Here is a 230,686-nt window from a genome sequence, read left to right as displayed (position 1 = left end):
TTCGTATATAAAGGAACTCTCCAACTCGTTTTGCAAATAACTGTCGGGAGCAAACTGGAATCCTTTCTCCAATCGACGTTTGGCATACAATTGAATCAAATTGAATGCAATATTTTTGACTCTGGCTTTGGTTTTTTGCTTTAAAGACTTCCAAGCATTCGAACCTAATTTATATATTTTTGGTGGCGTTCCGTCTTTTCCTGTATATTTTGAAATCTTGTGTAGCGAGTGAATGCTCACATACACGATATCATTATCAGCATATACCAGTTTGATTGCTTCTTGTGTTTTGCCTTCAACCTGTATTTTTTGCAGTCCACCAAACTTCCCAATTCCGTGATCGATATGCGTTACATAATCGCCTACGGACAAAGTCGTAAGTTCTTTTAAGGTTAGATTTTGTTTTTTGGAATAGCCGTTTTTGATGCTAAATTTATGATAACGCTCAAAAATTTGATGGTCGGTATAACAGACAATTTGATTTTCCTGATCGATGAAACCTTGATAAAGCGGCAAAACGATTGTCTTGTATTGCTTCCTGATGTTCTCTGAATTGGCTTCGTCAAGTGTTTCAAAAATGTCATGAAACCGTTTTGCCTGCGCTTCATTCGAACAAAACAGATAATTTTTGAGTCCATTAAACTGATTCTCACTCAGATTATTCAACAACAAATCAAACTGTTTATTGAACGATGGTTGAGGCTGTATGTGAAACTCAAACTTGTGAGCAATTTTAAAAACAGGTTTCGAATTGAATTCTACAATAGAGAAATCCAACGCTCTTTTTATAAATGACTTTTGATTCAAGAACAATTGTTCTGGAGTGGCGTGTTTGATGTCCTTGGATAATTTTTCAAAAGCTTCTTCGGCTCTGCTAAATTGTTTGTCCAATTCTGCCAAAAGATTTTCCGTGTTTTGAAGAAACAAAACAGTTCTTTCGGCAATATAATCCAGAAATGATTCTCTATTTTCTTGAAAAACTTTATTCTCTACATTCGGAATAATGGTTATTTTTTTCTTTTTTTCTAATGAAAGTTGCGTTCCAACATCAAAACTACGAATGCTTTCTACTTCATTTCCAAAAAATTCAATTCGATATGGATTATCATTCGAAAACGAAAACACATCGACAATTCCACCACGAACAGAGAATTCACCCGGTTCAGTTATAAAATCAACTCTTTTGAACTCGTATTCAAACAAAACTTCATTCAAGAAATCTATGGAGATTTTATCTCCAATTTCTACTTTCAAAGTGTTTTTATCCAAATCCTTTCGGGTCACTACTTTTTCAAAAAGTGCTTCGGGATAGGTAACAATTATGGCCGGTTTTATACGGGAGTTAATTCGGTTAAGAACCTCAGCTCTTAGCAAAACATTGGCATTGTCTGTTTCCTCAATTTGATAAGGCCTGCGAAATGATCCAGGATAAAACAACACATCCTGTTCTCCAACCATTTGTTCAAGGTCGTTTAAATAATAAGCGGCTTCTTCCTTATTATTTAAAACCAACATAAAAGGAAGTTCCGATTTTTTAAAAATAGACTGAATTACAAACGAAGTCGCCGATCCTACCAATCCCTCCAAATGTATTTTTACTTGATTCTTTTCCTGCAAACGAGCTACAATCTGAGCCGTTTTAGGTGAAGAATCATAAACCGAATATATAGTAGATTTACTCAACGTGCGCTTCGTTTGGATTTTTTGGACTAGTTGTACTTCCTGAATTACTTGGTGTCATTGGACTTCCAGACGGAATAGCTCTTGTAGTATCCAACATCATTAACAATTCCGACTCTCCAACTTCCATAGGGATTTTACTTTTTTCTACAATTTTGTCCATTTGCCTTTGTAATGAAACCAACTCAATATTAATTTCAGCTACCAATTTGGTGACTTTTTTATCCGAAACTTTATCAAGATTAATGTACAAATCCAACATTCGAACTTGAGTTGTCAATGTTGCTATTCTACTACGTATTTGTGGAGTGTCAAACTGATACGGTATATTAACATTCAAAGCCATTACCTTAGTTGATAATGTTTTAGCTTTCTTCTGAAAAGCAGTAATTGTTTTTTTTGGTTTAATGGCCAATTCATTCATAAAGGTTCGCCACTCAGGCCAAGTAGACATATTGGCTTCAGAAACTGCATTAATAGGAGTATCAAAAAAATTCCAGCCTTTGTTTATGGTTGCAAAAATTAATTCTTTCTTTTTTGCGTCTTTCAAGTTATCGGCAAGACGTTCCTCGTTGTCATTTTTACACGAAAACTGAATCAAAATCACTAAAAAAAGTAGCGTTAATTTATTGTTCATTTCTAATTTATTTGAAGTACAAAGTTACAAAGTAAATTTACAATGGCAATCAGAATATCAATGGCAAAAATCAATAGCAATGGCAATAGCAATAACAAAATTATAACATTAAGAATTATGACCTTTAGCATATTTTACCATAATTTTTACAATATTCATAAAAATCACCATCTTAATTCGTTGTAATTTACGAAATCGTTATATTTGCATTTCAAATCATCGCACCATGAATCCAAAAATATTAATTATAGGCGCTTGCGGGCAAATTGGAACCGAATTGACGCATCAACTTCGAGCCCTTTATGGAACCGATAATGTTGTTGCTTCTGATATTCGAAAACTGAATAACGACGTGGTGAATTCCGGTCCGTTCGAAGTAGTCAATGCTTTGGATTTTAACCAAATTGAACATTTGGTAGAAATACACCAAATTACAGATGTCTATTTGATGGCTGCCCTGCTCTCTGCTACAGCCGAAAAAAACCCTGCCTTTGCTTGGGATCTGAATATGAATTCGTTGTTTCATGTTTTGAATTTGGCGAAAGCCGGAAAAATAAAAAAAATATTCTGGCCCTCCAGTATTGCCGTTTTTGGCCCAACAACCCCCAAAGAAAACACACCTCAATACACCGTAATGGAGCCTTCGACCGTATATGGCATCAGTAAACAGGCTGGCGAAAGATGGTGTGAATACTACCATAACATTTTTGGTGTCGATGTCCGCAGTATTCGTTACCCTGGCTTAATAAGTTGGACAACATTACCCGGCGGAGGAACTACAGATTATGCCGTAGATATTTACCACAAAGCCATAAGCGATGGTAACTATGAGTGTTTTTTGACCTCCGAAACCAAAATGCCCATGATGTACATGGACGATGCTATTGCCGCAACGATCAACATTATGAAAGCCCCAACCGAACAAATTAAAATTCGATCTTCTTATAATCTTGCCGCAATGAGTTTTACTCCAACCGAAATTGCAGCCGAAATCAAAAAACACATACCCGAGCTTGAAGTAACTTACAAACCCGACTTCCGTCAAAAAATAGCCGACAGCTGGCCTGCAAGCATCGATGACAGTCGAGCCAGAGAAGATTGGGGTTGGAAACACGAATTTGATCTGGAAATGATGACAGTCGATATGTTAAAAAATTTAAGTCCTCAATACAATACAGATATACAATAACCCAAGCATTCCTCTATTTGGGAGTGCCCCCGTTGAGAAAAAGGGGCTTACTTATAGCACCGCTTACAAAGCCCCTTTTCTCAACGCGGTCGGGCTGTTGCTGCTACTTCGGTAGCTTAGCCCATCCCTCACTCGGCTTCAGTATTCCAAAAGCTATTCTCGGTTATCGGGATATTTTCGACAAAGTAATAATCTGGTATTACAATAAAAACTCTTTGAATTATAATTTAAGTAAATTCTGAGTACTTATCAATTCTGTAAATAAAACAATAAAACATTTTATTATTCATTCTTTCATTAATTATACCCATTGATTTTTGTCAATTCAATAGGTGTTTTTACGTGGGTTTTGTATAAATTGCAGACTAGAATCAATACAGAAAGGGCATGTCAGATAGAGTTGAAGAAATAGACGTCGAAAAAAACGCAGAAAAAGCACGGTTAAAATTTAGAACCGACAACAAAGGTTGGAAAAAATGGGGACCTTACTTGACCGAAAGGCAGTGGGGAACAGTTCGTGAAGATTATTCTCAAAGTGGCTATGCATGGGGAAGCGTAACACATGATATGGCACGTTCAAAAGCCTACAGATGGGGCGAGGAAGGTATTGGAGGAATCTCAGACAATAAACAACACATTTGTTTTGCACTTGCCTTCTGGAATCAAAACGATCGTATTTTAAAAGAACGCTTTTTTGGGTTAACACCAGCCGAATCAAATCATGGAGAAGATGTAAAAGAAATTTATTTCTATCAAGATTCTACACCTACACATTCGTATCAAAAGATGCTTTATAAGTATCCTCAGTCTGCATTTCCCTATGAAAAATTAATAAAAGAAAGCAAAAAAAGATCCAGATTAGAACCCGAATATGAATTGCTCGATACTGGAGTTTTTGATAATGATGAGTATTTTGATATAACAATAGAGTATGCCAAAGCCGATGAGCAAGACATTCTTATCAAAATAACTGTAGAAAATCGTTCAAAATTAGCAGCTCCATTGACTGTATTGCCTACTATTTGGTTCCGGAATACTTGGAGTTGGGGTTATGATAAATACAAACACAAACCTACTTTAACTGGAATTGGAAAATCGTCCATAAAAATAGATCATCGTTTGGTTGGTCACTTTAATTTGTATGCAGAAAATGCCAAAGACATTTTGTTTTGCGATAATGAAACCAACTTTGAAAAATTGTATAAGTCTCCAAAACAATCTACTTATGCCAAAGATGGAATTAATGATTACATTGTAAACCAAAACCAAAATAGTATAAATCCAGAAGCTGTTGGCACAAAAGCATCCGTACATTACGATGATATTATTCCAGCAAATGGTAAAAAAGAATACCGTCTTCGATTTACAAATACAACACCAGAAGATCCTTTTGAAGATTTTAATGTTCAATTTACAAAAAGACTTCAAGAAGCGGATGCGTTTTATGCTCCCATACAAAAAGGAGTTACAGACCCAATATTAAAATCGATTCAACGTCAATCTTATGCCGGAATGCTTTGGACCAAACAATGGTATTATTACAATGTACATGAATGGTTAAAGGGAGATCCCTCTACCCCAAGACCAGATACCAATAGAAAAGAAGGTAGAAATAGTTCTTGGAAACACATGTATACTTCCAACATTCTATCTATGCCAGACAAATGGGAATATCCTTGGTTTGCAGCTTGGGATTTGGCCTTTCATACTTTGCCTTTGGCTAGACTAGATCCTGATTTTGCAAAAAGGCAATTATCTGTTATCTTGAGAGAATATTACATGCACCCCAACGGACAAATTCCAGCTTATGAATGGTCATTTTCTGATGTCAATCCTCCAGTACACGCATGGGCAACCTGGAAAGTATATAAAATTGACAAAGAAAGTAATGACGGAGTTGGAGATATCGCTTTCTTGGAACGCATTTTCCATAAACTACTGCTTAATTTTACTTGGTGGGTGAATTTAAAGGATGAAAATGGGAACAATATTTTTGGAGGTGGATTCCTCGGTATGGATAATATTGGAGTGTTCGACCGTTCTGCCGATTTACCAACAGGTGGTCACTTGGAACAAGCTGATGGTACCGGTTGGATGGCCATGTATTGCTTGAATATGTTACGAATAGCCTGTGAAATTTCCTTAAAAAACCCCGTTTATCAAGATATGGCTTCCAAATTTTTTGAGCATTTCCTTCATATTTCTGGAGCCATGCAATCTTTGGGAGACAATAAAGTAAGCCTTTGGGATGAAGAAGATGAGTTTTACTATGATATGCTACACAAACCAAATGGAGATGCCGAATCGTTGAAAATTCGATCAATGGTTGGATTAATCCCTCTATTTGCAGTAGAGGTTTTAAACGCCGAATTGTTAGAAAAATTACCAATTTTTAAACGTCGCGTAGAATGGGTTTTAAAAAATCGTCCAGACTTAGCCAATTTAGTGTCAAGTTGGTATCACCCTGGAAAAGGGGAAACCCGTTTGCTTTCGACTCTTAGAGGACATCGTATGAAAATGATCATGAAACGTATGTTTGATGAAAAAGAGTTTTTATCCGATTTCGGAATCCGTTCCTTGTCCAAACACCACAAAGACCATCCTTACAAATTTAACTTTGAAGGAGGTACCATCCAAGTAGATTACACACCTGCAGAAGCCACAGGAGATATGTTTGGTGGAAACTCGAATTGGAGAGGCCCAATTTGGTTTCCTATGAATTATTTAATTTTGGATTCATTGGAAAAATTTGATTCCTATTATGGAAAAGATTTCAAAGTAGAATTTCCAACCGATTCCGGGGATATGATGCCTATCAAAGACGCTGCTAATGGAGTTGCCAAACGATTATTGGATCTATTTATTCCGGACACCAAAAAGAATATTCCAATGTATGGAGAATACGAAAAGTTTCAAAAAGACCCACTTTTCAATAAAAACCATTTGTTCTTTGAGTATTTTGATGGTGATACCGGAAAAGGTTTAGGCGCGAATCATCAAACAGGTTGGACAGGATTGATTTCTGAAATTATTAGACATCTGCATAAAGAAGACGAATAACCTTTGACAGCTCACTAAAAAACCATCAATGAGATATTTAAAAAATCTTACTTGATGGTTTTTATTTTTCTTACATTTGGGTACTTTCAAAAACCAAACCAAAACCATTATCTAATTTTAAAGTATGACCTACATTAATCAACCTATCGAAGACCATAAAAGAACAGCAATTGTTGATATTCTAAGAGGATGGGCATTACTGGGAGTCGTCATTGGTAATTATGTTGATTATAAATTTATTGGTTTACCCTCTGATTCCAATACTAAAAACATATTATCAATAATTCTTCAAAATATTCACCAATATGTATTTGCAGCCAAATCCTGGACTTTATTGAGTGTTTTATTTGGTTATGGTTTTGCAGTTCTAATCCAAAATGTAGCAGGAAAAGGCAAGAATCCCGTTGGTTTTTTTGCATGGCGAATGTTAATTCTTTTTGCTTTGTCCTTTATTAATTCGGCTATTTGGTTGGGTGATATTTTAAAAGATTATGCTTTTCTGGGTCTTGTTTTATTATTGTTTTATAAATGTTCTGCCAAAACAATTCTTAGGACGGGCCTGTTCCTTTTACTAATTATTCCTTTTGTTTCAGGTTATGTCAATACGTTAGAATATATTGTTCCAGATGTGTATTCGGATCTTAAATATTTGAAAATGTATCATTCAGGTAACTGGTTTGATGTGTTTGAGTACAACCTATTGGGCACTTATTATGGTCAAATTCTAAATTTACCCTATGCAATAACAGTCCACATAATGATGTTTGCTTGTATGTTGTTGGGATTTTATGCTCAAAAAACTGCCTTTTTTTATCGCCTTCCCGAATTGAAAAACACTTTAAAAAAGACATTCTTCATCAGTCTAACAATTGCACTCCTGCTCATTTCTGTTTTTGAAATTGTTTTTTCAAAAGACTTGGTTTTCCCAACATATTTCAGACCTGGTTATTGGTTAGTATTCAGTACGATGCTTTGTATTACCACGGGAATTTGTATGTTGTATAACCATAATAAACTACAAACCCTTTTTGGTTATTTTAGACTTTCGGGCAAAATGACCTTGACCAATTACATCGTTCAAAATCTATTGGCTTTTCTTATTTTCTCTGGTGTTGGATTAAAATTATACGACACTTTACCCTATTGGGCTTACTTCCTTTTGGCCATTTTTGTGTTTGTCATTCAATTGTTTATTAGCAAATGGTGGCTTTCCAAATTCAATTATGGTCCTGTCGAATGGCTTTGGAGAGTGTTGAGTTATCGAAAAATATTTCCTATTAAGAGAATCACATCTGAAGCTTTTATTAAAGAACCGAAAGCTGTGGTTATTGAGAATTAACGACTTAATATATACGTATACAAGTCATTGAGAAAACGTTATTTTCAACTAAAGAGGATCTCTTTGAAAAAACCTAAATTTCTATGTTTTCTCTAATGCTGTTAGAATTGGGTAAGGGATAGGAACTAGCTACCGAAGTAGCGTGGATAGCCCGACAGCAGTAGCAAAAGGGGCAAATAAGCGGCATGGAAAGTAGCCCCTTTTGCTAGTGGTGTTACCCCCAAAAGATTATTTTATAAAAAAAAGGCTCTTTTAAAACGGTACATTTTAAAAGAGCCTTTGGTATATTTTATGAAATATTACTTCACCTCGTAAACATTATTAGCTTGCTTGACATCGGCCATTAAACCGCTTGGGTCAATGGTCATTTTCTTGATAGTTGCTTTTGGTTTTGTAATATTAAATTCAAATGTTGGGTACGCCCAAGTCCAATCGTTAAGAACTGTTCTAGTGATGGCTGGCGTTGGATTTGCTTTTTCAAAACTCATCATTCGCAATGGAATGTAGAAACTTTCTTTGGTACCATCTGTGTATTCGACTAATAGATCAATAGGCATAGGCATTCTTCCAATTCGTTCCAGGGTTACAGTTGTTTTGTCTGCGTTTTCTTTTACGTCTTTGATACCGTAATCGATCGTGTTTAAGGTTTGTGTCCAATCGACCAAATACCAATCGAGGTTGGCTCCCGAAACACGCTCGGCCGTTCTCTTGATATCGTTTGGAGATGGGTGTTTGAATTTGAAATCTTGGAAATACTTTTTGAGTGTATTTCTTAAATTTTCCTGACCAATTACGTACTCTAGTTGAGACAAGAATATACTCCCTTTTACATAAGAAGCAATACTATACGGACGGTTTTCATCATAACGATCTCCGTGTGTAGAAAGTGGTTGTTCTTTTCCTGACTCTATCAATTTATAATAGGTAGCATAATTCCCTTTGAATGGGTTTTCTTCTTTTCTGTCTTTTAAATCATTTAGAGCCAAGTCTTCGATATAAGTGGTAAAACCCTCGTCCATCCATGGGTGTTTGGATTCATTGGATGCCAAAATATGTTGAAACCAAGAATGTGCCATCTCGTGAGAAGCCGTTCCTAACATCCCTTCTGTAGTTCCGTTTCCTAGCATTAAAGTACACATGGCATATTCCATTCCTCCATCACCTCCTTGTATAAAGGAATATTGTTTGTACGGATAATTACCCACATTTTTATTATAAAAATCCATAACTCTTACCATCAAAGGTTCTAGTTTTTTCCAGTTTTCGACAACTGCGGGAGTATTTTTATAAATAAAATGCAGATCAACATTGTTGGGTCCTTTGACCACATCATGGGTATAATTTTTGTCGGCACCCCAAGCAAAATCATGTACCATTGGAGCTAGAAAATGCCAAGTCAATGTTTTTGCTTTTTTAGGATAAACTACTGTAACTCCTGCATCTTGATACCCATACCCTATTTCGTTTGGGTTTTGCAAATAACCTGAACCTCCCAAAAGATAGTCCTTGTCAATGGTGATTTTTACATCAAAATTCCCCCAAACACCATGAAATTCTCGAGCGATGTAAGGATCGGCATGCCATCCTTCAAAATCAAATTCGGCCAATTTGGGATACCATTGTGTCATCGATAATTCAATTCCTTCACTATTATTTCGTCCTGAACGACGAATTTGCAAAGGAACCTGACCATCAAAATCGAGAGTAAAAGTTGTTTTTGAATTGGGTAAAATGGGTTTAGCCAAAGTCACTTCAAGAATGGTACCCACTTCTTTGGCAACAGCGGTTATACCATCTTGCTTAAAATTGGAAATTTTAAGGTACCCAATTTCGTTGGGTTTTAAGTTTTTGATTCGGCTTTCTTTTACATCTTTGCCATCCACTTTTATTTTGGTAACCATACGTCCATCAGGATCTTTGATGGTTTGAAGGCGAGCATCCATTTCGCTTCCGGGTTGAAAAGCATTATTGTACAAATGGTAATACACGCTTTTCAAGGTATCCGAGGAATTATTGGTATAAATCAATTCTTGTTTTCCTTTGTACTGATAATTTTTCACATCCATAGTCACATCCATTTTGTAATCGGCATGTTGCTGCCAATAGCCCGTATTTTGGGCGGATAGATTCCCGAAACAAAGAGAAAAGAATGCAATTAAAAAGAGTTTACGCATGGTGTTTAAAATAAAAAATGGAAGAACACAAGCTCTTCCATTTAATTAATAATAAGTTAGTTTATTTTTTTGACATTTTTTCGGCCATCAGTAATGCATTATACGCATTGACCATTTTGGCTGATTTTGATGATTGAGCCGATGAAACTGGCAAAGGTTTTTCGTTAGGATTTGTGCTTTCGCCCAAAACAACCATCGCAGGAAGTGGAGTACCAGATTCCATCAAAATTTGTTTTACTTGTTTGGCAGACAATTTTGGGTAGTATGAACGAATCAAAGCAGCAACCCCAGCAGCATTTGGTGAGGCCATAGAAGTTCCTTGCAAGTATTTGTATTTGTTGTTTGGAATGGTAGCATAAATTTCGTCACCAGGAGCATACACATCAACATTGAATGTTCCATAATTTGAAAACGATGCAATAACATTTTCTCCATATTGATTGTTCAAAGCACCAATAGTCAGAACGTTTGAAGCAAATTCTTTTTTATTGTCTTCGGAGTCATTTGGAAAATTGGCATTTGAATCTAGATCAATATTTTCCCCATCATTTCCAGCAGCATGAACAAAAAGTACGTCTTTCTTTTCGGCATATTTTATAGCATCAAAAACCCATTGTTTGTGTGGTGAGTAACTTTTTCCGAAACTACCGTTGATAACTTTAGCTCCATTATCAACCGCATAACGAATCGCTAGTGCAATATCTTTGTCGTACTCATCTCCGTCTGGAACAGCTCTTACAGCCATAATGGCAACATTGTTTGCAATTCCGTCTCCACCAATATTGTTTCCTCTTACTTGTGCAATAATTCCCGCAACGTGAGTACCATGGTCTGCTTCTTCTTTGTCTGGACCATAAACCGTATTGTTACCATATTTGGTGTCTTTGATATCTTCTGGATTGTCACCAACCACTTTTCTGCCATCAAAGTCTTTGTTTAAATTATAGTCAAGCTGGCCGTAAACATACTTACTATATTCTGCTATTTCGGCTCTAAATGTAGGTCCTGCATTGGTAAGAATGCGAGTCATGATCATTTTGCTTTTGGTCAAATCGGGATCTGTAGTAACAATTCCGTTCAAATCTTCGATAGTATAAACCTCTTTGTTCAAATGTTTTTGAATGGATTTATCGGTAGCAGTCAAGAAATCGACCTGTTGTTTGTCTTTCATTGCTTTGTTGAATTTTTCATCATACGCAGCAAGAGCACTTTTGTAGGTCGCGGATCCGTCATCGCCTTTTTTTACAATACGAGTCATTTCTAATGTTTCATGTCCAGCATTCCCAAGAAAATTCCAACCGTGAATATCGTCAATAAAACCATTTTTATCGTCATCGATTCCGTTTCCAGCAATCTCTTTTTTATTGGTCCAAATTACCGATTTCAAATCTTCGTGATCAATATCTACACCAGAGTCTACAACGGCTACAATTACTCTAACGTTTTTCTTTCCTTTTAGTAATTCGGCATAGGCTTTGTCAACACTCATTCCTGGAATACTGTCTTTGGCCAAATCCAGATGCGACCATCTTTGCAATTCAGGCTCGCTTAATTTTCCTTTTTTGGCGGTATAATTGGTTGCTGTTTGTGCATTTGCCGAAAGGCATAAAGACAAGGTCGTAAGTAATGTTAATGCGGTTAAATTTATTTTTTTCATTTGATATATCTTTCCAATTTAGTAATCAACTCCAAAAATAGTAGAAGTAAATTAGATATTATGCAATTGTTAACGGTTTTTTGTGAATCTAAACAAGTTTACATTAAAATTTAGAACCTTAAAGTTAATAAAAACTCATTTTGTAGTAAATTTGGAAACAGAAAATAAATAAAAAACCAAATGAATAAAATCCTTCTCTATTTCAAAATAAAAGAACGAGAAACTTCGGTAAAACAAGAGGCTTTGGGTGGTTTGGTTACTTTTTTGTCAATGGCTTACATTATTTTTGTAAACCCAAACATACTGTCGATGACGGGAATGCCAAAAGAAGCACTCATTTCGGTTACATGTATTGCGGCTATTTTTGGAACTTTGTTGGTTGGGATTTGGGCCAAAGTTCCTTTTGCCATGGCGCCAGGAATGGGACTAAATGCTATGTTTGCTTTTACATTGGTTTTGGGACAAGGCGTTTCATGGCAGGATGCTTTGGGAGTTGTTTTTCTTTCAGGAGTATTTTTTACAATTATATCTTTTTTTGGTATTCGCCATAAAATTGTGGAAGCCGTCCCCCCCTCGTTGCAAGTGGCTATGGGTTGTGGAGTTGGTTTTTTTATTGCCTTTATTGGATTCAAACAATTAGGTCTTATTGTTGCTCATCCTGATACTTTGGTAACATTGGGTAAATTTACGCCTGCTGTCGTAATTGGTTTGATCACTTTATTTATAACCGTAATTTTAGAAATTTACAAAATAAAAGGAGCCATCTTAATTGGAATAATAATAGGTACTTGTTTAGGTATTGCATTTGATCCCTCTGTTCATTTACCAACTCACCTATTTTCATTACCTCCATCTATTACGCCCATTTTTGGGCAACTAAATATCCTGGGCGTTTTAAAACTAAGTTTTGCTTCCGCTATTTTTTCTTTTCTTTTTGTAAGTTTATTTGATTCTATCGGAACAGCGATTGCCTGTTCTTATGAAGCAAATCTCGTTGGTAAAAATGGCAAAATGCCTCATCTGAAAAAAGTATTGGAAGCCGATGGTATTGCAACAATGTGTAGCGGTATTTTGGGAACAAGTAATACCGTTGTTTTTATTGAATCGGCTACAGGAATTGCCAATGGAGCCAAAACTGGATTAAGTTCGGTATTTGTGGCACTTTTTTTCTTTTTGGCATTGTTTTTCTCTCCTATTATTACTATCGTTCCAGCATATGCAACAGCGCCAGCACTAGTCCTTGTTGGAATCTATATGTCCAAACATCTATCCAGAATCAATTTTACGGATTTACATATTGCCGTACCTGCATTTTTAACCATGATAATGATGCCTTTAACCTATAGCATCAGCAACGGAATTGCCTATGGTTTTTCCTCCTTTATAATCTTGGCTTTATTCACCAAAAATACCAAAGAAGTAACACCAATGATGTGGGGTGTAGGTGTTTTTTCTATCCTAAGTATTGTAATTGCACAGATGAATTAAAAAAACAAGACCTATTTCAAATCGATAAAAAATGTGGACTTTTCTATTAGAATTATTATAATCTAGCTCGTTGGGTGTAATTCATGAAATTTTTATAAAACACATAGTAACATAGACTTTATTTTAAAAAAAATATCCAAAAGAAATATATTTCTTTCACATAGAGCACTATGTGTGTTTAAAATAAGTGAAACGCCTCTTTTTTGAGCTTAGAAAATCTATGTTTCTATGTGTTTAAAATTATTGCACCCAACGGGCTAATCTACTCTTAAAAAATATCACCACAAGAGAATACTTCTTTCAATCGTACTCCTTTTTCTGTATGCTGAACCGTTATAATTTCATTGTGCGCATCGTGTTCCAAAAATAAATAGTAATTATTATCGGCAGCGGCGTTAAGGAATTTTGCTTTCTCGGGCATGGTCAATAACGGTCTGGTGTCATATCCCATGACATACGGCAAAGGCAAGTGTCCAGCTGTTGCCAATAAATCGGCGCAAAAAACAATGGTTTTGTCTTGGTACTGAATGTGCGGAATCATTTGTTTTTCGGTATGCCCATCAGCATAAAAAATTCCAAATCCTAACTCATTTGAAATTGCAAAATCAGAATCAGGTTTAGCAATAAAATGCAATTGTCCGCTTTCCTGCATTGGTAAAATATTTTCGGACAAAAAAGAAGCTTTTTCTCTGGCGTTTGGTTTTGTAGCCCATTCCCAATGGTTTTCGTTACTCCAGAATTTCGCATTTTTAAAAGCAGGCTCATATCCTGTTCGGTCTTTGTTCCAATGTATGCTTCCACCACAATGGTCAAAATGCAAATGTGTCATAAAGACATCGGTAATGTCATCGCGAGTAAAACCAAATTGAGACAACGATTTGTCCATAGAATGGGTTCCCCAAAGCGAGTAATATCCAAAAAACTTATCCGATTGTTTGTTGCCCATTCCGGTATCAATCAAAATCAATCGGCTTCCGTCTTCAATCAACAAACAGCGTGCGGCAATATCAATCAAGTTATTTTTGTCTGCAGGATTGGTTTTGTTCCAAATGGTTTTGGGCACCACACCAAACATAGCACCACCATCGAGTTTAAAATTACCGGTTTCTATAGGATATAATTTCATTTGTATAATTTAAAGTTTAAAAAACTCTGCAATTTAGCAAATCCAATAGCTTAATTATACCCTTATATAACAAATTTCTATTTTCTCATTAGTTATATAAATGTTATCAGTTATGGGAAAAAGCATTTTATATAGTATCTTTGCGGTTAATTTAGACGCAATAAAGATAAGGGGCGAAATGATTTTCAGAATTTGATTTGTTTTCAGAACTCATTCTTAGCCACTTACTTCTAAAATATAAAAACAAAACACATGATACAAGTTTCTGATACTGCCAAAAAGAAAATCATCGATTTGATGAAAGACGATGGTTTTGATGCCGCTATAGACTACGTGAGAGTCGGCGTAAAAAGCGGTGGTTGCTCTGGTTTGTCTTATGATTTGAAATTTGACAAAAACAAAGGCGAAGATGACAAAATATTTATTGACAACGAAATCACTATCGCTGTCGAGAAAAAATCATTCCTGTATTTAGCAGGAACCATACTGGAATTTTCAGGTGGCTTAAACGGAAAAGGATTCGTTTTTAATAATCCAAATGCCAATAGAACTTGTGGATGCGGAGAGAGTTTCTCTCTATAATTTTAAAAAAAAAACATGTCAAAATACACCGAAGACGACTTAAAAATTGAACTCGAAACCAAAGAATATGAATACGGATTCTATACCGAATTAGAATCGGAGACATTTCCTATTGGTCTAAATGAAGATATTGTTCGTGCTATTTCTAAAAAGAAAGACGAACCGCAATGGATGACCGATTGGCGTATTGAGGCTTTTCGTGCTTGGCAAGAAATGATTGAACCAGAATGGGCCAACGTTCATTATATAAAACCAGATTTTCAAGCCATTTCCTATTACTCAGCTCCAAAGAAAGCCGATCCAAACAAAACGCTGGATGACGTAGATCCTGAACTTTTGGAAATGTACAAAAAGTTAGGAATCTCTGTTGATGAACAAAAAATGATGAACAATGTCGCTATGGATATTGTAGTAGATTCGGTATCGGTAGCAACAACTTTCAAAAAGACTTTAGCCGAAAAAGGAATTATCTTTATGAGTATTTCCGAAGCTATTCGAGAGTATCCTGATTTAGTTCGCAAACATCTTGGTACTGTTGTTCCTCAAAAAGATAATTTTTACGCTGCATTGAATTCGGCAGTTTTCTCAGACGGATCTTTTTGTTATATTCCAAAAGGAGTTCGTTGCCCAATGGAACTATCAACGTACTTTAGAATCAATCAAGCAGGCACAGGACAATTCGAAAGAACTCTTTTGGTTGCTGATGAAGGCAGTTATGTTTCATACTTAGAAGGATGTACAGCTCCAACTCGTGACGAAAATCAATTGCATGCTGCGGTAGTAGAATTGATTGCTTTGGATGGCGCCGAAATAAAATATTCTACGGTTCAAAACTGGTATCCAGGGAACAAAGAAGGTAAAGGAGGAGTTTTCAATTTTGTGACCAAAAGAGGATTCTGCGAGAAAAACGCGAAAATCTCTTGGACACAAGTAGAAACCGGATCTGCCATTACTTGGAAATATCCTTCAGTGATTTTAAAAGGAGACAACTCAATTGGAGAATTTTATTCGATTGCAGTTACCAATAATTACCAACAGGCCGATACGGGAACCAAAATGATTCATTTGGGTAAAAATACCAAATCAACCATTATTTCTAAAGGTATTTCTGCTGGAAAATCGCAAAACAGCTATAGAGGTTTGGTTCAAATTGGAGCAAGAGCAGAAAACGCGAGAAACTTTTCGCAATGTGATTCTTTATTAATGGGGAACAATTGTGGAGCGCATACTTTTCCTTATATCGAAAGTAAAAACCCGTCTGCCAAAATAGAACACGAAGCAACAACAAGTAAAATTGGAGAAGACCAAGTTTTCTATTGCAACCAACGTGGAATTCCAACTGAAAAAGCAATTGCGCTTATCGTAAATGGTTTCAGTAAAGATGTATTGAATAAATTGCCAATGGAATTTGCTGTTGAAGCACAAAAATTATTGGAAATTTCTCTAGAGGGTTCTGTAGGATAGCTTAATTTTGAACAACTTAATTCATAAATTATGGAAACTAAAGAAAAAAGAACCAGACAAGACGAAATAATTGAATACTTATTGAATAGCAAGAAAGACAAGAAGAAATACGAAATGACGTTCATACCAAAGAATTTCAGGATGCGGTTAAAAAACTCAAAGCTAAATTGAAATTAAAAGAAGATGCAGTATAATTATGATTTTTTAGGTGGTCGAAATAATAGTTACGTTTTTGTAACTCAATTGGGGATTACTTATGAAATAAAATTTTAACCTTCATCTTACATAAATCTTTTCGATGAAAATATTTCTGATTTTATATTTGAATTTGTCATAGAAGTTGCAATAAACGAAACGGGGAAAAATCCGCCTTTTAATATAAAAGTATCAAGAACAATTGCTCAAATTTTCAAAGAATTTTTGCTAAAACACGATAATAATATTGCTCTTTATATTTGTGATTCATCAGATGAAAAGCAAGAATTAAGAAAAAGAAAATTTGACGAATGGTATGAAAAATATCAAGACAATACATTCGTAAAAATGAATGAAAAATTAAAAGATTCAAACGGAAATTTTTATTTAATTACGATGATTCTTCAATATAAAAATCCAAGAAGAGTACAAATAATAGATGCTTTTTTGAAATTAGCAGACGATAATAACACTGAAAAATAATATAATGTTATCAATAAAAAATTTACACGCCTCAATAGGCGACAAAGAAATATTAAAAGGGATAAACCTTGAAGTAAAAGCAGGAGAAGTTCATGCTATAATGGGACCAAATGGTGCTGGTAAAAGTACACTTTCGGCTGTAATTGCTGGAAATGAGAACTACGAAGTAACCGATGGAGAAGTATTTTTGGACGGAGAAGATCTTGCCGAATTAGCTCCAGAAGAAAGAGCGCACAAAGGTGTTTTTCTTTCGTTTCAATATCCAGTGGAAATTCCAGGAGTTTCGGTAACCAACTTTATGAGATCGGCAATTAACGAAACTCGTAAAGCTAAAGGTCAAGAAGAAATGCCAGCCAACGAAATGCTGAAATTAATCCGTGAAAAATCGGAGTTATTAGAAATCGACAGAAAGTTTCTTTCACGTTCGCTGAATGAAGGTTTCTCTGGCGGGGAGAAAAAAAGAAATGAAATTTTCCAGATGGCAATGCTAGAACCAAAACTAGCTATCCTTGACGAAACCGATTCTGGTCTTGACATCGATGCTTTGAGAATTGTTGCCAATGGAGTGAACAAATTGAAAAGCGACAAAAATGCGGTATTAGTAATTACACACTACCAAAGATTATTGGATTATATCGTTCCCGATTTTGTACATGTACTTTACAACGGAAAAATTGTGAAATCAGGTGGACCAGAATTGGCACACGAACTTGAGGATAAAGGATACGACTGGATTAAACAAGAACAAGAAGCTTAAAATTTTGTTTAAAGTTTAAAGTCTAAAGTTATCGTGCGATAGCTTTATACTTTTAAACCTTAAACTTTAAACAATAACAAAAATGGAATTAAAAGAAAAATTACTATCGTCTTTTATGGCTTTTGAAGAGCGTATCGATGTTCATTCCGAACTTCACGATGTGCGAACACTGGCTATAAAAAACTTCGAAAATAAAGGGTTTCCAACCAAAAAAGAAGAGTCTTGGAAATACACTTCACTAAATGCCATTTTAAAAAATGACTTTAGCGTTTTTCCAAAAACAGAAAATACCATTCAATATAGCGATGTAAAAAAATACTTTTTACACGAAATAGACACCTACAAAGTTGTTTTTGTAGACGGTGTTTTTAGTTCACATTTGTCTTCAACTACTCACGATGGTATCGATGTTTGCTTAATGTCATCGGCATTAAACAAGCCAAAATACAAAATGATTATTGATACTTACTTCAATCAAATTGCCAGTAAAGAGGAAAGTTTGACTTCCTTGAATACAGCTTTCGCCAATGAAGGAGCTTACATCAATATCCCAAAAAGTAAAGTGGCAGACAAGCCTATCGAGATCATGTATTTCTCTACAGGAAGCGAAACTGCTCTTTTGGTACAACCAAGAAACTTGGTTATTGTTGGTGAAAACTCACATGTACAAATCATAGAGCGCCATCAAAGTTTGAACGAAAATCCAGTTTTAACCAATTCGGTTACCGAGATTTTTGCTCAAAAAAGAGCGATTGTTGATTTTTACAAAATTCAAAACGATAACCTCGAAGCCAATTTAATTGACAATACGTATGTTTCCCAAAAACAAGAAAGTCACGTTTCTGTTCACACTTTCTCTTTTGGCGGAAACCTAACTAGAAACAATTTGAATTTCTACCATTTTGGAGAACGTTTGACAAGTACATTAAACGGAATCACTATCATTGGAGAAAAACAACATGTTGACCATTACACTTTGGTAAATCACGCGACACCAAATTGCGAAAGTTTTCAGGATTACAAAGGTATTTTTACAGACCGTTCAACCGGAGTTTTCAACGGAAAAGTGTATGTAGAAAGAGAAGCTCAAAAAACAAACGCTTTCCAAAAAAGCAATAACATTCTGTTGAGCGACAAAGCAACCATTAACGCCAAACCGCAATTGGAGATTTTTGCCGATGACGTAAAATGTTCTCACGGTTGTACCATCGGACAATTGGATGAAACCGCTATGTTCTACATGCAACAACGCGGAATCCCGAAAAAAGAAGCCAAAGCATTATTGATGTACGCGTTCTCGAATGCCGTTATCGAAAACATCAAAATACCGGAATTGAAACAACGAATTACCACTATTATCGCTAATAAATTGGGCGTTAAAATTGGATTTGATTTATAGTTTTTAACCGCAAATTTCGCAAAGATTTACGCAAAGAGCGCAAAGTATAAATACAATACTTTGCGCTCTTTGCGGTTTTTACCTTGTGTATTTGCTGTTAATTTTTTCTCACACTCCCCACAATTCCACTCAACAATCCATTAAAATCAAATTTAGGTTCTTCGTTCAAGCCCATCCTTACAATTACCAAATCCATAGACGGAATGATAGCTACCATCTGTCCTTGAAAACCACTGCAATAATACATATCTCTTGGAGCGTCTGGGAAATGACCTCCGACATTGAGCCAAAATTGTGCTCCATATCTTCCATGTGAAGTAGCTGTGGGAGTCGAAACATACTTTACCCAACTAGCATCAAATAGTTGTTCTCCGTTCCAATTCCCTTTATGCAAATACAACAATCCGAATTTGGACCAATCTCTTGTTGTTGCCCAGCCGTAAGACGAACCTACATAATTCCCGGCCATATCTGTTTCTACGAGCATTGAATGCATTCCTATTTTATCAATCAATGCCGAATACCAAAAATCCAGGTATTCTTGATGCGTTTTGAACTGCTTCCGCAAAATTCCCGACAGTAAATTGGTAGTTCCCGAAGAATAATTCCAATGGGTGTTGGGTTTGAAAACGGCCGGCTTTAGCAATTGCGAACGTGTCATATCTTCCTCTTGATAGAGCATCTTTGTTGCATCACAGATTCGGTCATAATACTCCTCCCATTCCAATCCTGAATTCATATGCAATAAATCATTGGTCGTAATGTATTTTCGATTGTCATTTTGCCATTCGGCAATGGGAGCTGATTTGTAGATATCGAATTTCTTCTGTTTTTCAAGTATTCCAAAAAGTGTACCCGTAATACTCTTGGTCATGGACCAACCCAGAATAACACTGTTTTTTGTAAAACCATCTGCATATTTCTCGGCAATGATTTTGTCTTTATAAATAACCAAAACGGAGCGTGTTCTTTTATAATTATTTCCTTTGGCATCAAATGCATTGGCAACAGCCTGATTCAATTGGTCATAATCGATATTGGCAAAAACAGTGTCTTTGGGTTCAATATTTCCATAAGGAAAAGGTAAATTAGTGTTTGCTTTCATCCTTTTGGGAACTTCAAACGGTTTCGTAACATCAAAAGCATCATTGATTAATGTGGCTCCCAAACCTTCTCTATAAATTGCTTTTCGTTGTTTTAAACCCAAAACAGTCGCCGAAGCAAATTTTTCCGAATCATTAATTTGATTGGTAGCCCAACCTAACACATCAAAATCATTATCATTTTTTTCTATGATTTCTAGTGAACGTTGGTCAATAAAATGTCCAGAAGCCACACTTTTTGCCGAAAATCCAGATATCAATTCAAGCTTAGGATAATTGGTAAAACCCAAATAGCCTAAAAACAATAAAAAAAGAAGAGCTCCTATTCTAAAATGTTTTTTCATATTGAAAGATTATTACACCAAATTAGTAAAAAAAGGGATACCAACCACAAACAATTTAATCCTATTCCATTTTCAAAATACTTCTTTATCATTTATTACTATTTCACAATTATTAACTAATGTTTATTAGAAAACTAAATCAATTGTATTACTTTTGTATTTAGAAAAATTCTAAATAAAGAAATGTTAGATATTCAAAAAATAAGAGCCGACTTTCCTATTCTCTCACAAAAAGTAAACGGAAAGCCTTTAGTATATTTCGATAACGGAGCCACTTCTCAAAAACCACAAGTGGTAATAGATGCAATTGCAACTTATTATCAAGAAATTAATGCCAACATTCATAGAGGTGTTCATACATTAAGCCAATTGGCAACAGATGCTTATGAAGTTTCCCGAGCAAAAGTGCAGAGTCATATTAATGCAAAATTTCTTCACGAAGTACTTTTTACTTCAGGAACTACTTTTGGCATCAATCTTGTAGCCAATGGATTTGCTTCCATTCTAAAACCGGGTGATGAAGTATTGGTTTCTGCATTGGAACATCACAGTAATATTGTGCCTTGGCAAATGTTGTGTGAAAAAACAGGGGCTACACTCAAAGTCATTCCGATGAATGAAAATGGGGAATTGATCATGAGCGAATACGATAAATTACTTTCTCCAAAAACAAAGATTGTAACGGTAAACCACATTTCGAATGCACTAGGAACTATCAACCCTATTCAATATATGATTGACAAAGCACACGAAGTTGGAGCTGCAATTTTGATTGATGGTGCACAAGCCGTACCGCATTTAAAACCAGATGTTCAAGCTTTGGATTGTGATTTCTATGTTTTTTCAGGACATAAAATTTGTGGTCCAACAGGAACTGGTATTTTGTATGGAAAAGAAGCTTGGTTGAATAAATTACCTCCGTATCAAGGCGGCGGTGAAATGATTAAAGAAGTGACTTTTGAAAAAACCACTTATGCCGAATTGCCTCACAAATTTGAAGCTGGAACTCCAAATATTGCAGGCGGAATTGTTTTAGGAACTGCCATTGATTATATGAATGCTGTTGGTTTTGAAAACATTCAGAAACAAGAATTAGAATTATTGGACCACGCCACAAAAAGATTGTTAGAAATCGATGGTTTAAAAATATTTGGAACTGCTAAAGAAAAAACTTCAGTTGTCTCATTTAATATAGAAGGTATTCATCCATATGACATTGGAACTATCATAGACAAATTGGGGATCGCTGTAAGAACAGGACACCATTGCGCACAACCGATTATGAATTTCTTCGGAATTCCCGGAACAATTAGAGCTTCTTTTTCTTTTTATAATACAAAAGAAGAAATAGATTTGATGGTCGAAGCCGTAAAAAGAGCAAAAATGATGTTGTCCTAAAACCAAATTATATGAAAATTATATCGCTCTTGTTTTTAACACTGTTTCTTGGAAAAAGTTGCCAAAGTCAAAATCTAGATATGGAAACTGCTAAAATTGAGTACACTGCCAATTCAAGAGGATTCTATAATAAAACGGTTATAGAAAATAAAATCCTATCGGTTACAAATACCCGAGATGGAAAACCTATTTCCAATTCGCTTACTGATGCTCAGTGGAATGCTTTAATCGTTGAATTTCAAAAAGTGAATAGAGAGGAAATTCCAAGTTTGAAAGCTCCAACCGAAAAGCGTTTTCATGACGGAGCGGCAATGGCTAATTTAAAAATTACATACAAAGGAAGAACTTATGAAAGTCAGACTTTCGATAATGGATTCCCGCCAGAAAAAATAAAGAATTTAGTAAACACAATACTATCCTTTTCAAAAAAAATAGAATGACAATAAAAGAAATACAAAACGAAATCATAGACGAGTTCTCTATGTTTGACGACTGGATGCAACGATACGAATACATTATTGATTTAGGCAAAAACCTACCTTTAATCAAAGAAGAATTCAAAACCGACAATAATATAATCAAAGGATGTCAATCCAAAGTTTGGCTACAAGGAGAAGAGAGTGATGATAAAATAGTCTTTACAGCCGATAGTGACGCCATTTTGACCAAAGGAATAATCGCTATTTTAATTCGAACTTTTTCAAATCAAAAAGCGACGGATATCTTAAACGCCGATATGGATTATATTGACGAAATAGGATTAAAAGAACATCTTTCGCCAACAAGAGCCAATGGTTTGGTTTCAATGATAAAAAATATTAAAATGTATGCATTGGCATTTGATGCTAAGAAAAATTAAAACATATAAGTCATATAAGTAAAATTGCAATCCAAAATATGAATATAACGAAAACTTTTTTAAAAGATTTAGTTTATGAAGTTAATGGAGCCGCAATTGAAGTTCATAAAAGTTTAGGACCTGGTCTCTTAGGAAATGTATATCATCAATGCATTAAAAAAGAATTAGAATTAAGAAAAATAAGATTTTCCACTGAACTTCAAATTCCATTAAATTATAAAGGATATGAGCTAGAGTCGAAACTCAGATGTGATTTATTTATAGAAAATTCACTTGTTGTAGAACTAAAATCTGTAATTGAAATAAACCCAATTTTTGAGGCACAATTACTTACTTATATGAATTTATTAAAAGCGCCGATGGGTATATTAATAAATTTTAGCGTAAAAAATATTTATTATGAAGGACAGAAAACTATGATAAATGAGTTTTATAGAAGTCTTGAAGATTAACATAACAAATAATACAACCATAATAGGTCATTTAATAATTTGAAAATCAAATTAAAAACTTAAATGCTTAACAAAAAACAACAACTTAAAAGAACTAAAATTAAACTCTAAGACAGAAAGAAAAAAACTTATATGACTTATATGTTTAAAGAAAATTAAAAATTATGGAACAAGAAATAAACACCGAAGCATTAGGAGAATCGATTGTAAAAAAGTTAAAAACAATTTATGATCCAGAGATTCCTGTAGATATTTACGAGTTGGGATTAATTTACGACGTAATGGTAAATACCGATTACGAAGTTAAGATTCTAATGACGCTAACTTCTCCAAACTGTCCAGTAGCAGAGAGTTTGCCAAGAGAAGTTGAAGAAAAAGTAAAATCTATTGAACATATAAAAGATGCTGAAGTAGAAATTACTTTTGATCCGCCATGGAGCAAAGATTTGATGAGCGAAGAAGCAAAATTAGAATTGGGAATGCTTTAGTAAAAAGTAGACAATGTTCAGTTTTTAAGTATTCAGTTAGTAGCTGACCACTAAATACTGACCACTGACCACTGAATATTTAAAAAATGGAAGAAATAATCAATAAAGTAACCAATAGTGTTCTGGAAGTTTTTGATCTTGAAGATTACTATCCAGCTGGAGTTCGTGTGCAAATCGATATTTCGCAATGGCTTATTGAAGGTTTTTTATTGAAAGAAAAAGATTTCAGGGAACAACTCAACAATCAGGATTGGGCACAATACCAAGATCAATATGTTGCTGTTACCTGCGGAACAGATGCTATAATTCCAAAGTGGGCTATTATTTTGGTTACTATGCATCTCGCCCCTTATGCCAAAAAAATTATAAACGGTTATTTGGAAGATTTAGATTCGGCCTTATACATCGAAATTCTTTCTACAATTGATTATAGTATTTATAAAGATAAACCAGTCATTATAAAAGGCTGTTCCAGAAAACCGGTACCAATGCAAGCTTATGTTTTGACAGCACAGTATTTACAACCTTATGCAAGGAGTATTATGTATGGCGAAGCATGTTCTGCAGTTCCTTTATATAAAGCAAATAAAAAATAATTTATTTTAAATTATTGAATTTTAATGTTTTAAACTTTTATTATATTTGTATTATAACTAATACTCTTACAATGAAAAAGTTAATCTTAATTATATGCTTCATTCATTTTTCAAATTTGGCTAAAGCACAAACAGCCGAAAAAGATTTAATCAAAAAAACAGAAGAAGCAGCCAAAACCATAGACGATACCATAAAAAATGGATGGAAATCAAATGGTAAAATAACGTTGTTATTTAATCAAGCTAATTTTAATAATTGGCTTGCTGGAGGGGAAAACAGTTTGTCGGGCAACTTGGCTCTTGATTATAAAATTGATTACAAAAAAGATGATATTTCGTGGGAAAACAGAATTCTAGCTTCTTATGGAATTCTACAAACTCAGAATTCTAGTTTTGAGAAGAAAACAGATGATCAACTAGAAATTAATTCTATTTTGGCAAAAAAAACAAAAGGCTATTGGTATTACTCGTTCTTAATGAATTTTAGAACTCAATTTACTAAAGGATATGTTTATACAAAAGATGTCAATGGAGCTGAAATAAGAACAGAAAACACCAACTTGATGTCGCCTGGTTATTTACTTATTGGACCTGGTATGTATTGGAAAAAGAACGATAACTTTAAACTAAACTTTGCTCCTTTGACTGCCAAGTTTACTTTTGTTGACAATTTATACACATCAATTCCTGGATATGTAGATGGAAGCTATTTTGGAGTAGATGCCAACAAAAGTATGCTGTTTCAACTGGGTTTTAATGCAACCGCTCTTTACAAATTCAAAATTATGGAAAATGTAACAGCAGAAAACTTATTGAATTTGTATTCTAATTATTTAGAAAAACCTCAGAACATCGATATCAATTACAACTTGATCATATTAATGAAGATCAATAAAACACTATCGGCTAATTTTAATTTTCAAGCCATTTATGATGATGATGCTTTTGCTGGTTTTCAAACCAAACAAGTATTTGGTTTAGGAGTGAATTACGGTTTTTAACACAAAAAATGCCTTTTAGGAATTAACTAAAAGGCATTTTTTTATTCATTTTCTTCTTTCTCTTCTTTCTCTATTGCATCTTTATAATCTGGATATAAAAACTTGTTGTATGGAAAACGGGTAATGTGTATGTGTCGAACTGCTTCATAAACACGCTCTCTAAATTCTTCGAAATTTTCTTTATTGGTTGCCGAAATAAACAACGCTAGTTCACCATCCAATCGGTGCATCCAAGTTTGTTTCCATTCCTCCAAAGTAAAATGTCTTGGTGTTTTTTCGGTCATTAAATCATCTTCGTCTATTGTTAGATGTTTGTAGGCATCAATTTTATTAAAAACCATAATAACAGGTTTGTCATTGGCTTTAATGTCTAATAATGTCTGGTTTACAGATGCAATATGATCTTCAAATTCAGGATGCGAAATATCTACAACATGCAATAACAAATCGGCTTCACGAACTTCATCCAGCGTACTCTTAAACGAATCAACCAATTGGGTAGGCAGTTTTCGAATAAATCCAACGGTATCCGAAAGCAAGAAGGGTAAATTTTTAATAACCACTTTTCGAACAGTTGTGTCCAAAGTTGCAAAAAGTTTGTTTTCTACAAATACATCACTTTTCCCAACGGCATTCATTAAAGTCGATTTTCCAACATTGGTATATCCGACTAAAGCCACACGAACCATTGCACCACGATTGCTTCGTTGCACGCCCATTTGCTTGTCGATAGTTTTAATCTTCTCTTTCAATAACGCTATTCGATCCCGAACAATACGCCTATCGGTTTCTATCTCTGTTTCTCCGGGTCCACGCATCCCGATTCCCCCTTTTTGACGTTCTAAGTGAGTCCACATTCCAGAAAGTCTGGGTAATAAATATTGGCATTGCGCCAATTCTACTTGGGTTCTGGCATAAGAAGTTTCGGCTCTTTGGGCAAAAATATCTAGAATAAGGTGCGTTCGGTCTAATATTTTACAATCGATTATTTTGGAAATATTCTTTTGTTGCGAAGGGGATAATTCATCATCAAATACCAAAGTTGAGATGGCGTTCTCTTTTACAAAAAGATTAATTTCCTCAATTTTTCCAGTTCCCACAAAGGTTTTGGGATTAGGACGTTCCATCTTTTGCGAAAAGCGTTTGACCACTTCCCCACCTGCAGTAAAAGTTAAAAACTCCAATTCGTCAAGATATTCATTGAGTTTCTCTTCACTTTGGTTTTGGGTAACAATACCAACTATAGCGGTTTTTTCGAAATTTATAGTTTCTTTTTCTAACATGTCTTTAAATAAGAATACAAATTTAATGATTTGATAGCTACTATTCCTTTAATCCCTTTATAAATTAACATTCAAAAAGAAGCTTGGTGAAATTTTAATTATAAATAAAAAATTATAGATTCATATAATTTCTTCTAGCACCTTTGTCAATCCCGATAATTATCGGGATTGACAAAGGTTAAAGATTCTAAACAACTTTAATCCTATTTCATTTCATAGTTTATATTAAAACTTTAGTAAACTAATACCGATTATTTATTGCTTCGCCTTTTCGCTATCGCTCGGGTCAATATAGTCCAAAAAAAATGGACTATTTTCATACTATATCGGCATTATACCACTTGTGATTAGACTATTTAAGAACTGTGTTTGGTATAAACTACTTTGTGTCTTTGTTAACCAAAAAAAATACCCTTCATTTCGGAAGGGCATCATTATATAAAAAAAATTGTTCAATCTTATTTTTTGGATAATTTTGATAACAATCTTAAAAATTCAATATACAACCAAACAAGGGTAATCATCAATCCCATTGCGCCATACCATTCCATATATTTTGGCATTTTTTGCTCTGCTCCTTTTTCTATTCTGTCAAAATCCAAGAACAAGTTTAAAGCCGCAATTACAATTACAAAAACACTAATACCAATACTCATCATAGAATTTCCATAATGAACTGGAGTAAAACTCGTAAACATAGAAAACACCCAAGATATTAAATAATAAGTAGCAATGGCAAGTGTGGCAGCCATCACAACCGATTTGAATTGCTCTGTTACTTTTACAATTTTGTATTTATACAATCCTAAACAAACCGCAAAAGTTACAAATGTAGCACCAACGGCTTGAGTAACTATTCCAGGGTATTGTGTTTCAAAAATAGCTGAGATTCCTCCAATAAACAAACCTTCAAAAAGTGCATATCCTGGAGCCAAATAAGGTGAATATTGTGGCTTGAAAGCTGCAATTACAACTAATATTAATCCAACAATAGCACCTCCAATAGCAGGAACAATAGGATCCATTCCATTAAAAGTAGCCCACCAAATTACGGTTGCAGAAGCCAATAAAAGGAAAAAAAGAATTAAACTCTTATTGATAGTACCAGACAAAGTCATGTCTTGATTGTCATCTATAATCGTTGCTTGATGTACTTCGTCTTTTCTAGAAACTGCTGTTGAAAATGTTTTATTATTTAAAAAAGGGTTGTTCGAATTCATATTTAGATATTTATTGATTTTTATTGGTCATATGTAATTGCTTCGCATGTTCGCTATCGCTCGAGTCGCATATCGTCATTGGTGTTTATCTCATCGGTTACTATTTTATTTTGGTATTCGATGATTTTCAATTGCTACCAATATACGGTCATGCTCATTTCATATTTTTTAGGTTTAAATTTTATCAAATATAATTTTTATTATTCAGAAGAATGTTTAAAATTTATTAAATTATTTCTTCTATTTTGGTGACAACCAACTTCTAGGATTGGTGTAGGTTGTATTTTGCGTAATGGCAAATTTCAATATCGTTTTTCCATCACCATTTGTTTTTATTCTACCCAAACTTTGTCTTGCATTTACTTTATCTCCTTTGCTTACATTTACTGTAGTTAGGTTTTGATAAATTGTAAAGAAATCTCCATGTTGCAACATTATAACCTTGTTTACAGGAGAAATAATGATAACACTGGTTACTTCTCCAGCAAAAACAGATCTTGCGCTAGCACCCGAGTCAGTGGAGAATTCCAAACCGCTGTTATGAATTACCAGTGTTTTGTATACAGGATGTGCTTGGTCTCCATATCCTAGCGATACATATCCTTTCTCTACAGGCCAAGGTAACTTCCCTTTATTGTTTTTAAAATTATCGGAATCAATTTTTCCGTCTGAGGTTAAAACCATTTTTGTCGTTGAAACTGTTGCTTTCGGAACAACAACTGGATCTACTTTTGCAATGGCAATGGCAACATCTTTTGGAATTGGGATGGGTTTTGGAATTGGTTTTGCGTTTGCTTTTGCTTTTGCAGCAGCAATAGCGTTTGCAGCGGCTATAACATTTGCTTTTTCTATTGCTTTGGCTTTGGCAATTGCATTGGCTTTGGTAACGGCATCGGCTTTTGCTTTTTCTTTTGCTGCTTTTTCTCTAGCTGCTTTTCTATTGGCTTCGGCAATGGCTTCTCGTATTAATTTGTCAATTTTATTATCAATTGTTTTAGTCTCTTTTTGCTTTTTGTTGATATCAGCAATTATTTTCTTTTTATCTTTCTTTAAAGACTCAACCAGTTTCTGTTGTTCCTCTTTTTCTTTTTCCAAAGACAATTTCTCTTTTTCGTTTTCAGTTATAAGTTTTTCTTTGGCATTTTTTTGAATATCTAATTTGGCATTAAATGTATACAAAACATTGGTTTTGGATTTTATCTCTTGACCTTGTATTCTTCTATAATTTGTATATTGTTTCATATACTGCGCTCTTTTATACGCTTGCAAAAAACTTTCAGAAGACAATAAAAACATAGCTCTGCTTTCTTCAGAACGGCTTTTGTAAGATTGAACAATCATTTTTGCATAATCTTCTTTGAGCAATTGAAGTTCTTTTTCTAATGTGCTTATTTGCGCTTGATTGACAACTATTGATTTTCCTAAAAGGGAGGTTTGTTTTGAAGTAGTAGCAATTAACTCTTCCTTAAGTTTGATTTTATTGCTTTGCAAAACAATCGCTTTTGTAACTGTTTTTTCTTTCTTCTTAACCGTTTGAAGTTTGGTTTCGTTTTCCCGAATCTCTTGTTGGATTTTGGCTTTACGCTCTTCTAATTTTTTTTGTTGATTGTCTTGGCTCCAGATTATTGACGTAGTAATAAGAAAAACAAAACTTAGAAAGTATTTTAACATGTTAAATATATATGGTACAAATTTAATGAATGAAAGTATAAAAAAACAGCACTATTTTATCTTTTTAAATAAAATAATGCTGTTTTTAATTTTTATAAAAACTACATATTATACAACCAAGATGCGGGATTGTTGTAGGTTGTGTTTTGTGAAATTGTGAACTTCAAAATGGTTTTTCCTTCGCCATTGGTTCTTATTTTTCCTAAACTTTGTTTGATGCTTACTTTATCTCCTTTGCTTACAAAAACAGAACTTAGATTTTGATAAACTGTAAAACAATCTCCATGTTGAATCATTACTGCTTTGTTTACAGGAGACAGAACAATTACACTAGTTACTTCACCGCCAAAAACAGCTCTAGCAGTTGAACCTTGTTCTGTAGTGATTTCTACTCCGCTATTGTGAATAACAAGATTTGGATAAACAGGATGTGGCTGATCACCAAATCCAAGCGATACGAATCCCTTTTCAACAGGCCATGGCAATTTTCCTCTATTGGCTCTGAAATTATCAGCCAATATTTTTGATTCTGCTGTCAAAATTATTCTTGAAGAGATATAAGCAGCTACTGGAGCATTTGGATTTGCTTTAGCGTTTTCTGTTGCCGCTTTTCTATTGGCTTCGGCAATTGCTTCGCGAATCAAGCGATCAATTTGTCGGTCGATAGCCCTTGATTCTTGTTGTTTTCTCTTGATTTCACTAGTGATTTTTTTCTTGTCTTTTTTAATTGCATTCACCAATTTCAATTGTTTTTTCTTTTCTATTTCAAGAGACAATTTCTCTTTAGTATTCTCGGCCAACAATTTCTTTTTGGCTGTTTTTTGGACATTCAATCTGTCATTAAACCCTAAAAGTTCATCGGTTTTTGATTTGATTTCTTCTCCTTGCATTTTTCTATAACCCGTATATTGTTTCATATACTGCGCTCTTTTGTATGCTTGCAAGAAATTTTCTGACGATAATAAAAACATAGCACGGCTTTGCTCAGATCTACTTTTGTAGGACTTGATAATCATCTTGGCATAATCTTCTTTGAGAATCACCAATTCTCTGTTCAATTTATTAATTTTCATCTGATTAATATACATGTCATTACTAAGAATCTTAGTTTGTTTCTCTGTAGTATGAATCAGTTTTTCTTTGAGTTTAATTTTAGTGCTTTGTAAAATAATGACACTTACAGCCGATTTTTCTTTTTTCTTTACCGATTGTAATAATTTTTCATTGTCCAAAATTTCTTGTTGAATTTCGGCTTTACGCTTTTCTAATTTTTCTTGTTGCGATTCTTGTCCCCAAATTACTGAGGTTAGACCCAAAAAAAATAGACTTAAGAGAAATTTTCGCATTGTACAATTATATTTGTTCAAATTTAGGGGTTGTTCTGAAATAAAGGTTACAGAATTGACGAAATTATTTTGTTTTTTTTCAAGGCGAAAATTATTTTAATAGCCTAGCTATTTAAATAATTTTTAACGAAGAAATCAGGCAAAAGAATGAGTCAAAACGAAGTTCACTGAACACCAAATAAAATTACAGTCTTAGTGAAGTAAATGAAAAATTTATTTTAGAACAAGCCCTTATTTAATTAAAATTCTTTTATAACCATTTGGAACACTATAAGGAAAAGAAAGTTCTTCATTTATAGTTATCGTATTGTAATTTAAATTGATTTCTGTTTTTCCTTTATCCTGTTCTGCCGTAATAAAAATATTGGAAGGAAATACAGATTCATTATATGTTTTGTAATCTGTGTATGAAATGTCGATATTTCTGTTTTTTGTAATTTGAATTACTTTTTGTTTGTTCAATAAAAACTTTTCAATATCAAAAAAGAAATATTTTTGGATATCATTCTTGGAAATATCTTCCAAACGATAGGATTGATCTACTAAAGTGTCTTTGTAATTTCCTTGGGTTAAGTCATCCATTGTTTGGCCTATCAACATATTTTGAACTTTCATAAAATTCAAATCGGTTCCAAGCCAAGTACTTAATGAACTAAAATCTCCTTCAAAATAGGTTCCGCCTATTTTTTCATAATAACTCACCATTGTTGGAGTTATCAAAGCCTTGGCCATAGTAATTCCAAGAAATCGGATACTCACCGAAATTTGTTCGTTTTTTTTAATTTTTATTTCGGCAGTTACGTTTTGTGTTTGTTTTTCATCACTATATTTTACATTTGATTTGATATATAATGTTTTAAAATCGCTTTTGTTGGCATAATGACTTATTATAATTCGCTCCGCCGAGATGTTTTTTGAATCTGAACTTTTACTCTCATTCACCACTTTTGCTTTTGCTTTACAGGACACCAATGTTAATGAACTGCTTACGCAAATCATTAAAACAAAAAGTAGTCTTACTAGAAATCGATTCATTATTTTTTTTTTTTATTAAGTAACTATTTTAAAATAAATTGTGCCATTTTTTCTTGTTCTTTTGCCCACTTTATTTCAGACCTTTTACCAATTGATTTGCTTTATTGAAATAAAATTCTTTCTTGGTGGCATCACCCAACCCGCTGTAGGCTTCACCAAGTTGAATGTTGAAATTAATTTCTAAACTTTTATTTTCTACTACATAATCCAATCCCATTTCAAGAATATCTTTGGCTTTCTTAAACAATTGCAACTGATTATTGGCCATCCCCGCATAATAATAAAACTGAGGTTCTGCAGGATAACTATCAATTAAACCCATCGCTTTTTTGACTATGGGCTCAAATTGTTTGAGTTCGGTATTGGCTTGAAGCCAAAGTAAATTGGTTTCCAAATCTGTTTCCGAATTATTTTTCTCCGAAAGGTCATAATATTTAATAGCCTTTTCCCATTGCTTTTTGTTGTAATAAAACTTACCTATTTCCTTGGCAACATTTACGGTTTTATCGTTTTTAAAATACCCGATCGCATTATCCAAATCAGGAACGAACTGCGGATTTGCATTGGTGAAAAGTAAAAACTCATTCAGGATACGGTGCTTAATTTTGGAATCAATTTTAGAACTTGCCAAAACTATATTCATCGATTTCACAGCATTGGTTCCATCATTATTTTCGAGATAATTTTTGAACAAACTCACTTGTGCCCATACCGATTCCGGAATTTCTTTTTCTAATTTTTTGGCCACTTCCTGAACTTTGCCCTCTTCATTATTGTTGGAATATAAAAATATCAAAGCAATATAATTGGATTCTTCTTTTGGATTTTTCTCAATCTGTTCTTTCAAATTATCTATTTCCGAATTTTGATATTTTCCTTCAGACAAGATTTCCATTTTATACATTTCCCGTCTTTCTGTTTTTCCAACTTTATCATTTAGCTCATTGATTCCAGCCAATGCCTTGTCATACTGTTTGGTTGCCATATAAAGCGAAACCAAATCTTCTTTGTATTCTGCATCAAAAGGAATGATTTTGTCAACAATGATAATGGCTTGATTGAAATCTTTGGTTTCATAACACACGTCATACAAGCCAACCCAAAACCATTTGTTTGTAGGATCTATTTGTGTGGCATGTTCATAAGAGGAATATGCGTTTTTGTAATCTTTGGAAGCCAAATAATTCTTCCCCATTTCAAAATAAATAGTGGCGTCATTGGGTTTCAATTTCAAACATTGTTCCAGTGCTGCCAATGATTTATCATAATTTTCGATACTTTTTTGAAAGATTGACTCATAGAAAAAATCCTGGAATTTATCTCCTTCCAATTTTATTTCTTCGGGTTCGGCTTGTGCCAATACTGTAGCAGTATTGCTTAGCAAAATAGAAAAAGTAAATAGGAATGTCCATTTTTTTATCATTGAAAAAGAAATCTTTGAAAACAAAATTTAAAATATCATTCTCTCATGCAAAATAAATTAAAAAAACAACAAAGCAGCATAATAAAAACTTAAAAATGCTGCTTAATTTATTTTATTATGTTTTTATAAATTACTCCAAAACAGAATAATCTCCAATACTAATACTCGTGAAATTTCCATCGAAACTAGCGTGATTTCCAATCATTGCATTATCCAAATTGGAATTTTTAATATGCGAATGGGTTTGAATCAAACTGTTTTTTATTGTACTGTTTTGTACATGACAGGCATCACCCAAGGATACATTTGGCCCAACTGTGGCGTTGATTAAAATTACATTTTCTCCAATATAACAAGGTGGAATGATAGTCGAATTCTCCAACTTAACAGATGGATCCACCAAATGGATTCCGTCATTTTGAAGAAAACCTAACATTCTGGAATTGGTCTCTACAGTAACGTCTTTGTTACCGCAATCCATCCACTCATCTACTTCTCCTGGAACAAATTTCATGCCTTTGGCCATCATTTGTTTTATCCCATCATTGATTTGATATTCTCCACCGTGAATGATGTTATTGTCAATTACCAGTTGCAGTTCATTTTTTAATACGGCTACATCCTTAAAATAATAAATTCCGATAACGGCAAGATCCGAAACAAATTCCTTCGGTTTTTCAACCAGTTCAATTATTTCGTTCGCTTCGTTTAAGTTTACCACACCAAAAGCTTCTGGTTGCTCTACTTGTTTTACCCAAATAACACTGTCGGCATTGGCATCCAAATCAAAGTTGGCTCGGATTAAGGTATCAGCATAAGCAATTACGGCTGGTCCGCTCAAAGAATCTTTGGCGCACATAATGGCGTGTCCGGTTCCTAGAGCCTCGTTTTGGTAATAAATAGTTCCTTTGGCGCCTAATTTTTGAGCAATAGCAATTAAATCTTCTTCTACTTTTTTACCAAAACTTTCGTGAATAACAAATGCTATTTCTTCGATAGGCTGATTTAAAACACCTGCAATATCTTCGACTAAGCGGTGTACAATTGGTTTACCCGCAACTGGAATTAAAGGTTTTGGGATGGTTAAAGTATGTGGGCGAAGGCGTGATCCGCGTCCTGCCATTGGTACGATTATTTTCATTTAGGTTGGTTATTTTTTCGCAAAGTTCACGTTGTTTTTCGCAAAGTTTACAAAGGTTTTAATGTATTATTTTAGCCACTGATTAAACGGATTAAACCTATTTCCACAGATTTTTGGAAATTATTATTGAATGTCTTCTTACTGCAAAACTGCAACTGAATACTGTCAACTACTTCACACCTGTACTTCCAAAACCGCCTTCTCCTCTTGAAGTTTCTGTTAATTCTTGTACTTCAATCCAATCAGCGCGTTCGTGTTTTGCGATGATAAGTTGTGCAATTCGTTCTCCATTTTCTATAACAAACGGATCATTGGATAAATTTACTAAAATTACTCCAATTTCGCCTCTATAATCAGCATCAACCGTACCAGGTGCGTTAAGAACTGTTATTCCGTTTTTGGCTGCCAATCCACTTCTAGGTCGCACTTGAGCTTCAAAACCAATGGGTAATTCTATGAAAAGACCTGTTTTAACAATCGTTCTTTCTAAAGGTTGCAAGGTAATTGACTCGGTCAAATTGGCTCTTAAATCCATTCCTGCCGAAGCAATAGTTTCGTAATTTGGTAACGCGTGTTGCGATTTGTTGATGATATTGATTGTCATTGTTTTTTAATATAAAATGTATTTGATTGCGATCTGCCTTAGCCCTGATAGAAGTGGAAATCCTTGTTGGCCGGGTTTTGGCCAACAAGATTGCAACGAATAGCAGGAAATAGCTCCTAATTTTTAGTTGGTCGTTTTAAAATTCGTAAAAGTGTTTCTTTTTCGTTGAAAAAAATAAAGCCCATAAATAAAGCTAAAAGCAAAACTCCGATATAATAATTCTCTCTAAAACCATAAAAGGAGATGCATGAAAATCCGGTTGAAAGGATAAGATATCCTACTATTTTTTTCTTATCATAAGGAATTGGATAGTACTTATTACCGAGATAATAGGATATAAACATCATACTTCCGTATGCCGAAATTGTTGCAATTGCCGAACCGTAATAACTGTATTTTGGAATCAATACATAGTTTAATACCAAAGTTACTACCGCTCCAATTATAGAAATATAAGCACCTACGTAGGTTTTGTCAATCAATTTGTACCATACGGAAAGGTTGGTATAAATGCCCAAAAAGAAATTGGCCAAAATAATTAACGGAACCACTTTCATCGCTTCCCAATAAGAAGAATTTGGAATCATAACTTGTTTTAATAAATCGGCAAATACTATTACCGACAATAATATAAAGGATCCGAAAATAACAAAATATTTGGTGATTGTTGCATAGGTTTGTTGCGCATTATCGTTGGAAGCATGGCTGAAAAAGAAAGGCTCGATTCCAAGTGTATAAGCAGTTCGATACAAAACCATAAAAAGTCCCAATTTGTAACAGGCAGAATAAACTCCAACTTGTTCTGCTGCAATATTGGCCGGCAATAGCCAACCCAAAAGAATTTTATCAAATTGTTCGTTAATGGCAAAGGCTAGCCCAGCAATCATGATGGGAAGACCATAACGCATCATTCGTTTCCAGAGCTCGTAATCGAATTTCCACTTGATCGTAAAATAGTCTGGAAAAAGGACCACAAAAGTTAGAAAACTAGCGATGATATTGGCCAAGAAAATATAGCCTATTTGAAAATTTTCAATATATACAGAACTCAAAAAACTATCGGGTTGCGATACCGAAACACTTGGTAAATACAACAAAAAGAATAGGTTGAAAGACAGATTAACTACTACATTCCCGATTTTAATTAAGGCATAAAACATTGGTCTTTGGTTGGCTCTCAATTTAGAGAAAGGAACAATAACCAAAGCATCTAAAGCTAAAATCCAAATAGAATAAGCAATGTATTGTGTATCGACTCCAGACAACGTTGCCAAAGAGTTTCGGAACAATAATGCTATAAAGATGAAGAAGATGGTAGACCAAAATATGGAAACAGTTGTTGTTTCTACAACACTTTCCTTGTTTTTTTCAGAATTATAAAATCGAAAAAAAGCAGTTTCCATTCCATAAGCCAAGATAACATTGAAGAAAATCATCCAAGCAAATATTATGGACACTTTTCCGTATTCCGCCTGAGGTAACAATCCTGTATAAAGTGGAACTAGCAAGAAGCTGAACATTCTTGGCACTACTGTGGCTAGTCCATATATGGCGGTTTGTTGAAAAAGCTTTTTATATAATCCCAAAATTATTTTTATGTTAATTATTATAAAAACAAAAATAACCAATTCTTTGGTTATTTTTTGTGTTTTGTGGTTGAATAAAGTATAAAATTGAGATTATGTCAATCCATCCTCGTTTAACATTTTTAAAAAATGGAACCCTTTTGGCACATATCCTTGATTGTAATAAAATCGATGAGCTGTAAAATTTCCGGTGAAGGCATCCAAAACAATAGCGGTGCAACCTTCGGCTTTTGCTTTAAGATCAATATAATCGGTCATTACTTTCCCTATCCCTTTTGAACGATGATTCGAATGAACAATAAAATTGTCAATTTCTATATATTTTCCTGTCCAAAGTTTCATTGCGGTCCAAAATCCAGTAATACCAACACAAGTATCATTCTCATAAACAGCTAACTGTTTGTAATTGTGTGGAACCATTTCCTGTAAATAAGATTCGTATTTTTCTAAAGAGAGGTTTGGATATAGGTGCTGCATTACTTCTATTTGAGCAAGCATTTCTGGAATTGTGGTGAGCTCTAATGTTTTCAAGGGATATGGATTTAAAAATATAAGACAAAAATAAACAAAAAAGATTCATTCAGAAAAAAGAGAAAATTTATTGAAATATCACGGAAAGTGGGTATTGCATAAAACCAATTTATTACAGAACTTTGTAAAGTTGAAATTAGATAAGGGGTTTATAAAGCTAATTGTTCCCCACAAAACAAAGCATGGATAAAGCTAAGTTTCTTCCATAAAAAAATAGAGCAAAAGGTTAATAAAGCTAATTGAACCCTTAAAAAAAACAAGCCATAGGGAAAAGCTAAGATACCCACTTAAACACAGAGCATAGGGTTATAAAGCTAATTGTCCCTTATAAAAACAAGCCAAAGTGAAAAGCTAAGGTTCACCCAAACACAGAGCTGAAGGACTATAAAGCTATTTGTTCCTTAAAAAACAAAGCATCGGGAAAAGCTAAGATCCCTACTAAAACAAAGAGCTAAAGGACTATAAAGCTATTTGTTCCTTAAAAACAAAGCATAAAAAAAGAGCCAAAAGGCTCTTTTTTCATTTTCTGTATTTCACAAATTATCCTTTCAAGGCTTCTGCTCCACCAACAATCTCAAGGATTTCATTGGTAATTGCAGCTTGACGTGCTTTGTTGTAAGTTAATTTTAATTGATCTCTTAAATCAGTTGCATTGTCTGTTGCTTTGTGCATTGCAGTCATACGCGCTCCGTGCTCAGAAGCAAATGAATCACGAATACCTTTGTACAATTGTGTTTTTAATGCTTTTGGAATCAAAGTCAAAACAATTTCGTCCTTTGCAGGTTCGAAGATATAATCTCCAGTTGAAACTGGTTTATCAGATTGAATAGGAGCTAAGGGTAAAAATTGTTCGGTTTGTACAATTTGAGTAGCAGCATTCTTAAACTGATTGTAAACCAATTCAATTCTGTCGTATTCACCTGAAACAAATTTTTGAGTTAATGTTTCAGCAATAGCTGCAACATTATCAAAAGTTAAATGATCAAATATTGAACTTTGATTATCAATTACGTTCAAGGTTTTGGATAGAATATCATTTCCTTTTTTACCGATAGCAAATATATCAACTTGTTTACCAGCATAATACTCAGAATGGTTTTTAGCTTCCTTAATTACATTTGTATTAAAAGCACCACACAAACCTCTATTAGAAGTGATAGCAACAATTAACACTTTTTTTACTTCACGTTGTGTTGTAAATTCTCCACCAACATCACCATCAAGCGAAGCAGAAAGATTTTGTAATAATTCCGTTAATTTTTCGGCATAAGGGCGCATTGCTGTGATCGCATCCTGTGCTTTCTTTAGCTTTGCTGCAGAAACCATTTTCATTGCCGATGTAATTTGCATCGTAGATGAAATGGAAGTAATTCTATTACGGATTTCCTTTAAATTTGCCATATAAAAGTTAGAAGTTTGAGGTTAGAAGTTTGAAGTTAGAAATTGGAAGATTACTTCCGATTTCTAACTTCTCATTTCCAACTTAGTTGTATTTTGCTGAAATTTCTTTTGCAACAGTTTCAAGTACATCTGTAATTTCATCTGTTAATTTTCCTGCTTTCAAAGCATCAAGAGTCGCTCTGTGTTTGTTATTTAAGAATTCCAAGAAATCTTTCTCAAATTCTTTCACTTTATTCACAGGAACACTTCTCAATAAGTTTTTAGATCCAGCATAGATAATTGCAACTTGGTCTTCAACTGTATAAGGGTCGTTCAAACCTTGTTTCAAGATTTCAACGTTTCTTTTTCCTTTTTCAATTACGTTTAATGTAACAGCATCTAGGTCAGAACCAAATTTTGCAAACGCTTCCAATTCACGGAATTGTGCTTGATCTAGTTTCAAAGTACCTGCTACTTTTTTCATTGATTTAATTTGAGCATTACCTCCAACACGAGATACAGAAATACCTACGTTGATTGCAGGACGAACACCAGAGTTAAACAAATCTCCATCCAAGAAAATTTGACCATCTGTAATCGAAATTACGTTTGTTGGGATATAGGCTGATACGTCACCTGCTTGAGTTTCGATAATTGGCAAAGCAGTCAAAGAACCACCACCTTTTACGATACCTTTTAATGAAGCTGGTAAATCGTTCATGTTTCTTGCAATTCCATCATCAGCAATTACTTTACAAGCACGCTCTAATAAACGACTGTGTAAGTAAAAAACGTCTCCAGGATATGCTTCACGTCCCGGTGGTCTTCTTAATAAAAGAGAAACCTCACGGTAAGCAACTGCTTGTTTCGATAAATCATCATAAACAATTAAAGCTGGACGACCTGAATCTCTAAAATATTCTCCAATTGCAGCACCTGCGAAAGGAGCGTAAACTTGCATCGGAGCTGGATCAGAAGCGTTTGCCGCAACGATTACTGTATAAGCCATAGCACCTTTTTCTTCTAACATTTTTGCAATTCCTGCAACAGTAGAAGCTTTTTGACCAATAGCAACATATATACAAAATACTGGTTTTCCAGCATCGTAAAATTCTTTTTGATTTAAGATAGTGTCAATACAAACAGTAGATTTTCCTGTTTGACGGTCACCAATAACCAACTCACGTTGACCTCTACCAACTGGGATCATAGCATCAACTGCTTTTACTCCTGTTTGCAATGGTTCAGTAACTGGCTGACGGAAGATAACTCCAGGAGCTTTTCTTTCCAAAGGCATTTCGAATAATTCACCTCCAATTGGTCCTTTTCCATCAATTGGAAAACCAAGAGTGTTTACTACACGTCCTACCATTCCTTCTCCTGTTTTAAGAGAAGCAATACGTTGTGTTCTTTTTGCAGTTGATCCTTCTTTGATACCTGTTGAAGGTCCTAAAAGTACCACACCAACATTGTCTTGCTCTAGGTTCAATACAATAGCCTCTAATCCGTTTTCGAATTCAACTAATTCTCCGTATTGAACATTAGAAAGCCCATAAATAAGAGCAATACCATCTCCAACTTGAAGTACTGTACCTACTTCCTCTAGTGTAGCACCAGATTCAAAACCTTCTACTTGTTTTCTTAATATTGCTGAAATTTCAGCAGGTTTAATTTCCGCCATCTTAATTTATAATTTAGACACTTAAATGTGTAATAAAACTAATTACTTAACTCTCTTTTTAATATTTGTAATCTGTTGGCAACAGAAGCGTTATACTGCTGATCGCCTATTCTTAAAATAAATCCACCAATGATAGCAGGATCTACAATGTTTTCAATTGTAATTTTTTTATCAGAAAGTGTTGCTATTTTAGCTAAAACTATAGCTTCAAGCGCAGCATCCATAGCAATAGCTGTAGTTACTTTTGCCACTTCAACATTATTCATGATATCAAACAATTTGATATACTCTGCAGCTATAACATGCATAATTTCAAATCTTTTGTTTTCAAATAACAAATGAATTAAACCTTTGGTTACGTTATCAACTGAAGCAAAAACTTCTAAAAGTGCTTTCTCTTTCACTTCTACTTTAATGGTTGGGTTTTGAATAAAAGTACTCAATTCCGCATTTCCTTTAATCGTTGAAGCAATAGATTTCATGTCATTATTCACAGCTTCAGAAACTCCTTTTGAATTGGATAAATCTAAAATTGCGGTTGCATAACGAATTGCTGCTCTAGTACTTGCCATGATTAGTTCAATTTTACATCACCTAACAATTTCTCAACCAATTTAGTTTGAGCTTCTTTGTTAGATAGTTCCTCTTTTAATAATTTTTCAGCAATGCTAAGTGACAAAGTTGAAACATGTAATTTCAATTCAGCCATAGCTGCGTTTTTTTCACTTTCAATAGCCGCTTTAGCTTGCTCGATCATTTTTTGACCTTGAGCTTGAGCTTCAGTTTTAGCATCGTCAACCATTTTCTCTTTCATTTCACGAGCATCTTTAAGCATGTTGTCACGCTCTAATCTTGCTTCTTGTAAAATACGTTGATTGTCAGCTTGTAAATTTTGCATTTCTTTTCTAGCGTTTTCAGCAGAAAGCAATGCATTTTTAATTCCTTCTTCTCTATCATTAACTGCATCAAGAATTGGTTTCCAAGCGAATTTTTTCAATAAGAATATTAATCCAACAAATATTAATACTTGCCAGAAGAACAAACCTAACTCAAACTGATTTATTAACTTTTCCATTTTTTATAAATTGTATATAATGTAAATTGTATTTTAAAAAATAAAATTTAATCTGTTTAATATAATTTTCAACATTTAATTAAAACAATAGCTACAACCAACCGTTGTAACTATTGTTTGTTTTTTAAGTGCTAGTTAAGATGCGAATAACGCAGCAAAACCAATACCTTCAATAAGTGCAGCTGCAATAAGCATTGCAGTTTGGATTTTTCCAGAAGCTTCTGGTTGACGAGCAATAGCGTCCATTGCTGAACCACCAATTCTACCAATACCTAATCCTGCTCCGATAACGATCAATCCTGCTCCTACGATTTGTGGAATTTCCATAATATATATAATTAAAAATTAAACATTCTTTTTTAATGATTATAGGTTATTCGTTATATGTTAAACGTCGTTCAACTCATAACTTATAACTCACAACTTTTTTAATGAGCTTCCTCATGATGATGTTCTTCTACAGCTGAACCGAAGTATAATGCAGATAACATCGTGAATATATACGCTTGTAAAAACGCAACCAATATTTCTAGTATAGAAAGTGCAAATGACAATCCAAATGACAAACTGCTTCCTAACCAGCTTTTGAAAATAAACATTAATCCAATTATACTCATCAATACAATGTGTCCTGCAAAAATGTTTGCATACAAACGTATCATTAATGAAAATGGTTTAATAAAAACTCCCAACAACTCAATAGGAGCCAAAACAAGACGCATTACTTTTGGCACACCTGGCATCCAGAAAATATGACCCCAATAGTTTTTGTTCGCTGTAAGGTTTGTGATTAAAAAAGTAAGGATAGCCAATGAAAAAGTAATCGTAAGGTTTCCAGTAACGTTAATACCAAAAGGCATTAAACCAAAAATATTTAAAAACAATATAAAGAAAAATATAGTCAATAAATAACTCATGTATTTCTTATAGTGTTTCTCTCCAATATTAGGAATTGCAATCTCGTCACGTACGTATAATACGACAGGTTCAAAAATACGACCAACACCAGAAGCGATTCCGTTATTTTTAGCGTACGATTTTGCCAAGCTTGTGAAAATAACAAACATTAAAATCGCAGCAAGAAGTATAGAAAAAACTGTTTTGGTAATCGATAAATCTAAAGGACGAACATTTGTTGGATGTCCAGTTTTTTCATCTTCAGTTATTGTACCAGCCGCGTCTGTTTTGTAAATTTTTCCGTCGTGGTGATTTATTTTGTAGAAATTCCCATTTGATTCTGCTACAGCTTCACCGTGTTCAAATTTTGAAGAAGAGAAAATTTGAAAACCATTATCCCAAATAATTATAGGTAATGCAAAACCATAATGCACTCCAGTTTCATCATCTTGGGAAAAAGAAAATTCATGAGAATCTAAAACGTGATGCTTAATAAATGCTTTAACTTTAGACTTCACATCTGTAGGTTCAGCGTGAGCTTCGTGGCTTGTTTCAGTAACTTCATGCGTAGCTTCAGTTTGAACAGTTGTAGTATCCTTTTCAGGATTTGCCATACTAGTAAAAGGAAGACATATAACGAAAGTCGCTATAATAAATCTAAGTGCTTTGTTGGAAATCACCATATCTCTTAAATATCTTTTTTTTTAACGATTCTAAAATTTGGTGCAAAGGTACATTTTTTATTAATACTCAAAAGCATATAAAAGTATTTTTTTGAGAATTTGATTCGCTTAATGCATTGATTATTGCTTTTCGTTGACTAATCGTATCGTGAAAAGGGTCTCAATTGCTAAAAATACAATAAACAGTATAAAGAAATTTATTCGCTCCGTTGGATTATTACCTTTTGGGATTTTTAATAATGGTCTTAAAATCAGATAACAAAAAACCATTTTTATACTTGTTGCCAAAAGAAATGACATTCCAACATTGTCAAAACTCTTTTCCTTAATCTTTAATAATACTACGAATATAATGGAAGACAAAAGGAAGAACAACAAATACAATGCTTCTAAAGAATAATGAAATTGCTCCTGATTAATTTTCATTACATAAAAAATCAATTTGTGTATACCATATAAAAGGAGCGAAATGCCCATTAAAGTTAAAAATGGATACAACTTTTTAAGATTCATGATTCGTCTTTTATTGATTTTTATTGATTTCGTTTACTTGTCGGATTACATTATAGAGAGCCAAAACCACACCAACCATAACCATTATTTTTACATAATATACTTTGGTGCTAGGATGATTCTCGTCCAACCAATTTCCTAAATAGGAAAATAAAAAAATAATAACGCCCATTTGGATGGGAATATTAATAAGTGCCAACCATTTATTGTAGTTGTTTTTATTTGAATTATTATTTGTTGTCACTGGTTGTTGTTTTCGTATTTCCAGATACCATTACACAAGTTGCATTGAAAGCAGCACCTGGTTCTACTGATAATTTACCAATTATAACTTCTCCAATAATAGTGGCCGATTCCTTAATATTCAAAGTATCTTCTACTTTTATTATACCTTCAAATTTTCCTTCGATATCGGCATTTGTGCAAATGATATCTCCTTTGACACTACCTGCTGGTCCAATAACCAATTTTCCGTTTGAGGTAAAATTTCCAATGAGTTCTCCATCCAATCTAAAATCGGCAGGCGAAATAACATCTCCTTTTATTATAGTTCCTTCAACTATTCTATTGGTTTTCCCTAAAACATCAGTTAACATTTTTGGTTTTTTATCAAACATAATTATGGTTTTTTAAGTAAAAGATAGGCGTCTAGGTTTTTCTTGATTTGAACAATCTTGTAATTCTCATTTGAAATAACAATTCCTGTTTGACTGATTTTAAATTTTGGGTTTTCTGCAAAAAGAACAGCTATAAAATGAGCATAGGATTCTGTATGTATGCCATGAATAGAAATGAAATTTTCTTTTTCTGTATAGGAATCACAAGTGTAATATAATTTTTCAATATTTTCATTGGCAAAAAACAAAGCTAGTTTTGATTCTATAGCAGCACTGGTTTTTTCGTCATTTTTGTCAATTTTGAACACAACTCTCCAATTCTTAGATTCTGTGGCACTAAATGTCATTTGCTCCAAAAGTGGAATTTGGGTTTTAAGAATTTCAATAGCATCTTTTCCCTCTTTGCTAGAAGCATAATTTTCTGCTACAAATTGAATCCTTTTTTTGTATGCTTCGAGTCCGTTTAATTTACCTATTGAAAAAGCTTTTAACAATTCAAATTTCGGAACAATATTTTCTCCTGCAAAATGATTGATCAAACCATCGACTTGTTCCAAAACTGATGTGAAATATTCTTGTTGAAACAATCGATATAAATTTTCATATTCTCCTATTGGCGTATCATTGGCGGTTCCATCTAGGGGTGAAACATTGCTAATAATCTGAGTATATCTTGAATTTGGATATTGAGCAATAATTTCTTCTTTTAGAGATGCTGCTTTGACTGAATTTGTAATTTGATAAATTTTAAATAAATTATATTTCGTTGGAAGAATTAATTTTTCTTCGGGTTGATACTCTAATAATTGTTCCAATCTAGTGGAAGCCAAATTGTATTCTTTGAATTTTTCTTTATATGCAACCCCTAATTGGAAATAGACTGCGTTTCTTTCTTTACTGATACTGTCAATTACTGCTTGTGATTTTGGCAATTGTTTTATATAATAATCAGTAGTGTATTTATCATTAACTTCTTCATTAACTACTGCTTTGTCTTTGTTTTCGGTTTGAGCACTATTTTCTGCTGTGTTTTGATTTTGACCCGTTCCAGATGAAACTCTCCAATACCCATTCTGTGCTCTGTTTCCCCATATTTTTTTAAATTCTAATTTTCCGAATGCTACTGTATTTGGATTATAAAAATAGAAAACAGCATTTACTGCTGATGGATTTGAAATTGTAGGAGGTGTAAACGCTGGCACATTTGCTGGTTTTCCATTTGGATCAGTATTAACATCATTCGGCATATTGCCACCATTGTTTAATGCAATGTTCTCATCAATTTTCTTTTGTTTTTCTGCCAACATTTTTTTTAGAGCATCACTGCTTTTCAACTTTTGAATGTAATTTTCAAAGTACACCACTTGTTCTGGCTCATTTAACTTAGCTACATAAATAATACTGTCATTTCTTTTTGCAGTAGCCTCATACAGAATAACTTCATCGAGGTTTTTTCTGATTTTGGAAATCTGAAGATGCTCTCTAGATTTAGGGTCCAACAATTCCAAGCACTTATCATAACTTTTGGCCGCATTTACATATTCAGTGTGCTTAAAATATAAATTTCCAATGTTTCTAAAATTGGAAGCATTCATGTAAGGATCAGTAGATTTAGTATCCAAAGAAGCATTGTAAAAATCCAATGCTAGATCTTTCTTATCGTTGTTGTCGTAAAAAATTCCAATACTATGAAAAATCACATCCAAATAGGGTCTGTTTTCTCTGTCCTCCATAATCTTTTTGGATTTTTCGACAAATACATCATAATCTAAATCTTTGTAATTATTGAGTTTTGCTTTTTTAGCGTAAGCCTGAATGACAAATTTTCTTTCTGCTTTTCTATTCATATCAATAACCGTTTGATAAAAATAAACAGCGCTGTCTTTTTGACCTGCTTCTTCATACAGTTGCCCTAACAAGAAAGAATACCGCTCTCTTTCTTCATGCACTTTGGTGTAAGCATTGGCTAATTTTAATTTTACTACGGCACTGTCTTTTTCTTCAATGTTCAAAAAAGCAGCAGCTAAAATGGCATTCGCATTGGCAAAATCTTGTTTTCCGAGATCATTGTCCTTGATGAGTTTTGAAGTGTTTTTGATAGCCAAAGCATCGTTCCCTAGACGAACGTTTGTTTTCTCTCGCCAAATTTTGGCATCATAAATATTACTGCTGTTCGGATATTTATATAGTATGTAATTGAAAGCATCTAAGGCAGGAATGAATCGTTGATCGTAATATCTTGCTTTTCCAAGTAATAAATAAGCCTCGTCTATTTGGAAATTTTTTTCTCTTCCACCAATATTCATAGCATGTTTTTGAATGGCTTTGGTAGCTTTGGCTTCTGCAGTTTCAAAATCTGCATTTTTGGGTTTTCCATCAACAGGCACATCATCATTCACTTGCATTTTTTCGACAGGTAAACGTTTCCAAAAATCCTCTGTTGAATTGTCATTTATACCTTTAATTCCTTTTGCCAAAGCAATTTCTCCATTATATAATATATTATACTTGGTGCTTAAGGCGTGTGAATTTCTAGCCAAAAAAGTATCTTTCTTGGTAGAACACGCTATCAAGAAAGTTAAAAATAATAAAGCTATAAAGTATTTTGAAGTGTTGCTATTCAATGGAAAACGTTTAAGTCATTAAACTTTCAAAAAAGTATTTTAGTATAATGACTGGTAAAAATACGTTTCTTTTTCAAATAACTAAATTTAAACCGCAAAAAACAGTTCTAATTCTTGTAATGTTTCTTCCGAAGTTTGAATGTCCTTTACTACTTCGCCTTTGTTTAGGGCAACTATTCTATTGCAAACTTCTACCGTATGCATTAAATCATGACTCGAAACCAAAACTGTAATTTCAGGATTATCAGCCAAATCTTTAATGATTTTTTTGAGTCTGTTGACCGTAGTTGGGTCCAAATTGGCAAAAGGTTCATCCAAAATAATCACTTGTGGATTACCAATCAAAGTAGCAATTATTCCCACTTTCTTTTGATTTCCTTTGGATAAATCGCGTAAATATTTTTTGTTTTTAAGTATTTCTCCGTTGAAAAATTCTTCGTGTCGAGCCAACAATGCGTCTACATCGGCTTTGTTTTGCCCTCTTAAATCTCCAATGAAATAGAAGTATTCTTCTGGAGTTAAATACCCAATCAGAAAACTCTCGTCAAGAAATGAAGCGGTAAATGGTTTCCAATGCTCACTACTATTCACTTGAACTTCATTGTTGATTATATTCCCTGTTGTAGGCTGTATTAAATCTAATAATAAACTAAAAAAAGTGGTTTTTCCAGCTCCGTTATTACCCACTAATCCAAAACTTTGTCCTTTTGGAATTGCCAGTGATTCTATATTTAGTACTGATGTATCGTTGTATTTTTTGGAAAGATTATTTACTTGTATCATGCAATTTTAGATTTTAGAATTAAGATTTTAGATTGAACGCTCGAAACTCCCTAATTTGGGGGTTGGGGGGCTATTTTTGTTTGTAGGCGGCAATGGTTGCGTATTTCTCTTTTTTATAAATTTTTTCAATAAATACAAATACTTTGTTTTTTAGCGCTAAACCCAAAAATCCAACAAGAGCAACAAAAGCCAAACCTAAATTAGCATCCATTAAATAAGTACCCAACCAATACAAAAACACAGGTAATATCAATTGTGGAATGGTGATGAGCATTGTTTTGACGTTAAAAGCTTTTTTGTCTCCAAAGGCACCTTTACCAGAACTCAAATCAATAGGCGTTTTTGTAAATGCTCCTCCTAATAATACCAATAAAGAATTAACTCCAATATTATAAATGGCACCAACCACAATCGTTAAATAAATTTGCCATCCAAAGTATAAATAAAAAGTAGCCAGAATTGCAGAAATTATGGTTCCGATAATCATCAACCACCATTTGGAATTCAAATATCCACGATACGGAATGTTTTGTGTCATCATTAATTGGTAATAAGCACTGTCCCAACTCGGCACAAACTGACCGAAGGTGATTAAAAAGCCTCCTGAAACAAATATTCCAGCAAAAATCCGCATCACTTCTGGTTGATGTGAATTACTTGTAAAAAAAATTAAACCATAAAACAAGAACATTATACTCAAACCAATAGTCGTTTTTGAACGTTTGTTTCTTTTGATTAATTTAATGTCGTTTTTCAAAAAAGTTCCTAGAGTTCCAAATTGATTCAGCCAAGTTAACTGTTCCGTTTTGGCAATGTCATTTTTAACTGTTAATCCTGCATCTAGATACAAATCTCCTTTGAGGTAATTATAAGTCCAATAATACAATCCTATCATAACTAAAACTGGAAGCGCAAAAACCCATTTGGTATGAAATAATGCTTGAAAAAATGGATAGGTATAAAGCGTAATATCAAATAATTTGTAATATTGACAACCTGCCAAAACCAAAGCGACAGTGATAAAAATTCCCAATAAGTTATCTTTGTTGTTCAAAAGTATATTTAGAAAATTGTTGGCAAATACAATAGAATAAAGAGCGGTCAGCCAAAGCAACACACTAATTACATCATAGCCTTCGTAAATTAAAACCGCGCAAAAAGGCAGGAAGAAAAAAGCGTGAACTAGATTAAAAAAGGACAAAGCAGTTTTTCCCAAAGAGAAATGTACAATGGTTGGTCGCTTGAATGGTAAAGACAAAAGTGGACGAATGTTCATGACCGGAATTGCTTGCATCAAAAGTCGAACAATCAAATCCATCACAAAATAATAAATCAAGAACTTGTTTATGGTTACCAAAGGATCCAATTTCATTTCCCTCAGTATATAAAAAGCACCAATGCCTAATGCTAAAAAAACGAGCGTAAAATAAAGGACTAGAAAACCCATTAGAATTTTCAAAGCCAAATTGGAAGCGAAAGAAGCCGATCTTAAAAACGATTTCCATTCAAGATAAATAAATTTTGCAAACATGGTTTTTGGTTTGGTTTTGGGAGTTAGTAGTTTGGAGTAGGAAAATGTTACAAAAACAATTGAAAATCGAACTTGAATTCCATCAAATTATTTTAATCCTAAATAGTTTTATTACTTTTGTATAAAAAACAGTCCTATGCCATCCTTTCTAAAATTAATAGTAAAAGAAGTAAAACGCGAAACCAAAGATGCCGTTTCTATACTTTTTAATGTACCCGAAGAATTAAAATCCAATTATACTTTTATTGCTGGTCAATATATAAATTTACGCCTGACATTAGACAATACCGAAATTCGTCGTGCGTATTCTATTTGTTCAGCTCCTACAAGCGGGGATTTGCGCATTGCCGTAAAAGCGGTAAAAGATGGCGCTTTTTCTCAATTTGCTAATTCAAAACTAAAAGCAGGTGATGTTCTTGAAGTAGGAGAACCAGAAGGTAAATTTACTTTCGAGCCCGAAAACGACCGTCAAAAAAACTATATTGCTTTTGTTGCAGGTAGCGGAATTACACCTGTTTTATCTATTTTGAAATCGGTTTTGAAAAGCGAACCTAAAAGTTCTTTTGTGTTGGTTTATGGAAACAAATCTCCAGAAGAAACTATTTTTCACCAAGAATTACACGATTTGCAATTGCAATATGTGGGTCGTTTGTTTGTGCATTATGTGTACAGTGAGGCTAATGTTGAAAATGCATTGTTTGGTCGAATTGACAAATCCACAGTAAATTTTGCTTTGAACACCAAGCATTCATCATTGGAGTTTGACAAATTCTATTTGTGTGGTCCAGAAGAAATGATCAATACCGTTTCTGGGGTTTTGAAAGAAAAGAACGTAAAAGAATCGGCTATAAAATTCGAACTTTTCACGGCTTCAACTCAAGAAAATACTATAAAAGAATCGTTAAGCGGTCATTCTAAAATCACCGTTATGGTCGATGATGAAGAAACAACTTTTGAAATGTCTCAAAAACAAAGCATTTTAGATGCAGCTTTAAAACAAGGAATTGATGCGCCTTATTCTTGCCAAGGCGGCATCTGCAGTAGTTGCTTGGCCCGAGTTACCGAAGGTACAGCCGAGATGAAGAAAAATTCTATCCTTACCGACAGTGAAATTGCCGAAGGTTTAATACTAACGTGTCAAGCGCATCCTACCTCCGCCACTATTCGTGTAGATTATGATGATGTTTAAAAATAAGTGTTCAGTAATCAGTTGGTAGTGTTCAGTGGCCGTTTGTAAATTTATAAACCAACTATTGCTAACGAAATTACTATTGATTTTTGAAATTGAAATTGATATTGATATTGCTTATGAAATCAACACGAGAAATTTTTAAAAGTAATCCGTCTCTACTTGATGAGCCCGAAGTCCAGAAGTTAGTAGACTATTGTTCCGAATTACAAGATGAAATTGTAGAGTTCAAGTTTGCAAAAACTGACAATAAAGAACTTGCTATGCTCGATATGCTCAAAGAAGTGATAAAAGGCTGCAATGCTATCGAAAAGGAACAATTGGAACACGAGCGTTTTGGTTTTGAAGCGCCCAATTACCAAGAAACGATATCGAATCTGAAAAGATATATTTATGGCAGATGCAAGGATGAGAAAATCTATTTGTGAAGAAGTTATGGGTTATGGGTTATGGGTTTCTAAAATATGATAAAAAAAGAGTTTGCTTTGCATACTCTTTTTTTATCACTTTAGCTTTTAAACTGTTAAATTGAAAACTGAGACTGCATACTCTTCACCACTTCAAATGGCAAAATCGTTCTCATCGCATCTTCATATCCTTCTACTTTTTTATTACCATAAACCGATGTTGGCAATTTTGGATATAAATTTCTATCGGATACCAAAGCATTTTCTAAGGGTTGATTGAAGGGAGAAAAACCAGCAAACGGATGTGTTGCACCCCACAGCGTGATGACTTTTACACCCAACATTGCGGCAATATGAGCATTTCCAGAATCCATAGAAAGCATCACATCCAGATTACTAATAAGTTGCAACTCTTGTGAAAACTTGATTTTTCCAGCCATATTAATGACATTCTGTTTGCCAGAACTAAGTGTATTTAGAATTTCGATTTCTTTTTTTCCGCCACCAAAAAGCAAAATTTTATTGTGTGGATCTAATGCCAAAGTGTCGATCACTTCTTTCATTAAATCCAAAGGATACACCTTGGAATCGTATTGAGCAAAAGGTGCAATCCCTATTAATTTTTGATGCGAAGTGCCAATTATTTCTAGAATCTCGGAATCTAAAATGGCTTTTTTAGGAAATATTGGGTTATCCAAATTCACCGGAAAACCGAGTTGTTCAAGCACTTTTGTGTGTCTTTCGAACATGGTAGTCAACGGTTTGATAACTTTGTTGTCGGGACGAGTCAGGGCTTTTTTCTCGGCTCTTCCTTTGTCAACCGAAGCTGTTTTTTTTCCACTTAAAGCAAAAAGTGTTCTCACGATTTTGGAACGCAAAACGTTATGCAAATCAGCAAAAGCATCGATATCCAACGCTCTTAAATCTTGAAACAATTTGATTAAACCAAGAAATCCTTTGTGTCTTTCTTTTTCATCAAAAGCAAAAAAAGAGAGATTGGGAATCCCATCAAAAAAAGGTTTGAAAAAAGGTCTGGAAACGACCGTGATTTTTACTTCGGGATACTGATTTAAAAAAGCACGTAAAACAGGAACCGTCATGGCGACATCTCCCATTGCGGAAAGTCTCATGACGGCTATATGTTGAATGTTTTTTGGCAATTTGAGGTGCTTAATTTATTGATGCTTGGATGCCCTAGCCCAGATTAAAATGAAAATCCCGGAACAAAAAAAGTAAAGTTTCTTGTTCTAAAAAAGCGACCAACGGAAGCTCTTTTTAGAACATTAGAAACTATACTTTTTTTGAGAGGAATTGTAATGAAAAGCTGGAAATAGCTCCAAAAACTATTTTTTATTTTGATACAAAACTGGATTCAAATCATCGTCGTTGTACATTTTCATTTGTTTGTACACTTTCATGAATTTGTCTCCGTTTTCGATGTCTGTCAATAAATCTTCGATGGCCAATGACAAATCGGTTCTTTGCTCCAAAAGGATATTCAATTTTACTTGACATTTGTCTCTATGATCTTGTGAAGCTTCGACGCGAGTAGCTTCTTCGTTCATGTGGTAAATTTTTAATGCCAAGATAGACAATCTGTCAAATGCCCAAGCTGGACTTTCTGAATTGATTTTGGCATTGTCTTTTACTGCAACATGGTTGTATTTTTGAAGAAAATAACCATCTATATATTCTACCATATCGGTACGTTCTTGATTGGATGCATCGATTCTTCTTTTCAAAGTCAAAGCTGCAACAGGATCAATATTTGGATCACGAATGATATCTTCAAAATGCCATTGTACGGTGTCAATCCAATTTTTTAAATATAATAAATGCTCAAATTTATCTTTTGGAAAAGGATTATTTATAGTTTGGTCAACATTATCAAATTGATGATAATCTTTTATACTTTGTACGAATACTGAATAAGCTAATTTTGAAAACATATCTTTATGAATTTAGTAATACAAAGATACTTTTTATACTTTTATACTTTAAAAAAAAACTAAACAAATAATATTTCAAATAAAAACTACATGGAAATTCATCATTTATCAGAAAAAAATAGTGTTTTGAATCACTTTTTAAGCCAAATTCGTGATGTAAATGTTCAAAAAGACAGTATGCGTTTTAGAAGGAATATTGAGCGGATTGGTGAGATTATGGCCTATGAAATGAGTCAGTCTTTTGATTATGAACCGATAGCTGTTCCAACTCCTTTGGGTATCAAAAATACGACTAAAATTTCTGATCAATTGGTTTTGTGTTCGATCTTAAGAGCAGGATTGACTTTGCATCAAGGATTTTTAAATTATTTTGATAATGCAGAGAATGGCTTTATTTCGGCTTTTAGACATCATCCAAACCAGGATGATTATTTTGACATTCTAGTAGAATACCAAGCCATTGCCGATTTAAACGGGGCAACTGTTTTGTTACTAGATCCTATGTTGGCCACTGGGCAATCTATAGTAGCAGTTTTTAACAAATTAATGGAAAGAGGAACGCCCAAAGAAATTCATTTAGCAGTGATTATAGCTGCTCCAGAGGGTATTTCCTTTTTAGAAAAAAATCTGCCATCAAACTGTCATTTATGGATAGCGTCATTGGATGAAAGACTAAACGAAAAAAGTTATATCATTCCAGGACTGGGAGATGCTGGAGATTTGGCTTATGGAAACAAACTATAATTGAGAGAAAAAACAAAACATACTACAAGCTAAAAGGACAAACATAACGATTTCTTCTTTTAGTTTGGGTTGTGCTATTTCGATGTGACATGTTGCCATCATTGCTAATGGAGCAAAAGTAAAAACCAATAAATCGTTGCTTTTGTTTGCAGACAAAACAAAAACTAATAATCCAATAAAAAAAGCAGCAATCACTTTTTTAAAGGAGGAAAGCAAAACTAAAGGTCTGCTTGATAAGGAAGAAAACATAGATATTACAAAAAACAAAGCAACTGTAATGTAAATGGAGAACGCTGCATTTTGATAATTATTTGTAAAATAATCAATATTAAAATCGGTTTTGCAATTTGCATATAAAAAAGCTATGCTATCAATATTAAAAATCATAGCGCATAAAAGAAATAAAATGGAAACAGCAAAAAAAGCAACAAACGGAACAATCCAGTTTCTATAATCACGAGAAACATGAAAAATTATAGAAATAAAAACTAAAAGGATATATAAAATACTCCAAAATTGAAATAAAGCGGCTATAAAAATCCACAATGAAGCATCAAAAATTTTCTCTTTTGTTTCTTTTAAAGTCTGCAAAGAAATCAATCTTCGCAATGCCATTAAAATAAAAAAATTGGAAAGAATTAAATTAGTATCGTCCAATAAAGAAGGAAAAAAAATCAACAACAAAAAATAAAAAAAAGCTACGTATGTACTGTCCCTACTCAGTCCATTGCGTTTTGAAATAAAACTAGTTAAGAAAACACTACCTAGCAAAAGACACAATAATCCTATTTTTTGAAGAATAGAAATAATGGAATTTGTCCAAGATAAAACTTGAATTTGATATAGAAAAAAGAAAACCAGTATTAAAATAACTACCAAAGTAAAATTTAATGGTGTAGATTTTTTAAAAACACTTGTTATCATAAGGATATTTTATACTTTTGTGACTGTAAATATAATACTTGTTTAAAAAGGAATGGAGATAGATTAAAAAAGATTCATTAGAAATTTTTTTTTTTACAATTCTAATTTCCGAAAAATAAAATAATAAAATAAAAAATAGAGATTATGACATCATTTTTTGAAGGAATACAGTACTTATTTGTAAATATATTATTCGCTCCTCTTGACTTTTTACGTTCATTAGAGCTTAAATCTTGGTTTGGTGCCAACACTATCAATTGGGTCTTTATGATCATTTGTGCTGCTGCTATGGTATATTGGATTAAACAATTGAAATTGCAAAAAGAAAACGGAGAAGAGTTTCAAGATACAACTGCTCATTCTTTTTTGAAATAATATCATCGAAGACAGCAAGATTATTAGACTTCTTAGATTTTTAGACTATTTAGATTATAACTTTTCTAAAATGTCCAAAAATCTAAGAAGTCTTTTTTTTCTAGATCAAATCAAATCCAATATCTTTTCTAAAATTCATTTTGTCAAAATGCAATTGATTTACATTCTTGTATGATTTATCCAAAGCTTCTTGAAAATTATCTCCATAAGAAGTAATGGCCATTACTCTTCCACCATTGCTTACTACATTACCATCATTCAATTTAGTTCCTGCGTGAAAAACAATAGAGTCAGTAACGCTTTCTAGACCCGTAATTATTTTTCCTTTTTCAAAATCTTCGGGATAACCTCCTGATACAATCATTACTGTAGTGGCGCTTCTTTCATCTATTTCAAGATTGAATTCGTCCAATTTTTCATTGGCAACAGCCAAAAACAATTCCACTAAGTCTGATTTTAATCTAGGAACCACTACTTCGGTTTCTGGATCACCCATTCTCACGTTGTATTCAATAACAATCGGTTCGTTATTGACATTGATTAATCCGATAAACACAAAACCTTTATATGGGATTCCGTCTTTTTGAAAACCTTCGATTGTTGGTTTTACAATGCGGGTTTCTATTTTTTCCATCAAAACAGCGTCTACGTAAGGAACTGGAGAAACTGCTCCCATTCCACCTGTATTCAATCCTATATCGCCTTCCCCTATTCGTTTGTAATCTTTGGCTGTTGGTAAAATTTTATAGCTTTTACCATCCGTCAATACAAAACAGCTTAACTCTATACCGTCCAGAAATTCTTCAATAACCACTTTGGAACTTGCAGCACCAAATTTTTGATGAACTAGCATGTTTCTTAATTCTTCTTGAGCTTCGGCCAAATCTTGAATAATTAAAACTCCTTTTCCTGCAGCCAAACCATCCGCTTTTAATACATACGGAGGTTGCAATGTTTCTAGAAATTTGCATCCATTTTCAACCGTTTCGGCAGTAAAACTATCATAAGCCGCTGTTGGAATGTTGTGTTTCATCAAAAATTCTTTGGCAAACTCTTTACTTCCTTCTAATGTTGCTCCAATTTTTGAAGGACCAATTACCGGTATATTTTTTAATTCTTGATCGTTTAGGAAAAAATCATAAATCCCTTTTACCAAAGGATCTTCTGGTCCAACCACTACCATTTCTATATTTTCTTGGAGCACCAATGCTTTTATGGAATCAAAATCGGTGGCGCTGATATCAATGTTTTTTGCAATTTGAGCAGTACCTGCGTTTCCTGGTGCTACAAAAAGGGTGTCACAAAGAGGACTTTGAATCATTTTCCAAGCAAAAGCGTGTTCTCTTCCTCCCGATCCTAGTAATAAAATATTCATGATGTAGTTATTTTAGTTGCATTGCTGTCTTTTGACAGACGGTGCAAAAATAATTGCTTTTGAACGTAAAAAATAATTATATATCAAAAAGTTGTAACTAAATCACCAATAGTTGTGGCTAAATATTATTTTTGATGAAATTTAGCCAACCAATGTTAAAATTATTCGACCTAACCCTCCTAATAAACGGTTTCCCTATGCAGGAAGCCAAAGTTGAATTGCAAAATATTCTTGCGATTCCTGAGGAAAACTATGGCCGTTTTATCGAACAAAAAAAAGCGGAAATTGTCCATTTTCACCTCAACAATAATCCGTTTTACAGAGAATTGGTCGGTTCAGACTCTTTTGCAAATTGGTCTGATTTACCCATTTTGAATAAGAAAAACTTACAGAAGCCTTTGAAGGAGAGACTTTCTTTGGGTTATACTGAAAAATCCGTCTATCTCAATAAAACATCGGGTTCTAGCGGACATCCTTTTGTTTTTTGCAAAGACAAATATTGTCATGCGCTAACTTGGGCATCCAATATTTATCGTTTTGGCTGGTATGGAATTGATTTTAACACTTCTTATCAAGCGCGATTTTATGGTATTCCGATGGATTTTATTGGAAACAAAAAAGAAAGATTCAAGGATTATTTGAGTCATCGGTATCGGTTTTCAATATTCGATTTATCTGACGAAGTCTTGGAGGGTTTTTTGGAACATTTTAAAACTAAGAAATTCGATTATATCAATGGTTACACCTCATCGATTGTTTTGTTTGCCAAATTTTTGCTGAAAAAAAATATTGTTTTAACAACTATTTGTCCCACTTTAAAAGTATGTATGGTCACCTCCGAAATGCTTTTTGAAGAAGACAAACTACTCTTAGAAAAACAATTTGGTATTCCTATTGTCAATGAATATGGTGCTTCAGAATTGGATTTGATTGCTTTTCAAAATCCAGACGGCCAATGGCAGGTCAACTCGGAAACGCTTTTTGTGGAAATTTTGGATGAAAATAACCAAGTGGTACCAAACGGAACTTCGGGTCGAATTGTGATTACTTCCCTCTTTAACAAAGCACATCCTTTTATTCGATATGATATTGGAGACATTGGCATATTGGATGAAAAAAGCACTTTGAAAAAACCTATTCTTAAACAATTAATTGGAAGAACTAATGATGTTGCTATTTTACCCAGTGGCAAAAAATCACCTGGATTAACGTTTTATTATGTAACCAAAAGTATCATTGAAGACGACGGAATTGTAAAAGAATTTATCATTAAACAAACCAAAATTGACCAATTTGAAGTTGAATATGTCAGTGAATCTGAATTGGATGAGAAACAAATTAAAAAAATAAATCAGGCCGTAGCTTTGTACTTGGAACCGAATCTTCACTTTACTTTTACTCGTAAAAAAACCTTGGAAAGAAGTAACCGCGGAAAATTAAAGCAATTTTCCTCTTTTTTATAATGTAAATAAAATCGTATATTGGTCGTTTAAATTGACAAACGATGAGTGAAATGTCTTTGCTTTCAGAAGAAACCATTTCAAACAAAATTTATTTTATCCGCAATCAAAAAGTCATGCTTGATCGTGATTTGGCGATACTGTACGGAATTGAAACTAAGGTTTTAAAACAAGCAGTTAAAAGAAATCTATCAAGATTCCCCGAGGATTTTATGTTTGAGCTTACTAAATCAGAGTTCGAAAATTGGAGGTCACAATTTGTGACCTCCAATTCAGATAAAATGGGTTTGCGTTATGCTCCAATGGCATTCACTGAACACGGGGTTTTGATGTTATCTAGTGTTTTGAAAAGCGATAAAGCGATTCAGACTAATATCCAAATCATGCGCATATTTACTAAAGTGAGGCAAATGTTATTGGATACCACCGAAATAAAAATTGATATCCTTCAAATTCAAAAAAAACTAGAAAATCATGATAAAAATATTGAGTTGGTTTTCTCCTATTTGGATGAATTGACTGATAGAAAAGAAAATGAAGGTGAAAGAATTAAAATTGGATATAAAAAATAGATTACGCTTGCATTTTCTTTATATAACGGGGCTTTATCAATAATTGAGTGATTAAAAATCCAATCATAATAAATAAAGAAGAAACATAACTAAACCCGTGAAAATTTCGATAAACTGCAAAATTATGTTTCAACAAATCAATCTTTGAAGCTGATAGTGAATTATCTCTAATGCGATACAAAGCCAAACTTTCGGGTACTGGTTTTGCTTTTGTTATTTTTTTTAGAATCGTAAGCCAAACCATCCAATCCTGACGTTTTCGGGTAGCTGAAATAGCAATTTTCCCAAAATAGTTTACCTCATAAATTCCTGTAAGATTACCAACATAATTGCAAAAAAACAATTGACGATAGGAGAGATTTCTTGGAGCCTCCACTCTTTTGTTTAATGCATTTCCCTCTTCATCAATACAATCATAGAAAGAAAATGTAAAGTGAGCCTTGTGCGCTTTTAAAAATTGAAGTTGCTTTTCGAGTTTTAAAGGTTTCCACAAATCATCTGCATCCAAGAACGAAATATAATCTCCTTTTGCATTAGACAATGCAGTTTCTCTGGCAATTCCCGCACCTGAATTTTTATCCAATTGAAAAAGACGAATTCTAACATCGTTTTTAATAAATTGTTGAATAACCGATACAGTCCGGTCTGAAGAACAATCATCAACAATAATCATTTCCCAATTTTGATGCGTTTGATTTTGTACCGATTGAATTGTTCCTGCAATGAATTTTTCAGAGTTGAACGAAGGAGTGATTATGGACACTAAGGCTGTTTCCATACTAATAAGCTTTTTCATCCCCTTTTAAAACATTGGAAATTGTTTTGGAAATGATTATTAAATCCAACAAAAGAGACCATTTTTCTATGTAAAAAATATCATATCGTACTCTGTTTATAATGTCTTTGTCTGTTTCGACCTCTCCACGAAAACCTTTGGTCTGAGCCAAACCGGTTATACCTGGTTTTATAAAATGACGTACCATGAATTTATCTATCCGTTCTGCATACATGTTGGTATGACTTACCATATGTGGCCTAGGACCAACCACAGACATATCTCCGATCAAAACATTAAAAAATTGAGGTAATTCGTCAATACTTGTTTTTCGGATAAATTTACCCACTTTCGTTATTCTTGAATCGTTTTTGGAAACTTGTTCAATATCTGCTAGTTCATTTATTTCCATAGACCGAAACTTTAAACAATTAAATTCTTGATTATTTAAACCATTCCTTTTTTGTATAAAAAACAAAGGCCCCTTTGAATCTATTCGAATAATAATTGCTAAAACAGGAATTAACCACGACAAAATGCCCAATATAATTACAAGAGAAAAAACAAAATCGAAAATGCGTTTGATAACTTTATGAAGGGTTTCGTCTAACGAAATTGTTCTTTGCGAAATAATTGGAATGTAATCATAATATTCGAAAACAGTATTTAACGAAAGTAGTTGTTTTTGATCTGGAATAAACTTGAGGGTTTTCAAATTATTATCGGCAAAAAAAATAAAATCTTCTATTTGTTTACTTGACAAATCGCTCATAGAACAATATATTTCGTCTATTTTATTGTCTAAAACAAACGACAAACTTTCATTAAACAACTCTAATTTACTATTTTCTACATCAAACACTTTTATTAATTTATAACCATAATCTGGATTTTCCTCAAAAAAATGTTTCAAGGGCAAAATGCTTTTGTTTTTACCAATAAGAACTACTCTTCGAAAATTGCCTCCAAAAATAATTCGGTACTTTTTAAGAAAAAAATATATAAATAATTTAAACCCAAGAATTAAAACTACTGTTGCCGTTGTAAATAAAAGTATTGAGTACAAACTATACCGGTCTGGGTAAAAATAAGCTAGTGCAAAACAACAAACGGAAAAAGCAAATGCTTGTTTCAAAGTGCAATTCAAAATAGCAATTACTTTAGTGTATCGATATACTTCATAAAAACCCAGATTTGTAGCAATTATAATCCAAGCACAACTTATAAAGAATGCGTAAAAATCTTTAAAAACAGGAATGCCCGAAAAATGAGCGGCAAAGAAATTGATAATAACCAAATCCAAAACGCGTGAAAAAGGCCTTATATAACCCGAATATCTTCCTGTTTTAGTCTTCACTAACTGATATACTTAGAGAAATCTTTGTGTTCCTCTTTGGATAGTTCTTCCTTGGATAAGGATTTGAAATAATCGTAAGTAATTTTCATTCCTTCAGCACGATTTACCTTTGCTTCCCAACCTAATAATTCCTTCGCTTTTGTAGTATCTGGTTGACGTTGCAATGGATCGTTTATGGGTAAAGGATGGTATACCACTTTTTGGTGAGTACCCGTTAATTTGATGATTTCTTCGGCAAAATCTTTGATGGTGATTTCATCAGGATTACCAATGTTTACGGGAAATACATAATCCGAATGTAACAATCTGAATATTCCTTCAACTTGATCATCTACATAACAAAAAGAACGGGTTTGCATTCCGTCTCCAAAGATGGTTAAATCTTCTCCACGAATGGCTTGCCCAATAAAAGCGGGAATAACACGTCCATCATTGAGACGCATTCTTGGACCATAGGTATTAAAAATTCGAACAATTCTGGTTTCTACTCCATGAAAAGTATGATACGCCATTGTGATGGACTCTTGAAAACGTTTGGCTTCGTCATACACTCCTCTTGGTCCAATAGTGTTTACGTTCCCGTAATATTCTTCGGTTTGGGGATGAACTAGTGGATCACCATAAACCTCGGATGTAGACGCAATAAGAATCCTTGCTTTTTTGACTCTGGCCAAACCCAATAAATTATGTGTTCCCAACGAACCTACTTTCAAGGTTTGAATTGGGATCTTGAGATAATCTATAGGACTTGCTGGTGAAGCAAAATGCAAAATATAATCTAAATTTCCTGGAACGTGCACAAACTTGGTAATGTCATGATGATAAAATTCAAAATGTTCCAGTTTGAACAAATGTTCAATATTTTTTAAATCTCCAGTAATGAGGTTATCCATTCCAATTACATGATAACCTTCTTTGATAAAACGATCGCATAAATGTGATCCTAAAAATCCTGCCGCTCCGGTGATGAGTATTCTTTTCATAGTTGATATATACAATTGTAATTAACCTATTTAATATGAACAAATGTACTAAAATATTTTACCATTTTATTTACTTATAATTGAATAACGTATAATCAATACAATAGCTTTTGTTCAAAAAACAGGAATGATCCAAAGTCTAAAAAACAGAATTATTCATTAAAAAATCGTATTTAATAAACTTTAATCTATTTTTGTCGCATTTAAAAATCAGCTATCTTGAAAGTTGTCCATATAATAGAAGCATTAGGCGGAGGCGTTTACACTTATTTTAAAGACTTGTCTTATTATTTTGGAGATGAAGAGATAACAAATGACATTTCCACATCCATTATTTATAGTGGAAATCGAAAAGAATTCAATCCCGAAAAAATTGAAACGGATTTTTCTAAAGGTGTAACTTTGATAAAAATAAATATGGTTCGCGAGTTTTCGCCTATTCAAGATTTTAAATCCATCCTTGATTTAAGAAGAGAACTTCGGAAACTAAATCCAGATGTCATTCATCTTCACTCTTCAAAAGCTGGTGTTTTGGGAAGAATTACTTGCTTTTTATTTTTAAAAAAAAGAAAAATTTTCTATACTCCACATGGATACTCTTTTTTAAGAACTGACATTTCTAATTGGACCAAAAAAATGTATTGGACTATAGAATTCCGATTTCAGCAACTATTTGGCGGTATAACGATTGCTTGTGGAGATACCGAATATGAAATAGCAAAAAAAATAGGAGAATCATATTTAATACGAAACTGTATCAATATAGAAGAGGTGAGTCAACAGTGCGTAAAACCACAAAATCAAATCTTGACGATCGGGATTGTCGCTAGAATAACAACTGCCAGAGATCCAAAACTATTCAACGCCATTGCATTACGTTTTCCACACTTTAAATTTATTTGGATAGGAGATGGTGAATTAAATTCTGTTTTAACGGCTCCCAACATAAGAATTACAGGTTGGTTCATGGATAAAAATGAAGTACTTAAAGAACTCAATTCCATAGATATTTATATCCAAACCTCTCTTTGGGAAGGGCTTCCAATAGCTGTTTTGGAAGCAATGGTAATGAAAAAACCTGTTTTAGCAACCAATATTATTGGCAATAAAGATTTAGTTGTTCACAATGAAACTGGCTTCCTTTTTAATGGAATTGAGGAACTTGACAACTTTCTGGAACTATTAAAAGACTATAAAACCCGGAATCAATTTGGAGAAAATGCTTTAAAAAGATGCCAAGATTTATTTGACAAAAACAAAAATTTCAAAGCACTAGCTGAACTTTATCAAAACTAATTTTTTGTTGTAACCAATAACTACCAAAAATAGAAATCCACAATCCACTGAAAGCAATACCGTCAAAACGCAACAAAAAATCATCTGTTAAATTGGACGTAAAAAAAAGAAAATAAAAGGACAAAACGATTGCGTTTTTTAAACTTACTCCCAAATAACCAATAGTAAAAATATAAAGCAACACCACTAAAGGTCCCAATATTCCGAATTTTATTAAAAAATCTAGAAACTGATTATGAGTCGGAAATTCATATTTTGCCAAAAATTGTTGTTTCGTATTTTTATAATATTTTACCAGTTCCGGTTTTCCATCCGAGGCTCCTACGCCAAAAAAGAGATTTTTTTGTGAAAGTTCCCAACCAGATTTCCAAATAGAAACACGAGTTACAAGGGAATTAAACACTTTGGCTTCTGGATTTTCAATTTCATCAAGTTTTCCCACTTTGTCCATATATGCAAACGTTACTGATGAGTATTTCTCTTTCATATAAGGATTGTTTTGAACAAAAATAAAAAGCACTCCACTCAATACCAAAACCAAAACAGCAAAAGTTCCCATTACTTTTTTAAAATCATATTTCCGAATCACTTCACCGAAAAAAACCAATGCAAATCCCACCAAAACATTGATCAAAGCCATTCTTGTATTTACAAAAAGAACAAAGAAAAAGGAAAGTATAAAAACAATAATACTGCTCATTTTAAGCATTGGCTTTTCTTTTAATCGAAACCCTTCAAAAACAAAAAAAAGACAGCTAACGGACACAAAAGCCAAATGCATATTTAATGCCGGAGCATGTATCCCAACACTATTTGAAAATTGATATCCCATTTCCCATAAGTCATTTCCATTTAAGTATTTATAAATTAATTCAGGATAACAAATAATAAATCGAATGAAGAAAAAAAGAATGATAATCGTAGTTATTATGGTATAAAACCGAAGGATTCTAAGAAATTGAACCCTTTGATAATTCCCTAAAATAAAAACTGGAAAAACGAGAAGAGAACTGTATTTCTCTAATGATTTTAATCCTTTATCAAAAGAGTCATTGTTCCAAAACATGATAATTTCTAATAGCAAAGGAGAAGCAATAAACACAGCTAAAATCAAGGATTGCCTAGAAAAATGCATTTTTTTGATAAAAATTAAATTGAAGGCCGCAAACAATACAATCAAAAGTGTGCATGGTTTTCTAAAAATCATTGTAATGGCCAGCAATACCAGAAAACCGTTGAAAATTTTATTGAAGTTTTTTTCTGAAATGGTCATAGTATAAAGCATAATAAATTAGAGGAAAAACACCAATTTTGTGTCGGACAGCCGACCCCAAATCGGGTTCGAAAACACCTTGAATAATAAAAAAGGCAAATAAAATAAGTAAAACCCAAAGTTCATTTTTGTGCGTATCTCTCGCAGCAATACATCTTGAAAATCGGACAAGAAGAATATAAAACAAAAAAAGCTGCCAGATAACAAATACCAAGATTTGGGGAGAAAAAATATGCTTGAATCCGTTGAGCGGAACATTTACAGAGAAAAACCCATAAACTATACCAATCGTTTCACCATACCAAGTATCTGGTTTCACTGGCGATATAATACTGGAATTGGCATCTGCAGATCCTAGTCTAGAACTGTTGACTACTTCTCTACTGACTTCCGAGAAATAATGACCTGAAACAACTCCAAAACACAATGATAAAAAGATGGCGATTAATAATCCGTAAAAAACAGTCATCAGAGTCTTGTTCTTAAAATTCACACAGCTTGCACCAAACATAACGGTGGCAATAATTGGTATCAGAAAAAAATAAGGCCGAAAAAAAACACCGAAAAAAGCCAGTAAAAATAAAGATGAAAAAAGTGCAGTATGAAATGTAATCTTCTTGTTTATAAATTGAAAAACAATCAGAGAAACAAACAAATAGGTAATAAATTCTTTGGATGGCATGGACATAAAAATGGCAATCATTAGGATTCCCAAATAAACAAGCACATTTTTTACGTTTATTTTTTGGAAATCAGCAGGAATTCCTATTGCATACAGCACATACATCAAAATTGGGAATTGTATCAATCCGACTATAGGAAAAGGCAAATACCGCAAACCTGTTATCTTATAAAACAAAATGGTAAGCGGGTAACTCCCGAAAAAACCTATTTCGTTGCCTTTGTCTAATGCAATAACCACAGCATCATAAAAAAAATGTTTTGGTAAAACATAAAAAGAAAAAATAGAAACAAATAAGAATAAAACCGAAAGTAATAAAAATGTAGCTTTGCTTCTTTGAATTAAAAATGTCTTCATTTAAAACAATAATTGAGTTAACTATTAACTAGTTTAATAATCTATATTTTTTATACATATTGGTTTTTAATCTATAAATATTTAAAAAAAAAGGTAAAAATCTAAAAGGCAAAAATTTATAAAAATACATAACTTTATTTACTTTAATGTTTTGCTCTTTTTGTATCAAATACTTCCAAGAAACTAAATCTTTCCATATTAAATTCCTGTTTTTAACAGACAATAAATAGTAATCCTTTAAAATAACAACGTAATTACAAGCCCAATAATTTTGAGAAGATTGATTCAAAATATCTGAATCAAATTGTTTTATTTTTAACCCCTCTTTTACCATTTCATACACATCCATAATATGTTTTTCACTCACTGAAGCAGTAATAGATCCAATTCTTCCTTGTCTATATACATAAAATGATTTTGAATAAATAGTAAATGTATCAATACAATTAAGTAACTTTCCACACCACTCAATATCTTCCGATTTTCTGCCTAAAGGAAAGTATAACTCATTATTTAATAAAATTGATTTCTTAATAATTTTATCCCAAGCACAAGCCACAAATAAATCAAAATAAATTAATTGCAAAACTTCTTTTTTAAAATCTCCAGATTTCTGTTTTAAAAAATTTTGATTGTATTTACACTTTACATCATTAGTAGAAAAAAAACGACTTTCTTCGTGTATTATAATATCTGGATCTGATTCCTTAATTAATTCATTTATTTCCCTTAAAACCTTAACTCCGACCCAATAATCATCACTATCCGTGAAAATAATGTAATCTCCTTTACATTTCTGTAAGGCAACATTTCTGGCATCGGATAAACCTCCATTTTCCTTGTTTACTAATACTATCTTAGTCGATCTGTTTTTATAAAAAGTACAAATTTCCGGAGAGGAATCTGTAGATCCATCATTTACCAAAATGATCTCAAAATCGTTATACATTTGACATAAAATACTGTCTAAACATTGTTTAAGATAATTCTCAACATTATAAACCGGAACAATAATACTAAAAAAAACGTCTTTATCCTGATTATACATTTCTTTTACTTTTTTAATTAATTCAAAAAAACGTTTACTTTATCCTTTTTATAAATCACAATGGCTGTAATCCCATTCCAAAAAAAGGAACTAACCACAAATGCTGTTGCAGCTCCAACCATTCCATATTGTGGTATTAACACTCTATTCAGAATAAAATTTATTAGCACTGCAACAATCAAAATAATTTGAAAAATATGCTGTCTCCCAGTCATATTCAAATAAACGGGTGCCGTTCCAAAAGCGGAACAAATTCCTTGACCAATAATTAAAATCAGTAAAGCATCCTTGGCGGCCACGTATCCTTTTCCAAAAAAACCTAAAATAAACTCCGAAAAAAAACAAATGAGAAGTACTGCAGGAAAAGTCAATAGAAATATTAAACGAGACGCGTATTGAATTGTTTTGACCAAATCTGCTTTATTTTTACTAAAAAAATATTCGGCTATTTTGGTTGAAACTGTAATGTTAACAGTTATAATGACCATAGAAAGAATTGTCATTAATTTTATCGCTACTGAATAAAAAGCAACAGTAGAATCATCTCTGTATTTTTTTAAAAAAAGAATATCAAAACTCATCAATAAAAAAAAAGCCATACCGCTAATAGCGATAGGATAAGATTTGATGAAAATTTCTATATAATTAAAATCCTTAGCCTTAGTTTCAATTTTAGCTTTGCTGAAATAAATAAAAAGCATACTAGTTGTAATAATAGAAAGAACAACAAAACCCATCAAGAAAACGGCAACCAAATAAGACATTTCATTAAGATAATACAACAAAAATGACCCAACTATTAAAGGAATGTATTTGATGGTATTTCTAAAAAGTTCTGCAACATAAAAATGATCCAATGCCCGAAAAACTTCCGTATTCAAAGTCGTTAATCCATAAAAAAATAGGACCATTGTTGCTTTTAAAAGAATATTGTAAACTCCAGCATCCGAAAAATAATTGTTCACAAGTTGTTCATCAATACACAAAAAAAATAAAAAGAATAGGATTGACATCAACAATAATAATCCAACCATTTTAGCATATACTTTTTTGATTCCTTCTAAAGTGTTTGTAGCACCAAGCCTTCCTTTAAAATACAAAATAGACTGATCAAATCCCAACAAACATATACTTCCGATTACAAGAAGAAATGAACGGGTAAAATCATATTGACCAACAATTTTTGGGGGAAATGTTTTGGTAAGAAATACGGTGAATCCAAAAAGCGTTATTACACCTAATACTCTCAAAAACAAAGTTACTAAGCTTTGTTGAACAAAAGAATTTTTGCAGATTTTTAATAGTTGATTCCGTATGTTTTTTAACATAATTTTGTCTCCATTCTCATTATTTATTCCAAACTTGAATTGGCTTTAAGAGATTGTTTTTTATAAAAAGAAATAAAAAAACTAAATAAAACAAAGAGTCCAACGAACACAATTGGAAGTATAAAAATCGATTTCCCTTTTAAAATTTTACTGCTTTTTACATTCAAAACCATTCCCATTTCTTTAATGGTATTGTTGGTATTGTATTTTTTTAATTTTAATTTATTTAATTCGCCTGACAAAGAATCTTTCATTTTAATTACTGCATCCAAATTCAAATTCTCATTATAATAGACCAAGTTTTTATTAGTAATCTGGATTTCATTTACACTAGAAAATCTATTTAAAATTCTATCGATCTGAAGAATTGTTGCTTCTTTTCCCTTTATATTATTTTGAATATTTTGAGCATTTAATTTATTGTATCCATCATAATAGGTGCTTTTATTCAAATATTTTAAAAGTGGTTCGATCGTTTTTTGAGGAGAAACGATTCTCTTGGTAGTTATAATGATAGTATGAAGATCATAGTTTTTGCTGGTTGTTACTTCTTTAACAATCGATTTAAGATCGTCATTCTGTGCCATCAATTGCAATAATTCCATATTTTTATCATCCTTATTCATCAAATTATACACATCCACAATAGGTTTTACAGAAATGGTCAGTAAATCAGATGGATTTTGAATCCCAATAGATTTCAAAAATAAAGTGTCTTTTATTGCCAATTTAGAAGCTAAAAGTTCCACCTTGGAGTACAAATAATCCGTCGACTTAAAATTTGGAGTAACTATGATTTTTTGTTCATAGCTACAACTAACTTTATCAAGAAAAATACCAACGCCAACGCCAACAACGACCAAAACAACCACAACAATCGCATTTTTTACAAAAAACCGAATGATTTTAAACAGCAAAGTATTAATCCACTCGAAGAAATCCCCTATTCTGCTAAAAACAGTCAGTAAGTCAATTTCTGGATTCTCTGGATTATTGTCTTTTTGTACACTCATACTGTATTGTTATTTTATATTAAAAATTTGTTCTAATATTTTAATGGTAATCAAATAGGTAGGTTTCACTCCAGTAGTTCCCAACCCGCCTGATGCCAATGTGCTACCGGTTTCCAAAGGATTGTCCGAAGCATAATAAGCATAACGCACTTTGATATCGTGAGGAACGCTTTTTCTGATTTTTGAGGCCGATTGAATGGCTTTTTGGTAATAGGAACCTTCCATTTCCAGACCAATAATACCCCAAGTCGATTCATGAAAGAACTTTAATAAATCTCTGTTTTGCAAAGATGTCCCTAGAACGGTAACCATTGGTCCAGCAAAAACAGCAATGTCATTGCCTTCGAACATGTCTGCAGTTAATTCGTTTTTAAAGAAATAATTGTCGGCTGTTCCTTCATTGATATGGGCATTCGGAATCATAATGTCTCCCTTTCCACCTTCCAAAATTCCTGCTTTCCCCATAATCGAAACCGATTTTACATTGAGTAAGGTATCTTTTTTATACGGTTTCAATAACTCGTCTATTGTTTCATAAGCCTGTTCTCCAAAGGCGTAATCCATAACAATAAGTACGGGCTTTTTATCGCCTAAATCTGCTTTTGGAAAAGATGTTTTAGACCAATCAATTTTGGCTGTATCAAAAATTTGAACATCTATATTGGTTCCCGAAGTATCCGGTAAGGAAAACATTCCTTGTTTCAAGGCAACGGCTTCTACTTGATTGCGAACTTCATGCGCTCCCGATTTACTCAATTCTTCATAAATAAAGAAATCTGACTTGTCCTTGAATTTTGTTTTCAAAATGGGAGTGGCAAAAATAGAATTCATCACAGAGTGCATGTTGGCACTAATCACGTGAATCGGTCGATCCAAAAGCTGATTGGCTTTCAAAACTTCCTTAATGTTGGTTGCCCAAATTTCTCCGTGAATATGATGTCCCAAACGCTCACGCAAAATAGGACTGAAGGTAATAGTTCTTTTATTACTGTCAATAACTTCTTCAATAGCTAGTTTACCCAACCAATAAATCACGTGCAAAAATCGATCCGGTGCAGCTTCATTTCCAAAGGAATCATAAATATCCAAAACTTCTTCGAAAGTTCTTCCCAGAATATTGGCTGCGTGAGAAATGGCTTTCTCTTTTTCTACCAAAGTCAATTTTTTACTTTGTGATACTGCGATTTCCAGTTTTGTCCAATCACGGGAAACCTCTCCCGCATCGTCCAATAAAACTCTGTTTCTGATTTTGTGTGATTCTATGAAAATAAACGTCAAATGTGTCAGAATATCATAAATGTCTGATCGCCCACGAGTGATTTCCACATTCATTTGTTCCTCATCAATTCTGTAACAATTGCGACGTCTTTTTGGAGGAACAATTGCTTTGAAATGCGATTTGGAATACCCTTCATCCGAAGTTAAATTAATAAAACGGCACTCTTCAATTCCAACAGGAAGACGTTCAATAACGTACAAAAGCCCGTTTAATTCGACTTTTTCTTCGGCTATATTTCCATATATTTCGGGTCTTAAGGCCAATAGCGCTTCTCTTAAAGTGTCACCAGAAATTCCCATCGGTTTGTAAAATCCTCTGTTGAAAAGATGGCGCATCGTAATGTACATTTTTTCAATAGCCGCTGATGATTCTTGTGCTCTGGATCTGGATATATTTTTAGTCTCTTTCATATATGTAAATTTTATTTGTCAGCAGTCATATATGGTATCGCCTTTTTTATTTATTGGTTTTTGCTTGCGCAAACTACTTTTTAGTGGCGATTTCATTTTTTATAACTTTATAATGCTCAAATGTAAGGATTTTGTTCATTTCTTTAATATTATAGAATTGTAACTGTTTTAATTCTTCCATAAAATCAAAACTTTTAATGCAACTCTTGAAATATCCTTGTGCTTTTTTGAAACAATTAAATCGCTTCTGCTTTATTCTTTAAAATTCAAAAAACACCTAATTTTTCCATTATGAAGGAAAAATAAGTACTTTATTTTCCGTAATAACAGAAAATTGCAGGTTTTTATTTTTTTTATATGGCCAATAAATCCACAATACTCCTGTCATTAGAAAGTCTTGGAATTTTATTCTGTCCACCCAATTTTCCTATCGATTTCATATAGTCTTGAAAACCATTTTTGACCACTTTGGTAATGACCAATTTTTTTAAAACATGCCCTACAATCAAATCATCATAATACATGTTTTGTTTGCGCATAGCATTGTCAAGCGCTTCCGCAAAAGTGTCGCTGTCTTCTGGCTCGTTTTCAAATTCGATAAACCACTCATGATATGGCAATCCATCTATTGGCGTGATTTGAGGCGCTACGGTAAATTCATTCACTCGTATTGTTGTTCCTATCATGGCTTCCTGCAAAGCGCATTCAACTTCTTTCCCGATTACATGTTCCCCAAATGCCGAGATATAATGTTTGATTCGGCCTGAAACAATTACTCGATAGGGCTTTAACGATGTAAACTGAACGGTATCCCCAATATTATATCCCCAAAGCCCAGCATTGGTCGAAATAATCAAAACATAATTGACACCCAGCTCCACTTCTCCAATGGTGTGCCGTTTTGGGTTTTCTGTATAAAAGTCTTCACTTTTTATAAATTCATAAAAAATACCTGAGTTCAACAACAGTAACATTCCTTTTTCTTTTTGAGAATCCTGATAGGCAAAAAAACCTTCGGATGCTGGAAATAACTCGATGCTGTCCACTTTTCTGCCTATTAAATTTTCGAATTTGGCTCTGTAAGGTTCGTAATTCACACCTCCGTAAATAAACAAATTGAAGTTCTTGAAAATTTCTCCAACGGGCTTTTCTGCCCTTTGCTGCAGTTTTTCAAAATACATTTGCACCCAAGATGGAATTCCGGAAATCACCGTCATGTCTTCGTCAATAGTTTCATTGACAATGGCATTTACTTTGGTTTCCCAGTCTTCAATACAATTGGTTTCCCAAGAAGGCAGTCGGTTTTTTTGCAAATATTTTGGAACAAAATGCGCCACAATTCCAGACAATCGGCCCAAATTTATTCCGTATTTTTCTTCTAATATTGGGCTTCCCTGCAGGAAAATCATTTTACCATTTACAAAATCGGCATTTTTGGTTTCGTGTATATAAAGCAAAATGGCATTTCGAGCCGCTTCAATATGATACGGCATAGATTCTTTGGTCAACGGAATGTATTTGGCACCCGAAGTAGTTCCTGAAGTTTTGGCAAAATAAAGCGGTTTCCCCTTCCAAAGAATGTTCTCCTCTCCTTTTACCACTCGATCCACATAGGGTTTCAATCCTTCGTAATCGCGAACTGGAACTAGCTTTGCAAAATCTTCATGTGTGTTTATCGTTTCAAAATGATGGTCTTTACCAAATTGAGTTTGTTTTGCGTCTTTTATTAGATTCAAAAAAACATTCCTTTGGGTTTCAACGGGTGTGTTGGCCCAAGCCTGTGTCTTCTTGTATATTTTTTGTGCAAATAGTTTTGCTGCAACCGATTTTAGTGACATTATAGTGTTATTTTTTTGAATTTGCCTTTTGCCTTTTGGAATTTATTTTTTCCTCTTCCTTTACACTTTCTCTCAACTCCATTTCTTTTTTAGAGGGAGCTAAATCAACTGCTTCTGGTGCTTCTTCGGTACTTGAAAGTATTGAATCTTTATTGAATTTGGCATATTCCAAATCACCATTCAATACTTTTTGAATTGATTTGATATAGATTTCGTTTTTCTTCAAAGCTGTCGAAAGGGAATCTGATTTTAATGCCAGAACTGTAGCGTCTCTTTTTAATTGGGATGAAGAATAACCGGGAATAAATTCCCGTAAAGGAGTAAAAGCAATCAATACGGTTGTAATCGAAATTAAGAAAATCGCACCCAATGAAAGTGAGACAAAGACACTCATGATATTCAATTTGAAAGAAAAAATTTCCTCAAAAGTATCCTCGTTCAAAATTATTAATCGGTTTTTGATTAACAATCTGTCAAAAAACTTCTTTCTTTTTAATCTAATACTAGGCATGAGATGTGTTTAAGTCACAAATATAATAATTAAAAGCGTTGCCAACACTTGCCTCTTTTAAGTAGTTCTATTCCTAACCTAATTGTTTTACCAAATATTTAACGCCATCAAAAGCAAATAAATTAGTCAAAATGAGTGGCTATTAAGTTATTCTATATACATTTGCACATTAGATTCATTTAAAAATTGCTACGGCACAAAATATTCAATCATGGGAAGATTTGGACTTACAGAAATCCTAATTATATTGGCAGTTGTTTTATTACTTTTTGGAGGTAAAAAAATTCCAGAATTAATGAAAGGTTTAGGAAGCGGTATTAAAGAATTTAAAAACGCAGCCAAAGACGATCAGCCAGCTGACAAAAAAGAAGAAGAAACGAAATAAGAATTTTTTATAAAAATTCCTAAATCTTAAATTCCAAATTCCAATATTTATATAAGGAGTTTGGGATTTTTTTATGGTTTATTGTTACCCCAAAAACAACTCAGAGAAGTTTTCTGTTTACAAACCAAAAAAGCGAACTAATAGAACCTCAAAACAACGCTTTTTTTTCATATTTATCGATTTTTCAGGTAGTTATAAATATATTTTTTTAACTTTAGCTTATCAATTACTTTCATTTAGACAATTAGCCCCAAATAATTGTCATGTCCTTCTAACAAATTTTACTGTTTTAAGGAGCGTAAATTTGAAACCATTTTATAATTTATATAAATTTTGATAATGATTGTTTGATTCTTTTTGAGAACAATTATTGAAAGTATATAGTATATAGATTTAGATAAAAAATAAACACGATTAAAGAGTATTGTTTTACTATAGATTAACAAAAATAATAGTCAATTTCTTTTAAATGTAAAGTGCAGCTAAAATTTAGAAATTAAATCTAAATGTTCAAAAGTCAATTGTGTTATAAATTGTGTTATAAATGAAAATAGTGTTTTAAGTTAATGTCATACAGACTTGTATAAAAATAATTGCAGACGATATTCCTATTTACTAAGTTAAAATATTGTTTCTAAACCTACAATATAGAATTACAACTATAGAATAAACCCTAAATTAAAATCAAAAAATGGACCAATTAACTGCTTCAAATACTAACATTAATTTACATTTTATGTGTGTTTTGAATAATATAAAATCTGTGTACTATTCTCTCTTCAGCATAGCAAAGCGAATACTATTCTTGTTATTGTTGAGTCAAACAATAGTTTTACCAGCGCAAAACCTAGTGCATAATTTTGAGTTCAACGGTAATCTGAATGACTCCCAGCCTACAGGAAAAGTATTAACCATACCTGTGGATTGTATTAACTCATTTGGAGTAAATCCGAATCAATGGAATTGGACAGCAACACGTTCTCCTGGTGGTGGTCTTTTTCTGGCTACAGCTAATTTACCAAATCCAGAAAATTATACTTTAGCACTAGATTTTTCATTTTCCGATGTATCAGGGAAAAGGAAAATACTTTCATTTGGGGATTTCTTTGAGAATAAGGGAGTATATTTTTTGTCTGGAGGAATAGATCAGGTAAATGGAGATATTTATGGCTTTGGAACTTTGAGTCCCAATACATTTTATAAGTTAATCCTAACTAGGAATGCAACCACTAAAGAACTGAAAACCTACATTATTGGTCCAAGTGGAGTCTTGCAACTTTTAGGTTCTTTAACGGACACCAACAATGATGCAGTACCTGTAAACATTTCGGTTAACAACCGAGATTTTACTTTTTTTCTAGATGATGCTTCTACAAATACTGAGTATACACCAAGTGGTTCGGTTCGATTTATTAAAATATGGGATGCTCCTTTATCAGAGTCTCAAATTACTACGCTGTTTCCTTCACCACTACCTACCATAACCTCCTTATCCAGTTTGTCAGGTTGCCAAGGTTCTAGCTTAATTATCAACGGGACCAACTTGGCTGGAGTACAAACAGTAACTATAGGAGGCACTGCGGCTACTGTTGTAAGTGCCACAGCTACTAGTGTTACCGTTACAGTCGGTTCTGGTACTACAGGAACGGTTTCGGTAACAACTCCTTCCGGAACGGCTACTTCAACAGAGGTGTATACAGTTGCTTCTGGAGGGGCTTTGGGTTCAGTATGTAATCCGTTTACCAATGTCAATCAAGTTACAGATGCTACCCCAAATGGATTATATTATTTTAATTTAGGAGGAAATGTATTTGAAACCAAGGTGGAAGAGGGGTGGGTTTTAGTCCTCAATGATGGCGGTGCAGCAGTGTCGCAAGATTTGCCAGAAGTGACGACTTTGGATACCAACCTGAGAGGTATTGTCAGTAGTACGGCATTATCCAATTTGGGACTAGTAGGCAGTGTAAAAATTAAATCGAGCAATGCTGTACTAGATGTGGAAAGTACCAATGCAACCATTATTTCTCGAGTAAAAGCAGGACAAACGATTCATCAAGGGCAAGCAGATAATGCTATCAATGATTCGTGGATAGGGGCTTCAGCTGCAAATTTAACAATAGATGCCACTTGTACTACCGATAGAGGAACATCACTAAAAACAAATATCATTCACACCTGCGGATCTGGTGGTGTGGGTACCTATTGGATCCCCAGTATAGGTGTACGTAGAGTTGCCGACGGTGATGGCAATGTAGCGGACTCAAATAGTTTTGGTTTGTGGGTGAAAAGAGCAATTCCTCCTACTATTACAAGCTTGTCAGCTACTAGTGGTTTTTGTGGCTCATCTTTGACTATTAACGGAACGTTTTTGACCAATACACAAACAGTTACCATCGGTGGTACGCCTGCAACAATTGTTAGTACTTCAGCTAACAATGTTACCGTAACGGTTGGGATTGGCACTACTGGAACCGTTTCAATCACTACCGATGGAGGCACAGTAACTTCGGCTGAAACATTTACCGTTTCCATTAACCCTGCAGATGCTTTGGGTTCAGTATGTAATCCGTTTACCAATGTCAATCAAGTTACCAGCTCAACACCTGATGGTACCTACTATTTTAATTTAGGAGGGACTACCTTTCAAACGAAAGTAGAGAAGGGATGGGTATTAATAATTAATGATGTAGGGGCTCCTATATCGCAAGATTTACAAGAAGTAACCAATTTAGATGTTACTATAAGAGGGATAGTCAGTAACAGTGCCTTAGCTAATTTGGGAGATTTTGATAATGTAAATATTCGCTCAAGTGATGGGATAATCGATGTGAAAAGCAATAATACTACAATTATCAACCGTATAAAAGCAGGACAAACGATTCATCAAGGGCAAGCGGATAATGCTATTAATGATTCGTGGGTAGGTGCTTCTTCTAATAATATAAAAGACGATGCATTTTGCGCGACTTCACAAGGTTCATCCCTGAAAGGGAATATTATCCATACCTGCGGAAGCTCTACGGGAACCAATTGGATTCCCAACCTTGGCTTTCGAAGAATCAACGATGGTCAAGGTAATGTCGCAAGCAGTGTCAGTTTTGGTCTCTGGGTGCAAAAAATAACTCCTCCAACTATTATAAGCTTGTCGGCTACAAGCGGTTTATGTGGTTCTTCTTTGACGATTAACGGAACATTTTTGAACAATACACAAACCGTTACCATAGGCGGTACGCCTGCAACAATTGTTAGTACTACAGCTACCAGTGTTACCGTAACAGTGGGGATTGGCACTACTGGGACCGTTTCAGTCACAACCGATGGAGGTACAGCTACTTCAACCGAGGTCTTTACGGTAACTTTAGGGGGTACTTTGGGATCAGTTTGTAATCCTTTTACCAGTGTGAATCAAGTTACTAGTTCAACTCCCGATGGCTCCTATTATTTTTCCTTTGGTGGAACAACAATTCAGACCAAAGTAGAGAATGGCTGGGTATTGGTGTTGAATGATGCAGGCGCAAGGGTTAATCAAGCATTACAAGTAGTTACCACCTTAGACGTAACTACAAGAGGAATATTGAGCAGCAGTGCCTTGTCGAGTTTAGGTGATTTTAGTGGTATAAAAGTTAAATCGAGTAACGGAGTGGTAGATGTTGTTACTAACAATGCTACCCTTATTTCAAGATTGAAATCAAATCAAACCTTGCATCAAGGATCGAATGATAATGCTATCAATGATTCTTGGACGGGGGTTGGTGCTGTATTTCTCACCACAAATGCAACCTGTCCTTCAGGAGATGGAAGTGTATTAAATGGAAGTGTGATTCATATTTGTGGACCTTCTAATACACTCAACTGGATCCCTAATAGAGGCGTTCGTGAAATCACCGATGCGGCTGGTTTTGTTGGAGCAGGGATTAGCTTTGGTTTATGGATTAAAAAAGTAGACCCTCCAACAATTACGAGTTTATCGAGTTTAAATGGCTGCATCGGATCTACTCTGGTAATAAACGGGACCAATTTAGCTACTGTCCAAGTTGTAACGGTTGGAGGTACAGCGGCGACTGTTATTAGCACTACTGAGACCAGTGTAACTGTAAAAATTGGGAATGGTACTACGGGGACTGTACAGCTTACTGCAGCAGGTGGTACCGTTATTTCTGCGGATACGTATACAGTTAGTACTGCCTCCAATCCAGCCGAACCTTTGGGCACAGGATGTAATCCTTTTACCAAATTGGGTCAAGTAAATAGTGGCATAGCTACTGGCCTATATTACTTTAACTTAAATGGCAATTTGTTTGAAACCAAAGTCGAAAATGGTTGGGTTTTAGTCTTGAATGATGCTGGTACTCCTGTTTCACAAAATTTACAAGATGTGACCAGTTTGGATGTAACCACCAGAGGTATTCTAAGTAGCAGTGCTTTGTCCAATTTGGGAACCTTAGCCAGTGCGAAAATTAAATCTAGTGATGGTGTGATGGATGTAACAAATGACAATAGAATTATTTTATCCAAAATAAAGTCGGGAGAAACCCTTCATCGTGGAGATTTAAACCTTACCGACGATGAAAGATGGAATAGTTTTTGGGTAGGTGCATCCTCTTCTTTTCTTACACTTCAAGCAAATTGCCCGACTCCATTTGGTAGTGCTTTGAAAGGCAATATTATACATACATGCGGTAGTTCCAATGGAATGGTATGGATACCAAGTCAAGGTCTGCGAAGAATTAGTGATCCTCAAGGCAATGTAGCCGCCTCTGTAAGCATTGGTATATGGGTGCAAGCATTTCCTTTGCCTGTTGTAACTACTGGAATCGCTCAGAATATTGCATCAGAAACAGTAACACTTACGGGGGATGTAAACCCATTCGGTTATAACGCAACAATTTCTTTCGAATATGGAACGACAACTGCTTACGGACAAACTCAGGCTGCCACTCCTTCAAGTGGTGCGGGGAGTACTTCAATTCCTGTAACAACTAATTTAATTAATTTACAACCACTAACAACCTATCATTATCGAGTAAAAGCGAATACTCCGGTTGGTGATGCTTTTGGTGAAGATAAAACGTTTACAACTTTTGCTGCCGCCAATCCTGGTGGTGTTTCTGGTGCTAACCTTTGGTTAAAATCAAACGAAGGTGTCACTAATTCAGGTGCTAATGTAACAGGATGGGTGGATCAAACAAGAACCAATACATTTACAAAACAGGGTACTATTGGATATCAAACCAATGGTATCAATTTTAATCCAACCGCAAGTTTTTCAAATGGTTACACTACAGGGGTATTACCAGCCAATAGATTAGAAGGGAATACAGACATCAATGTAGTACAAGCGTTTGCGGTATATAAAAACGCTACAAGCAGTCCTGCAAGAACGACTTCATTATTTGGACGCTTTGATGGTAATAATAATGTGACTACGGGTCTTTTTTTAGGTCCAACAAACGATAATACTTATGTTTACTTTGAATTGAATGCAATTGCAGATGCGTATCTGTCCTTTCCATCATCCATTAATTATGATAAGTTTAACCTCCAAACTATTGATGTTTCCCCAATAGCTGCTCCGTTTGCGAATGCTTGGACGAATGGAAAGAATAGTTTGGTAGAAGCAACATCTACTGGCGGTGTAGAATATACGGCAATTCCCTTAACGCCATTAATAGGTGGAACAAAAAATCCAAGTTTTTTCAACTTTAATGGTGAGGTAGCTGAAATTATTACTTATAATAGTGGACTCAACGGGGTAGATAGAGCCAAAGTAGAATCTTATTTGGCAATCAAATATGGAATCACTTTAGACCCATCTTTTGTTAATTATGTCAATTCATCAGGTACTGTTCTTTGGAATGATACCAAGTATTGGCACGATGTATTTGGTATTGGAAAAGATGATGCTAGTTCATTAAATCAATCTCAGTCTAACAGCATCAACACAGGAAGTGGGGACGGAAAAGGGCAAAGCGGTAAAGGAAATATCGTATTGAGTGATCCAACATCGCTTAATGATGGTGATTTCTTGATGATGGGTCACGATAATGCGGCATTGACGGAGCAAACTACCGATTTGCCTACCAATTTATTGGGCAAAAGACGTCTTGCTCGTGAGTGGAAAGTAAAAAAAACCAATACCCCAGGAACTTATAATTTAAGTTTTGATACTACAGGACTTTGTTTGTCTGCTAGCACTGCAGCTGATTTTAAACTGCTTGTGGATTCCGATGAAGACGGGGAGTTTATTGCGGCAACCACCATAGATGCTGCGTCTTATGCCAATAACATTTTGTATTTCACAGGTGTTGATTTACCAAATAATGCTGTTTTTACCTTTTTGACTTCGCCTCCAACAATCCAGCTTACTTCTGCTGTAGGAACCGATGCGCAAACGGTATGTACCAATACAGCGCTTATGTCTATTGTTTACACTACTTCAAAAATCACAAATGCAGTGGTCACAGACTTGCCAGCGGGAGTGAGTGCTAATTTTTCATCTAATGCCTTAACCATTAGTGGTACGCCTACTGCTTCGGGGGTTTTCAATTATACCATTCAATTGAGTAGTGCACAATGTCCTCCACTTGCTAATGTAACAGGAACCATCACGGTAACGGCATTACCCAACAAGCCAAGCATTACCACATCAGGCCCCACTAGTTTCTGTGCACCAGGATCGGTGGTTTTAACTAGCAGCGCTGCAACAGGCAATCAGTGGTACAAAGATCGTGTTGCAATTGATGGTGCTACTGGTACAAGTTATACAGCAACCGATACTAATACCTATACTGTAATTGTAACTCAAAATGGTTGTATTAGTCAAGAGAGCGATTTAGTAGAGGTGACGGCTAATATTGCTTCGAGTGCCCCAACGTTGAATGCTAATGGCAATACGGTTATTTGTGAAGGAGGCAGTGTGCGTTTACACACCTCTTCATTAACAGGCAATAAATGGTTCAAAAATGGAATAGAGATTCCAGGGGAAACCGGCAGTGATTATAACGCGACGACTACGGGTTCTTATACTGTAGAGACAATCAATACGGCGGGTTGTGTGAGTGGATTGAGCACACCGATACTGGTAACGGTAAACCCCAACCGAATTGTAGCCCCTATTACAGGAGCAGACAAGGTTTGTGCCAATTCGAGTATCACCCTTGTAAGTACTACCACAGCAGGTGTTTGGAGTAGCAGCAATACCGGTATCGCAAGTATTGATGGTTCGGGAGTGGTAACAGGAGTGAGTGCTGGTACAGTAACCATTACCTACAGCGAGGCCAATAGCAGTGGTTGCGTGACTAGTGTAAGCAAAACCATTACGGTCATAGCCCAACCGATACAGCCTACCATTACCGCTTCAGGAGCGACAAGTTTCTGTTCCCCTGCAACGGTGACTCTAAGCAGTAGTGCTACAACAGGCAACCAGTGGTACAAAGACGGCAGCGCGATAACGGGCGCTACCGATAGCGTCTATACTACAGCGGAATCAGGTTCTTATACTGTAATTAGTACGATAGATGGTTGCGCTAGTGCAGAAAGTGCTGCGATGGTAGTCACCGTTAGTGTGCCACCAGTAGTAGACCCTATAGTAGGGGCAGCAGTGGTGTGTGCAGGAAATACATTACAACTAACCAATGCCACTTCTGGCGGCGTTTGGAGTACTAGCAGTACAAGCATCGCCAATGTAGATGGTTCAGGTAGAGTAACGGGAGTAAGTGCTGGAACAGCCACCATTACTTTTACCGTTACCACTAAGTTTGGCTGTGCTACTAGTGTGAGTAAAGATATTACCGTAATTGCCTCACCATCTAAACCTAGTATCACGACTTCGGGCAGTACTAGTTTCTGCGCCCCAGGATCGGTGGTTTTAACTAGTAGCGCCAGTTCAGGCAATCAGTGGTACAAAGAAGGCAGCGCCATAACAGGAGCAACAACCAGCAGTTATACAGCCGCTGATTCGGGTATTTACACGGTACTAGTGACGCAAAACGGTTGTGTTAGTGTTGAGAGTGACCAAGTAACGGTAACAGCCAATGTTACCCCGAGTGTTCCAACATTGAACGCTACAGGCAATACGATTATTTGTGAAGGAGGCAGTGTTCGTTTACACACCTCTTCATTAACTGACAATATATGGTTTAAAGACGGACTAGTAATTCCTGGAGTAACCGGCAGTGATTATATCGCGACCACTACAGGTACTTATACTGTAGAGAGTAGTAACACATCGGGTTGCGTGAGCGGCTTGAGTGTGCCTATTGTGGTAACGATAAACCCCAACCGAATTGTGGCACCTATTACAGGAGCGGACAGGGTTTGTGCCAATGCGAGCATCACCTTAAGCAATGCTACTGTAGGTGGGGTTTGGAGTAGTAGTAACACTGGTATTGCCACTGTTGATGGATCGGGAGAGGTTACAGGAATAATTGGCGGTACGGTCACCATTACCTATAGTGCAAGCAATACAAGTGGTTGTGTGACTAGTGTAAGCAAAACCATTACAGTAACACCAGAGCCAGTAACACCTGTTATAGCAACTTCAGGTCCTACTTCCTTTTGTTTACCGGGTTCGGTAGTATTGAGTAGTAGTGCAACCACAGGAAATCAGTGGTATAAAGATGGTTTACCTATAGTAGGGGCAACAGCGAGTGTTTATACTGCTACAGATTCAGGAACTTATACGGTTGTTAGTACTCAAAATGGTTGTTCGAGTAATGATAGTGGCGCTGTTGTGGTTCGGGCGAATGGTTTACCTTTCTTAGACCCAATAACTGGAGCGGATGTAGTATGTACAAGCACTACGACTTTGCTGAGCAATACGATTCCTAGAGGAGTGTGGAGTAGTAGTAATACAGGTATTGCTACTATTGATGGTTCAGGGCTTTTAACAGGAATCAGTGCGGGTAGGGTAACAATTACGTATACCTTTACCTCCCGATTATCGGGTTGTTCAAGTACTGTTAGTAAAGAGATTACGGTTAGTACTTTACCTAGTAAGCCAAGTATTACCACATCAGGGGCTACAAGCTTCTGTGCCCCAGGGTCAGTGGTCTTAAGAAGTAGTGCTACAACAGGCAATCAGTGGTACAAAGACGGTAACGCCATAGCAGGAGCAACAACAAACAGTTATACCGCCACCGATTCAGGTATCTACACGGTAATAGTGACGCAAAACAGCTGTGTTAGTGTTGAGAGTAACCAAGTAACGGTAACAGCCAACGCTACCCCGAGTGTTCCAACGCTCAATGCTACAGGCAACACGGTTATTTGTGAAGGGGCAAGTGTGAGATTACACACGTCATCACCGTCAGGGAATATATGGTTTAAAAATGGAATAGAAATTCTAGGGGAAACCGGCAGTGATTATATCGCGACCACTACGGGTACTTATACAGTAGAGAGTATCAATACGACGGGTTGCGTAAGTGGTTTGAGTGTGCCTATTGTGGTAACGGTAAACCCTAACCCAATAGTAGTGCCTATCACAGGAGCAGACAGGGTTTGTGCCAATGCGAGCATCACCTTAAGCAATGCTACTACAGGTGGGGTTTGGAGTAGTAGCAACACTGGTATTGCCACTATTGATGGATCGGGAGAGGTTACAGGAATAATTGGTGGTACGGTAAGCATTAGTTATAGCGTGACCAGTTCAAGTGGTTGTGTGACGAGTGTAACCAAAACCATTATGGTAACCCAAGAGCCAGTAACCCCTGTTATAGGAACTTCAGGTCCTACTACATTTTGTATACCGGGTTCGGTAGTATTGAGTAGTAGTGCCACCACAGGAAATCAGTGGTATAAAGATGGTTTACCTATAGCAGGGGCGACAGCGAATGTTTATACTGCTACTGACTCAGGATCCTATAGGGTAATTAGGACCCAAAACGGTTGTTCAAGTATTGTGAGTGGCGCTGTTGTGGTTCAGGCAAATGTAGTACCAGTGTTAGACCCCATAACTGGAGCGGATGTTGTATGTACAAGCACAACGTCTTTGCTAAGCAATACGATTCCTAGGGGAGTATGGAGTAGTAGTAATACAGGTATTGCCACTATTGATGGTTCAGGGCTTTTAACAGGAATCAGTGCAGGTAGGGTAACGATTACGTATACCTTTACCGCCCGATTATCGGGTTGTTCAAGCAGTGTTAGCAAAGAGATTACAGTTGGTACTTTGCCTAGTAAGCCAAGCATTTCCACATCAGGAGCTACAAGCTTCTGTACCCCAGGCTCAGTGGTCTTAAGAAGTAGTGCCAGTTCAGGCAACCAATGGTATAAAGACGGTACTGCCATAGCAGGAGCAACAACAAACAGTTATACCGCCACCGATTCGGGTAGTTATAGCGTAATTGTGACGCAAAACAGCTGTGTTAGCCTAGAGAGTGACCAAGTAACGGTATCAGCCAATGCTACCCCAAGTATCCCTACATTGAATGCGACAGGTAATACGGTTATTTGTGAAGGGGCAAGTCTTCGTTTACACACGTCCTCTTTAACAGGCAATAAATGGTTTAAAAATGGAATAGAAATTCCAGGGGAAACTGGCAGTGATTATATTGTAACCACTAGTGGATCATATACTGTAGAGACAATCAATACGACAGGTTGCGTGAGTGGCACAAGCGCTCCGATACTAGTAACGGTTGATCCGAACCGAATTGTGGCACCTATTACTGGAGCAGACAGGGTTTGTGCCAATGCGAGCATCACCTTAAGCAATGCTACTGCAGGTGGGGTTTGGAGTAGTAGCAACACCGGTATTGCCACTATTGATGGATCGGGAGAGGTTACGGGAATAATTGGCGGTACGGTAAGCATTAGTTATAGCGTGACCAATTCAAGTGGTTGCGTGACTAGTGTAAGCAAAACCATCACGGTAACACCAGAGCCAGTAACACCTGTTATAGCAACTTCAGGTCCTACTTCATTTTGTATACCGGGTTCGGTAGTATTGAGTAGTAGTGCAACCACAGGAAATCAGTGGTATAAAAATGGTGGACCTATAGCAGGGGCGACAGCGAATGTTTATACTGCTACTGACTCAGGATCTTATACGGTAATTAGCACCCAAAGTGGTTGTTCGAGTATTGAGAGTGCCGCAGTTGTGGTTCAGGCAAATGTGGTACCTTTCTTAGACCCAATAACTGGAGCGGATCTAGTATGTACAAGTACTACGACTTTGCTAAGCAATACGTTTCCTAGAGGAGTATGGAGTAGTAGTAATACAGGTATCGCTACTATTGATGGTTCAGGACTTTTAACAGGAATCAGTGCAGGTAGGGTAACAATTACGTATACCATAACCAGCCGATTATCGGGTTGTTCAAGTACTGTTAGCAAAGAGATTACGGTTACTACTTTACCTAGTAAGCCAAGCATTTCCACATCAGGGGCTACAAGCTTCTGTGCCCCAGGCTCAGTGGTCTTAAGAAGTAGTGCTAGTTCAGGCAATCAGTGGTACAAAGACGGCGCCGCCATAACAGGAGCCACCGCCACCACCTATACCGCCACCGTTTCGGGTATTTACACCGTAATTGTGACGCAAAATAGCTGTGTTAGTATAGAGAGTGACCAAGTAACAGTAACGGCCAACGCTACCCCAAGTGTCCCAACGCTCAATGCTACAGGCAACACGATTATTTGTGAAGGAAAAAGTATACGTTTGCATACTTCCTCTCCGACAGGTAATAAATGGTTTAAAAATGGAGTAGAAATTCCAGGGGAAACTGGAAGTGATTATATCGCGACCACTACGGGTACTTATACCGTAGAGACAATCAATGCGACAGGTTGCGTGAGTGGCACAAGCGCTCCGATACTGGTAACGGTAAACCCAAATAAAATTGTAGCGTCTATCACAGGAGCGGACAGGGTTTGTGCCAATGCGAGCATCACCTTAAGCAATGCTACTGCAGGTGGGGTTTGGAGTAGTAGCAACACCGGTATTGCCACTGTTGATGGATCGGGTGAGGTTACAGGAATAATTGGCGGTACGGTCACCATTACTTATAGTGCAAGCAATACAAGTGGTTGCGTGACTAGTGTAAGCAAAACCATTACAGTAACCCCAGAGCCAGTAACACCTGTTATAGGAACTTCAGGTCCTACTACATTTTGTATACCGGGTTCGGTAGTATTGAGTAGTAGTGCAACCACAGGAAATCAGTGGTATAAAGATGGTTTACCTATAGTAGGGGCAACAGCGAGTGTTTATACTGCTACTGACTCAGGATCTTATACGGTAATTAGCACCCAAAGTGGTTGTTCGAGTATTGAGAGTGCCGCTGTTGTGGTTCAGGCGAATGTGGTACCAGTGTTAGACCCCATAACTGGAGCGGATGTAGTATGTACAAGTACAACGACCTTGCTGAGCAATACGTTTCCTAGAGGAGTGTGGAGTAGTAGTAATACAGGTATTGCCACTATTGATGGTTCAGGGCTTTTAACAGGAATCAGTGCAGGTAGGGTAACAATTACGTATACCTTTACCGCCCGATTATCGGGTTGTTCAAGCAGTGTTAGCAAAGAGATTACAGTTAGTACTTTACCTCGTAAGCCTTCGGTTACGGCAGCTAGTAGTACAAGCTTCTGTGCCCCAGGCTCGGTGGTACTGAGAAGCAGTGCCAATACTGGCAACCAATGGTTTAAAGAGGGTGTAGCCATTCAAGGAGCTACAGCCAATAATTATACCGCTACTGATTCGGGTATTTACACACTAGTAGTTACTCAAAATGGATGTGTTAGCCTAGAGAGTGACCAAGTAACAGTAACGGCCAATGCCACCCCAAGTGCTCCAACGCTCAATGCTACAGGTAACACGATTATTTGTGAAGGAGGTAGTGTGCGTTTACACACCTCTTCACTTACAGGCAATAAATGGTTTAAAGACGGTGTAGAGATTCCAGGAGAAACCGGAAGTGATTATATCGCGACCACCACAGGTACTTATACCGTAGAGACCATCAATACGACGGGTTGTGTGAGTGGCTTAAGCGCTCCGATACTGGTAACGGTTGATCCGAACCGAATTGTAGCACCTATTATAGGAGCAGACAGGGTTTGTGAGGGTTCTAGCATCACTCTTGCAAGTACTACCACAGCAGGAGTTTGGAGTAGCAGCAATACCGGCATCGCAAGTATTGATGGTTCTGGAGTAGTGACAGGGGTGAGTGCGGGTACAGTAACCATTACCTATAGCGCAAGCAATACAAGTGGTTGTACAACTAGTGTAAGCAAAACCATTACAGTTATAGCCCAACCGATACAGCCTACCATTACCGCTTCAGGAGTCACAAGTTTCTGTTCTCCAGCAACAGTTACTTTAACTAGTAGTGCTACAACAGGCAACCAGTGGTACAAAGACGGCGCTGCGATAACGGGTGCTACCGCTAGAGTCTATACTGCATCGGATTCAGGATCTTATACAGTCATTAGTACGATAAACGGCTGTTCTAGTCTAGAGAGCATTCCAGTGGTAGTTACCGTTAGTATGCCACCAGTGGTAGATCCTATAGTAGGAGCAACAGTGGTGTGTGCAGGAAATACAATACAGTTAAGCAATACCATCCTTAAAGGCGTTTGGAGTACTAGCAATACCGGTATCGCCAATGTAGATGCTTCAGGTATAGTAACGGGAGTAAGTGCAGGAACGGCTACCATTACTTTTACTGTTACCACTAAATTTGGATGCGTGACTAGTGTGAGTAAAGACATCATAGTAACGGCTTTACCCAACAAACCAAGCATTACGACTTCGGGCAGTACTAGTTTCTGTGCCCCAAGCTCGGTGGTACTGAGAAGCAGTGCCAATACAGGCAACCAATGGTATAAAGAGGGTGTGGCGATAACAGGAGCTACAGCCAATAGTTATACCGCTACCAATTCAGGAATTTATACGGTAGTAGTGACTCAAAATGGATGTGCCAGTTTGGAGAGTAACCAAGTAACGGTGACGGCCAATGCCAGCCTAAGTGTGCCAATATTAAATGCCACAGGCAACACGATTATTTGTGAAGGGGCTAGTGTTCGTTTACACACATCATCACCGTCAGGGAATATATGGTTCAATAACGGAGTAGCAATTCCAGGAGTAACTGGAAGTGATTATATCGCGACCACCACAGGTTCTTATACCGTAGAGAGTAGCAACACCTCAGGTTGCGTGAGTGGAACAAGCACACCGATACTGGTAACGGTAAACCCTAACCGAATTGTGGCACTTATTACAGGAGCAAACACGGTTTGTGCTAATTCAAGCACAGTACTCTCTAGCACCACCTCAGGAGGAGTTTGGAGCAGCAGCAATATAGGTGTCGCTACTATTGATGGTTCGGGTGTAGTCACAGGAGTGAGTGCCGGTACGGTCACTATTACCTATAGCGCAAGCAATACAAGTGGTTGTACAACTAGTGTAAGCAAAACCATTACAGTTATAGCCCAACCGATACAGCCTACCATTACTGTTTCAGGGGCCACAAGTTTCTGTGCGCCGGATACAGTAGTTTTAACCAGCAGTGCCACAACAGGCAACCAGTGGTATAAAGACGGTACGCCAATAGTGGGGGCTACAGCCAAGGTGTTTACTGCCACTGATTCAGGATTCTATACGGTAATTAATACGCTAAATGGCTGTACAAGTCAAGAAAGTACAGCGGTGGAAGTCAAAGTGAGTGCTGTACCTGCGGTAGACCCAATAACAGGGGCAGGAGTGGTGTGTGCGGGATCTAGTATTCAACTAAGCAATACGATTCTCAAAGGCGTTTGGAGTACTAGCAATACAGGTATTGCTAGTGTGGATGGCTCAGGATTGGTCACTGGAGTGAGTGCAGGAACGGCCACCATTACTTTTACCGTTATCACTAAATTTGGCTGTGTGAGCAGTGTGAGTAAAGACATCACGGTAACGGCTTTACCTAACAAGCCAAGCATTACCACATCAGGGGCTACTAGTTTCTGTGCACCGGACTCGGTAGTGTTAAGAAGTAGTGCCAATACAGGTAACCAATGGTATAAAGAGGGTGTGGCTATAGCAGGAGCTACCGCCAATAGTTATACCGCTACCAATTCAGGTATTTATACGGTAGTAGTGACTCAAAATGGATGTACCAGTTTGGAGAGTAACCAAGTAACAGTAACGGCCAATGCCAGCCTAAGTGTGCCAACCTTGAATGCCACAGGCAACACGATTATTTGTGAAGGGGCTAGTGTGCGTTTGCATACCTCCTCCTTAACAGGCAATAAATGGTTCAATAACGGAGCAGCAATTCCAGGAGTAACCGGAAGTGATTATATTGTTACTACCACTGGAACCTATACCGTTGAGAGTAGCAATCCATCGGGTTGTGTGAGCGGTTTGAGTGCCCCTGTATTAGTAACGGTAAATCCTAACCGAATCGTGGCACCTATTACAGGAGGAGACACGATTTGTGCTAATTCGAGTATCACCCTTGCAAGTACTACCACAGCAGGAATTTGGAGCAGCAGCAATACAGGCATCGCTACTATTGATGCCTTGGGTGTGGTAACAGGAGTGAGTGCAGGTAATGTAATTATTAGTTATAGCGCTAGCAATACGAGTGGTTGTGTGACTAGTGTGACCAAGACCATAACGGTAGCAGCGCAGCCAATACAACCCATTATTACCACTACAGGATTATCCGCCTTTTGTACTACGGGTTCAGTAGTATTAAGAAGCAGTGCTCCTAAAGTAAATCAGTGGTACAAAGATGGGGTGCTTATATCTGGTGCAATAGCCAGTGTTTATACTGCTACAACTAGTGGCTCCTATACTGTTTCGACTTCCAAAAATAACTGTACGAGTGAGTTCAGTGATCCTGTTGTAATAACGGCCACTACTCCTATTGTAAATCCAATCATTGGTGATAGCGCTATTGATTTGGGAAGTAGCTCGCAATTAAGCAATACAACACCAAGAGGAACTTGGCAAAGTAGTGCCATTTCAATTGCTACAATTTCGGCCTCTGGTTTAGTTACGGGTCTTGCCCTTGGAAATGTCGTTATCAGTTATACTGTTACAAATAGTCAAGGCTGTTCTACAACGGTGACAAAATCAATTGCTATTCTATCTCTTGATCTTGTCGCTGTAAATGATGATTATAGCACAACACCTATTGATTCCTCCAAAGGTGTAGTTTTGGATGTTTTGACTAATGATAAAGAAAATAATGGGCCAATTAATATTTCAGATGTAACCGTTTCAATCACAGATTCCAATGGTTTACCAGGTATTACAATTGATAATCAAGGAAAAATCATTATTCCTCAAGGATCAGCAATTGGAAGTTATGTATTAACCTACTCTATCTGTTATGCTTTGAATTCGAGTATTTGTTCATCAGCAACAATAGCCATTACAATTAAAGACCCTTGTGAATTAGATAATAGTTCTTCTGATTGTGATATTGTTGTTAAAAATGCAGTTTCCCCAAATAATGACGGTATAAATGACGGACTAACAATAGAGAAAATTGAAAACTATCCAGATAATACCGTTGAAATTTTTAACCGTTGGGGCCAATTGGTCTTTAAAACAAATGCCTATAATAATACAACTAATGTCTTTAATGGTATTGCCGAAGGAAAGGGAATCATTAATAAAAATAACGAACTTCCTGCAGGAACCTATTTTTATGTTATAAAATATAAAAACCCAATTAGTGGAATTGTAAAACAAAAAGTCGGTTACTTGTTTATATCCAGATAAAGTATTCAAAAAATTTAAACGTATACTTTATTTAACTGATTCCAGAAAATTGTAAATCCTGATGATGCTTATCATTATTATACCCTAAAAAAGGCTTTTCAAAAATTGAAAAGCCTTTTACAAGGCTAACTCTATTGGATTTTAAAATAATCGTAATTTAATAAAAATTGATGTTCTAATGATTTAAAACCAAATTAATTTCAATCCCTTTTTTCTATGAAATGTTTAAATTGTGATTCTGAAGCTTCTGGTACTTTCTGTTTTAATTGTGGTCAAAAAACAAGTACAACTCGATTTTCGTTTAAGGAAATTTTCAAAAATGATATTGCAAAACAGTATTATTCTTTAGTCAAAAGTCCCATTTTTTTTACCTTAAAAGAATTAGCTACTAGACCAGGTCATTCGATAAGAGAATATATATTAGGCAAAAGAGTTAGTCACATGAATTACATGGGTCTGTTCTTATAACTAACAACTATCGCAATTTTTTTAGATAAATATGCCAAGGTAACAGTAGCCGATATAGCTACTTCAATCGAGGATGCCAATGAAAAAAAGTTGTTAAATACTTTTTTTACATTTGTTCGTGAAAATCCAAAAACTTATATTTTTATAACCATTCCTATTATTTCTGTTTTTACATTTCTATTTTTCAAAAAAAGCAAATTCTTCTTTTCGGAACATCTAATTTTAAATATCTATAAATCCTCGGGATTATTGATCATTACAAAAATTGTGACGCTGTTTTCAATATTCGTTTCGAACCTAACTTTTTTAAAAACACTTAATCAAATATCTAGCTATGCTGTAATGGCTTATTCTTTTTGGTTTTTATACCAGTTTTTTTATGATAAAAATATTTATTCTAAAGCCAGTATAATTACTAGATCGTTACTTTCGACTCTTTTTGGAATGCTGTTTTCGAGTTTAATTCTTTTTATTTATTGGCTGATTCATTTTGCTCTAACCCAAGGAAAAGTCTAGTTTTATTGAACATAAAGAGTTTAAAAAATCAAGACACTCATTAAATAAAAGAACAAACATTCTTAATCGTTTTATATCGATTACTAATTATTGAACCGCTACCCTACTGAAAAGATATTCTATTCTTGACCTTTATAAATAAAAAAAGACTGTAATAAGTAGAACAAATTACAGTCAATCTTTTATTTACAAGACCTTTTTTATTTTGGACTCTTATTACTTAGTGTCAGGGTAAAGGACACACTCGTTCCTTTTCTAGCAGCGCTCCTCATTTGAGAAACTCTAATGGTGTAAACACCACTTTTAGCTATTTTTCCCGAAAAAACATTTCCTGCAGTATCACCAATGTGCATGGCAGCGCCATCAGAGTCTGGGGCCATCAAGTTAAAAGAAGACGAATTGGTACTTCCTTTAAAAGTAACTTTAAACATTTGTCCTTCTTCTACATAAACTGCGTAGTCAATATAAGCATCTCCCTTAAAAGTGCCTTTGATTACTTTGTTTGGGCTATCTGGTGACAAAGTAACATCAACTTTTTTTTGTGCTAAAGAAACTACTGGTATCATTGCTACAAATAATACCGTCACTAAGAATTGTTTTAAATTTGTGTTCATAAAGATTTGATTTTAATTGATTTACAATATAAATCTACAAAAAAAAGTATTAAAAAAATTTTTTAAAGTAAAATATAATTGAGCTCAAAAAATGATTTTCTCAATTTCTTGAAAAACCTTTAGAAACCTAAAAAAACAAAAATTTCAATATTATTACGGAGTTTGGGATTTTTTATTTTAATCAAAAAAGGCTTTTCAATTTCTTGAAAAGCCTTTTTTGGGGCAAACAAAATTAACTAGCTTTTATAAGCAACTCCCATGTCTTCAATAGAGAAGTGGTCGGTCAAGAGGTGTAATAAATGATCTCTTAACTCAATATATTCGGGAGTTTTTACAATTTCAATCTTATTTCGTGGTCTTGGTAAATGAACCTCAACAATTTCTCTAATTGTAGAAGCTGGGCCATTGTGCAAAACCACAATTCGGTCTGATAAGAACAGCGCTTCTTCGATATCATGCGTAATCATCACGATGGTTTTCTCTCTGTTATTCAGATTCCATAATTTCAAAACTTCGAGTTGCATCGAACCTTTGGTTAAAGCATCCAATGCGCCAAAAGGTTCGTCCATCAATAAAACTCCTGGATTGATGGCAAAAGCTCTCGCAATAGCCACTCTTTGTTTCATCCCGCCCGATAGCTGTGCCGGTAATTTATCTTTGTGTTGGAACAGATTCACCATTTTGAGGTTCTGAATCACAATCTCGTGTTTCTCGGCTTTGGAACAATCCATAACCGAATCCACCGCTTGAAAAATATTGTTTTCCACCGTCAACCAAGGCAATAACGAATAGTTTTGAAAAACAATTCCGCGATCCGGTCCTGGCCCTTTGATGTTTTTATTGTCCAATACTACCGATCCTCCTGTTGGGGTAAGCATCCCTCCTATGGCGTTCATAATGGTCGATTTTCCACAACCCGAATGTCCGATGATTGATATGATTTCTCCTTTTTTGATAGAAAGGTTAATGTCTTTTACTGCAATGTATTTCCCTTTTGGAGTTGGAAAAGAGATTTCCAAATCTTTTATTTCTAAATAGCTCATGATAGTTTTTTTTAAGATTGTTTAAAATTTAATGGTAAAAGTTTAAAGTTGTTTAATGGTTTAACGTTTGTGTGAACTAAGCTTAAGTTTTTCAACTATATTAAACTTTTAAACAACTTTAAACCTCTAAACTATTTTAAGCTTTATAAGATACTTTTTTCTCAATCATTGTAAAAAATCCGTCAAAAATAATTCCGACAAATCCGATGATGATGATGGCCGAAATTACTCTTTCTAAGCTCAGTGCATTCCAGCTATCCCATACAAAAAATCCGATTCCCGCACCGCCTGATAACATTTCGCCGGCAACAATAACCAGCCAGGCAACGCTGATACTCAAACGCAATCCAGTAATAATGTGGGGCAAAGTGTATGGAAAAACCACTTTGGTCAAATACCTCCATTTTGAGAAACCAAATGCCTTGGCTACATTTTTATGATCTTGCGGAATGGTACTCACCCCAAAAGAAGTGTTGATTAAGGTAGACCACAAAGAGGTGATAAACACAATGAAAATAGTCGCCATTCCGGTGTCTTTGAAAACCACCAAACCAATAGGAAACCATGCCAAAGGCGAAACTGGTTTTAAGAACTGAACGATAGGGTAAAATATTTTTTTGAAAATTGAACTGGCACCAATCAAAATTCCAAAAGGAATTGCAAATAATGAACCCAATAAAAATCCCGATAAAACGGTTTTGATGGAGACAAACAATTGCAAACCAATTCCTTTGTCATTTGGTCCATAATCATAAAAAGGATCGCTTAACATTTCGAATAATACGGTTAAGGTTGCTGTTGGCCCAGGAAGCGCCTCTTTGGTATAATAACTCAATAGACTCCAAAATCCGCAAAAAATGGTCAATCCAATACTGGCAAATGCAATTGATTTTGCTTTTTCTAAAATATAGCGTGACGCTTTTATAAGTGTTTTTTTCTTGATTATTCCACCTATAATTTTCTTTTTAGATTTTGCTATTTCTAGCCCCTGGGTTTCTATTGTTGCTGTTGTTGAATGTGACATAATTGTGAATTTTAATGTTTTTTGGTACTTATGAACTCCTGTTTTTTTGCTTTTGAATTTGAAAACTAAACTTTTACTGAGTTTAAATTTTTAATTGCTAAGGACTAAAAGCATATTGATTTTATTTCTTTTGCCACAGATTTAAAGGATTAAAAAGATTTTATTTATTGCTACTAAAAAAATCTGTGCTAATCAGTGTAATCAGTGGCCTAAAAAAGCATATTGATTTTATTTCTTTTGCCTCAGATTTAAAGGATTAAAAAGATTTTATTTATTGCTACTAAAAAAATCTGTGCTAATCAGTGTAATCAGTGGCCTAAAAAAGCATATTGATTTTATTTCTTTTGCCTCAGATTTAAAGGATTAAAAAGATTTTATTTATTGCTACTAAAAAAATCTGTGCTAATCAGTGTAATCAGTGGCCTAAAAAAGCATATTGCTCTTGAAATCCGTGAAGCTGCGTGAGGGATAGAGCAAGGCGCCATAGCGCTCGGGATAGCCCGACCCTGTTGCGCTAAGGGGCTGAATGAGCGGTTCTATAAATAAGCCCCTTTGCTCAACAGGGTCACGCCCTACTTATTTTAATGTTTCACCACTTTTAAATAAGCAGATGGGTTTGCTGGATTGAAAACCGTTTTGTCCATAGTAAGGGAGAACGGTTTCATATCATCTGCTGGGATTTTGATTTTCATGCTTTTGGCTACTTCTTCGTAAAGATCCTGAAGAATTAATTTGTCGGCAATCGCATTGTAGTTGGGTTCTTCTTTCAAATATCCAAATCGAACAAACTGTGCCATCGCCCAGATAGCGTACGATTTACGAGGGTAATTTACTGTTCCGCCTTTGTAAAACAACATATAATCTTTGTCGTAAACTTCGATTCCTTGGTTGCAACCTAGGTTGTAATCTCCCATTAATCTTGACTCAATAACATCTGGAGCGGCGTTTACATAAGGTGCTTTCCCAATGATAGCGGCAGCTTTCTTGCGGTTAGCAGGATTATCGAGCCAGATACAAGCTTCGAGAATGGCTTTCATTACTTTTTTTAAGTCTTCACGACGGGTTTCGCTAAATTCTTTGTTGACAACCAATGCTTTTTCAGGGTGGTCTTTCCAAATATCCTGCGATGCAATTTGAGTAAATCCAATTCCTTGTTTTACGGCAACACCGCCCCAAGGCTCGCCTACGCAGTATCCGTCCATATTACCTACTTTCATATTAGCCACCATTTGCGGAGGCGGAATCGTGATGATTTTTACCGCTTTTTGGTTTAAACCAGCCAATGACATCCAGTTTCTCAACCACAAATCGTGGGTTCCTCCAGGGAAAGTCATCGCAAAAGTTACTTCTTTCTCGGCTTTCAATTTGGCGGCCACAACGGGCGTCACTTTATTCATTTGTTTGAAACCTACTTTTCCACAGAAATCATTGGATAGGGTAATTGCTTGTCCGTTTACGTTAAGCATCATAGCGATTTTCATTTCAGAACCTGCCTTTCCTCCTACTCCTGTGTAAACAGAAAATGGCATTGTATATAAGCAATGTGCTCCGTCTAATTCGCCTGTTAAGATTTTGTCACGTACATTGGCCCAAGAAGTTTCTTTGGTAACTATTACCTCAACACCGTATTTTTTAAATAAACCCAATTCTTTGGCCATAACAATTGGTGAACAATCGGTTAAGGGAATAAAGCCAAGTTTGATCGGGTCGTTTGCTGGTGGAGTTGCATTTGTTTTGAAAGAAGAGCACAAAACCACGCACGCTACCAACATCAAGGTGGTAAAAATCGTGCTTATCTGTTTTTTAGTCTGTATCATTTTTTTGTTTTTTAAAGATTGATTCAATTACTTTTTGTTCAAAAAGTTGGGTTTAATATTCACCATCACATACGCCCATTGCGGAGTTAGGTTTGCGTTTGCCACGTTTTTGACTTGTGCGGATGCCATAGATTTGGTAGCTTTCATTACCGAATAACCTGCTTCAATATTGACCATTTTGGTCAAGCTGTAATTCATTTTCAAATCCAATTCCGTTCCTAAATAACTGGTTTGTTTTCCTCCTGCTCCATTTGACAAAGAGTTAGCCGATTCAAAACCGTGCAAGTCAGCAAAAAGAGTTAGGTTGTCTTTTAAGTTGTATTTGGCTTTCAAGAAGTAGTTTAACAAACCTTGTGCGCCAAAACCACTTGGGGCATAGAAGTAGTCCATATATCCCCAGAATTTATGTGGCGTTCCATAAAGTGGGTCAAATTGATTGTTCTCGGATGTAGCAGTAACTGCTTTTGTACCGTCGTTTCCTGATAAATAATCTACTCCAGGACCTATAAATAATTTTCTTCCCACTTGCAAAGTCGTTGTAATCGAAGCCAAATTACTGCTCAAACTACGACCGTTTTTGTCATGTCCAAATTGGTGGTACACGCTACCTTCTAGTTTCAGTTTTCGGGTTGCGTTCACATTATAGTAGAAACCAGTAGTGTTACGGGTCCAGATTCCTTGTTCGTTTACTTTGGTTGTTACTGCTGGAGTTCCCGTAGTTACATTGGTATATTTATTAAAATTGTCACTTAAGAACAGAAAGGAGATGTCACCAAAGAAAAACTTTTTAGCGATATAAGCATATTCCAATGATTTGTAATTGGTGCCCAAACCGTTTGTTCCGGCAGTATAACCAGATCCAGCTGCTGGTACACCATTGTAAATAGTTCCTACCAATTGCTCTTTGTTTTGGTTGAAAGCGGCTCCAAAATCGGCTGTCCATCCTTTATTGAAATATTTCAAGACAATCGCGTCGTGGTAACGCGCTTGTTGCAACCAATCTAGTGCTCCTATTACTTTTTGGTCATCGTATGAAATCTCTTGGCGTCCAATTTTTAAAGATAAATTTTGAATACTGCTTACTGTATCGTTCAACATAATTTCGCCCCAAGCTTCGTGCAGTTGTACACCGTTATTTTCGGCAGTTGTCGATTTGTTTATTGTTGAAGCATCTTGTCCCCAAACACGAACATCTTGAATGGCTACAAAAAATTTGTATCTGTATCCCGTGAATCCAACATTCAATCTGGTTCTTTGAGAAGTGAAAATCGCTGTTTCTGCATCTTTTGCTTGCAAAGTACTGTATCCGTCTCTAAATTCTGATCGAGTTCTTAACTGTCCTGTAGCGGTTAACTGTGCATTGGCGGTATAGCAACCCAATAATGTTATAGTCAAACCTAATACCAAAGATTTTAAATTTCGGCCTTCTTTTAGTGCTTTTATTTTTTGTATTGTGGTAGTACTCTTTTGCATAATAAATTGGTTTTGATTAGTATGAAGCAAATATACATACGTATTAATACTTACGTATTTGCTTTTTACAGTATAAAACCTCTTTTTTACACACAAAAAAAATTACAGAATACAATTTATTAATTGCGTTTACGCAAGAAAATTTTACGAGCCCTTTTATTTATTGCTATCAACCAACACTTAGTTTTTAACTATAATATGTACTTAGTCAAGTTCAAAAAAAATTATTTTATTCCCATACTCCAAAATGGTCATTTATTTCCACAAAAAAAGCCCAAAAAGGGCTTATTTAATTCTGACATAGAATCCAAAACTACTTAGACATACTTATGTTCCATAATTTCCGATTTCATTTTATTGATTTGCTGCAAACCTATTTTCTTACCAACGGTTTTTATCAATTCTTCTCTTTTCAAACTAGAAATCACTCGAGTCACTTGCTCTTCAGTCGTTCCGGCAAAATCGGCGATTTCTTTTCGGGACAAATCCAGATTAATCAATTCATTGGTTTGACCAAATTTTCTATGGATGTATAATAGGATATCAATCACGCGTTCTCTCACGTTCATGTGAGCAATTTTCCGAATGTTGTTCTCGCTCTTGTTCAATTCCTCCGCATAAAAAAGCATCATATCATAAGTGAATTCGGGAACATTTTGAAGAATGTCCATCATTACTTCGTTGTTAAAATTACACAAAACGGTATCCTCCAGCGCATAAGCTCCAATCAAATACCGATTGCTCGTTCCAAAACCTCTAAAACCTACTGTATCTCCATCCGTAGTAAAGCGAACAATTTGTTCCCTGCCGTTGATTCCTGTTTTGACCGTTTTTACCTTTCCTTTTTGGACAAAATAAAGTCCTTGAATGGGTGCGCCCTCAATAATAAACTGTTGTGATTTCTTGCACGTAAAACTGTGTTTCTTCTCTATAAAACTTTGCATGTTGGTCAAATGAAGATGTTTTTTGATAAAACAATTTTCATTACTACAACTGTTGCAAATGGCTTGATTTTCTTTCATAACCTACTTTTTTAAAAATAAAAGACATTAGTACAATTTGTCATTTTGAAATACTAAATAAAATTCAGATAAATATCAAATTCAATGTGAATTAAACTGTAATAGTCCTTATTTTAAGTAAATATATGTATTTTTAGCAATAAACAATAGTTCTATCAGCGTGTTGAAGCTCTAAATCTGCCATAGAAAAGGTTCTATTTTTAAACATTCTTTATAAATGAAGATGAAAAAATAGTGTCACTTATTATTTCATCTGCTTAGAGTTGGTGGTTTTTTAGATATTCGTAATTCTATACATATAAGTAAAAATACGTATTTTTTGTTTTTTGTAGTTTTTTACTTAAATTAAAATGTTGTTCATTATCAATTTGAAATCCTGATTATTAGGTTTATTAAAACCTTACTATTACATTATTCAAGTAATAAATAGACTAAAACTAACTGTTTAAAATTTTTTCTTATTTGTATTTTTTATAAGTTTTTTACAGTTATATTCGCATCTTTTAAATAAAAACTTATAATATGAAAAAAATTTTACTTCCATTAATTACCCTTATTTCATTTTCATTTGCTAACGCACAATCTAAAGAAAAAGGAACTATCGAAATTACTCCAAAAATTGGATACTCTTCATTTAGTGAAAATAATGAAAATGACAATACTGACTCAAATTCGGGAGTTGCTTTTGGTGCAACAGCAGATTACTATTTTAATAATAGATGGAGTTTGCGTTCTGGATTGGTCTTTAACAAAATGGGGGCTGAATACAATTATATAGGAGGTGTGTGGGAAGATAAATTAAACTATTTAAGTATTCCATTAAACGCTAACTGGCACTTTGGAAGCACCAGAAAATGGAATTTAAATTTTGGATTAAGTCCGTCTTTTTTATTGAATGCAGAAGTAAATGATCCTGCAGGAAATAGTATAAAAATTACAGATAATAATATAAAATCTTTCCAATTAGGATTGACTTTTGGTATCGGTTATAAAATTGAAGTTACTAAAAAATTCGGTATTTTAATAGACTACCAAGGATTTGCAGGTTTAACTAATATTAATAATGCTTCTGGCTCAAATATTAGAAATAATGGCGATGGCTTTAACATCGGTGGTGTTATAGAGCTATAAAAGAAATAAAAAAAGCGGGGTTTAAATTAATAAGCCCCGCTTTTTCTTTAAATCACCATCGTCAACTGAATACGCTTTCTATCTTCATCCACTTCAACCACTTTTACGGTAACGTGTTGGTGTAATTTGACTACTTCATTCACATCACTCACAAAACCGGCTTTGAGTTGAGAAATATGAACCAATCCACTTTCTTTTACTCCAATATCCACAAAACAGCCAAAATTGGTAATGTTATTGACAATTCCGGGAAGAATCATTCCGGTTCTAACATCTTTTATCGATTTTACATTAGGGTCAAATTCAAAAACCGTCGCTGCTTTTCTAGGGTCCAATCCCGGTTTTTCGAGCTCTTTTATAATATCTTTCAAAGTCAAAACTCCAATATCCGCTGTTATATAGTTTTCTGGTTTTATTAAAGCTGTTTTTTCTTTATTGGCAATCAAATCGTTTACGGTCAATTTCAAATCTTTGGCCATTTTTTCAACAATACTGTATGCTTCGGGATGCACCGCCGAATTGTCCAAAGGATTTTTGGCATTCGAAATACGGATAAAAGCCACTCCTTGTTGGTAGGCTTTGTCGCCCAAACGAGGCACTTTTTTGAGTTGTTTTCTATCGGTAAAAGGGCCGTTTTCAGAACGATAGGTTACAATATTTTCTGCCAGCTTCTCTCCTATTCCACTCACATAACTCAACAAATGTTTACTCGCCGTATTGATATTGATTCCCACCGAGTTCACGCAACGAATCACGGTATTGTCTAATTCTTCCTTTAATTTGTTTTGATCCACGTCGTGTTGGTATTGCCCAACTCCAATGGCTTTTGGGTCAATTTTTACCAATTCGGCCAACGGATCCGACAATCTACGACCAATAGAAACGGAGCCTCGAACGGTAACATCATAGTTAGGAAACTCTTCTCTAGCAATCTTTGAAGCCGAATACACCGAAGCTCCCGCCTCCGAAACGATGAATACTTGAACAGGTTTATCAAAAGCAATTTTCTTGATAAAGAATTCCGTTTCTCTCGAAGCCGTTCCGTTTCCTATCGAAATGGCATCAATTTGATAGGCATTAACCATCGAACGAATTTTTTTCATCGCCATTGCTTCTTCCTTTTGCGGAGCGTGCGGATAAATGGTTTCGTTGTACAACAAATCGCCTTTTTCGTCCAAACAAACAATTTTACAACCCGAACGAAATCCAGGATCTATTGCCAAAATTCTTTTTTCGCCTAACGGTGGTGCCAACAACAATTGTCCTAAATTATTAGCAAATACCTGAATCGAATTAATATCCGCTTTCGCCTTTGCTTCCTGCAACGCTTCATTCGAAATTGCCGGATTCAGCAAGCGTTTGTAACTGTCCTCTATCGCCAATTGAATGTGTGGCGTGGTACTGTTGTCTCCTTTTATAATTAATTCATCAATAATGTCGTAAGCATCATCTAGTTCTACATCTACTTTGAACTTGATAAAACCTTCGTTTTCAGCTCGCATAATAGCCAATAAACGGTGCGATGGCGCTTTGGTCAATGGTTCCGCCCATTCAAAATATTGATTGAATTTTTGGGCGCCTTCCTCCTCTTTCTTGGATTTAACCACCTTAGTCGTGATTGTCGCCTTGCGTTCAAACAAACGTCTCAGCTGTTTTCTAACATAAATATTTTCATTGATCCATTCTGCGATAATGTCTCTTGCGCCTTGCAAAGCCGATTCCTCATTAATCACATTTTCATTCAGGTATTGTGTTGCCAAGAAATCAACATCATCCTTACTTTGCGCCATTATAATTTTCGCCAAAGGTTCCAATCCGTTTTGACGGGCGACATCGGCTTTGGTTCTTTTTTTCTTTTTATAAGGAAGATAAAAATCTTCCAATTCCTGTAAATCAAAACTTTGTTGGATTTTTTTATCCAATTCCGGTGTCAAAGCATTTTGCTCCTGAATCGATTTTAAAATAGCTTCTTTTCGTTTTACAATAACTTCGTATTCTTTTTGAAATTTAGCAATGTTCTCGATAAAAACTTCATCCAAGTTTCCCGTTTTGTCTTTTCGATATCTCGAAATAAAGGGAATCGTGCAGTCTTCCTGTAATAATTGAACCGTGTTTTGAATATTGATTGTTGCTGTGGCAACGTATTTTGAAATGAATTGTAAATTGGTCATTGATTATGCTGTAATTTTATTATCCTGTAAAAATAGAAAAAGGAATGTATTTCTATTCATTTAATTCTTTTTTTGCGGGAGGCAAAAAATTCTCGCCAGTTACTACGCTTTTCCCAGTTTTATCTTCCAAAGCAATACGAGCATTTTTAGCAATAGCACCTCCTTTTTTGCTTGCTTTTGCATTTTCGATAAGCCCTTTGGCTTTATCGCTTTCGGCAATTTGTCTGGTAGAAAGTTCAGCCAATGCGGTAAAAATCAATTCTGCCTCACTCATGTGATCCCTAAGGTTTTGGGCTTCCAGACCCTTAACCTCTTTGTGTTTTTTTACAGATAATCCTGTCCACTCTTGATGAATGATATTGGTAAGCATTGCAAACTCGTCCTGCTTTTCAACTCCGCTTTCTTTCCAATAGTCGGTAAGTTTGTTTCTAGTTTCCTGTCCCGTCATTCGTTGCTGAATCCATTTTTCGCTTCGACCTAATTTTTGCCAATTTTCGCGGGCACGATCTAAACTTTGCGCTGGATCTGCTAATTCTTGCATGCGTTCATATCCAACTTTGGCTAACCATTGTTTGAAAGGTTCCGCTTTTGGAGAGGGAATGGATTGGATTAAACGTAACAAAGTTTCTGTATCTGCAGTATCTGTCAGTCGGTTTTTGCCGTCTTCCGCAAGCATTTTCAACTGTCGACAAAGTGTCGACAGTTGAAGCCCGTCTTCAGTTTTGACCCTAATTTTCATTTTATACCAATAATCTCTTGGATTAACGCTGTCGGTCAAAATTTCGATTACATCAATAACAGAGAAATACCAAATTTCTTTTTCAGCATCATATTGGCTACGTACTTTTTTTTGTTCAAATAATTTAATTGGGCTCATACTACATACATTTTTAAGGCTTAAATAAAGACTTTAAATATAAGAAAAATAATAAACTTCTGCTATCTTTGACTTTTATTTCTATTTGAATGGTATTATTAATATTTATTTTTTTTCTTGTTAATTTAACTGCTTTTGTGTTAATAGGCTATGACAAAAGATTAGCAAAAAATAATAAAAGAAGAATATCCGAACAAACACTTTTGTTCTGGGTGGCGCTTGGTGGCACCATTGGATCATCACTTGCGATGTCACTTTTTCGACACAAAACGACTAAAATGAGTTATCGACTTAAATTTTTCGGAATTATACTGATTCAAATTTTGGCGGTTTACTTATTGATATCAAACAACATTATTAAATTTTAAAAAAAATAAAAGCCCAGTTTTGGACTGAGCTTTTATAAATATTTGGTGCGAAGCACCCCGCGAATTTTTTTTATTGACAAGCAATTTTATTCACTCTATTTTGATGTCTTCCTCCTTCAAATTCGGTAGCCAAGAACATTTCAACAATTTCTACAGCTTGTGGAATTGAAGTATAACGTGCTGGAATACTCACAATATTAGCATCATTATGCAAACGCGTTAAATACGCTATCTCTTTAGTCCAACACAAACCGGCACGAACTTTTGCATGTTTATTAACCGTCATGGCAATTCCGTTTCCGCTTCCACAAATCACAATTCCAAAATCAGCTTTACCTTCACTTACATCTGTGGCTACCGGATGTGCAAAATCAGGATAATCAACTGAAGCTTCTGTATCAGTTCCGTAATTAGTCACCTCATATCCTTTCGCTACAAGCATAGCAACAATTGCTTTTTTATAATCTGGTCCAGCGTGGTCGTTTCCTATCGAAATTTTCATTTTTTTTGTATTAGATTTTGAAATGCAAATTTAACCAAAGTATTTTAGATATACTGTAAAAATTACTTTTTCACTTCTGATTAAAAATGTAGAAATAACGCAATCCTGATTCTATTAAAATACAATCTTAACTGCTTGATTATAAGAAAATATAGAGTTTATTAACATTTATATTAATTCATAATAGTCTGCTAATCAATGACTAGAATATAATTAAAATGTTAAATTTTTGTATTGTTAATAGCAAATGCTAACTACTTGATATTCAGTTAACCTTAATTTAACATTAATTGTTTATAACTTGAGATAGAATATTAGAAGTTTTTTTTGGAAATTAGAAAAAAATAAGTAATCCAAAACCGACTTTAGAAATCCTAATTAAGTTTAATGAATTTTTAGAAAAGTTATCAATACTTAAATTTGGGTTGTAAACAAAAAAAATAAAAACACTTATTTACAATTTACCTATTTTTTGAATTGTTAACAGTTGTTAATTAAACTTAAAAAAGTCTTAAAAACTAAATATTTAAGTCAAATTATCGTTGTTAATAACTCCATATAAAAACCTAAAACTTCATTTCAATACATTTTTTTAGAAATTTATAGCTACTATTAACACACTATAATAACCACCTAAAAATTAATTTAATTTAAATTTTCTTTTTGTTGTATTTAATATATGTTGACAACTTTGAAATTTTAAAACAAAAAAAATGAAATGATTTTTGTTTTCTTTTAAACGATAGAAAGTTTCGAATTCAAATTGTCTAGTATTTCTTGAACTTGTTCAAAATCGTTGGGATGTACTTTTAATTTGATTCCGCCAAAGGCAAAGGTCGCCAAAGGATCAATTGAAACAATGTTTTCATTTTCAAAAAAATATTGAATTTCTTCTTGCTCCAAGAGATGCTTAAGAACTACAATTTCATGCGGATAATTAAAAATTGCTATTATTTTAAAGTCCTTCATTTTTATTTTTTTATAAATGTAGTGAAGTTATTATTAGTTTAAAACTGAACAGTTGTTAAGGAATAATGGATACAATTTTGTAATTTTAGACTTTTAAGAAAAGATACATGAGTAAAAGAGTAAGAAAGCCGATAAAGAAAGAGATAGATTTCTCTGATAAAATTATAAAAATATTATCGCAAAGTGCCAATAAAGCCTTTAATTATAAGCAAATAGGAGCCAAGTTAGAATTAGATGACACTCAAAGTCGCAATCAAATTATAAAAGATTTAAAGATTTTGGCCGCTTCCAAGAAAATTATAGAATCCGAACCTGGTAAATATTTAATAAAAGCGACAAGTAAAGAATATTACGAAGGAAAAATTGACATGACGGGACGTAAAACCGCCTATTTTGTTTGTCCAGAATTTGAAGAAGACGTATTTATTCCTACCAATAACTTAAATCACGCTCTAGATAAAGATACCGTAAAAGTGTATGTTTATAACAAAAGAAGTGGTAAAAGAGCTGAAGGAGAAGTAATTGAAGTAGTAGAAAGATACAAAACCGACTTTGTTGGAGTAATTGACATTCAAAAGAATTTCTCTTTTGTTTCTACAGCCAATCCAAAAATGTACACAGATATTTTTATACCAAAAGACAAAATAGGGGAGGCAGAGCAAGGAGATGTTGTATTAGTTCATATCGAAGATTGGCCCGCAAGAGCAGATAGTCCTTTTGGAAAAGTAGTGAAAGTACTTGGAAAACCAGGAGAACACGATACTGAAATTCATGCTATTCTTGCCGAATATGGTTTACCTTCAGAGTTTCCAATTGAAGTAGAAACCTATGCACAGAAAATAGATACTTCTATTGAAGCCAATGAAATAGCCAAACGTCGTGATATGCGCGATACGTTGACTTTTACGATTGACCCAAAAGATGCTAAGGATTTTGATGATGCTTTGTCGTATAAAAAATTAGAAAATGGTAACTACGAAATAGGGATTCATATCGCCGATGTTTCGTATTATTTGGAAGAAGGAACAATCTTAGATGATGAAGCCTATCAAAGAGCAACATCGGTTTATTTGGTGGATAGGGTAGTGCCAATGTTACCCGAAGTGCTGTCCAATTTTGCTTGTTCTTTAAGACCTCAGGAAGAAAAATATACATTCTCTGCTATTTTTGAAATTACCGAGAAATGTCAGGTTGTCAATCAATGGTTTGGAAGAACTGTAATATTCTCGGATCAGCGTTTTGCATATGAAGAAGCACAATATATCATAGAGACGAAAGACAATACTATTCCCGAAGAAATTTCTATTACGGGAAGTTCTTATGTAGTTTCAGATGAAATCGTTGCTGCTACGCTTAAAATGGATGAACTAGCCAAAATTTTTAGAAGAAATAGAATGAATGATGGTGCTATTTCTTTTGACAAAGTAGAAGTAAAATTCAACTTGGATAAAGATGGCGAACCAGAAGGGGTTTATTTTAAAATTTCGAAAGATGCCAATCATTTGATTGAAGAATTTATGCTTTTGGCCAATAAAAAAGTAGCTGAATTTATTGGTAAACAGAACAAAACCTTTATTTATAGAATTCACGACGAACCCAATGAAGACAAGCTTTTTGCTATGCAAGCAGTAATAGCAAAGTTTGGATATAAAATTGATTTCAAACAAGGATCTATTTCCCAAGCTTTGAACAAATTAATGGAAGATGTCAATGGAAAAAAAGAACAAAATTTAATTGATACTTTAGCCATACGATCCATGAGTAAAGCCAAATATTCGACAGATAATATTGGACATTATGGATTGGCATTTGATTATTATTCTCATTTTACATCCCCAATTCGTCGTTATCCAGACGTAATGGTGCATCGATTATTACAATATTATCTCGATGGAGGAAAATCTGCAGATGAAGAAACCTATGAAGTAAAATGTTTGCATTCTTCAACCATGGAAGGATTAGCAACCAATGCCGAAAGGGATTCTATTAAATACATGCAAGTAAAATACATGCAAAACCATCAAGATCAGGAATTTTTAGGAGTGATTTCTGGGGTAACAGAATGGGGTATTTATGTTGAAATTATTGAAAATAAATGCGAGGGAATGGTTCGTATTCGAGATATAAAAGATGATTATTATACTTTCGATGAAAAACAATATGCTTTAGTAGGTGCAACTTCTAACCAATTATTACAACTAGGCGATGAAATTTATGTAAAAGTAAAAAATGCCGATTTGGTTAAAAAACAACTGGATTTTAATTTTATAAAAAGGAATTAGTAACTTTTTTTAACATAGTTGCTGAGCTTCTAAGATACTAAGTTGCTAATTAACTTGAAATTAAGCAGAAGATATAGTAACAAATAAATTTTTTAAAAATGAAAAAAATATTTTTAATAGTTTTTGTATTTCTAGCACATTTCACTTTTGCACAAACTACAATTGAACTAAAAGATTTTGATGATGTAAAAGTATTTGATAAATTGAGTGTAATCTTAATTGCTTCGAATGAAAATAAAGCGGTTATTACTGGAACGAGCCAAAGTAAAGTGGAGGTTGTTAATAAAAATGGTCTTTTAAAGATTAGAATGCCTTTAACGAAATTAATGACTGGAGATGAGGCTAAAGTAACTTTATATTTCAAAAAAATTCAAAGCATTGATGCCAATGAAGGCAGTACGGTAACTTGTGCAGATACGTTCAAACAAACTACTTTTGATTTAGGAGTTCAAGAAGGAGCTAAGATTACGGTGGTGCTGGATGTGGATAAAGCGTCAATTAAAGCGTATTCAGGAGGAATTATTGAAGTTACAGGTAAAGCGGTCACTCAATCTGTTTTAATCAATTCTGGAGGGATTTTAAACGCAAATGAATTAGAAACTTCTCAAACAACCGTTAGCGTATCAGCTGGTGGAAGTGCCGATGTAAAAGCAAGTACTCTTGTTGATGCCAAAGTAAAAGCGGGTGGTACAATTACAATTTATGGTAATCCAAAAGAAATAAGACAAGAAACGCTATTGGGTGGTAGTATTATTCAGAAATAAGTTTCTGAGTTGCTAAGTTTTATTTAAATTTTTTTATAGACTTAGCAACTTAGAAACTTACTTACTTAGTTACTCTTAAAAACAACTAATTTTTAATTTTTTAAAGTCATTTTTTAATGATAAACGATATTATTAGAGGTCTTCCTTGGGGGATTTTATTAAGTTTTATGATTGGTCCTGTATTTTTTATTTTACTGGAAACCAGTATTATTAAAGGATTTAGAGCCGCATTGGTTTTTGATGTAGGTGTAGTTTTTGGCGATATATTTTTTATACTTATTGCTTATTTAGGCAGTTATCGATTGATTCAAAGTTTGAATGACAATTCTTCTTTGTTTATTTTTGGTGGAATTATAATGTTGGTTTATGGATTTATTTCCTTTATAGGAATGAAAAAAGAAAAGAAAATAAACACCAAAAACATTGATAATGAGATTATAAAAAAGAATTATATTGGTCTTTTTATAAAAGGTTTTTTTCTAAATATAATTAATATTGGTGTCCTTGGTTTTTGGTTGGCAGTTATTATATCTGTTGGGCCAAAATTAGAAATGGTACCTTCTAGAATGATTACTTTTTTCACTTCTGTTATCATTACTTATTTACTTATAGATTGTGTAAAAATTGCTTTAGCAAAACAACTGAAACACAAAATGACTCCTACCAATATTTATAAAATTAAACGAGGTGTAAGTATTACACTTATGATTTTTGGATTTGTTTTAATCTTTCAAGGATGGTTTCCAGAAGAAAAACAAATGGTCAAGAAAGCATTTGAAAATATAAAAGTAAAATAATTTAAATTTTAAAAGGACAATTAAATGTCCTTTTTTTTATGTCAATTTTTTAAATAGGAGAAATAAAAATGATTTACATTTCTGTTTTTCTTTTAAAAGCTTCGGCAGGATTTGAACTTAAATTTTGGAAGCAGAATCATTAGGTATTTTTGTGAAGATCGTCCCGTTTTTTGTTAGAATCTTGCAAGCCGAACCCCGGCTTACAAGGATTTCCACGTCACCCGGGGCTAAAAGTTGGTATTTTGCTTTTTTGCTATCATGTGGCAGAAGTAAAATGTAATAATTGAGCTCAAGTTTAAAAAATTGTAGAAGTATGGTTGAGATTAGAACCCAAGATTTTACTCCATTTTTTCTATAAACCTGAGTTCGATTATTCAATAATTTGGTTTTTATTGGAGATATCCTGCAAGGTTTTTATTTATCTTGTAGGTATAAATCAAGACAGCAAGATACCTACAAGGTTCTGTAAAAAACCTTGCAGGAACATTAGCAAACATAGTTTGTTTGTAAACAAGCTTTGTACTTTATAAATCAAACTCAGGTTATTAATAAGAAATAATAAAAGGGATACATTTCTGAATCTTTTATAGTTACAGCGTCCGAATTCTAACTTAATCTTTACCTCATATTTTTTAAAAATGAAACCTAAAAAAGAGTTACATTTCTGTAGTGATTATAAAAAAATCGTCCGTATTTGAACATAAACTTTACCTCATTTTTTCTAAAAATAAAAAAAAAAAAGAGGTACATTTCTTTAGTGATTATTAAGACATCGTCCGGATTTGAACATAAACTTTACCTCATTTTTTCTAAAAATGAAACCTAAAAAAGAATTGTATTTCTGTAGTTATTATAAAGGCATAGTCCGAATTTGAACATATACTTTACTTGATTTTTTCTAAAAATGAAACAAAAAAAAGAGATATATTTCTGTAGTTATTATAAAGGTATCGTTCGGATTTGAACATAAACTTTACTTCATTTTTTCTAAAAATGAAACAAAAAAAAGAGATATATTTCTGTAGTTATTATAAAGGTATCGTCCGGATTTGAACATAAACTTTACTTCATTTTTTCTAAAAATGAAACAAAAAAAAGAGATATATTACTTTATTGATTATAAAGACATCTTTCGTATTCGATCTTAATCTTTACCTCATTTTTTCTAAAAATGAAACCTAAAAAAGAATTACATTTCTGTAGTTATTATAAAGGCATCGTCCGGATTTGAACATAAACTTTACCTCATTTTTTCTAAAAATGTGATATAAAAAAACCTCCAAGTTTTCTTGAAGGTTTTAGATGTATAGTCCGGATTCGAACTATAACTTTACTTCATTTTTTCTAAAAATGTGATATAAAAAAACCTCCAAGTTTCCTTGAAGGTTTAGAGGCATCGTCCGGATTCGAACTATAACTTTACTTCATTTTTCCTAAAAATGAGACAAAAAAAAACGGCTGAATTGCTTTAGTGGTTTTAGAAGCATCGTCCGGATTCGAATTTAATCTTTACCTCATATTTTTTAAAAATAAAAAAAAAAGAGATACATTACTTTATTGATTATAAAGACATCTTCCGAATTCGAACTTAATCTTTACCTCATTTTTTCAAAAAATGAAACCTAAAAAAGGGATACATTTCTTTAGTGATTATTAAGACATCGTCCTGTTTCGAACTAAATTTTTACCTCATTTTTTCTAAAAATGAAACAAAAAAAGAGATACATTTCTTTAGTGATTATTAAGTCATCGTCCGGATTCGAACTTAATCTTTGTCTCATTTTTTCTAAAAATATATAAAAAAAAACGGCTGAATTGCTTTAGAGGTTTTAGAAGCATCGTCCGGATTCGAACTATAACTTTACTTTTTTTTCCCTAAAAAAAAAAAAAGAGATATATTTCTTTAGTGATTATTAAGACATCGTCTGGATTCGAATTTAATCTTTACCTCATTTTTTCTAAAAATGAAACAAAAAAAAGAGATACAGAAATGTATCTCTTTTAGAGGCATCGTCCGGATTCGAACCGGAGTAGGAGCTTTTGCAGAGCCCAGCCTAGCCGCTCGGCCACGACGCCATTCTTGAACGGATGGCAAAAGTAACTCAAAATTTTAAAGTTTAAAAGTTTAAAGTTAACTTTTTTCTATTTTTATGAGAAAAGTTACAAATTATAATTTCGCTCTTCTTCCATTTCTATGGTAACCGCTTCTACATCACCACCTATAGGAGGATTTATCTTTGAAACGGCAACTTTAATTTTAGATACGGTTTCCAACTCTGACATAGCTCTATCGATGATTCTTTTAGCAACATGCTCTAATAAATTGGATCGAATAGCCATTTCTTCGACTACGATTTTATTTAAATGCACATAATCTACTGTATCTTTTAAGTTATCGGACTCAGAAGAGTGTTTCAAATTGGTTCGTATTTCCAAATCTACACTATAATCCGATCCTATTTTTCCTTCTTCTATCAAACATCCGTGATACGAATAGGTTCGAATGTTTTTTAATTTTATTGTTCCCATTTTTTTAGTTTTCAGTACTGATTACTATGTAGTTTTATGAATCAGTTATTGTTTATTTAAATCGGTAAAGATTTTAAAATTTAATTCTAGTGGTATTTGGATCTTGATAATCACATGTTACAGCTTGTATGGAGACTATTTTTTCTTTTTCATTCACAGAAAAATGTATGGTGTAAGGAAATTTTTTTAAGGGAAGCTTACGTATAACATTGTATTTTTCTTCAAAATACGGAAAGGTTTTTAAAGTTTCTACATAATTTTGAAACTCATTATAAATTTTGATCCTAATCCTTCAGAAAATGATTCGTAATATTCAGAGATTTCATCCGCTTCTATATCTGCTCGAACAAGAATAATTATTTCAAATTCATTTATTCCATTTCGCATCTAATCTTTTTTTAGATTCTTCCCAACTTATGTAATTCCCTGGTTTCGAATTTTTCACCCTTTCTATAACCATTTTTTCTATTGATCTATTGTATTCCTCTTGACTTTCATCTACCAATACATCAGGAATTGGTTTCAAAAATTGCATCAAACTTTCGTAAAAAGCATCTGGAATTGTTACTGTTAATTGTCTCATGGCATCAAGTATTTATACAAATGTATTAAAAATTACAATTTGTTTTTTCTTTAAAGTCTATTATCTTATTGTCCATTATCTATCATCTATTTTTTATCTTTGCTAAAATTTTAAAAAATGGCATCAGAAGAGAAATCACTTCATTTTATTGAACAAATTATAGAAGACAGTTTAGCAAACGGTTTTCCACAAGATAAGTTACGCTTTCGTTTTCCACCAGAACCTAATGGTTATTTGCACATAGGTCATGCCAAATCAATTTGTCTTAATTTTGGTTTAGGTTTAAAATACAACGCACCTGTAAATTTACGATTTGATGATACTAATCCCGCCAAAGAAGAACAGGAATATGTAGATGCTATCAAAGAAGATTTAAAATGGTTGGGTTTTAATTGGTCTGAGGAATTATATTCTTCTGATTATTTTCAACAATTATATGACTGGGCAGTTACTATGATCAAAAATGGTAAAGCTTATGTTGACAGTCAATCATCTGAAGATATGGCTATTCAAAAAGGAACACCTACCCAAGCGGGTGTTGATGGTCCTTATAGAAATCGTTCTATTGAAGAAAATTTGGAATTGTTCGAAGGAATGAAAAACGGTGATTTTCCAGAAGGAAGTCATGTTTTAAGAGCCAAAATTGATATGGCTTCGACTAATATGTTGATGCGTGATCCATTGATGTACAGAATATTGCACCGTCACCATCACCGTACAGGTAATCAATGGAATATTTACCCGATGTATGATTATGCACATGGTGAAAGTGATTATTTGGAACAAATTTCTCATTCTATTTGTACTTTAGAATTTGTAATGCACCGTGAATTATACGATTGGTTTTTAGATCAAATATATGATGAATCAAAGGTTCGTCCTCATCAATATGAGTTTGCGCGCTTAAACTTGAATTACACTGTAATGAGTAAGCGAAAGCTTTTGCAATTGGTTCAAGAAAATATTGTCAATGGATGGGACGATCCAAGAATGCCTACCATTTCTGGTTTAAGAAGACGTGGTTATACTGCAACCGCAATCCGTAAATTTTGTGATGTTATTGGAGTAGCCAAACGTGAGAATATTATCGATGTTTCTTTGCTAGATTTCTGTTTACGTGAAGATTTAAACAAAACAGCTCCAAGAGTTATGGCTGTTTTAGATCCTGTAAAAGTTGTAATTACCAATTATCCAGAAGGAGTAGAGGAGTGGTTGGATGCCGAGAATAATCAAGAGGATGAATCTGCTGGTTTTAGAAAAGTACCTTTTTCTCGTGAATTATATATTGAAAGAGATGATTTTCTTGAAGTAGCTCCCGCTAAGTTTTTCCGTTTGAGTATTGGCAATGAAGTGCGTCTTAAAAATGGTTATATTATTAAAGGAGAGAGTGTTACCAAAGATTCAAATGGTTCAATTACGGAGATTCAAGTTACGTATGATGAAGATTCCAGAAGTGGAAGCGGGAGTGAAGCCAGTCAAAGAAAAGTAGCTGGAACGTTGCATTGGGTAGCTGTAAAAACTGCTGTTGAAGCCGAAGTTCGTTTGTATGATCGTTTGTTTATTGACGAAGCACCAGACAGCCATAAAGAAAAAAGTTTCTTGGAATTTATGAATACTTCTTCTTTGCAAATTGTAAAAGGTTTTGTGGAACCGAGTTTATCAGAAGCTAATATAGGTGACCATTTTCAGTTTCAACGATTGGGTTATTTTGTTGTTGATAAAGAGGCAACTAATTCAAAATTAATTTTTAACAAAACCGTTGGACTTAAAGATGCTTGGGAAGAAAAGGATAAAAAAGAAGCTAATTTATTGATGAATACCCAAAAAGAAATCAATAAATATGTTAAAGAAAAGGAGCATAACACAGCTATTATTCTTTTAAATTCTATTGTTGATAACATTAAAACCATTGATAATTTTAGTTTACTCTGTCAAACTGTTGTGAAGAATGTTAAGAATGATAATAATTCTTTATTGTTTGCCAATTTGCTTTTGCATTTTTCTAGCAAAATAACAGCTAATGATATTGATCAAGATGTTTTGTACAAATTATATTCAATGTCTTTGAAAAGTCAATTGGCTAACGTTCGTATTTTTGTTGTTTTAAATATTAAAAGCGATTTGACTAATTTTTCTGTTTTTGAAAATTTAATCACAGATTTAAGAGCCGTTGAAAAAAACGAAAAAGTTTTAGAAGTTTTAAATTCAATTTAAATTAATATCATAGTTTTTACCAATCAAAAGTGCTTTTTTTAAAGCACTTTTTTATTATACATATTATTGATCGTTTTATATGATAATATAATATTTAACTATTAAAAACTACCTTCATAAATTAAGTTTAAGACATTTTTTTATTTTATTTGTATCATTTTATACTTTTAATTTTTTGATTGATTAGAAGTTTTAATTTTAGTTTATATTTTAAAATAGCTTTATTTTGGTTATTTCATCTTCAATTTCTATTTTTTAAATTTATTCTCCTTTTTTTTAATATCAATTTTTGTTATTCCTTTTTTTAATTAATTATAAATTACCTATTATTGTATTTTATTATAATTATAAATTTTTTAATAATAATTATCTATTAATTTTGCCTTTCATAAATATGTTTTAAAGCTTTTTTATTTTGTTTTAATAACTTTGTATCAATTTGGTTTTATTCTTTACCAAAACAGCTTATTTTGTGTTTTAGCTTGTAATCTTTCACTTTAACTGCTTGTTAACACATGTTTGTTAATAAAATTGTATTTTTATAAAAAGTAACCCTTAAATTTAAAAATTTATGTCAAATAAAACTGGAAATACGATAGTAGCGATTTTAGTTGGAACTGCAATAGGAGCAGGATTAGGAATATTATTTGCTCCTGATAAAGGTTCCAAAACACGTGAAAAAATAAAAGATGGTTTAGATGATGTCAAACATGATTTTAAAGTTAAATACAATGATGTTTCTGATAAACTACTTAATAAAGTTTTAATAGCCAAAGATGACATTGATGGAAATTATGAAAATATAGTTTCAACACTTAGTTATAAAACTGAAGATGTTATTTCTTTTTTAGAAAACAAATTAGCCGAGCTTAAATTAAAAAACGCTAAATTTCAAAAATAAATCGACCCATCTATGGCATTTGATAAACTAAAAGAAAATTCAGAAAAAATTCAAGAACAAGCCCAGGTTTATTTTGAGACAACTGCTTCCTATTATAAATTATGGGGTTTTAAAGTTGCCATGAAATCTACTACAATGATTTTGAAATTTACTTTAATTTTGTTGTGTATAGTTATGGTTTTATTATTTGGTTCTATTGCTGCTGCTTTAGCAATAGGAAATTATTATAACAGTTACGCTACAGGTTTTCTTATAGTTGGGGGGTTTTATTTTGTAGCTACTTTATGCATAGCTATGATTAAAGATAAAATTATTGAAGGTCCTATTTTAGAAAAATTTTCAGAAATCTTTTTTAACGATTAATTATGGAAGCAAAAAAATATTCATCTTACGCTGAAATAGATCGTGAATTGGAAATCTTAAAGTTAGAAAAAGAAATTAGTTATAAAAAATTAGTTTTAAGTTTTCAAAAAACATCTGAAGTAATTACTCCCGAAAACATTATAAGTAGTTTTTTATCTCCTTATAAAGATGTAATTCCAAGTCAACTTTTATCAATAATTAAAACAGTTATTCCCTATATTATCAGTTATTTTATAAATAGAAAAAGAGGCGATTAGGCCTCTCTTTTTTTTATAATAATAGTACTAATTATTCAGTTTCTGGTAACTCAGATGTTGTTGGTTCTTCTGGAAGAATTTCTATTTCTTTACTTTTTTTAACTCTTGTTTTGTTTTTCTTCATCATTTCTGAAACCTGATTTGATGCTGAAAAGGAAGCTACCATATTATTTAACATATCACTTCCTGCTTGTGGCGAATTTGGTAATAAAATTAAATTAGAATTAGCGTCAGCGCCAATAGCCTGTAATGTATCATAATGCTGCGTTACTACTATCAAAGCAGATGCTTCTTGGGAATTAATTCCAACTTTGTTTAAAACATCTACACTTTCTACTAGACCTCTAGCGATCTCTCTTCGTTGATCTGCAATACCTTGGCCTTGTAAACGCTTGCTTTCTGCTTCTGCTTTGGCTTTGGCAACAATTCTTATTCTAGATGCTTCTGCTTCGTATTCGGCTACTGTTTTTTCTCTATCGGCTGCATTAATTCGATTCATTGCATTTTTAACTTGAATGTCTGGATCAATATCGGTAACCAAAGTGTTGATTATTGTGTATCCATAAGTAGTCATTGCTTCGTTCAATTCTCTTTTTACAGCTATTGCAATATCATCTTTACGTTCAAAAGCATCGTCCAAAATTAATTTTGGTACTTCAGCACGAACTACGTCAAATACATACGATGTAATTTGATCGTGTGGATATTCTAATTTGTAAAATGCATCATAAACCGTTTCTTTAACCACCATAAATTGTACTGAAACCTTTAGTTTTACAAATACATTATCTTTGGTTTTAGTTTCAATAATCACATCCAATTGTTGAATTTTCAGATTCACGCGTCCTGCTATTCGATCAACTATCGGAATTTTAAGTTGTAAACCCGATTGTCGAATACTGTGAAATCTACCAAAACGTTCCACGATTATACTGGTTTGTTGTTTTACAGTAAAAAATGAGGATAAAAATATAATCAATCCGAAGATGATTATAACAATAAGTACAATGTCCATAGTTTTTATTTTTTGTTAGTACTTATTATACGTAAGATTTATTTTAAAGTTACAAAAAAAGCCCCCAATCAATTAGGAGCTTTTCTGTTTTTATAATTTATCTATTCCTTTTTGTAATCTTGAAATTGTTTCTTGTTTTCCAATGACTTCCACAATATCGAATAGGTGAGGGCCTTTGAGTGCTCCAACTAAACTCAATCGAAACGGTTGCATTACTTTCCCCATTCCAATTTCGTTTTTTGTCATCCAGTCTTTTACAATGTTTTCAATATTTAAAGAAGTAAAATCACTTATTTCTTCAACTACTGAAATCAATTCTTGCATTAAAGTAGGTGTTTCTTCTTTCCAATTTTTGCTTGCTTTTTCATCATAAGAGGTAGGAGCAATGAAAAAGAAAGTACTCAAATCCCAAAATTCTGAAATAAAATGAGCATCTTTTTTTATTAAGGAAACAATTCTAATTATATCAAATTTTGAAATTTCAATCGCTTTTTCAATTAAAATAGGAGTAAAGGCTTCAGCTAAAACTATGTCCTCTTGCTTCATTAAATATTGTTTATTGAACCAATCATTTTTCTTAGGATCAAATTTAGCTCCTGATTTATGTACCCTTTTTAAATCAAAAGCCATAGTTAATTCTTCTAACGAAAAAAGTTCTTTTTCAGTTCCATCATTCCAACCCAATAAAGCTAAAAAGTTAACAACCGTTTCCGGGAAAAATCCTTTCTCTCTGTAACCCGTTGAAATCCCTTCTTCTGTTTTCCATTCTAATGGAAATACAGGGAATCCCATTTTATCTCCATCACGTTTTGATAATTTACCGTTTCCAATTGGTTTTAATATTAATGGTAAATGAGCAAATTCTGGTGCATCCCAACCAAAAGCACGGTACAACATTACGTGTAGCGGCATAGAAGGTAACCATTCTTCACCACGAATTACGTGTGAGGTTTCCATTAAATGGTCATCAACAATATTAGCTAGATGATACGTTGGCATTCCATCACTTTTAAACAATACTTTGTCGTCCAATAGATTTGTTTCAAATTTTACATCTCCGCGAATGATGTCTTGTAAATGTAACGTTTCATTTACTGGAGTTTTAAAACGTATGACATAGTCTTCTTTACTTTCAATTCTTTTTTCAGTTTCTTCTTTGGTTATGACTAATGAAGTATCTAATTTTTCACGATTATTATGGTTGTAAATAAATGTTTTGCCATCGGCTTCGTGTTGTTTTCTATGGGCATCTAACGATTCTGCAGTATCAAATGCATAATAAGCATTTCCTGATTCAATTAATAAATCAGCATATTGTCTGTACAAATGCTTTCTTTCACTTTGTCTGTATGGACCAAATTTTTCATTCTTACCAATTGTTTCTTCAGGAGAAATTCCCAACCATTCCAAGGCTTCCATTATATATTCTTCAGCTCCTGGAACAAATCTGTTTTGATCGGTATCTTCTATTCTTAGATAAAAAGTTCCTCCGTTTTTTTTGGCAAACAAATAATTAAACAAAGCGGTACGTACTCCGCCAATATGTAAAGGTCCTGTTGGACTAGGTGCAAAACGCACGCGAACTGGTTTAGACATTATTGTAAATTTTTTGCAAATATACAATTTCAATTTGTCGTTTGGTATTTGTAATTAGTGTTTATTCAATACGTTAATATTATGTTTTATTTACCTTTATCAAAGCATTAAAATTATTACTTTTATTGGTTATTAAATTAATACGGTAATTTTGGAAAAGTCAAATACGATACATCAAAAATTAGAAGCTTTTATAAAGAAGTATTATACAAATGAATTAATTCGCGGTGTCCTTTTTTTTATTGGACTTGGATTAATCTATTTTCTTTTTACGCTCTTTATTGAGTATTTTTTGTGGTTGAAACCACAAGGGAGAACGTTCTTATTTTGGCTTTTTATCACAGTAGAAGCATTTTTATTACTACGTTTCATTTTGTTTCCAATCTTTAAAATTTTAAAATTTCAAAAAGGTATTGATTATACTCAAGCGTCTTTGATTATTGGAAATCATTTTTCTGAAGTAAATGATACTTTGACCAATTATTTACAGCTTTCAAAATCTGATATTTCAGTTGATAACTCTGAATTATTATTAGCTTCGATAGAACAAAAAGCAAATGCATTGCGTCCAATTCCTTTTGGAAGAGCAATTGATTTTAATTCTAACAAAAAGTATTTGCCATTAGCAATTCTACCCGTTCTTTTTCTATTATTCTTTTTACTTTCTGGTAATAGTCGTATTATTTCACAAAGTTTAAACAGGGTTGTGAATTTTAATTCCAGTTTCACACCACCAGCACCATTTAAATTTACTGTTTTAAATTCCAGTTTGGTTACTGAACAAGGAAAGGATTTTGTTTTGCATATAAAAACTGAAGGATCTGTTGTTCCTGAAAATGTAATGATTTTTATAGGTGATGAAAGTTATTTTCTAGAAACCATTAAACCCGGTGAGTATCAATTTAGGATTGTTAAACCTTTTTCTAATTTTTCTTTTCATCTCGAAGGAAATTCTGTTTTTTCATCTGATTATGAATTGAAAGTAATTGCCGTTCCAACGATTTCGAACTTTGAAATGAAGTTGGTTTATCCTGGGTATTTGAATTTAAAAAATTCTATTATTAAAGGTACAGGTAACGGTGTTATTCCTGAAGGTACCCAAGTTACTTGGATTCTGAATACCAATTCAACACAAAATGTTGTATGGAAAAATAGTAAACAGTCCTTTCTATTCTCTAAATCTGAGAATTCATTTAATTTCACTCAAAATATCCTACAAAATTCAGAATATCAAGTAATTACATCAAATAACGAAGTGAAAAACTTTGAAAAATTATTTTATCAATTGAATGTTATCAAAGATCAGTTTCCTACCATTAATATTACTAAAGCACCGGACAGTTTAAGTGTTGGAAATAATTATTTTGTTGGTCAATTAGCTGACGATTATGGTTTGTCAAGGTTGCAGATTATTTACTATGAGTCTGGTAAACCTGCTAGTGCTAAACGTGGAACAATTAATATCAAACAGGATACTTTTGATCAATTTGTTTTTAGTTTTCCAAGTAATCTTGATGTAGAAAAAGGAACTAATTATGAATATTATTTTGAGATTTTTGATAATGATGCATTGCATCATTTCAAAAGTACTCGTTCAATAGTTTTTTCTGACCGTGTTTTATCCGTTGAAGAGAAACAAAATGCTTTATTTCAAGAGCAGAATAATTCCATTAACAGTCTGCAAAAATCAGTAGAAAAACAAGATAAACAATTTTCAGAAATAGAAAAATTACAACAAACCAATAAAGAAAAAAATTCTTTAGACTTTAAAGACCGACAAAAGATAAATGATTTCATTAAACAACAACAGCAACAAAATGTTTTGATGAAAGAGTTTTCAAAAAAAATGAAAAATAATTTCGACAATTCAAATCCACAAAATAAAGATGAAAACAAAGAGTTACTTCAAAAACGTTTAGAGAATACAGAAAGAGAATTAGATAAAAACAAAAAATTATTAGATGAACTTGATGATCTTAACAATAAAATTAAAGATGAGGAATTTGTTGAGAAATTGGAAAAATTGAAACAGAATAGTAAAAGCCAAAACAAGAACTTAGCTCAATTAGTAGAGCTAACTAAACGGTATTATGTAGAAAAAAAGGCAGAACAATTAGCTGATAAATTGGAAAAATTATCTCAAAAGGAAGATAAATTATCTGAGAATGATAAAGAAAATTCAGTTAATGATCAACTCAAACTTACGAAAGAATTTGAAAAAATTGTAGAGGAATTAAAGCAATTAGACAAAGAAAATGACGAGTTGAAATCACCAATGGACATACCTTCTGATTCCGACAAAGAGAAGAGTATCAAAGAAGATCTTAATAAAGCCAATACTGATTTGCAAAACAATAACAAATCAAAGGCAAAACCGAATCAAAAAAGTGCATCCAAGAAGATGAATGAAATGTCCAAAGCTATAGAGAAAGCAATGGAAGAATCAGAAAAGGATCAGATAGAAGAAGATGTAAAAATGTTACGTCAAATATTAGACAATCTATTGGCTTATTCTTTTTCACAGGAGGATGTAATGGACCAATTTAAGATAGCTAAATTGGGTTCTCCTTCTTTTAGTAAATTCATTAAAACACAACAGAACTTAAAAACACAATTCAAACATATTGACGATAGTCTTTTTGCAATGTCTTTGCGTCAGCCTAAAATTGCAGAATCAGTTACAAAAGAGGTGGCCAATGTACAATACAATATTGACAAATCTCTTGAAAGTTTAACGGATTCACAATTACAAAGAGGTTTAGCACAACAACAGTATGCAATTTCATCTGCTAATAAATTGGCTGATTTATTAAGTGATTCTTTAAATAGTATGCAAATGCAAATGTCTGGAAGTAGTGGAGGAAAACCAAAACCTGGTAAAGGTTCAGGGATGCAACTACCCGATATTATAAAAAAGCAAGGCGAATTATCAGATAAAATGAAGCAGGGAATGAAATCTGGTAATAAACCAGGTGAAGGAAATAAACCTGGTGAAGGTAAAAACAAAGGGTCTCAATCTGGAAAAGGAGAAGGTAAAAATGGAGGCACCGAAGGTGATGGAGAAGGAGATGCAAAAGCTACTATGGATATTTACAAAGAACAAAAGCAATTACGTGAAGCTTTACAAGAAGAGTTAAACAAAAAAGGCTTAGGCAATAATGGTCAGAATGCTTTGGAACAAATGAAACAATTAGAAAAGCAATTATTAAACAAAGGATTCAACAACGAAACGTTGCAAAGAACCAATACAATTAAACAAGAACTTTTAAAATTAGACACTGCAATTCGTTTACAAGGAGAAGGCCCAAAACGACAATCTGAAACAAATACTAAGAGTTTTACCAATCAAGCAATACCATTACCGAAGGCACTTACAGATTATTTAAATAGCATCGAAATATTAAACAGACAATCGTTACCTTTGCGCTCGAATTTTAATCAAAAAGTTCAAGTTTATTTCAATAAAAAATGATCAATTTTAATTACGAATCCGATTTTACTTTAGTAAACGAAGAAGCAATAGCAACTTGGTTAAGTGCTGTAATTGTATCGGAAAAAAAAACAGAAGGTGAAATCAATTACATCTTTTGTGACGATGAGTATCTTCATAAGATTAATTTAGAGTATCTTAATCACGATACACTTACCGATATTATAAGTTTTGATTACACTATGGGTAATGAATTAAGTGGTGATATTTTTGTTTCTATAGAAAGAGTTATAGACAACGCTAGAGATTACAACACGGTTTTCGAAGACGAATTAAAACGCGTATTGGTTCATGGTGTTTTACATTACTGCGGATACAAAGACAAATCAACAGAAGACGAAGTTGCAATGAGAAGCAAAGAAGACGAAAAATTAAACATGTTTCACGTGGAACAGTAGTTTTAAACCTCGTAAAATTATATAAAAATGTATTATGTTTCACGTGAAACAATAATTTTTTTTAATTTTCGTATCAATTTGTTTCACGTGGAACAGGTTTTTTAATTTTAGAATATAATGTTTCACGTGAAACATTGTTATGATTATTTAGATTGTTTAGATTGTTTAGATTGTTTAGATTGTTTAGATTGTTTAGATTGTTTAGATTGTTTAGATTGTTTAGATTGTTTAGATTGTTTCACGTGGAACAAAAAATTAGAATTTTTTAATTCCTTTTTTTAGGATTAATATAAAAGAAAATGTTTTTAGAAGAGTATGATGTAATTGTGGTGGGAGCGGGTCACGCTGGTTCTGAAGCTGCAGCAGCAGCAGCTAATTTGGGTTCAAAAACTTTGTTGGTGACTATGAGTTTGCAAAACATTGCCCAAATGTCTTGTAATCCTGCAATGGGTGGAATTGCAAAAGGTCAAATTGTTCGTGAGATTGATGCGCTTGGTGGTTATTCAGGAATTGTTTCTGATCGAACTGCTATTCAATTTAAGATGTTGAATAAATCGAAAGGACCTGCAATGTGGTCTCCGCGAGTTCAGAGTGATCGTATGCGTTTTGCCGAAGAATGGAGAATGATGTTGGAAGGTACTCCAAATCTTGATTTTTATCAAGAAATGGTAGGCGGTTTAATTATTGAAGATGGAAAGATAAAAGGAATTAGAACTTCATTGGGTGTTCAGATTCGCTCAAAATCGGTAGTACTTACCAATGGAACTTTTTTGAACGGTCTAATTCATATTGGTGAAAAACAATTTGGAGGAGGTAGAGCAGGTGAGAGTGCTGCTTATGGAATTACCGAAGATTTAATTAAAGTTGGTTTTGAAGCAGGTAGAATGAAAACAGGAACACCTCCTCGAGTAGATGGTCGTTCTTTGGATTATTCTAAAATGAATGAAGAAAAAGGGGATGCTAAGCCTGATAAATTTTCTTATTCGGATTTAACCAAACCTTTGTTAGTTCAAAAATCCTGTCATATGACGTACACTTCTTTGGAGGTGCATAATATTTTAAGAGAAGGTTTTGATCGTTCTCCAATGTTTAACGGGAGAATAAAAAGTCTAGGTCCTAGATATTGTCCTTCTATTGAAGATAAAATAAATCGTTTTGCAGATAAAGAACGTCATCAATTATTTGTAGAGCCAGAAGGATGGAATACTTGTGAGGTTTATGTTAATGGCTTTTCAACCTCTTTACCAGAAGATATACAATTTAAGGCGTTGAGTAGTGTAGTTGGTTTTGAGAAAGTAAAATTCTTTCGTCCAGGGTATGCAATCGAATATGATTATTTTCCTCCAACTCAATTAAAACATACCTTGGAAACAAAGTTAGTTGAAGGTTTGTATTTTGCTGGGCAAATTAATGGGACTACTGGATATGAAGAAGCAGCATCTCAAGGTTTGATGGCTGGAATTAATGCTCATTTAAAAGTCCACGAAAAAGCACCGTTAATCCTTAAAAGAGACGAAGCTTATATTGGAGTTTTAATAGATGACTTAATAACGAAAGGAACGGAAGAACCCTATCGTATGTTTACTTCTCGTGCAGAGTATAGAACATTGTTGCGTCAAGATAATGCAGATTTTAGATTGACTCCATTGTCCTATGAAATTGGTTTGGCTTCTGAAGCACGTTTGCGACGAATGGAACATAAATTAAAAGAATCTGAAAAAATGGTTGCTTTCTTTAAAGAAACTAGTGTTTCTGTTTTAGAAGCTAATCCTATTTTGGAATCTAAAGAAACAGCTTCTATAACTCAAGGAGATAAAATGTTTAAGATTTTTTCTCGCCCTCAAATTGATTTAGAAGATATGATTAAGTTTGAAAAAGTTCAAGAGTACATCGCTTCGAATGAAGTGGATCAGGAAATATTAGAACAAGCCGAAATTCAAGTTAAATATTCTGGTTATATCGAAAAGGAAAGAAATAATGCTGATAAATTAAAACGTCTTGAAGATGTTAAAATTCCGGAAGATTTTGATTATAATAAAATAAAATCAATGTCTATCGAAGCTAAACAAAAATTAGGTAAAATTCGACCAGTTACGATTTCGCAAGCCTCTAGAATTAGTGGTGTCTCACCAAGTGATATTTCGGTGCTATTGATTTATATGGGAAGGTAGAGGGAGATTTCAGATTTCAGATTTTAGATTTTAGAATTTTTGGTAATTTTATTAACTTGGATGTATTTCAAGTTTTACTTTAAGTAAAAATTTATTCAATTTTTTTGTTTAATAAGAGGCTTGTTTTTTTATCCAAATTTAGTATGTGTTCTTTAGGTTTTTATCGAATACGGATTAATCTAAAATCTGCAATCTAAAATCTAAAGTTAATTTGTTCCACGTGAAACTACGCTTGCAACGCTTATATTTGTTGATAAATTGCTTTATAATGCTCTTTTTAAAATGAAAATTATTCAAACTACGCTTTTAACTTCCGACCAAAAACAAACGCTGTTTGAACTTTGGAATTCTGAATATCCTAAAAAAATATGTTATGCAGCATTGTCCGAATTTGAAAATTATCTCGATAACCTTTCAGAATTAAAACATTATTTATTGTTGAATGAGAGAAATCAATTGAAGGGTTGGGCTTTTACTTTCGTTCGCGAAGAAGAAAATTGGTTTGGAATTATTTTAAATTCAGAAATACAAAGTAAAGGTTTAGGTTCGCTTTTGCTAAATGAATTAAAAAAAGCAAATTCAGTTTTGAATGGTTGGGCAACCGATCATCAAAATGATTTTAAACAAAATAAGGAGCCCTATTTATCTCCATTAGGTTTTTATACAAAAAATGGATTTTTAGTAAACCCAATAACACGGATGGATAACGAAAAAATCTCCGCTGTAAAAATAAGATGGAAAAGAGTGTAGAATGTTGAATCATTTCTTTTCCAATTTAATTAATCAAAAAAGAATTTCCTTTCAGCTTTTATAGAATGCTGAAATTATTTATTTAAAACAAAAATGGACATTACAAACAAAAAACACTTTCTTACAGTAAAAGATTATTCGGTTTCTCAGGAAACTTTCGATTTGTATCACGATCAAGATTTAGACATATTGATTACACATCCTCAACCAAGTCTTGAAATTCTTGGTAAATATTATGAAAGTGCTGATTATATTTCGCATACAGATTCGAAACGCTCTCTTTTTGAAAAAGCGTATCACTTTGTGAAGAATATAGCCTTAAAAAATAAATTGAATTTAATCAACACGTATCAACCTTCTAAAGGTTTAATTCTGGATATAGGTGCTGGAACAGGAGATTTTTTATCTGTTGCTCAAAATAATGGCTGGAAAACAATAGGAGTAGAGCCAAGTGATAAAGCAAAAACAATTGCAAAAAACAAAGGCGTTTCCTTTGTTGAGAGTACTACAGAATTGGAGAGTCATACTTTTGATGTAATTTCAATGTGGCATGTATTGGAACACGTTCCGAATTTAGAAGAACAAGTGACAGAATTAAAACGTTTGTTAAAACCAAGTGGAACATTAATTATTGCTGTTCCTAATTTCAAATCTTTTGATGCAAAACATTACGGAAAATTTTGGGCTGCTTATGATGTGCCGATTCATTTTTGGCATTTCTCCAAATTGGCAATTCAAAAACTTTTTGAAAGAGAAAATATGAAGTTGGAAAAAGTACTTCCAATGAAATTTGATTCGTTTTATGTGAGCTTACTTTCAGAAAAATACAAAACGGGTAAAATGAATTATTTCAAAGCATTTTTTATCGGTTTACAATCCAATTGGAAAGCCAAGAGAAATTTTGAATATTCATCACACATTTACATCCTAAAAAACAACTAAAACACATTTTAAGCTATTTTAAAGACATTATTTTAACTCTAAGATTACATTTGGTCTGTTTTTTATAAATAAGCCTTAAAACAATCGCTATGATTTTGTTTTTAATAGTTTATATTTATAACTAAATATAGTATTAATAAATATAATTTATAATAATTAATTAGTAGCATTTTTTAATCTTTTTGTCAATGCTGTCTATTTTTTTATATTTTTGTCATCCATACTTAAAACTCAAAACTAGAAATACATCAAAATGAAAAAAGCATTATTATTTATCGCAATTTCAATATCACTTGTATCTTGTGATAAAAAATCTGAAGTGAAAGAATTAAAAACGGCCTATGTTGATACTGCTGTTTTGATGAAAGAATATACAGAGACAAAAGATTTAGAAGCAAAATACAAAGGTCAAGCCGCCGAAAAAGGAAGACAACTAGAAGCAGAAATCAATAGATTCAAACAAGATGCTGCAAATTTTCAGCGTAACGCACAAGCAAATGGGCAAGAATGGGCTCAAAAAAACGGTCAAGAATTGCAACGTAGAGAGCAACAATTAGCTCAAGCGCAACAAGGATTGCAACAACAATTGCAACAAGAAAGTGGTAAAGAAATGGATTCTCTAGTAAGTGGCGTTAAGAAATTTATAAAAGAATACGGGAAAAAACAAGGTTATGCTTATATCTATGGTACAGGAGACGCTGCTACTGTATTGTATGCAGAAGAAAAATATGATATTACAAAAGACATTGTAAAATTATTGAACGAAAAATACAAATCAACTGCTAAAACTGTAGAAGTTAAAAAGTAACTTTTTAATTGAATCAATTTTAAAACCTTCATCTTTAACTAGATTGAAGGTTTTTTTATTTCTTTTATTTTCAATAATTTAGCATTCTAAACTTATACGCCAAATGCAATCCATATCCGAAGCTGCTGCTTATGCTCTCCGATTTATCAATCAAACTCATCAATCTGTTTTTCTTACGGGGAAAGCGGGAACTGGTAAAACCACACTTTTAAAGCAAATAATAGCGACCACACACAAGAATACAGTGGTAGTTGCACCTACTGGAATAGCGGCTTTGAATGCGGGTGGAGTTACAATTCACTCCATGTTTCAACTTCCTTTTGGTGGATTTATCCCTGATAATTCTGCACCTCAGTTTTCGGATACTACTAAATTTGAAACCAAAGCCACTTTACGCCGTCATTTTAAAATGAGTGGACAAAAACGTGCTGTAATACGTAATATGGAATTACTTATTATAGACGAAGTTAGTATGTTGCGCGCCGATCTCCTCGATGCTATGGATTTTATGATGCAATCCGTTCGTAAGAAGTCAGCACCTTTTGGAGGTGTTCAAGTTTTGTATATAGGAGATTTATTACAATTACCACCCATTATCAGAGATGAAGAATGGCGCACCCTGAGATCGTATTACAAAGGAAAATTCTTTTTTCATGCACATGTTATTCAGCAATACCCACCATTATACATTGAATTATCCAAGATTTACCGACAAACTGACGATCGATTTATTTCAGTTTTAAACAATTTGCGTAATAATGAGATTACGCAGACTGATATTCAAATGCTCAATGAATTTGTAAAGCCCAATTTTGATTTAAAATCCAATAAGGGGTACATCACTTTGACCACACACAATGCCAAAGCTGACGTGATGAACGCTCAATCTTTGGAAGACTTGGAAGGAAATATGCTTACATTCAAACCTGAAATTACAGATGATTTTCCAGAGAAAATTTATCCAGTAGATCCGAATTTGCAATTAAAAATTGGAGCACAAATTATGTTTGTCAAAAACGATTTATCTCCAGACAAAAATTATTTTAACGGTAAAATGGGAATCGTAAAAACGATGACTTCGAAAGAAATTTGGGTACACTTTCCAGATGAAGATAAAATTATTGAAGTGGACAAGTACGAATGGCAAAACATTCGTTACACTGTAAACGAAATGACCAAAGAAATAGAAGAGGAGGTCCTGGGTACTTTTGTCCATTATCCAATCAAATTGGCTTGGGCGATAACGGTACACAAGAGTCAGGGATTAACTTTTGACAAAGCTGCACTTGATGTATCTCAAGTTTTCTTACCTGGTCAGGCCTATGTAGCATTATCTCGTTTACGTTCCTTAAACGGGCTTATTTTGCTTTCCCCGCTTCGAATGAATGGCATTTCAAACGACCAGGATGTAATGGATTATGCCGAAAACAAAGCATCTGACGAATTATTGGCCAATGCTTTAAAACGGGAAACTAAGAATTTTATACTTAACTATCTCAAAAACAGCTTCGATTGGAACGAATTGGCACAAGAATGGCGAAATCACCAATTTAGTTACAACCAAGATGCTGATAATTCTACTAAATCCAAGCATTCTATTTGGGCACAAAATCAAGCAGGAGTGATATGGCAATTGTTGGATCCTTCTTCTAAATTTTTGATCCAATTGGACAAATTGTTCCACAAAGAACAACACGAATTTAGTCATATTTCCGAACGGATTAATGCTGCATTCAATTATTTTATGGAACCAATGGATAAGTTGGTATATGAAATTCTGTGGAAAATTGAAGAAGTAAAACGAATCAAGAAAGCCAAAGCTTTTTATGATGAACTTATTGTGCTAGAAGATTTACAAACCAAAGCTGTTTTGCAATTGATGAAAGCCAAATTAATGATGACTACACTTGTAAAAGGGGAAACCATTTCTAAGGAAAAATTAACTTCCCAAGAAATTAAAGAATACAAAACAATTAAAATCAATCGTGTAATCGAAGATTTCAAAAAAGCCAACATCACTCTTATTGATGACGATAAAGATGCAGAACGATATGCAACAAAAAAAACATCCAAAAAAGAACCCAAAAAATCAACAGTCCAAGAAACTTATGAGTTGTGGTTAGAAAAGAAAACAGTGCAAGAAATTGCCACTATACGGAAGTTTACCCAAGAAACTATTTTGTCACATTTGACCAAATTAATTCAATCCAAAACAATCACCATCAGTGAGGTTTTTAGCCAAGAAACAATAACAGCACTTGCCGAAGCTTTTTCGGGTTACAAAGAAGAATCAGTATCTCCTTTAAAAGAAAAATACGGAGATAAATTCACTTGGGAAGAACTTAGAATGTTCAAGGCCAGTTTGAATGTTTATTGAAAGAAGTAAATTATTTGGGTATATAAAGAGAATATAACAGCAAAATACATAATAGTCGTTTTAAGCTAAAATCGAATATCTTTAAATAGAAAATATCGAAAACAGAAGCTTTTCAAATACATACAATTCTAATGCAAAAATAGAATTCATAAAACGGTTACAGAATGATACTTTTCCAAAACCATAGAAGTCATCACAAAGAGATTTTTTGTAAATTTTATTTTGAAAAAACAACTTTTGCTACTTCGAAAAAAAGAAGTATTTTTACGAAAATTAAATAAAACACCTCCACTATTTTTATCTTAAATAGTTGAAAAAAAATATGAAAACAAAAGAAAAAGAGATGAAAGAAAAGACGGGTTCAGAGAAAGAAGCAAAATTAAAAGCGTTACAACTTACACTTGACAAATTAGATAAAACTTACGGAAAAGGGACTGTAATGAAAATGGGAGACAAAGCCATTGAAGAAGTAGAAACTATTTCGTCTGGGTCTTTGGGAATCGATTTGGCTTTAGGAGTTGGTGGTTATCCAAGAGGTAGAATTATAGAAATCTACGGACCGGAATCGTCTGGTAAAACAACTTTAACACTTCACGCTATTGCCGAAGCTCAAAAAGCAGGTGGGATAGCAGCTTTTATTGATGCAGAACATGCTTTTGATAGAAATTATGCCGAAAAATTAGGAGTTGATATCGAAAACCTAATCATTTCGCAACCGGATAACGGAGAACAAGCATTGGAAATTGCCGAAAACCTGATTCGCTCTGGAGCTATTGACATTGTGGTAATTGACTCGGTTGCTGCTTTGACACCAAAAAGTGAAATTGAAGGTGAAATGGGAGATTCCAAAATGGGATTGCATGCACGTTTAATGTCTCAAGCTTTGAGAAAATTAACGGGAACAATCAGCAAAACAAACTGTACGGTTTTCTTTATCAACCAATTGAGAGAGAAAATTGGTGTAATGTTTGGAAATCCTGAAACAACAACTGGAGGAAATGCCCTGAAGTTTTATGCTTCGGTACGTTTGGATATTCGTCGTTCTACTCAAATTAAAGATGGAGACAATGTTCTTGGAAATAGAACTAAAGTAAAAGTGGTTAAAAACAAAGTAGCACCGCCATTTAAAGTAGCCGAATTTGACATCATGTATGGCGAAGGAATCTCTAAAACAGGTGAAATACTTGATCTTGCTGTTGAGTTTGAAATTATCAAAAAAGCGGGTTCTTGGTTCAGTTACGGTGAAACAAAGCTTGGACAAGGCCGCGATGCTGTGAAATCATTGATTAAAGACAATCCAGAATTGGCAGACGAACTGGAAGTGAAAATTAAAAATCACATCAAAGAGTTAGCAAATGCTTAAATAATTCAAAACCGACTGAGAATCAATTCAGTCGGTTTTTTTATAAAATTATATTCATCCTATTTATACTTAGACAGAAATTAACTACGCAACCATTTTGAGTTTTAATCATCTTTATTAAAATTAACATAATTAATAAAAATTAAAACCATGAAAAAATTTAGATTACAAACCGTTGCTATGATTCTTTTTGCTGCTGTTTCTTTAACTTCTTGTTCCAAAGACGATGACCAACCGCAAGTAGTAACAAAGGTTTCACTAGTAAGTGCAATTACTGGACCAACTACTGGAACACCCAATCAAGAGTTGAGCTTTACAGTAACTTATGCTGTAGAAAACAATTGTGGTGTTTTTAACAAGTTTGTCGAAACAACTACAGCAAACACAAAACAAATTGAAGTACAATCCAAGTATGAAGGAACAAGCTGTGGTACAACACCAGCCACTAAAACAACTACATACAAAATGAAGCCTACGGCAGAAGGAACTTACACTTTGAAGTTCAAAAAAACGGCAACAGAGTTTTTAACTCAGACAATTGTCATAAAAAAAGCTGTATAATTAAAAAAAAGGAGACTTTCAAAATAGAAAGTCTCCTTTATTTTTAATAAGAGTTTAAACTAATTCATCTTATCTTTTTTCTCAAACTCGAGTAGTTCATTATAAATTAAATCTCGAATTTCTTCTCGAATTTCTCTTCGATCTGTTACTGCAGTTCTACCAGCGGTTTCAACATAAGGAAGGATTTTAACCCGCATTAAACCTGGACTTCCGCTATAAAATGTATAGGATAATCTTTTTTTATTGTCTGGAAACACCAAAGGCACAATTGGCAATTCATGTTCTATGGCCAATCTAAAGGCTCCATCTTTGAAATTATCCAATAAAATAGATTCATCATGCGGCACTCCTCCTTCTGGGAAAATACAAATGCTTAATCCGCGATTGATTCTTTTTTGAGCTTCATTAAAAACTTCCATTCTACTTTTTGAACTACTTCTATCTACCAAAATACTGGTACGTTTGTAGAAAAAACCAAACAACGGAATTTTAGCCAAAGACATTTTGCCAACAAACACAAAAGGATTGTCAACAGCAGCAAGCATAAGCATAATGTCTGTCATAGAAGTATGATTGGCCACAAACATATAACTTTTGTTATGATCCAATTTTTGAATTTTTTCTATTTTATAATAAAAACCCATTCCAAAAAGTACGCATTTGGCCCAGATCCGAGACATTTTAAAAAAATAGGGATACCCACTTTCGGTTACTATCGAAGCTACCAAAAAAGGAAGCATAACAAGGATTGGAATTAACATTACAACGTAAAACCATACCCGCCAAATGGCCCACAAAATCTTTTTTATACTTTTCATAAAGTCAAAAGTAAGGAAACTTGCGGAAAATTTAGCAAAAGAATTAACTTTGCAAAAAAATATTCTATTCAACAATTCCATCAAAAGAGACTAAAATATCAAAAATGGCAAAAATACTTACTGGTGTTCAAAGCACAGGAACTCCACATCTGGGAAACCTATTGGGAGCAATTATACCCGCAATCGCATTATCAAATAAACCCGAAAACGAATCTTATCTTTTTATAGCCGATTTGCACTCTATTACCCAAATAAAAAATGGCGAAACACTAAGAGCCAATACCTATAGTACCGCTGCCGCTTGGTTGGCCTGCGGATTAAATGTAGACAAAGTGGTTTTTTACCGCCAGTCCGATGTGGCACAAACAGCAGAGTTGTCTTGGTATTTGAGTTGTTTTTTTCCTTTTCAGCGTTTGACATTGGCACACTCTTTCAAAGACAAAGCCGATCGATTGGAAGATGTTAATGCTGGTTTGTTTTCGTATCCAATGCTTATGGCTGCCGATATTTTGTTATATGATGCTGAATTTGTTCCTGTTGGAAAAGACCAATTGCAACATCTGGAAATCACTCGTGATGTAGCGTCCCGTTTCAACCACCAAATGGGAGAAACTTTTGTGATTCCAGAAGCCAAAATCCAAGAAGATAGCATGTTGATTCCCGGTACTAATGGCGGAAAAATGAGTAAATCTGCGAATAATTTTATCAATATATTCTTGGATGACAAAGCCTTGCGCAAGCAAATCATGAGCATTGAAACGGACAGCACGCCTCTGGAAGATCCTAAAAATCCAGATACTTGCAATTGTTTTGCTTTGTTTAAATTATTAGCAGACGAAATTCAAATCGAAGCGATGAGAGCCAATTATTTAGGCGGTAATTACGGATACGGTCACGCCAAACAAGCGTTGTTTGAATTGATTGTTGAAAAATTCAAAACCGAAAGAGAAAAATACAACTACTACATCAACAATCTTCCAGAAGTGGATGCCTTATTGAAAAAAGGAGCTACAAAAGCGAGTGTTGTTGCCAATGGTGTTTTGAATAGAGTAAGAGAGAAATTGGGGTTTGAGGTTTAAAAAGTAAGCCACATATACCTAACAAAAAAGAGCCATTTTACAATGGCTCTTTTAAATTCTTAAACTTAGTTACTTTACCAAAAGGCAAGAGGCTTTTCTAAGCATGACTTGGCAAAATTATGACATTTTTTATATATTTACAAATATTGTTAATACTAAAAAATGGAATTTAATAAAATTCAATCTTTCCTATCCGCCCAGAGAATTGACAGATACTATGTTGCTACTGGAAATAGTATGTCAAAAGCTTTAAGATTATACAAAGCAAATTTAAAAATTGCACAATCATTTCATCCACTATTAGGGATTCTAGAAGTAATTTTAAGAAATAGAATAAACACAATTTTAACTGTACATTTTGAAGATTCTGATTGGATAATAAATCAAAAAAATGGGTTTATGAATGATTCTTCATTGAGACATCATGATAGAAGAACCAACAGAATTGTAATCAATGATTATTTAAAATCATCCGTAGAGAAATCGGAAAAAAGGATGCGAAAACTTAGAATTCCAATCTCAAGTGGGAAAATAATTGCAGATCAGTCTCTCGGCTTTTGGACAGATTTATTTGAAGTCCATCATTATCGGCTTTTACAAGGAAGACCTATTCAAATATTTAACCATATTCCTGCCGGTCACGGAAGAAGTGATGTAACTGCTAGATTAAATAAAATTAGACAGTTCAGAAATCGAATCAATCATAATGAACCAATCTGTTTTAATGGAAATAGTATTGACTTTTTATACGTGGAAGAAATATATAATTCAATAATAGAAATTTTATCTTGGATTGACCCTGATTTAGTCAATTGGATTACTGATGTTGACTCTGTTAACATTAAAATTACAAATGCAAAAAAAATATAATGACTAGATAAAATCGTTACCTCAATGGATTTGCAGAATTTGGTATAATTAAAAGCCCAAAAAACGAATTAATACCGTTGTATATTTCAAATTAGTCAAAATGAAATATACAACGGCATTATACCAAAGCTATTGGAATATAATGTATTAACCAATGGTATAATCTTTGGTCATCTGTGAAATCTGTGTCTCTTGATTTTACTGTATCGGCAAGTTTTTCTCAAAAGCGGAACCGAACGAAATAAAAGAATCCGTTCCACCCACTCCTTCAATAATATGGATTTGTTCGTAGATTATTTTGCGTAGCTCTTCGTTATTTGCCGCTACAATTTTTATAAACAAAGCATATTTACCCGAAACCCAATGGCATTCCACAATCTCCGGAATCAGTTTTAATTGCTCGGCTATTGAATACGCAAAACGGGCTTCTTTGGTAGCAATTCCGGTATAAGTTATAGTTTCAAAACCGTTGGCTTTGGCATTCAATTTTACAGAAAATCCTGCAATTACGCCTGATTCCTGTAATTTTTTCACGCGTAAATGCACCAATGAATTCGACACTTTTAATTCTTTGGCCAATTCCGAAAAAGGAATTCTACCGTTCTCGCTCAGCTTTCTGATGATTTCTTGATCTAAATAATCAGTATTTTCGTTGTTTTTGGAATTTACCATTAGCTATTTAATTAGTAGTAATTTATAACATTGACAATTCTAACAATAAAAAGTCTTAGAATTGTGTCAAAATTACATAATTTATACGTTGTAGTGTCCATTTATTAATAATCCTACCTCAATTATGTTATTTCAACAGATTTAGTTCTAATTTCGTGTCATAATTACAACATTAAAAACACACAGAAATGGACAAGAATCAACTGCTTTCGAAACTTTGGGAACAATATGCTGCAATTACCCCATCTGCCCAAAAGATACACAATTTATTAGAAGAAATGGGCGAAACGATTCAAAACGATCACGTTGCGATTCGAACATTTAACGACAAAAGAGTCAACATTGATGTATTGGAAAAAATTTTCTTGAGCGTTGGATACGAAGCCCGTGGAGAATACGTTTTTGAAACCAAAAAATTGTTCGCTAAACACTACGAGCACACTAAAGACAAAAATGCACCAAGAATTTTTATATCAGAATTAGAGCTTGAAAAATGTTCGGAATCATTACAAAATACAGTAAAAAAATTACTTGATGATTGCGATCCTAATGAATTCACGAATCCTGAATTGGCTTTAAATAGCACTTTTTGGAAATCCGATTCGCAAGCAATATACAATTCACTTTTGGAAGAATCCGAATATGCTGCTTGGATGTATATCTATGGTTTCCGCGCCAATCATTTTACTATCAATGTCAATGCACTTACCCATTTTGAAAAATTGGAAGAACTTAACACTTTCTTAGAAGAGAAAGGCTGGAAACTCAACGCATCTGGAGGTAAAATAAAAGGAACTCCGGAGCAATTATTAGAGCAATCTAGTACATTGGCCGATTTATACACCATTACTTTTGAAGAAGGTTCGTTTGAAATTCCTTCTTGTTATTATGAATTTGCTTTGCGCTATGCAATGCCAGATGGTAATTTGTACCAAGGATTTGTGGCTTCATCAGCCGATAAAATTTTTGAAAGCACGGATGTAAAACTGCAAAAATAAAGATTAAAACCAATCCAATAACTTGTCAAATTCTCTGTTTTGTATGGTGAATAATGACGAGTTATTGTTTTTTTTAAGAAATAGCACTCTGCAATTACGAAAATCAATTTTTTATAGCGTTTGTAAAATCAATAAATCAAAATTTAAAATAGATTTTAAAGATTTATATTTAAAATTATAGGATCAAAGAGTCCATTTTTAACAATAATCTCAATTATCGTTAAACTGTTTAGTATTATACCAATAAATTTTCAGAAAACCAATAGAGGGGCTATCTTTGAAAAAAAATTGACAAATAATTTCTATTTGTGAAAAACAGTAAAAAGATGACAGAAAATCAGGAAACATTTATATTCGATTTTGACAGTACTTTTATAAAAGTCGAAGCGCTGGATGTGTTATGTGAAGTAATTTATAAAGATAGTGCAGCAGGAGTTCAAATTTTAAGTGAAATTCAACGATTGACCGACCTAGGAATGGAAGGTAAATTGTCTTTGAAAGAATCTTTGACTCAAAGAATCCAATTATTACAAGCCAATAGAGATCATATTGGTGCTGTAATTGAAGAATTAAAAAAGAAAGTCACTGCCTCTGTAATTAGAAACAGAGTTTTTTTTAAGCAACATTCGGATAATATTTATATCATTTCAAACGGTTTTAAAGAAATTATAATTCCGATTGTTCAAGAATACGGCATAAAACCAGAACATGTTTTGGCCAATACCTTCAAGTTTGACCATGATGGAAATATCATTGGTTTTGATGAAAAGGATGAATTGTGCGAAAACCAAGGAAAAGTAAAAAAAATAAAATCATTAAATCTTCAAGGTGAAGCTATAATGATTGGAGATGGATACACCGATTATGAAACGCTGGAAGGTGGAGCAGTATCTCAATTTTTTGCTTTTACCGAAAATGTAAGCCGAAAAGTTGTGGTCGAAAAAGCCAGCCAAATAGCGCCATCATTGGACGAAATACTTTATGAGCTATCCTATAAAGCTTCGGTTTCGTATCCAAAAAACAGAATCAACGTTTTGTTATTGGAAAATGTCCATGAAGATGCTGTTAAAATCTTTGAACACGAAGGCTATAATGTTGAAACTATCAAAGGATCATTATCTGAAGAGGAATTGATCGAAAAAATAAAAGGCGTTTCTATACTAGGAATTCGTTCTAAAACACATGTAACCGAGAAAGTATTAGAACATGCCAAAAAACTGCATGCTATTGGAACTTTCTGTATTGGTACCAACCAAGTAGATCTTACCGCTTGCAGCATGAAAGGAATTTCTGTTTTCAATGCTCCGTATAGTAACACTAGATCTGTAGTAGAGTTGGCTTTAGGACAAATTATTATGCTGGTTCGTAATACTTTCGAAAAAAGCAAATTGATGCACGCTGGAGTTTGGGACAAATCGGCCACCAATAGTGTTGAAATTCGCGGTAAAAAATTAGGATTGGTTGGATACGGAAGTATCGGATCACAACTTTCTATCATTGCCGAAGCATTGGGTATGAAAGTATATTTCTATGATGCTGTCGATAGATTGGCTCTTGGTAATGCTAAAAAATGTTCTTCTTTGAAGGAATTATTAGCACTTTCGGACGTGGTTTCTATGCACGTAGATGGACGCGCTAGTAACAAAAATTTAATTGATGCCCAAGCTTTTGAATACATGAAACCGGGTGTTATCTTTTTGAATCTTTCAAGAGGCCATGTGGTAGATATTGATGCTTTGGTAGCCAACTTAAAAAGTGGTAAAATTCACGGTGCTGCAGTTGATGTATTTCCATACGAACCAAAAAACAATGACGAGCCTTTTGTATCCGAATTACAAGGTATGCCAAATGTAATTTTGACGCCGCATATTGGAGGAAGCACCGAAGAAGCGCAAGAAGATATTGGGCATTATGTGGCCAACAAAATTATTAATTACATAAATACAGGTACTACTTACGGAAGTGTCAATCTTCCTGAAATTCAGCTTCCTGAACTGCAAAGCGCACACCGTATCATGCACATCCATGAAAATGTAAAAGGTATTTTGGCTCAAATCAACAATATCCTTTTGGAGTATGACAACAATATTTTGGGTCAATATCTCAAAACCAACGAAACTTTGGGATATGTAATTACCGATATTGATAATTTCCATAATAAAGAATTGGAGAAAAAATTAAAAAAGATTCCGAATACCATTCGATATAGAATTCTGTACTAAATAATTTTAGATTTTAGATTTTAGATTTCAAATTAATAGAAATCTAAAATCTAAAATCCGAAATCTAAAATCACCAAAATGAACCTTGAAAGTCTTGAAAAGCAATTAGATGGAAAATTATTGTACGACCACACGATGCGTACTTTATATGCAACGGATGCAAGTGCTTACAAAGAAATGCCGCTAGCAGTAGCGATTCCAAAAACGAAGGAAGATATTCAAAAAATTATCGCTTTTGCTAGAGAAAACAAAAGCAGTGTAATTCCACGTGCTGCAGGAACTTCTCTTGCAGGTCAGGTAGTTGGAAACGGAATTGTAGTTGATATTTCACAAGAATTTACCAAAATACTTTCGGTTGACCCAATTGAAAAATCGTGTTGGGTTGAACCAGGTGTGATTAGAGACGAACTGAATATCCATTTAAAATCGTATAAATTATTCTTCGGCCCAGAAACTTCCACTAGTAATCGCTGTATGATTGGTGGTATGGTAGGGAATAATGCCTGTGGTGCAAGATCAGTAATTTATGGTTCTACCCGTGAACATTTACTTGAAATTAAAGGTTTTCTAGCCGATGGAAACGAAGTTACTTTTGGTGCTTTGACCAATGCCGAATTTGAAGACAAATGCAACGGAATAAATGTCGTTAGTCCTTTAGAACAGGCTATTTATGTTCAGACGAAAGAAATATTAGGCTCACCAGCCAACAGAGCATTATTTGACGAAAATTATCCTAAAAAATCCATTCCAAGACGAAACACAGGTTACGCTTTGGATTTATTGGCCGATAGTCAGCCTTTTGGCGATCCTACTGAGAAATTTAATTTCTGTAAATTAATTGCAGGATCCGAAGGAACATTGTTCTTTTCGACTGCCATTAAACTGAATTTAGTTGATGCCTTAAAACCATTTGCGGCCTTGGTTTGTGTGCATTGTAACAGCATCAACGAATCATTGAAAGCCAATCTCGAAGCTTTGAAATTCAACCCAGACAGTGTTGAATTGATCGATCATTATATCTTGGAATGTACCAAAGAAAATATCGAACAAAGCAAAAACAGATTTTTTGTAGAAGGTGATCCGCAAGCTATTCTTGTGGTCGAATTTTTAAGAGATACTCAAGAAGAAATCCTCCAAATTGCTAAAGAAATGGAAGCATTGATGCGTTCCAAAAATCTAGGATTTCATTTCCCGATTGTTTACGGTGAAGACACCAATAAAGTTTGGAATCTAAGAAAAGCAGGATTGGGATTGTTGTCTAATATTCCTGGAGATGCCAAAGCCGTTGCCGTTATTGAAGATACCGCTGTTGACGTCAATGATTTACCTGAATTTATCGAAGATTTCAATATTATTTTAAAAGAACGAAATCTGAGTTGTGTGCATTATGCGCATGCGGCAACAGGAGAATTGCATCTTCGACCAATTATTGATCTAAAGACCAAAGAAGGTGCTGCGCTTTTTAGAACTATCGCTACCGATATTGCACATTTGGTAAAAAAATACAAAGGTTCCCTAAGCGGGGAGCACGGTGACGGAAGACTTCGAGGTGAATTTATTCCATTGATGCTTGGAGAAGAAATCTACCAAATGTTTATCGATGTAAAAAACACTTGGGATCCTTGGGGAATTTTCAACCCGGGAAAAATTGTGAATACACCACCGATGGATACCAACTTGAGATATACTCCAGGGCAAGATACTCCAATGCCCGAGACGTATTTTGATTTCTCAGAGCACAACGGAATCCTTCGTGCTGCCGAAATGTGTAATGGTTCTGGAGATTGTAGAAAAACAGAAAAAAGTGGCGGAACAATGTGTCCAAGTTATATGGCTACTCGTGATGAAAAACATACTACACGCGCCCGAGCAAACATTTTAAGAGATACCATCACCAATTCTAAAAAAGAGAACAAATTTGATGACGAAGGACTTCTTGAAGTACTTGATTTGTGTTTGAGCTGTAAAGGATGTAAATCCGAATGCCCATCAAATGTAGATATGGCGAAGCTAAAAGCCGAAACCTTACAGCAATACCATGATAAAAACGGAGTGAAATTCCGTTCTAGATTAATTGGTAACACGCCAAAAATCAATCAATTGTTTGCTTCAGTTCCATGGCTGTATAATTTTGGTTCTAAAGGAATTATAGGAAACCTAATGAAACGTTCGACCGGTTTTGCAACCCAAAGAACGTTGCCGTTAATGCACAAAATTACTTTCGCCAAATGGATCAAAAGCTATAGACAAACCGGAAATTTCATACAAGGGAAAGTGTATTTGTACAACGACGAATTCCTGAATTTCTATGATGTCGAAATCGGTCAGACTGCCGTGAAGCTGTTTAACCGTTTGGGTTATGAAGTAGTGGTTCCGGAAATCGGCATCAGCGGAAGAACCTATCTTTCAAAAGGAATGTTGAAAGAAGCCCGGGAAATTGCCGAAAAGAATACACAGGCTTTCGCCAAAGAAATACCAGAAAACACCATTTTGATTGGAATTGAACCTTCGGCTATATTATCCTTCCGAGATGAATATCCTGATTTATGCCGTGGTGATTTGAAAATAAAAGCAAAATCCTTTTCCAGTAGAGCAATGCTTATTGAAGAGTTTTTGGCCAAAGAACTAGATGAAGGCAGGATCACTTCGGATTCTTTTACGGAAACGCAAGAAAGAGTTCGTATGCACGGTCACTGTTTCCAGAAAGCCTTATCATCATTGGTGCCACTTAAGAAAATCTTGATGTTACCAAAAAATTATACTGTTCTTAATATCCCAAGCGGATGTTGCGGTATGGCCGGTTCTTTTGGATACGAAAAAGAACATTATGACATTTCGATGAAAATTGGCGAACTGGTTTTGTTTCCAGCCATCCGTTCCGAAGAAGAAGCGACGCTAATATCTGCTTCAGGAACCAGCTGTAGGCATCAAATAAGCGACGGAACTAGCCGAAAAGCATTTCACCCTGTTGAGATACTTTTTAAGGCTTTAAAATAGGGGTTTTAGATTTTAAAAATACAATTTGATTGCAGATGTTAATAAAACATCTGCAATTTTTTTTATAACTAATCTGTGTAAAATATGGCCAAATTTCCTATCTAAAGACACGAAAACATTTGTTTTATTGCAACCATAGCCAACGGTTTCAACCGTTGGGGACAATATAGATAACAAATCTTTGAAAATTCTCAATACGTAACCCACGGTTGAAACCGTGGGCTATTGGAATATTGAAACAAAACCACAATGTTTTTTTGGATTCCAGAAATCAACAATCCGCAATCAAATAGCCTCAAACATTTTTCCGGGCAAAGGGCGTATCACACCTTTTAATTCCATGTTGAGCAATAAACCCGAAATTCTGTAAATCGGAAAATCGCAATGCAGCGCAATAATGTCCATCAGTTCTTTGCCTGTTTTTAAAAGATAATCATACACTTTTTGCTCGTCGTCGTCAAGCGTGACAAACAGTTGTTTTTGAATAGGTTTGGTTTCTTTTTTAATATCCCAATTCAGAATATAAATTAAATCGGCTGCTGAGGTGAGTACATTTGCTTTTTGAGTTTTAATCAAATTATTACAGCCTTGACTGTATTTGTCGGTTACCCGTCCTGGAACAGCAAAAACATCACGGTTGTAATCATTGGCCATATTGGCGGTGATGAGCGAACCGCCTCTGTCTGCAGATTCTATCACAATAGTCGCCTCGGTCATTCCAGCAACAATGCGGTTTCTACGAACAAAATTCTCTTTATCGGGGTTGGTTGTACTCCAAAATTCGGTCATAAAACCACCATTTTGTTCCATTCTGGCGACATATTTTTTGTGAGGTTTGGGGTAAATTTGGTTCAATCCGTGTGCGACAACTCCAATAGTTTGCAAATTATGGTCCATTGCCAATTGATGCGCTACAATGTCTACTCCATAGGCAAAACCACTTACAATTATCGGGTCTAATGGGGCCAATTCTTCAATAAATTTTCTGCAAAATTCAGTACCATACGAAGTTATCTGTCTGGTTCCTACAATGCTTATTATTTTTCGATTACTCAAATTGATATTTCCAGAAGTAAATAATAAAACGGGACTATCAATACAATGTTTCAAGCGGTCTGGGTATTTCTCATCCTGAAAATGCAATACATCTATATTGTTATTTTGTATGAAATTCAATTCTTGTTTGGCTTTTTCATAAACCGTTTTGTCCTTCAAGTTTTTCAACAATACAGCACCAACACCATCAATACCTGCCAGTTGAGATTTTTTGGCATTCAAAACATTTTCAGCAGATCCAAAATGGGTTAAGAGTTTTTTGGCCATTATATCTCCAACGCCATCAATTCGGAGTAGAGCCATTAAATAATATAGATTTTCTTCTGACATATCTTACAATTATACTACTTATTTTTGATTTTATAAATATTTTTTGACTCAATTATTTCTTCGAGGCCATAATTTTTAGTCGAAAAATGGTTTTGTAGTGATGAAAAAAAACGTTTTTAAAAAGTTTTGAATGCAGTTCAGGGCACTATTAAATTGGAATATATTGATATCCATAGCAATGCAAATTGTTAATAAAAATTGTGAATAAAATTTTGATAACTATTTTGGTTGTATAACTTTGTTACTATGAAAATCGAACTTTACATCGCGCAGCTTTTATACCGTTATCAATGTGTAACCGTTCCTGGTTTTGGAGCTTTTTTGACCGAAATCCAATCGGCTCAATTGGTAGAAAACTCCCATTCTTTTTTTCCTCCCAAAAAAATGATTTCTTTTAATTCGTATATAAAAAACAACGACGGGTTATTGGCAAATCATATTGCTCAAGCCGAAAAAACATCTTATGATTACGCCGTTAGTGCAATAGAATTTGAAGTTTTAGGATGGAAAAAAGCATTACAAGAGAATCGTACTTTTACTATAAAAAACATTGGTGTTTTAAGCCTAAATTCCGAAAACAATCTTCATTTTGCTCCAAACGAACAAACCAATTATTTGGCTCAATCTTTTGGATTAACTTCTTTTGTTTCTCCAGCAGTTAAAAGAGAAATAGTAATTGAGAAAGCAGAGATAGCTCCTGTAAATACTACAAAAATTGTCGCAGAGGAAGAATTACCTCTTTTTAACTTCGTACCCGATACAGAGCATAAGAAATCGAATCCGTATCTTAAATATGCTGCTATTTTGGTTGTAGGATTGGGTGTTGCGGGAACAATTGGGTATCCAATGTATCAAAACAAAATAACTTCGGATACAATTTTGGTTGAAACAGCAGTTCAAAAACAAGTGCAAAACAAAATTCAAGAAGCTACTTTCTTTATACAAACACCAATTCCAGCTGTAACTCTTTCCTTAAAATCCAATAAGGAAAATAAAGAAGAAGTGAAATTACCCTATCATATCATGGCAGGAGCTTTTAGAAGTGAAGCCAATGCCGAAAAAAGATACAATCAATTAATTGCAAAAGGGTATAAAGCCAGAGTTCTGGGAATAAACAAAAACGGATTGTATCCAGTTTTGTACGGTAGCTATACTACTTTTGCAGAAGCTGAAAAAGCTAAGGATTCAATCACTGAAACAGACAATCCAGAAGCTTGGATTTTGATACAGTCTTTGTAGAAAAATTTATAATCATTACATAAAGCAATCACGAATAAATTCTGCGTTTAGAGAATTATTCGTGATTTTTTTATGTCTTTTTCAATTATAAAATGAAATACCATAATGCAGATTCATCGAGGTATCAATCGAAAAAAAGAAAATTTTTAGTTTTTTTAAAAAAATCTAGGTTTTCAAAATTTCCTCTCTAACTCCGAGGCAAATTCTTGAGAAATTCAACTGATTAAATCTTTGAATTTATGGACATTAAATATTTCTTGGGAGTTGTAGCAAATTTCTTTTTAAATGCTGCAATAAAATGACTTCCAGTACTATAACCAATTTTCAATCCCACTTCATTGACATTATAAGAACCGCTGTCCAATAATTGTCTGGCATAGTCCATTTTATAATCAAATAAATAGCCATACACCGTATCGCCATAAATTTGCTTAAAACCCATTTTTAATTTCTTCAAGGTTAAGCCTATTTCATCTGCCAATTCTTGTAATCCTGGTGGTTCGGCCATATTAGCAATGATGATTTCTTTGGCTTTTTTAATTTTATAAACATTATCTTCATCTATCAAAAACGGACATTGTTCTGCATTGGGGTCTTCGGACCTGTTGAAATACAAACTCAATAACTCGTATCCTTTGCCTTTATAATATAAATTTTTAATCGAAGGATTTAAATTATAATGGAACAACTGACTCAAAACAATGGCCATCGAAGGGCTTATATCTCCTTCTTTATAATATTTTTTGTCTTTATTCTCATCACTCAAAAAGGGAATATGTCCCGAATCATTTGAGAATAATCTATGGAATTTTTGAATCGAAATGAGTATCGATATAACCCAAGTGTTTGGCGCCAATTTTAAGTTTAATGGCAATTCCTTTTGTGGATTGTAGAACAAATACGACTTCTCTTCGTTCAAATCTAGTACATAACTTCCTTGATTAAAGTTGAATTTGGCTTTGCCTTTTAATGCAAAATGAAATTGAATTAATCCATTACTGACTTCACGTTGTGCTTGCGAACTGTTTTCACTATCATTTTGAAAGCGTAGTAGGGTAAATTCATCTTCAATTGTTATAACTTCTTGAGAACTCATAGCGATATATTTTTAAAGTATAAAAGACTTTTATCGAATGTTTTTATTTAGAACCACTCTAAATAAAATACAAATTAACTCTTGTTACCACTACAAAAATAGCAGTTTTTTGACAAAAACAACGAATTAAATTTAAAATAACAGTTAGCGACACAAAAAGAACTTCTAGCGTTACTTTTATCAAAAGTATAGAATTAGTTTTGTCCTACTTTAAGTGAAAGTGTATATATGGAAAATCATAACGTTGCGAAACACCACTATTTTTATTCAATTGGACTAAGTTACAAAAAAGCCGATGCCGAGATAAGAGGAAAATTTAGTTTAGACACTGCAGCTAAAACACGTTTGTTGGAACAAGCAAAAAACGATGGAATCAAAAGTTTGTTTGTTACGTCAACTTGCAATAGAACAGAAATTTACGGCTATGCCGAACACCCTTTTCAATTAATTAAATTGCTTTGTGAGAACAGTAACGGTACTGTTGAAGATTTTCAAAAAGTAGCTTACGTATTCAAAAACCAAGAAGCAATTTCCCATTTATTTCGTGTAGGAACAGGATTAGACAGTCAGATTCTTGGCGATTTTGAAATTATAAGTCAAATACGAAATGGTTTTGCCGAAGCCAAATCAATGGGTCTTGCCAACGCTTTTATGGAACGATTGGTAAATGCCGTAATTCAATCCAGCAAAAAAATCAAAAACGAAACCGAAATTAGTTCTGGAGCCACTTCAGTGTCTTTTGCATCGGTTCAATATATTATGAAAAATGTTCCAGACATTGGAAACAAAAATATTTTACTTTTCGGAACAGGAAAAATCGGAAGAAATACCTGCGAGAATTTAGTAAAACACACCAAAAATGAACACATCACTTTAATCAACAGAACCAAAGACAAAGCCGAGAAATTGGCAGGAAAACTGAATCTGATTGTTAAAGATTACTCCGAATTGCATTTGGAACTGCAAAAAGCAGATGTTGTAGTTGTCGCTACAGGCGCTCAAAACCCTACTATTGACAAAGCCATCTTGAATTTGAAAAAAACGTTGTTGATTTTGGATTTATCAATCCCAAAGAATGTAAATGAAAACGTCAAAGATATTGAAGGTGTTACGCTAATACACATGGATCATTTGTCGCAAATGACAGATGAAACTCTAGAAAACAGAAAAGCTCATATCCCCGCAGCAGAGGCTATTATTGAAGAAATAAAGGAGGAATTTATCGCCTGGACTAAAGTAAGAAAGTTTGCGCCCACTATCAATGCCTTGAAAGAGAAATTAAACGACATAAAAAAATCTGAATTGGATTTTCAAAGTAAAAAGATCTCCAATTTCAATGAAGAACAAGCCGAATTAATCAGCTCCAGAATTATCCAAAAAATCACCACTCATTTTGCCAATCATCTTAAAAATGAAAATACAATGGTAGATGAGAGCATCGATTGGATCGAAAAAGTTTTTCAAATAGCAACGACAACTAAAATTTAACCATTAAGATATTAAGAGAATTAAGTTTTGTGTTTTAAAAACTTAAAAAAAAAATTACCATTAAGATATTAAGAGAATTAAGAAACGGAATCATTAAATATGATAATAAATTAAGCTTTGTGTTTTTAAGCCTAGCTTAATTAACTTAATATCTTAATGGTAAAAAAATAAAAAACCTTGGTTTTAGAAACAAAAAATGGCAAATAAAATAATACGTATTGGAACCCGTGACAGCGAATTAGCACTTTGGCAAGCACACACGGTCGAAAAAAAATTAAATGATCTCGGGTATAAAACCGAAATTATTGCTGTAAAATCACAAGGAGACATTATCCTTGACAAACCACTTTACGAACTCGGAATTACAGGGATTTTTACAAAAACTCTTGATATTGCCATGATCAACGGTCAAGTAGATATCGCAGTGCATTCTATGAAAGACGTTCCAACTGCTTTGCCAGAAGGCATTGTTCAAGCGGCCGTTCTAGAAAGAGCCAATACATTAGACATTTTGGTTCACAAAGGAAATCTTGATTTTTTGAATTGTACTGGAACTATCGCCACAGGAAGTTTGCGTCGTCAAGCGCAATGGTGGAACAAATACCCCAATCACACTGTAGTCGATTTACGCGGAAACGTAAATACAAGAATGCAAAAACTAAAAGAAAGTGATTGGAATGGAGCTGTTTTTGCTGCAGCTGGATTGGAACGAATCAATCTTAAACCTACAGATTTTATCAATCTAGATTGGATGATTCCCGCACCTGCACAAGGGGCAATGGTAATTGTCGCTATGGCAAACAATGAGTTTACAAGAGAAGCTGTGTCCGAATTAAATGATATCGATACTGAAGTGTGCACTCATATCGAAAGACAATTCTTGAAAACACTCGAGGGAGGTTGCACCGCACCCATAGGAGCTTTAGCTGTTTTCGTAGAAGACGACATTTTGTTTAAAGGTGTTTTATTTTCTATCGATGGGAAACAAAAAATAGAAATTGAGAAAACTGTTCCGATGCAAGAATGGAAAAAATTAGGGTATTATATGGCCAAAGAAATTCTTGATAATGGCGGAACACAATTGATGGCAACCATAAAAGAAAGTTTGAAAAAATAAGTAATTAGAATTTATCCTAAATTTACTTTTTCTAAGAGTAACGTGATTTCTTCATAAAGTATGACACAGTTGAACAAAGACATTTCGCCGGTTGCCTATGCAACATTTCTTTCGGATGTGGGCAATGCCGTTCAACAACATCGTGTACAGGCTATTCAATCTGTTCAAACAATATCCAACCAGTTGTATTGGAACATTGGCGAGTTGATTATAAAAAAGCAAGAGGAATTCGGTTGGGGAAAATCAGTTATAATAAGACTTAGTCGGGAATTACCGCAGTTAATTGGAGAAGGAGTGAGTTGGTCTCCTCGAAATCTTCAGTTCATGAAGCAATTGGTTACTGAATATTCAAATGTGAAGCAGCTTGATTCACATTTAGAAAGTTCTAAATCAGCAAACTCATATGTGAAACAGCCTGTTTCACATTTGGCTTATGTAAAAAAATTGATATTAAATACTCCTTGGAGACACAATATTTCAATATTACAAAAGGTAAAAGATACTAATGCTCGTATATTCTATCTAGAGCAAACAATCAAAAATAAATATAGTAGTGCTGTACTTTTGCATCAAATAAAAGCAAACGCTTACGAACATTATATATCAAAACCATCACAACATAATTTTGGAACTGCTTTACCAGAACATTTTCAGGAACAAGCTAGAGAAAGTATAAAAAGTGTTTACAGTCTCGATTTTCTAGATATAAATAAACCTGTTACCGAAAGAGAGTTAGAAAATTCAATGGTCGAAAAAGTAAAGCGACTTATGTTGGAACTAGGGTATGGGTTTTGTTTTATTGGCAACCAATACCGACTTTCGTTGGGAGATAAAGACTATTACATCGATTTGCTTTTTTATCATAGAATTTTAAAATGTTTGGTGGCAGTTGAATTGAAAGTGGTAGAATTTGAACCTGAGTTTGTTGGAAAACTAGATTTTTATTTGCAATTAATGGACGAGCAATTAAAACAGATTGATGACCAACCAAGCATTGGAATATTGTTAGTTCCAGACAAAAAGCATTTAGAAGTTGAATATGCTTTACGAAGCGCGAACAAGCCAATAGGAGTCTCAGAATATCACTTGAGCAAAAAGTTGCCAAAGGAGTTGGTTGGAAAATTACCGACAACAGAACATTTTCAATATTTATGGAATTCCGAAATATCCAAAAACGAAAACAATAAAAATGAGTAAAACGGTTATATTATCTACAAAAACGCTTTCGGATATTCAAAGACAAAGCCTTTTAACAGCTGGATTTGAAGTATTCGAGGAGGATTTTATTTCAACCAAAAAACAGCTGTTTGAGTTGAATAACATCAACGACAATTTAATTTTTACGAGTCAGAATGCTGCACAAAGCGTACTTGAAAACTCAAATGTTGATGATTTGAAAACCAAGAACGTTTTTTGCGTTGGGCTAAAAACAAAAATTCTGTTATCAGAAGCTGGATTCAACGTGGTTGCTTACACGGGTTATGCTGCCGACTTAGCCGAAATCATTGCTTTGATTTATAGCCAAGAAAGCTACACTTTTTTTAGCGGAAATCTTCGTAAAGAAACACTTCCAAAAGCCTTAGCAGAAGCTGGAATTAAATTCAATGAAATTCAGGTATACGAAACTACATTGTCTCCGTATAAAATTCATGAGAAACTCGATGCTATTTTGTTTTTCAGCCCTTCAGCAGTAGAGAGTTATTTGAAAAATAATGTTATAAAAAAAGAAAACTGTTTTTGCATAGGAGAAACCACCGCAGAAGCATTAGATAAAATAACCAAAAATATCATCGTTGCAGATCAACCCAGCGTTGAAGAAGTAATTGAAGATGTAATCACAGAATATAAAACCCCTAATCCATAGGATATTAGAGACTAAAAATTAATTTAACGATTTTATTTACAGTGTTCAAACTGAACACTAAAAATACTGAACACTGAACACTATGATTAAGAACGACCTATTTTTAAAAGCACTAAAAGGAGAAACAGTACAACGTCCGCCAGTATGGATGATGCGTCAAGCCGGAAGATATTTGCCGGAATTCATCGCTTTGCGTGACAAATATGATTTTTTTACCCGTTGCCAAACTCCAGAATTGGCTGCAGAAATCACCGTCCAGCCCATTCGTAGAATTGCTCCTGATGCTGCTATTTTATTTTCGGATATATTAGTAATCCCACAAGCAATGGGAATTGAAGTGTTGATGAAAGAGAGTTTTGGACCGTTTTTGCCAAATCCTATTCGTACTATTCAAGATGTAGAGAAAGTAATCGTTCCGGATGTTAATGAAACATTAGGTTACGTTTTTGACGCCATCAAATTGACCAAAGAAATGTTGAATGATGAGGTACCGTTAATTGGTTTCGCAGGTTCTCCATGGACAATTATGTGTTATGCGGTAGAAGGAAAAGGTTCTAAAAGTTTTGATATGGCCAAAGGATTTTGTTTCACACATCCAGAAGCGGCTCATGTTTTATTACAAAAAATTACAGACACGACGATTTTATACCTAAAAGAAAAAGTAAAAGCGGGAGTAAACGCTGTCCAGATTTTTGATTCTTGGGGCGGAATGCTTTCTCCAGTGGATTATCAAGAATTCTCTTGGAAATACATCAACCAAATCGTTGAAGCTTTGGCCGATGATGCACCAGTTATTGTTTTCGGAAAAGGTTGTTGGTTTGCCCTTGGTGAAATGGGAAAAAGTAGAGCTTCGGCTTTAGGCGTAGATTGGACGTGTTCGCCAAGAAATGCAAGATACCTTTCAGGAGGAAACATTACTTTACAAGGAAATTTTGACCCAAGTCGTTTGCTTTCACCAATACCAGTTATCAAGAAAATGGTACACCAAATGATTGATGAATTCGGGAAAGACAAGTATATAGTGAATCTTGGACACGGAATTTTACCAAACATTCCTGTAGACCACGCCAAAGCATTTATCGATGCGGTGAAGGAGTACGGGAATTAGTAAATAGTTCTCGGTTTGCAGTGAATCTCCTGCAAGGTTTTTTTCGAACCTTGTAGGTATGTTTGTTAAATTGAATCTATAAGTAATACCTACAAGGTTCGAAAAAAACCTTGCAGGATAAAGCTGTAGGTATGTTTTAAAACGTCAGCTTTAAAAGTAATACCTACAAGGTTCGAAAAAAACCTTTCAGGATAAAGTTGTAGGTTTGTTTGATAAGGACTGCCAAGAAATAATACCTACAAGGTTCGAAAAAAACCTTGCAGGATAAAATTGTAAGTCATATCTTATAGGATTGTATAAACAAAAACTACGGTATGAAATTAGAAGTTTTAGAAAAAGAGGGTTATTATCATATTTACAACAGAGGTATAAATGGCTGTTTAATTTTCGAAAACGATGAAAACAAAAGCTTCTTTTTAAAACAACTTTCAAAATATCTAGTGGATAAAATCTCAATATTTGGATATTGTTTAATGGATAATCATTTTCATTTGATTATTCGACTAAATGAAGATGAAGAATTTGTAACACAGGCATTTTCTAATTTTTTTAATTCTTATGTCAAGGCTTTTAATAAAGATGTTGATAGAACAGGAAGTCTTTTTGAAAAGCATTTCAAGAGAATAAGACTCTATGATGAAGAGTATTTGAGGCAATTGATATTATATGTTCATTTGAATCCAAAGCATCATTTAGATTTAAAATTTGAGAGTTTTAAATATTCATCTTATCAGGCATTCATTTCAGATAAGGAAACCAAAATTGAGAGAGAAGAGGTTTTAAGATTGTTTGGAGGTTTAGAAAATTTCATTTTTTGCCACAATCAAAGAAATGATTTTCTAACTGAAAAATTTACATTTGAGTAAATGGTAGTGTGAGGCTCCTGCAAGGTTTTTTTCGAACCTTGTAGTTGTGTTTTAAAAATGAATATCAAGAAAATAATACCTACAAGGTTTGAAAAAAACCTTGCAGGTTAACAAAATAGAATAAAAAATGCTAAACAAAGGCTTAAGAGACCAAGAAAGTATTCGAATTGATAATCTGCTCAAAAAGTTGATGTCATTGGTTTATGTACCTAAGTTTTGGAATTTAGAGGACCTTCTGTTCTTAGAAAACAACTTAAAAGACTTAGGAATTAATATTGAAAGTCTTACTGAATTTAGCGAAGAAGAATTAATCATTCATTTGAAGCGTCTTCATTTTGAATGGAATCATTTCGAGATATTTGCTGATTTTTTAGTCGCTTTTTCAAAGGAAAGTCAGTTTGATTTTTCGCCAAAAGCCATTGCCATTTACAATTATATCCAAGCAGAAAGCAAGACTTTTTCGTTTGAAATTTTCAATAAAATAGCTATTGTAACATCAAAAAATGAATAAACAAGAAGCTTTCCATATAGCCCCATTAGCGTCAGGAGACGCTAAAGGTCTTAGTAGATTAATGATTACTAATACTGAAAGATTCAAAAGGTATTTTCCTAAAACGCTTTCCAGTAATTTAACGTTGGAAGCAACCGAAAGATATATTGAAAGCAAAATAATCGAATTTGAAATCAAATCTGGTTTTACATTTGCGATAAAAAAGCAGGAAACCCAAACTATAATGGGCCTTGTTATTCTCAAAAAAGTAGATTGGCAAACCAAACAAGTAGAAATAGCGTATTGTATCGGTAAAGAGTATGAACGCAAAGGGTGGGTAACAAAAGCCGTGAAAGCCGTTTCGAATTATGCTTTCAAAGAATTAAATTTGGAAACTCTTCAAATTATAGCGCACAAAACCAATTTAGGAAGCATTAAAGTGGCTGAAAAGAATGGTTTTGTTTGGAAAAGAACACTTGTTGATGAGTTTACACCTACTTATGAACTTCCATTAGACATGGAATTATATGAATTATCAAAATGAAAGAACAATTTTTCTCCTACATACAAAATCTTCAAGATCAAATCTGTGCAGGATTGGAAAGTGTTGATGGTCAAACCAAATTCCGTGAAGACCTTTGGGATCGCCCAGAAGGTGGAGGCGGTCGCACCCGTGTAATCGAAAACGGAGCAGTTTTCGAGAAAGGCGGTGTCAACATTTCGGCGGTGCACGGAAAATTGCCCGAAGCGATGCAAAAAATGTTCAACGTAGGCGAAGCCGATTTTTTTGCCTGCGGACTGAGTTTAGTATTGCATCCAAAAAATCCAATGGTACCAACGGTTCATGCCAATTGGCGTTATTTCGAAATGTACGATGATAATGGAAATGTGATTCAGCAATGGTTTGGTGGTGGTCAGGATTTAACCCCTTATTATTTGTTTGAAGAAGATGCAACTCATTTTCATCAAACTTGCAAAACCGCTTGCGATAATCACAATCGGGAGTTTTATCCAAAATACAAAAAACAATGTGATGCTTATTTTTGGAATGCTCACCGAAACGAAGCTCGAGGAATTGGCGGTTTATTCTTTGATTATTGCAAAGCAAATGAGCAAATGTCTATGGAAAATTGGTTTAACTTTGTTAGCGAAGTCGGGAATAGTTTCCTAGAAGCCTACGTTCCGATAGTCGAAAAAAGAAAAAACCTAACGTACACTCCCGAAAACAGAACATGGCAAGAAATTCGTCGTGGCCGTTATGTCGAATTCAATTTGGTGCATGACAAAGGAACTTTATTTGGTCTTAAAACCAACGGAAGAATCGAGAGTATCTTGATGAGTTTGCCACCGCACGTGCAATGGGTGTACGATCATCATCCCGAAGCGGGAAGCGACGAAGAGAAATTAATTTTAACTCTAGAAAATCCAAAGGAATGGTTGTAAAAACGGTTTGGTTGATTCTGATTGGCGGTATTTTTGGCTGTTATGCTCAAGAAAAAACTGCTTCCAATCCGTATTTCAAAACATATGATGACAAAGTGATTGCTAGTTTATATTATTTGGATGTTTCTAATAATTTTCAATTCGTAAACAGCAATACTGATGGATCCAAAACAACTTTGGATTTAATTCCAAATCAGAGAGAACAATTAGGATTAAGCGTTTCCTATAAATTTGCCGATATCTCTTATGGGTTTTCCCCTCAATTTTTTAATGAAAACAAGGATAATGGCAACTCAAAATTGTTTAATATCAGTACGCGATTCATTGTAAATCAATGGATGCAAACACTGAGTTTTATCAATCAAAAGGGATTTTATGCAAACGAAAATGGCTTAACTATTCCTTTCCCAAATTTAAGATCAACAAAAATAGGCGGAGTTACCTCTTATATATTCAACCCTAATTTTTCTTTTAAAACAATAGCGAATCAAAAAGAATGGCAAACCAAAAGTTCCGGTAGTTTTATCCCGAATTTTTCATTCTTTTATACCAATCTTGATTTGAATGATGGAAGCGTAGATCCAGAAGGGAATTTATTTGAAATGACAGTATCGCCATCTTATTATTATAATTTTGTAATCAATAATAGAGTTTTACTATCGGCAGGATTGTCCATCGGAGGGGGTATAAGTATAATCGATAGCGATGTTGCAGGTATTTTGGAAACGAGTACAAGCTTAAAGCTAGGATATAATAACGATTCTTTTTTCTCTTTTTGTACTATCAATTACCTTGCATTTGCACAAAATAATGAGGCAAAGGTACAGTTGAATGATGCTATTTCTACCTTTAATATTTCGGTTGGATATCGTTTTGATCCACCAAAAAAAGTAAAAGAAGTCTTTGAAACTGTACATCAAAAAACAGGACTTTAAATTTATAAATCATATAATCTGCTCCCGAAAGCTTTCGGGACTAAAATCTAAAATTATTATGTTCCCATTACACCGAAACCGCCGTTTAAGAGTCAACGAATCCATCAGAAGTTTGGTTCGTGAAACTACATTAAGTCCAACCGATTTTATGTTCCCGATGTTCATTGCCGAAGGCGAAAATATAGAAGTCGCAATACCATCTATGCCAGGAATCTTCCGCCGTTCTATTGATTTAACGGTAAAAGAAGTCAAAGAAATTTACGCTTTAGGAATACGAGCAGTCAATATTTATGTAAAAGTGAGCGAAGATTTGAAAGACAATGAAGGTGTCGAAGCCTGGAATCCAAACGGATTGATGCAACAAGCCATTCGCGCTATCAAAACGGCTTGTCCCGAGATGATTGTAATGCCCGATGTAGCTTTAGATCCTTATTCTATTTATGGTCACGATGGAATTATAGCCAATGGAGATGTTGAAAATGATTCTACTGTTGCCGCATTGGTAAAAATGGCCGTATCTCACGCCCAAGCAGGAGCCGATTTTGTAGCGCCTTCGGATATGATGGACGGACGCGTGTTGCGTTTGCGTGAAGGTTTGGATGCCGCAGGTTTTCATCATGTGGGAATCATGAGTTATTCGGCCAAATATGCTTCGGCGTTTTACGGGCCTTTTAGAGACGCTTTAGACAGTGCTCCAAAAGAAGCTGACATTGAAGTGCCAAAAGATAAGAAAACCTATCAAATGGATTATGCCAACCGCATCGAAGCTATCAAAGAAGCCTTATCCGATGTCGAAGAAGGAGCCGATATGGTGATGGTAAAACCTGGAATTGCCTATTTGGACATCGTTCGTGAAGTAAAAAATGCCGTGAATGTTCCCGTAACTGTTTTTCACGTATCGGGCGAATATGCCATGATCAAAGCCGCTGCCGAAAGGGGATGGTTGGATCACGACAAAATCATGATGGAACAATTAATGTGTATCAAAAGGGCAGGAGCAAGCTTAATTTCGACTTATTTTGCCAAAGAAGCCGCTATACTTTTAAATAAATAAACATGAAAAATCTAGTATTTATTGTTGCTCTTTTAGTTTTGGTTAGCTGTAAAAAAGAGAGCCAAGAACCTTTCGGAAAACCTGAAGTAACAACAACAGCCGAAACCGTAAAATCACCAGAGACTATTGGTAAAGAAATTTTTGAAAACAAAGGGAATTGCATCGCTTGCCATTTACCAGACAAAAAACTTATTGGCCCAAGTTTGCATGATATTGCTAAAATATACAAAGACAAAAAGGCAAACATGGTCACTTTTTTGAAAGGCGAAGGGGAGCCCATCGTTGATCCAAGTCAATACGAAGTGATGAAAGCCAATTTTGCCATCACCGAAGAAATGTCAGACGAAGAACTTCAAGCATTAGAAGCTTATGTTTATTCTAATTTGAAATAGTATTCAGGAGCTAATCCCGCTGTCCACTATATCTCTTCTGGCGAACCCCGCCACAAGAGGATGCCGTTTCCATCGGGGCTAAAAACCAAGAACCATTTGTGTAAACAAGTGGTTTTTTCGTTTGTATCACTTTTTAACTCAGAAGCTGCACTAGACTTCGTAGCGAAACTGAATTATTCAATAAAATCAGTAGCTCACGGACTATTTTAAAAGAGTAGAACAAGTTCAATACCGATTTCTTTCTAACTCTTTCTTAATCTGTGGAAATCTGTGTAATCTGTGGCAAAAAATAGTTAGCAACTCTTTGTCAATGTCCCAAACACTCTTTCTTGAAATCTGGGTTTAATCTTTGCGTTCCTTGCGATAACTTTGTGTACTTTGCGGTTAATTTTTTTTAAAAAATTTTATGGAGACAGTTTATATCAAAACACCTTTAGGGTATGCTCAAATAATGGGTGATGAAGATGGAATAGTTAGCATAAAAGTACACGATGAGGCAGAAGTTTCTTCCAAACACCCCGACTTTTTGCAAGAAGCCGTAAACCAGTTACAGGATTATTTCGAAGGAAAACGAACCAATTTCGACCTAAAACTCAATCCAAAAGGTACCGAATTCCAACAAAAAGTTTGGAAGGCTTTACTAGAAATCCCATACGGAAAAACCAGAACGTATCTCGAACAATCCAAAATTTTGGGAGATGTAAAAGCGATTCGCGCCGTAGCTTCCGCCAACGGGAAAAATCCACTTTGGATTGTTGTTCCTTGCCACAGAGTAATTGGCTCCGATGGTTCCCTAACTGGTTACGCAGGAGGTTTATGGCGCAAAAAATGGCTGTTGGAGCACGAGAACCCTACTACACAACAAACTTTATTTTAAAATTAGACTTCTTAGATTGTTAGATTTTTAGACTTCTTAAATTAAAATAATTTGCGGACAGATATTCTCAAAATGGGTGTAACTTATGTTTTTTTCCATAAATTAGATTTTTAAAAATGTAACTGTTTTGGCAAATAAATAAAATCTAACAATCTAAGAACTCCCAAAATCTAACAAATCTATCCAATGATTGAAAAAATAAACCTCAACAACATACTTTTCCTAGATATAGAAACCGTTCCGGAAGAAGAAAACTTCAATTCACTCGATTCCGAAATGAAATCGCTTTGGGAACAAAAAACGATGTACCAACGCAAAGACGAGTTTACTGGTGAAGAATTCTACGATCGTGCTGGAATTTGGGCCGAGTTTGGGAAAATCGTTTGTATTTCTGTTGGGTATTTTACCATCAAAGGTGATATTCGGAATTTTAGAGTAACCTCCTTTTTTGGCGACGAAAAGAAAATTCTAAACGACTTCAATAATTTACTGAACAACCACTTCAACCAACCGCAACACGTTTTGTGCGGACATAACGCGAAAGAATTTGACATTCCGTTCCTCGCTCGTCGAATGATTATCAATCAGATTCCCATTCCCAACAAGCTGAACTTATTTGGAAAAAAACCTTGGGAGATTCCTCATTTGGATACATTAGAGTTATGGAAATTTGGTGATTACAAACATTTTACTTCCTTAAAACTATTATGTAAAATCCTCGGAATCCCATCGCCAAAAGGCGATATTGACGGCAGTCAGGTAGGACACGTTTTTTATGTGGACAAAGACATTGACCGTATTGTGACGTATTGCGAAAAAGACACCATTGCCGTAGCCCAAATTTTTCTCCGTCTTCGAAGAGAAGATTTGTTGATAGAAGACGAGATAATTCATGTGTAATACTGAAGTTTTCAATAGCGGTACCCTTAAACTCGAATTGCAAAGCAAATTTTTATAACTGCATGGCTTCTGCTGCCAATCTTCCGGTTTTAAAAGCAGCATTAATGGATCCATTTAGTAAATAATCGCCACAGACAAATACTGAATCGGTTATTTTTATTTCAGAAATAGTCAAATCATTTTTTATACTTTTATGTACAGGAAGCGCATAATCTATAGCATAAGTTCGAATCATTTTCCATTCATGTACTTGTTTTCCATACCATTTTTCTAATTCTTTTTTGATGTTCTCAGCAAGTATAGCGTCTTCAATATCTGTTAGCCCATTGAATGAAATCGATATTAAAACTTTGCCTTCTGGCGCATAAGCTTTGGATACATTTGAAATAACAGTGAGATTATTGACCCATTTTTTTGATCTTGCTGCATTCAAAATAACAATTGCTTTCTTGGAGGGTGCTTTTTTAGCTTCAAAATAAACATTTGTTACTTTTTGAGAGGTAGTTTTTAAGTTGGGTACAAATTGAGATACAAGCTCATTGGCATTTGTTGCTAGTAGTATTTGGTTGGCTTGATACGTATTTCCATCTTCAGTAGTAACAGTATTTCCTGATATTGCTGTGACTCTTTTATGATATTCTATACTGTTTTTTGGCAAAAGGGATACTAATTGCTTAGGTATCTCTTCCATACCTAAAGCTGGTATTGCTACATCACCGTCAGAGAACATTTTCATTACAAAATCAAACATTCGATTGGAGGTGTTGAGATCATTCTCTAGAAAAATTCCAGATAAAAATGGTCTGTAAAATCGATCCATTATAGTCTGACTAAAACCAAGTTTCTTAATATGATCGGAGGTAGTGCTTTCTGGTTGGTTAAAAATGGCATCTAGTGTCATTTTTTGCAATTTTAACTTTAAAAAAAGAGTGTTTATTTTGTCCTTAAGTGTTCCAATTGGAGCAAACAAAGTCGATAGTATAGCTGTTGGACGTCTAAATGGATCTGCAATTTCAAATGTACCACCATCATAGAGCACTGTAGCTCCTGGCAACATGGTTTTAAGCTGCAATTCTTTGTAATTGAGTAATGATTTTGCTTCGGGATAATCAGTAAGTAAAACTTGAAAACCTCTATCCAATAGAAAACCGTTATACGCATCTGTTTTTACGCGTCCTCCTGCGCGGTCAGTTGCTTCCAAAAGATGTACTTTTCTTCCTTGACGTTGTAAATATACCGCCGCCGAAAGACCTGATAATCCTGCTCCAATAATTATAATATCTTGTTTCATAATTTTTTTACTAACTGTTTTAGCTTTTTGAAAGCCATAATTTTCTATATTCCATTTTAGGATCGTAGTCATTTGCTTGCTTAGTGATATTAAAATACCGATGATCTCTTGGATCATTTCCTACTCCAGCAATGTAGGCCCAGTTGCCCCAATTACTGCAAACATCATAATCAATAAGTTCCTGTTCGAAGTATGCCGCACCGATACGCCAATCCATATTGAGTTCGTTGCAAAAATAACTCGCTACATTTTGTCTTCCTCGATTACTCATGAATCCGGTTTGTTTTAATTCGATCATATTGGCATTGACAAAGTCTGATGGCGTTGTTCCTAGTATCCATTGCATCAGTAGTTTGTCGTTTAATGATTGTGGATTTTTCTTGTCTTTTTTTATACCCGAAAACAAAAAGAATTTGGCTTGGTATTTTTTAAACATAAACTGGAAGAAGTCTCTCCAAAGCAATTCAAAAACCAACCAATAAGTAGAATCATTTGCACCAAATTGAGTTTCGTAAATTTTGATTTCTTGAAAAATACTTTTAGGAGAAATACAGCCCAAAGCCAACCAAGATGAAAATTTGGAGGAATAATCGGCTCCCACCATTCCGTTTCTAGTTTCTTTGTATTTAGATAGCGATTGTGTGTCAATAAAGTAATGATTCAATCTGTTGTATGCTTCTGTTTCTCCCCCTTTAAACAAAATAGCTGCTCTTGAATCAATTGTTTTTTCTTCAAGTTCTAAATCTTCTAAACTTGGTAGTTTTAAAGCTGGAATCGTTGGAGATTGTATTGAATCTGGTCGACCAAAAGGTTTTCTTACTGTGGTTTCTTTTTCTATTTTTTTTCTAAAGTTTGTAAACACATCCGGCAAATCTTGGATAGTAAATGGCAAATCATCGGAATGGTACAAAGTACTAGTGTCAAATGTTTTTAACGTGCAATTGATTTTTTGCAAAGCGGTCGCTACCTTTTTTTCGGTTTGTTTTTCTTCAAAAGCAACCTCTTGTTTCGAAAAAACTTTTGAAGTATGATAAGCAGCCGCTATTTTTGGAATTTCAATTTCTGGATTTCCTCTCACAATTAGAAGCCCAGACCCAAGTTTGCGTAAGCTTGTATCCAAATCTTTCAAAGACTCCAGGAGGAATTGTGCTCTAAAACTACCTGTTTTTTTAAATCCAAAATTTGATTTTTCAAAATGGGAATCATCAAAACAATACACCGGTACAATTTGATCGCTTTGGGCTATGGCTTTGTGCAACGTTTCGTTGTCGGTTAATCTCAAATCGGTTTTGAACCAAACCAGTGTTGTTTGTATCATAAGTCGTCAATGTTTTTCAAATAATAATCGGCTTGAAGTAAGAGTTCCGCTTTTGCCTCAGGTTGCATTTTTCTCCAAACATTATACATCATTACAATTCTAGGATTTTTGCTTAATTTGTCTTCGTGTTTGTCATAAAAATTCCAATACAAACTATTAAAAGGACAAGCTTTGTCTCCTGTTTTTACTGACTTTTTGTAGAAACAGCTTCCACAATAATGGCTCATTTTATCGATATAACTCGCCGAACTTACATACGGTTTTGTACCCACAATTCCTCCATCTGCATATTGACTCATGCCTCGTGTATTGGTGATTTCTACCCATTGTATGGCATCGATATAAATACCCAAATACCAAGCATCTACTTCATCGGGGTCAACTCCTGCCAAAAGCGCAAAATTCCCTGTAATCATTAATCGTTGAATGTGATGTGCGTAACCATAATCTAATGACTGCTGAATGGCATCTTTAAGACAATTCATCTTGGTTTTTCCTGTCCAATACCATTTGGGTAATTTTGCTTTATTCTCAAAATAATTCAGCGAAGCATAATCAGGCATTTTTTTCCAGTAAATGCCTCGCATGTATTCTCTCCATCCAATTATTTGTCTAACAAAACCTTCCAATTGATTGTATTCTATTGTAGTATTTGATTTTTGCCATTCCTCTATGCATCTTTGTATTACTTCTTGCGGTGATATCAATTTTATATTCATAGAAAAAGAAAGCCTTGCATGGTACAATGACCACTCATTTGGTGTCATGGCATCTTGATAACTTCCAAAAAGGGGTAGACATTCAGTGGCAAAAAAATCTAGTAATTGCAACGATTGCGTTCTATCAATAGGCCAAACAAAATTTGAAGGATCTATGTTACCAATGGTTTTTATATTGGTTTTATTAATTTCGTTTACAATTGCTGTTACATTGTTGTTGAACAGTAATGGAGGTGTTGGTTTGTGATTTTTGGGTAATTTTTTTCTGTTTTCACCGTCAAAGTTCCATTGTCCCATAACTGGTTTGTCACCCTCCATTAACACACTATGTTTTTTGCGCATCGTTCTGTAAAAAGATTCCATAACAAAAGTTTTCTTGCCTTCAAAAAAAGTTGCGAGTTCCGTTCTTGAAGTAAAAAAATGTTCCGAATCGAATACAGTTGATGGAATTGCCAAATTTTTGCAACATTCTTTGAGCAATTCATCCAAACGGTATTCGTCTGGAAGTTGGTACTCAAAATGGGTAATGCCGTTATTTTTTATATACTTTAAAATATTTTGTTCAAAGCATTGCCAATTTTCTTTGTCGTTTAGTTTTATATAAATGACATTGTGCTTAGCGGATTCTAATTGTGCTGCAAAGTTTTGCATTGCTGCAAAGAAGCCAACTATTTTTTGAATGTGATGTTGTGCATAATCCGTTTCGGAACGAATTTCCATCAATATATAGGTCACAGAATCATCCATGGTTTGGAACCAGGAGTGGTTACTGTTGAGTTGGTCTCCAAGAATAAGTCGCAAGGTTTTCTTCATATTATTGGTACTTATCGTTTATTTAATCTGCATTTATCACTACAATATTTAACTTCATCCCAAACTTTTTCCCATTTTTTGCGCCAAGCAAATGGTTTGTCGCATACGGCACAAATCTTGGTTGGGAGGTTTTGTTTTTTTACTCCTTTCATGAGTTATGTTTTAAGGTTCTACTCCCAATCGTGTGGGATTTAAAATTAAGAATTTAATTTTTCTTTGAACCATTAAGTCATTAAGGTTGATTAAGTCATGTTGAACTTAACTTTCATTATCTCTTAATAGCAAAAATTTTCTTTGTTTTTTTATACGCACAGTTCATGATAAAACTTCTTTTAATTGGGTACGTTCCCATTCTATTTTTACCAAAGAACCTTCAGCCATAAAAACAGCTTCGGGTTGTGTATTGTTTAATACAGAAAAGGTCTCGCCATACATTGCCGTAAAATCACATTCAATGGTGTAATTCAAGATTTGATGTGTGTTCCAGCTTGGATGTTGTAATTTATATTCTAATGTTTTTTTCTCGTTGAACATGGTGTACCCATAATAATGTTCGTATATAAATTGTTCCAAACTATCAGGTTGCATCCTTTTTGTTTCCTGCTTTGCTTCAACAGTTATACTATTCCATTTGTTATTCAATAGCCATTCGAAATGTACTTTCTTGGTGTCGTGAATTTCATCGATTTGATGTCTTGTGGGCACTACGGTATAATGTTCTTTGTACAGTTTGTTTGCCATCCAGGCTACAATTGGGTACGGAATGGTTTCGTTTACAAAAACCACCCCTCTTTTGATTTGATCGCCCTCTTTTCGAACTACGTAAAACCGTAAATTTATTTCTTCAAATGTTCCCAGTTTCGGAATTGGAATATTGAAAAGCTTGGTGCTTTTAAACATAAAACCCACTAGACTCACGTATGCATTGCCTTCAAACAAATCCAATTCTACTCCTTTGGGTAAAAAAGGCATCAGTATTTCAGGATTAATTTTGTAATTGGCCATTATAATATGCTCCCAATTTGCTTTTAAAAAAATACTCATTTTGATGTTTTCTTTTTGGATTTTAAACTACTTTTTTTAGAGTTTGGATTGGAAACATGCTTCTTTAAGATGCGCTTGCCTTCTTCTCGTACTTCATCTTTTTTTCTAAAACTCCAAACGATGTCGCTAGCATATTTTCTCGTTTCTTCAATATTTACAATTGGTGAAGGGTATTCTTTTCCGATTTCGCAATTGTAAAATTGTTGTTCTATACTATTCATTTTCCAAGGTTCGTGAAGAAGCGAAAGCGGCACATCTGAAAGTTCTGGTAGCCACTGTTTGATAAAAATACCTTCTGGATCATGCTCTTCCGAATTTTTTATTGGACTATAAATCCGAATGGTGTTAATACCCGTTGTTCCCGATTGCATTTGCAATTGCGGATAGTGAATTCCAGGTTCGTAATCTAAAAATTGTCGGGCCAAAAAGTGAAGTTCGCGCCAGTCTTGCCATAAATTAAATGTAAAAAAGGAAACCACCATAGCCCGCATCCTAAAATTGATATAGCCCGTAGTTGCCAAACATCGCATACATGCATCTACTATTGGCACCCCTGTTTTGCCTTCTTGCCATGCTTTAATGTATACTGGATTTTTTGGCTTGATTAATTGGTCATAGGCTTTGTTTACATTTTCAAATTCCATTCGGCATTCGTCCTCAAATTTTTGTATAAAATGACAATGCCAATGCAAACGGGATACAAAGTTGAGCATTGCTCTTTTGTTTGGAGAATTTTCGTAATGTTGATTGGTGTATTGATAAATCATGCGCATACTAATATTTCCATACGTTAAGTAAGGCGACAATCGGCTACATCCTCTGCGACTTAAGGCTGGTTTGGAAATGTGTTTGCTGTAATTGACATGACGTTCTTTGACAAAACTATCCAAATACCGCCATGCTAAGTGCTCGCCTCCTTGCTGAAAATTTTTATTCGGAGTTGTAATTTCAGGAGTCAGTTCGTTTCCTTTTAGATTATTATAAACTAAATCATTCAAATAGATACAGTTTAAGTCTGCAATAGTTACCATTTTGGGTTCAGATCGCATGACCATTTCCCAACTTTTGTCCCAATCTTTTCTGGATTTTAATTTGCGAATGACACCGTGCATTTGCGATTCTACCCAATTGATATTTTTGTTCAGAAAAAATTTCTGTAACACTATATCTCTTTCAAAAGTAATTTTGTTGCCTATTTCTTGATGTGAAAAAACCGATTTTATATCATAAATTGAATGTAATTCCTCAAAAATAGTGATAGCTTCGTTTTGAAAAAAGTAAAACTTGGAATTTGATACACTTAATTTTTGCTGTAAATCTTGTATCGATTCATATACAAAACGCCAATGTCTTGTATCAGAATCGGCATAATTCATTACCGAAGGTTCAAAACAATACAGCAATAAAAAGGGCAGGGCGGACTGCTGCGCATTAAAAAGTGCCTCGTTGTCCACTAAGCGTAAATCTCTTTTGAACCAAACAATATTTATGGCTTTTTTTTTCAAATGGAGGTAATTGGTATATTGGGTTTTGCATAACTGAGTCGGTCTAGTTTTGTCGTTTTGTGGTAACTATCCAAACCTGAACATGTTATTGTGTTTGCTTTTTCAAGATCCAAAAAGCCATCAGGGGATTGACACTCTTCTGGAAAATATATTTGAACAATTTCACCAATGATCATGTGCGTATTATTGATAGCGATGTCTATTTTTTCTCTAAAAATGAGTCCTATTTGTACATTGCTTTCTTTTACAAATGGAGCTTCAAATTCATTTTTGAATTCTGGAGTTAAATCAGTACAGTCAAATTCTGAAACAGAAGCATCATATCGTGCTGAAGTTTGATGTGCTTGTCTATAAATAGTTTCATTCAGGTGATTGATGGTATAATATTTATTCTCCAGAATATTTTTTAAAGTATCTCTCATTGGTTGTGAAGGCCGGAAAATTAAACCAATCAATGGCGGATTGGCACCAAGATGAAAAATGGAGCTAAAAATAGCCAAATTGGTATTTCCTGTTTCTGCTTTTGTACCAATCAAAGCAACACTTTTGAAACCTCCTAAACTATTAATGAGATGGATGTTTTTGTTAGTGTGTAAATTTTTTATTTCTTCAGAATTTAAATATCTTTTGGTCATTTATCTTTTCGAAATTTTGTTGTTAGTGATTGCTCTTTGAAGTTTGCATTTAAATCGATCAATTCCTTCATTTCGTTTTGAAAGATGTTTGGTTTTACAATTTTCAACTCTTTTTCGCCATAATTTATAGCTAGAAAATTTCAATTCCTTTTTCATTAAAGCTTTGACATCTGCTTCTGACAATCCAAATTGAAATTTGATCGCGTCAAAAGGAGTACGATCTTCCCATGCCATTTCTATTATTCGGTCTATTGCTATAGCATCCAGATTTGTTCTAGGAGTAGTTGGTAAATTAAAGGTACTTAGCATTTTTATATTATATTTAGGTATAAATTTAGATTTTTAGATTTTTACAAATTGCTCTTTTGCTTGATCCTGTTTAATCCATTTTTTGTCACTATTGAGTTTGAAAGATGCAATGTGTTCCTTATTCCATTCGTTTGGTCCTATTAATGATAAAAAATTAGTGCCATCAGCGTATGCGTACATGTGATACGTTTCACCTATTACGGGTTCAAATGAAAATTTACAGTTGTATACCAATTCGTTCCATTGGTATTCCTCCATCAACGAATTGTATTGATCTTTGAGTTGACTAAATTTATCCGCAAACTCTTTGTTTACTTGATGGATGCCTCTGGTTTTCCATGCCACAACATCATCTGTTTTGATTACTGGAGCACCAACACTAGTTGCATAAGGCAAAACGTTTGCATTATATCCATATTGTTCGGTATAGACAACATTATCTGGTATTTGTTTTTTCATCTTATTGTATACATTAGAAATCTAGAAAACAAATAAATTAAAATTTTTTTGTTTAATCATTATTTAAAAAGATTAAACAAAGATATGTTATTTTTGTTTAAAAAAAGAAAAACTTGGGAGTAATTATTTTTATAAATTGTATGTAACAGGTTTCTATTTGAATAATTATAAATTAAAATATGACTATCCGTGACTTATACCAATAAAGTTTTTATACAAATTAGTATATCAATGCAAAAACTTAAATGTGTTTATTTGACACAGATTTCACAAATTCCCACAGATTAATTTGTGAACCCCGAAAGCTTTCCTATCGTGTGGACACAACTCCAAAATTTGGGTGTTGAATAAAGCTATTTATTATAGTAATTCCTCTTGACAACGATTTGATTATACCATTTCCTACGGTTTCAACCGTTGGATACAATATTAAGGAGGATTCAATGGCTAAAAAAAAATGTTTATCGATAAATTACCCACGGTTAAAACCGCGGGCTATTTTAGAATTGCTGATAAAACTGGATCTTAATAAAATTGATTTATTAAGAATATGTAAAAAAAGGGCTACTATATGTGTCCACATGATAGGAAAGCTTTCGGGGGTAAAATCTCTGCCAAGAAAAAATAATTATGGTCTTCTTAGCGGATAGTCATTAATTAAAATATAATTGAAAAACCTATTTTAGCACAAGAATTAGTTTTGTGTTTTAATTATTACATTTACAAAAATTAAAAATTATGGTATTAAGTAGATTTTGGCTCGCTATTTTCATTTCTTCGATTGTATTTGTTGTAATTAGTTTGTTTACTGGCAATAGTTACACTATTGATTTTATTTTGAATGGAAAAAAAGACGACCCCATTTTACTTTCTGAAAAATACATCAGTCAAGTTCCGGTTTTTATCAAAGACAGTATCAAAAATGCGCCGGATCAAACTATGATAATCAACAGAGACACCATCAATGCTGATACTACTTACGTTTATAAAAACAAAACGGTTAAGATTTTCAGTGGTGTTCAAAAATCGGATGGTCTTTTGCCAACTTGTAAAAGCACCTTATTGGATTTAATCATACCTCTTATTGCTTATTTGGCCTTTTTCTGTGGATTGATGGAACTTTTAATCATTTCTGGAGCGACTGAAAAACTGGCTAGAGTTTTGAGTCCGGTATTTGTGAAAGTGTTTCCGAGTATTCCCAAAAACCACCCATCTATATCTTATATGACGTTAAACTTTGCTGCCAATTTCTTGGGGTTGGATTCGGCCGCTACCCCTTTTGGATTAAAAGCCATGGAAAGTTTACAAGAAATAAACCCAGATAAAGACAAAGCCAGTGATGCTCAAATCATGTTCATGTGTTTGCATGCCTCGGGGCTTACCTTAATTGCAACGTCTATCATTGGCTATCGTGCTGCTGCTAATGCCACCAATCCAGCCGATGTAATGTTGCCTTGTATTATTACCTCTTTTATCGGTACCATTGCTGCTTTTTTAATTGTTGGAATTAAACAAAAAATTAATTTCAAAAGTGCTTCTTTGGTAATCGGTTTAATGACGTTAATAGCTGCAATTGTCGGTTTGTTGATGTATGTAAACCATTTGGATTTAATTGGCAAAAATTATTTTACCTCTAATCTTTCAGCGTTGATATTGGTTGGAATTATTGCTTTTACTCTAATCTTATCATTTATTAAAGAAAAGAAATTTACAGAAGCGAATACAACGGTTTATGAAACCTTTGTATCAGGAGCCAATAATGGAGTAAAAACGGGTGTTACTATTTTTCCTTATGTTTTAGGAATGTTAGTGGCTATTTCTTTATTTAGAAACAGCGGTTTGTTTGAAATAATTAGTGAATGGATTGCTTTTGGATTCTCTAATTTGGGAGTGAGTAAAGAAATCACCGATGCTTTACCGGTAGCATTGCTTAGACCTTTTAGTTCTGCAGGATCTCGTGGATTTTTAATAGATTCGATGAATACTTTTGGTGCCGATTCAATGACAGGAAGATTAAGCAGTATTTTTCAATGTAGTGCCGAGAGTACTTTTTATGTTATTGCAGTTTACTTTGGTTCCGTTAATATAAAAAATACCCGATATGCTTTAGGAACCATGCTTCTGGTTGATTTGATTTGTGTAATAACCGCTATTTTGGTAGCGAGTTGGTTTTTTTAAAGTTCAACTTTCCATTTTTAAAAATAAAAAAATTAATATTAATCTAAAAAAATAAAAAATGTCAAAATACACGAAATACATCGCTATAGGATTGGTTATTCTATTTTTAATTACGAGTTTGTTAAGTTAATGAAGTATTTTCTTGGTTCTACCACGAATTGTGTGGGTAAAAAATTTTTACCACGAATTACACGAATTATCACAAATTCTATTAACCTAAAATTTGAATTACACCAATTTAAGACTTCACTTGGATTTGTGACCCGAGCCTGAAAGGTGAATAGGCGAAGCAAATTAAAACACACTGTTTTTCGTGTAAATTAGTGCAATTCGTGTCTAACTTTTTTTTAATAATTATAAAAGCAACTCAATTCGTGGTAGTACCATTTTCTTTATTAAATGAAATGGAACAACTTCATAAAAGTCAATAGTTCGATTGGGAATATAAATATAAATAAGACAATTACTTATGGAAATTAATGCTTTCTCTTTAGGTTTATTATTATGGCAGATTTTTCTCTTTTCTGCTTTTGCTTTTTTTGGTTATTTAGTTTTTAGATATTTTAAAAAACTTAAATAATCAAACCTAATTTATAACAATTCTAAAACATTAGTTGATATAAATCAGTTTCTGTTCTTTATACAATTCTTATATTTGGCTTTCTAAAAAAAATCAAATTATGGACTTTATATACCAGGATCCTTATCCAATTTTAAAAGACGACACCCAATACCGTAAAATCACTTCCGATTATGTAAAAGTAGAACAACTAGGAGATAGAGAAATCTTGACTGTTGACCCCAAAGGGTTGGAGTTGTTGGCTCAAGAAGCGTTGAAAGATGTTTCTTTTATGTTGCGTACTGCACATTTAGAAAAACTAAAAGCAATTCTTGACGACCCAGAAGCCACCGATAACGACCGTTTTGTGGCTTATAATTTGTTACAGAATGCTGTTGTGGCTATCGAAGGGGAATTACCTTCTTGTCAGGATACAGGAACAGCGATTGTAATGGCCAAAAAAGGTGAAAATGTATATACAGGTGTCGATGATGCCGAATGGCTTTCAAAAGGGATTTTTAACACGTATCAAGAGAGAAACCTTCGCTATTCCCAAATTGTGCCGATAAGTATGTTTGAAGAAAAAAATTCAGGTTCGAATCTTCCCGCTCAAATAGATATTTATGCCAAAAAGGGAGCTTCTTATGAGTTTTTGTTTTTAGCAAAAGGTGGAGGTTCTGCCAACAAAACCTATTTATACCAACAGACAAAATCGTTGTTGAATGAAAAATCATTAGATGAATTCGTTCGTGCCAAAATTAGAGACTTAGGAACTTCTGCATGTCCACCATATCACTTGGCATTGGTGATAGGAGGAACATCTGCAGAAGCGAATTTGGCTACGGTTAAAAAAGCATCAGCAGGTTATTTTGATCATTTGCCTACTTCTGGAAACATGGCAGGTCAAGCTTTCCGAGATTTGGAATGGGAAAAAAGAGTACAATTAATTTGTCAAGAAAGTCAGATTGGCGCACAATTTGGTGGTAAATATTTCACACATGATGTACGCGTGATTCGTTTGCCACGTCACGCCGCTTCTTGTCCAGTTGGATTGGGAGTTTCCTGTTCTGCCGATAGAAATATCAAAGGAAAAATCACCAAAGATGGTATTTTTGTTGAACAATTGGAAGTAAATCCAAAACGTTTGTTGCCAGAAACAGCTCCGCATTTGGAACCCGCTGTTGAAATTGATTTAAACCAGCCAATGGCCGATATTCTTAAAAAATTATCGCAATATCCTATTAAAACCCGTTTGAAACTGAATGGAACGTTGATCGTGGCTCGTGATATTGCACACGCCAAAATCAAAGAATTACTGGATGCGGGTAAACCAATGCCAGAATACTTTAAAAACCACCCAATTTATTATGCGGGGCCAGCAAAAACACCAGAAGGAATGGCTTCGGGAAGTTTTGGACCAACAACTGCTGGTAGAATGGATGTGTATGTAGAAGAGTTTCAAAAAAATGGCGGAAGTATGGTGATGCTAGCCAAAGGGAACAGAACCAAAGCGGTGATGAACGCATGTAAAACCTATGGTGGATTCTATTTGGGTTCTATTGGAGGTCCTGCAGCTATCTTGGCCAAAGAAAATATTCTTTCGGTTGAGGTTGTTGATTTTGAAGAACTGGGAATGGAAGCGGTTCGTAAAATCACTATTAAAGATTTTCCTGCTTTTATTATAACAGATGATAAAGGAAATGATTTCTTTGAAAACCTTTAGGAAGATTAAATTATAAAACAAAAAACCACAATTTCAAATAAACTGAAATTGTGGTTTTTGATTTTAAAACAGTTCCTTCTATTTTTTCATAAAAGATTTGGTAATTGTTTTAATACCGTCATTGAGTTCCAGTATATAAATTCCAATTCCTAAATTGCTGGTGTTAACACTATTTTCAATTAAATTTCCTGAAGCAATCTGCATTCCAGAACTTGATATAATACGATAGGAGAACCTTTTGTTTTCTGGATTAGTAATGTTTAAAACAGAATTAGTTGGATTCGGATAGATCGTAAAATAATTAGTGATCTCATTGCTTTCAATTGTATTGGAAATTGTGGAAGCAAATGCACTAATGGTACTTACACCAATGTTAACAGTATAATCTTCTACTTCGCCGTAATACAAAGCTTCACAAGCTGTAGATGCAGATCCTCTTTTCATTGCAACTCTCATTCTTGTAGTGCCTGCTAGAGCTGTATTTGGTACTGTAAAGGTGAACGAATTATTAGCAGCAGTAGTTGTTGATGCATTCACCATTTTTTCTGAATTCTCGAATGTTCCATTTTGATTAAAGTCAATCCAAACGCCCCAAAATTCTTTAAATGCTGTTGATTTATATCCTGCACTTAAAACTATAGTATTCGTTCCAAATGGTAGATTTCCTGTTTGACTTGTGAAATCCCCATAACCTCCATTAGCTACAGTAGTATTGGCTATTCCACCAATACCTACAAAATCGATAAATTCATACACAACGCTTTTCCCTTTAGAAGCGCAATAGCTAAGACTATTGGTAAGAGTTGTTACAGAAGCAGCATTACTAGCAACAGATAAATTGTCTTTTGCGTCTTTTGCCTTAACCGTAAAAGTATAAGCCGTATTTGGATTCAATCCTGTTATAGTAAATGTTGTAGTGCTTACAGTTGTTACTAAAACAGCTCCATTATAGACATTATAACCTGTAACCGCGACATTATCAGTTGAAGCTGTCCAAGATAAATTGGTTGAAGATGCTGTAGTTCCGCTTGCAGTCAATGCTGATGGAGCAGTTGGAGGAGTGGTGTCTGTAGTGAGTGTGTTAATTATTGCGTCATTACTAGCCTCTGAAAGATTACCCGCCGCGTCTTTAGCTTTTACTGTAAATGTATAGGCAGTGCTTGCATTTAAGCCTGTTACTGTAAAAGTGGTACCTGTCATAGTAGTTATTAAAGTGGAGCCATTGTACACGTTGTATCCTGTTACTGCAATATTGTCTGTTGCTGCTGTCCAAGATAGTAGGGTTGAAACATCCGTTGTTCCGCTAGCAGTCAAAGCTGTTGGAGCTGTAGGTGGTGTATTGTCTATTGGCGTTGATAAAGTAGTTATGCTTGCATTATTACTTACTGCTGCCAAATTACCAGCGGCATCTTTTGCTTTTACAGTAAAAGTATATGTTGTTGAAGCTATTAAACCAGTCACATTATAAGTAGTTCCAACCACTGTTGTTACCAAAGTTGCGCCATTGTATACATTGTAACCTGTTACAGCCACATTATCTGTAGCAGCAGTCCAAGATAAATTTGTTGTTGTGTCTGTGGTCCCTGAGGCTACCAAATCTGAAATTGCTGATGGGGCAGTTGTATCGGATGGGCCAACATAAGCCGCTCCAACACCTACTGCATAAAAAGCATTCGTTGTAGCAATAACCTCAGCGGATCCTGTACCATAAAGATCTGTAGCCGATTGTATTCCATAAGTTCTTGCATCTGCATACGTGGAATTGGCTGTAAGATAAATACTTTCCAATCTATAAGTTATTTTGGCCGCTTTGTCTATTGTAATTCCTGTTACAGCATAGCTATTTCCTTTGTCATTTGTTCCCGATTTACCTACAGATAGAATATAAAACCAGTGGTTTAAAACACCACTGTTTGTGTGCACGCCGCAATAATCATTGAAACTAAAAGGGAAGCCACAGTTTGGATTCTTCCAGTTGGTTCCGCCATAAGTGTCTGGTTGCCCTTCAGCTTTTGGATTACTCATAGAGCGTAATGACAAATGACCAGAACGTCTCTCAATATCTTCACCTATTAACCAAGTCGATTTTGTTGGTGCTGCAAAATATTCAATACAAGCTCCCCAAATATCCGAAAAACCTTCGTTCATAGCGCCAGATTCTTTTTGATAGGCAAGATTGGCTGTTTTTTCGCAAACGGCATGGCCAATCTCGTGTGCTGCAACATCCAATGATGTCAATGCATCAAAGTTTGTTCCGCTTCCGTCTCCATACGTCATTACCGATCCGTTCCAATAGGCATTGTCATAGGCAACATCATAATGAACATAACTTTTGATGGTAGCACCAGCATTATCAAAACTGTTTCTTCCGTGAACACTACTCCAATAATCGTACGTTTTTTCGGCACCCCAATGAGCATCGAATGCTGCATTGTCTTTGTTGGCATTATTGTACTCAGCTGTTGTCCAGTTATTATCTGCATCAGTAAAATTAACGGCATTATTGTAGTTTTTGCCTTGTAGCATATTGTAAGTATTGATTCCATTACCTCTTGTAGCATCGGCTAGGATATAATTTGCTCCGCTTAAAGTAGTTTGAATAGTTTGTGAGCCGGAATACCGTGTATCTGCATTGGCTGCTACTATCATTTTCTTTTGATTTTGTGCTTCTATTTCTTTTTTTCCGTGACTAAATTCCCCAATATGTTTAATGATCGCATTATAAAACAAGGTTTCTCCTGTTATCGCATCAATATAAATATCTCCTCTGCTTACGGGTTGTGTTGCATAAACATCAAATTTAAAAGCTAATCTCAAGGGAGTATCTTTTGTGTCCGAAGTATCACCATTTAATATAGGCAGCCAAACCAATTCACCAACTGGTTTTTTATAATTAAACATTTTGGCATCTTCGGGTGTTTCCCAAAGGTATTTTTGGGCGCCTATTTGTTGTAATGCTTTTGCAAATGCTTGGTCTTTGGATAAAGTTGGAACGGTATTCAACAAATCGGTTTTGTATAATTCTCCATTCATAGAATTTATTTTCCCAGCGGAAGAATGCAAAGTGTAAGTAGCAAATTCTACTTTTATACCATTATGGTACAATTGAAATTTTTCATGAGAAACTCCTAATTTGTCGGTTTCCGATTTTATTCTAGCAAAATTTGAATTCTCTTTAATACCCAATTGATCTTTGAAAAGCTGTTGGAAATCCCCTGTTTTATAAGTCGATTTGGAATTAAACGTAATCAAGGTGGGAATTCCTTTTTCGTTTGTGGTTTTTTTTAATACATTTTTATCACCCTCCTGAGCCGATAAAGTAAATGTGGAAAAAGATAAAAGGATTAAAAAGCACCCCTTTTGAAGTAATTTATTTTTCATTATGCTATTATTTAAAAATTAATATACTTTTTTGAAAAATGGGGTAATCAAATTTATAATTAATTTTAGATAAAAGTTTTATATTATATTGATTTATAACGTATTAATGCGTTGTTTGTCGTTTTTTTATAAAATAGTAATTTATATATAGCAAAAAAGGCAACTCAATTGAGTTGCCTTTTTTTAAAAAATTTATTTAGGTTGGTTGACTATTTGAAGTTAAATCCAATTACAGCACCCAATCCAAATTGATAAGAGTACGCATAGTCTTGTACAGCTATCGGCCCCCAGTATCCCCAATAAGTGTCAGTACCAGCAGGAGCAATCATAGATTGAAGTGACGCTTGAAGACTTACAGAAACAATAGATGCAGTTTTTATTTTGACACCACCTTTTAATTCCCAAGCAAAGTTGGTATCGTTTCCTCCATAAGGACCTTCAACTATACCCATACCAATTCCTCCTCCAAAATATGGAACTGCATTGCCTCCATTATCAAAATAATGATTACCACCTAATAATATATAGTTTATAGCTCCATTTCCTTTTCTATCGTCTATATTTCCAGGTACATCAACTTTAAACGTTGGGTCAATTCTTAAGTATTTAATTTCTATAGCGGATGATTTTTGAGGAAAAAATTCTAATCCAGCACCATATTGAAAACCATCACCAATTGTTACATGTCCATAATCAAAGTTTACTCTATTTGAGAAAACGTAGCTGCCATAAACATCAAGTACAACTGATCCTCTATCTTGAGCCATCATTCCTGCAGAAAATAAAAAAGCAATCAGTATTAATTTGAAATTTTTCATAATTTAAGTTTGTTTCGAGCAAATATAACTAATAATAAAAAATTGCACTAATTTTATGTTAAATTTGAATTTTTTTTGACTATTTAATCTGATTAATATTTTTTTAGTCTGTTCAAAAATAACTTGAGAAGAGTCTGAACATATCGTATTCTATAGTTTAAACTATTTGTTACGTTTAAAATTAAAACCTACTATTGCTCCAAGTCCAAATTGAAAAGACGAAGAATAATTTGAACCAGTATTTGGAACCCAATACCCTCCAATATAGCTTCCATAATTAGTATTTACGAACATTGATTGAAGAGTTGCTTGAAGACTTAAAGAAACAATTGAAGCTGTTTTTATTTTGACTCCTCCTTTTACTTCCCAAGCGAAGTTAGTATCGTTTTGATTATTAGGATTTTCGACTATTCCAATTCCAATTCCGCCACCAAAATAGGGTGTTATTTTCTTTCCTCTATCAAAATAATGATTTCCACCTACTAAAATGTAATTAATAGCTCCTTTATCGTCATCAGCTAAAAGTATTTGATCACCATTTCCTTTATAAACTAACATTGAAGCTTCTGTTCTTAAATATTTAATTTCGATTGAAGAAGATTTTATTGGAAAATATTCTAAACCTGCACCATATTCAAAACCATTTCCAATGGTTGCATGACCATAATCAAAATTTATTCGATTAGAAAAAATGTAACTTCCATAAATGTCTACTACAATTGAACCTTTTTCTTGTGCTAAAATACTTGTAGTAAATAAAAAAATTATCAAAAAACAAATGTAATTTCTCATATATTATATATTTTTTTTGCGAAAATAACACAACAAATATAACTATATGCATAATCTTATGTTAATTGTTTTGTCTCTTTTTTACTAAAAAATAGCAGCTCCTATTTTACATTATAACCATTTCCGGAATTTCTCCATCAATAATTAAGTCAGCTTCAGTCGAGGCAATAATATGTTCTACAGTAACTCCAGGAGCACGCTCCAAAAGTTTAAACCCTTTTGGTGTGATTTCGAGAACTGCCAATTCAGTTACTACCTTTTTCACGCAACCCACGCCGGTTAAGGGCAAAGTGCATTTTTTAAGAATTTTGGATTCTCCTGCTTTGTTGACGTGCATCATCGCTACTATGATATTCTCGGCAGAAGCCACAAGATCCATCGCGCCACCCATTCCTTTGACCATTTTTCCGGGTATTTTCCAGTTGGCAATATCCCCATTTTCGGAAACTTCCATGGCACCAAGTATGGTCAAATCCACGTGTTGCCCACGAATCATTCCGAAACTAGTAGCGGAGTCAAAAAAAGAAGCTCCCGGCAAGGTCGTTATGGTTTGTTTTCCGGCATTGATGATATCTGCATCTTCGTCACCTTCAAAAGGGAAAGGACCCATACCCAGAACACCATTTTCGCTTTGAAATTCGACATCAATTCCATTCGGGATATAGTTGGCTACCAAAGTGGGTATTCCGATTCCTAAGTTCACGAAATAACGGTCTTTTAATTCTTGTGCAATTCGTTTTGCAATTCCTATTTTATCTAATGCCATGTTTTTTTTTGTAAAGTTTAAATAATCTAAAAGATCTAAAAAATTCTAGCAGGTATATCTTATCTCTTTATTCTATTCTCTATTTTCTAACCTCTATTTTCTAACCTCTTTTCCTCGTCGTTCTTTGCTCAATACGTTTCTCGTATTTTTTACCTTGAAAAATACGCTGTACTAAAATACCAGAAATATGAATTTGATTGGGATCTAATGTTCCAGCTTCGACCAATTCTTCTACTTCGGCCACAGTGATTTTGGCAGCGCCACACATACAGGGATTGAAATTTCTTGCTGTTCCTTTGAAGATGAGGTTTCCTGCTGTATCGCCTTTCCAGGCTTTTACAATAGCGAAATCGGCTTTGAAGGCGTGTTCCATAATGTGCATTTTGCCATTGAATTCACGAACTTCTTTGCCTTCGGCGACTTCGGTTCCGAAACCCGCTGGAGTGAAAAAGGCAGGAATCCCAGCTTGAGCAGCTCGGCATCTTTCGGCTAAAGTTCCTTGTGGGATCAGGTCTACTTCAAGTTCGCCCGAGAGCATTTGACGTTCAAATTCTGCATTTTCTCCTACGTAGGAAGAAATCATTTTTTTGATTTGTTTTTTTTGCAAAAGCAAACCGAGTCCAAAATCATCTACACCAGCATTGTTGGAGATACAAGTAAGGTTTGTGACTTCTTTTTGAACCAATTCGGCAATGGAGTTTTCGGGTATTCCACACAGTCCGAAACCACCAAGCATAAGGGTCATTCCATTTTCTATTCCTTGAAGGGCTTCTTGAACGGTATTTACTTTTTTGTTAATCATGCTGTTTTATTTAGAACTATATCGATTTCTTTGATGTTGTAAAATTAGGTCATTTTTTGTTTTCCATGAAGATTTATTATTTAAAGCAATAAAAAAACTACTTCAATTGTATATAATGAATCTATAAAGTGAATTTAGTAAAAGATTCGTATTGATTTGGAATACTAAAATTTGTTGGTTTCCAGAATTTGCGTGAGGGATAGGCGGAAACTACCGAAGTAGCCCATATAGCCCGACAGCACTAAAAAAAGGGACAACTAGCACGTATGCTGAGTTAGTCCCTTTTTTTATTGCTGTCACGCCCTACAATTTTTTACATAGCAAATTCCTCGGTATCTTGTTCAGGAGTAGCAGTTGTATCTACTACCGTTGCTGCTCTAGGTGTGTAACAATCTACTTTTATAGAAAGATTGGCTGGTCTTTCAAAGGATTCTTTGGATACTTTTAAAGTTTTGTCTTCGTAGCATTTTTTCATATAATAACCCCAAATTGGTAATGCTTCTGCAGCTCCTTGTCCATAAGTAAGACTTTTGAAATGTGCCGAACGGTCTTCGCAACCTACCCAGACTCCAGTTACTAAGTTGGGTACCATTCCCATAAACCACCCATCAGATTGGTTTTGTGAAGTCCCAGTTTTTCCAGCAATTGGGTTGGTAAACATATAGGGATATCCTGTCCAACGATTGTCTCCGCTTCCTCCTCCTTGAGTTCGTAATCGTGCTCCAGAACCTGTTTCAGTTACTCCTTCTAGTAATTTTATAATAGCAAATGCAATGTCCTTATTTAACACATCATGCGATTCTGGAATGGGTTCATAGATTATTTCTCCACTTTTGTTTTCGATTTTTGCTAAAAATTGTGGTTTGGTATACACTCCTTGATTGGCAAAAGTACTGAAAGCAGCAACCATATCTTCAACCGTAATTTCTACAGCTCCTAATGCGATAGATGGTTGCGTTACGATTTCGGATTTTACACCCAATTTGTGTGTTAATTCAATCACTGCTTCTGGACTTACTTTGTCAATAAGTTTAGCAGAAACCGTATTAATCGAATTGGCTAAAGCTTGTTTTAAAGTAACCATTCCGCGGTATTTGTTGTCGGAGTTTCTTGGTTCCCAATCTTCGGTAACGTGGTGACGCCCTTTTCGTATTATAAAGGGTCCATCCAGAATGGAATCACAAGGAGACATATTCAATTGTTCGATTGCGGTAGCATAAACAAAGGGTTTGAAAGTTGATCCTACTTGTCTGGCACCTTGACCTACGTGATCGTATTGAAAATATTTGTAATTTATTCCACCTACCCAAACTTTAATATTTCCGGTTTGTGGTTCCATTGACATTACACCGGCTTGCAAAAAGTGTTTGTAATACCGAATAGAGTCTAGTGGTGTCATAATGGTATCTCTTTCCCCTTTCCAAGTAAATACAGTCATATTTGTTTTTACTTTAAAAGATTCAATGATTTCCTCATCACTTTTGTCTTGCTCTTTCAAGGCTGTCCATCGGTGAGATGATTTCATGGCTTGATTGATAATGCGTTGCGTTTCAGCTTCAGTAATGTTTACAAAAGGAGCATTTTTATTGTCTTTGTTTTGAATAAAAAACTCTTCTTGTAAGTTTGCCATGTGAGCAGATACAGCTTCCTCGGCATAGGCTTGCATTCTAGAATCTATAGTAGTGTATATTTTAAGACCGTCTTTGTAAATATCGTAATCGGATCCATCTGGTTTTTTATTTTCTTCCACCCATTTTTTCATATAATCACGAAGGTACTCTCTAAAATAAGTGGCAGTTCCTTCTCTGTGACTTTCTAATTTAAAGTGTAATGTAATAGGTAAGCTTTGCAATTGAAGTTTTTGATCTTCTGTGATAATGTTTGCTTTTTCCATTTGAGAAAGCACAACATTTCTACGGTTTTTTACCCCAACCGGATTTTTGACAGGATTATAAAGCCCAGAATTTTTGAACATTCCAACCAAAATAGCCGATTCATCAATGGTTAAATCCTTTGGTTCTTTGGAGAAATAAGTTTTGGCTGCAGAGCTTACACCAACAGAGTAATTCCCAAAATCGTAAACGTTGCAATACATGGCAATGATTTCGTTTTTGGTGTATTGTCTTTCTAGTCGAATGGCGATAATCCATTCCTTCATTTTTTGAACGATTCTAAAAGGTAAAAACTTAGAACCCTCACCGTGAAATAATTGCTTGGCCAATTGTTGTGATAAGGTACTAGCTCCTCCGCTTGTTCCCAAACTGGCAATAGCTCTTAGTGTTCCTCTTCCATCAATTCCGGAGTGTTCGTAAAAACGAGAGTCTTCGGTGGCTACCAAAGCTTGAACGAGATTTTTTGGCAAATCCGAATACTTAAGTGCCGATCGGTTTTGCTTGAAATATTTCCCTAACACAACCCCATCCGAAGAGATGATTTCAGTAGCCAAATTAGAATCTGGATTTTCTAAATCTTCAAAGGATGGCATGGATCCAAAAAGACCCCAAGAGGCAAATAGGAAGAACAAAGCAACAATTCCTAATCCGTAAAAGAAAATTTTCCAAAACTTTCTAGAATAATATTTGACATCTTTATTGATGTTTTTTGTCGGAGTATTATTTTTTTTAATAGCCATAATTGTGATCTATTCTTTTTTTTCTATTCTAAAACCTACTTCAGTAATTCCGTCCAAAAATGCAACGCCTGGTACTTTGCCTGTTTCTCTCACCGCTTGTTTGATGTGGACTTTGTAAGTACCTCTAAAGCGAACATTTTCTTTGTAATACAATTTACTTTCTTTAATGTCTGTAAATCCGTCACCCAGTAATGTACCATCTGGACTGGCCATTTGATATTCTAATGTATCTACTTTGGTATATCCGTTTGGACTTTCTAACGACACTATTAGAAATAAATTATTGTATTTGTAATTGTCATTGTCTCTTACATTTACAAAAAGATTATATCGTTTTGTCGAATCCAAAACAGGCAAATCAAAAGTGACTATGCTGTCTTTGTTCCAAGCACTGCCCACTGATTTGTACTCGTCAAAGACTCTTTTTTTATCACACGAAAAAAGGAGTACTGCTACCAAAAGGAGTAAAACACTATTCTTTATTCTCATTCTTTTTAATAATTATGGGTTTTCTAGGTTGTTCTGGTTTGTTCTCAGCTGTTGCTGGGCGATCAGAATTTGACTTATTGCGGTTGTTATTTTTATTGCGATTGTTGTTTCGATTGTTGTTGTTCGGATTCGGATTTGGTCCTTTTTGATTCGGATTGTTTTGATTTGGATTGGCTTCCTTGTTAATTGGAGTGATTTTTGCAACGGCAGGTTTGTTAGCTGTATTGGGAACAATTACATTTTCACCAGCAATTCTAGGTTTTTTCGTTGGTTTTTTCTTTCTCTTTGGTTGGTCAAAACGCGTTAAACTTTCTTGACCCATCGCATTGTTAAAATTTTGTTCTGGTTCTGCAACTACTTCAATGGCATAATCTTCCAAGGACGAAACTTTGTTTTTCAACTTGTTTTCGGCTACAATTTCTTTAACCTGATCAATTTTTAAAATGTGCCAGTTGGCAAAATTGTTAGTATAAGCAAACCACATTAGCCCTTTGAAAATATCTTGTTTTTGACAAATAGCATCCCCTTTTTCGGTTACCAATTTGGTTTCAAACTCTGGAAAATCTTTCAAAGCATCCATGTAAGTATCCAATTCGTAATTCAAACAACATTTTAATTTACCACATTGACCGGCTAGTTTTTGTGGATTTAAAGACAATTGCTGGTAACGTGCTGCAGAAGTATTTACACTTCTAAAATCCGTTAGCCAAGTCGAACAGCACAATTCTCTTCCGCAAGAACCGATTCCGCCCAAACGAGCGGCTTCTTGACGAAAACCCACTTGTTTCATTTCGACTCTAGTGCTGAATTCTTTTGCAAAGTCTTTGATTAAAAGCCTAAAATCGACTCTATCATTGGCCGTATAATAAAAAGTAGCTTTGGAACCATCGCCTTGAAACTCAATATCCGAAATTTTCATTTCAAGCTTTTGAGCAATAGCCAATTCACGAGCGCGAACTTTCATAGGCTCTTCTTTGGCTCTGGCTGTAGACCAAATGTCAATATCTTTTTGAGATGCTTTTCGATATATTTTTGGAACCTCATTGCTTAAATGATTGACCCCTTTTTTCTTCATTTGAATTTTTACCAACTCGCCTGTCAAAGTCACTATTCCTATATCGTGTCCAGGTGAAGCAACGGTTGCCACGATATCGCCCATACTCAATGTCAATTTCTCGGTATTGCGGTAAAACTCTTTTCTTCCGTTTTTGAAACGGACTTCCACACAGTCAAAAGGAGCTTCCCCATTGGGCAAACTCATGTTCGAAAGCCAGTCAAAAACAGTCAATTTGTTGCAGCTATCGGTGCCGCAAGTCCCATTATTTTTACAACCTCCTGGTGCACCACCAGTAGAAGTTGAACAACTTGTACATGCCATAATGATATATGTAGTAATGCTATTGAAGCAATTTAAGTTCGTATTACGTTTAATGGGTAAAGATAGTATTTTTTTGGTTTATGTTACAAGAGCTAAAAAAGGCAAATAATCATAAATTTATACTAAATAATTTTGGGAATTTAATCCTTTAAAAATATTATTTGTTTATGATTTTTGATTCTTTTTATTGATAAGGTATTCCAACTTATTCGGTATTTTATCGCACTATTTTATACCATTAGTTTGTTAAATTGGGTATAATAATCAATTTTTTATTTAATATTAAGAAATTTTAAGGTGTTAATGCCTTATATGAAAAGGGAATTGTTTTACCTTTAGTCTTCAAAATCAAATATATTTTTTAATTGATTGTGAATTAATTTAATATTTCAAACCTTATGAATCAAAAAAATCTTTTCGTAATTGTAGTTATAGTATTGCTTTCTTACTGTGGCTATGGGCAACAACCCGCTTTTAATGGGGTTGTTAAGTTAGATGTCCGTGACTCCAAAGCAGACTGGGCTCCTTTTATCCGCAAAAAAGCACCAGAAGGATCGCCAAACATTTTATTCATCCTTTATGATGATACAGGATTAGCAGCATGGTCGCCTTATGGTGGAAGAATCAACATGCCTACTATGGATAAACTGGCTGCCGACGGAATTACTTATACCCAATGGCAAACAGTTGCACTTTGTTCTCCAACCCGTTCTTGTATAAATACAGGGCGTAACCATAACTTGAATGGTATGGGTGCAATTACGGAAGGTGCCAATGGATTTCCTGGGTATAGTTGCCAGTTGCCTGCTCAAGCGGCTACTATGGCTCAAATATTGAACGATAACGGATGGAGTACTTTTTGGTTAGGAAAAGACCACAATGTTCCAGAAACCGATCTTTCGGCTGGGGCCAATAAAAGTCAATGGCCGTTGCAACAAGGGTACGATCGTTTTTATGGATTTATTGGTGGGGAAACCAACCAGTTTTATCCTGATTTAACAGAGGATAATCATGCCATCGAAGCACCTTATGGACCAGAAAAAGGATATCATTTATCCAAAGATTTAGCAGACCAAGCCATCAAAATGATTGGGGATCAAAAATCGGCCAACCCGTCAAAACCTTGGTTTATGTGGTTTTGTCCTGGAGCCAACCATGCACCGCATCAAGCACCAGCGGATTATATTGCCAAATACAAAGGAAAATTTGATGATGGATACGATGCCTACCGTAAATGGGTACTGCCTCGTATGATTCAAAAAGGGATTTTACCAGCAGGTACTAAATTGACGGAATGGAATCCGATGCCAGCAGCAATGGCTTCTCCTGCAGATGCTGTTCGCCCTTGGGAAACACTTACTGCTGACGAAAAAAAATTGTTCTCTCGTTTGTGTGAAGTTTACGCCGCTTTTTCTGAATATACCGATGTAGAAATAGGTCGAATTGTTGACTATCTAAAAAAGACTGGTCAATATGAAAATACGGTTATCATGTATGCATCTGATAACGGAGCATCGGGAGAAGGTAGCCCAAATGGTTCTGTTAATGAGAATAAATTTTTTAACGGTTTCCCTGATGATTTAACTGAGAACATGAAATTGATTGATGAATTGGGTGGTCCAAATACGTATGAGCATTACCCAACAGGATGGGCGGCAGCATTGTCTACTCCTTTCAAAATGTTTAAGCGTTATGCAAATTATGCGGGAGGTACAGATTGTCCATTGACTATCACTTGGCCAAAAGGAATCAAAGCCAAAGGCGAAATTCGCAATCAATACCACCATGCCGTGGACATTGTTCCTACTATTCTTGAGATTTGTGGACTAGAAATGCCTAAAGTATACAAAGGAGTGGAGCAATATCCATTATCTGGTGTTTCTATGAAATATAGTTTTGATGCAAAACCAAACGATCCTACTCAAAAACACGTACAGTATTTTGCTATGTTGGGAACCCGTGCCATTTGGCAAGACGGTTGGAAAGCCATTGCGGTGCATGCACCATTAACAGACAAAGGAAAGTTTGACCAAGACAAATGGGAATTGTATCATGTAGATATAGATCGTTCAGAGTCTGTTGACTTAGCCAAAAAGAATCCGGAAAAATTAGAAGCACTAAAAAAATTATGGTTGGAGGAAGCCAATAAAAATCAAGCTTTGCCGCTGGATGACCGAACAGCAGTTCAAATTCTTAATATAGAAAGACCTACAGAGGAAAAAGCAACAGACAGTTATACGTATTATCCACATACTAGTCAAGTGCCAGAAGCTGTGGCGGTTAGTGTTAGAGGAAAATCATTCAAGATTGTTTCTAATGTAGAAATTACTGCCGATGCAAAAGGTGTGATTTTTGCACACGGTTCTCGTTTTGGAGGTCATAGTTTGTTTATAAAAGATCATAAATTGTATTATGTGTACAATTTCTTGGGTATCAAAGAACAACAACTAGTGTCTGCAGAAACGCTTAAGCCTGGAAAATACACTTTTGGTGTTGAATTTACCAAAGAAAAAGCAGGTGAACATGGAGAATCTTTGGGTACTGCTAAATTGTATATCAACGACAAAGAAGTTGCCACGGGAGCAATGACTGCTCAAGTTGGGAAATTTACCCTTGTGGGTGATGGTCTTTGTGTAGGTTTTGATAGTGGTGACCCAGTGAGCAAACAATACAATTCCCCGGGAGAATTTGAAGGTGGTGAAATTAGTTTTGTAACTGTTAATACTGGTAAAGAACAATATCTTGACTTAGAAAGAGAAGCTGCTAGAGCTTTTAGTAAAGAATAATTGTTTTGTAACGAAATGATTATAATTTTCAGTAAATGAAAGAACTGAATTTAAAAACCAACGATTGTCTGTATGATAATCGTTGGTTTTTTTCTAAAAACAGAATTGCAAAAAAGGAAAGAATCCAAAACCTATTTTGATAATTTCTTATTTATAAAAAACTAAAAATTTAAGTAATGAAAACAAATACTTATTTCTTACTGTTGGGTGTTTTTTGTACGAGTCTAGTATTTTCACAAGAAGACAAACCTGCCCAAAGTGCCGCAGATTTGGCCAAAAAATTATCAAATCCTGTTGCATCGCTTATCAGTGTGCCGTTTCAAAACAATACCGATGTGGGGATTGGCGCCTACAATGGTTCGAGAAATACCTTGAATTTTCAACCCGTGATACCAATTTCGTTATCGCCAAGCTTGAATGTGATAACTCGTGTGGTGTTGCCCATTATAACACAACAAAACATAACAGCACCCGGAGTAAAACAAACCGGATTAAGCGATGCTGTGGTAAGTGCGTTTTTCTCCCCTGCCGAAGCCAAAAACGGATTGACATGGGGTGTTGGACCTGCAATCTTAGTACCCACCGCCACCGAAAAATTATTGGGTACCGAAAAACTGGGTGTAGGACCCACAGCCATACTTTTGAAACAAGCCAACGGTTGGACGTATGGAGCCTTGGTCAACCAGATATGGTCAGTAGCAGGTAGTAAAGACCGAGCCGATGTGAACCAAATGTTCATTCAACCGTTCGTGACGTACAACTGGAAAAGTGGAGCCGGAGCTGGTGGAAACTTTGAAATCACACAAAACTGGGAAGGAAATGATACAGCTGTTTACTTTAATCCAACCATAAGCGGTCTTACGAAACTAGGAACTCAAATGGTACAATTGGCCGTTGGGCCGCGTATTCCGGTATCCGTTCCTGCAGGTAGCAGACCCGATTTTGGAATTAGAGCAGTTTTGAATTTTGTTTTTCCGAAATAAAAATTTATCAACTGTAAAGTAAAAATCCTATTCCATTTAAAACGGAATGGTTTTTTTTTATGTTTAAAGAAACGGATATCTACGTTTCTTTCACCGAAATAATTTTCACCGGACAGGCTTTGGCAGCCAATTCACAACTTTCTACAATCGTATGATCAGGAGATTTCAACGTATAAAAACCTTTGGCATTAACACTTTTAATCAACACTGATTTTCCGTCTTTTTTGGACATTTGAAATTGAACAGGCGCCATTTCTACACAATAATTGCAGCCAATGCATTTGTCTCTTTGTAGCGTTACAATAACCATTAGGCTTCTACTATTTTGTATAATTTGTCGGACATCCGAATTCTGAAAGGCAGTTTAAAAGTACAATCGTCTCCTTTTGTGGCTTTTTCAGAAACTACATCATTTACATACATTTCTTCGATGATCATTTCTTGTGCTCCGGTGCTTGGGCCAGTTACCAATATTTTGTCTCCAATTTTAATATCGTAAGCTTCAATTTTGAATTGACCAATTGCTGCTTTTGGGAAAAAGTGCGTTCCTTTCCCCACATACACTTTCTTTTGAGTCGCTACCGATCCCGAAACATCGCTCCATTCTCCCAATTCCTGACCAAGGTAATAGCCTGCCCAAAAACCACGATTGTAAACGGTATTTAATGCTTCCATCCATACCGTTACTTTTTCCTTCGAGAAAGTACCTTCGTAATAACAGTCAATGGCTTCACGGTAGGTTTTAATTACGGTAGCAACATATTCCGGAGCGCGACCACGGCCTTCAATTTTTAAGACTTGGATGCCCGAATCAATAACTTGGTCCAGAAAATCAAGGGTGCATAAATCTTTCGGAGACATTAAATATTCGTTATCTACTTCAATTTCAAAACCAGTTTCCTGGTCGATAACGGTGTATTTTTTACGGCAATTTTGTTTGCAAGCCCCACGATTTGCAGAGGAATTGTTGGAATGTAAACTCAAATAGCATTTTCCCGAAACTGCCATACACAAAGCGCCGTGACCAAAGATTTCAATTTCTACCAAGTTGCCGTTTGGCCCTTTGATTTGTTCTTTTTCGATTTGTGCTGTGATGCTTTTTACTTGACGTAAACTCAATTCTCTACTCAAAACCATAGTGTCTGCAAAAAGGCTGTAGAATTTAATGGTTTCGATGTTGGTTACATTCAATTGGGTCGAAATATGCATTTCCATACCGATTCCTCTTGCCATGGCAATTACGGCTTGATCAGAAGCAATTACTGCGGTGATATTGGCTTCTTTGGCTTTTGCCAATAATGTTTTCACTACCGATAAATCATGGTCGTAAATGATAGTGTTCAACGTCAAGTAACTTCGAACGTTTTTGGCTTCGCATCGGCGTGCGATTTCTGGTAAATCATCCATTGTGAAATTTACCGAAGCTCGAGCTCGCATATTCAATTGTTCTACACCAAAGTAAACGGAATCGGCGCCGTTGTCTAATCCTGCTTGTAATGACTCGAAGTTTCCTGCGGGAGCCATTAATTCTATTTTTTGTTTCATTTTTATGTTCAATAAACCTTTGTCAAAGTAAAAAAAACTTTGACAAAGGAGATTCAGTAAACCTTTGTCAAAGTTTGGAACTTTGACAAAGATGATGTTGTTTGGAAATCTTTGTCAAAGTTTTTTTTACTTTGACAAAGATGATGGTAATTGTCTTAAGGACTATTCGATTATCTTATACAATTTATCAGACAGCCTAATTCTAAATGGCACTTTGAAAGTACAGGTCTCGCCCGCTATGGCTTTTGCAGAAGCAATTTCATTGACAAACATTTCTTCAATAATCAATTGTTGTTCTCCGGTTGTTGAACCTTTGATTAAGATTTTGTCACCAATGTTGATTTCGTTTTCTTCGATTAAAAACTGGGCAATGCTTGGTTTCGGGAAAAAGTGAGTTCCTTTTCCAAGGTATTGTTTTTTGATCTTTGGTTCTTTTTTAGCAACCGGTTTTGGTTTTACCAACTCGCTAAGATTAGGAACATTTGCCAAAGGATCTTGATTATTTTTGAAAGTCAAAACGTCTGACTTTCCTTTTTTGAAGATTTTATTTCCGTTTTTAATCCCTCTTCGAATGGCTTTTTGCTCTTCTTCCGGAAGATGGATTACCGTTACACAATCTGTAGAACAACAACCTTCCATTTTTTCCTTGCAAGAATCGCATTGGAGGAAAAGCAAATGGCAACCTTCGTTGGCGCAATTGGTATGTACATCACAAGGTTCACCACATTGATGGCATTGCGATACAATATCGTCTGTAATTCTTTCGCCCAAGCGGTGGTCAAACACAAAGTTTTTACCAATGAATTTGCTTTCCAAACCTTCCGCTTTTACCTGACGTGTATATTCGATGATTCCACCTTCGAGTTGATATACATTTTCAAAACCTTTGTGTTTGAAATACGCGCTTGCTTTTTCGCAACGAATACCGCCGGTGCAATACATCAACAGTTTTTTGTCTTGTTTGTGTTCGGCTAATTGCTCTTCGATAATAGGAAGGGATTCTCTAAAAGTATCCACATCGGGTCTAATGGCTTTGGTAAAATGACCAATTTCAGACTCGTAATGGTTGCGCATATCGACCAAAATTGTGTTGGGATCTTCCAGTAATTCGTTGAATTCCTTGGCTTTTAAGTGAATTCCAATGTTGGTTACATCAAAAGTTTCGTCTTCTAGTCCATCGGCTACAATCTTGTCGCGGACTTTTACAGTGAGTTTCAAAAAGGAATGGTCGTCATGCTCTACGGCAATGTTCAAGCGGATTCCCTTCATGAAATCATACTGTTCTATGGTATTTTTGAATTCGTAAAAATGATCTGCAGGAAGTGATAATTGGGCATTGATACCTTCATGGGCAACATAAATTCGTCCCAGAACCTCGAGTGGATTCCAAGCTAGAAATAATTCGTTACGAAATTGTGTTGGATTTTGAATTTGCGCGTAGGCATAAAAAGACAATGTGAGACGTTGCTTTCCGGCATCGTCAATCATAGTGGCTCTTTCCTCTGCGCTTAAAGTGTTGTACAGTTGCATGCTATAAACTAATTTAAGTTGAGAAAATATAGTGTGATTCTAGTTTCTAGAATTCGGATGCAAATTTAGTGTTTATTTTATAATTATAAAGAAAGGGAGCTAAGTTTATCAGGGCAAACGCATTAAAAATAGTTTAAGTTTTTTTACACGAATTAGCACTAATTTGGATATCATATTATTTAACGAATCTGCCAAAGGCATAATAAATTAGTTAAAATTCGTGTAATTTGTGTCAACTTTTTTTTAATGCGTTTGCCCTAACAAAATAGCCGATTCGATACGAACAATTAATAGGCTTACAATTTGTTCATTGTCTGGTGGTCTGGCGATATTGGCAAAGCATCTGCTTTCTGGAATTCTGCCTAAAAAAACGACTGTTGATTTTTAAGTCGCTTTTAAAATTTAGTGCTATATGCTTCAATCCAAGTAGATGGGGGAAAAATTAGAATTGATAGTTTAAATATAAAATAAAGCAGATTAATCTTTCTCGTCCAATAATGCTTTTTTTACCGCTTTTAACTCGGCTATTTTGGCTTCATCCACTTTTGGGTATTCTAATTCCATTTCATCTAATGCGTGAATAATTGCCGATGCAATCGCGATTCGGGCGTACGATTTGTTATCGGATGGAATCACGTACCAAGGCGATTTTTTGGTTGATGTGTTTTTGATTAAATCTTCATAAGCATGCATATAATCGTTCCAGTAACCTCTTTCTTTGGCATCTGCAGCACTAAATTTCCAGTTTTTTTCCGGGTCGTCCACGCGTTCTATAAAGCGTTCTTTTTGTTCGTCTTTGGAAACATTTAGAAAAAACTTAAGGACAATAGTCCCGTTTCGGTTTAAGTACTTTTCAAAGTTGCGAATGTCTTGAAAACGTTCTTCCCAAATATCTTTGGTAACTAACTTTTCAGGAAGTTTTTGACCTTTTAAGATGGCTTCGTGCACACGCACCACCAAAACTTCTTCATAATACGAACGATTGAAAATTCCGATTCGGCCTCTTTCTGGCAAATGTTTTTGACAACGCCACAAAAAATCATGATCTAATTCCTCTGTGCTTGGTGCTTTGAAAGAGGAAACCTGACACCCTTGTGGATTAACACCCGACATCACATGTTTGATATCACCATCTTTACCCGCTGCATCCATTGCTTGAAAAATAAGTAGTAACGACCATTTGTCCTGAGCATACAATATATCCTGCATAGCAGCTAATGCTTCAACACCCATTTGCAAGGTTTGATTGACCAATGGTTTTCCTTCATCACCCAGATTGAAACTGGCTTTGGTGTCGTAATCTTTAAGTTTGAAGCCTTCACCATCACCAACCCAATATTGCTTTGAGAATTTTTTGGCACCTAGAACTAGTTCTTTTTTGGATAAAGTACTTAGGTCAACTAGTCTTTCTTCAAAATTAATGGAGTCCTTATTGTTTGATTTTGACATATTTACAAAGTATTAAAGTTAAAATATAAATTATAAAATAAAAGGAATATATTACAATTATAAAATTTTTACGCATTTAATCTAAAAAAAATGGAGTTGTTCGATTAAATAAATAATTAGAAAATGATCGGTGAAAATTTTATTTTTTAACGAAGTTAAATATAATTTTTTTATTTTTTATTATAAGAATAATACGAAATATTCTTAAATTAGCCAATTAACTTTAAAATAATATCGATGAATATACTATTAAAAATAAAGTCATTAATACTATTAATGGTAGTATCCTGTTTATGGTTCTCTTGTAAAAAAGAAGAAGTCAAAGTTACGCCTGCAATACAAGTCCCTTTTGTGACAATTCAAAAAGAAGAGGTGCCAATTTACAAAGAATTTGCTGCTCAAACATTTGGAGAATTAGACATCGATCTAACCGCAAGAGTTGATGGCATACTCACAGGGATTCATTTTAAAGAAGGGCAACGCGTCAAAAAAGGACAATTATTATACACCATAGATCCTGTAGAATATGACACAAAAGTAGATCAAGCGGCAGGACAAAGAGATGTTGCTCAAAGTAATTTGGTAAACGCACAAGAAGAGTTAAATAGAATTCGACCATTGGCAAAAATAAATGCCGTAAGTATAAGAGATTTAGATGCAGCAGTGGCCAAAGAAAAAGCAGCGCAATCTAATTTAGCCAGCACCAAGGCAGCCTTAAAAAACCAACAAGTAATTCGTGGATATTGCACTATTTATTCACCAATCGATGGAGTTATCGGATTAAGCATTGCTCGATTAGGCGATTACATTTCTAGAATGGGCGCATCTTCCAAGTTAAATACGGTATCCAAATTAGATGATGTTCGAGTACGATTTGTAATTAGTGAATCCGAATATTTAACATACCAAAAAAACAGACAAAACACCAACAAACTAACCGATTTAGAATTAATACTTTCAGACGGAAGTGTTCATCCTCATAAAGGAGTTATCAATTTTTCGGATGCCAGTATTGACCCTACTACAGGAACGATGACTATTGAAGCTCAATTTCCTAATCCTGAAAATACATTACGCTCTGGACAATTTTCTAAAGTTAGAGTTTTAGTTAGAAAAGAGAAAGATGCAATAGTTGTACCTCAAAAAGCCATAGCCGAAATGCAAGGAATTTACCAAGTAAATGCCATTACCGCCGACAATAAAATTGAAATTCGTGTTATTGAAGTAGGGACTAAAGTAGGTACACAATGGGTAGTTACCAAAGGATTGAAAGCGGGTGATCGTGTGGCTATTGTGGGCAGTTTATTTATTCAACCGGGTTCGCCAATTGTTCCCGTTCCCTACGTTGCAGCAGTTTTGAAAACGAATCCAAACACAAACAACTAAATTATGGACAAGGATAATTTTTTTGTAAAAAGACCGATTGTTGCTATTGTACTATCGATCTTTATTGTAATGATAGGTTTTTTGTCTTTAAAGTCGACACCAATTTCTAAATATCCTGAAATTGCTCCTCCTATTATTCAAATAAATACAAGTTATAGAGGAGCCAATGCTTTGAATGTAGAGCAAGCAGTTGCAACACCTATTGAACAAAAAGTAAATGGGGTAGAGAATATGCTATACATGCAATCGACCAATGCGGGAGATGGAAATATGGGGCTATCAGTAACTTTTGATATGGGAACCAATTTGGATAATGCTACTATGCTCACTCAAAATAGAGTTTCGGAAGCGACTTCAAAATTGCCACAAGATGTAAGAACAAGTGGGGTTACAACCAAAAAATCACTATCAGTTCCTATATTAATTTTGTCATTGTATTCGCCAAATAAAACTTATGATGCGGATTTTCTTAGTAATTATGCCAATATTAATGTTTTAGATGTATTAGCACGTATCAAAGGAGTAGGCGAAGTGGTATTGTTTGGAGGAAGTAATTATGCAATGCGGGTTTGGACCAAACCAGATATGCTATCCAAATACAATTTGACCATTACAGATGTAATGAATGCCATTAAGGAGCAAAATGCTATCGCTCCAGGTGGTAAGTTTGGAGCACCTCCAGGAAAAAATGGCAACGAGTTTACTTACAATGTAACCTTAAAAGACCGTTTGATTACTGCTGAAGATTTTGAGAATATTATATTGAAATCAGACATCGACAACAGACAAGTTCGGTTAAAAGAAGTGGCAACAGTTTCATTAGGAACCGAGAATTATTTCTCTCAAGGAAAACTCAATGGAAATCCTTGTGGGGCAATAGGAGTCAAACAAATGCCTGGATCCAATGCGCTGGAAGTGGCAAAAAATGTGGAACTGGCTATGGATAAATTGGCCGAAAAATTTCCAAATGATTTAAAGTATAAAGTGTCTATGGATACTACTTTGGCGATATCGGAAGGGATTAACGAGATTGTACACACATTGATTGAGGCTATTGTTTTAGTAATTCTGGTTGTGTTTATTTTTCTTCAAAATTGGAGAGCCACATTAATTCCTTTGATTACGGTTCCGGTATCTTTGATTGGAGTTTTTATGTTTTTTCCTTTATTAGGCTTTTCGGTAAATGTACTTTCTTTACTTGGTTTAGTATTGGCAATTGGAATTGTCGTAGATGATGCGATAGTGGTTGTGGAAGCGGTTATGCACCACATACAGCATGGAATGACCCCAAGGCAAGCTACCAATCAAGCGATGAAAGAAGTAGCAGGTCCCGTAATAGCAATTGCTGTTGTATTAACAGCGGTGTTTATTCCAGTGGCAATGACTCCAGGAATTACGGGTCGTTTGTACCAACAATTTGCAATTACAATCGCAATTTCAGTTGTGTTTTCTGCCATAAGTGCCTTGACATTAAGTCCTGCATTGTGTTCTATTTTGTTAAAACCAAATCAAGAAGCAAAAGGCTTGTTAGGCAAATTTTTTACTAAATTCAACCATTTATTCGATTCTTTCACCAATAAATACACCGGAATAACCGCATTTTTAATCAAAAAAACAATGCGTAGTCTTATTTTTATTGGAATCATTGTTGGTGCTGTTATTCTCTTAGGCGGAAAAATTCCGGGTGGATTTGTACCCGAAGAAGATGAAGGGTATATGTTTGTTAATATTGAACTTCCTGGAGCTTCATCTTTAGAAAGAACCACCAGAGTAACGGAACAAGTGGAAGCAATATTGGCTAAAAACCTTGGGATTGAAGATGTAACAACTATAACAGGGTTTAGTTTATTGAAAAATTCGAATGCTACCAATAATGCTTTTATGTTTATTAATTTAAAAGAATGGGGACATCGAGAACAAAATGCAGCTCAAATCTTAAAACAAATCAATGGCCAATTTTTGATGGGAATTACAGATGCTACCGTTTTTGCTTTTGGTCCACCACCAATTGCCGGAATTGGTAATGCAGCGGGTTTCTCCATGATGCTTCAGGATAAAGGAGGAAATGACCCTAAGTATTTGTATGAAAATGCGCTAAAGTTTATGGCTGCAGCTAAAACACATCCAGAAATTGGATCCATTCGTACTACATTCAATCCCAACGTTCCACAAATTCGTTTGGATATCGATCGGGAGAAAGTAACCGAATTAAATCTGTCTATTTCTGAAGTTAATAACACCATTGGTGCCAGTTTGGGAGGTCAATATGTGAATGAATTTAATAAATTTGGACGACAGTATATCGTATTAATTCAAGCTGCTCCAGAATACACTATTAATCCCGAAGATATCAATAAGATTTTTGTAAAAAATAGAGATGGTAGAATGATTCCTTTATCTACAATTGCAACAATTAAGCGTGAAACCGGGCCAGAATTTACTACTCGATTTAATTTATTTCGTGCTGCAGAACTTGGTGGGTCACCTGCTCCTGGATATAGTTCAACCGAAGCACTAAATGCATTGGAAGCTACTGCAAAAGAAGTTTTGCCTAGAGATATGGGGTATGAATGGTCGGCAATGAGCTTTCAAGAAAAAGCAGCCGAAGGAAAAGGGAGCACCGTGTTTTTAATGGCTTTAATTTTTGTGTTTTTAATTCTCGCCGCACAATATGAAAGCTGGAAATTGCCCTTTAGCGTTTTACTAGGAACGCCTTTTGCTGTATTTGGAGCTTTTCTAGGGCTTTATATTTGTAAACTATTTAGTCCTGATTATGTCAATAATGTCTTTGCACAAATTGGACTGGTTTTATTAATTGGTTTGGCGGCCAAAAATGCCATTTTGATAATAGAATTCGCTAAAGCGGAATATGAAAAAGGGGTTCCTTTAGTCGAAGCTTCGTTAACCGCAGCCAAATTGCGTTTCCGACCTATTTTGATGACGGCTTTTGCTTTTATATTAGGAGTTACTCCTTTGCTTACTGCAACTGGTGCAGGAGCTCAAGCCAGAAAAGTGATGGGAATGACCGTTTTTAGCGGGATGCTGGCGGCGACTATTCTAGGCGTTTGTTTTATTCCTGTTCTCTTTGTATTTATTGAAAGTATTGGTAAAAAGAAACATGAAGAAGCCGTTGCCCAAAAAGAAGTAGAACCTAATACTACACATCATGATGAATAAATTTAAAATAAGTGTCGTAATAGTAGCACTTGCTTTACTTCCGATGGGTTGTATGGTAGGTCCAAAATATGCAAGACCCGAAGAACAAAAAGTAACAACATTTAAATACCAAAGTACAAATGCAGATACTGCTGCTGTTGTAACCAATGTGAAATGGTTTGATTTGTTTAATGATGAGGTACTAAAAGAGTTGATTAATAAGGGGCTTCAAAACAATTATGATTTAAAAATTGCAGTTACTAGAATCGATCAAATTACAGCTAAATATGGTTTTACAAAAGCCAGCATGTATCCTTCACTTCAATATCAAGGTACAGTAAACAGCAAAGAGCAACAAATTAATCCTTCTAGCATAGGAGCTAGTATGAATTGGGAACTTGATTTTTGGGGAAAATTTCGTCATGAGAATAAGGCGGTACAAGATGAACTTTTAGGTACGGTAGAAGCTCGTAAAGTCGTGCTTTCGGATATTGTGAGTACTATTGCCATTGCTTATTTTCAGTTGCGAAATTTGGATAACCAATTGGAAATTACGCAAAACACGCTGGCAACCAGACAAAAATCATATGACATTATAAACGAACGATTCAAAGCAGGTTATGTTTCAGAAGTAGACAAAGTGCAAATAGAACAACAAGTTGCTATTGCTGAAGCTGCTATTCCAAAAATTAAAAGAGAGATTACCTATCAAGAAAATACAATTTCTATTTTAACAGGTCAATTACCTACAACCATTCCTAGAGGGAAATCAAACACAGAATTGCAAATTGTGTCACAAATTCCAGCTTCTGTCCCTTCCTCTTTATTAGAAAACAGACCCGATGTAAAAGGGGCAGAGTATCTGTACATGGCATCCAACGAACGAATTGGAGTCGCTCAAGCCATGCGTTATCCTGCTTTTAATATTGGAGCAATAGCAGGTTTTGCAAGTGCCAATTTAAGCGATTTGTTTTTAGGAAGTTCCTATAATCAAAATGCGTATGCAGGTGTTGCTGGACCACTTTTTGCTTTCGGGAAAAATAAAAGAAGAGTAGAAATCTATAGACAACAGGCGGAAGAGTACAAATTTGCTTATCAAAAAACGTATTTGATTGCAGTAACCGAAGTCGAACAAGCTTTGCAAGACATAAAAATGTATAAAGAAGAATGGACAGCTCGAAACAAACAGGTACAGGCTGCTTTAATCAACTATAAATTATCTTCAGCAAGATATGATAGTGGTTATGTTTCTTATCTTGAGGTATTGGATGTAGAACGTAATTTATTTGATGCGCAGTTGAATCTTTCGCAATTATCGGAAAGACAATTAAGCTCTATGGTACAATTGTATAAAGCACTTGGAGGAGGTTGGAATTAATGCTTTTTGTAGTTACAAAGAATCTATGTTGCTAAGATTGTAGAAAAGCAAAAAGGTAACTATTCAGCCTATACCAAATTAGCATAGAAATAAAATAGATAGACACTAATTTCACTCCCGATAGCAATTGAGATTGCACAGATTATTGTGTTGTAAAATTGTTTTTCTGTGACTAGAGCCTGAAAGTGCGACTGGCGTAGCAAATTAGGTAAAGTTTTTTATTTTGAATCTGTTTTAATATGTGAAATTTGTGTCCAACTTTTGTAAGGCTGAATATTGACGTAAAAAGAATAAAAATAACGTTCTAAAATGGACATAAAAAAACCATCAGTTAAGGCTGATGGTTTTTGTTTTTATTGTTGTTTCTTAACAATACTCGTTGAAAGCATCTTTTAAGTTGTCTGCAATAGTTTCTGCTGGACGTCCTTCAATGTGGTGACGCTCTAACATATGAACCAATTCGCCATCTTTGAACAAAGCGATACTTGGCGAAGATGGAGGAAAAGGAAACATAAATCCTCTTGCTGCATCAACTGCTTCACGATCTACACCTGCAAAAACAGTGACTAGATTAGAAGGTTTTTTGGCATTGTCCAAACTCATTTTTGCTCCTGGACGTGCATTTCTAGCAGCACAACCACAAACAGAGTTTACTACAACTAGTGTTGTTCCTGCTGCCTTGATAGCATTTTCTACAGCGTCTGCAGTATGTAATTCTTGAAAACCAGCAACTGTCAATTCAGCTTGCATCGGTTTTACCATTTCTTCTGGATACATATCTATTAATTTTAGATTTTTGATTAACGATTTTAGATTTGAAATCTGACCGCAAAGTTACAAAGTTTAACTGCAAGAATTTAATATCAATTATAAAGTTTTGTTATAGTTTTATTACTATTTTTTTCGATTGAAAATTACGCGAAACAATGCTTTTACAAATGGTAATTTAGGACATTTCAAAATCACTTTCAAATCCTCTAAAAACGAGGTTTCTTCGTCTAGAAATTTAAAAATCAGATTTGGATTTCCTTTTTTAAATAAAGAAGAAAAGATGGTGGATCCCAATTCGTTGTATCGGTCCAAAATGTCTAATAATAACAGATCATAATACCAGAATTTTGACTTGTTATAAAAGGTTTTAAAGTTTTTTTGGGTTTCAAGAAAAGCAACTAATTCAGTTGATTTTTTATCCGAAATTTTAAAAGTATATCCCGTACTGGCTTTTGTCCAGCCACCTGCAGTGCCAATATTCAGCACGCGTTTGGTGTTTTTTTTCCAAAAGGGAAAACAAGTCATTGGAATACTTCCTTGCTCTTTTTCAGTAATTGTATAATTTTGGGCACCTAATTTGGAGAGATAGTCTTGAATTTCGGTTTCGTATTCTTGTTTGGATAATAAATTTTTAGAAAACAAAGTGTACTCTACCAAAGCTTCGGTTTTTGAAGTGGGTAGAACATACATAAACCGAGTATTCCCTTTTTGTTCCACCGAAAAATCCATGAAAGTAGCCTGTTCGGGATTGAATATTTCTGTTTCACTTTTTATAAACCAACCGATGAAATGTTGTTGTAAGACAGGGTAATTTTGTTGGTTTTCTAAAATGTGTTTGTTGTAAATACTATTGAATACCGAATCACAAGTGTATGTATTGGCATCGGTAGCAACAAAAACATGGGTTTCCAATTCGTTTATATCGGTTACTTTTTCGTTTAAAAAAACAATGTTTTTTTGTTTCGAAAGCGTTTCAAAAACCAAGTTGTAAAAATCCAATCCCCTGATTTGATTGTATCGATAAGGTTTTAAGTCTAAATTACGTTGTATACTTTCATTATTAAACAAAGCACAATCCCATTTTTTAGCTACTATGGGATTCCAAATACTTTCATTTTTATCCCAAAAACACCATGTTCTGTCGTTTGTTTTTTTAGAATTTGAATCCAATAGCAATATGCTTTTGTTTTCGAATGTATTGGACAAAACCATTTTATATACAGTCATTAATGCTGCTAATCCTGAGCCTGCAAAAATGTAATCGTAATGTTTGATTTGAGGTGAATTCATGCTCAAAAATAGTTTATTATTCTTTTAATTTTTCTAAAAGAATAAAAAATTCTTTGGCTGGAAGATAATTACTTTGTTGAAAAACAATCTCATTTTGAGCATTCAGAACACAAATGGTTGGGTACGCAGTTTTGTTGTTTATATTGGCTAATTCATAAGCTAATTCGTGTATGCCACCAATATTCCCATTAGCTTTGAATACGAATTTTTTTCCATTTAAAACAATAGGTTGTTTTTCTTCGGCATTCAATGTTACAAAATAGAAGTTTTCATTAAGATTCTTAATCACTTCCTTGTTTTTGAAAGTTGAGTTTTTCATGGCTTGGCAATATTTGCACCAATCGGTATGAATAAACACAATTGTTTTCCGATTTTGATTCTTTTGTAAACTGTCGATTTGCTCGAAAGAATACGTATTAAGTTGTGCAAAACTGGAAGGAATTACAGTTAGAATAAAGAATAGTACTAATACTTTTTTTTTCATCTAATCCAAATTATAACGCAATCCGAAGAAACCACGTATCCCTTGATTGGGTCCGTAAACATAAGTCGTGTCAAAGGTTAAACCATACGGATTTGTTGGAGTTACTTTAACTTTTCCATTCGATTCATATTCTACATTATCATCAAAAGGATCTTCGGTTCTCGAAATCAGGAACGGATTGTTTTGTTTGGGTGTAAAGTTAAGCAGGTTTTTGATGCCTCCATACATTTCAAATCCTTTAAACCCTAAAAAGGTAAATTGAATGTTTTGCAAGCTGTACCAAGGTGAATCTGGATTTCTAGGGTCGGTTTCGCTTAATAATGGTAATTTCATTGGGCTATACACATTCCCAGTATAATCGACCAAAAGATTCCAATTAGTAATCTTGTATGCCACACTCCAAGTGCCTGTGAAATTCTCGGTCAAAAGTGGTCTTGTTTTTATTCCGTTTTCTACATTGGATACATCCATATAGGTCGCACCTATTATAAATTTTAATCCATTGGTAAAATTGATGTCCGTATTGCAACTAATTCCTTGACTTAAGGCATATCCGTCTATGTTGTCATAAATTATTTTGTTGGGATCCGTTTCATAATCGGATACTATTTTGTTGCTAAAGCGGGTATAAAATGCAGTAGTTTCAATACCGAAAAACGTACCATTGTCGAGGTAGATTTTCTTTATATAATTCAAATTGGCATTTATTGATTTTTCTGGATCCAAGTTCGAGGCAATTACTACTTCTCTTGATCCTGTCAAAGCGGCGTGGTCTTCTGTAAACAAGTTGACTACTCTAAATCCTGTTCCTGCGTTAAAACGAAGGATGTTATTGTCATTGAATTTTACTTTATAAGCCATTCTTGGCGTAAAGATATTTCCGTGAATTGAGTTGTAATCGTATCGTAATCCCAATAAAACTTTATGTTTTTCGCTAAAAGCAATTTCATCTTGAACGAAAACACCTGGTAGCCAAGTTTTTTCTGGATTATTAGCGTTGTTCAACATAGTAGCAGGCGTATTATCATCGTAGTAGGTATATCGAGAAGCGATTCCTGCTAAGAGATCATTTTTATTTATTTTTTTGTCCCAAGTAAGTTGTAGAAACCCAATTTTTTGATTGGCAATATAAGAGGTTGTTCCATAACGACTGTCTTGGTAATGCAGCGTTCCTGAAAAAGAAAGCATTAATTTCTCGGTTGTAGGTAGCTGATAACTGCCTAATAATTCCCCTCTTTTGGTATAAATACTTTCACCATATATTTCATCTCCACCACGGTATTTTTTCTCCCAATTCACATCGCCACCCCATCGGTCTTCATACATTCCGCGAGCAGCAATCGTAAAAATGCGATTTTGTTGGCGAGAGAAACTCCATTTATTAAAAACAGAAATTCGATTTTGAGCCGTTACATCCGTAAATCCATCGTTGTCATTGTCAATTGTTTGATTGTAATTGTAATAATTCAATCCTAAAAGTGAAGTTGCTTTTTTTCCCAGATTAAATTTAGCACCCAAATCTACATTGGTTTCCAACCAAGAAGTCGTAAACACATCTGCCGAAAACAGTGGAGCATTGTTAGGGTTTTTGGTTATAATATTAATTAGTCCACCAACGGCTTCGCTACCGTATAGAGAAGAAGCAGGCCCTTTTACAATTTCGATTCGCTCTACCAATGAATTCGGAATTCCCGACAAACCATAAACGGTAGATAAACTACTCACTATTGGCATTCCATCAATCAATACCGAAGTATAAGGACCTTCTAATCCATTGATATGAATGTCACCCGTATTGCAAATACCGCAATTAAGTTGAGGTCGCACTCCATTTACATTTTGTAAGGCTTCGTAAATACTTGGAGTTGGATTTTTTTTGAAAAAAACGGGAGAATATACTTCAACAGGAACGGCACTTTCTAATCTTTTTACCGCTTTTAATGTGCCTGAGACTACCACTTCATTGAGTTCGTTCTCATTGGTTTTTAACTCAAAATTCAGTTGTTCTTCTGCTTGTATTATGATGTTTTTTCTTTGTGTTTTAAATCCTGTTGCCGAAACTTGCACTTTGTAACTACCTTTTTGAATATTTTTAATTTGATAATAACCCATTGCATTTGTTTTTGCAGAAAATGATGTACCTACTAGGGTTACTATTGCATTTTCTATAGCGGTAGAATCCTCTTTTAAATGACCACTAATACAAATATTGTTTTGAGAATAAACAACCGGTACCAAAAACAAAGTCAACACTATAAATAAATGTTTCATATGTGTAAAATATATTTTTAGACAAATCTAAAAAAAATATTCGATAAATGGTATTTAGATTCAAGTTTAATTAGTTAAACCTGTTTGGCTGCATAAAACCCAGTTTCCAAATTAGACATCTAAGCAAAACTGATTTTTTAATAAATGTAAGGGTTCAGGAGCTATTTTTGAAGATTTGTACAAGGTATAGCGAATAGCTATAAAAAGCAACGGGGATGTGACATTATTTTTTAATTTTGCAATAAGTTCTTTGTTGTAAAGTAGGAATCAAAGCTAACTTTTGACCAATAAAAAAAGCCCCCAAATAGCTTCAAACTATTTGAGGGCCGTAATAGAATACCTTTAAAAAATAAATACTACTTATTTTATACCTGCCACTGTAATTGCAAATTCAGCTTCTGCATCAGTTGCTCCACCAGCATTAGTTATATCTCCAGAAGATACTCCTGCAGCCGATTTATTTGGTTCGTGTTTTAATGTAATTTTTAAAGTTCCACCAGCAACACCAATAGTAGTAAACACAGACTCTAAACCAATTGGTTTTCCATTTTTGTCCAAATTAGAAGCAGCCGTTCGATAGGTAAATGCATTTAACGTACCTGTTTTTTGATAGAAAACTTGATGGGCATCACCCTCTTCTTTAACTTCAGCTGTGAGATCTTCAGCAGGAGAAACAGACTCATTTCTAAAGGTTACTACACCATTATAGGTTTTGTTTGGTTCAAAAGGTCCAGATACCGTTTTCACAGGAGCCCCTGGGCCATCTCCATCCAAATCTTTGTATTGTAACGTAACAACCGAACCTCCACCTACTGGAGTATAAATTGCTGTAATAGTCGTAATTAATTCTTCCTCATTTACGGGTGCAGGAGCATCATCATCATTACAAGAAGTAAAAGCTAAAAATCCAACAAGTGTAAGGGCATAAACTGGAAGAAATTTCGAAAATTTGTTTTTTGTTTTCATTTTTTTTTTGATTTATAAAAAGGTTAATAATTAAATTTAAGTTGAATTTGAAAGCTTCTGCCGATTTCATCAGCAAAAAAGCGCTGTCTGTTTAGATAATCGCGGTAAGAAACATTTAAAATATTTTGAACCGAAAAAGCTACTGTGGTTGACATTTTTTTGAAGACATTAAACTTCATTTCCGAATAAAAATGGAGTAAATGATACGCTGGAGGCGGTGTGCTTATATCCACCAATACGGGTGTCAACTCGTTATTGACAATGATATTAGTGTAAAAGTTATTATCCGGATAGCGATTTTGTTCCAAAACAAATTCGCTTTTTAATTCTAAAATAAGTTGGTGCCATTCTTTTTTTGAAAATGCAATTTTGTTACTCCAATTTAGTGGAGGCATATCAATTAAAGGTTCGCTAGCGATGCGGTCTTGAGCGTGTACATAAGACATTGTAAAAAGATGTTGCCATTGTTGGGTAATATTCCAATGCGTTTGTACATCAACTCCAATAAATTGAGCATTGGTTTGTTTGTATTCCCAAACTGGAAAAGCACCCCGAATAGTAGTTTCAAATCCAGTAGGCTCCAAAAAGATATAGTCTTTGATATAATTAAGATAAGGATTAACTTCAAAAGAAAAATGTGTAAACTTTTTTTGAAGTGTTACCCCCAATTTAGTTGATTGCTCTTTGGTAAGGTTTAAATCTCCCAATTCGATTACACCTGTAGAATGATGCAATCCATCACTAAAAAACTCAGAAGGATTTGGATTTCTAGAAGCAAAACTTAGGTTGGTAAACCAATCCCAGTCGTGGGCCATTTTATAATGAAAACCTGCATTTGCCGAAATATTATGAAAAGTAAAATTCGGTGCTGTGAGCCATTGTGTTCCATAATCCCCAACAATAAAATGAGAAAAATTGGCATCGTAGCCCCTCTCATCCCATCTTGATTTTTGATAGAACTTACTAGCGTCGATGTTGGAAAAATCATATCGTAAACCACTGTCTACTTGAAATCTCTCAGAAAACGTATAACTAGCAATCCCATAGGCACCAAAATCAACTTTATCGTAATTTGGAATTAAAGGGCGTACTCCTGTAGCGGGATTGGAAAAATTATGTTGCATTGCTCCACTAATTCCTGATTTTATATTCCAATCGTGTCCATTTTTTTTAAAATCAAGAAGTAAAGTATGCGTTGTTAGATCCAAATCCAAGGCCGCTATCGACTTTAAGTTACCTCGACGAACATCATACTCTAATCTTTGATTGGATTGAAAGGCGTATTGAGCCGATAAAAAAGTCGCCTCATTAAAGGCATAGTTAAAATTAAATTTTGCAATTTGATGGGTTACATCTTGTTTAGGATTGTTTATATTATAGGTGAAATCTTTGATCACAAATGGAATTTTATTGTTTATAGATTCATACAAATCATTTACACTACTGGTATGCGAAGCGCTTAGTATACCAATAAGTGATTGATAATAACTGTAAAAAACAGTTGCATTATATCTAGTGGCCGCATATTTTAAATCTCCAGAAAAGTTGAGCTCTCGATTACCTGTATTCGATAAAACATAGTCAGGAGAATGCTTATCACCCATATATTTAAAAGTTCCAAGGGCATTCCAACTCCAACCCATATCATTTCCTTTGTGGATACTTGAACTTAATGAGCCTCCTTTTCCATTAGAATCTAGATTCATCATTGTTTTGCCAAAAAGGGTGTCCGTTTTTACACTAATGGGTTCAATAATAACCAACCCACCAATTGCATCACCTCCGTATTGTAGCCCTGACGAACCTTTTACAACAGTAATTTTTCCAGCAGCGTTGATATCAAAGTTTGGCGCATGTTCTGAGCCCCATTGTTGATCTTCTAAACGTACATTGTTGTTTATAATAGGCACTCGGCTTCCGTACAAACCATTGATGATTGGTTTTACTACTGAATTTCCCGTTTTTAAGCTAGAAACTCCAGCAATTTCTTTTAAAGCATCGCCTAAGGATTGATTACTATATTTCTCTATAGTAGCAGTTTTCAATTGTTGATTAGCAACAGATTTGTTGGTTCCTGTAGATTTTTGAATGATTTCAACAGCATGAAGTGCCGTAGTGTTTATCTTTAGAAAAAAGTCAAGTTTATGGTTGCTTTTTAAGGCTACTATAGTATCAATGGTTTGAAAACCAACATGTGACACATGGATTTTTAGGTTTCCATTGGGCAAACCAGATATAGAATACTGACCAAATTCATCGATAGGTACCACTTTTTGTCCGGCATGTAAATGTATATCCGTAAAGTGATCTAAACCTTGAGCAGCTATTTTTCCACTAAGTGTATTTTGCGAATAAAGAGTATTGCATAATAGAAATAGGAAGAAAAAAATGATATTTTTCTTAGACATTGTAAATAGATTAAAATAATTAGAGGCCAACATTTTAGAAAAAAAATGAGGCGTACTGTGATAATTTTATACTATTGGAGGGGCTCTAAGAGAAAAAAAACTTCCTTTAAAAAAAGAAAAATGGGATTGAAAATCAGAAAATAGGACCGTGGCTAGATTTGATTTTTGAAAAAAATCAAAAACGGTAGGAACAATAGTGGTTGAAAAACTAAAAGAAAAACCACAAGTAAAACAATTGTCTATAGATTGGTGACTGTGTTGTATTTGTGTTTTGTTTTTTGAATGCTGATGAACACACTTTTTAATAGCAAGCTGTTCTGAATGATGCTCATACGAATGCACCGCCTGAAACAGTATTGAGAACAATATTGCAACAGTCAGTAAAACATTTATAAAAACAGTTTTTTGTTTCATTCTTTTTAACTTGCAATAAAAAATATTAAAGGATTTCTAATATATTTGCTTAATGCAATTATGGTGCAAATATAGAAATCTTTTTGAAACCACCATTTTATTGTGTATTTTTTATAATAAATGAAAACGACAAGAAATACAACCGCCAGAACCGCTGTCTTAGAGTTAATAACACATTCGGATGTAGCACTTTCGCATATAGAAATTCAAAAGCAACTAGGTGATATCTGCGACAGAGTTACCATTTACAGAATTTTAGATCGATTAGTGAATGAAGATGTGATTCACAAAATTGCTACTTCTACAGGAACTGTAAAATATGCCAGTTGCAATCACGATCACGATCAGCACAAGCAACCACATGTCCACAATCACGTACATTTTAGTTGCGACAACTGTCTTTCGGTCACTTGTTTGGAAACGGTTGTGCCTACTTTTGAAATACCAAAAGAGTATTTAGTCAAAGAATTCAATTTTATTTTATCGGGTTTGTGTCCAAATTGCAAATAAACGCTTTATATTTAGGCTAGACTAAAAAAATAGTTCGTTTAAGTAAAGTTATTTTATATATTTGTTTTTTAAACCTTTATATAATGTCCAAATCTCTTGAAGAAGTAAACCAATCGGTTTCTACCCAAAATAAAAAAACTGTTTTCAAAAAAATATTAGCCTTTTTTGGCCCGGCCTATTTAGTAAGTGTTGGGTATATGGATCCCGGAAATTGGGCAACAGATATAGCGGGCGGAAGTCAGTTTGGTTATGCCTTGCTTTGGGTTTTGTTGATGAGTAATTTGATGGCTTTGTTGTTGCAAAGTTTAAGTGCCCGATTGGGAATCGTTACCCAGCGTGATTTGGCGCAAGCCTCTCGAGAAACCTATTCGAAATTCATTAATTATATTCTTTATTTTCTTGCCGAAATTGCAATTGCCGCATGTGACCTTGCTGAAGTTTTGGGTATGGCAATCGGTATTAATTTATTGTTTGGAATTCCGTTGATAGAAGCAGTTATGATTACCGTTTTGGATACTTTTTTATTGCTTTTTTTAATCAATAAAGGCATTCGTAAGATGGAGGCATTTATCATCGTACTCGTTATGATAATTGGTTTTTCTTTTATTTTCGAAATGATATTTGCACAACCAGAAATGGGGAAAGTACTTTACGGATTGATTCCTTCTTTGCCCAACGAATCGGCACTTTATATTGCAATCGGAATTATAGGTGCGACAGTAATGCCCCACAATTTATACCTTCATTCCTCTTTGGTGCAAACCAGAAAATTCAGTCGTTCTGATGCGGGAATCAAACAAGCCTTAAAATACAATTTCATCGATTCTACCATTGCTTTAAATCTGGCCTTTTTTGTAAATGCGGCTATTTTGATATTGGCAGCGGCTACATTTTACAAAAACGGTATGCACGAAGTTGCCGAAATTCAAGACGCGTATCGTTTTCTGCAACCATTGCTAGGAACCAAATGGGCACCAATTTTGTTTGCAGTAGCATTAATTGCGGCTGGACAAAGCTCTACAATCACGGGAACATTAGCGGGTCAAATTGTTATGGAAGGCTATCTTAATTTAAGAATTCAACCTTGGGTACGACGCATTATAACTCGTTTGATTGCTATAGTTCCCGCTGTTGTTGTGATTTTAATTTATGGAGAAAGTGTTACTGGGAAATTATTGGTGCTTAGTCAAGTTATTCTGAGTTTGCAATTGGGTTTTGCCATTATTCCGCTCATTCATTTTGTTAGTGATAAATCCAAAATGAAAGGTTTTCATATTGGAAAAGTGACACAAGTATTTGCATGGTTGATTGCTATTATCATTGTTTCTCTAAATGCCAAATTGGTATATTCTGAAATTCAAGGTTGGCTGGAAACCTCAGAAAACCCAACAATTCTTTGGCTGACCGTGGTGCCTTTGGCCATCAGCTTTTTGGTATTATTACTTTATATCGTTATAAAACCGTTCTTTTCTAAGTCTAAATTGAATATAGAGAATCATTCGCCACATGATATGAATTTGAAATTTACAGAAACTCCTATACAAGAAAACAGGAACATTGCAATTACCGTTGATTTTTCTTTTGCCGACGAGAATGCCATTAATTACGCTTTTAAAATGGGAGGAAAAGAAGCCAATTATACCTTGATTCACGTGGTAGAATCGGTTGGTGCTATGATGTATGGAAAACAAATAGACGATCACGAAACTACAATTGACGAAACTTTACTGCTCGAATACAAATTGATGTTTCGAGACAAAGGATTTCAAGTCAAAACGGTGTTAGGATTTGGTAAACCCAATAAAGTCATTCCAAAATTAGTGAACAAAGGCGATTTTGATATTCTAATTATGGGTACTCACGGTCATACAGGAATGAAAGATTTGCTTTTTGGAACAACAGTTGACCGTTTGAGACACAAGATATCGATACCTTTGCTAATTGTCAAAAATTAGTAAATAGTATTAAGAATTAAGTATCAAGTATTACGATTTTGGCTATATGGTTTTTCAATTTCCAAGTCTATATTCTAAAATCTAAAATCTGCAATCTAAAATCATTATGACTTTCTCCGAAGAAAATTACTTAAAATCCATATATCACTTAACTGTTAATCTCGATAGCGAGGTAAGCACCAATGCCATTGCCGAAATCATGGAAACAAAAGCATCGTCTGTAACGGATATGCTCAAGAAATTGGCCGAAAAGGATTTGATTAATTATAAAAAATACCAAGGCGTTTCTTTGACCGATAAAGGGAAGCTTGCCGCTAAAATGATTGTTCGAAAACACCGTTTATGGGAAGTCTTTTTGGTTGAAAAACTCGATTTTTCATGGGACGAAGTACACGACATTGCTGAACAATTAGAACATATCAAATCTGAAAAACTCATCAATAAACTCGATGATTTTCTAGGAAACCCTACCGAAGATCCACACGGAGACCCAATTCCAGATGCTCATGGACGTATTATTGCGATAGAAAAGCAATTGTTGTCGGAATTACTATCTAATCAAATAGGAATTTGTGTAGGGGTAAAAGACAACTCTTCTGATTTCTTGAAATATTTGGACAAACAACAGATTGGTTTGGGGACTAAAATTGAAGTAGTAACCAAGGAAACTTTTGATTTATCACTGAAAATAAAAGTAAACGGCGCTGAATTGGTCATCTCTAATAAAATTGCAAGTAATTTGTTTGTAAAATTAGTTTAGAAATTTGTACAATGCATATGACTCGTGTATAGGTAATTATGGTTAATTTGGCTTTATCTTTTTTGATTCTATTTTCTTTTTTATTCTTTAAAAGTTCTACTTCTTGATTGCGCTTTTGATTTAGGAATGATTATTGTACTGTTTGTTTTAAGATATTCAACAAGTATTAAATATATTAGGGCTTGTATACTATATTTGCATACTTGAAATAAATTATTTCGTTTTTTATTTATTAGAACATTCATTAAAATTATTTATATAAAATTATACCAATATGAAAACAAGATTTTTGTCATTTTTAGTAATAGCATTCAGCCTGTCAAGCTTGACGGCTTTCTGTCAAACAGATAGTTCCAAAGGAGAATTAGGTTTGCCGGGAGATAATTTAGATTTATATGCTGTTTTAGATATTTTCCAAAAATCAAAGACTATTGAAGACTTTGAAAAAACACTGAATGATGAAAATACCAAAGTCAATAATTTGGATTTAAATGATGATAAAAAAGTAGATTTTATCAAAGTGGAGACCAAAAAAGATGGAGAAGATTTTACTTTTATTTTAAGAGACGCCATCAGTAAATCTGAAACACAAGATGTGGCTGTTATTTTGGTTTCAAAAGACAATAACAAAAAAGTGACCATGCAAATTGTTGGAGACAAGGATTTATACGGCAAAGATTATATTGTAGAGCCAAGCACGAGCGGTAACTCGACTGTTACAGCCAATCCAGCTTATACAGGAGCAGAGCCAGTAACTGTAAATGTAACAGCACCGACTACAACGGTTATAGTAGAACAAGTGCCAATTGTGCAATATGTGTACTCACCAGCATACATACCTTATTACCCGCCTTATTATTATGGATTTTATCCTCCTTATTTTACTTTTTTCTCTGTAATGGCTGTAGGGATTTACCGTTCCAATCATTTTTATTACCACGGTGGTGGTTATGGATATCACCATACTACCGTAATTGTAAATCATAATCATTACAACAATTATCATAATTCGTACCGTAACACTTCAAATCGTGTATCGCACAATAACATAAATAGCAGGAACAATAACATTGGTACTAACAACCGAAATACAGTTTCTACAAGAGATAATAAAGTGTCTAGTCGCAATACAAGCAGAACTTCAGCTTCGACACGTAATGCTAGCTCATCAAGACCTTCTGTTTCAAAATCTATGAGTACTCCTCGTTCAAGCGGTGCGAGTTTAAATAGAGGAAGTGCTGGTGGTGGAATGCGTACTGGTGGTGGAGGAAGAAGACGTTAATTGTCTATTCATTTGTTTAAAAAAACATCCAAATAAATTATAGTAAACCTCGATAACATATTTTGTTATCGAGGTTTTTTATTCGATACAATTATCGTTTTAATACCAGTTACAAATATATATTAGTCCAACAAGCTTTTCTTTTGCATAAGCTTATACATTAATAAGCGTCAGAAATTCTCGCATATATTTTAAATTAAAACTCTCGCAAAGACGCAAAGGCGCAAAGTGATTCGTCCGACCTTAGCGCCTTAGCGCCTTAGCGAGAAAAAAGCTTAACCCTACTGCCCTTGGGAGAAAAACTTCAAACCAGAAAAGTATTTGGGTTAATTTATATTTGGGTTTGGTATAACCCAGAATCCGCATTAGACTTCGTAATGAAACTGAGTTATTCAATAAAAGTAAAAGCTCTCGTCCCGAAATCAAGATATTTTAAAGATGTAATACTTTTGTATTTTAACCCAGAATCCGCATTAGACTTCGTCACGAAACTGAATTATTCAATAAAAGCAGGAGCTCACGGACTATTTTTGAAGATGGAATACTTTTGTATTTTGAATTTAAAAATAGGAGAATCAAGCGAAGCGTATCTTGAATTCCAATGTAAAATATAAAAGTATGAAAAAAGTTCTTGGTTTTGAAGAAGAATTCAGATGCAGTAGATTTCTAATGCGGAATCTGGGTTTAATTTAAAAATAGTAGAATCAAGCGAAGCGTATCTTGAACTCCAATATAAAATATAAAAGCGTGAAAAAAGTTCTTGGTTTTGAAAAAGAATACAGTTGTAGTAGAATTCTAATGCGGAATCTAGGTTTAATCTACGATCTTTTTTGATTTTTGGTTTATATTTTAATAATACCATAGTCACAAACTTCATAAATTAATAAGTGCTAACAGGTAAAATTTGAGGGGGATAAATAAGTAATACAATCAGTAAGCCTTTCAATCAATAGTATTTCAATGTACTAAAAATATAAAAGATTAAAATGATTTCTTTTTCTATATAAAAAAAGTATATTAACCCGTTGGGTGAAATTATTTTTCACCACATAGAAACATAGAATTTATAGTTTTTAAAAGAAAAAAATAGACGTTTTACTATTCACATAGCTATTCTATGTGTGAAATAGTACTATTTCTATTTATTCTTTTGCCTATTTAGCATTAATCTATGATTCTATGTGGTTAAATTTTTATTTTATTTGAATTTCACCCAACGGGTTATATTATTATAATCTTATAAATTTTTAGCTATAGTATTACATTCATTTATTGTATCATTTAATCTATTTCCCTTTAAAAACAGCTTTTCTTTTCTCTAAAAAAGCTTTGGTTCCTTCGTTGAAATCTTCAGTACCAAAACATTTTCCAAAATTTTTAATTTCTGTTTCGTATCCATTCTTTCCTTCAGCAAAATTGGCATTGATCGCTTTTATGGCTCTACCGATGGCAAAAGGAGAATTTTTCATGATTTTGTGTGCGATTCCTGTGCAAAATTCTATTAATTCGGCTTGCGGTACTACGTGATTTACAAGTCCGTATTGTTTGGCTTCGTCGGCAGTAATCATTCCTGCGGTCATAATCATTTCCATTGCACGGCCTTTACCTACCAATTGTGGCAAACGCTGTGTTCCTCCGTAACCAGGAATTACTCCAAGAGAAACTTCTGGAAGTCCCATTTTGGCATTGTCTGATGCTACTCTAAAATGACATGCCATAGCCAGTTCCAATCCACCTCCCAAGGCAAATCCATTTACGGCTGCAATAACGGGAGTTTTTAAATTTTCTATAAAATTAAAAAGCATTTCTTGCCCTTGAAAAGCCAGTTGGGTTCCTTCTTCGATTGTAAAATGGGCAAATTCTGAAATATCGGCTCCTGCAACAAATGCTTTTTCTCCGCTTCCCGTAAGTATAATCACTTGAACTTCTTTGTTTTTACCCAACACTTTAATGGCTTTGTTCAAGTCATTTATGGTTGCAATATTCAAAGCATTTAGTTTAGTTGGTCTATTTATCACAACTGTTGCAATATTGTTTTCTAATGTAATTAAAAGATTTTCGTAGTTCATGGTATATAAGTTAAGTGTTAATGATTGGCAATAGTATGGTAAAAGTGGTTCCTTTTCCCATTTCGGTTTCAAAGGTAATAGTTCCGTTGTAGTTTTCGATAATGTTTTTTATTATACCTAGACCCAATCCCATACCACTATTTTTGGTGGTAAATTTGGGTTCAAAAATGTTGTCAATATGTTCTGGATCAATTCCGGTACCATTGTCAGCAATACTGATAACAACTGTATCCTTAATTCTATTTATTGTGACTAAAATCATTTTGTTTTGTTGGTCTTCAGGAATAGCTTGTGTTGCATTTTTGACCAAATTAGTAATTACGCGTATGATCTGAGTGCGATCTATTTTGGTAATGATCTCATTTTCTGGGCTCTTTAAAACAATATAATCTTCATTAAAAATATCCAAAGTAAGTTCAATAACTTCTACAATATTTACCGTTTCATTTTTTTGTGTTGGCATTGAAGCAAAGTTTGAAAAAGCAGATGCTACCGAACTCATGGTGTCTATCTGTTGCACTAAAGATTCAGAGAAATCATTTAATTTTTGCCTGTAATTTGGATCTTCAGGATTAAATCTTCTTTGAAAACTCTGAATGGTCAGGCGCATTGGCGTAAGAGGATTCTTGATTTCATGAGCGACCTGTTTGGCCATTTCTCTCCAAGCCAAATCCCTCTCATTTTGGGCCAATTTTATGGCGTTTCTTTCCAATTCTTCTATCATTCGGTTATAAGCTAGCAAGAGCAGATTTATTTCCTTTATTTTGGCCGAAAACGGGATTTTTTCATTGTTGTGATTTAAGCTCGTTATACTTAACTTTTCGGCAAAATCATTAATAGGTTTAGTAATAAAAGAAGATAGAAAATAAGCAAACCCAAAAGCCATAACAATCATAAAAGTATAAACTTGCGCCAAATAAATTAAAAAATCATTTAACTCTTTTTCATAATAACCATCATCGGGTATATTGGGTAACTTAAGAATACCAATAGGTTTGAATTTTTTGTTTTTTATAAGACTAAAAGCCGAGCGATACTTAATTCCGTTGATGGTTTTTACCTCAACAAACCTCTTTTCAATCGAAGCATTAACCAATCGAAGGATGAATTTTGAAATAATTGGCGGATTTTTTTCAACCGAAAAGGATTCCTTTGACGATTTAAGCAATCGTCCATCCAAAGAATAGATTTGAATTTCTACATTTTGAATTTCTGAAATCTCGTGTATTTTATCTTTAAAAATTAATTTTATATTGTCATCAGTCAACAAAAAGGTAGTGTTGGAAAGCATGTAATTAATGTGCTTTTTGACAAAATGTTCTTTGTTTTCAATCCGTTTTTGGTTGTATTTTTTTGCAACACTTTTGTATTGAAAAATAGAAATGGTTATGAGCAATAAAGAAGTGGCAATGATTAGTATAATCATTGAAAAAAAAATCCTAACTCTTAAAGAAATTAACCGAGATATGGAACTACTAAACATAATTAAGATTGATTTCGCTCTCTTATTTTTTTATAAAATTTAAATCCTAACATAATTGTAATCGAAAAGGCAAAGATTCCAATCACTCCATAAATCCAATTAACAGCATTTTTTAAAATGACTAAAAAAACAACCGCAAATAATATAATTGTAGCAATTTCATTCCACAGCCGCATGAAATTGGTAGAATAGTTTACAACGTCCTTTTGCAATTGATTGAAAATATGCTGGCATTTTAAATGATACAAATACAATACAAAAACAAAACCAAGTTTTACGTGCATCCAAGGCATTTTGAGCCAAGCGCTACCCAAATCGGTAAAAAACAACATCCAAAATGCAAAAATACTGGCCAAAATAGCCGATGGCCAAGTAATGATGTACCACAATCGGTACGACATGATTTTATATTGTTTTTGAAGTATTTCTTTTTCTGGCGAAGCTTTTTCTGCTGCTTCTATTTGATAAACAAATAATCGAACGATATAGAATAAACCCGCAAACCAAGTGATTACGAAAATAAGATGTAGAGACTTGAGATAATTATAATATTCCATTTATTGTTATATGATGTTTGATATTCATTTCTTTTTTTAGAAAATACCCTGTTATTATGGTGGAAAGAACATCTGCAATAGGAAATGCAATCCATACTCCAAAAATACCTAAAAAATATGGTAATATAAGCACTAACGGAATTAAGAAAAAACCTTGTTTGGTTAATGTCAACAATAATGCTTTTTTTGCTTTTCCTGCAGCTTGAAAATAGGCAGCTCCTATGAGTTGAACAGCTATAATGGGTGAAGCTGCAAAAACCCAGCGCAAAGCTTTGGGTGTTTCGGCAATAACTTTTGGATCTGTTGTAAAAGCAGAAACTATAGTAGGGGCAAAAATCAGAATAATTAAAAAGATAATTGTTGCTAAGATAGCGGCGTATTTAATTGAAACATGAATACTTTCTCGAACTCTATCAAATTTTTTTGCTCCATAATTGTAGCCTGCAATTGGTAAAAATCCTTGAGTTATACCTAGAATTGGAAACAATGCAAACATCAACATTCTGCTAATAATTCCATAAACTGCAATAGAATGTTCTCCTCCGTAAGTATATAATGTGTGATTAAGAATAATTGCCAAAACACTTACTACTCCTTGTCTTGAGAAAGTTACAAAGCTTAATTCTGTGATTTCTTTTATTATAGGCAATTGAAATTTAAAATGGGTGACTTTTAATTGCAGTTCGCTTTTGGATATAAAAAACCAAAATACAAACAAAAAACACATAAAATAGGAAATAGAAGTGGCAAGTGCTGCTCCCAATATTCCTAAATTCATCCCTTTTATAAATATAATATCAAGAGCAATATTGGCGATAGCGGGAATAATCATTGCAATCATTGCATATTTAGGTTTTCCTTCAGCTCGAATAATATTGTTTCCCATCATACAAAGTGCCAAAAACGGAACGCTAATAATGATGGGAATAAAAAATTCTTTCGCAGGTGCCACAATTGCTCCTTTGGATCCAAAAAGCAACAACATTTCGTCACTGAAAATAAGACCTACTATCGAAAAAACGGTTGACAAAAGTAAGGTCATCATAATTTGATTCCCAAAAACTATTTTGGCTTTTTCTTTGTCATTAGAACCCAGAGCTCTAGAAAGTACAGATCCTCCACCCACACCTATAGCCATTCCTAATGATGAAATCAGAAAAGTTATCGGTAAAACAACAGTTAGTGCTGCAATAGCAATAGATCCAATCCATTGACCCACAAATATGGTGTCAATTAATATGTTTACCGACATAAATAATATCCCAATAGAAGAAGGTACCGCTTGTTTTATCAAGAGTTTCTTAATATCCTGCGTTCCTAATTCTTCAGAAATTACGATCATTTGAATCTAGATTTCAGATTGCTGATTTTTGATTTTAGATCGAACAGTTTTCAATGTTGATTGATTAGGTAGTTTTTTTCAGTATAGTATATAATCAGCAATCCTAAATTATTTCGCCCAATCATTTATCCAGTTGCTTACCGTAGAACACCATTCGTCACTATCATTCAAACAAGGAATAGCTAAGAAATTTTCACCGCCATGAACTTTGAATTCGTGATTGGCTTCCATAGCAATTTCTTCAAGAGTTTCTAAACAATCCGATACAAAAGCAGGAGTAACCACTGCCAAGTTTTTTATACCTTTTTCAGGCATTTTATTAACTTCTACATCGGTGTAGGGTGTTAGCCATTTGTCACCAGCTAGACGGGATTGAAATGTCTGACTGTATTTGCCTTCTGGGATTCCCAAAAGCTTTACTACTTGTTTGGTGGTTTCGTAACATTGATGACGGTAACAAAACTCATGTGCAGGCGAAGGGGTGTTGCAACAAGAACCGTCTATTTTGCAATGCGACTTTGTTACATCGGTTTTACGAATATGTCTTTCGGGAATACCGTGATAAGAGAATAAAAGATGATCGTATTCAAAAGTTTTCAGACTTTTTTTGATTGAATCGGCTAGGTTTTTGATATAGTCTGGTTTGTTATAAAAGGCAGGAACTATAGTGAATTTCATTTCTGGAAAATGCTTTTTTCTCAATTCTTCTGCCAAGACCAAAATAGTTGTTGTAGAAGCCATAGCGTGTTGCGGATACAATGGAAAAAGCATCACTTCGGTTACCCCTTTGTCGTGTAATTCCTGAAGACCAGCAAGCATAGAAGGATTTCCATAACGCATTGCCAATGCTACAGGAACATTAACTTGTGGTTTTACTTTTTCGTGCATTCTTTTTGAGATGACTACTAGAGGAGAACCTTCATCCCACCAAATTTTTGCATAAGCAGCAGCCGATTTTTTAGGCCTAGTTTGTAAAATAATTCCGCGAACCAACAATGCTCTTAACAAATACGGAACATCTATCACGTATTTGTCCATTAAAAATTCGTCTAAATATGGTTTAACATCTTTTGGAGTTGGACTTTCTGGAGATCCTAAGTTGACTAATAATACGCCTTTCATTTGCTTTTTTTATTTTTTTTATGGCTTAACGGTTATCGCAATACTCAGTTCTATTTTATTTTACATTAAAAAGTAGCGATTCCGTGAATTTGATTATTCAAAAGTAATTAAACTTACTTTGAATAAAATGCTGTTAACCATTTTTTAATTATTGTTCAATAAAAGAAAATGATTTTCAGGTGTAAATTTTTGGTAAAAACAAGTAATAATCAGAAGGCTATAAATTAAAAATTCAAAAAAGTGCATGGAAACAAAGATCATTCGTTTTGTATTTTCTCAAACAAATAAAAATGGATTGTAAATTATTAATTTATTATAAGAAAATTACAGCTCAACAATTTTTCTTTTTTCTTTAAAAAAAAGCTATCGCATTTTTTAATGAAATACTCGAACAGACGTAGAACCAGATTGTTGTATCAAGGTAAATTTAACGTCAAAATAGTATAAGCATTTTAAAAAAGAGACAGTCTAAAAAGAGTAGACTGTCTCTTTTTGTTTTAATAAAAATTCTTTTTAAAACGAAAGCAATTATATAAAATAATTTAACTACACCCACAGTCCCCGCTTCCACAGTTTTTATCCGTTTTTTTTTTGAAGAAAAACTTTCGAATCAAAAAGGCAAGGGCAATTACAAGTACAATAAAAGCAATTATTTCTTGAATCATAACGCATTATTTTAGAATTTGAAAAGCGATTAATGCGACTACATAAGCTAATCCGCTCATAAAAACCAGTTGCCCGGCTGGCCATTTCCAGGAATTGGTTTCTTTTTTGGTTATTGCCAATGTACTCGCGCATTGCATAGCGAAAGCATAAAATAAAAGTAGTGATATTCCAGAAGCAAAATTGAATATTTTTTCGCCTGTAACGGGATTTATTTCAGCTGCCATTTTGTTTTTTATGGTACTTTCATTGTCGGTTCCTCCTACGCTGTAAATGGTTGCCAAGGTCCCCACAAATACTTCTCTTGCTGCAAATGAACTAATGATGGCAATACCTATTTTCCAATCATAACCCAAAGGGGAGATTACAGGTTCGATCGTTTTTCCCATTAATCCAATATAAGAGTTTTCCAGTTTTTGTGAAGCTACAGCATTGTTGAATTCTACAGTTGATAATGGATGTGTTTTGGTGTTCTCTACTATTATCTTTTCTGCGTTTTTAAATTGGTTTCCGGGCCCATAAGAAGCCAAAAACCACAATATAACTGATATTGCCAGAATGATTTTTCCGGCGCCAAAAACAAAGGCTTTTGTTTTTTCGATTACATTGATTGCAACATTTTTGAACATGGGTAATTTATAGTTGGGCATTTCGACCACAAAGAATGTTTTGCCTTTTACTTTTAGTATACTATTCAAAATATAAGCGGCCAGAATAGCCGTTCCAAAACCAATTACATACAAAAGCATCAACGTCAATCCCTGTACATTTAAGATTCCCAAAACATAAGTGTCCGGAATAACCAACCCAATAATTATGGCGTAAACAGGAAGTCTAGCCGAACAAGTTGTGAACGGAGTAACCAATATCGTGATTAATCGCTCTTTCCAGTTTTCGATGTTTCGAGTCGCCATAATCGCTGGAATAGCACAGGCTGTTCCCGAAATTAAAGGAACGACACTCTTACCAGACAATCCAAAACGACGCATAATTTTGTCCATCAAGAATACCACACGACTCATATAACCGCTCTCTTCGAGAATGGATATGAATAAAAACAAAAAGGCTATTTGAGGTATAAAAATCAAAATCCCACCGATTCCAGGTATTATACCTTGCGAAATCAAATTGGTCAACATTCCCGCAGGCAATTTTTCACCCGCTATTGTGCTTAAAGTTGCAAAGCTACAATCAATAAAGTCCATTGGAATTTTGGACCACTGGAAAATAGATTGAAAAATCACAAATAGAATCAGAAAGAAAATGACATATCCCCAAAATTTGTGTGTCAGTACTCGGTCAATTTTTGATCTAAAATCTTTGGCTATACTAGAATCTACTTTCAAACCTATTTTTAGTACGTCATTTATAAATTGATAGCGCTTGATGGTTTCTTTTTGTTGCAAACGTTTCAAATCCGAATGCGATTTGGTAAACGAACTTCGAATTTCGTTGCGTTCTAAATTCAAAAAGTTGACGTCTTGTGTAATTACCAACCACAATTTGTACAATAATTGGTTGGGAAATGCAGAACGAAGGCTATTGAAATAATCGACATCTATACTCGAAGCGTTTAAACAAGGCTCGCTTGATATAGTTCTATAACTAACAATTAAATTTTTCAACTCTTCAATACCGTACCCTTTTCTAGAACTAATAAGAGCAATTTTGGTCTTTAAGTGTTCTTCGAGATAAGGTATGTCAAGTGTAATGCCTTTGTGTTCCATTCTATCAGCCATGTTAATGACAAGAATAGTTGGAATTTCAAGGTCTTTGATTTGAGTATAAAGGAGTAAATTTCGTTTTAAATTTTCAACATCGGTAACCACTAAAGCTACATCGGGATAAAGACGATCATTTTTATTCAGCAAAAGTTCAATAACAACACTTTCGTCAATGGAACTGGCGTTTAAGCTATAGGTTCCTGGTAAATCAAGAATATTTGCTTTGATATTGTTGGGCAGTTTGCAAAAACCCATTTTTTTCTCCACGGTAATTCCGGGATAGTTTCCTACCTGTTGGTTTAGGCCAGTAAGTTGGTTAAAAACAGAAGTCTTCCCTACGTTTGGGTTTCCGATTAAAGCGACGTTGATGTTTTTTAAACTCATTATTATATGTTTTTAATGAGTTCTACTCCAATTTGTTTGGCGGTTTCAATACGAATGGCAAGATGAGAACCATTTATATTCAGATATAATGGATCTCCAAAGGGAGCAATTTGAAGTAATTCCACTTCATTACCCGGCAAACAGCCCATTTCTAATAGTTTTAATGGGATAACATCGATATCAAAATCCAGTATAATGCCTTTTTGGCCTTTTTTGAGAGAATGTATCGTTGTTTGCAAAGCTTATTTAGATTGAATTAAGATTGCAAAAATACATTTTTTATTATAATTACAGCTGATATTTATCAGTTTTACTAGTTTTTGTCATTTTCACAAAGCCAATTAATATCTTCTATTAATCGCTGAACGTCTTCCTTCTTGGTACCGTCATAAAAACCACGAACACGTCTCTTTTTGTCTACCAAAACAAAATTTTCGGTATGCACCATATCATACAATTGCTCTGGTTTTCCCAGTTTTACGGCCAAATACGATTTTCTGGCCATGGTGTAAATTTCTTTTTTGTCGCCTGTAACCAGATTCCACTTTCCATCAATGACACCATATTTTTTGGCATAGGCTTTTAAAGCAGGTACGCTGTCTGTTTCAGGGAAAACGGTATGAGAGAGCAACATTACCTTTGGATTGTTCTTAATCGCTTTTTGAACATCAACCAAATTGGTGGTCATTTTGGGGCAAATAGAACCACAAGTAGTGAAGAAAAAGTCGGCTACATAAACTTTGCCTTCATAGTCTTTTTGTGTAATGATTTTTCCGTTTTGGTTTACAAAAGAGAAATCGGCAATCGTATGGTATTTGCTCACATATTGTACGGTACTGTCCACCAATTCGGTATTCACATCAGATGGATTAAATACAGGCAAGCTTTTACTGGGTTTCAAAGCCGAGTAAAACAAATAAAGAGTTATGATAGAAAAAATAATTACAATGCCAATATAGACTCTGTATTTTTTAAAAATAGTTTGCATAAGTTTAATTTGATGCAAAAATACAAAAAGGAGTTTCTTTTTTAAATTATTTAACAAGATGTATTTTTTTAATACTATAACATTTAAGCAAAATTATTGATATGTTTGTAACAACATCTAAACTATTAATTAAAATGAAAAATGTATTAACCAAACGTCTTTTTTTTGTGATTCCTGCATTGATTTTGGTCGTAGAAAGCAAGGCGCAAACAGCTTCAAAAGTGGCTGAACCTGGTATTAATGTCTCGTATATGGACAAAAATAGTAAACCCAACGATAACTTTTTTCGATTTGTAAATGGTTCTTGGCTTGACAAAACCGAAATTCCTGCTGATAGAACTTCTTGGGGAAGCTTTAATGAATTGATTAAAAAAACAGATAAAGACGCGTTAACAATTTTAAAAGAGGCTTCCAACAATCCGGTTTATAAATCAGATACCGATCAAGGGAAAGCGGTTAACTTTTTTAAATCAATTGTAGATACCGTTTCAAGAGACAAACAAGGAATTGCACCTTTGAAACCGTATTTGGCCAAAATAGAAAAGGTCAAAAATATTCAGGATCTGCAAAAACTTTTGGTAGAAATGGAGCCTGTTATCTCTGTTGGTTTTTTTGGTTTGCAAATTGGAGCAGACGATAAAAACAGTACTAAAAACTCGGTAAATCTTGGTGTTGCTCGATTAGGTTTGTCTGACAAAGATTATTATTCAGGACAAGACAAAGATTCTAAAGAAAAACGAGAAAAATACGAACTGTATGTAGCCAGAATGTTGCAATTTATTGGAGAAACACCTGAACAATCCAAAGCAAATGCGGCAAAAATTGTTACACTTGAAACCGCTTTGTCCAATCCAAGATTGGATAGAGTAGAACGAAGAGACAGTCGTTTGCAATACAATCCGATGACGATTGCCGATTTGCAAAAAATGACGCCAGCTATACAATGGAACTCTTATTTTTCTGATCTAGGATTTAATAAATTAGACACTATTATCGTTTTGCAACCAAGATATATGAAAGCTTTACAGACTGTTTTTACAGAAAATAAAGTGGAAGATTGGAAAGAATATATGAAATGGACACTTTTAAATGCTTCGGCAGGAGAATTGTCGACTGCTATTGAAAGTGCCAATTTTGATTTTTATGGTAAAACGTTAACGGGTGCATTAAAACAAAGACCTAGAGAAGACAGAGCTTTGCAAAACGTAAACAGATCTATTGGTGAAGCGTTGGGTAAATTATATGTTGAAAAAATGTTTCCAGCTGAAGCTAAAGCAAAAGCAGAGAAAATGATTCAAAATGTAATTTTAGCGTACCAACACCGTATCGAAAATTTAACTTGGATGTCTCCGGAAACTAAGATTAAAGCAATTGAAAAATTAAAAAAAATAAATCCTAAAATCGGATACCCAAATAAATGGAAAGATTATTCGGCTTTAGTGATTAAAAGTCCTTCAGATGGTGGTAGCTTTTTTGAAAACACCAGAAATTTGAATCGTTGGAATTTCAAAGAAGATTTGGAAAAACTTTCTAAGCCAGTCGATAAAACAGAGTGGGGGATGTCTCCTCAAACCGTGAATGCCTATTACAATCCTTCGTATAATGAAATTGTATTTCCAGCTGCTATTTTGCAACCTCCTTTTTACAATTATCAAGCTGACGAAGCGGTGAATTATGGTGGAATTGGAGCTGTAATCGGCCATGAAATCTCTCATGGGTTTGATGATTCAGGGGCTCGTTACAATGCCGATGGTAATCTTGTTGATTGGTGGACTGCCGAAGATTTGAAACAATTTACAGCTTTGGGAACTGCACTTGCAGATCAATACAGTGCTTTGGAGCCACTTCCAGGAATTCATGTAGATGGTAAATTTACTCTTGGCGAAAACATTGGTGATTTAGGGGGTATAAATGCTGCTTATGATGGTTTGCAATTGTACTTAAAATCAAACCCAAATCCAGGTTTAATTGACGGATATACTCCAGAACAACGTTTCTTTATTTCTTGGGCTACCGTTTGGAGAACCAAAATGCGTGATGAAGCTATAAAAAGCCAAGTGAAAACAGACCCGCATACCCCGGGAATGTATCGTGCTTATGTGCCAATCCAAAATGTAGACGCTTTTTATCAAGCTTTTGATATAAAAACTGGGGAAGGAATGTATATTGCTCCAGATAAAAGAGTTAAAATCTGGTAATATTTTTTTGAGAGTAAATTTAAAATCCCATTTGTCAATTACAGACAAATGGGATTTTTTTGGTTTTTACTTCAGCAAATACTCTTGCATAAATCGGATAACAGCAAGACGCTGAAAATCTATATTTGGTTTCTTTTTAAAACCGTGTCCTTCATCTTTGGCTTCCAAATACCAAACTGTGTTGCCTTGTGCCTTTAGTTTATCTCGCATTTGAATGGCTTCGGTTACGGGAACTCTTGGGTCATTTTTTCCTTGAATGATAAACATTGGTTTTTTTATCTTATCGGTATTGTTTAAAGGTGCCATTTTTTCGAAAAAAGCCGCCATTTTTGGATCTCTTTCGTCTCCATATTCTACTCTTCGTAAATCTCGGCGGTATTCTTCGGTGTTTTTCAAAAAGGTAGTAAAATGAGAAATACCCACAATATCAATCGAACATTTTAACTTATCGGCAAAATGATAGGCTGTAGCAAGTGTCATATAACCGCCATAACTTCCGCCCATTATCATTATTTTGTCTTTATCCAAATCAGGTTGAAGTGCTATCCAATCTAGCAATGCTCCGATATCTTTAACAGAATCCTCTCTTAAAAAACCATTGTCTTTTGCCAAAAAGGTTTTTCCAAATCCAGAAGAACCGCGAACGTTTGGAAAAATTAGGGAAACGCCCATTTCGTTGGTGTAGTAATTATTTGACCCTAAAAAAGAAGCCAAAGATTGCCCTTCTGGGCCACCGTGAATCATAATAATCACGGGTCTTTTTCCAGTGAATTTTGAAGAAGCTGGGTAATAAAATCCAGATATCGTTAACTTGTCAAAGCTTTTCCATTCAATAAATTTTGGAGTTGCCATATCCGATTGTTGCATTTCGCCCAATTCGCTTGTAGTCCATTGTTCTATTTGACCGTTTTTTAAATTCAATTTGTAAACATCTGATGCCGTTTGTGCTGTAGATTGTGCAAAGAAAATGCTTTGATTGTCTTTGGTAAAAGTGGCACCGCCTATAAGACCGATAGGAATGTTTTTGACTTCAGAATACGATTTGTCTGCGGTATTCATAAGATACATTTTGTTGATTCCCGCTTCATTGGTGATAAAAACAATAGATTTTTTATCTTCAGAAAGGGAATAACGTTCTACGTTCCAAGGAATTTTCGTGGTGTGGTAGGTGACTTTTTTTGTTTTTAAATCAAAAGTTGCCAATCGGTTAAATTCGTTGTCACGATCAGTTATAAACCAAATTTCTGCGTCCGTATTGCTGTATTCTGCATTGGTTTGAACAATGTTTTTTGTTTTTCGATCGGTAATTTCGGTTAGTTTGTTGGTTTCTAAATCCAATGCCCATAGGTGCGATTCATTTGCCGAAATCCCTTCACCTACAATCAATTGTTTGTTGTTTTCTGAAATGTCTTGTATGGACCAGCCACCACCTTTTACCTCCAGAATGAGTTGGTTTGAACTAGGATTGTTGGGATCCATATAATAAATGTCTCTGTCTCCACCGTTTCTTTTGGTAGAAGAATAGTAAAATCCTTTTCCGTCTTTGCGCCAAGTTACTCCGCCATTTTGCGATTTTCCTCCATCGGTAAGTAAGGTAGATTGTAGCGTTTTTAAATCCAATTTATACAATTGGCCAAATTCGTTACCACCAATGTCTTTAGAATAAATCAAATAGTCCCCTTTGGTGGGTTCGAATGAAGCACTGCTTACTGGTTCATCAAAAAAAGTAATTTGTCTTCGGTTTCCCATTGGTTGTGAAACCAAATGCAATTGTGAAGTGGATCCAAATCGGGTGTTAATGATGATTTCGTTTTTGAAAGGATGAATTTCAGCTATAGAAGCTCCTCTAGATTCCGAATATTTTTTGACTTGACCTGCCAGTTCACTAGGGATTTCGGCTATGTTTTCGGTAATCAAGTTTTCATTGGGAACAACAAAGTTTTGTTTTTGTTGCGCGTGGACAAATGATAATCCAACGAAGGTTGGAATTAAAACAAAATAGTTGAATTTCATAAGTATACCGTTTAAATTATTGAAAAATAAACGTCTAATTTAGGTATTTTATTCTACTTAGTTTGCTATAAAAATCTCATTTCAATTAATTATTTCCAAAAAATCCTTATGCTTCCTTTTTAGCCCTGACATAAGGGATAAACCTTGTGAGCCGGCGTTCGGCTCGCAAGTTTAGGAATAATGGCAGGAACGATATTTTCTAAAAATACCTACTATTTCGCTCCAAATTCTTTGAATGCAATTTGATGGTCACTCATTTGAAACAATAATCTAACTAATCTCAGTTATTGGTTCAGTGCTATTTTTCTTTTTCCGCATTGCATAATTAATGGTGTACAATCCAATTAAGGTTACTATTCCTCCAAAAACAACAGCTGTAGTTAATGGTTCTCCAAATATAAAAGAACCCAAAATTACGGCAACAATTGGATTGACATACGCATATACGCTACTCAATTCGGTTGGGAGTTTTTGCAAGGCATAAATAAAAGCAATAAACGTTAATACCGACCCAATAATCACCAAATAAGCAATAGACCACCAAGAATTCGCAGGAATTGCAGCAATAGGAATGCTTGTACCCGTTGCGCCAACAAAGGCAAAAAGAAAAATACTGGAAATAAACATTTGTAATCCCAAACTAAAATAGGGATTGAAACTAGCCGCTTTTTTCTTGGTATATAATGTTCCAAAAGCCCACGTAATTGTTGCCGCTATCGAAAGTATAATGCCAAATTGAAAATCGGGCTGCAAAAAGTCAAGAAGATGTTCGTAAAAAATAACGCAAACACCACCAAAACAGACCAAAATTCCTAAAACGGCCAGTCTGGTAATTCTTTCACCATTAAAAATACTGATGAAGACAATCCACAAAGGAACCATTGCACCAATGATAGCGCCTAATCCGCTACTGATGTATTTCACTCCCCAAGTACTAAGACCGTTGCTTAAAACAAAGTTGAGTAGACTGAGTATGATGATGCTTTTCCATTGTTTCCCTTTAGGCCAAGGCGTTTTCTTGAACAAGAAAAAGGTAAGATATAAAGCACCTCCAATAAATTGTCTAATTCCAGCAAGTTGTAAAGCGGGCATGTGTTTGACACCTTCTTTGGAAGCCAGCCAAGTGGTTCCCCAAAAGAAACTCACCCAGCACAAAGCCAAAATGGGCAATCCTATTGCATTAACTTTCGATTTAAAAGCGGTTTGAATTTTTGTTTTCAAATTATAAATTGGTTTTAATAAAAGTATATCCCAAAACGGCTTCTATTTTTTCACTTAGAATCAGTTTGCCAACTGAAGGTTTTGAGTGATCAAATTGAGGCAAAGGTAAGCCTAATTCGCTTGCTTTTTGAGTATAATAGTTTTCTCTTGTGGGATGATATGGACTAACACCATTGTAAGTTTCGTTCCAAGAATCGGTAGCTATTATTTTTAAGATAATCCCGATGCAATCTTCTTGATGAATAAAGTTGATTGGGGTTTTTGGGTTTTCAATATTCACTTTTCCCGCCATAAATTTGGTTGGATTTCGGTCTTCGCCAATGAGTCCACCAAAACGGAGAATGGTGGTTTTGAAATTGGGATTACTTTTCAAAAGCGATTCTACTTCTAGCAATTGTTTGCCGCTTTCGGTTTCGGGTTTTGGAGTGGTATTTTCTGAAATGGTTTGTTTGGCTTCGCCATAAACAGAAGTCGAACTGACAAAAAGCACGTTTTCAATCGTGGATTTTTCTACAAACGGGATTATATTTTTAATCTTGGAAACAAAGTTTTCCTTCTCTGTACCGCGTAGTTTTGGTGGAATATCAATAATTAAAAGGGATGAATTTTCTAGAAAATTAGCAATGTCTCCAATTGGTTTATCTTCTGAAAGAGCAATCAAAAAGGGTTGAATGGCTAATTCTTCTAATATTGCGAGTTTACTTTCGGATGTAGTGGAACCTTTCACCAAAAAACCATTCTTTATTAAGGCTTTCGCCAAAGGCAAACCCAACCAACCGCAACCTAATAGGCTTATTTGTGTCATTTTTTTGTTTTTTTGTTTTTTTGTCACAGATTATAAAGATTTCCACAGATTTCTTTGCTATCAATTTCAGATGTAAAATAAAAATCTTGTTAAATCCTATTAATCTGTGGCAAAAAAATATTTTATGTAATTATAAGGATTAACATAGTGTTTTTAAAATCTAATTATAAATCCAGAAAAAAGCGTACTTTTTCTTTTGCAGTTCCACCAATGCGATGGTAGAATTTAATCGCACGCTCGTTGAATTCTGGCGTTTGCCATTGTATGTTAATGCATTTTTTTGCTACTGCAATTTGTTTTAATTCTTCGATTACAGCTTCTCCAATGCCAAAACCACGGGTTTCTTCTTCAAGATACAAACAATCCATGTACATAAAAGTGGTAGCGTCCCAAGTGGAAAAATCAAAAGTATAAGTGGCATAGCCAACGATTGTTTCATTGACTTCGACAACCAAACAAAACAATTTGGGTTGCTCAGCAAACAGGGCGTTTTTAAGTCCATCTTCTTTTCCAATCGGATTAAAAGTGGCTCTTTCATATTCAGCATGTTTTTGACACAGTTGTACTACTACATTCAAATCTTTTGTTTGGCAATCTCGAATTAAATAGATCATTGTAGATTGATTTCGGTTTGTAAAAAGCCAATAAAATGGTTGAAATAGTCCGGATATTCTTTTTCAGTTCGAATAGCGATGAAATGTTTTCTTTTCAGTCCGTTTTTACCAATTTTTATAGCTTTGATGGAACTGTTTTTTAAATAAGGTTGCAACGCCCATTTCGCCATTGACATTATACCCATGTCAGCTTTTACCATTTCGATGGAGGCTTCGGTTAGTGGTAATGGTGTTATTTTTTTTGGTGTTATTTTCGCTGGAGCCAAAACCATTTGATGAATAGTTACTGTTTCCATCGGTAGCGAATGAATGATTAAATGTTCATTGGCAAAATCTTCGGCAACCACATACTTTTTATTGGCCCAAGGATGATTTTCAGAAACGGCCATCACCACTTCATCCTGAAAAAGCTCCAGATATTTTATTCTGTCATCCTTGATTTGGTCACTGACTATTCCGATGTCAATTACATTATCGAGTAGTTTTTGTAGCGGATAATGGGTTGCTTCGGTAACAATTTTCAATTCAACATTAGGATACAAATGATGGAATTGCTTTAAAACCGAAGGCAACCAATGGTAACTAGAAAAACATTCGGTACTAATACGGATTTCACCAAATTCCCCGAAAACCATCTCTTTGATTTGGAGTTCCGTTTCCGAAAGTTTGTTGAGAATCTCATTTGCAATTTCATATAATTTCTCTCCTGCTTTGGTCAGAACCAGTTTTTTGTTTGTTCTCAAAAACAGCTGTGTACCCAATTGGTATTCAGCTTCTTTGAGCTGATGACTCAAAGCCGATTGTGTCAAATGTAATTTGTCAATTGCTTTTGTGATGCTGCCTTCTTCAACAATCGCCTTAATCAATCTTAAATGCCTGATTTCCATTTTTGAGAATTGTTTTCACAAAGGAACAAAATTTATACTTGGATTTGTATGAAAAGAATTCATGAAATAGATGAATTCTTTTCGTTTTTATCCTAAATTTAGTTGACCTAATTTTGGATTATTAAACAAACTAAAAAACTACATAAATGGAAGCACAAATAAAATACTATGAAAGCAAGTTAGCCTTCGAAATGGATCCGTCGGATTTGTTTGATGCTTTGAACAATGGAGAAAAAGTAACCGCTCTCGATACCCGAAAAGCTTTTGGATTTGAGGACGAGCATATTCCAAATGCGATTAATATTCCGCATCGCGAAATGAGTCCTGAAACCACTGCTCATTTAGATAGAGAAGTTTTGTATGTAACCTATTGTGATGGAATTGGGTGTAATGCATCTACAAAAGGCGCTTTGAATATGACCAAATTAGGATTTAAAGTAAAAGAATTAATAGGCGGAATCGAGTGGTGGAAATTTGATGGATATGCAACTGAGGGAACTCTAGGAAATAAGGTAGGATTGAAATTTGAATGTGCTTGCTAGATCTAAAGTGTGTTTTTCTGTGATTTAAATTATAAATGCTGCCTTTTCTTGAAGACAGCATTTATTTAAAATTCTTTTATTAGAATGGAATCTGTTATTTTTTTATAACGATTCGACCCAATACTTCAATTTTTGCTTTTTTGGTAACCAACAAAGCGCCAACGGAATCGTATTCCAGTTCGATTTTCTTGAGGGTATTGTTTTTGCCTGGCAAGGTAAAGGCAAGCGAAGACATCCCTTTTGAAAGTACTCCAACTCCTTTGGCATCGTATTCTTTCTTTTGACCGTCAGACATTTCTACTCTAACTTTCTTGAGTTTTAAAGTCCCTTGAACGCACTTAATTTTTATTTTATCCACCTTTTTTTCATTGCCGGAAGGCGTAATCACATCTTTGTCTGATTTAAAACCGACTGTTTTTTCGGCAATTTTAATCCAGTTTCCATCATTATTCGATTGGGAAAAAGATGTTAGGAAAATTGTTACTGCAAAGAGTAAGGACAGGAGTTTGATTTTGTTTTTCATTTTGAGTTTATTTTTTGGTTAAACACATTACAGCTATATCGCCCATGATCAGGTTCAATGTTGTTCCTTCATTGGTCACGGAATAGCTGTTTACTTTTTTTAAAGTTATCAAAAAGGTTTGCATTTTACCCACAAAATCCTCGCTGACGTTGCTTCTCAATTTGGTCGGAAATTTTGCTGCATTCTAGAAACGAAATGCTATTTCGTTCGATGGCTTTAGATTGCAATGCCTTCAAAAACGGGAGTACGCCTTGCATTTCTAAATCACTTTGTTTTGAAGTAGAAGTTATAGAACATTTCACCGAAAAATCCTCTTTTAATAAGGCTTTCGCCAAAGGCAAACCGAGCCAACCTCAAACAGGGATACGAATTTGTAGCAATAAGCAAGTTATTTTGCAAAACAAATCAAAAAAACTTCAAATACGAGCGGTTAGTGTAAAACTTACAAGTTTACTTCTTTTTCAAAATTTTACTAAATGTAAATCCTAAACCCCATGAATTATAATAATTCCACTTATTATCCCAAACCACGGCACCTCCTACTTCCCAATTGCCTGGTAAATGCCAACCGTATTCGATTCCTAATCTTGTCAATACTAAATTTTTTTCATCTGCAAATTCGGCTCCCACTCCTCCAATTAAGGAGAGACGTTTTCCGGGTTTATATATTGCCACGGGAACAACTGCTAAAGGATAACTTCTTTCTAAAATTTCTTGATCTCCATGTTCAACTTTAAAAGATTCCAAAACCAAATCATTTTGTAAACCAATGGCCCATTTATTTGTGATCCAATAGTCATAATTAAAACTCCAAGAGGCTAAGGCCAACCACTTGGTTTTACCGTCAATCTTCCCTTCAGAGACATGTGTATGTCCTAAGCCAAGGGTTAGTCTATGACTTCCTTTTGTCGAAGTTTGTTCATGACTAGAATGATCCTGATGTTGAGACCAAGCCATAAAACAAGAAAGAAAAAGGAAATGTGCTATTAAAATTGCTTTTCTCATTGTTATTTTTGATTAAAAAATTAAAACTCAAAAACACCCCATTCCAATAAATAGACTAGAATGTCTTTGAGCTTTTTAAACAGTACCAAACTATTTTTAATTCAGCAAGAGAATGAACTACTCACCCGTTGGGGTAGCGTGTTGCATTTTATTTTTTTACAAATAACTACCGCATTATTTTATCACGTGCCCCATTATTTCTACTTTAGCCCTTTTGGTCACCATCATAACTCCGACAGTATAGTATTCCAATTCAATTTTTTTAAGGGTATTATTCTTTCCTGGCAAATTAAAAGGCAACGAAGACATTCCTTTCGAAAGTACTCCGACTCCTTTGGCATCGTATTCTTTCTTTTGACCGTCAGACATTTCTACTCTAACTTTCTTGAGTTTTAAAGTCCCTTGAACGCACTTAATTTTTATTTTATCCACCTTTCTTTCATTCCCAGTGGGCGTAATCACATCTTTGTCGGATTTGAACGCGACTAATTTTTCGGCAATTTTAATCCAGTTTCCATCATTACCCGATTGGGAAAAAGAACTTAAGGAAATTGTTACTGCAAACAGTAAGGACAGGAATTTGATTTTGTTTTTCATTTGAGTCTATTTTTTAGTTAAACGCATTACAGCTATATCGCCCATAATCAGGTTCAATGTTGTTCCTTCATTGGTCACGGAATAGCTGTTTACTTTTTTTAAAGTTGCCAAAAAGGTTTGTTCCCCCACCATATCCTGATACATTTTTCACGTCAATGCCACCGCACTATCTTCATTAAATAATTAAAATGTATTCATACAGCGTTTCAGTTTGAAATGAATTGCTCTTTTCTATTGCAATAATCTGATGTTTTAATTGCTAAGACAAATATTAAAAAATGAATTTTTATGAAACAGGCTTTGTTAAATGAGAAATGGCTTCATCACAGCAAAAGTCTATTTTGCGGTAATTCTTTTGCCAGCTCTATTATTGGTTAGCTTATCGTTTTCAACTGCTATTTGGCCATTCACGATAATATAGTCCCAACCTGCAGAAGCCTTATAAGGATCTGTATAGGTAGCATTTACCTTAAGTTTGTCAAGATTAAAAATTAAAACATCAGCATCTGCGCCCTCCTGTATCCTTCCTTTCTTTTTAAAAGCGGGTGCAAAACTTTCTAAACGCTTGGCAGGATAGTAGCTCGACATGGCGATTGCTTCATTTAAAGAAATTGTCTTCTCATCTCTTACAAAAAATGTCAATAATCTTGTATAACAAGAGGTTAGATTTGGATTTGATTTAACTTTCAATGTGATGGCAGGCATACCATCCGAGGCCACTATCATATTCGGGTATTTAAGAGCTGTTTTTACCCACTCATCTTTCATATAATGGTGAATAACCATTCCGTTAGGAACATTTTTTCGCTTATCTTCCCAGCTTTCCTTTGTAAACCATTCGCCAGTTTCGGCCCATTGTACATCTTTGTAAGTAATGTTAAAAATAGTTTGCCAGTCTCTATTAAAAACATCCGCAGAAATACTTGTAGATCCAGCGGTGTAAGGAAATACTTCTGCAGAAATATCAGCCCCTTTTTTATTGGCCGCATCAATTGCGGTAAGCCAATTCCCAACATTTCCCATGGCGTTGGCATTGATATGACAAATGTGCACAGCACCACCCGTTTTCAACGACAAATCTATAAGCTCTTTAAGACCTTTAATATCACCATTTATTCCTCTTCTGCTATGAGCAAAGATGACGACGTTGTTTTTCTTTGCTACTTCAAATAGCATCTGGAGCTCTTCATTGCTAACGGCTGGCGACATATAGTCTAACAATAGACCAATACCAATTCCTCCTTTTTTAAGATCTTCATCTATTAGTTTACGCATTTGTTCTATTTGTTCTGGTGTGGCTTTTTGGACAAAGGCCTTTCCAGGCACAAGTGCCTCTAATTCTTCAGAGGTAATATATGGCTGATCCTTACCTTCAATTACTTTTATTCGTGCAAAGGCATGAGCGGTAGAAGCCCCAAAATTAGCTCTTGCAGAGTCTTTAATGTGAAAACCATATTTCTCATAAGGATAAGCACCTGATTCCAAATCTAAAAGAGTAGTAGCTCCATCTCGAACTTGAAAAGATTCACCTAATGGAAATGGGGAGTGTGTATGCATATCAATAAACCCGGGACAAGCAATCTTCCCTTTACCATCTATTGTTTTTCTACCCTGGATTTCTTTTGTAGTTAGCTTTGCAATTCGAACATCCGAAATCCCAATATTCAGGATTGCATCTGTTTTGGTTTCTGGATCAATTACTCGTACATTTAAAACAACTAAGTCATATTTTACAGTATCATTACTTGTAGACTTATTTGATTGGCAGGCTACTCCCAAGAGTAGTATGATAATGCATACAATATTTCTCATAGTATATAGCTTTTTATTTGATTTTATACTTACTAATTTTACTCCTATAAAAAAATTATTTGTTTTTCATTTGAGTCTATTTTTTGGTTAAACGCATTACAGCTATATCGCCCATGATCAGGTTCAATGTTGTTCCTTCATTGGTCACGGAATAGCTGTTTACTTTTTTTAAAGTTGCCAAAAAGGTTTGTTCCCCAACCATATCCGGACACATTTTTCGCGTCAATGCAAGCGCCTCGTCAATTTGCAACCTATTGCCATCAATCGAACATTTGCCGCGGAAGCTGTTGCAACCCGAAGCACCGCTAATTTGATTTTGACCACTGTCAATGGTTATCGTCGGCTTTGTCTTCGGATACAACTCATCAAAAGCTTTGGGACTGTTCATAATATAATTGGCTTCCCAAGTACCATCAATTGGATTTGCTTTCATAGGTTCTGATTTTTCGGCAGTAGTTGCCTTGTCTGTTTTTGATTTAGCCGTGTTGCATGCTGTGGCAATCAGGACTAAAAATAAGATGGATACAAAATAGCGTTTTTTCATAGGTGTTAAGTATACTTGTTATGCATCAGCAATGAAATCGCCATCTAAATATCAGGATGACTAGTACAAACCTTTGGTAAATGGCGATTACATAGCACTAAAATTTATTCCTTTTTAAATACTGTTTTTCCCTCTTTGATGGATTCCAATATTTGAGTTTTATTTATGTCTAACGATTTTATTTTCAATGGATTTTTATCCAATATCACAAAATCTGCCAATTTTCCTGCCGTTAAGGTTCCTTTTGTTTTTTCTTCAAAATACTGGATAGCAGCCCATTCGGTCAAGGTTTTTAACCCTTCATACGGAGTGACTCTTTGATCTGGTCCTAAAATTTTCCCAGTTCTAGTCACACGGTTTACCGTTGCATCTAACACTCGCATTGAATTCGGGAAGGTTACCGGTGCATCGTGATGCGAAGTAGTGATAAGTCCTGCATCAATAGCATCTCTCATTGGCGAAATATAATCGGCTCTTGGGTGTCCTAACACCGATTCGGCGTGCCAATCTCCCCAATAAAAAGTGTGCATTGGGAATAAGGATGGGATCACTTTTTGGCGAACCAATGCCGGAATTTGATCTTTACGCAAAGTTTGACCGTGGATTAGTACCGTTCTGTGATCGTCATAATTGTATTTTTTTTCAGCTGCATCAATCGCTTTTAAATATTGATCAATCGCTGCATCACCATTGGTATGACACAATAGTTGCCATTTATTTTTAAAGGCAAGTGCTACATAATCATCTGCCTGTTGGTTGGTCATTACGCCTTGACCTTTATAGCTTGCTTTTTCACCAGCTGGCGGAATATGATACGGATGGGAAAGCCAAGCCGTTTTACCTTGTGGAGAACCATCCAAAGTTAATTTTACACCACCAATTCGGTATTTATTTTGATACTGACGTGCGGTGCTGTAGTACGGGCTTTTCATAATTTCTTCAACACCCAAAGCCACATCAGGATAAGATACTACATCCAGATAAAATTGATTGCTTTTTGCGCCATCTTCTAATTGTGCCACTTGCTCAAGCGTAGCTCTACCTTCTTGTACTGTCAAATAACCATTTTTAGCATACTCCAACAAGGCTTTATCAATAAACATAGAATTGGCTTCTGCATCTCCTTTCCCTAAAATTGGGAATAGGACAGAAAAGAAAGCACCTTCTTCTAGTACGCCATTGGGTGTACCATCGGCAGCTCTACGATATTTTCCACCAGCAGGATCTTTGGTGCTTTTGTTGATGC

Annotated in this window: 189 protein-coding genes and 1 tRNA gene (2 of these 190 running past the window's edge); 78 read left to right on the top strand and 112 right to left on the bottom strand. The window is 34.4% G+C overall.

Annotation, left to right across the window (positions count from 1 at the left end):
• Positions 1-1,683 carry the 5' portion of a transcription-repair coupling factor gene (gene mfd, locus AC8GF4_RS01620; protein ID WP_506592135.1) on the bottom strand. It extends 1,686 nt beyond the left edge of the window, so 1,683 of the gene's 3,369 nt are visible here — the first part of the coding sequence; it begins with the start codon at positions 1,681-1,683; its stop codon lies off the left edge, out of view.
• On the bottom strand, positions 1,676-2,317 hold the full coding sequence (locus AC8GF4_RS01615; protein ID WP_506592133.1) for a hypothetical protein: 642 nt from the start codon (positions 2,315-2,317) through the stop codon (positions 1,676-1,678). The genes mfd and AC8GF4_RS01615 overlap by 8 nt, the downstream gene beginning before the upstream one ends.
• 226 nt (positions 2,318-2,543) lie before the next feature.
• Between AC8GF4_RS01615 and AC8GF4_RS01610 the strand changes: the two genes are divergently transcribed.
• From AC8GF4_RS01610 to AC8GF4_RS01600, 3 genes are all read left to right on the top strand, one after another.
• Complete coding sequence (locus tag AC8GF4_RS01610) at positions 2,544-3,506, top strand: L-threonine 3-dehydrogenase (protein WP_506592131.1); 963 nt, start codon at positions 2,544-2,546, stop codon at positions 3,504-3,506.
• A gap of 387 nt (positions 3,507-3,893) precedes the next feature.
• The gene (locus tag AC8GF4_RS01605) at positions 3,894-6,566 is read left to right on the top strand and encodes an MGH1-like glycoside hydrolase domain-containing protein (protein ID WP_506592129.1); all 2,673 of its coding nucleotides are present in this window, start codon (positions 3,894-3,896) and stop codon (positions 6,564-6,566) included.
• Positions 6,567-6,690: 124 nt separating this feature from the next.
• A complete protein-coding gene (locus tag AC8GF4_RS01600) occupies positions 6,691-7,905 on the top strand; it encodes a DUF418 domain-containing protein (protein WP_506592127.1) in 1,215 nt (404 codons plus the stop codon).
• 299 nt (positions 7,906-8,204) lie between these two features.
• On the opposite strand, the gene AC8GF4_RS01595 is transcribed toward AC8GF4_RS01600, so the two are convergent.
• Together AC8GF4_RS01595 and AC8GF4_RS01590 are read right to left on the bottom strand one after the other, a co-directional pair.
• A complete protein-coding gene (locus AC8GF4_RS01595) occupies positions 8,205-10,079 on the bottom strand; it encodes a M1 family metallopeptidase (RefSeq protein ID WP_506592125.1) in 1,875 nt (624 codons plus the stop codon).
• Positions 10,080-10,140: 61 nt separating this feature from the next.
• The gene (locus AC8GF4_RS01590) at positions 10,141-11,736 is read right to left on the bottom strand and encodes a S8 family peptidase (RefSeq protein WP_506592123.1); all 1,596 of its coding nucleotides are present in this window, start codon (positions 11,734-11,736) and stop codon (positions 10,141-10,143) included.
• 180 nt (positions 11,737-11,916) lie between these two features.
• Between AC8GF4_RS01590 and AC8GF4_RS01585 the strand changes: the two genes are divergently transcribed.
• A complete protein-coding gene (locus AC8GF4_RS01585) occupies positions 11,917-13,224 on the top strand; it encodes an NCS2 family permease (protein ID WP_506592121.1) in 1,308 nt (435 codons plus the stop codon).
• A 268-nt stretch (positions 13,225-13,492) separates the two neighbouring features.
• On the opposite strand, the gene AC8GF4_RS01580 is transcribed toward AC8GF4_RS01585, so the two are convergent.
• The gene (locus AC8GF4_RS01580) at positions 13,493-14,350 is read right to left on the bottom strand and encodes an MBL fold metallo-hydrolase (RefSeq protein WP_506592119.1); all 858 of its coding nucleotides are present in this window, start codon (positions 14,348-14,350) and stop codon (positions 13,493-13,495) included.
• 252 nt (positions 14,351-14,602) lie between these two features.
• On the opposite strand from AC8GF4_RS01580, the gene AC8GF4_RS01575 reads away from it, so the two are divergent.
• The 6 genes from AC8GF4_RS01575 to sufD all read left to right on the top strand — a co-directional run bounded on the left by AC8GF4_RS01575 (position 14,603) and on the right by sufD (position 19,230).
• Positions 14,603-14,932 carry a HesB/IscA family protein gene (locus tag AC8GF4_RS01575; protein WP_506592117.1) on the top strand — a complete coding sequence of 110 codons (330 nt, stop codon included), beginning with the start codon at positions 14,603-14,605 and terminating at the stop codon, positions 14,930-14,932.
• A gap of 15 nt (positions 14,933-14,947) precedes the next feature.
• Positions 14,948-16,396 carry a Fe-S cluster assembly protein SufB gene (sufB, locus tag AC8GF4_RS01570; RefSeq protein ID WP_506592115.1) on the top strand — a complete coding sequence of 483 codons (1,449 nt, stop codon included), beginning with the start codon at positions 14,948-14,950 and terminating at the stop codon, positions 16,394-16,396.
• Positions 16,397-16,426: 30 nt separating this feature from the next.
• On the top strand, positions 16,427-16,567 hold the full coding sequence (locus tag AC8GF4_RS01565; protein WP_506592114.1) for a hypothetical protein: 141 nt from the start codon (positions 16,427-16,429) through the stop codon (positions 16,565-16,567).
• 114 nt (positions 16,568-16,681) lie between these two features.
• Positions 16,682-17,074: a DUF6169 family protein gene (locus tag AC8GF4_RS01560; protein WP_506592805.1), complete on the top strand. Its 393-nt coding sequence runs from the start codon at positions 16,682-16,684 to the stop codon at positions 17,072-17,074.
• A 4-nt stretch (positions 17,075-17,078) separates the two neighbouring features.
• Entirely contained in the window at positions 17,079-17,831 is a 753-nt protein-coding gene (gene sufC / locus AC8GF4_RS01555; RefSeq protein ID WP_506592112.1) for a Fe-S cluster assembly ATPase SufC, read from the top strand.
• 82 nt (positions 17,832-17,913) lie between these two features.
• Positions 17,914-19,230, top strand: coding sequence for a Fe-S cluster assembly protein SufD (sufD, locus tag AC8GF4_RS01550; RefSeq protein ID WP_506592110.1), 1,317 nt, complete (start codon positions 17,914-17,916; stop codon positions 19,228-19,230).
• Positions 19,231-19,327: 97 nt separating this feature from the next.
• On the opposite strand, the gene AC8GF4_RS01545 is transcribed toward sufD, so the two are convergent.
• Positions 19,328-20,677, bottom strand: a complete 1,350-nt coding sequence (locus AC8GF4_RS01545) for a serine hydrolase domain-containing protein (protein ID WP_506592108.1) — start codon at positions 20,675-20,677, stop codon at positions 19,328-19,330.
• A gap of 183 nt (positions 20,678-20,860) precedes the next feature.
• Between AC8GF4_RS01545 and AC8GF4_RS01540 the strand changes: the two genes are divergently transcribed.
• From AC8GF4_RS01540 to AC8GF4_RS01510, 7 genes are all read left to right on the top strand, one after another.
• Positions 20,861-22,075 carry an aminotransferase class V-fold PLP-dependent enzyme gene (locus AC8GF4_RS01540; RefSeq protein ID WP_506592106.1) on the top strand — a complete coding sequence of 405 codons (1,215 nt, stop codon included), beginning with the start codon at positions 20,861-20,863 and terminating at the stop codon, positions 22,073-22,075.
• Between the two features lie 11 nt (positions 22,076-22,086).
• A complete protein-coding gene (locus AC8GF4_RS01535; protein ID WP_506592104.1) occupies positions 22,087-22,515 on the top strand; it encodes a hypothetical protein in 429 nt (142 codons plus the stop codon).
• A complete protein-coding gene (locus AC8GF4_RS01530; RefSeq protein ID WP_506592102.1) occupies positions 22,512-22,934 on the top strand; it encodes a SufE family protein in 423 nt (140 codons plus the stop codon). Before AC8GF4_RS01535 ends, AC8GF4_RS01530 begins: the two co-directional genes overlap by 4 nt.
• Before the next feature lie 38 nt (positions 22,935-22,972).
• Positions 22,973-23,386, top strand: a complete 414-nt coding sequence (locus AC8GF4_RS01525) for a GxxExxY protein (protein ID WP_506592100.1) — start codon at positions 22,973-22,975, stop codon at positions 23,384-23,386.
• Positions 23,387-23,550: 164 nt separating this feature from the next.
• The gene (locus AC8GF4_RS01520; protein WP_506592098.1) at positions 23,551-23,874 is read left to right on the top strand and encodes an SUF system Fe-S cluster assembly protein; all 324 of its coding nucleotides are present in this window, start codon (positions 23,551-23,553) and stop codon (positions 23,872-23,874) included.
• 86 nt (positions 23,875-23,960) lie between these two features.
• Positions 23,961-24,470, top strand: coding sequence for a DUF2480 family protein (locus AC8GF4_RS01515; RefSeq protein ID WP_506592096.1), 510 nt, complete (start codon positions 23,961-23,963; stop codon positions 24,468-24,470).
• A gap of 71 nt (positions 24,471-24,541) precedes the next feature.
• Positions 24,542-25,471, top strand: a complete 930-nt coding sequence (locus tag AC8GF4_RS01510) for a DUF3078 domain-containing protein (RefSeq protein ID WP_506592094.1) — start codon at positions 24,542-24,544, stop codon at positions 25,469-25,471.
• 41 nt (positions 25,472-25,512) lie between these two features.
• Here AC8GF4_RS01510 and hflX read toward each other — a convergent pair whose 3' ends face one another.
• The 22 genes from hflX to AC8GF4_RS01400 all read right to left on the bottom strand — a co-directional run bounded on the left by hflX (position 25,513) and on the right by AC8GF4_RS01400 (position 49,095).
• Complete coding sequence (gene hflX, locus AC8GF4_RS01505) at positions 25,513-26,754, bottom strand: GTPase HflX (RefSeq protein WP_506592092.1); 1,242 nt, start codon at positions 26,752-26,754, stop codon at positions 25,513-25,515.
• 458 nt (positions 26,755-27,212) lie between these two features.
• A complete protein-coding gene (locus AC8GF4_RS01500; RefSeq protein WP_506592090.1) occupies positions 27,213-27,974 on the bottom strand; it encodes a Bax inhibitor-1/YccA family protein in 762 nt (253 codons plus the stop codon).
• 240 nt (positions 27,975-28,214) lie between these two features.
• Positions 28,215-29,645 (bottom strand): murein hydrolase activator EnvC family protein, encoded by a 1,431-nt coding sequence (locus AC8GF4_RS01495; RefSeq protein WP_506592088.1) that lies wholly within the window; start codon positions 29,643-29,645, stop codon positions 28,215-28,217.
• A gap of 101 nt (positions 29,646-29,746) precedes the next feature.
• A complete protein-coding gene (locus AC8GF4_RS01490) occupies positions 29,747-30,991 on the bottom strand; it encodes a murein hydrolase activator EnvC family protein (RefSeq protein WP_506592086.1) in 1,245 nt (414 codons plus the stop codon).
• A 231-nt stretch (positions 30,992-31,222) separates the two neighbouring features.
• Positions 31,223-32,026, bottom strand: a complete 804-nt coding sequence (lolB1, locus tag AC8GF4_RS01485) for a lipoprotein insertase outer membrane protein LolB1 (RefSeq protein ID WP_506592084.1) — start codon at positions 32,024-32,026, stop codon at positions 31,223-31,225.
• Positions 32,027-32,096: 70 nt separating this feature from the next.
• Positions 32,097-33,449 carry a tetratricopeptide repeat protein gene (locus tag AC8GF4_RS01480; protein ID WP_506592082.1) on the bottom strand — a complete coding sequence of 451 codons (1,353 nt, stop codon included), beginning with the start codon at positions 33,447-33,449 and terminating at the stop codon, positions 32,097-32,099.
• Positions 33,450-33,579: 130 nt separating this feature from the next.
• Positions 33,580-34,590, bottom strand: a complete 1,011-nt coding sequence (locus AC8GF4_RS01475; RefSeq protein WP_506592080.1) for a sugar phosphate nucleotidyltransferase — start codon at positions 34,588-34,590, stop codon at positions 33,580-33,582.
• A gap of 169 nt (positions 34,591-34,759) precedes the next feature.
• Positions 34,760-35,194, bottom strand: coding sequence for a dUTP diphosphatase (gene dut / locus AC8GF4_RS01470; RefSeq protein ID WP_506592078.1), 435 nt, complete (start codon positions 35,192-35,194; stop codon positions 34,760-34,762).
• A 116-nt stretch (positions 35,195-35,310) separates the two neighbouring features.
• Positions 35,311-36,780, bottom strand: a complete 1,470-nt coding sequence (locus AC8GF4_RS01465) for a lipopolysaccharide biosynthesis protein (RefSeq protein WP_506592076.1) — start codon at positions 36,778-36,780, stop codon at positions 35,311-35,313.
• 93 nt (positions 36,781-36,873) lie between these two features.
• Positions 36,874-37,278: a GNAT family N-acetyltransferase gene (locus AC8GF4_RS01460; RefSeq protein ID WP_506592803.1), complete on the bottom strand. Its 405-nt coding sequence runs from the start codon at positions 37,276-37,278 to the stop codon at positions 36,874-36,876.
• A 573-nt stretch (positions 37,279-37,851) separates the two neighbouring features.
• On the bottom strand, positions 37,852-38,712 hold the full coding sequence (atpG, locus tag AC8GF4_RS01455) for an ATP synthase F1 subunit gamma (protein ID WP_506592074.1): 861 nt from the start codon (positions 38,710-38,712) through the stop codon (positions 37,852-37,854).
• 82 nt (positions 38,713-38,794) lie between these two features.
• Positions 38,795-40,372, bottom strand: coding sequence for a F0F1 ATP synthase subunit alpha (atpA, locus tag AC8GF4_RS01450; RefSeq protein WP_506592072.1), 1,578 nt, complete (start codon positions 40,370-40,372; stop codon positions 38,795-38,797).
• Positions 40,373-40,410: 38 nt separating this feature from the next.
• Positions 40,411-40,944 (bottom strand): ATP synthase F1 subunit delta, encoded by a 534-nt coding sequence (gene atpH / locus AC8GF4_RS01445; RefSeq protein ID WP_506592070.1) that lies wholly within the window; start codon positions 40,942-40,944, stop codon positions 40,411-40,413.
• Positions 40,945-40,946: 2 nt separating this feature from the next.
• Entirely contained in the window at positions 40,947-41,447 is a 501-nt protein-coding gene (locus AC8GF4_RS01440) for a F0F1 ATP synthase subunit B (protein WP_506592068.1), read from the bottom strand.
• 135 nt (positions 41,448-41,582) lie between these two features.
• Positions 41,583-41,774: an ATP synthase F0 subunit C gene (atpE, locus tag AC8GF4_RS01435; RefSeq protein ID WP_185965906.1), complete on the bottom strand. Its 192-nt coding sequence runs from the start codon at positions 41,772-41,774 to the stop codon at positions 41,583-41,585.
• Positions 41,775-41,875: 101 nt separating this feature from the next.
• Positions 41,876-43,027: a F0F1 ATP synthase subunit A gene (gene atpB / locus AC8GF4_RS01430; protein WP_506592066.1), complete on the bottom strand. Its 1,152-nt coding sequence runs from the start codon at positions 43,025-43,027 to the stop codon at positions 41,876-41,878.
• 120 nt (positions 43,028-43,147) lie between these two features.
• A complete protein-coding gene (locus tag AC8GF4_RS01425) occupies positions 43,148-43,453 on the bottom strand; it encodes a hypothetical protein (RefSeq protein ID WP_506592064.1) in 306 nt (101 codons plus the stop codon).
• A 97-nt stretch (positions 43,454-43,550) separates the two neighbouring features.
• Positions 43,551-43,784, bottom strand: coding sequence for an AtpZ/AtpI family protein (locus AC8GF4_RS01420; protein WP_506592062.1), 234 nt, complete (start codon positions 43,782-43,784; stop codon positions 43,551-43,553).
• Positions 43,771-44,157 (bottom strand): bactofilin family protein, encoded by a 387-nt coding sequence (locus tag AC8GF4_RS01415; RefSeq protein ID WP_506592059.1) that lies wholly within the window; start codon positions 44,155-44,157, stop codon positions 43,771-43,773. The genes AC8GF4_RS01420 and AC8GF4_RS01415 overlap by 14 nt, the downstream gene beginning before the upstream one ends.
• 2 nt (positions 44,158-44,159) lie before the next feature.
• On the bottom strand, positions 44,160-46,781 hold the full coding sequence (porW, locus tag AC8GF4_RS01410) for a type IX secretion system periplasmic lipoprotein PorW/SprE (RefSeq protein ID WP_506592057.1): 2,622 nt from the start codon (positions 46,779-46,781) through the stop codon (positions 44,160-44,162).
• Positions 46,782-46,868: 87 nt separating this feature from the next.
• On the bottom strand, positions 46,869-47,564 hold the full coding sequence (locus tag AC8GF4_RS01405) for an ABC transporter ATP-binding protein (protein ID WP_506592055.1): 696 nt from the start codon (positions 47,562-47,564) through the stop codon (positions 46,869-46,871).
• Between the two features lie 70 nt (positions 47,565-47,634).
• Positions 47,635-49,095, bottom strand: a complete 1,461-nt coding sequence (locus AC8GF4_RS01400; RefSeq protein WP_506592053.1) for a DUF5687 family protein — start codon at positions 49,093-49,095, stop codon at positions 47,635-47,637.
• Positions 49,096-49,231: 136 nt separating this feature from the next.
• Between AC8GF4_RS01400 and AC8GF4_RS01395 the strand changes: the two genes are divergently transcribed.
• The gene (locus AC8GF4_RS01395; RefSeq protein WP_506592051.1) at positions 49,232-50,284 is read left to right on the top strand and encodes a 2Fe-2S iron-sulfur cluster-binding protein; all 1,053 of its coding nucleotides are present in this window, start codon (positions 49,232-49,234) and stop codon (positions 50,282-50,284) included.
• Between the two features lie 119 nt (positions 50,285-50,403).
• Complete coding sequence (locus AC8GF4_RS01390) at positions 50,404-50,712, top strand: hypothetical protein (protein ID WP_506592049.1); 309 nt, start codon at positions 50,404-50,406, stop codon at positions 50,710-50,712.
• 95 nt (positions 50,713-50,807) lie between these two features.
• Here the strand turns inward: AC8GF4_RS01390 and AC8GF4_RS01385 are convergent, their stop codons facing one another.
• On the bottom strand, positions 50,808-51,821 hold the full coding sequence (locus AC8GF4_RS01385; protein ID WP_506592047.1) for a glycosyltransferase family 9 protein: 1,014 nt from the start codon (positions 51,819-51,821) through the stop codon (positions 50,808-50,810).
• A 213-nt stretch (positions 51,822-52,034) separates the two neighbouring features.
• Entirely contained in the window at positions 52,035-52,640 is a 606-nt protein-coding gene (locus AC8GF4_RS01380) for a DUF4254 domain-containing protein (protein ID WP_506592045.1), read from the bottom strand.
• 90 nt (positions 52,641-52,730) lie between these two features.
• On the opposite strand from AC8GF4_RS01380, the gene upp reads away from it, so the two are divergent.
• A complete protein-coding gene (upp, locus tag AC8GF4_RS01375) occupies positions 52,731-53,384 on the top strand; it encodes a uracil phosphoribosyltransferase (RefSeq protein WP_506592043.1) in 654 nt (217 codons plus the stop codon).
• On the opposite strand, the gene AC8GF4_RS01370 is transcribed toward upp, so the two are convergent.
• Positions 53,379-54,308: a DUF6427 family protein gene (locus tag AC8GF4_RS01370; RefSeq protein ID WP_506592041.1), complete on the bottom strand. Its 930-nt coding sequence runs from the start codon at positions 54,306-54,308 to the stop codon at positions 53,379-53,381. The two genes, upp and AC8GF4_RS01370, sit on opposite strands and share 6 nt — an antisense overlap.
• A 144-nt stretch (positions 54,309-54,452) precedes the next feature.
• Between AC8GF4_RS01370 and AC8GF4_RS01365 the strand changes: the two genes are divergently transcribed.
• Positions 54,453-54,683 (top strand): DUF6341 family protein, encoded by a 231-nt coding sequence (locus AC8GF4_RS01365; RefSeq protein WP_506592039.1) that lies wholly within the window; start codon positions 54,453-54,455, stop codon positions 54,681-54,683.
• Between the two features lie 100 nt (positions 54,684-54,783).
• Here AC8GF4_RS01365 and purD read toward each other — a convergent pair whose 3' ends face one another.
• On the bottom strand, positions 54,784-56,058 hold the full coding sequence (gene purD, locus AC8GF4_RS01360; protein ID WP_506592037.1) for a phosphoribosylamine--glycine ligase: 1,275 nt from the start codon (positions 56,056-56,058) through the stop codon (positions 54,784-54,786).
• Positions 56,059-56,210: 152 nt separating this feature from the next.
• Between purD and AC8GF4_RS01355 the strand changes: the two genes are divergently transcribed.
• Together AC8GF4_RS01355 and AC8GF4_RS01350 are read left to right on the top strand one after the other, a co-directional pair.
• Entirely contained in the window at positions 56,211-57,521 is a 1,311-nt protein-coding gene (locus AC8GF4_RS01355; RefSeq protein WP_506592802.1) for a phenylacetate--CoA ligase family protein, read from the top strand.
• 41 nt (positions 57,522-57,562) lie between these two features.
• Positions 57,563-58,090 carry an ORF6N domain-containing protein gene (locus AC8GF4_RS01350; protein WP_506592035.1) on the top strand — a complete coding sequence of 176 codons (528 nt, stop codon included), beginning with the start codon at positions 57,563-57,565 and terminating at the stop codon, positions 58,088-58,090.
• A gap of 1 nt (position 58,091) precedes the next feature.
• Here AC8GF4_RS01350 and AC8GF4_RS01345 read toward each other — a convergent pair whose 3' ends face one another.
• Genes AC8GF4_RS01345 through AC8GF4_RS01335 form a run of 3 tightly spaced genes read right to left on the bottom strand, consistent with a single transcriptional unit; the run spans position 58,092 to position 61,205 of the window.
• Entirely contained in the window at positions 58,092-58,868 is a 777-nt protein-coding gene (locus tag AC8GF4_RS01345; RefSeq protein WP_506592033.1) for a glycosyltransferase family 2 protein, read from the bottom strand.
• A gap of 1 nt (position 58,869) precedes the next feature.
• Complete coding sequence (locus tag AC8GF4_RS01340; protein ID WP_506592031.1) at positions 58,870-60,222, bottom strand: exopolysaccharide biosynthesis polyprenyl glycosylphosphotransferase; 1,353 nt, start codon at positions 60,220-60,222, stop codon at positions 58,870-58,872.
• Positions 60,222-61,205: a UDP-glucuronic acid decarboxylase family protein gene (locus AC8GF4_RS01335; protein WP_506592029.1), complete on the bottom strand. Its 984-nt coding sequence runs from the start codon at positions 61,203-61,205 to the stop codon at positions 60,222-60,224. The genes AC8GF4_RS01340 and AC8GF4_RS01335 overlap by 1 nt, the downstream gene beginning before the upstream one ends.
• Positions 61,206-61,424: 219 nt before the next feature.
• Here AC8GF4_RS01335 and AC8GF4_RS01330 point away from each other — a divergent pair, with 219 nt between their 5' ends.
• Positions 61,425-62,501 (top strand): glycosyltransferase, encoded by a 1,077-nt coding sequence (locus AC8GF4_RS01330; protein ID WP_506592027.1) that lies wholly within the window; start codon positions 61,425-61,427, stop codon positions 62,499-62,501.
• On the opposite strand, the gene AC8GF4_RS01325 is transcribed toward AC8GF4_RS01330, so the two are convergent.
• From AC8GF4_RS01325 to AC8GF4_RS01290, 8 genes are all read right to left on the bottom strand, one after another.
• Positions 62,470-63,636, bottom strand: a complete 1,167-nt coding sequence (locus tag AC8GF4_RS01325; protein ID WP_506592025.1) for an O-antigen ligase family protein — start codon at positions 63,634-63,636, stop codon at positions 62,470-62,472. The genes AC8GF4_RS01330 and AC8GF4_RS01325 overlap by 32 nt on opposite strands.
• Before the next feature lie 109 nt (positions 63,637-63,745).
• Positions 63,746-64,813: a hypothetical protein gene (locus tag AC8GF4_RS01320; RefSeq protein WP_506592023.1), complete on the bottom strand. Its 1,068-nt coding sequence runs from the start codon at positions 64,811-64,813 to the stop codon at positions 63,746-63,748.
• Between the two features lie 28 nt (positions 64,814-64,841).
• Positions 64,842-65,861, bottom strand: a complete 1,020-nt coding sequence (locus AC8GF4_RS01315) for a glycosyltransferase family 2 protein (RefSeq protein ID WP_506592021.1) — start codon at positions 65,859-65,861, stop codon at positions 64,842-64,844.
• 17 nt (positions 65,862-65,878) lie between these two features.
• Complete coding sequence (locus tag AC8GF4_RS01310) at positions 65,879-67,189, bottom strand: MATE family efflux transporter (RefSeq protein WP_506592019.1); 1,311 nt, start codon at positions 67,187-67,189, stop codon at positions 65,879-65,881.
• A gap of 23 nt (positions 67,190-67,212) precedes the next feature.
• Entirely contained in the window at positions 67,213-68,202 is a 990-nt protein-coding gene (locus AC8GF4_RS01305; protein ID WP_506592017.1) for a hypothetical protein, read from the bottom strand.
• Between the two features lie 9 nt (positions 68,203-68,211).
• Positions 68,212-69,891, bottom strand: coding sequence for a DUF6909 family protein (locus AC8GF4_RS01300; RefSeq protein WP_506592015.1), 1,680 nt, complete (start codon positions 69,889-69,891; stop codon positions 68,212-68,214).
• Positions 69,892-70,244: 353 nt separating this feature from the next.
• The gene (locus AC8GF4_RS01295; protein WP_506592013.1) at positions 70,245-71,729 is read right to left on the bottom strand and encodes a GH3 auxin-responsive promoter family protein; all 1,485 of its coding nucleotides are present in this window, start codon (positions 71,727-71,729) and stop codon (positions 70,245-70,247) included.
• A 7-nt stretch (positions 71,730-71,736) separates the two neighbouring features.
• Positions 71,737-72,240 carry a peptidase gene (locus tag AC8GF4_RS01290; RefSeq protein ID WP_506592011.1) on the bottom strand — a complete coding sequence of 168 codons (504 nt, stop codon included), beginning with the start codon at positions 72,238-72,240 and terminating at the stop codon, positions 71,737-71,739.
• A 211-nt stretch (positions 72,241-72,451) separates the two neighbouring features.
• Here AC8GF4_RS01290 and tatA point away from each other — a divergent pair, with 211 nt between their 5' ends.
• The 3 genes from tatA to AC8GF4_RS01275 all read left to right on the top strand — a co-directional run bounded on the left by tatA (position 72,452) and on the right by AC8GF4_RS01275 (position 89,813).
• Positions 72,452-72,625 (top strand): twin-arginine translocase TatA/TatE family subunit, encoded by a 174-nt coding sequence (tatA, locus tag AC8GF4_RS01285; RefSeq protein ID WP_315154873.1) that lies wholly within the window; start codon positions 72,452-72,454, stop codon positions 72,623-72,625.
• 691 nt (positions 72,626-73,316) lie between these two features.
• Complete coding sequence (locus AC8GF4_RS01280) at positions 73,317-89,345, top strand: Ig-like domain-containing protein (protein WP_506592009.1); 16,029 nt, start codon at positions 73,317-73,319, stop codon at positions 89,343-89,345.
• 216 nt (positions 89,346-89,561) lie between these two features.
• Positions 89,562-89,813 (top strand): DUF3667 domain-containing protein, encoded by a 252-nt coding sequence (locus AC8GF4_RS01275; protein ID WP_506592007.1) that lies wholly within the window; start codon positions 89,562-89,564, stop codon positions 89,811-89,813.
• Between the two features lie 716 nt (positions 89,814-90,529).
• Here AC8GF4_RS01275 and AC8GF4_RS01270 read toward each other — a convergent pair.
• The 6 genes from AC8GF4_RS01270 to AC8GF4_RS01245 form a co-directional block, all read right to left on the bottom strand.
• On the bottom strand, positions 90,530-90,943 hold the full coding sequence (locus AC8GF4_RS01270; RefSeq protein WP_506592005.1) for a hypothetical protein: 414 nt from the start codon (positions 90,941-90,943) through the stop codon (positions 90,530-90,532).
• A 236-nt stretch (positions 90,944-91,179) separates the two neighbouring features.
• Positions 91,180-91,986, bottom strand: a complete 807-nt coding sequence (locus AC8GF4_RS01265) for an ABC transporter ATP-binding protein (RefSeq protein WP_506592003.1) — start codon at positions 91,984-91,986, stop codon at positions 91,180-91,182.
• 136 nt (positions 91,987-92,122) lie between these two features.
• Positions 92,123-93,010 carry a nitrate ABC transporter permease gene (gene ntrB, locus AC8GF4_RS01260; protein ID WP_506592001.1) on the bottom strand — a complete coding sequence of 296 codons (888 nt, stop codon included), beginning with the start codon at positions 93,008-93,010 and terminating at the stop codon, positions 92,123-92,125.
• Between the two features lie 581 nt (positions 93,011-93,591).
• Complete coding sequence (locus AC8GF4_RS01255) at positions 93,592-94,827, bottom strand: CmpA/NrtA family ABC transporter substrate-binding protein (RefSeq protein ID WP_506591999.1); 1,236 nt, start codon at positions 94,825-94,827, stop codon at positions 93,592-93,594.
• Positions 94,828-94,854: 27 nt separating this feature from the next.
• Positions 94,855-96,300, bottom strand: a complete 1,446-nt coding sequence (locus AC8GF4_RS01250; RefSeq protein WP_506591997.1) for an alginate export family protein — start codon at positions 96,298-96,300, stop codon at positions 94,855-94,857.
• Between the two features lie 317 nt (positions 96,301-96,617).
• Positions 96,618-97,322, bottom strand: coding sequence for a Crp/Fnr family transcriptional regulator (locus AC8GF4_RS01245; protein WP_506591995.1), 705 nt, complete (start codon positions 97,320-97,322; stop codon positions 96,618-96,620).
• 522 nt (positions 97,323-97,844) lie between these two features.
• On the opposite strand from AC8GF4_RS01245, the gene AC8GF4_RS01240 reads away from it, so the two are divergent.
• Positions 97,845-98,453, top strand: a complete 609-nt coding sequence (locus AC8GF4_RS01240) for a porin family protein (protein ID WP_506591993.1) — start codon at positions 97,845-97,847, stop codon at positions 98,451-98,453.
• 47 nt (positions 98,454-98,500) lie between these two features.
• On the opposite strand, the gene AC8GF4_RS01235 is transcribed toward AC8GF4_RS01240, so the two are convergent.
• Complete coding sequence (locus tag AC8GF4_RS01235; protein WP_506591991.1) at positions 98,501-100,624, bottom strand: Tex family protein; 2,124 nt, start codon at positions 100,622-100,624, stop codon at positions 98,501-98,503.
• 52 nt (positions 100,625-100,676) lie between these two features.
• A complete protein-coding gene (locus AC8GF4_RS01230; RefSeq protein ID WP_506591989.1) occupies positions 100,677-101,501 on the bottom strand; it encodes a BRO-N domain-containing protein in 825 nt (274 codons plus the stop codon).
• Positions 101,502-101,590: 89 nt separating this feature from the next.
• Here AC8GF4_RS01230 and AC8GF4_RS01225 point away from each other — a divergent pair, with 89 nt between their 5' ends.
• Positions 101,591-101,869: a DUF1294 domain-containing protein gene (locus AC8GF4_RS01225; RefSeq protein ID WP_506591987.1), complete on the top strand. Its 279-nt coding sequence runs from the start codon at positions 101,591-101,593 to the stop codon at positions 101,867-101,869.
• A gap of 70 nt (positions 101,870-101,939) precedes the next feature.
• Here the strand turns inward: AC8GF4_RS01225 and rpiB are convergent, their stop codons facing one another.
• Both rpiB and AC8GF4_RS01215 read right to left on the bottom strand, forming a co-directional pair.
• A complete protein-coding gene (rpiB, locus tag AC8GF4_RS01220; protein WP_506591985.1) occupies positions 101,940-102,371 on the bottom strand; it encodes a ribose 5-phosphate isomerase B in 432 nt (143 codons plus the stop codon).
• Between the two features lie 735 nt (positions 102,372-103,106).
• Positions 103,107-103,340 carry a putative signal transducing protein gene (locus AC8GF4_RS01215; protein WP_506591983.1) on the bottom strand — a complete coding sequence of 78 codons (234 nt, stop codon included), beginning with the start codon at positions 103,338-103,340 and terminating at the stop codon, positions 103,107-103,109.
• Positions 103,341-103,447: 107 nt separating this feature from the next.
• Here AC8GF4_RS01215 and rnr point away from each other — a divergent pair, with 107 nt between their 5' ends.
• The 3 genes from rnr (at position 103,448) to AC8GF4_RS01200 (ending at position 107,183) form a co-directional block, all read left to right on the top strand.
• On the top strand, positions 103,448-105,622 hold the full coding sequence (gene rnr / locus AC8GF4_RS01210; protein ID WP_506591981.1) for a ribonuclease R: 2,175 nt from the start codon (positions 103,448-103,450) through the stop codon (positions 105,620-105,622).
• Between the two features lie 98 nt (positions 105,623-105,720).
• The gene (locus tag AC8GF4_RS01205; RefSeq protein WP_506591979.1) at positions 105,721-106,386 is read left to right on the top strand and encodes a head GIN domain-containing protein; all 666 of its coding nucleotides are present in this window, start codon (positions 105,721-105,723) and stop codon (positions 106,384-106,386) included.
• A gap of 116 nt (positions 106,387-106,502) precedes the next feature.
• On the top strand, positions 106,503-107,183 hold the full coding sequence (locus AC8GF4_RS01200) for a LysE family translocator (RefSeq protein ID WP_506591977.1): 681 nt from the start codon (positions 106,503-106,505) through the stop codon (positions 107,181-107,183).
• A 2,005-nt stretch (positions 107,184-109,188) separates the two neighbouring features.
• Here the strand turns inward: AC8GF4_RS01200 and AC8GF4_RS01195 are convergent.
• The 4 genes from AC8GF4_RS01195 to AC8GF4_RS01180 all read right to left on the bottom strand — a co-directional run bounded on the left by AC8GF4_RS01195 (position 109,189) and on the right by AC8GF4_RS01180 (position 110,295).
• Positions 109,189-109,259: transfer RNA gene (locus AC8GF4_RS01195), tRNA-Cys, on the bottom strand.
• Between the two features lie 84 nt (positions 109,260-109,343).
• A complete protein-coding gene (folB, locus tag AC8GF4_RS01190; protein ID WP_506591975.1) occupies positions 109,344-109,712 on the bottom strand; it encodes a dihydroneopterin aldolase in 369 nt (122 codons plus the stop codon).
• Between the two features lie 249 nt (positions 109,713-109,961).
• Entirely contained in the window at positions 109,962-110,099 is a 138-nt protein-coding gene (locus AC8GF4_RS01185) for a hypothetical protein (protein ID WP_506591973.1), read from the bottom strand.
• A complete protein-coding gene (locus tag AC8GF4_RS01180; RefSeq protein WP_506591971.1) occupies positions 110,080-110,295 on the bottom strand; it encodes a hypothetical protein in 216 nt (71 codons plus the stop codon). Before AC8GF4_RS01180 ends, AC8GF4_RS01185 begins: the two co-directional genes overlap by 20 nt.
• A gap of 117 nt (positions 110,296-110,412) precedes the next feature.
• Between AC8GF4_RS01180 and AC8GF4_RS01175 the strand changes: the two genes are divergently transcribed.
• The 4 genes from AC8GF4_RS01175 to AC8GF4_RS01160 all read left to right on the top strand — a co-directional run bounded on the left by AC8GF4_RS01175 (position 110,413) and on the right by AC8GF4_RS01160 (position 114,030).
• Entirely contained in the window at positions 110,413-112,509 is a 2,097-nt protein-coding gene (locus AC8GF4_RS01175) for a glutamine--tRNA ligase/YqeY domain fusion protein (protein ID WP_506591969.1), read from the top strand.
• Between the two features lie 571 nt (positions 112,510-113,080).
• Positions 113,081-113,410 (top strand): YtxH domain-containing protein, encoded by a 330-nt coding sequence (locus AC8GF4_RS01170; RefSeq protein ID WP_506591967.1) that lies wholly within the window; start codon positions 113,081-113,083, stop codon positions 113,408-113,410.
• Positions 113,411-113,422: 12 nt separating this feature from the next.
• A complete protein-coding gene (locus tag AC8GF4_RS01165) occupies positions 113,423-113,773 on the top strand; it encodes a competence protein (RefSeq protein WP_506591965.1) in 351 nt (116 codons plus the stop codon).
• Between the two features lie 2 nt (positions 113,774-113,775).
• A complete protein-coding gene (locus AC8GF4_RS01160) occupies positions 113,776-114,030 on the top strand; it encodes a DUF6327 family protein (RefSeq protein ID WP_506591963.1) in 255 nt (84 codons plus the stop codon).
• 31 nt (positions 114,031-114,061) lie between these two features.
• On the opposite strand, the gene AC8GF4_RS01155 is transcribed toward AC8GF4_RS01160, so the two are convergent.
• Positions 114,062-115,045 carry an SPFH domain-containing protein gene (locus tag AC8GF4_RS01155; RefSeq protein WP_506591961.1) on the bottom strand — a complete coding sequence of 328 codons (984 nt, stop codon included), beginning with the start codon at positions 115,043-115,045 and terminating at the stop codon, positions 114,062-114,064.
• Positions 115,046-115,135: 90 nt separating this feature from the next.
• Entirely contained in the window at positions 115,136-116,641 is a 1,506-nt protein-coding gene (gene gltX, locus AC8GF4_RS01150) for a glutamate--tRNA ligase (protein WP_506591959.1), read from the bottom strand.
• A gap of 151 nt (positions 116,642-116,792) precedes the next feature.
• Between gltX and AC8GF4_RS01145 the strand changes: the two genes are divergently transcribed.
• From AC8GF4_RS01145 to AC8GF4_RS01105, 9 genes are all read left to right on the top strand, one after another.
• Positions 116,793-120,113 carry a hypothetical protein gene (locus AC8GF4_RS01145; RefSeq protein WP_506591957.1) on the top strand — a complete coding sequence of 1,107 codons (3,321 nt, stop codon included), beginning with the start codon at positions 116,793-116,795 and terminating at the stop codon, positions 120,111-120,113.
• Positions 120,110-120,529, top strand: coding sequence for an rRNA maturation RNase YbeY (gene ybeY, locus AC8GF4_RS01140; RefSeq protein ID WP_506591955.1), 420 nt, complete (start codon positions 120,110-120,112; stop codon positions 120,527-120,529). The genes AC8GF4_RS01145 and ybeY overlap by 4 nt, the downstream gene beginning before the upstream one ends.
• Positions 120,530-120,828: 299 nt before the next feature.
• The gene (mnmG, locus tag AC8GF4_RS01135) at positions 120,829-122,700 is read left to right on the top strand and encodes a tRNA uridine-5-carboxymethylaminomethyl(34) synthesis enzyme MnmG (RefSeq protein WP_506591953.1); all 1,872 of its coding nucleotides are present in this window, start codon (positions 120,829-120,831) and stop codon (positions 122,698-122,700) included.
• Between the two features lie 282 nt (positions 122,701-122,982).
• Positions 122,983-123,450, top strand: coding sequence for a GNAT family protein (locus tag AC8GF4_RS01130; RefSeq protein WP_506591951.1), 468 nt, complete (start codon positions 122,983-122,985; stop codon positions 123,448-123,450).
• Positions 123,451-123,543: 93 nt separating this feature from the next.
• A complete protein-coding gene (locus AC8GF4_RS01125; protein ID WP_506591949.1) occupies positions 123,544-124,392 on the top strand; it encodes a class I SAM-dependent methyltransferase in 849 nt (282 codons plus the stop codon).
• A gap of 253 nt (positions 124,393-124,645) precedes the next feature.
• Complete coding sequence (locus tag AC8GF4_RS01120) at positions 124,646-125,200, top strand: OmpH/Skp family outer membrane protein (protein ID WP_506591947.1); 555 nt, start codon at positions 124,646-124,648, stop codon at positions 125,198-125,200.
• Positions 125,201-125,303: 103 nt separating this feature from the next.
• Positions 125,304-127,577: a helix-turn-helix domain-containing protein gene (locus AC8GF4_RS01115; protein ID WP_506591945.1), complete on the top strand. Its 2,274-nt coding sequence runs from the start codon at positions 125,304-125,306 to the stop codon at positions 127,575-127,577.
• A gap of 322 nt (positions 127,578-127,899) precedes the next feature.
• A complete protein-coding gene (gene recA / locus AC8GF4_RS01110; RefSeq protein ID WP_506591943.1) occupies positions 127,900-128,940 on the top strand; it encodes a recombinase RecA in 1,041 nt (346 codons plus the stop codon).
• A 150-nt stretch (positions 128,941-129,090) separates the two neighbouring features.
• Positions 129,091-129,501 carry a hypothetical protein gene (locus AC8GF4_RS01105; protein ID WP_506591942.1) on the top strand — a complete coding sequence of 137 codons (411 nt, stop codon included), beginning with the start codon at positions 129,091-129,093 and terminating at the stop codon, positions 129,499-129,501.
• A 59-nt stretch (positions 129,502-129,560) separates the two neighbouring features.
• Here the strand turns inward: AC8GF4_RS01105 and AC8GF4_RS01100 are convergent, their stop codons facing one another.
• Entirely contained in the window at positions 129,561-130,319 is a 759-nt protein-coding gene (locus AC8GF4_RS01100; RefSeq protein WP_506591940.1) for a lysophospholipid acyltransferase family protein, read from the bottom strand.
• 104 nt (positions 130,320-130,423) lie between these two features.
• On the opposite strand from AC8GF4_RS01100, the gene trpS reads away from it, so the two are divergent.
• The gene (gene trpS, locus AC8GF4_RS01095) at positions 130,424-131,398 is read left to right on the top strand and encodes a tryptophan--tRNA ligase (protein WP_506591938.1); all 975 of its coding nucleotides are present in this window, start codon (positions 130,424-130,426) and stop codon (positions 131,396-131,398) included.
• Between the two features lie 162 nt (positions 131,399-131,560).
• Positions 131,561-132,268, top strand: coding sequence for a hypothetical protein (locus AC8GF4_RS01090; RefSeq protein ID WP_506591936.1), 708 nt, complete (start codon positions 131,561-131,563; stop codon positions 132,266-132,268).
• 198 nt (positions 132,269-132,466) lie between these two features.
• Here AC8GF4_RS01090 and AC8GF4_RS01085 read toward each other — a convergent pair whose 3' ends face one another.
• On the bottom strand, positions 132,467-132,940 hold the full coding sequence (locus AC8GF4_RS01085) for an Lrp/AsnC family transcriptional regulator (protein ID WP_506591934.1): 474 nt from the start codon (positions 132,938-132,940) through the stop codon (positions 132,467-132,469).
• Positions 132,941-133,128: 188 nt separating this feature from the next.
• On the opposite strand from AC8GF4_RS01085, the gene AC8GF4_RS01080 reads away from it, so the two are divergent.
• The 3 genes from AC8GF4_RS01080 (at position 133,129) to AC8GF4_RS01070 (ending at position 139,157) form a co-directional block, all read left to right on the top strand.
• Positions 133,129-133,938: a DUF1338 domain-containing protein gene (locus AC8GF4_RS01080; RefSeq protein WP_506591932.1), complete on the top strand. Its 810-nt coding sequence runs from the start codon at positions 133,129-133,131 to the stop codon at positions 133,936-133,938.
• A gap of 326 nt (positions 133,939-134,264) precedes the next feature.
• Positions 134,265-136,160 (top strand): phosphoglycerate dehydrogenase, encoded by a 1,896-nt coding sequence (gene serA / locus AC8GF4_RS01075; protein ID WP_506591930.1) that lies wholly within the window; start codon positions 134,265-134,267, stop codon positions 136,158-136,160.
• 78 nt (positions 136,161-136,238) lie between these two features.
• Complete coding sequence (locus AC8GF4_RS01070) at positions 136,239-139,157, top strand: FAD-binding and (Fe-S)-binding domain-containing protein (protein ID WP_506591929.1); 2,919 nt, start codon at positions 136,239-136,241, stop codon at positions 139,155-139,157.
• A gap of 285 nt (positions 139,158-139,442) precedes the next feature.
• On the opposite strand, the gene dprA is transcribed toward AC8GF4_RS01070, so the two are convergent.
• Complete coding sequence (gene dprA / locus AC8GF4_RS01065; RefSeq protein ID WP_506591927.1) at positions 139,443-140,543, bottom strand: DNA-processing protein DprA; 1,101 nt, start codon at positions 140,541-140,543, stop codon at positions 139,443-139,445.
• A gap of 246 nt (positions 140,544-140,789) precedes the next feature.
• On the opposite strand from dprA, the gene AC8GF4_RS01060 reads away from it, so the two are divergent.
• Entirely contained in the window at positions 140,790-141,782 is a 993-nt protein-coding gene (locus AC8GF4_RS01060) for an HU domain-containing protein (RefSeq protein ID WP_506591925.1), read from the top strand.
• A gap of 223 nt (positions 141,783-142,005) precedes the next feature.
• On the opposite strand, the gene AC8GF4_RS01055 is transcribed toward AC8GF4_RS01060, so the two are convergent.
• Entirely contained in the window at positions 142,006-142,878 is an 873-nt protein-coding gene (locus AC8GF4_RS01055) for an AraC family transcriptional regulator (RefSeq protein ID WP_506591923.1), read from the bottom strand.
• A gap of 228 nt (positions 142,879-143,106) precedes the next feature.
• On the opposite strand from AC8GF4_RS01055, the gene hemA reads away from it, so the two are divergent.
• From hemA to AC8GF4_RS00985, 14 genes are all read left to right on the top strand, one after another.
• Positions 143,107-144,366, top strand: a complete 1,260-nt coding sequence (gene hemA, locus AC8GF4_RS01050; protein ID WP_506591921.1) for a glutamyl-tRNA reductase — start codon at positions 143,107-143,109, stop codon at positions 144,364-144,366.
• A gap of 196 nt (positions 144,367-144,562) precedes the next feature.
• Positions 144,563-145,483: a hydroxymethylbilane synthase gene (gene hemC / locus AC8GF4_RS01045; protein ID WP_506591919.1), complete on the top strand. Its 921-nt coding sequence runs from the start codon at positions 144,563-144,565 to the stop codon at positions 145,481-145,483.
• Between the two features lie 60 nt (positions 145,484-145,543).
• A complete protein-coding gene (locus tag AC8GF4_RS01040; RefSeq protein ID WP_506591917.1) occupies positions 145,544-146,680 on the top strand; it encodes a PDDEXK nuclease domain-containing protein in 1,137 nt (378 codons plus the stop codon).
• Positions 146,673-147,347, top strand: a complete 675-nt coding sequence (locus tag AC8GF4_RS01035) for a uroporphyrinogen-III synthase (RefSeq protein ID WP_506591915.1) — start codon at positions 146,673-146,675, stop codon at positions 147,345-147,347. The genes AC8GF4_RS01040 and AC8GF4_RS01035 overlap by 8 nt, the downstream gene beginning before the upstream one ends.
• A gap of 82 nt (positions 147,348-147,429) precedes the next feature.
• Positions 147,430-148,455, top strand: coding sequence for a uroporphyrinogen decarboxylase (hemE, locus tag AC8GF4_RS01030; protein WP_506591913.1), 1,026 nt, complete (start codon positions 147,430-147,432; stop codon positions 148,453-148,455).
• A gap of 314 nt (positions 148,456-148,769) precedes the next feature.
• The gene (locus tag AC8GF4_RS01025) at positions 148,770-149,321 is read left to right on the top strand and encodes a transposase (RefSeq protein ID WP_506591911.1); all 552 of its coding nucleotides are present in this window, start codon (positions 148,770-148,772) and stop codon (positions 149,319-149,321) included.
• 127 nt (positions 149,322-149,448) lie between these two features.
• Positions 149,449-149,832 (top strand): hypothetical protein, encoded by a 384-nt coding sequence (locus AC8GF4_RS01020; RefSeq protein ID WP_506591909.1) that lies wholly within the window; start codon positions 149,449-149,451, stop codon positions 149,830-149,832.
• Positions 149,825-150,355 carry a GNAT family N-acetyltransferase gene (locus AC8GF4_RS01015; RefSeq protein WP_506591907.1) on the top strand — a complete coding sequence of 177 codons (531 nt, stop codon included), beginning with the start codon at positions 149,825-149,827 and terminating at the stop codon, positions 150,353-150,355. The genes AC8GF4_RS01020 and AC8GF4_RS01015 overlap by 8 nt, the downstream gene beginning before the upstream one ends.
• The gene (gene hemF / locus AC8GF4_RS01010; RefSeq protein ID WP_506591905.1) at positions 150,352-151,254 is read left to right on the top strand and encodes an oxygen-dependent coproporphyrinogen oxidase; all 903 of its coding nucleotides are present in this window, start codon (positions 150,352-150,354) and stop codon (positions 151,252-151,254) included. Before AC8GF4_RS01015 ends, hemF begins: the two co-directional genes overlap by 4 nt.
• The gene (locus AC8GF4_RS01005) at positions 151,245-152,189 is read left to right on the top strand and encodes a DUF4421 family protein (protein ID WP_506591903.1); all 945 of its coding nucleotides are present in this window, start codon (positions 151,245-151,247) and stop codon (positions 152,187-152,189) included. Before hemF ends, AC8GF4_RS01005 begins: the two co-directional genes overlap by 10 nt.
• Positions 152,190-152,247: 58 nt before the next feature.
• Positions 152,248-153,243: a porphobilinogen synthase gene (gene hemB / locus AC8GF4_RS01000; RefSeq protein ID WP_506591901.1), complete on the top strand. Its 996-nt coding sequence runs from the start codon at positions 152,248-152,250 to the stop codon at positions 153,241-153,243.
• A 2-nt stretch (positions 153,244-153,245) separates the two neighbouring features.
• Positions 153,246-153,635: a c-type cytochrome gene (locus tag AC8GF4_RS00995; protein ID WP_506591899.1), complete on the top strand. Its 390-nt coding sequence runs from the start codon at positions 153,246-153,248 to the stop codon at positions 153,633-153,635.
• A 406-nt stretch (positions 153,636-154,041) separates the two neighbouring features.
• Positions 154,042-154,512: a methylated-DNA--[protein]-cysteine S-methyltransferase gene (locus AC8GF4_RS00990; RefSeq protein ID WP_506591897.1), complete on the top strand. Its 471-nt coding sequence runs from the start codon at positions 154,042-154,044 to the stop codon at positions 154,510-154,512.
• Positions 154,513-154,698: 186 nt separating this feature from the next.
• Complete coding sequence (locus AC8GF4_RS00985; RefSeq protein WP_506591895.1) at positions 154,699-155,412, top strand: 3'-5' exonuclease; 714 nt, start codon at positions 154,699-154,701, stop codon at positions 155,410-155,412.
• Between the two features lie 52 nt (positions 155,413-155,464).
• On the opposite strand, the gene AC8GF4_RS00980 is transcribed toward AC8GF4_RS00985, so the two are convergent.
• The 9 genes from AC8GF4_RS00980 to AC8GF4_RS00940 form a co-directional block, all read right to left on the bottom strand.
• The gene (locus AC8GF4_RS00980) at positions 155,465-156,703 is read right to left on the bottom strand and encodes an NAD(P)/FAD-dependent oxidoreductase (RefSeq protein ID WP_506591893.1); all 1,239 of its coding nucleotides are present in this window, start codon (positions 156,701-156,703) and stop codon (positions 155,465-155,467) included.
• A gap of 19 nt (positions 156,704-156,722) precedes the next feature.
• Positions 156,723-158,021 carry a DASH family cryptochrome gene (locus AC8GF4_RS00975; protein ID WP_506591890.1) on the bottom strand — a complete coding sequence of 433 codons (1,299 nt, stop codon included), beginning with the start codon at positions 158,019-158,021 and terminating at the stop codon, positions 156,723-156,725.
• On the bottom strand, positions 158,018-159,553 hold the full coding sequence (locus AC8GF4_RS00970) for a cryptochrome/photolyase family protein (protein WP_506591888.1): 1,536 nt from the start codon (positions 159,551-159,553) through the stop codon (positions 158,018-158,020). The genes AC8GF4_RS00975 and AC8GF4_RS00970 overlap by 4 nt, the downstream gene beginning before the upstream one ends.
• An 11-nt stretch (positions 159,554-159,564) precedes the next feature.
• Positions 159,565-159,705 (bottom strand): DUF2256 domain-containing protein, encoded by a 141-nt coding sequence (locus tag AC8GF4_RS00965; protein ID WP_506591886.1) that lies wholly within the window; start codon positions 159,703-159,705, stop codon positions 159,565-159,567.
• Between the two features lie 163 nt (positions 159,706-159,868).
• Positions 159,869-160,597 carry a YqjF family protein gene (locus AC8GF4_RS00960; RefSeq protein WP_506591884.1) on the bottom strand — a complete coding sequence of 243 codons (729 nt, stop codon included), beginning with the start codon at positions 160,595-160,597 and terminating at the stop codon, positions 159,869-159,871.
• Positions 160,594-162,102, bottom strand: a complete 1,509-nt coding sequence (locus AC8GF4_RS00955; protein ID WP_506591882.1) for a cryptochrome/deoxyribodipyrimidine photo-lyase family protein — start codon at positions 162,100-162,102, stop codon at positions 160,594-160,596. The genes AC8GF4_RS00960 and AC8GF4_RS00955 overlap by 4 nt, the downstream gene beginning before the upstream one ends.
• Positions 162,099-162,737 carry a flavin reductase family protein gene (locus AC8GF4_RS00950; protein WP_506591880.1) on the bottom strand — a complete coding sequence of 213 codons (639 nt, stop codon included), beginning with the start codon at positions 162,735-162,737 and terminating at the stop codon, positions 162,099-162,101. The genes AC8GF4_RS00955 and AC8GF4_RS00950 overlap by 4 nt, the downstream gene beginning before the upstream one ends.
• Positions 162,738-163,046: a TIGR03643 family protein gene (locus tag AC8GF4_RS00945; protein ID WP_506591878.1), complete on the bottom strand. Its 309-nt coding sequence runs from the start codon at positions 163,044-163,046 to the stop codon at positions 162,738-162,740.
• 33 nt (positions 163,047-163,079) lie between these two features.
• On the bottom strand, positions 163,080-163,505 hold the full coding sequence (locus AC8GF4_RS00940; protein WP_506591876.1) for a DUF2452 domain-containing protein: 426 nt from the start codon (positions 163,503-163,505) through the stop codon (positions 163,080-163,082).
• 738 nt (positions 163,506-164,243) lie between these two features.
• On the opposite strand from AC8GF4_RS00940, the gene AC8GF4_RS00935 reads away from it, so the two are divergent.
• Together AC8GF4_RS00935 and AC8GF4_RS00930 are read left to right on the top strand one after the other, a co-directional pair.
• Entirely contained in the window at positions 164,244-165,683 is a 1,440-nt protein-coding gene (locus tag AC8GF4_RS00935) for a spore maturation protein (protein ID WP_506591874.1), read from the top strand.
• Positions 165,684-166,363: 680 nt separating this feature from the next.
• Positions 166,364-167,965: a fumarate hydratase gene (locus AC8GF4_RS00930; protein ID WP_506591872.1), complete on the top strand. Its 1,602-nt coding sequence runs from the start codon at positions 166,364-166,366 to the stop codon at positions 167,963-167,965.
• Positions 167,966-168,043: 78 nt separating this feature from the next.
• Here AC8GF4_RS00930 and AC8GF4_RS00925 read toward each other — a convergent pair whose 3' ends face one another.
• From AC8GF4_RS00925 to AC8GF4_RS00890, 8 genes are all read right to left on the bottom strand, one after another.
• A complete protein-coding gene (locus tag AC8GF4_RS00925) occupies positions 168,044-171,346 on the bottom strand; it encodes a M4 family metallopeptidase (protein ID WP_506591870.1) in 3,303 nt (1,100 codons plus the stop codon).
• Between the two features lie 209 nt (positions 171,347-171,555).
• Positions 171,556-172,164 (bottom strand): outer membrane beta-barrel protein, encoded by a 609-nt coding sequence (locus AC8GF4_RS00920; RefSeq protein WP_506591868.1) that lies wholly within the window; start codon positions 172,162-172,164, stop codon positions 171,556-171,558.
• A gap of 162 nt (positions 172,165-172,326) precedes the next feature.
• Positions 172,327-172,956 carry an outer membrane beta-barrel protein gene (locus tag AC8GF4_RS00915; protein ID WP_506591866.1) on the bottom strand — a complete coding sequence of 210 codons (630 nt, stop codon included), beginning with the start codon at positions 172,954-172,956 and terminating at the stop codon, positions 172,327-172,329.
• Positions 172,957-173,062: 106 nt separating this feature from the next.
• Positions 173,063-173,722 carry a CoA transferase subunit B gene (locus AC8GF4_RS00910; RefSeq protein ID WP_506591864.1) on the bottom strand — a complete coding sequence of 220 codons (660 nt, stop codon included), beginning with the start codon at positions 173,720-173,722 and terminating at the stop codon, positions 173,063-173,065.
• 100 nt (positions 173,723-173,822) lie between these two features.
• Positions 173,823-174,524 carry a CoA transferase subunit A gene (locus AC8GF4_RS00905; RefSeq protein WP_506591862.1) on the bottom strand — a complete coding sequence of 234 codons (702 nt, stop codon included), beginning with the start codon at positions 174,522-174,524 and terminating at the stop codon, positions 173,823-173,825.
• Positions 174,525-174,837: 313 nt separating this feature from the next.
• On the bottom strand, positions 174,838-177,156 hold the full coding sequence (locus tag AC8GF4_RS00900; RefSeq protein ID WP_506591860.1) for a penicillin-binding protein 1A: 2,319 nt from the start codon (positions 177,154-177,156) through the stop codon (positions 174,838-174,840).
• Between the two features lie 9 nt (positions 177,157-177,165).
• Positions 177,166-177,645 (bottom strand): gliding motility lipoprotein GldH, encoded by a 480-nt coding sequence (locus tag AC8GF4_RS00895; RefSeq protein ID WP_506591858.1) that lies wholly within the window; start codon positions 177,643-177,645, stop codon positions 177,166-177,168.
• Positions 177,629-179,023, bottom strand: a complete 1,395-nt coding sequence (locus AC8GF4_RS00890; protein WP_506591856.1) for a PSP1 domain-containing protein — start codon at positions 179,021-179,023, stop codon at positions 177,629-177,631. The genes AC8GF4_RS00895 and AC8GF4_RS00890 overlap by 17 nt, the downstream gene beginning before the upstream one ends.
• 398 nt (positions 179,024-179,421) lie before the next feature.
• On the opposite strand from AC8GF4_RS00890, the gene AC8GF4_RS00885 reads away from it, so the two are divergent.
• Together AC8GF4_RS00885 and AC8GF4_RS00880 are read left to right on the top strand one after the other, a co-directional pair.
• The gene (locus AC8GF4_RS00885) at positions 179,422-181,809 is read left to right on the top strand and encodes an arylsulfatase (RefSeq protein WP_506591854.1); all 2,388 of its coding nucleotides are present in this window, start codon (positions 179,422-179,424) and stop codon (positions 181,807-181,809) included.
• 176 nt (positions 181,810-181,985) lie between these two features.
• Entirely contained in the window at positions 181,986-182,792 is an 807-nt protein-coding gene (locus AC8GF4_RS00880; RefSeq protein WP_506591852.1) for a hypothetical protein, read from the top strand.
• Positions 182,793-182,871: 79 nt separating this feature from the next.
• On the opposite strand, the gene AC8GF4_RS00875 is transcribed toward AC8GF4_RS00880, so the two are convergent.
• From AC8GF4_RS00875 to AC8GF4_RS00860, 4 genes are all read right to left on the bottom strand, one after another.
• Positions 182,872-183,102, bottom strand: coding sequence for a ferredoxin (locus tag AC8GF4_RS00875; RefSeq protein WP_143378118.1), 231 nt, complete (start codon positions 183,100-183,102; stop codon positions 182,872-182,874).
• A complete protein-coding gene (locus tag AC8GF4_RS00870; RefSeq protein ID WP_506591850.1) occupies positions 183,102-184,337 on the bottom strand; it encodes a peptidase U32 family protein in 1,236 nt (411 codons plus the stop codon). Before AC8GF4_RS00870 ends, AC8GF4_RS00875 begins: the two co-directional genes overlap by 1 nt.
• A gap of 162 nt (positions 184,338-184,499) precedes the next feature.
• The gene (gene trhO, locus AC8GF4_RS00865) at positions 184,500-185,867 is read right to left on the bottom strand and encodes an oxygen-dependent tRNA uridine(34) hydroxylase TrhO (RefSeq protein ID WP_506591848.1); all 1,368 of its coding nucleotides are present in this window, start codon (positions 185,865-185,867) and stop codon (positions 184,500-184,502) included.
• 477 nt (positions 185,868-186,344) lie between these two features.
• Entirely contained in the window at positions 186,345-187,316 is a 972-nt protein-coding gene (locus AC8GF4_RS00860; protein WP_506591846.1) for a polyphosphate kinase 2 family protein, read from the bottom strand.
• Positions 187,317-187,553: 237 nt separating this feature from the next.
• Between AC8GF4_RS00860 and AC8GF4_RS00855 the strand changes: the two genes are divergently transcribed.
• From AC8GF4_RS00855 to AC8GF4_RS00845, 3 genes are read left to right on the top strand one after another with little or no spacing between them, the layout of a single operon-like run.
• On the top strand, positions 187,554-188,702 hold the full coding sequence (locus AC8GF4_RS00855; RefSeq protein ID WP_506591844.1) for an efflux RND transporter periplasmic adaptor subunit: 1,149 nt from the start codon (positions 187,554-187,556) through the stop codon (positions 188,700-188,702).
• A gap of 3 nt (positions 188,703-188,705) precedes the next feature.
• On the top strand, positions 188,706-191,879 hold the full coding sequence (locus tag AC8GF4_RS00850) for an efflux RND transporter permease subunit (RefSeq protein WP_506591842.1): 3,174 nt from the start codon (positions 188,706-188,708) through the stop codon (positions 191,877-191,879).
• A complete protein-coding gene (locus AC8GF4_RS00845) occupies positions 191,869-193,236 on the top strand; it encodes an efflux transporter outer membrane subunit (RefSeq protein ID WP_506591840.1) in 1,368 nt (455 codons plus the stop codon). Before AC8GF4_RS00850 ends, AC8GF4_RS00845 begins: the two co-directional genes overlap by 11 nt.
• A 366-nt stretch (positions 193,237-193,602) precedes the next feature.
• On the opposite strand, the gene AC8GF4_RS00840 is transcribed toward AC8GF4_RS00845, so the two are convergent.
• From AC8GF4_RS00840 to AC8GF4_RS00810, 7 genes are all read right to left on the bottom strand, one after another.
• Positions 193,603-194,013 (bottom strand): BrxA/BrxB family bacilliredoxin, encoded by a 411-nt coding sequence (locus AC8GF4_RS00840; protein ID WP_506591838.1) that lies wholly within the window; start codon positions 194,011-194,013, stop codon positions 193,603-193,605.
• Positions 194,014-194,130: 117 nt separating this feature from the next.
• Entirely contained in the window at positions 194,131-195,297 is a 1,167-nt protein-coding gene (locus tag AC8GF4_RS00835; protein ID WP_506591836.1) for a lycopene cyclase family protein, read from the bottom strand.
• Positions 195,298-195,313: 16 nt separating this feature from the next.
• Positions 195,314-195,781, bottom strand: coding sequence for a thioredoxin family protein (locus AC8GF4_RS00830; protein WP_506591834.1), 468 nt, complete (start codon positions 195,779-195,781; stop codon positions 195,314-195,316).
• Positions 195,782-198,052: a TonB-dependent receptor gene (locus AC8GF4_RS00825; protein ID WP_506591832.1), complete on the bottom strand. Its 2,271-nt coding sequence runs from the start codon at positions 198,050-198,052 to the stop codon at positions 195,782-195,784.
• 360 nt (positions 198,053-198,412) lie between these two features.
• Positions 198,413-199,018, bottom strand: a complete 606-nt coding sequence (locus AC8GF4_RS00820; RefSeq protein ID WP_506591830.1) for a type 1 periplasmic binding fold superfamily protein — start codon at positions 199,016-199,018, stop codon at positions 198,413-198,415.
• A 23-nt stretch (positions 199,019-199,041) separates the two neighbouring features.
• Positions 199,042-201,426 (bottom strand): TonB-dependent receptor domain-containing protein, encoded by a 2,385-nt coding sequence (locus AC8GF4_RS00815; RefSeq protein WP_506591828.1) that lies wholly within the window; start codon positions 201,424-201,426, stop codon positions 199,042-199,044.
• Between the two features lie 66 nt (positions 201,427-201,492).
• The gene (locus AC8GF4_RS00810; RefSeq protein ID WP_506591826.1) at positions 201,493-201,840 is read right to left on the bottom strand and encodes a hypothetical protein; all 348 of its coding nucleotides are present in this window, start codon (positions 201,838-201,840) and stop codon (positions 201,493-201,495) included.
• A 120-nt stretch (positions 201,841-201,960) separates the two neighbouring features.
• Here AC8GF4_RS00810 and AC8GF4_RS00805 point away from each other — a divergent pair, with 120 nt between their 5' ends.
• The 4 genes from AC8GF4_RS00805 to AC8GF4_RS00790 all read left to right on the top strand — a co-directional run bounded on the left by AC8GF4_RS00805 (position 201,961) and on the right by AC8GF4_RS00790 (position 206,347).
• Positions 201,961-202,350: a Fur family transcriptional regulator gene (locus AC8GF4_RS00805; protein WP_506591824.1), complete on the top strand. Its 390-nt coding sequence runs from the start codon at positions 201,961-201,963 to the stop codon at positions 202,348-202,350.
• Between the two features lie 83 nt (positions 202,351-202,433).
• Complete coding sequence (locus tag AC8GF4_RS00800; RefSeq protein WP_506591823.1) at positions 202,434-204,305, top strand: Nramp family divalent metal transporter; 1,872 nt, start codon at positions 202,434-202,436, stop codon at positions 204,303-204,305.
• 106 nt (positions 204,306-204,411) lie between these two features.
• Positions 204,412-205,065: a metal-dependent transcriptional regulator gene (locus tag AC8GF4_RS00795; protein ID WP_506591821.1), complete on the top strand. Its 654-nt coding sequence runs from the start codon at positions 204,412-204,414 to the stop codon at positions 205,063-205,065.
• A 274-nt stretch (positions 205,066-205,339) separates the two neighbouring features.
• The gene (locus AC8GF4_RS00790) at positions 205,340-206,347 is read left to right on the top strand and encodes a hypothetical protein (RefSeq protein ID WP_506591819.1); all 1,008 of its coding nucleotides are present in this window, start codon (positions 205,340-205,342) and stop codon (positions 206,345-206,347) included.
• Positions 206,348-207,633: 1,286 nt separating this feature from the next.
• On the opposite strand, the gene AC8GF4_RS00785 is transcribed toward AC8GF4_RS00790, so the two are convergent.
• The 9 genes from AC8GF4_RS00785 to AC8GF4_RS00745 all read right to left on the bottom strand — a co-directional run bounded on the left by AC8GF4_RS00785 (position 207,634) and on the right by AC8GF4_RS00745 (position 216,679).
• Positions 207,634-208,416: an enoyl-CoA hydratase/isomerase family protein gene (locus AC8GF4_RS00785; RefSeq protein WP_506591817.1), complete on the bottom strand. Its 783-nt coding sequence runs from the start codon at positions 208,414-208,416 to the stop codon at positions 207,634-207,636.
• 10 nt (positions 208,417-208,426) lie between these two features.
• Entirely contained in the window at positions 208,427-209,842 is a 1,416-nt protein-coding gene (locus AC8GF4_RS00780) for a sensor histidine kinase (protein ID WP_506591815.1), read from the bottom strand.
• 59 nt (positions 209,843-209,901) lie between these two features.
• Positions 209,902-210,456: a CopD family protein gene (locus tag AC8GF4_RS00775; RefSeq protein ID WP_506591813.1), complete on the bottom strand. Its 555-nt coding sequence runs from the start codon at positions 210,454-210,456 to the stop codon at positions 209,902-209,904.
• Complete coding sequence (locus AC8GF4_RS00770) at positions 210,443-211,798, bottom strand: MATE family efflux transporter (RefSeq protein ID WP_506591811.1); 1,356 nt, start codon at positions 211,796-211,798, stop codon at positions 210,443-210,445. The genes AC8GF4_RS00775 and AC8GF4_RS00770 overlap by 14 nt, the downstream gene beginning before the upstream one ends.
• 108 nt (positions 211,799-211,906) lie before the next feature.
• Positions 211,907-212,920 (bottom strand): ferrochelatase, encoded by a 1,014-nt coding sequence (hemH, locus tag AC8GF4_RS00765; RefSeq protein ID WP_506591809.1) that lies wholly within the window; start codon positions 212,918-212,920, stop codon positions 211,907-211,909.
• A 542-nt stretch (positions 212,921-213,462) separates the two neighbouring features.
• Positions 213,463-213,585: a FeoB-associated Cys-rich membrane protein gene (locus AC8GF4_RS00760; protein WP_506591807.1), complete on the bottom strand. Its 123-nt coding sequence runs from the start codon at positions 213,583-213,585 to the stop codon at positions 213,463-213,465.
• A 6-nt stretch (positions 213,586-213,591) separates the two neighbouring features.
• On the bottom strand, positions 213,592-215,691 hold the full coding sequence (feoB, locus tag AC8GF4_RS00755; RefSeq protein WP_506591805.1) for a ferrous iron transport protein B: 2,100 nt from the start codon (positions 215,689-215,691) through the stop codon (positions 213,592-213,594).
• Positions 215,692-215,693: 2 nt separating this feature from the next.
• Positions 215,694-215,930, bottom strand: a complete 237-nt coding sequence (locus tag AC8GF4_RS00750) for a FeoA family protein (RefSeq protein WP_506591803.1) — start codon at positions 215,928-215,930, stop codon at positions 215,694-215,696.
• Between the two features lie 74 nt (positions 215,931-216,004).
• Entirely contained in the window at positions 216,005-216,679 is a 675-nt protein-coding gene (locus AC8GF4_RS00745) for an SCO family protein (RefSeq protein ID WP_506591801.1), read from the bottom strand.
• Between the two features lie 134 nt (positions 216,680-216,813).
• Here AC8GF4_RS00745 and AC8GF4_RS00740 point away from each other — a divergent pair, with 134 nt between their 5' ends.
• Complete coding sequence (locus AC8GF4_RS00740) at positions 216,814-218,877, top strand: M13 family metallopeptidase (protein WP_506591799.1); 2,064 nt, start codon at positions 216,814-216,816, stop codon at positions 218,875-218,877.
• A 66-nt stretch (positions 218,878-218,943) separates the two neighbouring features.
• Here AC8GF4_RS00740 and AC8GF4_RS00735 read toward each other — a convergent pair whose 3' ends face one another.
• The 5 genes from AC8GF4_RS00735 to AC8GF4_RS00715 form a co-directional block, all read right to left on the bottom strand.
• Positions 218,944-220,890 carry a S9 family peptidase gene (locus AC8GF4_RS00735; protein WP_506591797.1) on the bottom strand — a complete coding sequence of 649 codons (1,947 nt, stop codon included), beginning with the start codon at positions 220,888-220,890 and terminating at the stop codon, positions 218,944-218,946.
• A gap of 270 nt (positions 220,891-221,160) precedes the next feature.
• On the bottom strand, positions 221,161-222,111 hold the full coding sequence (locus tag AC8GF4_RS00730) for a DMT family transporter (protein ID WP_506591795.1): 951 nt from the start codon (positions 222,109-222,111) through the stop codon (positions 221,161-221,163).
• Position 222,112: 1 nt separating this feature from the next.
• Positions 222,113-222,916, bottom strand: coding sequence for a Rossmann-fold NAD(P)-binding domain-containing protein (locus AC8GF4_RS00725; RefSeq protein WP_506591793.1), 804 nt, complete (start codon positions 222,914-222,916; stop codon positions 222,113-222,115).
• Between the two features lie 164 nt (positions 222,917-223,080).
• On the bottom strand, positions 223,081-223,530 hold the full coding sequence (locus AC8GF4_RS00720; protein WP_506591791.1) for a GNAT family N-acetyltransferase: 450 nt from the start codon (positions 223,528-223,530) through the stop codon (positions 223,081-223,083).
• On the bottom strand, positions 223,527-224,417 hold the full coding sequence (locus AC8GF4_RS00715) for a LysR family transcriptional regulator (RefSeq protein ID WP_506591789.1): 891 nt from the start codon (positions 224,415-224,417) through the stop codon (positions 223,527-223,529). Before AC8GF4_RS00715 ends, AC8GF4_RS00720 begins: the two co-directional genes overlap by 4 nt.
• 146 nt (positions 224,418-224,563) lie before the next feature.
• On the opposite strand from AC8GF4_RS00715, the gene AC8GF4_RS00710 reads away from it, so the two are divergent.
• Entirely contained in the window at positions 224,564-224,959 is a 396-nt protein-coding gene (locus AC8GF4_RS00710) for a rhodanese-like domain-containing protein (RefSeq protein WP_506591787.1), read from the top strand.
• Positions 224,960-225,053: 94 nt separating this feature from the next.
• On the opposite strand, the gene AC8GF4_RS00705 is transcribed toward AC8GF4_RS00710, so the two are convergent.
• The 7 genes from AC8GF4_RS00705 to AC8GF4_RS00675 all read right to left on the bottom strand — a co-directional run.
• The gene (locus AC8GF4_RS00705; protein WP_506591785.1) at positions 225,054-225,482 is read right to left on the bottom strand and encodes a DUF2541 family protein; all 429 of its coding nucleotides are present in this window, start codon (positions 225,480-225,482) and stop codon (positions 225,054-225,056) included.
• A gap of 450 nt (positions 225,483-225,932) precedes the next feature.
• Positions 225,933-226,487 carry a hypothetical protein gene (locus AC8GF4_RS00700; RefSeq protein WP_506591783.1) on the bottom strand — a complete coding sequence of 185 codons (555 nt, stop codon included), beginning with the start codon at positions 226,485-226,487 and terminating at the stop codon, positions 225,933-225,935.
• A 174-nt stretch (positions 226,488-226,661) separates the two neighbouring features.
• A complete protein-coding gene (locus tag AC8GF4_RS00695; RefSeq protein ID WP_506591781.1) occupies positions 226,662-227,084 on the bottom strand; it encodes a DUF2541 family protein in 423 nt (140 codons plus the stop codon).
• Between the two features lie 6 nt (positions 227,085-227,090).
• Positions 227,091-227,216, bottom strand: coding sequence for a hypothetical protein (locus AC8GF4_RS00690; protein ID WP_506591779.1), 126 nt, complete (start codon positions 227,214-227,216; stop codon positions 227,091-227,093).
• A 204-nt stretch (positions 227,217-227,420) separates the two neighbouring features.
• A complete protein-coding gene (locus tag AC8GF4_RS00685) occupies positions 227,421-228,896 on the bottom strand; it encodes an amidohydrolase family protein (protein WP_506591777.1) in 1,476 nt (491 codons plus the stop codon).
• A gap of 76 nt (positions 228,897-228,972) precedes the next feature.
• A complete protein-coding gene (locus tag AC8GF4_RS00680) occupies positions 228,973-229,440 on the bottom strand; it encodes an META domain-containing protein (RefSeq protein WP_506591775.1) in 468 nt (155 codons plus the stop codon).
• 104 nt (positions 229,441-229,544) lie between these two features.
• Positions 229,545-230,686, bottom strand: the 3' portion of a protein-coding gene (locus AC8GF4_RS00675; protein WP_506591773.1) for an amidohydrolase. Its footprint extends 601 nt past the window's final position; 1,142 of the gene's 1,743 nt are visible here — the last part of the coding sequence; its start codon lies off the right edge, out of view — the gene reads right to left on this strand; the stop codon is at positions 229,545-229,547.

Source organism: Flavobacterium rarum (SeqCode) (assembly GCF_965234445.1).
GTDB lineage: Bacteria > Bacteroidota > Bacteroidia > Flavobacteriales > Flavobacteriaceae > Flavobacterium > Flavobacterium rarum.
The sequence above is the reverse complement of the archived record's forward strand: the minus strand, read 5'-3'. Positions and strand labels throughout refer to the sequence as shown.

Excerpts from the sequence above, each read along its gene's own strand:
- AC8GF4_RS01615 (WP_506592133.1), bottom strand. The coding sequence starts at position 2,317 with ATGAACAATAAATTAACGCTACTTTTTTTAGTGATTTTGATTCAGTTT.
- AC8GF4_RS01610 (WP_506592131.1), top strand. The coding sequence starts at position 2,544 with ATGAATCCAAAAATATTAATTATAGGCGCTTGCGGGCAAATTGGAACC.
- AC8GF4_RS01605 (WP_506592129.1), top strand. The coding sequence starts at position 3,894 with ATGTCAGATAGAGTTGAAGAAATAGACGTCGAAAAAAACGCAGAAAAA.
- AC8GF4_RS01600 (WP_506592127.1), top strand. The coding sequence starts at position 6,691 with ATGACCTACATTAATCAACCTATCGAAGACCATAAAAGAACAGCAATT.
- AC8GF4_RS01595 (WP_506592125.1), bottom strand. The coding sequence starts at position 10,079 with ATGCGTAAACTCTTTTTAATTGCATTCTTTTCTCTTTGTTTCGGGAAT.
- AC8GF4_RS01590 (WP_506592123.1), bottom strand. The coding sequence starts at position 11,736 with ATGAAAAAAATAAATTTAACCGCATTAACATTACTTACGACCTTGTCT.
- AC8GF4_RS01585 (WP_506592121.1), top strand. The coding sequence starts at position 11,917 with ATGAATAAAATCCTTCTCTATTTCAAAATAAAAGAACGAGAAACTTCG.
- AC8GF4_RS01580 (WP_506592119.1), bottom strand. The coding sequence starts at position 14,350 with ATGAAATTATATCCTATAGAAACCGGTAATTTTAAACTCGATGGTGGT.
- AC8GF4_RS01575 (WP_506592117.1), top strand. The coding sequence starts at position 14,603 with ATGATACAAGTTTCTGATACTGCCAAAAAGAAAATCATCGATTTGATG.
- sufB (WP_506592115.1), top strand. The coding sequence starts at position 14,948 with ATGTCAAAATACACCGAAGACGACTTAAAAATTGAACTCGAAACCAAA.
- AC8GF4_RS01565 (WP_506592114.1), top strand. The coding sequence starts at position 16,427 with ATGGAAACTAAAGAAAAAAGAACCAGACAAGACGAAATAATTGAATAC.
- sufC (WP_506592112.1), top strand. The coding sequence starts at position 17,079 with ATGTTATCAATAAAAAATTTACACGCCTCAATAGGCGACAAAGAAATA.
- sufD (WP_506592110.1), top strand. The coding sequence starts at position 17,914 with ATGGAATTAAAAGAAAAATTACTATCGTCTTTTATGGCTTTTGAAGAG.
- AC8GF4_RS01545 (WP_506592108.1), bottom strand. The coding sequence starts at position 20,677 with ATGAAAAAACATTTTAGAATAGGAGCTCTTCTTTTTTTATTGTTTTTA.
- AC8GF4_RS01540 (WP_506592106.1), top strand. The coding sequence starts at position 20,861 with ATGTTAGATATTCAAAAAATAAGAGCCGACTTTCCTATTCTCTCACAA.
- AC8GF4_RS01535 (WP_506592104.1), top strand. The coding sequence starts at position 22,087 with ATGAAAATTATATCGCTCTTGTTTTTAACACTGTTTCTTGGAAAAAGT.
- AC8GF4_RS01530 (WP_506592102.1), top strand. The coding sequence starts at position 22,512 with ATGACAATAAAAGAAATACAAAACGAAATCATAGACGAGTTCTCTATG.
- AC8GF4_RS01525 (WP_506592100.1), top strand. The coding sequence starts at position 22,973 with ATGAATATAACGAAAACTTTTTTAAAAGATTTAGTTTATGAAGTTAAT.
- AC8GF4_RS01520 (WP_506592098.1), top strand. The coding sequence starts at position 23,551 with ATGGAACAAGAAATAAACACCGAAGCATTAGGAGAATCGATTGTAAAA.
- AC8GF4_RS01515 (WP_506592096.1), top strand. The coding sequence starts at position 23,961 with ATGGAAGAAATAATCAATAAAGTAACCAATAGTGTTCTGGAAGTTTTT.
- AC8GF4_RS01510 (WP_506592094.1), top strand. The coding sequence starts at position 24,542 with ATGAAAAAGTTAATCTTAATTATATGCTTCATTCATTTTTCAAATTTG.
- hflX (WP_506592092.1), bottom strand. The coding sequence starts at position 26,754 with ATGTTAGAAAAAGAAACTATAAATTTCGAAAAAACCGCTATAGTTGGT.
- AC8GF4_RS01500 (WP_506592090.1), bottom strand. The coding sequence starts at position 27,974 with ATGAATTCGAACAACCCTTTTTTAAATAATAAAACATTTTCAACAGCA.
- AC8GF4_RS01495 (WP_506592088.1), bottom strand. The coding sequence starts at position 29,645 with ATGTTAAAATACTTTCTAAGTTTTGTTTTTCTTATTACTACGTCAATA.
- AC8GF4_RS01490 (WP_506592086.1), bottom strand. The coding sequence starts at position 30,991 with ATGCGAAAATTTCTCTTAAGTCTATTTTTTTTGGGTCTAACCTCAGTA.
- lolB1 (WP_506592084.1), bottom strand. The coding sequence starts at position 32,026 with ATGAATCGATTTCTAGTAAGACTACTTTTTGTTTTAATGATTTGCGTA.
- AC8GF4_RS01480 (WP_506592082.1), bottom strand. The coding sequence starts at position 33,449 with ATGATAAAAAAATGGACATTCCTATTTACTTTTTCTATTTTGCTAAGC.
- AC8GF4_RS01475 (WP_506592080.1), bottom strand. The coding sequence starts at position 34,590 with ATGAAAATAATCGTACCAATGGCAGGACGCGGATCACGCCTTCGCCCA.
- dut (WP_506592078.1), bottom strand. The coding sequence starts at position 35,194 with ATGACAATCAATATCATCAACAAATCGCAACACGCGTTACCAAATTAC.
- AC8GF4_RS01460 (WP_506592803.1), bottom strand. The coding sequence starts at position 37,278 with ATGCTTGCTCAAATAGAAGTAATGCAGCACCTATATCCAAACCTCTCT.
- atpG (WP_506592074.1), bottom strand. The coding sequence starts at position 38,712 with ATGGCAAATTTAAAGGAAATCCGTAATAGAATTACTTCCATTTCATCT.
- atpA (WP_506592072.1), bottom strand. The coding sequence starts at position 40,372 with ATGGCGGAAATTAAACCTGCTGAAATTTCAGCAATATTAAGAAAACAA.
- atpH (WP_506592070.1), bottom strand. The coding sequence starts at position 40,944 with ATGGCAAGTACTAGAGCAGCAATTCGTTATGCAACCGCAATTTTAGAT.
- AC8GF4_RS01440 (WP_506592068.1), bottom strand. The coding sequence starts at position 41,447 with ATGGAAAAGTTAATAAATCAGTTTGAGTTAGGTTTGTTCTTCTGGCAA.
- atpE (WP_185965906.1), bottom strand. The coding sequence starts at position 41,774 with ATGGAAATTCCACAAATCGTAGGAGCAGGATTGATCGTTATCGGAGCA.
- atpB (WP_506592066.1), bottom strand. The coding sequence starts at position 43,027 with ATGGTGATTTCCAACAAAGCACTTAGATTTATTATAGCGACTTTCGTT.
- AC8GF4_RS01425 (WP_506592064.1), bottom strand. The coding sequence starts at position 43,453 with ATGAAAATTAATCAGGAGCAATTTCATTATTCTTTAGAAGCATTGTAT.
- AC8GF4_RS01415 (WP_506592059.1), bottom strand. The coding sequence starts at position 44,157 with ATGTTTGATAAAAAACCAAAAATGTTAACTGATGTTTTAGGGAAAACC.
- AC8GF4_RS01405 (WP_506592055.1), bottom strand. The coding sequence starts at position 47,564 with ATGATACAAGTAAATAATCTTTCCAAAAAATACAACGATACATCAGTA.
- AC8GF4_RS01400 (WP_506592053.1), bottom strand. The coding sequence starts at position 49,095 with ATGTTTGCAAAATTTATTTATCTTGAATGGAAATCGTTTTTAAGATCG.
- AC8GF4_RS01395 (WP_506592051.1), top strand. The coding sequence starts at position 49,232 with ATGCCATCCTTTCTAAAATTAATAGTAAAAGAAGTAAAACGCGAAACC.
- AC8GF4_RS01390 (WP_506592049.1), top strand. The coding sequence starts at position 50,404 with ATGAAATCAACACGAGAAATTTTTAAAAGTAATCCGTCTCTACTTGAT.
- AC8GF4_RS01385 (WP_506592047.1), bottom strand. The coding sequence starts at position 51,821 with ATGAGACTTTCCGCAATGGGAGATGTCGCCATGACGGTTCCTGTTTTA.
- AC8GF4_RS01380 (WP_506592045.1), bottom strand. The coding sequence starts at position 52,640 with ATGTTTTCAAAATTAGCTTATTCAGTATTCGTACAAAGTATAAAAGAT.
- upp (WP_506592043.1), top strand. The coding sequence starts at position 52,731 with ATGGAAATTCATCATTTATCAGAAAAAAATAGTGTTTTGAATCACTTT.
- AC8GF4_RS01370 (WP_506592041.1), bottom strand. The coding sequence starts at position 54,308 with ATGATAACAAGTGTTTTTAAAAAATCTACACCATTAAATTTTACTTTG.
- AC8GF4_RS01365 (WP_506592039.1), top strand. The coding sequence starts at position 54,453 with ATGACATCATTTTTTGAAGGAATACAGTACTTATTTGTAAATATATTA.
- purD (WP_506592037.1), bottom strand. The coding sequence starts at position 56,058 with ATGAATATTTTATTACTAGGATCGGGAGGAAGAGAACACGCTTTTGCT.
- AC8GF4_RS01355 (WP_506592802.1), top strand. The coding sequence starts at position 56,211 with ATGTTAAAATTATTCGACCTAACCCTCCTAATAAACGGTTTCCCTATG.
- AC8GF4_RS01350 (WP_506592035.1), top strand. The coding sequence starts at position 57,563 with ATGAGTGAAATGTCTTTGCTTTCAGAAGAAACCATTTCAAACAAAATT.
- AC8GF4_RS01345 (WP_506592033.1), bottom strand. The coding sequence starts at position 58,868 with ATGGAAACAGCCTTAGTGTCCATAATCACTCCTTCGTTCAACTCTGAA.
- AC8GF4_RS01335 (WP_506592029.1), bottom strand. The coding sequence starts at position 61,205 with ATGAAAAGAATACTCATCACCGGAGCGGCAGGATTTTTAGGATCACAT.
- AC8GF4_RS01325 (WP_506592025.1), bottom strand. The coding sequence starts at position 63,636 with ATGCATTTTTCTAGGCAATCCTTGATTTTAGCTGTGTTTATTGCTTCT.
- AC8GF4_RS01320 (WP_506592023.1), bottom strand. The coding sequence starts at position 64,813 with ATGAAGACATTTTTAATTCAAAGAAGCAAAGCTACATTTTTATTACTT.
- AC8GF4_RS01315 (WP_506592021.1), bottom strand. The coding sequence starts at position 65,861 with ATGTATAATCAGGATAAAGACGTTTTTTTTAGTATTATTGTTCCGGTT.
- AC8GF4_RS01310 (WP_506592019.1), bottom strand. The coding sequence starts at position 67,189 with ATGTTAAAAAACATACGGAATCAACTATTAAAAATCTGCAAAAATTCT.
- AC8GF4_RS01305 (WP_506592017.1), bottom strand. The coding sequence starts at position 68,202 with ATGAGTGTACAAAAAGACAATAATCCAGAGAATCCAGAAATTGACTTA.
- AC8GF4_RS01300 (WP_506592015.1), bottom strand. The coding sequence starts at position 69,891 with ATGAAAGAGACTAAAAATATATCCAGATCCAGAGCACAAGAATCATCA.
- AC8GF4_RS01295 (WP_506592013.1), bottom strand. The coding sequence starts at position 71,729 with ATGTCACTAAAATCGGTTGCAGCAAAACTATTTGCACAAAAAATATAC.
- AC8GF4_RS01290 (WP_506592011.1), bottom strand. The coding sequence starts at position 72,240 with ATGCCTAGTATTAGATTAAAAAGAAAGAAGTTTTTTGACAGATTGTTA.
- tatA (WP_315154873.1), top strand. The coding sequence starts at position 72,452 with ATGGGAAGATTTGGACTTACAGAAATCCTAATTATATTGGCAGTTGTT.
- AC8GF4_RS01280 (WP_506592009.1), top strand. The coding sequence starts at position 73,317 with ATGGACCAATTAACTGCTTCAAATACTAACATTAATTTACATTTTATG.
- AC8GF4_RS01275 (WP_506592007.1), top strand. The coding sequence starts at position 89,562 with ATGAAATGTTTAAATTGTGATTCTGAAGCTTCTGGTACTTTCTGTTTT.
- AC8GF4_RS01270 (WP_506592005.1), bottom strand. The coding sequence starts at position 90,943 with ATGAACACAAATTTAAAACAATTCTTAGTGACGGTATTATTTGTAGCA.
- AC8GF4_RS01265 (WP_506592003.1), bottom strand. The coding sequence starts at position 91,986 with ATGAGCTATTTAGAAATAAAAGATTTGGAAATCTCTTTTCCAACTCCA.
- ntrB (WP_506592001.1), bottom strand. The coding sequence starts at position 93,010 with ATGTCACATTCAACAACAGCAACAATAGAAACCCAGGGGCTAGAAATA.
- AC8GF4_RS01255 (WP_506591999.1), bottom strand. The coding sequence starts at position 94,827 with ATGATACAGACTAAAAAACAGATAAGCACGATTTTTACCACCTTGATG.
- AC8GF4_RS01250 (WP_506591997.1), bottom strand. The coding sequence starts at position 96,300 with ATGCAAAAGAGTACTACCACAATACAAAAAATAAAAGCACTAAAAGAA.
- AC8GF4_RS01245 (WP_506591995.1), bottom strand. The coding sequence starts at position 97,322 with ATGAAAGAAAATCAAGCCATTTGCAACAGTTGTAGTAATGAAAATTGT.
- AC8GF4_RS01240 (WP_506591993.1), top strand. The coding sequence starts at position 97,845 with ATGAAAAAAATTTTACTTCCATTAATTACCCTTATTTCATTTTCATTT.
- AC8GF4_RS01235 (WP_506591991.1), bottom strand. The coding sequence starts at position 100,624 with ATGACCAATTTACAATTCATTTCAAAATACGTTGCCACAGCAACAATC.
- AC8GF4_RS01230 (WP_506591989.1), bottom strand. The coding sequence starts at position 101,501 with ATGAGCCCAATTAAATTATTTGAACAAAAAAAAGTACGTAGCCAATAT.
- AC8GF4_RS01225 (WP_506591987.1), top strand. The coding sequence starts at position 101,591 with ATGGTATTATTAATATTTATTTTTTTTCTTGTTAATTTAACTGCTTTT.
- rpiB (WP_506591985.1), bottom strand. The coding sequence starts at position 102,371 with ATGAAAATTTCGATAGGAAACGACCACGCTGGACCAGATTATAAAAAA.
- AC8GF4_RS01215 (WP_506591983.1), bottom strand. The coding sequence starts at position 103,340 with ATGAAGGACTTTAAAATAATAGCAATTTTTAATTATCCGCATGAAATT.
- rnr (WP_506591981.1), top strand. The coding sequence starts at position 103,448 with ATGAGTAAAAGAGTAAGAAAGCCGATAAAGAAAGAGATAGATTTCTCT.
- AC8GF4_RS01205 (WP_506591979.1), top strand. The coding sequence starts at position 105,721 with ATGAAAAAAATATTTTTAATAGTTTTTGTATTTCTAGCACATTTCACT.
- AC8GF4_RS01200 (WP_506591977.1), top strand. The coding sequence starts at position 106,503 with ATGATAAACGATATTATTAGAGGTCTTCCTTGGGGGATTTTATTAAGT.
- folB (WP_506591975.1), bottom strand. The coding sequence starts at position 109,712 with ATGGGAACAATAAAATTAAAAAACATTCGAACCTATTCGTATCACGGA.
- AC8GF4_RS01185 (WP_506591973.1), bottom strand. The coding sequence starts at position 110,099 with ATGCGAAATGGAATAAATGAATTTGAAATAATTATTCTTGTTCGAGCA.
- AC8GF4_RS01180 (WP_506591971.1), bottom strand. The coding sequence starts at position 110,295 with ATGAGACAATTAACAGTAACAATTCCAGATGCTTTTTACGAAAGTTTG.
- AC8GF4_RS01175 (WP_506591969.1), top strand. The coding sequence starts at position 110,413 with ATGGCATCAGAAGAGAAATCACTTCATTTTATTGAACAAATTATAGAA.
- AC8GF4_RS01170 (WP_506591967.1), top strand. The coding sequence starts at position 113,081 with ATGTCAAATAAAACTGGAAATACGATAGTAGCGATTTTAGTTGGAACT.
- AC8GF4_RS01165 (WP_506591965.1), top strand. The coding sequence starts at position 113,423 with ATGGCATTTGATAAACTAAAAGAAAATTCAGAAAAAATTCAAGAACAA.
- AC8GF4_RS01160 (WP_506591963.1), top strand. The coding sequence starts at position 113,776 with ATGGAAGCAAAAAAATATTCATCTTACGCTGAAATAGATCGTGAATTG.
- AC8GF4_RS01155 (WP_506591961.1), bottom strand. The coding sequence starts at position 115,045 with ATGGACATTGTACTTATTGTTATAATCATCTTCGGATTGATTATATTT.
- gltX (WP_506591959.1), bottom strand. The coding sequence starts at position 116,641 with ATGTCTAAACCAGTTCGCGTGCGTTTTGCACCTAGTCCAACAGGACCT.
- ybeY (WP_506591955.1), top strand. The coding sequence starts at position 120,110 with ATGATCAATTTTAATTACGAATCCGATTTTACTTTAGTAAACGAAGAA.
- mnmG (WP_506591953.1), top strand. The coding sequence starts at position 120,829 with ATGTTTTTAGAAGAGTATGATGTAATTGTGGTGGGAGCGGGTCACGCT.
- AC8GF4_RS01130 (WP_506591951.1), top strand. The coding sequence starts at position 122,983 with ATGAAAATTATTCAAACTACGCTTTTAACTTCCGACCAAAAACAAACG.
- AC8GF4_RS01125 (WP_506591949.1), top strand. The coding sequence starts at position 123,544 with ATGGACATTACAAACAAAAAACACTTTCTTACAGTAAAAGATTATTCG.
- AC8GF4_RS01120 (WP_506591947.1), top strand. The coding sequence starts at position 124,646 with ATGAAAAAAGCATTATTATTTATCGCAATTTCAATATCACTTGTATCT.
- AC8GF4_RS01115 (WP_506591945.1), top strand. The coding sequence starts at position 125,304 with ATGCAATCCATATCCGAAGCTGCTGCTTATGCTCTCCGATTTATCAAT.
- recA (WP_506591943.1), top strand. The coding sequence starts at position 127,900 with ATGAAAACAAAAGAAAAAGAGATGAAAGAAAAGACGGGTTCAGAGAAA.
- AC8GF4_RS01105 (WP_506591942.1), top strand. The coding sequence starts at position 129,091 with ATGAAAAAATTTAGATTACAAACCGTTGCTATGATTCTTTTTGCTGCT.
- AC8GF4_RS01100 (WP_506591940.1), bottom strand. The coding sequence starts at position 130,319 with ATGAAAAGTATAAAAAAGATTTTGTGGGCCATTTGGCGGGTATGGTTT.
- trpS (WP_506591938.1), top strand. The coding sequence starts at position 130,424 with ATGGCAAAAATACTTACTGGTGTTCAAAGCACAGGAACTCCACATCTG.
- AC8GF4_RS01090 (WP_506591936.1), top strand. The coding sequence starts at position 131,561 with ATGGAATTTAATAAAATTCAATCTTTCCTATCCGCCCAGAGAATTGAC.
- AC8GF4_RS01085 (WP_506591934.1), bottom strand. The coding sequence starts at position 132,940 with ATGGTAAATTCCAAAAACAACGAAAATACTGATTATTTAGATCAAGAA.
- AC8GF4_RS01080 (WP_506591932.1), top strand. The coding sequence starts at position 133,129 with ATGGACAAGAATCAACTGCTTTCGAAACTTTGGGAACAATATGCTGCA.
- serA (WP_506591930.1), top strand. The coding sequence starts at position 134,265 with ATGACAGAAAATCAGGAAACATTTATATTCGATTTTGACAGTACTTTT.
- AC8GF4_RS01070 (WP_506591929.1), top strand. The coding sequence starts at position 136,239 with ATGAACCTTGAAAGTCTTGAAAAGCAATTAGATGGAAAATTATTGTAC.
- dprA (WP_506591927.1), bottom strand. The coding sequence starts at position 140,543 with ATGTCAGAAGAAAATCTATATTATTTAATGGCTCTACTCCGAATTGAT.
- AC8GF4_RS01060 (WP_506591925.1), top strand. The coding sequence starts at position 140,790 with ATGAAAATCGAACTTTACATCGCGCAGCTTTTATACCGTTATCAATGT.
- AC8GF4_RS01055 (WP_506591923.1), bottom strand. The coding sequence starts at position 142,878 with ATGAGTTCTCAAGAAGTTATAACAATTGAAGATGAATTTACCCTACTA.
- hemA (WP_506591921.1), top strand. The coding sequence starts at position 143,107 with ATGGAAAATCATAACGTTGCGAAACACCACTATTTTTATTCAATTGGA.
- hemC (WP_506591919.1), top strand. The coding sequence starts at position 144,563 with ATGGCAAATAAAATAATACGTATTGGAACCCGTGACAGCGAATTAGCA.
- AC8GF4_RS01040 (WP_506591917.1), top strand. The coding sequence starts at position 145,544 with ATGACACAGTTGAACAAAGACATTTCGCCGGTTGCCTATGCAACATTT.
- AC8GF4_RS01035 (WP_506591915.1), top strand. The coding sequence starts at position 146,673 with ATGAGTAAAACGGTTATATTATCTACAAAAACGCTTTCGGATATTCAA.
- hemE (WP_506591913.1), top strand. The coding sequence starts at position 147,430 with ATGATTAAGAACGACCTATTTTTAAAAGCACTAAAAGGAGAAACAGTA.
- AC8GF4_RS01025 (WP_506591911.1), top strand. The coding sequence starts at position 148,770 with ATGAAATTAGAAGTTTTAGAAAAAGAGGGTTATTATCATATTTACAAC.
- AC8GF4_RS01020 (WP_506591909.1), top strand. The coding sequence starts at position 149,449 with ATGCTAAACAAAGGCTTAAGAGACCAAGAAAGTATTCGAATTGATAAT.
- AC8GF4_RS01015 (WP_506591907.1), top strand. The coding sequence starts at position 149,825 with ATGAATAAACAAGAAGCTTTCCATATAGCCCCATTAGCGTCAGGAGAC.
- hemF (WP_506591905.1), top strand. The coding sequence starts at position 150,352 with ATGAAAGAACAATTTTTCTCCTACATACAAAATCTTCAAGATCAAATC.
- AC8GF4_RS01005 (WP_506591903.1), top strand. The coding sequence starts at position 151,245 with ATGGTTGTAAAAACGGTTTGGTTGATTCTGATTGGCGGTATTTTTGGC.
- hemB (WP_506591901.1), top strand. The coding sequence starts at position 152,248 with ATGTTCCCATTACACCGAAACCGCCGTTTAAGAGTCAACGAATCCATC.
- AC8GF4_RS00995 (WP_506591899.1), top strand. The coding sequence starts at position 153,246 with ATGAAAAATCTAGTATTTATTGTTGCTCTTTTAGTTTTGGTTAGCTGT.
- AC8GF4_RS00990 (WP_506591897.1), top strand. The coding sequence starts at position 154,042 with ATGGAGACAGTTTATATCAAAACACCTTTAGGGTATGCTCAAATAATG.
- AC8GF4_RS00985 (WP_506591895.1), top strand. The coding sequence starts at position 154,699 with ATGATTGAAAAAATAAACCTCAACAACATACTTTTCCTAGATATAGAA.
- AC8GF4_RS00980 (WP_506591893.1), bottom strand. The coding sequence starts at position 156,703 with ATGAAACAAGATATTATAATTATTGGAGCAGGATTATCAGGTCTTTCG.
- AC8GF4_RS00975 (WP_506591890.1), bottom strand. The coding sequence starts at position 158,021 with ATGATACAAACAACACTGGTTTGGTTCAAAACCGATTTGAGATTAACC.
- AC8GF4_RS00970 (WP_506591888.1), bottom strand. The coding sequence starts at position 159,553 with ATGAAGAAAACCTTGCGACTTATTCTTGGAGACCAACTCAACAGTAAC.
- AC8GF4_RS00965 (WP_506591886.1), bottom strand. The coding sequence starts at position 159,705 with ATGAAAGGAGTAAAAAAACAAAACCTCCCAACCAAGATTTGTGCCGTA.
- AC8GF4_RS00960 (WP_506591884.1), bottom strand. The coding sequence starts at position 160,597 with ATGAGTATTTTTTTAAAAGCAAATTGGGAGCATATTATAATGGCCAAT.
- AC8GF4_RS00950 (WP_506591880.1), bottom strand. The coding sequence starts at position 162,737 with ATGACCAAAAGATATTTAAATTCTGAAGAAATAAAAAATTTACACACT.
- AC8GF4_RS00945 (WP_506591878.1), bottom strand. The coding sequence starts at position 163,046 with ATGCTAAGTACCTTTAATTTACCAACTACTCCTAGAACAAATCTGGAT.
- AC8GF4_RS00940 (WP_506591876.1), bottom strand. The coding sequence starts at position 163,505 with ATGAAAAAACAAATACCAGATAATGTTGTCTATACCGAACAATATGGA.
- AC8GF4_RS00935 (WP_506591874.1), top strand. The coding sequence starts at position 164,244 with ATGGTATTAAGTAGATTTTGGCTCGCTATTTTCATTTCTTCGATTGTA.
- AC8GF4_RS00930 (WP_506591872.1), top strand. The coding sequence starts at position 166,364 with ATGGACTTTATATACCAGGATCCTTATCCAATTTTAAAAGACGACACC.
- AC8GF4_RS00925 (WP_506591870.1), bottom strand. The coding sequence starts at position 171,346 with ATGAAAAATAAATTACTTCAAAAGGGGTGCTTTTTAATCCTTTTATCT.
- AC8GF4_RS00920 (WP_506591868.1), bottom strand. The coding sequence starts at position 172,164 with ATGAAAAATTTCAAATTAATACTGATTGCTTTTTTATTTTCTGCAGGA.
- AC8GF4_RS00915 (WP_506591866.1), bottom strand. The coding sequence starts at position 172,956 with ATGAGAAATTACATTTGTTTTTTGATAATTTTTTTATTTACTACAAGT.
- AC8GF4_RS00910 (WP_506591864.1), bottom strand. The coding sequence starts at position 173,722 with ATGGCATTAGATAAAATAGGAATTGCAAAACGAATTGCACAAGAATTA.
- AC8GF4_RS00905 (WP_506591862.1), bottom strand. The coding sequence starts at position 174,524 with ATGATTAACAAAAAAGTAAATACCGTTCAAGAAGCCCTTCAAGGAATA.
- AC8GF4_RS00900 (WP_506591860.1), bottom strand. The coding sequence starts at position 177,156 with ATGGCTATTAAAAAAAATAATACTCCGACAAAAAACATCAATAAAGAT.
- AC8GF4_RS00895 (WP_506591858.1), bottom strand. The coding sequence starts at position 177,645 with ATGAGAATAAAGAATAGTGTTTTACTCCTTTTGGTAGCAGTACTCCTT.
- AC8GF4_RS00890 (WP_506591856.1), bottom strand. The coding sequence starts at position 179,023 with ATGGCATGTACAAGTTGTTCAACTTCTACTGGTGGTGCACCAGGAGGT.
- AC8GF4_RS00885 (WP_506591854.1), top strand. The coding sequence starts at position 179,422 with ATGAATCAAAAAAATCTTTTCGTAATTGTAGTTATAGTATTGCTTTCT.
- AC8GF4_RS00880 (WP_506591852.1), top strand. The coding sequence starts at position 181,986 with ATGAAAACAAATACTTATTTCTTACTGTTGGGTGTTTTTTGTACGAGT.
- AC8GF4_RS00875 (WP_143378118.1), bottom strand. The coding sequence starts at position 183,102 with ATGGTTATTGTAACGCTACAAAGAGACAAATGCATTGGCTGCAATTAT.
- AC8GF4_RS00870 (WP_506591850.1), bottom strand. The coding sequence starts at position 184,337 with ATGAAACAAAAAATAGAATTAATGGCTCCCGCAGGAAACTTCGAGTCA.
- trhO (WP_506591848.1), bottom strand. The coding sequence starts at position 185,867 with ATGCAACTGTACAACACTTTAAGCGCAGAGGAAAGAGCCACTATGATT.
- AC8GF4_RS00860 (WP_506591846.1), bottom strand. The coding sequence starts at position 187,316 with ATGTCAAAATCAAACAATAAGGACTCCATTAATTTTGAAGAAAGACTA.
- AC8GF4_RS00855 (WP_506591844.1), top strand. The coding sequence starts at position 187,554 with ATGAATATACTATTAAAAATAAAGTCATTAATACTATTAATGGTAGTA.
- AC8GF4_RS00850 (WP_506591842.1), top strand. The coding sequence starts at position 188,706 with ATGGACAAGGATAATTTTTTTGTAAAAAGACCGATTGTTGCTATTGTA.
- AC8GF4_RS00845 (WP_506591840.1), top strand. The coding sequence starts at position 191,869 with ATGATGAATAAATTTAAAATAAGTGTCGTAATAGTAGCACTTGCTTTA.
- AC8GF4_RS00840 (WP_506591838.1), bottom strand. The coding sequence starts at position 194,013 with ATGTATCCAGAAGAAATGGTAAAACCGATGCAAGCTGAATTGACAGTT.
- AC8GF4_RS00835 (WP_506591836.1), bottom strand. The coding sequence starts at position 195,297 with ATGAATTCACCTCAAATCAAACATTACGATTACATTTTTGCAGGCTCA.
- AC8GF4_RS00830 (WP_506591834.1), bottom strand. The coding sequence starts at position 195,781 with ATGAAAAAAAAAGTATTAGTACTATTCTTTATTCTAACTGTAATTCCT.
- AC8GF4_RS00825 (WP_506591832.1), bottom strand. The coding sequence starts at position 198,052 with ATGAAACATTTATTTATAGTGTTGACTTTGTTTTTGGTACCGGTTGTT.
- AC8GF4_RS00820 (WP_506591830.1), bottom strand. The coding sequence starts at position 199,018 with ATGAAAACAAAAAACAAATTTTCGAAATTTCTTCCAGTTTATGCCCTT.
- AC8GF4_RS00815 (WP_506591828.1), bottom strand. The coding sequence starts at position 201,426 with ATGTCTAAGAAAAATATCATTTTTTTCTTCCTATTTCTATTATGCAAT.
- AC8GF4_RS00810 (WP_506591826.1), bottom strand. The coding sequence starts at position 201,840 with ATGAAACAAAAAACTGTTTTTATAAATGTTTTACTGACTGTTGCAATA.
- AC8GF4_RS00805 (WP_506591824.1), top strand. The coding sequence starts at position 201,961 with ATGAAAACGACAAGAAATACAACCGCCAGAACCGCTGTCTTAGAGTTA.
- AC8GF4_RS00800 (WP_506591823.1), top strand. The coding sequence starts at position 202,434 with ATGTCCAAATCTCTTGAAGAAGTAAACCAATCGGTTTCTACCCAAAAT.
- AC8GF4_RS00795 (WP_506591821.1), top strand. The coding sequence starts at position 204,412 with ATGACTTTCTCCGAAGAAAATTACTTAAAATCCATATATCACTTAACT.
- AC8GF4_RS00790 (WP_506591819.1), top strand. The coding sequence starts at position 205,340 with ATGAAAACAAGATTTTTGTCATTTTTAGTAATAGCATTCAGCCTGTCA.
- AC8GF4_RS00785 (WP_506591817.1), bottom strand. The coding sequence starts at position 208,416 with ATGAACTACGAAAATCTTTTAATTACATTAGAAAACAATATTGCAACA.
- AC8GF4_RS00780 (WP_506591815.1), bottom strand. The coding sequence starts at position 209,842 with ATGATTATACTAATCATTGCCACTTCTTTATTGCTCATAACCATTTCT.
- AC8GF4_RS00775 (WP_506591813.1), bottom strand. The coding sequence starts at position 210,456 with ATGGAATATTATAATTATCTCAAGTCTCTACATCTTATTTTCGTAATC.
- AC8GF4_RS00770 (WP_506591811.1), bottom strand. The coding sequence starts at position 211,798 with ATGATCGTAATTTCTGAAGAATTAGGAACGCAGGATATTAAGAAACTC.
- hemH (WP_506591809.1), bottom strand. The coding sequence starts at position 212,920 with ATGAAAGGCGTATTATTAGTCAACTTAGGATCTCCAGAAAGTCCAACT.
- AC8GF4_RS00760 (WP_506591807.1), bottom strand. The coding sequence starts at position 213,585 with ATGATTCAAGAAATAATTGCTTTTATTGTACTTGTAATTGCCCTTGCC.
- feoB (WP_506591805.1), bottom strand. The coding sequence starts at position 215,691 with ATGAGTTTAAAAAACATCAACGTCGCTTTAATCGGAAACCCAAACGTA.
- AC8GF4_RS00745 (WP_506591801.1), bottom strand. The coding sequence starts at position 216,679 with ATGCAAACTATTTTTAAAAAATACAGAGTCTATATTGGCATTGTAATT.
- AC8GF4_RS00740 (WP_506591799.1), top strand. The coding sequence starts at position 216,814 with ATGAAAAATGTATTAACCAAACGTCTTTTTTTTGTGATTCCTGCATTG.
- AC8GF4_RS00735 (WP_506591797.1), bottom strand. The coding sequence starts at position 220,890 with ATGAAATTCAACTATTTTGTTTTAATTCCAACCTTCGTTGGATTATCA.
- AC8GF4_RS00725 (WP_506591793.1), bottom strand. The coding sequence starts at position 222,916 with ATGACACAAATAAGCCTATTAGGTTGCGGTTGGTTGGGTTTGCCTTTG.
- AC8GF4_RS00720 (WP_506591791.1), bottom strand. The coding sequence starts at position 223,530 with ATGATCTATTTAATTCGAGATTGCCAAACAAAAGATTTGAATGTAGTA.
- AC8GF4_RS00715 (WP_506591789.1), bottom strand. The coding sequence starts at position 224,417 with ATGGAAATCAGGCATTTAAGATTGATTAAGGCGATTGTTGAAGAAGGC.
- AC8GF4_RS00710 (WP_506591787.1), top strand. The coding sequence starts at position 224,564 with ATGGAAGCACAAATAAAATACTATGAAAGCAAGTTAGCCTTCGAAATG.
- AC8GF4_RS00705 (WP_506591785.1), bottom strand. The coding sequence starts at position 225,482 with ATGAAAAACAAAATCAAACTCCTGTCCTTACTCTTTGCAGTAACAATT.
- AC8GF4_RS00700 (WP_506591783.1), bottom strand. The coding sequence starts at position 226,487 with ATGAGAAAAGCAATTTTAATAGCACATTTCCTTTTTCTTTCTTGTTTT.
- AC8GF4_RS00695 (WP_506591781.1), bottom strand. The coding sequence starts at position 227,084 with ATGAAAAACAAAATCAAATTCCTGTCCTTACTGTTTGCAGTAACAATT.
- AC8GF4_RS00690 (WP_506591779.1), bottom strand. The coding sequence starts at position 227,216 with ATGGTGGGGGAACAAACCTTTTTGGCAACTTTAAAAAAAGTAAACAGC.
- AC8GF4_RS00685 (WP_506591777.1), bottom strand. The coding sequence starts at position 228,896 with ATGAGAAATATTGTATGCATTATCATACTACTCTTGGGAGTAGCCTGC.
- AC8GF4_RS00680 (WP_506591775.1), bottom strand. The coding sequence starts at position 229,440 with ATGAAAAAACGCTATTTTGTATCCATCTTATTTTTAGTCCTGATTGCC.